Origin of the sequence: Prochlorococcus marinus CUG1415 (assembly GCF_017696015.1) — a bacterium.
GTDB lineage: Bacteria > Cyanobacteriota > Cyanobacteriia > PCC-6307 > Cyanobiaceae > Prochlorococcus_A > Prochlorococcus_A marinus_AE.
This window is the reverse complement of record NZ_JAAORL010000001.1, coordinates 802,602-1,033,287: the sequence shown is the minus strand read 5'-3', so window position 1 is coordinate 1,033,287 and position 230,686 is coordinate 802,602. Positions and strand designations below refer to the sequence as shown.

General features: G+C 29.9%; 270 protein-coding genes and 4 tRNA genes (2 of these 274 only partly in view). 130 read left to right on the top strand and 144 right to left on the bottom strand.

Annotation, left to right across the window (positions count from 1 at the left end):
* The 3 genes in view from HA143_RS05940 to HA143_RS05930 are tightly spaced (at most 14 nt apart) and all read left to right on the top strand, a layout consistent with a single transcriptional unit that may run on beyond the window.
* Positions 1-424, top strand: the 3' end of a protein-coding gene (locus tag HA143_RS05940) for an ATP-dependent Clp protease ATP-binding subunit (protein ID WP_209084250.1). 2,105 nt of this gene lie to the left of the window's left edge; the window shows 424 of its 2,529 coding nt (coding positions 2,106-2,529); its start codon lies off the left edge, out of view; its stop codon occupies positions 422-424.
* Between the two features lie 14 nt (positions 425-438).
* A complete protein-coding gene (locus tag HA143_RS05935) occupies positions 439-1,530 on the top strand; it encodes an iron-containing alcohol dehydrogenase (protein WP_209084247.1) in 1,092 nt (363 codons plus the stop codon).
* An 8-nt stretch (positions 1,531-1,538) separates the two neighbouring features.
* Complete coding sequence (locus tag HA143_RS05930; RefSeq protein ID WP_209084226.1) at positions 1,539-2,438, top strand: alpha/beta fold hydrolase; 900 nt, start codon at positions 1,539-1,541, stop codon at positions 2,436-2,438.
* A gap of 12 nt (positions 2,439-2,450) precedes the next feature.
* On the opposite strand, the gene HA143_RS05925 is transcribed toward HA143_RS05930, so the two are convergent.
* Positions 2,451-3,308, bottom strand: a complete 858-nt coding sequence (locus tag HA143_RS05925) for a phosphatidate cytidylyltransferase (RefSeq protein WP_209084224.1) — start codon at positions 3,306-3,308, stop codon at positions 2,451-2,453.
* 9 nt (positions 3,309-3,317) lie between these two features.
* On the bottom strand, positions 3,318-4,715 hold the full coding sequence (locus HA143_RS05920) for an aminotransferase class I/II-fold pyridoxal phosphate-dependent enzyme (protein WP_209084222.1): 1,398 nt from the start codon (positions 4,713-4,715) through the stop codon (positions 3,318-3,320).
* A 65-nt stretch (positions 4,716-4,780) separates the two neighbouring features.
* Here HA143_RS05920 and HA143_RS05915 point away from each other — a divergent pair, with 65 nt between their 5' ends.
* Together HA143_RS05915 and HA143_RS05910 are read left to right on the top strand one after the other, a co-directional pair.
* A complete protein-coding gene (locus HA143_RS05915; RefSeq protein WP_209084213.1) occupies positions 4,781-6,439 on the top strand; it encodes an ABC1 kinase family protein in 1,659 nt (552 codons plus the stop codon).
* 64 nt (positions 6,440-6,503) lie between these two features.
* A complete protein-coding gene (locus HA143_RS05910) occupies positions 6,504-6,998 on the top strand; it encodes a helix-turn-helix domain-containing protein (protein ID WP_209084508.1) in 495 nt (164 codons plus the stop codon).
* A 14-nt stretch (positions 6,999-7,012) separates the two neighbouring features.
* Here the strand turns inward: HA143_RS05910 and malQ are convergent, their stop codons facing one another.
* On the bottom strand, positions 7,013-8,533 hold the full coding sequence (gene malQ, locus HA143_RS05905) for a 4-alpha-glucanotransferase (protein ID WP_209084211.1): 1,521 nt from the start codon (positions 8,531-8,533) through the stop codon (positions 7,013-7,015).
* Between the two features lie 255 nt (positions 8,534-8,788).
* On the opposite strand from malQ, the gene HA143_RS05900 reads away from it, so the two are divergent.
* Positions 8,789-9,784: a ribose-phosphate pyrophosphokinase gene (locus HA143_RS05900; protein ID WP_209084210.1), complete on the top strand. Its 996-nt coding sequence runs from the start codon at positions 8,789-8,791 to the stop codon at positions 9,782-9,784.
* A 9-nt stretch (positions 9,785-9,793) separates the two neighbouring features.
* On the opposite strand, the gene HA143_RS05895 is transcribed toward HA143_RS05900, so the two are convergent.
* On the bottom strand, positions 9,794-10,138 hold the full coding sequence (locus HA143_RS05895) for a Villin headpiece domain-containing protein (RefSeq protein ID WP_245210865.1): 345 nt from the start codon (positions 10,136-10,138) through the stop codon (positions 9,794-9,796).
* A gap of 148 nt (positions 10,139-10,286) precedes the next feature.
* Positions 10,287-10,823 (bottom strand): hypothetical protein, encoded by a 537-nt coding sequence (locus tag HA143_RS05890; RefSeq protein ID WP_209084200.1) that lies wholly within the window; start codon positions 10,821-10,823, stop codon positions 10,287-10,289.
* Between the two features lie 110 nt (positions 10,824-10,933).
* Between HA143_RS05890 and HA143_RS05885 the strand changes: the two genes are divergently transcribed.
* Together HA143_RS05885 and HA143_RS05880 are read left to right on the top strand one after the other, a co-directional pair.
* Positions 10,934-12,052 carry a histidine kinase gene (locus HA143_RS05885; protein ID WP_209084506.1) on the top strand — a complete coding sequence of 373 codons (1,119 nt, stop codon included), beginning with the start codon at positions 10,934-10,936 and terminating at the stop codon, positions 12,050-12,052.
* Positions 12,053-12,092: 40 nt separating this feature from the next.
* Positions 12,093-12,165: transfer RNA gene (locus HA143_RS05880), tRNA-Glu, on the top strand.
* 17 nt (positions 12,166-12,182) lie between these two features.
* On the opposite strand, the gene HA143_RS05875 is transcribed toward HA143_RS05880, so the two are convergent.
* Positions 12,183-12,719, bottom strand: a complete 537-nt coding sequence (locus HA143_RS05875) for an SRPBCC family protein (protein ID WP_209084198.1) — start codon at positions 12,717-12,719, stop codon at positions 12,183-12,185.
* A gap of 181 nt (positions 12,720-12,900) precedes the next feature.
* Between HA143_RS05875 and HA143_RS05870 the strand changes: the two genes are divergently transcribed.
* From HA143_RS05870 to HA143_RS05855, 4 genes are all read left to right on the top strand, one after another.
* Complete coding sequence (locus HA143_RS05870) at positions 12,901-14,013, top strand: FAD-binding oxidoreductase (protein WP_209084196.1); 1,113 nt, start codon at positions 12,901-12,903, stop codon at positions 14,011-14,013.
* Between the two features lie 98 nt (positions 14,014-14,111).
* Positions 14,112-15,635 carry a glucose-6-phosphate dehydrogenase gene (zwf, locus tag HA143_RS05865; protein ID WP_209084194.1) on the top strand — a complete coding sequence of 508 codons (1,524 nt, stop codon included), beginning with the start codon at positions 14,112-14,114 and terminating at the stop codon, positions 15,633-15,635.
* Between the two features lie 2 nt (positions 15,636-15,637).
* Entirely contained in the window at positions 15,638-16,939 is a 1,302-nt protein-coding gene (locus tag HA143_RS05860; RefSeq protein WP_209084192.1) for a glucose-6-phosphate dehydrogenase assembly protein OpcA, read from the top strand.
* Between the two features lie 3 nt (positions 16,940-16,942).
* Positions 16,943-18,334 (top strand): cobyrinate a,c-diamide synthase, encoded by a 1,392-nt coding sequence (locus HA143_RS05855; RefSeq protein ID WP_209084190.1) that lies wholly within the window; start codon positions 16,943-16,945, stop codon positions 18,332-18,334.
* On the opposite strand, the gene HA143_RS05850 is transcribed toward HA143_RS05855, so the two are convergent.
* Genes HA143_RS05850 through folD form a run of 3 tightly spaced genes read right to left on the bottom strand, consistent with a single transcriptional unit; the run spans position 18,331 to position 20,660 of the window.
* Entirely contained in the window at positions 18,331-18,810 is a 480-nt protein-coding gene (locus HA143_RS05850) for a divergent PAP2 family protein (protein WP_209084188.1), read from the bottom strand. The genes HA143_RS05855 and HA143_RS05850 overlap by 4 nt on opposite strands.
* Positions 18,811-18,823: 13 nt before the next feature.
* Entirely contained in the window at positions 18,824-19,726 is a 903-nt protein-coding gene (gene crtE, locus HA143_RS05845; RefSeq protein ID WP_209084186.1) for a geranylgeranyl diphosphate synthase CrtE, read from the bottom strand.
* A 37-nt stretch (positions 19,727-19,763) separates the two neighbouring features.
* Entirely contained in the window at positions 19,764-20,660 is an 897-nt protein-coding gene (gene folD, locus HA143_RS05840) for a bifunctional methylenetetrahydrofolate dehydrogenase/methenyltetrahydrofolate cyclohydrolase FolD (RefSeq protein ID WP_209084183.1), read from the bottom strand.
* Positions 20,661-20,734: 74 nt separating this feature from the next.
* Here folD and HA143_RS05835 point away from each other — a divergent pair, with 74 nt between their 5' ends.
* Entirely contained in the window at positions 20,735-22,207 is a 1,473-nt protein-coding gene (locus HA143_RS05835) for an HDIG domain-containing metalloprotein (protein ID WP_209084175.1), read from the top strand.
* 16 nt (positions 22,208-22,223) lie between these two features.
* Here HA143_RS05835 and HA143_RS05830 read toward each other — a convergent pair whose 3' ends face one another.
* Together HA143_RS05830 and HA143_RS05825 are read right to left on the bottom strand one after the other, a co-directional pair.
* On the bottom strand, positions 22,224-22,616 hold the full coding sequence (locus tag HA143_RS05830) for a hypothetical protein (RefSeq protein ID WP_209084173.1): 393 nt from the start codon (positions 22,614-22,616) through the stop codon (positions 22,224-22,226).
* Positions 22,617-22,697: 81 nt separating this feature from the next.
* Positions 22,698-24,338 carry a 2-isopropylmalate synthase gene (locus tag HA143_RS05825; protein ID WP_209084165.1) on the bottom strand — a complete coding sequence of 547 codons (1,641 nt, stop codon included), beginning with the start codon at positions 24,336-24,338 and terminating at the stop codon, positions 22,698-22,700.
* A 227-nt stretch (positions 24,339-24,565) separates the two neighbouring features.
* Between HA143_RS05825 and HA143_RS05820 the strand changes: the two genes are divergently transcribed.
* Entirely contained in the window at positions 24,566-26,149 is a 1,584-nt protein-coding gene (locus tag HA143_RS05820; protein ID WP_209084164.1) for a glycoside hydrolase family 57 protein, read from the top strand.
* A 6-nt stretch (positions 26,150-26,155) separates the two neighbouring features.
* On the opposite strand, the gene crtL is transcribed toward HA143_RS05820, so the two are convergent.
* Both crtL and gyrA read right to left on the bottom strand, forming a co-directional pair.
* Positions 26,156-27,367 carry a lycopene beta cyclase gene (gene crtL / locus HA143_RS05815; protein ID WP_209084162.1) on the bottom strand — a complete coding sequence of 404 codons (1,212 nt, stop codon included), beginning with the start codon at positions 27,365-27,367 and terminating at the stop codon, positions 26,156-26,158.
* 23 nt (positions 27,368-27,390) lie between these two features.
* A complete protein-coding gene (gyrA, locus tag HA143_RS05810; protein WP_209084160.1) occupies positions 27,391-29,988 on the bottom strand; it encodes a DNA gyrase subunit A in 2,598 nt (865 codons plus the stop codon).
* A gap of 179 nt (positions 29,989-30,167) precedes the next feature.
* Between gyrA and HA143_RS05805 the strand changes: the two genes are divergently transcribed.
* From HA143_RS05805 to rsmD, 4 genes are all read left to right on the top strand, one after another.
* Positions 30,168-31,331 (top strand): GuaB3 family IMP dehydrogenase-related protein, encoded by a 1,164-nt coding sequence (locus HA143_RS05805; protein WP_209084503.1) that lies wholly within the window; start codon positions 30,168-30,170, stop codon positions 31,329-31,331.
* A gap of 230 nt (positions 31,332-31,561) precedes the next feature.
* Positions 31,562-31,885, top strand: a complete 324-nt coding sequence (trxA, locus tag HA143_RS05800; RefSeq protein WP_011376622.1) for a thioredoxin — start codon at positions 31,562-31,564, stop codon at positions 31,883-31,885.
* Positions 31,886-31,894: 9 nt separating this feature from the next.
* Positions 31,895-32,512, top strand: coding sequence for an imidazole glycerol phosphate synthase subunit HisH (gene hisH, locus HA143_RS05795; RefSeq protein ID WP_209084158.1), 618 nt, complete (start codon positions 31,895-31,897; stop codon positions 32,510-32,512).
* Positions 32,513-32,524: 12 nt separating this feature from the next.
* The gene (rsmD, locus tag HA143_RS05790; RefSeq protein WP_209084156.1) at positions 32,525-33,118 is read left to right on the top strand and encodes a 16S rRNA (guanine(966)-N(2))-methyltransferase RsmD; all 594 of its coding nucleotides are present in this window, start codon (positions 32,525-32,527) and stop codon (positions 33,116-33,118) included.
* On the opposite strand, the gene petG is transcribed toward rsmD, so the two are convergent.
* Positions 33,095-33,214, bottom strand: coding sequence for a cytochrome b6-f complex subunit V (petG, locus tag HA143_RS05785; protein WP_209084147.1), 120 nt, complete (start codon positions 33,212-33,214; stop codon positions 33,095-33,097). The two genes, rsmD and petG, sit on opposite strands and share 24 nt — an antisense overlap.
* 55 nt (positions 33,215-33,269) lie before the next feature.
* Here petG and HA143_RS05780 point away from each other — a divergent pair, with 55 nt between their 5' ends.
* The 10 genes from HA143_RS05780 to HA143_RS05735 all read left to right on the top strand — a co-directional run bounded on the left by HA143_RS05780 (position 33,270) and on the right by HA143_RS05735 (position 41,400).
* A complete protein-coding gene (locus HA143_RS05780) occupies positions 33,270-33,656 on the top strand; it encodes a cytochrome c (protein ID WP_348534776.1) in 387 nt (128 codons plus the stop codon).
* The gene (locus tag HA143_RS05775; protein WP_209084139.1) at positions 33,653-34,402 is read left to right on the top strand and encodes an RNA methyltransferase; all 750 of its coding nucleotides are present in this window, start codon (positions 33,653-33,655) and stop codon (positions 34,400-34,402) included. The genes HA143_RS05780 and HA143_RS05775 overlap by 4 nt, the downstream gene beginning before the upstream one ends.
* Positions 34,403-34,522: 120 nt before the next feature.
* Entirely contained in the window at positions 34,523-35,611 is a 1,089-nt protein-coding gene (gene bchI, locus HA143_RS05770; protein WP_209084137.1) for a magnesium chelatase ATPase subunit I, read from the top strand.
* 5 nt (positions 35,612-35,616) lie between these two features.
* A complete protein-coding gene (gene ruvC / locus HA143_RS05765) occupies positions 35,617-36,090 on the top strand; it encodes a crossover junction endodeoxyribonuclease RuvC (RefSeq protein ID WP_209084135.1) in 474 nt (157 codons plus the stop codon).
* Positions 36,091-36,099: 9 nt separating this feature from the next.
* A complete protein-coding gene (locus HA143_RS05760) occupies positions 36,100-36,657 on the top strand; it encodes a 5-formyltetrahydrofolate cyclo-ligase (protein ID WP_209084133.1) in 558 nt (185 codons plus the stop codon).
* Between the two features lie 39 nt (positions 36,658-36,696).
* Positions 36,697-37,116 carry a SufE family protein gene (locus HA143_RS05755; protein WP_209084131.1) on the top strand — a complete coding sequence of 140 codons (420 nt, stop codon included), beginning with the start codon at positions 36,697-36,699 and terminating at the stop codon, positions 37,114-37,116.
* Between the two features lie 44 nt (positions 37,117-37,160).
* Positions 37,161-38,462 carry a homoserine dehydrogenase gene (locus tag HA143_RS05750; RefSeq protein WP_209084129.1) on the top strand — a complete coding sequence of 434 codons (1,302 nt, stop codon included), beginning with the start codon at positions 37,161-37,163 and terminating at the stop codon, positions 38,460-38,462.
* 70 nt (positions 38,463-38,532) lie between these two features.
* Entirely contained in the window at positions 38,533-38,817 is a 285-nt protein-coding gene (locus HA143_RS05745; protein WP_209084124.1) for a hypothetical protein, read from the top strand.
* Positions 38,814-40,385 (top strand): ABC transporter substrate-binding protein, encoded by a 1,572-nt coding sequence (locus HA143_RS05740; protein ID WP_209084122.1) that lies wholly within the window; start codon positions 38,814-38,816, stop codon positions 40,383-40,385. The genes HA143_RS05745 and HA143_RS05740 overlap by 4 nt, the downstream gene beginning before the upstream one ends.
* The gene (locus HA143_RS05735) at positions 40,378-41,400 is read left to right on the top strand and encodes an ABC transporter permease (protein WP_209084120.1); all 1,023 of its coding nucleotides are present in this window, start codon (positions 40,378-40,380) and stop codon (positions 41,398-41,400) included. Before HA143_RS05740 ends, HA143_RS05735 begins: the two co-directional genes overlap by 8 nt.
* On the opposite strand, the gene HA143_RS05730 is transcribed toward HA143_RS05735, so the two are convergent.
* A complete protein-coding gene (locus tag HA143_RS05730) occupies positions 41,397-42,947 on the bottom strand; it encodes an alpha/beta hydrolase (protein WP_209084118.1) in 1,551 nt (516 codons plus the stop codon). The two genes, HA143_RS05735 and HA143_RS05730, sit on opposite strands and share 4 nt — an antisense overlap.
* 2 nt (positions 42,948-42,949) lie before the next feature.
* Here HA143_RS05730 and HA143_RS05725 point away from each other — a divergent pair, with 2 nt between their 5' ends.
* A complete protein-coding gene (locus tag HA143_RS05725; RefSeq protein WP_209084111.1) occupies positions 42,950-44,179 on the top strand; it encodes an MFS transporter in 1,230 nt (409 codons plus the stop codon).
* 15 nt (positions 44,180-44,194) lie between these two features.
* Here the strand turns inward: HA143_RS05725 and HA143_RS05720 are convergent, their stop codons facing one another.
* Entirely contained in the window at positions 44,195-44,563 is a 369-nt protein-coding gene (locus HA143_RS05720; RefSeq protein WP_209084103.1) for a DUF2834 domain-containing protein, read from the bottom strand.
* Positions 44,564-44,604: 41 nt separating this feature from the next.
* On the opposite strand from HA143_RS05720, the gene HA143_RS05715 reads away from it, so the two are divergent.
* From HA143_RS05715 to HA143_RS05705, 3 genes are read left to right on the top strand one after another with little or no spacing between them, the layout of a single operon-like run.
* A complete protein-coding gene (locus HA143_RS05715; RefSeq protein ID WP_209084095.1) occupies positions 44,605-45,474 on the top strand; it encodes a carbohydrate kinase family protein in 870 nt (289 codons plus the stop codon).
* Between the two features lie 16 nt (positions 45,475-45,490).
* Positions 45,491-45,688 (top strand): hypothetical protein, encoded by a 198-nt coding sequence (locus HA143_RS05710; protein WP_209084086.1) that lies wholly within the window; start codon positions 45,491-45,493, stop codon positions 45,686-45,688.
* Between the two features lie 3 nt (positions 45,689-45,691).
* A complete protein-coding gene (locus HA143_RS05705) occupies positions 45,692-46,045 on the top strand; it encodes a hypothetical protein (RefSeq protein WP_209084083.1) in 354 nt (117 codons plus the stop codon).
* Positions 46,046-46,054: 9 nt separating this feature from the next.
* Here HA143_RS05705 and HA143_RS05700 read toward each other — a convergent pair whose 3' ends face one another.
* The 5 genes from HA143_RS05700 to HA143_RS05680 form a co-directional block, all read right to left on the bottom strand.
* Entirely contained in the window at positions 46,055-46,573 is a 519-nt protein-coding gene (locus HA143_RS05700) for a pentapeptide repeat-containing protein (protein WP_209084081.1), read from the bottom strand.
* 83 nt (positions 46,574-46,656) lie between these two features.
* Complete coding sequence (locus tag HA143_RS05695; protein WP_209084501.1) at positions 46,657-47,130, bottom strand: HNH endonuclease; 474 nt, start codon at positions 47,128-47,130, stop codon at positions 46,657-46,659.
* Positions 47,131-47,305: 175 nt separating this feature from the next.
* Positions 47,306-48,163 (bottom strand): transglutaminase family protein, encoded by an 858-nt coding sequence (locus HA143_RS05690; RefSeq protein ID WP_209084079.1) that lies wholly within the window; start codon positions 48,161-48,163, stop codon positions 47,306-47,308.
* Positions 48,164-48,174: 11 nt separating this feature from the next.
* Positions 48,175-49,116, bottom strand: a complete 942-nt coding sequence (locus tag HA143_RS05685; protein ID WP_209084071.1) for an alpha-E domain-containing protein — start codon at positions 49,114-49,116, stop codon at positions 48,175-48,177.
* Between the two features lies 1 nt (position 49,117).
* Entirely contained in the window at positions 49,118-50,551 is a 1,434-nt protein-coding gene (locus HA143_RS05680) for a circularly permuted type 2 ATP-grasp protein (RefSeq protein WP_209084062.1), read from the bottom strand.
* A 137-nt stretch (positions 50,552-50,688) separates the two neighbouring features.
* On the opposite strand from HA143_RS05680, the gene HA143_RS05675 reads away from it, so the two are divergent.
* Both HA143_RS05675 and HA143_RS05670 read left to right on the top strand, forming a co-directional pair.
* Positions 50,689-50,925, top strand: coding sequence for a hypothetical protein (locus HA143_RS05675; protein WP_209084060.1), 237 nt, complete (start codon positions 50,689-50,691; stop codon positions 50,923-50,925).
* A 31-nt stretch (positions 50,926-50,956) separates the two neighbouring features.
* Positions 50,957-51,190, top strand: a complete 234-nt coding sequence (locus HA143_RS05670; protein ID WP_209084058.1) for a hypothetical protein — start codon at positions 50,957-50,959, stop codon at positions 51,188-51,190.
* Between the two features lie 28 nt (positions 51,191-51,218).
* On the opposite strand, the gene HA143_RS05665 is transcribed toward HA143_RS05670, so the two are convergent.
* Positions 51,219-51,491: a DNA gyrase gene (locus HA143_RS05665; protein WP_209084056.1), complete on the bottom strand. Its 273-nt coding sequence runs from the start codon at positions 51,489-51,491 to the stop codon at positions 51,219-51,221.
* A gap of 559 nt (positions 51,492-52,050) precedes the next feature.
* Here HA143_RS05665 and HA143_RS05660 point away from each other — a divergent pair.
* Positions 52,051-52,206, top strand: a complete 156-nt coding sequence (locus tag HA143_RS05660) for a hypothetical protein (protein WP_209084054.1) — start codon at positions 52,051-52,053, stop codon at positions 52,204-52,206.
* A 20-nt stretch (positions 52,207-52,226) separates the two neighbouring features.
* Here HA143_RS05660 and HA143_RS05655 read toward each other — a convergent pair whose 3' ends face one another.
* The 3 genes from HA143_RS05655 to HA143_RS05645 all read right to left on the bottom strand — a co-directional run bounded on the left by HA143_RS05655 (position 52,227) and on the right by HA143_RS05645 (position 55,883).
* Positions 52,227-53,300, bottom strand: coding sequence for a WD40 repeat domain-containing protein (locus HA143_RS05655; protein WP_209084051.1), 1,074 nt, complete (start codon positions 53,298-53,300; stop codon positions 52,227-52,229).
* Positions 53,288-54,643, bottom strand: a complete 1,356-nt coding sequence (locus tag HA143_RS05650; RefSeq protein ID WP_209084049.1) for a CobW family GTP-binding protein — start codon at positions 54,641-54,643, stop codon at positions 53,288-53,290. The genes HA143_RS05655 and HA143_RS05650 overlap by 13 nt, the downstream gene beginning before the upstream one ends.
* Before the next feature lie 85 nt (positions 54,644-54,728).
* The gene (locus tag HA143_RS05645; RefSeq protein ID WP_209084047.1) at positions 54,729-55,883 is read right to left on the bottom strand and encodes a metal ABC transporter substrate-binding protein; all 1,155 of its coding nucleotides are present in this window, start codon (positions 55,881-55,883) and stop codon (positions 54,729-54,731) included.
* A 128-nt stretch (positions 55,884-56,011) separates the two neighbouring features.
* Between HA143_RS05645 and HA143_RS05640 the strand changes: the two genes are divergently transcribed.
* A complete protein-coding gene (locus HA143_RS05640) occupies positions 56,012-56,782 on the top strand; it encodes an ABC transporter ATP-binding protein (protein WP_209084045.1) in 771 nt (256 codons plus the stop codon).
* 14 nt (positions 56,783-56,796) lie between these two features.
* Here HA143_RS05640 and HA143_RS05635 read toward each other — a convergent pair whose 3' ends face one another.
* Positions 56,797-57,231 (bottom strand): Fur family transcriptional regulator, encoded by a 435-nt coding sequence (locus HA143_RS05635; RefSeq protein ID WP_209084043.1) that lies wholly within the window; start codon positions 57,229-57,231, stop codon positions 56,797-56,799.
* Positions 57,232-57,248: 17 nt separating this feature from the next.
* On the opposite strand from HA143_RS05635, the gene HA143_RS05630 reads away from it, so the two are divergent.
* The gene (locus HA143_RS05630; RefSeq protein WP_209084041.1) at positions 57,249-58,034 is read left to right on the top strand and encodes a metal ABC transporter permease; all 786 of its coding nucleotides are present in this window, start codon (positions 57,249-57,251) and stop codon (positions 58,032-58,034) included.
* Here HA143_RS05630 and HA143_RS05625 read toward each other — a convergent pair whose 3' ends face one another.
* Both HA143_RS05625 and HA143_RS05620 read right to left on the bottom strand, forming a co-directional pair.
* Positions 58,035-58,181 carry a hypothetical protein gene (locus HA143_RS05625; protein WP_011863089.1) on the bottom strand — a complete coding sequence of 49 codons (147 nt, stop codon included), beginning with the start codon at positions 58,179-58,181 and terminating at the stop codon, positions 58,035-58,037.
* A gap of 83 nt (positions 58,182-58,264) precedes the next feature.
* Positions 58,265-58,513, bottom strand: coding sequence for a hypothetical protein (locus HA143_RS05620; RefSeq protein ID WP_011376589.1), 249 nt, complete (start codon positions 58,511-58,513; stop codon positions 58,265-58,267).
* 854 nt (positions 58,514-59,367) lie between these two features.
* Here HA143_RS05620 and HA143_RS05615 point away from each other — a divergent pair.
* A complete protein-coding gene (locus HA143_RS05615; protein WP_209084039.1) occupies positions 59,368-59,751 on the top strand; it encodes a DUF1499 domain-containing protein in 384 nt (127 codons plus the stop codon).
* Between the two features lie 643 nt (positions 59,752-60,394).
* Here the strand turns inward: HA143_RS05615 and HA143_RS05610 are convergent.
* From HA143_RS05610 to HA143_RS05600, 3 genes are all read right to left on the bottom strand, one after another.
* Positions 60,395-60,799 (bottom strand): OsmC family protein, encoded by a 405-nt coding sequence (locus HA143_RS05610; protein WP_209084037.1) that lies wholly within the window; start codon positions 60,797-60,799, stop codon positions 60,395-60,397.
* Positions 60,800-60,928: 129 nt separating this feature from the next.
* On the bottom strand, positions 60,929-61,171 hold the full coding sequence (locus tag HA143_RS05605) for a hypothetical protein (RefSeq protein ID WP_209084035.1): 243 nt from the start codon (positions 61,169-61,171) through the stop codon (positions 60,929-60,931).
* Positions 61,172-61,452: 281 nt separating this feature from the next.
* Positions 61,453-61,659 carry a hypothetical protein gene (locus HA143_RS05600; protein ID WP_209084033.1) on the bottom strand — a complete coding sequence of 69 codons (207 nt, stop codon included), beginning with the start codon at positions 61,657-61,659 and terminating at the stop codon, positions 61,453-61,455.
* A gap of 178 nt (positions 61,660-61,837) precedes the next feature.
* On the opposite strand from HA143_RS05600, the gene HA143_RS05595 reads away from it, so the two are divergent.
* Entirely contained in the window at positions 61,838-62,212 is a 375-nt protein-coding gene (locus tag HA143_RS05595; protein ID WP_209084031.1) for a hypothetical protein, read from the top strand.
* Positions 62,213-62,487: 275 nt separating this feature from the next.
* Here the strand turns inward: HA143_RS05595 and HA143_RS05590 are convergent, their stop codons facing one another.
* From HA143_RS05590 to HA143_RS05580, 3 genes are all read right to left on the bottom strand, one after another.
* Positions 62,488-62,802: a hypothetical protein gene (locus HA143_RS05590; RefSeq protein ID WP_209084029.1), complete on the bottom strand. Its 315-nt coding sequence runs from the start codon at positions 62,800-62,802 to the stop codon at positions 62,488-62,490.
* Between the two features lie 133 nt (positions 62,803-62,935).
* Entirely contained in the window at positions 62,936-63,706 is a 771-nt protein-coding gene (locus HA143_RS05585; RefSeq protein ID WP_209084009.1) for a pilus assembly protein, read from the bottom strand.
* An 85-nt stretch (positions 63,707-63,791) separates the two neighbouring features.
* Positions 63,792-63,974, bottom strand: coding sequence for a Nif11 family protein (locus tag HA143_RS05580; RefSeq protein WP_209084007.1), 183 nt, complete (start codon positions 63,972-63,974; stop codon positions 63,792-63,794).
* A 238-nt stretch (positions 63,975-64,212) separates the two neighbouring features.
* On the opposite strand from HA143_RS05580, the gene HA143_RS05575 reads away from it, so the two are divergent.
* The 3 genes from HA143_RS05575 (at position 64,213) to HA143_RS05570 (ending at position 64,960) form a co-directional block, all read left to right on the top strand.
* On the top strand, positions 64,213-64,392 hold the full coding sequence (locus tag HA143_RS05575) for a hypothetical protein (protein WP_209083997.1): 180 nt from the start codon (positions 64,213-64,215) through the stop codon (positions 64,390-64,392).
* A gap of 168 nt (positions 64,393-64,560) precedes the next feature.
* Complete coding sequence (locus tag HA143_RS09825; protein ID WP_257469944.1) at positions 64,561-64,695, top strand: hypothetical protein; 135 nt, start codon at positions 64,561-64,563, stop codon at positions 64,693-64,695.
* A gap of 85 nt (positions 64,696-64,780) precedes the next feature.
* A complete protein-coding gene (locus tag HA143_RS05570; protein WP_209083995.1) occupies positions 64,781-64,960 on the top strand; it encodes a hypothetical protein in 180 nt (59 codons plus the stop codon).
* Between the two features lie 4 nt (positions 64,961-64,964).
* Here the strand turns inward: HA143_RS05570 and HA143_RS05565 are convergent, their stop codons facing one another.
* Together HA143_RS05565 and HA143_RS05560 are read right to left on the bottom strand one after the other, a co-directional pair.
* Positions 64,965-65,144: a hypothetical protein gene (locus tag HA143_RS05565; protein ID WP_011863071.1), complete on the bottom strand. Its 180-nt coding sequence runs from the start codon at positions 65,142-65,144 to the stop codon at positions 64,965-64,967.
* A gap of 137 nt (positions 65,145-65,281) precedes the next feature.
* Positions 65,282-65,566, bottom strand: coding sequence for a DUF1330 domain-containing protein (locus HA143_RS05560; protein WP_209083993.1), 285 nt, complete (start codon positions 65,564-65,566; stop codon positions 65,282-65,284).
* A 78-nt stretch (positions 65,567-65,644) separates the two neighbouring features.
* On the opposite strand from HA143_RS05560, the gene HA143_RS09820 reads away from it, so the two are divergent.
* Entirely contained in the window at positions 65,645-65,770 is a 126-nt protein-coding gene (locus tag HA143_RS09820; RefSeq protein WP_257469943.1) for a hypothetical protein, read from the top strand.
* 1,095 nt (positions 65,771-66,865) lie between these two features.
* Positions 66,866-67,270 carry an MAPEG family protein gene (locus tag HA143_RS05550; RefSeq protein ID WP_209083991.1) on the top strand — a complete coding sequence of 135 codons (405 nt, stop codon included), beginning with the start codon at positions 66,866-66,868 and terminating at the stop codon, positions 67,268-67,270.
* Positions 67,271-67,275: 5 nt separating this feature from the next.
* On the opposite strand, the gene HA143_RS05545 is transcribed toward HA143_RS05550, so the two are convergent.
* The 4 genes from HA143_RS05545 to HA143_RS05535 are packed head-to-tail and all read right to left on the bottom strand — an operon-like array spanning position 67,276 to position 69,116.
* Positions 67,276-68,145, bottom strand: coding sequence for a restriction endonuclease (locus tag HA143_RS05545; protein ID WP_209083989.1), 870 nt, complete (start codon positions 68,143-68,145; stop codon positions 67,276-67,278).
* Between the two features lie 19 nt (positions 68,146-68,164).
* The gene (locus HA143_RS05540) at positions 68,165-68,416 is read right to left on the bottom strand and encodes a hypothetical protein (protein WP_011818540.1); all 252 of its coding nucleotides are present in this window, start codon (positions 68,414-68,416) and stop codon (positions 68,165-68,167) included.
* 40 nt (positions 68,417-68,456) lie between these two features.
* Positions 68,457-68,654 carry a hypothetical protein gene (locus HA143_RS09885; protein ID WP_306822618.1) on the bottom strand — a complete coding sequence of 66 codons (198 nt, stop codon included), beginning with the start codon at positions 68,652-68,654 and terminating at the stop codon, positions 68,457-68,459.
* A 42-nt stretch (positions 68,655-68,696) separates the two neighbouring features.
* Positions 68,697-69,116 (bottom strand): acyl-CoA thioesterase, encoded by a 420-nt coding sequence (locus tag HA143_RS05535; protein WP_209083987.1) that lies wholly within the window; start codon positions 69,114-69,116, stop codon positions 68,697-68,699.
* A gap of 444 nt (positions 69,117-69,560) precedes the next feature.
* Here HA143_RS05535 and HA143_RS05530 point away from each other — a divergent pair, with 444 nt between their 5' ends.
* Positions 69,561-69,800 (top strand): hypothetical protein, encoded by a 240-nt coding sequence (locus HA143_RS05530; protein ID WP_209083985.1) that lies wholly within the window; start codon positions 69,561-69,563, stop codon positions 69,798-69,800.
* Positions 69,801-69,844: 44 nt separating this feature from the next.
* Positions 69,845-70,009 (top strand): translation initiation factor IF-2 N-terminal domain-containing protein, encoded by a 165-nt coding sequence (locus HA143_RS05525; protein ID WP_209083983.1) that lies wholly within the window; start codon positions 69,845-69,847, stop codon positions 70,007-70,009.
* Between the two features lie 18 nt (positions 70,010-70,027).
* Here the strand turns inward: HA143_RS05525 and HA143_RS05520 are convergent, their stop codons facing one another.
* Together HA143_RS05520 and dusB are read right to left on the bottom strand one after the other, a co-directional pair.
* On the bottom strand, positions 70,028-70,282 hold the full coding sequence (locus HA143_RS05520; protein ID WP_209083976.1) for a DUF2470 domain-containing protein: 255 nt from the start codon (positions 70,280-70,282) through the stop codon (positions 70,028-70,030).
* 36 nt (positions 70,283-70,318) lie between these two features.
* On the bottom strand, positions 70,319-71,308 hold the full coding sequence (gene dusB / locus HA143_RS05515) for a tRNA dihydrouridine synthase DusB (RefSeq protein ID WP_209083974.1): 990 nt from the start codon (positions 71,306-71,308) through the stop codon (positions 70,319-70,321).
* Between the two features lie 165 nt (positions 71,309-71,473).
* Here dusB and HA143_RS05510 point away from each other — a divergent pair, with 165 nt between their 5' ends.
* Both HA143_RS05510 and HA143_RS05505 read left to right on the top strand, forming a co-directional pair.
* The gene (locus HA143_RS05510; RefSeq protein ID WP_209083972.1) at positions 71,474-71,866 is read left to right on the top strand and encodes a hypothetical protein; all 393 of its coding nucleotides are present in this window, start codon (positions 71,474-71,476) and stop codon (positions 71,864-71,866) included.
* A 47-nt stretch (positions 71,867-71,913) separates the two neighbouring features.
* Entirely contained in the window at positions 71,914-72,303 is a 390-nt protein-coding gene (locus HA143_RS05505) for a hypothetical protein (protein ID WP_245210862.1), read from the top strand.
* 229 nt (positions 72,304-72,532) lie between these two features.
* On the opposite strand, the gene HA143_RS05500 is transcribed toward HA143_RS05505, so the two are convergent.
* Positions 72,533-73,012 (bottom strand): glutathione peroxidase, encoded by a 480-nt coding sequence (locus HA143_RS05500; RefSeq protein WP_209083970.1) that lies wholly within the window; start codon positions 73,010-73,012, stop codon positions 72,533-72,535.
* 146 nt (positions 73,013-73,158) lie between these two features.
* Between HA143_RS05500 and HA143_RS05495 the strand changes: the two genes are divergently transcribed.
* From HA143_RS05495 to HA143_RS05485, 3 genes are all read left to right on the top strand, one after another.
* The gene (locus HA143_RS05495; protein WP_209083968.1) at positions 73,159-73,401 is read left to right on the top strand and encodes a lectin subunit alpha; all 243 of its coding nucleotides are present in this window, start codon (positions 73,159-73,161) and stop codon (positions 73,399-73,401) included.
* Positions 73,402-73,412: 11 nt separating this feature from the next.
* Positions 73,413-74,588, top strand: coding sequence for a formate-dependent phosphoribosylglycinamide formyltransferase (purT, locus tag HA143_RS05490; protein ID WP_209083966.1), 1,176 nt, complete (start codon positions 73,413-73,415; stop codon positions 74,586-74,588).
* A 97-nt stretch (positions 74,589-74,685) separates the two neighbouring features.
* The gene (locus HA143_RS05485) at positions 74,686-74,886 is read left to right on the top strand and encodes a hypothetical protein (protein ID WP_209083964.1); all 201 of its coding nucleotides are present in this window, start codon (positions 74,686-74,688) and stop codon (positions 74,884-74,886) included.
* A 13-nt stretch (positions 74,887-74,899) separates the two neighbouring features.
* Here HA143_RS05485 and HA143_RS05480 read toward each other — a convergent pair whose 3' ends face one another.
* From HA143_RS05480 to HA143_RS05450, 7 genes are all read right to left on the bottom strand, one after another.
* On the bottom strand, positions 74,900-75,061 hold the full coding sequence (locus HA143_RS05480) for a photosystem II reaction centre N prot (protein ID WP_209083962.1): 162 nt from the start codon (positions 75,059-75,061) through the stop codon (positions 74,900-74,902).
* A 401-nt stretch (positions 75,062-75,462) separates the two neighbouring features.
* The gene (gene pepN, locus HA143_RS05475) at positions 75,463-78,069 is read right to left on the bottom strand and encodes an aminopeptidase N (protein ID WP_209083960.1); all 2,607 of its coding nucleotides are present in this window, start codon (positions 78,067-78,069) and stop codon (positions 75,463-75,465) included.
* Between the two features lie 74 nt (positions 78,070-78,143).
* Positions 78,144-78,452, bottom strand: coding sequence for a hypothetical protein (locus tag HA143_RS05470; RefSeq protein WP_245210861.1), 309 nt, complete (start codon positions 78,450-78,452; stop codon positions 78,144-78,146).
* A gap of 105 nt (positions 78,453-78,557) precedes the next feature.
* Positions 78,558-79,274, bottom strand: a complete 717-nt coding sequence (locus HA143_RS05465; protein ID WP_209083958.1) for an MBL fold metallo-hydrolase — start codon at positions 79,272-79,274, stop codon at positions 78,558-78,560.
* Positions 79,275-79,340: 66 nt separating this feature from the next.
* Positions 79,341-79,643, bottom strand: a complete 303-nt coding sequence (locus HA143_RS05460; RefSeq protein WP_209083956.1) for a hypothetical protein — start codon at positions 79,641-79,643, stop codon at positions 79,341-79,343.
* 37 nt (positions 79,644-79,680) lie between these two features.
* Positions 79,681-79,923 carry a hypothetical protein gene (locus HA143_RS05455; protein ID WP_245210860.1) on the bottom strand — a complete coding sequence of 81 codons (243 nt, stop codon included), beginning with the start codon at positions 79,921-79,923 and terminating at the stop codon, positions 79,681-79,683.
* A gap of 56 nt (positions 79,924-79,979) precedes the next feature.
* A complete protein-coding gene (locus tag HA143_RS05450; protein WP_209083954.1) occupies positions 79,980-80,360 on the bottom strand; it encodes a DCC1-like thiol-disulfide oxidoreductase family protein in 381 nt (126 codons plus the stop codon).
* A gap of 209 nt (positions 80,361-80,569) precedes the next feature.
* Between HA143_RS05450 and HA143_RS05445 the strand changes: the two genes are divergently transcribed.
* Positions 80,570-80,707 (top strand): hypothetical protein, encoded by a 138-nt coding sequence (locus tag HA143_RS05445; protein ID WP_011376556.1) that lies wholly within the window; start codon positions 80,570-80,572, stop codon positions 80,705-80,707.
* A 205-nt stretch (positions 80,708-80,912) separates the two neighbouring features.
* Complete coding sequence (locus tag HA143_RS09735; protein ID WP_245210859.1) at positions 80,913-81,086, top strand: hypothetical protein; 174 nt, start codon at positions 80,913-80,915, stop codon at positions 81,084-81,086.
* Between the two features lie 421 nt (positions 81,087-81,507).
* Here HA143_RS09735 and HA143_RS05435 read toward each other — a convergent pair whose 3' ends face one another.
* Both HA143_RS05435 and HA143_RS05430 read right to left on the bottom strand, forming a co-directional pair.
* A complete protein-coding gene (locus HA143_RS05435) occupies positions 81,508-81,825 on the bottom strand; it encodes a DUF3303 domain-containing protein (RefSeq protein ID WP_209083944.1) in 318 nt (105 codons plus the stop codon).
* Positions 81,826-82,522: 697 nt separating this feature from the next.
* Positions 82,523-82,993 carry a GNAT family N-acetyltransferase gene (locus HA143_RS05430; RefSeq protein WP_209083942.1) on the bottom strand — a complete coding sequence of 157 codons (471 nt, stop codon included), beginning with the start codon at positions 82,991-82,993 and terminating at the stop codon, positions 82,523-82,525.
* 20 nt (positions 82,994-83,013) lie between these two features.
* Between HA143_RS05430 and HA143_RS05425 the strand changes: the two genes are divergently transcribed.
* Positions 83,014-83,694 carry a peptidase E gene (locus HA143_RS05425; protein ID WP_209083933.1) on the top strand — a complete coding sequence of 227 codons (681 nt, stop codon included), beginning with the start codon at positions 83,014-83,016 and terminating at the stop codon, positions 83,692-83,694.
* Positions 83,695-83,718: 24 nt separating this feature from the next.
* On the opposite strand, the gene HA143_RS05420 is transcribed toward HA143_RS05425, so the two are convergent.
* Positions 83,719-84,123, bottom strand: coding sequence for a hypothetical protein (locus HA143_RS05420; protein WP_209083931.1), 405 nt, complete (start codon positions 84,121-84,123; stop codon positions 83,719-83,721).
* 417 nt (positions 84,124-84,540) lie between these two features.
* On the opposite strand from HA143_RS05420, the gene HA143_RS05415 reads away from it, so the two are divergent.
* Positions 84,541-85,338 (top strand): hypothetical protein, encoded by a 798-nt coding sequence (locus tag HA143_RS05415; RefSeq protein ID WP_209083929.1) that lies wholly within the window; start codon positions 84,541-84,543, stop codon positions 85,336-85,338.
* Between the two features lie 377 nt (positions 85,339-85,715).
* On the opposite strand, the gene HA143_RS05410 is transcribed toward HA143_RS05415, so the two are convergent.
* A complete protein-coding gene (locus tag HA143_RS05410) occupies positions 85,716-86,312 on the bottom strand; it encodes a uridine kinase family protein (RefSeq protein WP_209083927.1) in 597 nt (198 codons plus the stop codon).
* Between the two features lie 274 nt (positions 86,313-86,586).
* Here HA143_RS05410 and HA143_RS05405 point away from each other — a divergent pair, with 274 nt between their 5' ends.
* The gene (locus tag HA143_RS05405) at positions 86,587-86,901 is read left to right on the top strand and encodes a helix-hairpin-helix domain-containing protein (RefSeq protein WP_209083925.1); all 315 of its coding nucleotides are present in this window, start codon (positions 86,587-86,589) and stop codon (positions 86,899-86,901) included.
* A 72-nt stretch (positions 86,902-86,973) separates the two neighbouring features.
* On the opposite strand, the gene rpsU is transcribed toward HA143_RS05405, so the two are convergent.
* The 7 genes from rpsU to HA143_RS05370 form a co-directional block, all read right to left on the bottom strand.
* Entirely contained in the window at positions 86,974-87,150 is a 177-nt protein-coding gene (gene rpsU / locus HA143_RS05400; RefSeq protein ID WP_011863032.1) for a 30S ribosomal protein S21, read from the bottom strand.
* Between the two features lie 84 nt (positions 87,151-87,234).
* Positions 87,235-87,693, bottom strand: a complete 459-nt coding sequence (locus HA143_RS05395; protein ID WP_209083923.1) for a nucleoside 2-deoxyribosyltransferase — start codon at positions 87,691-87,693, stop codon at positions 87,235-87,237.
* Positions 87,690-88,085 (bottom strand): phosphoribosyltransferase, encoded by a 396-nt coding sequence (locus HA143_RS05390; protein ID WP_209083921.1) that lies wholly within the window; start codon positions 88,083-88,085, stop codon positions 87,690-87,692. Before HA143_RS05390 ends, HA143_RS05395 begins: the two co-directional genes overlap by 4 nt.
* Before the next feature lies 1 nt (position 88,086).
* Positions 88,087-88,272 carry a hypothetical protein gene (locus HA143_RS05385; protein WP_209083919.1) on the bottom strand — a complete coding sequence of 62 codons (186 nt, stop codon included), beginning with the start codon at positions 88,270-88,272 and terminating at the stop codon, positions 88,087-88,089.
* Between the two features lie 74 nt (positions 88,273-88,346).
* Positions 88,347-88,850: a josephin gene (locus HA143_RS05380; RefSeq protein ID WP_209083917.1), complete on the bottom strand. Its 504-nt coding sequence runs from the start codon at positions 88,848-88,850 to the stop codon at positions 88,347-88,349.
* 220 nt (positions 88,851-89,070) lie between these two features.
* The gene (locus tag HA143_RS05375; protein ID WP_209083915.1) at positions 89,071-89,301 is read right to left on the bottom strand and encodes a hypothetical protein; all 231 of its coding nucleotides are present in this window, start codon (positions 89,299-89,301) and stop codon (positions 89,071-89,073) included.
* A gap of 36 nt (positions 89,302-89,337) precedes the next feature.
* Positions 89,338-89,559, bottom strand: coding sequence for a hypothetical protein (locus HA143_RS05370; protein WP_209083913.1), 222 nt, complete (start codon positions 89,557-89,559; stop codon positions 89,338-89,340).
* 227 nt (positions 89,560-89,786) lie between these two features.
* Here HA143_RS05370 and HA143_RS05365 point away from each other — a divergent pair, with 227 nt between their 5' ends.
* Positions 89,787-90,125, top strand: a complete 339-nt coding sequence (locus HA143_RS05365; protein ID WP_373921642.1) for a hypothetical protein — start codon at positions 89,787-89,789, stop codon at positions 90,123-90,125.
* Positions 90,126-90,134: 9 nt separating this feature from the next.
* Positions 90,135-90,329, top strand: coding sequence for a hypothetical protein (locus HA143_RS09895; protein ID WP_373921641.1), 195 nt, complete (start codon positions 90,135-90,137; stop codon positions 90,327-90,329).
* Between the two features lie 92 nt (positions 90,330-90,421).
* On the opposite strand, the gene HA143_RS05360 is transcribed toward HA143_RS09895, so the two are convergent.
* Positions 90,422-90,763, bottom strand: a complete 342-nt coding sequence (locus HA143_RS05360) for an HNH endonuclease (protein WP_209083909.1) — start codon at positions 90,761-90,763, stop codon at positions 90,422-90,424.
* 123 nt (positions 90,764-90,886) lie between these two features.
* Between HA143_RS05360 and HA143_RS05355 the strand changes: the two genes are divergently transcribed.
* The 3 genes from HA143_RS05355 (at position 90,887) to HA143_RS05345 (ending at position 92,646) form a co-directional block, all read left to right on the top strand.
* Positions 90,887-91,699 (top strand): sulfite exporter TauE/SafE family protein, encoded by an 813-nt coding sequence (locus HA143_RS05355; RefSeq protein WP_209083907.1) that lies wholly within the window; start codon positions 90,887-90,889, stop codon positions 91,697-91,699.
* 459 nt (positions 91,700-92,158) lie between these two features.
* On the top strand, positions 92,159-92,386 hold the full coding sequence (locus HA143_RS05350; protein WP_209083905.1) for a hypothetical protein: 228 nt from the start codon (positions 92,159-92,161) through the stop codon (positions 92,384-92,386).
* A complete protein-coding gene (locus HA143_RS05345; protein ID WP_209083903.1) occupies positions 92,386-92,646 on the top strand; it encodes a hypothetical protein in 261 nt (86 codons plus the stop codon). Before HA143_RS05350 ends, HA143_RS05345 begins: the two co-directional genes overlap by 1 nt.
* A 3-nt stretch (positions 92,647-92,649) precedes the next feature.
* Here the strand turns inward: HA143_RS05345 and HA143_RS05340 are convergent, their stop codons facing one another.
* From HA143_RS05340 to petP, 4 genes are all read right to left on the bottom strand, one after another.
* Positions 92,650-93,444, bottom strand: coding sequence for an ABC transporter permease (locus HA143_RS05340; protein ID WP_209083901.1), 795 nt, complete (start codon positions 93,442-93,444; stop codon positions 92,650-92,652).
* Positions 93,441-94,235 carry an ABC transporter permease gene (locus tag HA143_RS05335; protein ID WP_209083892.1) on the bottom strand — a complete coding sequence of 265 codons (795 nt, stop codon included), beginning with the start codon at positions 94,233-94,235 and terminating at the stop codon, positions 93,441-93,443. Before HA143_RS05335 ends, HA143_RS05340 begins: the two co-directional genes overlap by 4 nt.
* Positions 94,225-95,220: an ABC transporter ATP-binding protein gene (locus HA143_RS05330; protein ID WP_209083882.1), complete on the bottom strand. Its 996-nt coding sequence runs from the start codon at positions 95,218-95,220 to the stop codon at positions 94,225-94,227. Before HA143_RS05330 ends, HA143_RS05335 begins: the two co-directional genes overlap by 11 nt.
* A gap of 75 nt (positions 95,221-95,295) precedes the next feature.
* Positions 95,296-95,685, bottom strand: coding sequence for a cytochrome b6-f complex subunit PetP (gene petP / locus HA143_RS05325; protein WP_209083880.1), 390 nt, complete (start codon positions 95,683-95,685; stop codon positions 95,296-95,298).
* Between the two features lie 608 nt (positions 95,686-96,293).
* On the opposite strand from petP, the gene HA143_RS05320 reads away from it, so the two are divergent.
* Positions 96,294-96,500: a hypothetical protein gene (locus HA143_RS05320; RefSeq protein WP_209083878.1), complete on the top strand. Its 207-nt coding sequence runs from the start codon at positions 96,294-96,296 to the stop codon at positions 96,498-96,500.
* Between the two features lie 195 nt (positions 96,501-96,695).
* A complete protein-coding gene (locus HA143_RS05315) occupies positions 96,696-96,944 on the top strand; it encodes a DUF1651 domain-containing protein (protein ID WP_209083875.1) in 249 nt (82 codons plus the stop codon).
* On the opposite strand, the gene HA143_RS09815 is transcribed toward HA143_RS05315, so the two are convergent.
* The 4 genes from HA143_RS09815 to HA143_RS05300 all read right to left on the bottom strand — a co-directional run bounded on the left by HA143_RS09815 (position 96,945) and on the right by HA143_RS05300 (position 97,939).
* Positions 96,945-97,073, bottom strand: a complete 129-nt coding sequence (locus tag HA143_RS09815; RefSeq protein WP_257469937.1) for a hypothetical protein — start codon at positions 97,071-97,073, stop codon at positions 96,945-96,947.
* A gap of 2 nt (positions 97,074-97,075) precedes the next feature.
* Positions 97,076-97,345 carry a hypothetical protein gene (locus tag HA143_RS05310; protein WP_209083873.1) on the bottom strand — a complete coding sequence of 90 codons (270 nt, stop codon included), beginning with the start codon at positions 97,343-97,345 and terminating at the stop codon, positions 97,076-97,078.
* Positions 97,346-97,445: 100 nt separating this feature from the next.
* Positions 97,446-97,670 carry a hypothetical protein gene (locus tag HA143_RS05305; RefSeq protein WP_209083871.1) on the bottom strand — a complete coding sequence of 75 codons (225 nt, stop codon included), beginning with the start codon at positions 97,668-97,670 and terminating at the stop codon, positions 97,446-97,448.
* Positions 97,671-97,672: 2 nt separating this feature from the next.
* On the bottom strand, positions 97,673-97,939 hold the full coding sequence (locus tag HA143_RS05300; RefSeq protein ID WP_209083869.1) for a hypothetical protein: 267 nt from the start codon (positions 97,937-97,939) through the stop codon (positions 97,673-97,675).
* 107 nt (positions 97,940-98,046) lie between these two features.
* Here HA143_RS05300 and HA143_RS05295 point away from each other — a divergent pair, with 107 nt between their 5' ends.
* The 4 genes from HA143_RS05295 to HA143_RS05280 all read left to right on the top strand — a co-directional run bounded on the left by HA143_RS05295 (position 98,047) and on the right by HA143_RS05280 (position 99,764).
* Positions 98,047-98,307, top strand: coding sequence for a hypothetical protein (locus HA143_RS05295; protein ID WP_209083868.1), 261 nt, complete (start codon positions 98,047-98,049; stop codon positions 98,305-98,307).
* Between the two features lie 178 nt (positions 98,308-98,485).
* A complete protein-coding gene (locus tag HA143_RS05290) occupies positions 98,486-98,950 on the top strand; it encodes a hypothetical protein (protein WP_209083866.1) in 465 nt (154 codons plus the stop codon).
* Between the two features lie 50 nt (positions 98,951-99,000).
* Positions 99,001-99,519, top strand: a complete 519-nt coding sequence (locus tag HA143_RS05285; RefSeq protein ID WP_209083864.1) for a hypothetical protein — start codon at positions 99,001-99,003, stop codon at positions 99,517-99,519.
* On the top strand, positions 99,516-99,764 hold the full coding sequence (locus HA143_RS05280) for a hypothetical protein (RefSeq protein WP_209083861.1): 249 nt from the start codon (positions 99,516-99,518) through the stop codon (positions 99,762-99,764). Before HA143_RS05285 ends, HA143_RS05280 begins: the two co-directional genes overlap by 4 nt.
* Before the next feature lie 123 nt (positions 99,765-99,887).
* On the opposite strand, the gene HA143_RS05275 is transcribed toward HA143_RS05280, so the two are convergent.
* The 7 genes from HA143_RS05275 to HA143_RS05245 form a co-directional block, all read right to left on the bottom strand.
* Positions 99,888-100,139: a hypothetical protein gene (locus HA143_RS05275; RefSeq protein WP_209083852.1), complete on the bottom strand. Its 252-nt coding sequence runs from the start codon at positions 100,137-100,139 to the stop codon at positions 99,888-99,890.
* Positions 100,140-100,173: 34 nt separating this feature from the next.
* Entirely contained in the window at positions 100,174-101,520 is a 1,347-nt protein-coding gene (locus HA143_RS05270) for a hypothetical protein (RefSeq protein WP_209083850.1), read from the bottom strand.
* 149 nt (positions 101,521-101,669) lie between these two features.
* A tRNA-Met gene (locus HA143_RS05265) sits at positions 101,670-101,746 on the bottom strand.
* A gap of 46 nt (positions 101,747-101,792) precedes the next feature.
* Positions 101,793-102,758 (bottom strand): asparaginase, encoded by a 966-nt coding sequence (locus HA143_RS05260; RefSeq protein WP_209083848.1) that lies wholly within the window; start codon positions 102,756-102,758, stop codon positions 101,793-101,795.
* Positions 102,759-103,253: a CGLD27 family protein gene (locus HA143_RS05255; protein WP_209083846.1), complete on the bottom strand. Its 495-nt coding sequence runs from the start codon at positions 103,251-103,253 to the stop codon at positions 102,759-102,761.
* 7 nt (positions 103,254-103,260) lie between these two features.
* Positions 103,261-103,605: a ribosome silencing factor gene (rsfS, locus tag HA143_RS05250; protein WP_209083844.1), complete on the bottom strand. Its 345-nt coding sequence runs from the start codon at positions 103,603-103,605 to the stop codon at positions 103,261-103,263.
* Positions 103,595-104,233, bottom strand: coding sequence for a DUF3318 domain-containing protein (locus HA143_RS05245; RefSeq protein ID WP_209083842.1), 639 nt, complete (start codon positions 104,231-104,233; stop codon positions 103,595-103,597). Before HA143_RS05245 ends, rsfS begins: the two co-directional genes overlap by 11 nt.
* A gap of 108 nt (positions 104,234-104,341) precedes the next feature.
* On the opposite strand from HA143_RS05245, the gene carB reads away from it, so the two are divergent.
* The gene (gene carB, locus HA143_RS05240; protein WP_209083840.1) at positions 104,342-107,638 is read left to right on the top strand and encodes a carbamoyl-phosphate synthase large subunit; all 3,297 of its coding nucleotides are present in this window, start codon (positions 104,342-104,344) and stop codon (positions 107,636-107,638) included.
* A gap of 7 nt (positions 107,639-107,645) precedes the next feature.
* Here carB and HA143_RS05235 read toward each other — a convergent pair whose 3' ends face one another.
* Together HA143_RS05235 and HA143_RS05230 are read right to left on the bottom strand one after the other, a co-directional pair.
* Positions 107,646-107,861 (bottom strand): DUF6447 family protein, encoded by a 216-nt coding sequence (locus HA143_RS05235; RefSeq protein ID WP_209083826.1) that lies wholly within the window; start codon positions 107,859-107,861, stop codon positions 107,646-107,648.
* 30 nt (positions 107,862-107,891) lie between these two features.
* Entirely contained in the window at positions 107,892-109,538 is a 1,647-nt protein-coding gene (locus HA143_RS05230) for an ABC transporter ATP-binding protein (protein WP_245210901.1), read from the bottom strand.
* A gap of 118 nt (positions 109,539-109,656) precedes the next feature.
* On the opposite strand from HA143_RS05230, the gene HA143_RS05225 reads away from it, so the two are divergent.
* From HA143_RS05225 to folP, 3 genes are read left to right on the top strand one after another with little or no spacing between them, the layout of a single operon-like run.
* Positions 109,657-109,833, top strand: coding sequence for an RNA-binding S4 domain-containing protein (locus HA143_RS05225; RefSeq protein WP_002807913.1), 177 nt, complete (start codon positions 109,657-109,659; stop codon positions 109,831-109,833).
* A gap of 52 nt (positions 109,834-109,885) precedes the next feature.
* Positions 109,886-110,611 (top strand): triose-phosphate isomerase, encoded by a 726-nt coding sequence (tpiA, locus tag HA143_RS05220; protein WP_209083818.1) that lies wholly within the window; start codon positions 109,886-109,888, stop codon positions 110,609-110,611.
* Positions 110,595-111,440: a dihydropteroate synthase gene (gene folP, locus HA143_RS05215; protein WP_209084495.1), complete on the top strand. Its 846-nt coding sequence runs from the start codon at positions 110,595-110,597 to the stop codon at positions 111,438-111,440. The genes tpiA and folP overlap by 17 nt, the downstream gene beginning before the upstream one ends.
* A 7-nt stretch (positions 111,441-111,447) precedes the next feature.
* Here the strand turns inward: folP and HA143_RS05210 are convergent, their stop codons facing one another.
* Complete coding sequence (locus tag HA143_RS05210) at positions 111,448-115,458, bottom strand: magnesium chelatase subunit H (RefSeq protein ID WP_209083816.1); 4,011 nt, start codon at positions 115,456-115,458, stop codon at positions 111,448-111,450.
* A gap of 102 nt (positions 115,459-115,560) precedes the next feature.
* On the opposite strand from HA143_RS05210, the gene dapB reads away from it, so the two are divergent.
* Genes dapB through HA143_RS05180 form a run of 6 tightly spaced genes read left to right on the top strand, consistent with a single transcriptional unit; the run spans position 115,561 to position 119,585 of the window.
* Positions 115,561-116,409 (top strand): 4-hydroxy-tetrahydrodipicolinate reductase, encoded by an 849-nt coding sequence (dapB, locus tag HA143_RS05205; protein WP_209083814.1) that lies wholly within the window; start codon positions 115,561-115,563, stop codon positions 116,407-116,409.
* Position 116,410: 1 nt separating this feature from the next.
* Positions 116,411-117,052: a hypothetical protein gene (locus tag HA143_RS05200; protein WP_209083812.1), complete on the top strand. Its 642-nt coding sequence runs from the start codon at positions 116,411-116,413 to the stop codon at positions 117,050-117,052.
* Between the two features lie 19 nt (positions 117,053-117,071).
* Complete coding sequence (locus HA143_RS05195; RefSeq protein WP_209083811.1) at positions 117,072-118,226, top strand: FAD-dependent monooxygenase; 1,155 nt, start codon at positions 117,072-117,074, stop codon at positions 118,224-118,226.
* Between the two features lie 5 nt (positions 118,227-118,231).
* Positions 118,232-118,429, top strand: a complete 198-nt coding sequence (locus HA143_RS05190) for a DUF2949 domain-containing protein (RefSeq protein WP_209083809.1) — start codon at positions 118,232-118,234, stop codon at positions 118,427-118,429.
* Between the two features lie 39 nt (positions 118,430-118,468).
* Entirely contained in the window at positions 118,469-118,993 is a 525-nt protein-coding gene (locus HA143_RS05185) for a DUF3038 domain-containing protein (protein ID WP_348534778.1), read from the top strand.
* Between the two features lie 4 nt (positions 118,994-118,997).
* On the top strand, positions 118,998-119,585 hold the full coding sequence (locus tag HA143_RS05180; protein ID WP_209083806.1) for a DUF4335 domain-containing protein: 588 nt from the start codon (positions 118,998-119,000) through the stop codon (positions 119,583-119,585).
* A 461-nt stretch (positions 119,586-120,046) separates the two neighbouring features.
* Here the strand turns inward: HA143_RS05180 and HA143_RS05175 are convergent, their stop codons facing one another.
* Together HA143_RS05175 and mfd are read right to left on the bottom strand one after the other, a co-directional pair.
* Positions 120,047-120,208, bottom strand: coding sequence for a hypothetical protein (locus tag HA143_RS05175; protein WP_209083805.1), 162 nt, complete (start codon positions 120,206-120,208; stop codon positions 120,047-120,049).
* 70 nt (positions 120,209-120,278) lie between these two features.
* Entirely contained in the window at positions 120,279-123,791 is a 3,513-nt protein-coding gene (gene mfd / locus HA143_RS05170) for a transcription-repair coupling factor (protein ID WP_209083803.1), read from the bottom strand.
* 73 nt (positions 123,792-123,864) lie between these two features.
* Here mfd and HA143_RS05165 point away from each other — a divergent pair, with 73 nt between their 5' ends.
* On the top strand, positions 123,865-124,575 hold the full coding sequence (locus HA143_RS05165; protein ID WP_209083795.1) for a TerC family protein: 711 nt from the start codon (positions 123,865-123,867) through the stop codon (positions 124,573-124,575).
* Here the strand turns inward: HA143_RS05165 and fmt are convergent.
* From fmt to HA143_RS05115, 10 genes are all read right to left on the bottom strand, one after another.
* Complete coding sequence (gene fmt / locus HA143_RS05160; protein WP_209083793.1) at positions 124,572-125,558, bottom strand: methionyl-tRNA formyltransferase; 987 nt, start codon at positions 125,556-125,558, stop codon at positions 124,572-124,574. The two genes, HA143_RS05165 and fmt, sit on opposite strands and share 4 nt — an antisense overlap.
* On the bottom strand, positions 125,555-126,907 hold the full coding sequence (locus HA143_RS05155; protein ID WP_209083791.1) for a TldD/PmbA family protein: 1,353 nt from the start codon (positions 126,905-126,907) through the stop codon (positions 125,555-125,557). The genes fmt and HA143_RS05155 overlap by 4 nt, the downstream gene beginning before the upstream one ends.
* A gap of 3 nt (positions 126,908-126,910) precedes the next feature.
* Positions 126,911-128,335, bottom strand: coding sequence for a TldD/PmbA family protein (locus HA143_RS05150; RefSeq protein ID WP_209083789.1), 1,425 nt, complete (start codon positions 128,333-128,335; stop codon positions 126,911-126,913).
* Positions 128,336-128,366: 31 nt separating this feature from the next.
* Complete coding sequence (acsF, locus tag HA143_RS05145) at positions 128,367-129,539, bottom strand: magnesium-protoporphyrin IX monomethyl ester (oxidative) cyclase (RefSeq protein WP_209083781.1); 1,173 nt, start codon at positions 129,537-129,539, stop codon at positions 128,367-128,369.
* A gap of 83 nt (positions 129,540-129,622) precedes the next feature.
* On the bottom strand, positions 129,623-130,213 hold the full coding sequence (locus HA143_RS05140) for a DUF2996 domain-containing protein (protein ID WP_209083772.1): 591 nt from the start codon (positions 130,211-130,213) through the stop codon (positions 129,623-129,625).
* A gap of 69 nt (positions 130,214-130,282) precedes the next feature.
* Positions 130,283-130,726: a LapA family protein gene (locus HA143_RS05135; protein WP_245210858.1), complete on the bottom strand. Its 444-nt coding sequence runs from the start codon at positions 130,724-130,726 to the stop codon at positions 130,283-130,285.
* Between the two features lie 66 nt (positions 130,727-130,792).
* A complete protein-coding gene (locus HA143_RS05130) occupies positions 130,793-133,015 on the bottom strand; it encodes a S1 RNA-binding domain-containing protein (RefSeq protein WP_209083770.1) in 2,223 nt (740 codons plus the stop codon).
* A gap of 74 nt (positions 133,016-133,089) precedes the next feature.
* Entirely contained in the window at positions 133,090-133,392 is a 303-nt protein-coding gene (locus HA143_RS05125; RefSeq protein WP_209083768.1) for a TMEM165/GDT1 family protein, read from the bottom strand.
* Complete coding sequence (locus tag HA143_RS05120) at positions 133,393-133,719, bottom strand: TMEM165/GDT1 family protein (RefSeq protein WP_209083766.1); 327 nt, start codon at positions 133,717-133,719, stop codon at positions 133,393-133,395.
* Positions 133,716-134,063, bottom strand: a complete 348-nt coding sequence (locus HA143_RS05115; RefSeq protein ID WP_209083764.1) for a YkgJ family cysteine cluster protein — start codon at positions 134,061-134,063, stop codon at positions 133,716-133,718. Before HA143_RS05115 ends, HA143_RS05120 begins: the two co-directional genes overlap by 4 nt.
* A gap of 170 nt (positions 134,064-134,233) precedes the next feature.
* Between HA143_RS05115 and HA143_RS05110 the strand changes: the two genes are divergently transcribed.
* Positions 134,234-134,998: an HAD hydrolase-like protein gene (locus HA143_RS05110; RefSeq protein WP_209084482.1), complete on the top strand. Its 765-nt coding sequence runs from the start codon at positions 134,234-134,236 to the stop codon at positions 134,996-134,998.
* Positions 134,985-135,311 (top strand): DUF565 domain-containing protein, encoded by a 327-nt coding sequence (locus tag HA143_RS05105; RefSeq protein WP_209083761.1) that lies wholly within the window; start codon positions 134,985-134,987, stop codon positions 135,309-135,311. The genes HA143_RS05110 and HA143_RS05105 overlap by 14 nt, the downstream gene beginning before the upstream one ends.
* Positions 135,312-135,314: 3 nt before the next feature.
* Here the strand turns inward: HA143_RS05105 and rpmF are convergent, their stop codons facing one another.
* A complete protein-coding gene (gene rpmF, locus HA143_RS05100; RefSeq protein WP_209083759.1) occupies positions 135,315-135,488 on the bottom strand; it encodes a 50S ribosomal protein L32 in 174 nt (57 codons plus the stop codon).
* 131 nt (positions 135,489-135,619) lie between these two features.
* Between rpmF and ftsH the strand changes: the two genes are divergently transcribed.
* Complete coding sequence (gene ftsH, locus HA143_RS05095) at positions 135,620-137,374, top strand: ATP-dependent zinc metalloprotease FtsH (protein WP_209083757.1); 1,755 nt, start codon at positions 135,620-135,622, stop codon at positions 137,372-137,374.
* A gap of 802 nt (positions 137,375-138,176) precedes the next feature.
* On the opposite strand, the gene HA143_RS05090 is transcribed toward ftsH, so the two are convergent.
* Positions 138,177-138,761 (bottom strand): peroxiredoxin, encoded by a 585-nt coding sequence (locus tag HA143_RS05090; RefSeq protein WP_209083747.1) that lies wholly within the window; start codon positions 138,759-138,761, stop codon positions 138,177-138,179.
* A gap of 308 nt (positions 138,762-139,069) precedes the next feature.
* On the opposite strand from HA143_RS05090, the gene HA143_RS05085 reads away from it, so the two are divergent.
* Entirely contained in the window at positions 139,070-139,228 is a 159-nt protein-coding gene (locus HA143_RS05085) for a hypothetical protein (RefSeq protein WP_209083745.1), read from the top strand.
* A gap of 4 nt (positions 139,229-139,232) precedes the next feature.
* Here the strand turns inward: HA143_RS05085 and HA143_RS05080 are convergent, their stop codons facing one another.
* Both HA143_RS05080 and HA143_RS05075 read right to left on the bottom strand, forming a co-directional pair.
* Positions 139,233-139,454: a hypothetical protein gene (locus HA143_RS05080; protein WP_209083743.1), complete on the bottom strand. Its 222-nt coding sequence runs from the start codon at positions 139,452-139,454 to the stop codon at positions 139,233-139,235.
* A 65-nt stretch (positions 139,455-139,519) separates the two neighbouring features.
* Positions 139,520-139,690: a hypothetical protein gene (locus HA143_RS05075; RefSeq protein WP_209083741.1), complete on the bottom strand. Its 171-nt coding sequence runs from the start codon at positions 139,688-139,690 to the stop codon at positions 139,520-139,522.
* A gap of 203 nt (positions 139,691-139,893) precedes the next feature.
* Here HA143_RS05075 and HA143_RS05070 point away from each other — a divergent pair, with 203 nt between their 5' ends.
* Entirely contained in the window at positions 139,894-140,061 is a 168-nt protein-coding gene (locus HA143_RS05070; RefSeq protein WP_209083739.1) for a hypothetical protein, read from the top strand.
* A 683-nt stretch (positions 140,062-140,744) separates the two neighbouring features.
* Here HA143_RS05070 and HA143_RS05065 read toward each other — a convergent pair.
* The gene (locus HA143_RS05065; protein ID WP_209083736.1) at positions 140,745-140,897 is read right to left on the bottom strand and encodes a hypothetical protein; all 153 of its coding nucleotides are present in this window, start codon (positions 140,895-140,897) and stop codon (positions 140,745-140,747) included.
* Between the two features lie 77 nt (positions 140,898-140,974).
* Here HA143_RS05065 and HA143_RS05060 point away from each other — a divergent pair, with 77 nt between their 5' ends.
* The 4 genes from HA143_RS05060 (at position 140,975) to HA143_RS05045 (ending at position 142,721) form a co-directional block, all read left to right on the top strand.
* Positions 140,975-141,340, top strand: coding sequence for a hypothetical protein (locus HA143_RS05060; protein ID WP_209083734.1), 366 nt, complete (start codon positions 140,975-140,977; stop codon positions 141,338-141,340).
* Between the two features lie 265 nt (positions 141,341-141,605).
* Complete coding sequence (locus tag HA143_RS05055) at positions 141,606-141,758, top strand: hypothetical protein (RefSeq protein WP_209083725.1); 153 nt, start codon at positions 141,606-141,608, stop codon at positions 141,756-141,758.
* Positions 141,755-142,144, top strand: coding sequence for a hypothetical protein (locus HA143_RS05050; RefSeq protein ID WP_209083723.1), 390 nt, complete (start codon positions 141,755-141,757; stop codon positions 142,142-142,144). The genes HA143_RS05055 and HA143_RS05050 overlap by 4 nt, the downstream gene beginning before the upstream one ends.
* Positions 142,145-142,550: 406 nt before the next feature.
* The gene (locus HA143_RS05045) at positions 142,551-142,721 is read left to right on the top strand and encodes a hypothetical protein (protein WP_209083721.1); all 171 of its coding nucleotides are present in this window, start codon (positions 142,551-142,553) and stop codon (positions 142,719-142,721) included.
* Between the two features lie 219 nt (positions 142,722-142,940).
* On the opposite strand, the gene clpS is transcribed toward HA143_RS05045, so the two are convergent.
* The 5 genes from clpS to HA143_RS05020 form a co-directional block, all read right to left on the bottom strand.
* On the bottom strand, positions 142,941-143,228 hold the full coding sequence (gene clpS / locus HA143_RS05040; RefSeq protein WP_209083719.1) for an ATP-dependent Clp protease adapter ClpS: 288 nt from the start codon (positions 143,226-143,228) through the stop codon (positions 142,941-142,943).
* Between the two features lie 70 nt (positions 143,229-143,298).
* Positions 143,299-143,372: transfer RNA gene (locus HA143_RS05035), tRNA-Met, on the bottom strand.
* 29 nt (positions 143,373-143,401) lie between these two features.
* Positions 143,402-143,884 (bottom strand): tRNA (cytidine(34)-2'-O)-methyltransferase, encoded by a 483-nt coding sequence (locus tag HA143_RS05030; protein ID WP_209083717.1) that lies wholly within the window; start codon positions 143,882-143,884, stop codon positions 143,402-143,404.
* Positions 143,885-143,886: 2 nt separating this feature from the next.
* Positions 143,887-144,447: a bifunctional adenosylcobinamide kinase/adenosylcobinamide-phosphate guanylyltransferase gene (locus HA143_RS05025; RefSeq protein WP_209083715.1), complete on the bottom strand. Its 561-nt coding sequence runs from the start codon at positions 144,445-144,447 to the stop codon at positions 143,887-143,889.
* 10 nt (positions 144,448-144,457) lie between these two features.
* The gene (locus HA143_RS05020) at positions 144,458-144,769 is read right to left on the bottom strand and encodes a fusion glycoprotein F0 (RefSeq protein ID WP_209083713.1); all 312 of its coding nucleotides are present in this window, start codon (positions 144,767-144,769) and stop codon (positions 144,458-144,460) included.
* Positions 144,770-144,880: 111 nt separating this feature from the next.
* On the opposite strand from HA143_RS05020, the gene HA143_RS05015 reads away from it, so the two are divergent.
* Positions 144,881-145,507, top strand: coding sequence for a cofactor assembly of complex C subunit B (locus tag HA143_RS05015; RefSeq protein ID WP_209083711.1), 627 nt, complete (start codon positions 144,881-144,883; stop codon positions 145,505-145,507).
* On the opposite strand, the gene lptC is transcribed toward HA143_RS05015, so the two are convergent.
* The 5 genes from lptC to rpmG all read right to left on the bottom strand — a co-directional run bounded on the left by lptC (position 145,504) and on the right by rpmG (position 149,382).
* Positions 145,504-146,127 (bottom strand): LPS export ABC transporter periplasmic protein LptC, encoded by a 624-nt coding sequence (gene lptC / locus HA143_RS05010; RefSeq protein WP_245210857.1) that lies wholly within the window; start codon positions 146,125-146,127, stop codon positions 145,504-145,506. The two genes, HA143_RS05015 and lptC, sit on opposite strands and share 4 nt — an antisense overlap.
* Positions 146,111-147,655: a methionine--tRNA ligase gene (gene metG, locus HA143_RS05005; RefSeq protein WP_209083709.1), complete on the bottom strand. Its 1,545-nt coding sequence runs from the start codon at positions 147,653-147,655 to the stop codon at positions 146,111-146,113. Before metG ends, lptC begins: the two co-directional genes overlap by 17 nt.
* Positions 147,656-147,723: 68 nt before the next feature.
* Positions 147,724-148,908 carry a ribonuclease catalytic domain-containing protein gene (locus HA143_RS05000; RefSeq protein ID WP_209083707.1) on the bottom strand — a complete coding sequence of 395 codons (1,185 nt, stop codon included), beginning with the start codon at positions 148,906-148,908 and terminating at the stop codon, positions 147,724-147,726.
* Between the two features lie 45 nt (positions 148,909-148,953).
* Positions 148,954-149,175, bottom strand: a complete 222-nt coding sequence (gene rpsR, locus HA143_RS04995) for a 30S ribosomal protein S18 (RefSeq protein WP_002806014.1) — start codon at positions 149,173-149,175, stop codon at positions 148,954-148,956.
* Between the two features lie 12 nt (positions 149,176-149,187).
* On the bottom strand, positions 149,188-149,382 hold the full coding sequence (rpmG, locus tag HA143_RS04990) for a 50S ribosomal protein L33 (RefSeq protein ID WP_002805540.1): 195 nt from the start codon (positions 149,380-149,382) through the stop codon (positions 149,188-149,190).
* 101 nt (positions 149,383-149,483) lie between these two features.
* Between rpmG and pheT the strand changes: the two genes are divergently transcribed.
* A complete protein-coding gene (pheT, locus tag HA143_RS04985) occupies positions 149,484-151,928 on the top strand; it encodes a phenylalanine--tRNA ligase subunit beta (protein ID WP_209083705.1) in 2,445 nt (814 codons plus the stop codon).
* A 105-nt stretch (positions 151,929-152,033) separates the two neighbouring features.
* Entirely contained in the window at positions 152,034-152,282 is a 249-nt protein-coding gene (locus tag HA143_RS04980; protein ID WP_209083697.1) for a hypothetical protein, read from the top strand.
* 1,207 nt (positions 152,283-153,489) lie between these two features.
* Here the strand turns inward: HA143_RS04980 and HA143_RS04970 are convergent.
* Positions 153,490-154,320, bottom strand: a complete 831-nt coding sequence (locus HA143_RS04970) for a DUF4922 domain-containing protein (RefSeq protein WP_209083693.1) — start codon at positions 154,318-154,320, stop codon at positions 153,490-153,492.
* A 48-nt stretch (positions 154,321-154,368) separates the two neighbouring features.
* Complete coding sequence (locus tag HA143_RS04965) at positions 154,369-154,752, bottom strand: DUF2237 family protein (protein WP_209083691.1); 384 nt, start codon at positions 154,750-154,752, stop codon at positions 154,369-154,371.
* A gap of 101 nt (positions 154,753-154,853) precedes the next feature.
* Here HA143_RS04965 and HA143_RS04960 point away from each other — a divergent pair, with 101 nt between their 5' ends.
* Positions 154,854-155,072 (top strand): hypothetical protein, encoded by a 219-nt coding sequence (locus tag HA143_RS04960; RefSeq protein WP_209083689.1) that lies wholly within the window; start codon positions 154,854-154,856, stop codon positions 155,070-155,072.
* A 9-nt stretch (positions 155,073-155,081) separates the two neighbouring features.
* Here the strand turns inward: HA143_RS04960 and metH are convergent, their stop codons facing one another.
* Both metH and HA143_RS04950 read right to left on the bottom strand, forming a co-directional pair.
* Positions 155,082-158,648, bottom strand: coding sequence for a methionine synthase (gene metH / locus HA143_RS04955; protein WP_209083687.1), 3,567 nt, complete (start codon positions 158,646-158,648; stop codon positions 155,082-155,084).
* Positions 158,649-158,666: 18 nt separating this feature from the next.
* The gene (locus HA143_RS04950) at positions 158,667-159,581 is read right to left on the bottom strand and encodes a branched-chain amino acid transaminase (RefSeq protein ID WP_209083685.1); all 915 of its coding nucleotides are present in this window, start codon (positions 159,579-159,581) and stop codon (positions 158,667-158,669) included.
* A 72-nt stretch (positions 159,582-159,653) separates the two neighbouring features.
* On the opposite strand from HA143_RS04950, the gene cobN reads away from it, so the two are divergent.
* Complete coding sequence (gene cobN / locus HA143_RS04945; protein WP_209083682.1) at positions 159,654-163,391, top strand: cobaltochelatase subunit CobN; 3,738 nt, start codon at positions 159,654-159,656, stop codon at positions 163,389-163,391.
* A gap of 1 nt (position 163,392) precedes the next feature.
* Here cobN and HA143_RS04940 read toward each other — a convergent pair whose 3' ends face one another.
* The 4 genes from HA143_RS04940 to HA143_RS04925 all read right to left on the bottom strand — a co-directional run bounded on the left by HA143_RS04940 (position 163,393) and on the right by HA143_RS04925 (position 167,144).
* Positions 163,393-164,040, bottom strand: a complete 648-nt coding sequence (locus tag HA143_RS04940; protein WP_209083680.1) for a PHP domain-containing protein — start codon at positions 164,038-164,040, stop codon at positions 163,393-163,395.
* Positions 164,033-164,599: a protoporphyrinogen oxidase HemJ gene (gene hemJ / locus HA143_RS04935; protein ID WP_209083678.1), complete on the bottom strand. Its 567-nt coding sequence runs from the start codon at positions 164,597-164,599 to the stop codon at positions 164,033-164,035. The genes HA143_RS04940 and hemJ overlap by 8 nt, the downstream gene beginning before the upstream one ends.
* Positions 164,600-164,687: 88 nt before the next feature.
* Positions 164,688-166,646: an excinuclease ABC subunit UvrC gene (gene uvrC, locus HA143_RS04930; protein ID WP_209083676.1), complete on the bottom strand. Its 1,959-nt coding sequence runs from the start codon at positions 166,644-166,646 to the stop codon at positions 164,688-164,690.
* A 9-nt stretch (positions 166,647-166,655) separates the two neighbouring features.
* A complete protein-coding gene (locus tag HA143_RS04925) occupies positions 166,656-167,144 on the bottom strand; it encodes a flavin reductase family protein (protein WP_209083674.1) in 489 nt (162 codons plus the stop codon).
* Between the two features lie 59 nt (positions 167,145-167,203).
* On the opposite strand from HA143_RS04925, the gene coaD reads away from it, so the two are divergent.
* On the top strand, positions 167,204-167,677 hold the full coding sequence (gene coaD, locus HA143_RS04920) for a pantetheine-phosphate adenylyltransferase (protein WP_025961160.1): 474 nt from the start codon (positions 167,204-167,206) through the stop codon (positions 167,675-167,677).
* Between the two features lie 8 nt (positions 167,678-167,685).
* Here the strand turns inward: coaD and HA143_RS04915 are convergent, their stop codons facing one another.
* The 4 genes from HA143_RS04915 to dapF are packed head-to-tail and all read right to left on the bottom strand — an operon-like array spanning position 167,686 to position 171,569.
* Positions 167,686-168,903, bottom strand: a complete 1,218-nt coding sequence (locus HA143_RS04915; protein ID WP_209083672.1) for a D-alanyl-D-alanine carboxypeptidase — start codon at positions 168,901-168,903, stop codon at positions 167,686-167,688.
* A 7-nt stretch (positions 168,904-168,910) separates the two neighbouring features.
* Positions 168,911-169,537 carry a DUF1995 family protein gene (locus tag HA143_RS04910; protein ID WP_209083664.1) on the bottom strand — a complete coding sequence of 209 codons (627 nt, stop codon included), beginning with the start codon at positions 169,535-169,537 and terminating at the stop codon, positions 168,911-168,913.
* Complete coding sequence (locus HA143_RS04905; RefSeq protein WP_209083655.1) at positions 169,537-170,709, bottom strand: cysteine desulfurase family protein; 1,173 nt, start codon at positions 170,707-170,709, stop codon at positions 169,537-169,539. Before HA143_RS04905 ends, HA143_RS04910 begins: the two co-directional genes overlap by 1 nt.
* Positions 170,709-171,569: a diaminopimelate epimerase gene (gene dapF, locus HA143_RS04900; RefSeq protein ID WP_209083653.1), complete on the bottom strand. Its 861-nt coding sequence runs from the start codon at positions 171,567-171,569 to the stop codon at positions 170,709-170,711. Before dapF ends, HA143_RS04905 begins: the two co-directional genes overlap by 1 nt.
* Positions 171,570-171,676: 107 nt before the next feature.
* Between dapF and leuS the strand changes: the two genes are divergently transcribed.
* On the top strand, positions 171,677-174,247 hold the full coding sequence (leuS, locus tag HA143_RS04895; RefSeq protein WP_209083651.1) for a leucine--tRNA ligase: 2,571 nt from the start codon (positions 171,677-171,679) through the stop codon (positions 174,245-174,247).
* Here leuS and HA143_RS04890 read toward each other — a convergent pair.
* Entirely contained in the window at positions 174,244-175,827 is a 1,584-nt protein-coding gene (locus HA143_RS04890) for a glucose-6-phosphate isomerase (protein ID WP_209083648.1), read from the bottom strand. The two genes, leuS and HA143_RS04890, sit on opposite strands and share 4 nt — an antisense overlap.
* Positions 175,828-176,010: 183 nt before the next feature.
* On the opposite strand from HA143_RS04890, the gene purN reads away from it, so the two are divergent.
* Positions 176,011-176,667 (top strand): phosphoribosylglycinamide formyltransferase, encoded by a 657-nt coding sequence (gene purN, locus HA143_RS04885; protein WP_209083646.1) that lies wholly within the window; start codon positions 176,011-176,013, stop codon positions 176,665-176,667.
* Here purN and argC read toward each other — a convergent pair.
* Positions 176,651-177,706, bottom strand: a complete 1,056-nt coding sequence (argC, locus tag HA143_RS04880) for an N-acetyl-gamma-glutamyl-phosphate reductase (protein WP_209083644.1) — start codon at positions 177,704-177,706, stop codon at positions 176,651-176,653. The two genes, purN and argC, sit on opposite strands and share 17 nt — an antisense overlap.
* 88 nt (positions 177,707-177,794) lie before the next feature.
* On the opposite strand from argC, the gene ribBA reads away from it, so the two are divergent.
* Positions 177,795-179,519: a bifunctional 3,4-dihydroxy-2-butanone-4-phosphate synthase/GTP cyclohydrolase II gene (gene ribBA, locus HA143_RS04875; RefSeq protein ID WP_245210855.1), complete on the top strand. Its 1,725-nt coding sequence runs from the start codon at positions 177,795-177,797 to the stop codon at positions 179,517-179,519.
* Positions 179,520-179,523: 4 nt separating this feature from the next.
* Here the strand turns inward: ribBA and HA143_RS04870 are convergent, their stop codons facing one another.
* The 5 genes from HA143_RS04870 to HA143_RS04850 form a co-directional block, all read right to left on the bottom strand.
* On the bottom strand, positions 179,524-179,961 hold the full coding sequence (locus tag HA143_RS04870; protein ID WP_209083635.1) for a peptidylprolyl isomerase: 438 nt from the start codon (positions 179,959-179,961) through the stop codon (positions 179,524-179,526).
* 37 nt (positions 179,962-179,998) lie between these two features.
* Positions 179,999-180,379 (bottom strand): DUF3110 domain-containing protein, encoded by a 381-nt coding sequence (locus HA143_RS04865; RefSeq protein ID WP_209083633.1) that lies wholly within the window; start codon positions 180,377-180,379, stop codon positions 179,999-180,001.
* A gap of 33 nt (positions 180,380-180,412) precedes the next feature.
* The gene (locus HA143_RS04860; RefSeq protein ID WP_209083631.1) at positions 180,413-181,339 is read right to left on the bottom strand and encodes a DnaJ C-terminal domain-containing protein; all 927 of its coding nucleotides are present in this window, start codon (positions 181,337-181,339) and stop codon (positions 180,413-180,415) included.
* On the bottom strand, positions 181,323-183,320 hold the full coding sequence (gene dnaK / locus HA143_RS04855; protein ID WP_209083629.1) for a molecular chaperone DnaK: 1,998 nt from the start codon (positions 183,318-183,320) through the stop codon (positions 181,323-181,325). The genes HA143_RS04860 and dnaK overlap by 17 nt, the downstream gene beginning before the upstream one ends.
* A 206-nt stretch (positions 183,321-183,526) precedes the next feature.
* Positions 183,527-183,613: transfer RNA gene (locus HA143_RS04850), tRNA-Ser, on the bottom strand.
* 49 nt (positions 183,614-183,662) lie between these two features.
* Between HA143_RS04850 and HA143_RS04845 the strand changes: the two genes are divergently transcribed.
* From HA143_RS04845 to psaK, 9 genes are all read left to right on the top strand, one after another.
* Positions 183,663-184,037: a 2Fe-2S iron-sulfur cluster-binding protein gene (locus HA143_RS04845; RefSeq protein WP_209083627.1), complete on the top strand. Its 375-nt coding sequence runs from the start codon at positions 183,663-183,665 to the stop codon at positions 184,035-184,037.
* A 5-nt stretch (positions 184,038-184,042) separates the two neighbouring features.
* Positions 184,043-184,891, top strand: a complete 849-nt coding sequence (locus HA143_RS04840; protein WP_209083625.1) for an inositol monophosphatase family protein — start codon at positions 184,043-184,045, stop codon at positions 184,889-184,891.
* An 18-nt stretch (positions 184,892-184,909) separates the two neighbouring features.
* Entirely contained in the window at positions 184,910-186,061 is a 1,152-nt protein-coding gene (locus HA143_RS04835; RefSeq protein WP_209083623.1) for an ATP phosphoribosyltransferase regulatory subunit, read from the top strand.
* Between the two features lie 117 nt (positions 186,062-186,178).
* The gene (gene htpG, locus HA143_RS04830; RefSeq protein WP_209083622.1) at positions 186,179-188,083 is read left to right on the top strand and encodes a molecular chaperone HtpG; all 1,905 of its coding nucleotides are present in this window, start codon (positions 186,179-186,181) and stop codon (positions 188,081-188,083) included.
* Positions 188,084-188,123: 40 nt separating this feature from the next.
* Positions 188,124-188,360: a 50S ribosomal protein L28 gene (gene rpmB / locus HA143_RS04825; protein ID WP_209083620.1), complete on the top strand. Its 237-nt coding sequence runs from the start codon at positions 188,124-188,126 to the stop codon at positions 188,358-188,360.
* 5 nt (positions 188,361-188,365) lie between these two features.
* On the top strand, positions 188,366-188,899 hold the full coding sequence (locus tag HA143_RS04820; protein WP_209083618.1) for a peroxiredoxin: 534 nt from the start codon (positions 188,366-188,368) through the stop codon (positions 188,897-188,899).
* A gap of 3 nt (positions 188,900-188,902) precedes the next feature.
* Positions 188,903-189,205, top strand: a complete 303-nt coding sequence (locus HA143_RS04815; protein WP_209083617.1) for a DUF2499 domain-containing protein — start codon at positions 188,903-188,905, stop codon at positions 189,203-189,205.
* Positions 189,198-189,533 carry a DUF3593 domain-containing protein gene (locus HA143_RS04810; protein WP_209083615.1) on the top strand — a complete coding sequence of 112 codons (336 nt, stop codon included), beginning with the start codon at positions 189,198-189,200 and terminating at the stop codon, positions 189,531-189,533. The genes HA143_RS04815 and HA143_RS04810 overlap by 8 nt, the downstream gene beginning before the upstream one ends.
* 66 nt (positions 189,534-189,599) lie before the next feature.
* Positions 189,600-189,860 (top strand): photosystem I reaction center subunit PsaK, encoded by a 261-nt coding sequence (gene psaK / locus HA143_RS04805; RefSeq protein WP_032526172.1) that lies wholly within the window; start codon positions 189,600-189,602, stop codon positions 189,858-189,860.
* Positions 189,861-189,879: 19 nt separating this feature from the next.
* Here psaK and dxs read toward each other — a convergent pair whose 3' ends face one another.
* Positions 189,880-191,769, bottom strand: coding sequence for a 1-deoxy-D-xylulose-5-phosphate synthase (gene dxs, locus HA143_RS04800; RefSeq protein WP_209083614.1), 1,890 nt, complete (start codon positions 191,767-191,769; stop codon positions 189,880-189,882).
* 116 nt (positions 191,770-191,885) lie between these two features.
* Here dxs and ilvA point away from each other — a divergent pair, with 116 nt between their 5' ends.
* The 3 genes from ilvA to HA143_RS04785 are packed head-to-tail and all read left to right on the top strand — an operon-like array spanning position 191,886 to position 194,340.
* Positions 191,886-193,427: a threonine ammonia-lyase, biosynthetic gene (ilvA, locus tag HA143_RS04795; protein ID WP_209083612.1), complete on the top strand. Its 1,542-nt coding sequence runs from the start codon at positions 191,886-191,888 to the stop codon at positions 193,425-193,427.
* A gap of 18 nt (positions 193,428-193,445) precedes the next feature.
* On the top strand, positions 193,446-194,000 hold the full coding sequence (scpB, locus tag HA143_RS04790; RefSeq protein WP_209083605.1) for an SMC-Scp complex subunit ScpB: 555 nt from the start codon (positions 193,446-193,448) through the stop codon (positions 193,998-194,000).
* Between the two features lie 37 nt (positions 194,001-194,037).
* A complete protein-coding gene (locus HA143_RS04785) occupies positions 194,038-194,340 on the top strand; it encodes a YggT family protein (protein ID WP_209083589.1) in 303 nt (100 codons plus the stop codon).
* Positions 194,341-194,343: 3 nt separating this feature from the next.
* On the opposite strand, the gene HA143_RS04780 is transcribed toward HA143_RS04785, so the two are convergent.
* Entirely contained in the window at positions 194,344-194,673 is a 330-nt protein-coding gene (locus HA143_RS04780; protein WP_209083587.1) for a nucleoside triphosphate pyrophosphohydrolase family protein, read from the bottom strand.
* A 61-nt stretch (positions 194,674-194,734) separates the two neighbouring features.
* Here HA143_RS04780 and pyk point away from each other — a divergent pair, with 61 nt between their 5' ends.
* The 5 genes from pyk to HA143_RS04755 are packed head-to-tail and all read left to right on the top strand — an operon-like array spanning position 194,735 to position 200,297.
* The gene (gene pyk, locus HA143_RS04775; RefSeq protein ID WP_209083585.1) at positions 194,735-196,516 is read left to right on the top strand and encodes a pyruvate kinase; all 1,782 of its coding nucleotides are present in this window, start codon (positions 194,735-194,737) and stop codon (positions 196,514-196,516) included.
* Between the two features lie 4 nt (positions 196,517-196,520).
* The gene (locus HA143_RS04770; protein WP_209083583.1) at positions 196,521-197,753 is read left to right on the top strand and encodes an ABC transporter permease; all 1,233 of its coding nucleotides are present in this window, start codon (positions 196,521-196,523) and stop codon (positions 197,751-197,753) included.
* Positions 197,754-197,768: 15 nt separating this feature from the next.
* Positions 197,769-198,338: a biotin transporter BioY gene (locus HA143_RS04765; RefSeq protein ID WP_209083578.1), complete on the top strand. Its 570-nt coding sequence runs from the start codon at positions 197,769-197,771 to the stop codon at positions 198,336-198,338.
* The gene (gene lspA / locus HA143_RS04760; RefSeq protein WP_209083577.1) at positions 198,338-198,796 is read left to right on the top strand and encodes a signal peptidase II; all 459 of its coding nucleotides are present in this window, start codon (positions 198,338-198,340) and stop codon (positions 198,794-198,796) included. The genes HA143_RS04765 and lspA overlap by 1 nt, the downstream gene beginning before the upstream one ends.
* A gap of 1 nt (position 198,797) precedes the next feature.
* Complete coding sequence (locus HA143_RS04755) at positions 198,798-200,297, top strand: GTP-binding protein (RefSeq protein WP_209083575.1); 1,500 nt, start codon at positions 198,798-198,800, stop codon at positions 200,295-200,297.
* Positions 200,298-200,423: 126 nt separating this feature from the next.
* Here HA143_RS04755 and HA143_RS04750 read toward each other — a convergent pair whose 3' ends face one another.
* Entirely contained in the window at positions 200,424-201,815 is a 1,392-nt protein-coding gene (locus tag HA143_RS04750; RefSeq protein ID WP_209083572.1) for a pyridoxal phosphate-dependent decarboxylase family protein, read from the bottom strand.
* Between the two features lie 97 nt (positions 201,816-201,912).
* Between HA143_RS04750 and HA143_RS04745 the strand changes: the two genes are divergently transcribed.
* Complete coding sequence (locus tag HA143_RS04745; RefSeq protein WP_209083565.1) at positions 201,913-202,374, top strand: nucleoside deaminase; 462 nt, start codon at positions 201,913-201,915, stop codon at positions 202,372-202,374.
* Here HA143_RS04745 and HA143_RS04740 read toward each other — a convergent pair.
* On the bottom strand, positions 202,349-203,533 hold the full coding sequence (locus HA143_RS04740; protein WP_209083563.1) for a pyridoxal-phosphate-dependent aminotransferase family protein: 1,185 nt from the start codon (positions 203,531-203,533) through the stop codon (positions 202,349-202,351). The two genes, HA143_RS04745 and HA143_RS04740, sit on opposite strands and share 26 nt — an antisense overlap.
* 212 nt (positions 203,534-203,745) lie before the next feature.
* Between HA143_RS04740 and glnA the strand changes: the two genes are divergently transcribed.
* From glnA to HA143_RS04725, 3 genes are all read left to right on the top strand, one after another.
* Positions 203,746-205,167 carry a type I glutamate--ammonia ligase gene (glnA, locus tag HA143_RS04735; protein WP_209083561.1) on the top strand — a complete coding sequence of 474 codons (1,422 nt, stop codon included), beginning with the start codon at positions 203,746-203,748 and terminating at the stop codon, positions 205,165-205,167.
* 101 nt (positions 205,168-205,268) lie between these two features.
* A complete protein-coding gene (locus HA143_RS04730) occupies positions 205,269-206,324 on the top strand; it encodes a class I SAM-dependent methyltransferase (protein ID WP_209083547.1) in 1,056 nt (351 codons plus the stop codon).
* Positions 206,325-206,336: 12 nt separating this feature from the next.
* Positions 206,337-206,600 (top strand): DUF6439 family protein, encoded by a 264-nt coding sequence (locus HA143_RS04725; protein WP_209083545.1) that lies wholly within the window; start codon positions 206,337-206,339, stop codon positions 206,598-206,600.
* Here the strand turns inward: HA143_RS04725 and HA143_RS04720 are convergent.
* Both HA143_RS04720 and HA143_RS04715 read right to left on the bottom strand, forming a co-directional pair.
* Positions 206,579-207,010: an ATP-binding protein gene (locus HA143_RS04720; RefSeq protein ID WP_209083543.1), complete on the bottom strand. Its 432-nt coding sequence runs from the start codon at positions 207,008-207,010 to the stop codon at positions 206,579-206,581. The genes HA143_RS04725 and HA143_RS04720 overlap by 22 nt on opposite strands.
* A gap of 49 nt (positions 207,011-207,059) precedes the next feature.
* Positions 207,060-207,779 carry a GUN4 domain-containing protein gene (locus tag HA143_RS04715; protein WP_209083535.1) on the bottom strand — a complete coding sequence of 240 codons (720 nt, stop codon included), beginning with the start codon at positions 207,777-207,779 and terminating at the stop codon, positions 207,060-207,062.
* A gap of 34 nt (positions 207,780-207,813) precedes the next feature.
* On the opposite strand from HA143_RS04715, the gene mnmH reads away from it, so the two are divergent.
* From mnmH to HA143_RS04700, 3 genes are read left to right on the top strand one after another with little or no spacing between them, the layout of a single operon-like run.
* A complete protein-coding gene (gene mnmH, locus HA143_RS04710) occupies positions 207,814-208,857 on the top strand; it encodes a tRNA 2-selenouridine(34) synthase MnmH (protein WP_209083533.1) in 1,044 nt (347 codons plus the stop codon).
* A 60-nt stretch (positions 208,858-208,917) separates the two neighbouring features.
* Positions 208,918-209,271 carry a photosystem II reaction center protein Psb28 gene (gene psb28, locus HA143_RS04705; protein WP_209083531.1) on the top strand — a complete coding sequence of 118 codons (354 nt, stop codon included), beginning with the start codon at positions 208,918-208,920 and terminating at the stop codon, positions 209,269-209,271.
* Between the two features lie 13 nt (positions 209,272-209,284).
* A complete protein-coding gene (locus tag HA143_RS04700; RefSeq protein ID WP_209083529.1) occupies positions 209,285-210,328 on the top strand; it encodes an AI-2E family transporter in 1,044 nt (347 codons plus the stop codon).
* Between the two features lie 206 nt (positions 210,329-210,534).
* On the opposite strand, the gene secF is transcribed toward HA143_RS04700, so the two are convergent.
* The 6 genes from secF to rsmA form a co-directional block, all read right to left on the bottom strand.
* Positions 210,535-211,452 carry a protein translocase subunit SecF gene (secF, locus tag HA143_RS04695; RefSeq protein ID WP_209083527.1) on the bottom strand — a complete coding sequence of 306 codons (918 nt, stop codon included), beginning with the start codon at positions 211,450-211,452 and terminating at the stop codon, positions 210,535-210,537.
* A gap of 22 nt (positions 211,453-211,474) precedes the next feature.
* Positions 211,475-212,944 carry a protein translocase subunit SecD gene (gene secD, locus HA143_RS04690; protein WP_209083525.1) on the bottom strand — a complete coding sequence of 490 codons (1,470 nt, stop codon included), beginning with the start codon at positions 212,942-212,944 and terminating at the stop codon, positions 211,475-211,477.
* A gap of 3 nt (positions 212,945-212,947) precedes the next feature.
* On the bottom strand, positions 212,948-213,931 hold the full coding sequence (locus HA143_RS04685; RefSeq protein ID WP_209083523.1) for a pyruvate dehydrogenase complex E1 component subunit beta: 984 nt from the start codon (positions 213,929-213,931) through the stop codon (positions 212,948-212,950).
* A gap of 179 nt (positions 213,932-214,110) precedes the next feature.
* Positions 214,111-214,413, bottom strand: a complete 303-nt coding sequence (locus HA143_RS04680; RefSeq protein WP_209083521.1) for a DUF3082 domain-containing protein — start codon at positions 214,411-214,413, stop codon at positions 214,111-214,113.
* Positions 214,414-214,437: 24 nt separating this feature from the next.
* Positions 214,438-215,373: a 4-(cytidine 5'-diphospho)-2-C-methyl-D-erythritol kinase gene (gene ispE, locus HA143_RS04675; protein ID WP_209083519.1), complete on the bottom strand. Its 936-nt coding sequence runs from the start codon at positions 215,371-215,373 to the stop codon at positions 214,438-214,440.
* Between the two features lie 12 nt (positions 215,374-215,385).
* Positions 215,386-216,210, bottom strand: a complete 825-nt coding sequence (rsmA, locus tag HA143_RS04670; RefSeq protein WP_209083517.1) for a 16S rRNA (adenine(1518)-N(6)/adenine(1519)-N(6))-dimethyltransferase RsmA — start codon at positions 216,208-216,210, stop codon at positions 215,386-215,388.
* A 56-nt stretch (positions 216,211-216,266) separates the two neighbouring features.
* On the opposite strand from rsmA, the gene HA143_RS04665 reads away from it, so the two are divergent.
* From HA143_RS04665 to HA143_RS04645, 5 genes are all read left to right on the top strand, one after another.
* Positions 216,267-216,599, top strand: coding sequence for a hypothetical protein (locus HA143_RS04665; RefSeq protein WP_209083515.1), 333 nt, complete (start codon positions 216,267-216,269; stop codon positions 216,597-216,599).
* A 19-nt stretch (positions 216,600-216,618) separates the two neighbouring features.
* Positions 216,619-217,035, top strand: coding sequence for a 23S rRNA (pseudouridine(1915)-N(3))-methyltransferase RlmH (locus tag HA143_RS04660; protein ID WP_209083501.1), 417 nt, complete (start codon positions 216,619-216,621; stop codon positions 217,033-217,035).
* 99 nt (positions 217,036-217,134) lie between these two features.
* The gene (locus HA143_RS04655) at positions 217,135-217,551 is read left to right on the top strand and encodes a LexA family protein (protein ID WP_209083498.1); all 417 of its coding nucleotides are present in this window, start codon (positions 217,135-217,137) and stop codon (positions 217,549-217,551) included.
* Positions 217,548-218,834: a Y-family DNA polymerase gene (locus HA143_RS04650; RefSeq protein WP_209083496.1), complete on the top strand. Its 1,287-nt coding sequence runs from the start codon at positions 217,548-217,550 to the stop codon at positions 218,832-218,834. Before HA143_RS04655 ends, HA143_RS04650 begins: the two co-directional genes overlap by 4 nt.
* Before the next feature lie 10 nt (positions 218,835-218,844).
* The gene (locus tag HA143_RS04645; RefSeq protein WP_209083488.1) at positions 218,845-219,312 is read left to right on the top strand and encodes a serine hydroxymethyltransferase; all 468 of its coding nucleotides are present in this window, start codon (positions 218,845-218,847) and stop codon (positions 219,310-219,312) included.
* A 16-nt stretch (positions 219,313-219,328) separates the two neighbouring features.
* Here HA143_RS04645 and dnaG read toward each other — a convergent pair whose 3' ends face one another.
* Positions 219,329-221,362, bottom strand: a complete 2,034-nt coding sequence (gene dnaG / locus HA143_RS04640; RefSeq protein ID WP_209083482.1) for a DNA primase — start codon at positions 221,360-221,362, stop codon at positions 219,329-219,331.
* A gap of 94 nt (positions 221,363-221,456) precedes the next feature.
* Here dnaG and HA143_RS04635 point away from each other — a divergent pair, with 94 nt between their 5' ends.
* From HA143_RS04635 to HA143_RS04615, 5 genes are read left to right on the top strand one after another with little or no spacing between them, the layout of a single operon-like run.
* The gene (locus tag HA143_RS04635) at positions 221,457-222,347 is read left to right on the top strand and encodes a DMT family transporter (protein WP_209083480.1); all 891 of its coding nucleotides are present in this window, start codon (positions 221,457-221,459) and stop codon (positions 222,345-222,347) included.
* Positions 222,348-222,371: 24 nt separating this feature from the next.
* The gene (locus tag HA143_RS04630) at positions 222,372-222,728 is read left to right on the top strand and encodes a cAMP phosphodiesterase (RefSeq protein ID WP_209083477.1); all 357 of its coding nucleotides are present in this window, start codon (positions 222,372-222,374) and stop codon (positions 222,726-222,728) included.
* On the top strand, positions 222,729-223,406 hold the full coding sequence (gene ruvA, locus HA143_RS04625) for a Holliday junction branch migration protein RuvA (protein WP_209083475.1): 678 nt from the start codon (positions 222,729-222,731) through the stop codon (positions 223,404-223,406). It abuts the gene before it with no gap.
* Positions 223,407-223,438: 32 nt separating this feature from the next.
* Positions 223,439-223,708, top strand: a complete 270-nt coding sequence (rpsO, locus tag HA143_RS04620; protein ID WP_209083473.1) for a 30S ribosomal protein S15 — start codon at positions 223,439-223,441, stop codon at positions 223,706-223,708.
* A 9-nt stretch (positions 223,709-223,717) separates the two neighbouring features.
* A complete protein-coding gene (locus tag HA143_RS04615; protein ID WP_209083466.1) occupies positions 223,718-224,167 on the top strand; it encodes a PAM68 family protein in 450 nt (149 codons plus the stop codon).
* Between the two features lies 1 nt (position 224,168).
* Here the strand turns inward: HA143_RS04615 and HA143_RS04610 are convergent, their stop codons facing one another.
* The 5 genes from HA143_RS04610 to HA143_RS04590 form a co-directional block, all read right to left on the bottom strand.
* Positions 224,169-227,666 (bottom strand): DNA polymerase III subunit alpha, encoded by a 3,498-nt coding sequence (locus tag HA143_RS04610; RefSeq protein ID WP_209083464.1) that lies wholly within the window; start codon positions 227,664-227,666, stop codon positions 224,169-224,171.
* A gap of 84 nt (positions 227,667-227,750) precedes the next feature.
* Positions 227,751-229,199: an Asp-tRNA(Asn)/Glu-tRNA(Gln) amidotransferase subunit GatA gene (gatA, locus tag HA143_RS04605; protein ID WP_209083463.1), complete on the bottom strand. Its 1,449-nt coding sequence runs from the start codon at positions 229,197-229,199 to the stop codon at positions 227,751-227,753.
* 32 nt (positions 229,200-229,231) lie between these two features.
* A complete protein-coding gene (locus HA143_RS04600; RefSeq protein ID WP_209084470.1) occupies positions 229,232-229,447 on the bottom strand; it encodes a DUF1816 domain-containing protein in 216 nt (71 codons plus the stop codon).
* A 150-nt stretch (positions 229,448-229,597) separates the two neighbouring features.
* Entirely contained in the window at positions 229,598-230,572 is a 975-nt protein-coding gene (gene rlmB / locus HA143_RS04595; protein WP_209083456.1) for a 23S rRNA (guanosine(2251)-2'-O)-methyltransferase RlmB, read from the bottom strand.
* Positions 230,573-230,586: 14 nt separating this feature from the next.
* Positions 230,587-230,686 carry the end of a Mini-ribonuclease 3 gene (locus tag HA143_RS04590; RefSeq protein ID WP_209083453.1) on the bottom strand. 290 nt of this gene lie beyond the right edge of the window, so 100 of the gene's 390 nt are visible here — the last part of the coding sequence; the start codon falls outside the window, past its right edge — the gene reads right to left on this strand; its stop codon occupies positions 230,587-230,589.

Here is a 230,686-nt window from a genome sequence, read left to right as displayed (position 1 = left end):
CCAATACAATAGAATTAAATCTTTAGTTAATGAAGAACTAAAGCAATACTTCAGACCTGAATTTTTAAATAGACTTGATGAAATAATTGTATTCAGGCAACTATCTAAGAAAGAGGTTAAAGAAATTGCTGAAATAATGCTTCAAGAAGTTTTTGCAAGATTACAAGATAAGGGCATTAAATTAAGCGTAACAGATGCTTTCAAAGAAAGACTTGTTGAAGAAGGCTATAATCCTTCTTATGGAGCAAGACCCTTAAGAAGAGCTGTAATGCGCTTATTAGAGGATAGTTTGGCTGAAGAAGTACTTTCCGGGAGAATAAAAGATGGTGATAAGGCTTTAGTTGATATTGATGAGAATAAAAAGGTTACAATCAATATTTCTTCTGAAGAATCTCAACAAGAGTTAGCAGGTGCTAACTTCTAGTAATTAACAAAAAAATGCAGTCAATCTCTCCAGAAACTATATTTAGGGGGAATGATGCTTGGGAAAAAGCTTTACCTCAAATTACTAAATTAACTAAAAGTCCATTAATTTTAGGAAGAACCATTTATACGAATGATCTTAGAAATAAAATTTTTAAAGATTTAAAGAATCAAAACACTAATGTTAATTCTGCTGATTTAGAATTTGATTGTTGTTATGAAGATATATCAAGAGTTAAGAATATCATCTTAAAGAATAATCATGACTCTGTTATCGCAGCTGGAGGGGGTAAAGTTCTTGATTCTGGGAAATATATAGCAGAATGCCTTGATATTCCTTGTATTACAGTGCCTCTTAGCGCCTCTACATGTGCAGGTTGGACGGCTTTATCAAATATTTATACAAAAAATGGCCAGTTTATAAAGGATATTGCATTAAGATCTTGTCCAAAAGTCTTAGTATATGATCATAAATTCATTCAAACAGCTCCTTCGAGAACACTCGCAAGTGGTATCGCAGATGCTTTAGCAAAATGGTATGAATCCTCAGTAACAAGTTCAACAATAGATGATGGTCTTGTTCAACAAGCGATTCAGATTTCAAGAGTTTTAAGAGATCAACTATTAATAGATGGAGAAAAAGCATTTAAGGGTCAATTTGAAAATAATCCTTCTTGGCGAAATACTGTAGAGGCTTGTGGACTTACAGCAGGATTAGTAGGTGGTATTGGGGGAGAAAAGTGTAGGACTGCTGCTGCACATGCTATTCATAATGCAATTACTCAGATAATTACCCCAAACAAATTCTTACATGGTGAGATCGTTGGGGTTGGATTGTTATTGCAATTAAGACTAGAAGAAATGAAAAATAATAATAAATTAGCTGATCAATCAACTAAACAATTGTTGTCACTTATGAAACAATTGAATTTGCCCACTACTATTGCACAACTTGGAATAAATGTTTTTGAAGATAATAATTTAGAGAAAATTGCTGATTTTACTTGTCGAGATAAATCTGAGATCCACTTTTTGCCTTTTGAAATTAATAAACAGGACATAGAAGAGGTTATTGCAAATTTTGAACAACAAAAAATTAAAATATAATCATTTCTTTGACTAAATCCCATTCCGAACAACTTAGTGATTTAAATGTTGATTTTTTTGAGAGTGCCAAAAATTCGCTATTAGACCCTTTAGGTCTTTATTTGGCAAACGATGTTAAGTGGATCCAACTCAATCAGAACTGGAACTATTTGAAATTCCCTGTGGTTATTGGAGGAAAAGGTCAACCTATACTTCTCCTCCATGGCTTTGATAGTAGTTTTTTAGAGTTTAGGAGAATATATCAATCATTAAAAAGGAATTTCCAAGTTATAATCCCTGATCTATTAGGGTTTGGTTTTAGTCCTAGGTGCGCAACAAATGAATACAATCCCTCTAAAATAATTTCATATTTAATTGATCTCCTTAAGACCTTACAAATAAAAAAGAATCTAAAAATTATTGGTGCCTCTATGGGAGGCTCAACAGCTTTAAAACTTTCTTTTGAAATTAATCATTCTATTGATAAAATTATCCTTTTATCACCCGCCGGATTGTTTGGAGAACCTAAGAGTATACCTTTCCCTCTTAACCAAATAGGGGCCTCATTTCTAGGATTGCAGCAGGTCAGAAAAAGTCTTTGTAGGCAAGCATTTGCTTTCCCAGATGAATGTGTTGGTGAAATGGAAGAGCAAATTGCTTCAATTCATTTAGGTTGTAAAGGATGGAGGAATTCACTTGCATCATTTGCAAAAAGTGGAGGGTTCGCTGGAACACAGAAATATATTCAAAATATCCCAATCAAAGCAGTGTGTGGAGAAAATGATCGCATTCTTGGAAAAAAAGAGATAAAAAATATAAAAAAAATTGATAAATTAAATTTTATAGGGTTGCAAAATTGTGGTCATCTACCTCATGTAGATTTACCATCATTATCTAGTAAAATTATTCAAGATTATTTTTTGGAATAAAAAATTTCATAATTAATTTAGAAACTTGAGAATTATAAAAATGTAATACAAAACAGATGGAGTAAAAATGTAGCTATCAATTCTATCAAGAATACCTCCATGTCCTGGTAAAAAAGTTCCCGAATCTTTTATTTTTGCATCTCTCTTCATCATTGATTCAATTAAATCTCCAACTAATGCCATAAGAGAAATTAAAATTCCATATAAAATTCCAACTAATAATGGATTTTCCCAATTAAGTAAAAATGCGAAAAATATCGCTAATAAAATTGAAGAGGATATTCCTCCAATTAAACCTTCTATTGTTTTGCTCGGAGATATTGGAGAAAGAGCTTTTTTACCAAATGACTTACCAACGAAATATGAACCAATATCACTAGCGACAATTAAAAAACAAGAGGTTAAAGTTAAATGAAGACCTGAAGTATTAGATAAGTTTTCAAACGAAATAAAACCTTGATTTGAACTTATTATCACTGACTCTAATCCTCTTAACTTAATCCAGTAACTAGGTAAAAAACCTAAATAGAATAAACCAAAAACAGAAGCTGCAATATCGGAAATTGTTCCAGGCTTTGGTTGCAAAAGTAACCAAGTGCATATTACAACTGAACAGATAGGCAAAATTGAATTTGATATTTCTCCTTCAATCAAACCTATGGTCTCAAGATAAGTAGAAATTATAATAACTAAAGATGAAAATAATGTGGTTTTAGTAGCTGGTTTTATTCCTTTAAATTCAGCCATCCTAAAAAATTCTAATAATGCTAGATAAGTAAGCAAGGCTGTTGCTAATGTAAAAAACCATCCTCCTAACAAAACAACAATTAAACCAAATATTCCTATAAGTAATCCGCTTCTCACTCTCATATCAAATCTCTATGTTTTTATTACTCTTATATTAAAATTTAACAGATCTTTGTTGCATAAACTTTGATTGTTTATCCAATTAAATCTATCGATATCAATTTTTTCTCCAGGAATTAGTAGAGGTATTCCAGGAGGATAAGGGCAAATAATATCTCCGGATATTTTATTTAATGATTGAGAAAAAGGAATACTCCGAGTCTCACTTCTCCAAGCAATTCCAATTTCAATTTCGGGGGCTTCAACTAAATTAAAGGGTGATTGGAGTACTTTAAAAGTGTCTATTTTTTTTGAATTTAATAGTAATTTATTCCACAACTTTAGAAATAAATTAAGAAAATCTTTTTGATTCGCAAACCCTAAGCAAAAAGTTAGGGTCATCATTTCTGGTAATTCAGCAATAAGACCATTTTTATAAAAAAATTTATCAGCAGTGAAACCATCAATTCCAACCTTAGAGGTATTCAATACTATTTTTAAGGGGTCTTGGGTTTCTATGAGAGGAATATTCTTTTGGATTAATTTTTTGTAGATACTTTTTGCCTCTAAAATTCTTTTTTGATATTTTGATAAATTTTTTTTATTAAGCCAGTCTTTAATAGACTCTTCACAAGAAGAAAGTAATAAGGAACTTGGACTAGTAGTTTGCAACAAATTAATACTCTTGATTAAATTTTGCTCATTTACTAGATTCCCTTTGTACCAGAGTGCAGCAGTTTGAGTTAAACCATTTAGCGACTTATGCAATGAGTGAACGACTAAATCAGCGTTTGATATTAAAGCAGATTTTGGTAGGTTAAGGTTTTCACAAAACAGGAAATAAGAACCATGGGCTTCATCAACCAAAACAGGTAACTTTTTTTGATGACAAAGATTTATTAAAGGCTCCAAATCTCCCGCGTACCCCTGATAAGAGGGACTTACAAGAATTACACCTACAATTTTCTTCTCATTAAAATTTATTTTTTTAAATACATTTTCCAACCAGTTTTTTGTGATTGGTTGGTAATGACCGTTTTCTGATGAAAAATCTAAGTCAAAGAATATTGGTTGTATGTTCTGCATCGCACAGATTTTTATAACACTTATATGGACATTTCTAGGCATCAGGATAGTTTCGCCAGGATTTGCCATCGCAATTACAGCTGATTGTATTAATCCAGAGGCTCCATTAACTCCAAAAAAACATCCTTTCGCACCAAATTTCTGAGAGAATTCTCTTTGAGTTTTGGCAATTAATCCGCTTTGGGATAATGGTGACCCTATCTCTGGTAGTTCCGGTAAGTCCCAATACCCAGGTTGTTTTTTTAATAATTTCACTAATTTCTTTGGTAAAGCTGCTCCTCTGTTATGAGCGGGAAAGAAAAGTGACTTTAAAAACTTTTTAGTTAGAAAAGAAGAAATGCTCATAAAGTATTATTGACATATATAGAATGGACTAATTAAGAATCCTACTTCGATATTTTTTAACTTTAATGACAAGGTCTTATTCACAATACTCAGCAAAAGGTGACTTAATTTGGTTGGTTTTGAGACCATGGATCTTTATCCCAAGAGTTTTATATATCCTTTTAACTTTTATTTTTCTTTTTTTAAGAATACTTTTTCAAGGTAACAGTAAAAATAAAAATGTACAAAAAAATCTCTCAAAATATCTTTTTGATGTAATAACAGATTTAGGACCTTGTTTTATAAAATTGGGTCAGGCACTTTCAACTAGACCGGATCTTGTTAGACAAGATTGGCTGACAGAACTTACCAACTTACAGGATAATCTTCCAGCATTTGATCATAAAATTGCTTTAAAAATTATTGAAGAGGAACTAGGAGCGCCACCTAATGAATTATTTGATGAGTTCCCTGAGAGTCCTATTGCATCAGCAAGCTTAGGTCAGGTTTACAAAACAAAAACAAAAAATAATACTTATGTAGCTGTAAAAGTACAAAGGCCAAATCTGTACTTTCTTATAAGAAGAGATGTTGTGATATTAAGGTTCTTAGCCACTTTTTTGTCACCATTCCTACCATTAAATATTGGTGTTGGAATTGGAGAAATAATAGATGAATTCGGCAAGGCACTTTTTGATGAAATTGACTATGAAAAAGAGGGTGAAAATGCTTTAAAGTTTGCAAATTTATTCAAAGATAACCCAAATGTTTTTATCCCTAAATTGGAAAAACAGTTTTCATCAAAGAGAATTATTACAACCTCTTGGATTGATGGAGTCAAGTTAAGAGATAGGGCTTTATTGGAGGAAAATAACTTAGTACCTTCCTCTTTTATAAAAACTTGTGTAATAAGTGGTCTTCAGCAATTATTTGAATATGGATATTTTCATGCTGACCCACACCCTGGGAATATGTTTGCACTTAAAGGTGGAAATGCAGATTATGGAAATTTAGCTTATGTAGATTTTGGAATGATGGATACTATTACAAATTCAGATAGACTCACTCTCATTAAGGCTATTGTTCACATAATAAATGATGAATATTATCTTCTCGCAAAAGATTTTCAGAAATTAGGTTTTTTAACTAAAGAACAAGATCTTCAAAAACTTGTTGAACCATTAAAAGAAATTCTAGGCGGATCTTTTGGCGCTGAAGTCGGAAACTTTAATCTTAAAAATGTAACTGATAAATTCTCAAAACTAATGTATTCATATCCATTTAGAGTGCCTAGTAGGTTTGCATTAATAATAAGAGCAGTTGTTAGTCAAGAGGGTTTAGCACTAAGACTAGATCCTGAATTTAAAATTTTAAAGATCGCATATCCTTATATAGCCAAAAAATTACTTACCGATAATTCTGAGGAGATTTTAGAAATTCTTTTGGAAGTTGTGTTTGATAAAAAAGGTCGAATTCAAATAGAAAAGGTAGAAAGTTTATTAAATATATTATTTAAAGATTCTGAAAATATTAATTCAGACATCATACCGGTTGCAAATGCCGGATTAAAGTTAATTGTCAGTAATAAAGGATCCGAAGTTCGGAAAAGTCTTCTTTTAAGCCTTATCAAAGATGATAAACTAGAATTTAATGATGCAAAAAAACTCTTGGCTTTAATTAGAGATACATTTAGCCCTTTGAATATTGCAAAAAGTGCAGTTCAAAATATTATATCTACAGTTTAGTTTTATATTTATATCTAGTTATTAACTAATGATTTTTAATTGATTAAAATTAAATTTAAGTACTATTAATATTTTGAAAAATCTTTTTTTATTTAATAAAAAAAATAAAAATAATAAAGACTTGAATTATGGAGTTGTTGATCATTATGGAGATCTTGCGAAGTTAGTCAAAGAAGCAAGAATCCAACAAAAACTTACATTACAAGAATTGTCAATTATTTCAAAAATTCCTGAACTAACATTAAATTCTATTGAAAATAATGATAAAAATATAAGACCAAAGGATCCCTTTATACGATCCATATTAATTAAGTTAGAGGAATGCTTAATATTAAAAAAAAATACGTTAGTAAAATTATCTATTAGAGAAAAAGAAACTTTTAAGAAAGAAAAAAATAATTTTATTATCAGCAAATTTGATCTTATAAATACTTGGCAGGGAAGTCTTTTGTATTTTTTTATATTAGTTCTAACTATATTTGTAATAAAGAGATATTTTGTTTTAAATGTAAATGTTATAGAGATTCAAAATATTGAAAATAAAATCATTGAAAAATAATCTTCAATAAATAGCTATTTTTTAGTCCTACCAAAATTATTTCCTAGCTCACTAAAATTCTTAATATTGTCTTCAATTTCTTCTAAAGGGCGATTTAACTTCCATTTCCAGTTGTTTTTAGTAGTACCGGGTCTGTTTAATCTACTAGAGTCATCTAAAGATAATATATCTTGTATTGGTGCGATAAATAGATTAGCGTTTGTTTCCATGCCAATTTCCATTAAACTCCAAGAAGGATTATCTGAAAATTTATACTCATTTTTTATTCTTGTTTTGGATTCATTCTCTAAACATTGCCACCATGAAAGGGAAGTAGAGTTGTCATGAGTACCTGTATAAACAACCCAATTTTCTCCTTTAATATTCTTAGGTAAATACGGGTTATCTTCATTGCCATCAAAAGCAAATTGTAATATTTTCATGCCAGGCAGTGCGAAATTTTTCCTCAAATTCTCTACGTCAGGTGTTATTACTCCCAGATCCTCCGCGATAATTGGTAGATAGTCATCCCCTAAATCTTTTTTTAGTTTATTTAATAGTGTTTTGCCCGGGGAATTTATCCATTTCCCATTAATTGCTGATTCGGACTTGCCATTAACTCTCCAGTAAGCAGCTAAACCCCTGAAATGATCCAATCTCAATAGATCTACAAGTTCAAATTGCCTTTTAAATCTTTTTCTCCACCAATCGAAATTAGTCCTCTTATGTTTTGTCCAAAAGTAAGTTGGGGTCCCCCATAATTGTCCTGTCGATGAGAAATAATCAGGAGGCACACCACTTTGAAAGATTAAATCTCCATTTTTAAAAATTGAAAATAGTGATTTATTACTCCATACGTCTGCACTATCCCTAGAAACATAAAAGGGCAAATCTCCTATGAGCTTAATATTTTTTGATTTTGCAAAGTTTTTAATATCTCTCCATTGCACATCTAAATGCCACTGTATTAATTTTTTAATAAGTATCTCTTCACTTTTTTTCTTAATCCATGAATTTATAAAATTATTATTTTTTATTTTAAATTCTTGAGGCCATTGCCACCAAGGCAGCATATTAAACTCCTCTCTTATAACAACAAATGTTGCATAATCTTCAACCCAAGAATTCTTAAATATCCACTTATGAAAATCGATTTTTCTCTCTTCAGACTGGGAACCCCAACCTTGTAGGAGGAGGAGACCTAGTTTTTTTGTTAAATCATCAGCAACATCAAAATCAAAATGATTCTTATCCTGATATGTGGGACCTAATTCTTCTTTGTTAGAAATGAAGATAAAACCTTTATCGATTAAATAATCTATATCAAGAAACCAAGGATTCAGAGCAAAACTTGATGGTGAACTATATGGAGACCCTGTAGAGTCAGTAGGCGTAATAGGTAAAAATTGCCAGTATTCAATCCCGTGGTTATGTAGCTTTTTTATCCACTCTTTAGCCCCCTTACCAAAAGTTCCACATACTCTTCCTCCAGGTATAGATGAAGGATGCATAAGTACGCCTAATGATTTTTTTGTGAGAACTCTTTTTATAACCATAGTTTTATTATATATTTGGATTTTTTACAATTAAATTGTTTATGTATCTTTTAAATTCAACGATAGACAAATTATTTTTTATTGACAAATATTCTTCAAAGTATTTTCGATGGAATTGAAATTCGTTCTGTTTTTTGTCAAATTTATTTTATATTTTGCTTAAGAGATGTCACTTTTGAAAAGATCTAGTCATTATTTTTTGCGAAATTCACATAAACGACTACGATAAGAATATAGTTTTATAGTGCTAATTTCGTGACAAGTTTTATCACGGCAGTGCAGAATAAAGAATCGAACTTTAATCTAACTAAAAGTAGATTAAGGCTAGTAAGTGGAACTAAAAATCCTAAATTAGCTGAAGAAATTGCATCATATTTAGGGATTAAAAATGTTCCTTTAATATCTAAAAGATTTGCTGACGGAGAAGTTTACGTTCAGATTCAGCAATCCATTAGAGGTTGCGATGTTTTTCTCATACAGCCTACATGCGCACCTGTTAATGATAGCTTGATGGAATTGATGATAATGGTTGATGCATGCAAAAGAGCATCGGCTAGACAAATAACAGCTGTAATACCATATTTCGGATATGCAAGAGCAGACAGGAAGACTTCTGGAAGAGAGTCTATAACTGCAAAACTTACTGCTAATTTGCTTGAAAAATCCGGCGTAGATAGAGTTTTGGCAATGGATTTACATTCTGCTCAAATACAAGGATATTTCGATATCCCATGTGATCATATTTACGGATCTCCTGTTTTAATTGATTATTTAGAAACTTTAAATTTAGAGGAAGTTGTAGTTGTCTCTCCTGATGTAGGGGGAGTTGCTAGAGCAAGAGCATTTGCAAAACTAATGAAAGATGCTCCATTAGCAATAATTGATAAAAGAAGAGCGGCTCATAATATTGCGGAAAGTCTAACAGTGATTGGAGAGGTAAAGGGTAAAACGGCTATCCTCATTGACGATATGATTGATACAGGGGGTACAATTTGCTCTGGTGCAAACTTACTGAAAAAAGAGGGTGCAAAGAGAATATTTGCATGCGCTTCTCATGCAGTTTTTTCGCCTCCTTCCTATGAAAGATTGAGTATGAAAGATTTATTTGAACAGGTTATAGTAACTAACAGTATTCCTGTAGTTTTGAAAGAAAGTTTCCCTCAGTTAAAAGTTCTTTCAGTTGCAAATATGTTGGGAGAAGCTATTTCAAGAATTCATGAAGAGAGTTCTGTTAGTTCGATGTTCAGGTGATTTTTAAAATTATTTTTTATTTTTTTCAATTATTTCATTTACTTTTTTAGAGACATCTTTGGGAATACTGTTGGGACAATATTGAAGAGCTGTAGTTACAATTTGAAACTCTGCACCTGAAAATAGTTTTTTTCTTTCTAATTTTTTATTTCCTAATTCCTTTATTAATCCTCCATGTTTACCTTCTATTACTTGTACGTAAGTTGCTGTAGCAACACCAACTGCTTTAGAAAATTCAATACCTGCTTTTGATGCAATACAAAGATACGATGCTCCCATTCCTTTATATAAATAGAGATCTTTTTCTGTAGCAGGAACTAATTGCTTTTCTGCTTTAATTTCTCTATTAGACATATTTATCTCAAAAAGAGATAAATATATAAAAATCGGAAGACTTATAAAATTAATAAATTTTTTTGAATACACATTAATTCCCATTAATTAATAACTTTTTATAATTAAGATAACATTTTTAATTTTAAAATTAATTTATGAAAAGGACTTACTTAATAATTTTTATTTCATGATGATTTTCCACTATTTTTAGTTTGTTTTTGTTCCATGAATATATAACTCTAAATCTATAATTATCCGAATCTACTAGTCTTGAATGTTCCAAAATATACCAATCTTTATAAGAAGATTCAAAAATCATTTCGTTTTCATCGACTTGTTTAATATTTGATATTCCTGCAACATTACTTAAATAAAAATTTCCCCTCACAAGTTGGTGACCTTTTAAAAATGCTTGCATTTCTCCTTGTTCCTTATATTGTGGATTTTCCTCAAAAAAATTATATTTTTTTTCTGTATACCATGAGAATTTATAGTGCGACTCCCATTCTGATTTATTTTCAAGAGCTTGTATCTTTATATTCATGCATAAATTATAAGTTTTTTTTGTTTCTTCAAGAAAATATGTTCTTTGAGATTTCCAAAGTCCAATATTTCTCGAGAACCATCTTTTTAAATTACTGTTTAAACTGATTTCCGGAGAATTATTGTCTCCAAAATTTAGTTTTTTCTTATTTAATAGCATCCATTTATAAATAAGTTCTATTTATTTCATAGCTTATCTGTAGAATAAAGATAAATATCTTAATGTGTTTATAAGCATTAACAGCTTTTCAACACTTCATGGGAAATCATTTGAATGATAAACAAGAGCTAAAATTAATACTTGTAGTAGGTAGAAATCAACTTTCTAGTGCTGATATTAAGTCACTAATAGCTTATCTAGAATCAGATGATTGTGAATTTGAGATATCTCTTCAGATTTCTGAGCCTACAGAACAGCCAGAATTACTTGAATTACATAGACTAGTCGCTATTCCTGCTCTTATAAAGGTTTCTCCAGCTCCAAAGCAAATATTTGCTGGAAGTAATATTTTCTCGCAGTTGCAGAAATGGTTGCCAAGGTGGACACAGGAAGGCCTAACAAAAGATCTAGGAATTAATTTGCAACCATCCAGAATTGATTCAATAAGAACTCAAAAAGAATTTCTTTTGGAAGACGAACTTCTTGTTTTAAGACAAGAAAATGAGACATTAACAAAAAGAATAGAATCTCAGGAAAGATTATTAAGAATGGTCGCTCATGAATTAAGAACCCCCTTAACTGCAGCCAATTTGGCTGTTCAAAGTCAAAAACTTGGACAAATAGACATTTCAAAATTGCAAGAAGTAATTAAAAGACGTCTAGAAGAAATTGAACTCTTGTCGCAGGATCTTTTAGAAGTTGGAACAACAAAATGGGAAGCGTTATTTAATCCTCAAAAAATTGATTTAGGCAGTATTAGTGCTGAAGTCATTCTCGAATTAGAAAAATTCTGGAGAATAAGAAATATTGAAATTGATACTGATATTCCATCAGATTTGCCTAGTGTATTCGCAGATCAAAGAAGAATGAGGCAAGTATTTTTAAATTTACTTGAAAATGCTATTAAATTTTCTAAAGACTTTGGAGCTATAAAAATTACAATGATCCACAAGACAAATCAATGGGTGGAAATAACAATTTGTGACAAAGGTGCAGGTATTCCTTTGAACGAACAAAAAAGAATTTTTCTTGATAGAGTAAGGCTTCCACAGACTTCTGAGGGGACTTCAGGATTCGGAATAGGATTATCTGTATGTAGGAGAATAGTAGAAGTCCATGGAGGAAGAATATGGGTTGTATCTGAAGTTGGCGTTGGTTCTTGCTTTCATTTTACTGTTCCTGTGTGGCAAGGACAAAACAAAGAGCAACAATACTTGACGAAAGGCTAGTTTTACTCTTAGTTTTAATAAGCTGTTGAGCTGATTTCTTGGCCCCATCGTCTAGAGGCCTAGGACACCTCCCTTTCACGGAGGCGACAGGGGTTCGAATCCCCTTGGGGCTATTATTTAAAGTTTTAAGCTAATTTATTGAGGATTTTGCTTGTCTATCAACGGCGATCAAGTTTTCGGAAAGATCTTTTTTTAGTCTTTTCTCTATCATTCCTATGGGCATCCATTGACAACCTTGAACAGTAAGATCATAAATTAATGAATTTTTTGAAGTATCTTTAATCTTTTGAATTTTCCAGCTGCCTTCAAATTTTCTGAAATCTCCTTTAATTAAATTGAATTTTAAAAGGCCAAGTTTCTTCTCCTCAAATAAATCTATAGTGACTTCTGCTGAAAATTTCATGCCGAGAAAGTCTTGAGCTCCAATTTGTTTTAAGTGAACATTATTGTCCTTTTGATATATTTTTTTGCTTGACAAGAGATTTGGGATATAGAGATTGAGTCGATCGTAATCTGTTAAAACATTCCATAAAGATTCGAAACTTGCAGAAGTAGTTAGTTGAGCTGCAAGTCTTCTCGTTCCGCCAGAAAGCTTTTCCATCGTTTGCTCAATTGTCCTGTAATCATTTTTTTTAGAATGATCTACTGATTCTTGAGAATTAATCATAAATGAATTTTTTAATTAGATAAAAAATTATTTCTGTGTAACTATACAGATAAAAACAACAAATTCTGAAAAATAAAAATAATTTTTTTTATATATTCCGATCTCAAAACGTAACCATTTTTGTAAAATCACTACAAATTATACTACAAATTGATAATCTTTTATAAAAGAAATCTTAAAAATGTATTCACAAGCAAAAGTAATCGCAGGCGGGTTAGCTCATATACCAGTAGTTATAGCTGTTTTCTATTTTTTACTGACAACTTTTAATAAAAGGGCCTTAAAATTTGTTGACGAAGCAAAAACAAAAAAAACTGAGGCAAAAGTTGTCGAACCCAAAAAGGTGAATGTTTCGAAAGCAGAATCTTCAAAAGTAGAAGCACCAAAAATGGTGAAGAAAAAACATGCAGACGTTCCAGTTAATATTTATAGACCTAAGACACCTTATGAAGGAACTGTAATAGAAAACTATAGTCTTCTTAAAGAAGGGGCAATTGGGAGAGTGAATCACATAACTTTCGACCTTAAAGATAGTGATCCATTTTTAAATTATATTGAAGGTCAAAGTATAGGTATCATGCCCGCAGGGGAAGATGCTAACGGGAAGCCTCATAAACTAAGACTTTACTCAATAGCTAGCACTAGACATGGAGATGATTTTAATGGAAATACAGTTTCCCTTTGTGTTAGACAGCTTCAGTACGAAAAAGATGGAGAGACAATCAATGGTGTTTGTTCCACTTATTTATGCGATATTAAGCCTGGAGATAAAGTAAAAATTACAGGTCCTGTAGGTAAGGAGATGCTCCTTCCAGATGAAGAGGACGCAAACATTATTATGTTGGCTACTGGAACTGGAATTGCACCTATGAGAGCTTATTTAAGAAGAATGTTTGAAGCAAGTGAGAGAGAAAAAAATAAATGGAATTTCAAAGGCAAAGCTTGGTTATTTATGGGGGCTCCAAAATCTTCAAATTTGTTATATGAAGAAGATTTTCAGAGTTATCTTTCTGATTATCCAGATAATTTTAAATATACAAAAGCCATTAGCCGTGAGCAGCAAAATACCAAAGGTGGAAGAATGTATATACAAGATAGAGTTTTAGAATCTGCAAACGAGCTTTTCAATATGATTGAAGATGAGAAGACACATATATATCTTTGTGGGTTAAAGGGTATGGAGCCTGGGATAGATGAAGCTATGACTAAGGCTGCAGAAGAAAAAGGCTTGAACTGGTCAGAATTAAGACCTCAACTAAAAAAAGCAGGAAGATGGCACGTAGAAACTTACTAAATCTTTGAGATTTGAATTTAAGATACTTTTTGGTTTAGACACAATATGTAGCTAATCTTTAAAAAAAAGAGGATTTTAAAAATAAGAATATTAAAAATATGCCTTCAACTTTAAGTAATCCTCTTCGATTAGGTTTACGGCAGGAAAGAGTCATATCTCCTCAAAGCTTGGTAATCTTTGGTGCTAGTGGAGACCTTACTCATAGAAAATTAATACCAGCCTTATTTGAACTCTATTTGCAAAGAAGAATTCCTAGTGAATTTGGAATAGTAGGTTGTGCGAGAAGACCTTGGACTGATAATGAGTTTAGAGAAAAGATGAAAGTAAAGCTTTCCAATCAAATATCTGGTAAAGAGAAGGAATGGGAGCAATTTTCTGATTATCTTTTCTATGAACCCGTTGATTTACAACAAAGTGACCATTTAGTAAGGCTTTCTAAAAGATTAAATGAAATTGATAAAACACAAGCTACTCATGGGAATAGAACATTCTATTTATCAGTATCACCTAATTTCTATGCAAGTGGATGTAAAGCGCTAAAAGCTGCTGGCCTTTTGGATGACCCTAAGAAAAGTCGTTTAGTTATTGAAAAACCTTTTGGGAGAGATTACTCTAGTGCAAAAAAATTGAACAAGATTGTTCAAAGTTGTGCTGAAGAAAGTCAGATTTATAGGATTGATCATTATTTAGGTAAAGAGACAGTTCAAAACATTCTTGTTTTACGGTTTGCTAACACTATTTTTGAACCAATCTGGAACAGAAATTATATATCGAGTGTTCAAATTACTTCATCTGAAACAGTAGGTGTTGAAGATAGAGCAGGTTATTACGAAAGCTCTGGTGCTTTAAGAGATATGCTTCAAAATCATATGACTCAAATGCTTGCTGTTACTGCTATGGAACCTCCTGGTAAATTTGAACCGGAAGCAATAAGAAATGAAAAAGCTAAGGTTCTCCAGGCTTCAAAACTTGCTGACGAAAATGAACCGTGGAATTGTTCCATAAGAGGTCAATATGGAGAGGGAGGAAATATCTCAAACCGACTCAAAGGATATAGGCAGGAAGATGGTGTGCATTGTAATAGCACTACAGAAACTTATATTGCGGCAAAAGTTTTCGTTGATAACTGGCGTTGGCAAGGAGTCCCTTTTTATTTGAGAACAGGAAAAAGACTACCCAAAAGGCTTGGAGAAATAGTCTTGACCTTTAAAGACGTTCCTGTTCATTTATTCGAATCAACAATAATAAATCCTGCCCCAAATCAACTTATTCTTAGAATTCAGCCAAATGAAGGCGCTACTTTTAAATTCGAGGTAAAGTCGCCTGGTTCTGGAATGAAATCCAGACCTGTTGAGATGGAATTTTCTTATGATGAATCATTCGGAGAGCCCTCAGATGAAGGCTATGTAAGATTATTAGCTGATGCAATGCTTTCTGATCCAACCTTATTTACAAGAAGTGATGAAGTAGAGGCCGCTTGGAAACTTTATACACCACTCATAGAATTGATGGATAATTCTCCTTGGAAGTTACCTGTTTATAATTATGAATCTATGACCTGGGGACCTCCTGAGTCTGATCAATTACTTTCAAAAGATAATATTTTCTGGCGCAGACCTTAAAAATGAAACCTCAATTAACACTCCAAACCCCATTAGAGCTTCCTTATCAGGAAATTTCTAATTACCTTAATAAGTTATGGATTTCAGAAGATAAAGATAATACTGGAGCTAATACTTTTACATTAATTGTTTGGCAGCCAGCCTGGCTAGAACAATGTTTAGTTCATGCTGGATTGATAACTGGACCAATTACAGGGAATTTAAGTCCAGAGATAATTGAAGTAGCCAAAAAATTTATCCTTGATGAAGGACTTCCTATCTCTACGTCCCTTAATAGTGAAGAATTGTTGAATTTGTTGAAGGATAATCTATCTAATAAAGACTTTGAAGACTTTAGAGGACAATTTTTTGAATCATCAATAAGTACATTAAATCCAAGGAGATTAATAACTTTAGCACCAACGTTAAATAAAAATTCAGATATCCAAACTTTTGTATCCGCTTACTGTCCATTAAGTGATAGTCAGTCTTTGCAACCTATATGTGGGGATTTAGTTGTTATTAAGGGGGATTCTGCCTCAATAACCCATAAAGGATTAAAAATAATTGATGAATTATCTATTAATGAATTACCTTCTTGGTTGTGGTGGAATGGAAGCTTGAATGAATCGCCTGAAATTTTTGAATACTTTACTAATAATGGTCTAAGGTTAATAATTGATACTGCTCTTGGATCGCCTAGCCGATGTTTAAAAGTTTTAGAGCAATTAAAGAAATCAAATAAACCTATTAATGATTTAAATTGGGTTAGGTTGAAAAATTGGAGGGAATCATTGGCGATGATTTTTGATCCGCCATCGAGGAGACCAATTTTAGAACATATTACTGATATTGATATTGATATCGCAGGAGATCATATGATTCAAGCTTTGTTTTTGATCTCATGGATTAGTGATAAACTTGGTTGGTCTTTTTTAAGAGTTGAAAGGGATAAAGATTCAACAAAAATAGAATTTGAAAGAATTAATGGCGAAAAAATTTCTACATCTATTAATCCTTTACCTTTGGGTAATCCAAGTATTCATTTAGGACAAGTTATTGGATTGAGGTTGATTTCAAAAATTAGTGATGTTCAAAAAAATAACACTTGTGTAATACTTGGATGTGAGTCAGTGGAATGTATGAGACTTGAAGCAGGGGGAATGGCTAATATGGAATTAATAGAACAAGTTGTTCCAAATTCTTTTTCTTCATCAGAGTATGATGTTAGTAAATTATTGGGAAGTAGTAGAGGTAATACAAGTCCTCTTTTTGAGAATGCTATTAAAATAGCCCTTGAAATATTTAATGGTTTTAATAACTAATAAATGCCTTGTGTAATATCTTCTCCTTCAACTGATAGTGGGAAAACTACTTTATCGCTTTTGATATCTTGTTGGGCTTTTTCAAAAGGTATAAAGATACAAACTTTCAAGGTTGGCCCAGATTATCTTGATCAACAACAACTTAGTTCAATTGGCCAACCTATTTGTAGGAATTTAGATGTTTTTTTAAACGGTGAAGAATGGGTTAAAGAAAGTTTTTTTAAACATTCTTTAAAATATGAATTCTCATTAATTGAAGGAGCAATGGGCCTATTTGATGGATTAGGTTCAACAACTTATTCAAGCACAGCAAATGTAGCTAAACTTCTCAATGTCCCAGTAATTTTTATTGTTAATGCTAGAGGTCAAGTCGCTTCTCTATTAGCGACTGTTCGAGGTTTCAGAGAGTTCGATAGTGAGTTGTTGATAGCAGGAATTATATTTAACAACGTTAATTCAGATAGACATAAAAAATTAATCAAACAAGTTTTTAAAAATGAAAATATCGAAATTCTTGGTTTTTTACCTACAGATTCGAAAATAACTTTAAACAAAGCTAATTTAGGTTTGATATCTCCATTTGATAATGGCAAGGCAATTGATGTTGAATATTTTGCAAGCTTCGCCGAAAGAAATCTTGATGTATTTTCTCTAACTAAATTTCTAATATCTCCTCAAAAGAAAATATTTAATTCTGTTAGTTTTGAAGATTTTAAAATAGACAAAAATAAACCTATCGCAATTGCAGAAGATAAAATCTTTCATTTTCAATATCCTGAAACTAAGGAGTTTTTAAATGAAATAGGAATACCTTTGATATCATGGAGCATTTATGATGATGAAGAAATACCTGATGAGGCTTGTTCTTTAATAATTCCTGGGGGCTTCCCTGAAAAATATGCAGATCATATAAGTAAATCTAGAAAAAGTTTAAATTCGTTAAGGAAATTCCGCAAAAATCGATTTATATATGCTGAGTGCGGAGGGATGATGATTTTAGGAGACTTCATAAAAGATGAAAATGGTAATAATTATAAAATGAGTGGTATCCTACCTTTTAGATCAAAAAAAAGTAAACTTTCAGTAGGTTATAGATACATTAAGGGTTTAAAAGATACTCCGATCATTAAACAAAATCAATTAATTAGAGGACATGAATTTCATTATTGGGAAATTGAAAATAATTTATATGAATTTGATTTAAGAAAAGATGGGCATCAGAATAAACTCTCTTCCCCATGGAAAATTAAATCTTGGGAAACTGAATACAAAAATGAAGGCGTTTTTGATAATAAATTACATGCAAGTTGGATTCACTTACATTTTCCAAGTTCTCTAGAAGTAGCAAAGAACTTGATAGATGCAACCCAAACTGATTATTCAAAGGATTCTTAATTTATTATCAAATCAAATATCTTAAGAGGGGATCCTAAAAAAAACATTCCAGGTAAAGTAATTAATGGTCCTAAAAAACTACCCACCATAACCTCAATTTTTGTATGGCCGAGGGTTTCTTTTAAAAGGACTTCAGATTGAGAGTCTAGTTTCTTTGATATTTTATTGATTTCTGCAGCTTGAATGCCAGCTGCTTTTCGAACACCACTAGCGTCATACATAACTATGAGTGCTAAAGCAACAGCTAATGCGAATATAGAGCTATCAAATCCTAATTCATAACCTATACCAGATGTCGCACCAGTTATTAAGGCGGAATGACTTGAAGGCATACCACCTGTCTCGAACATGATTCCAAATCTTATCTCTCCAGTTGAAAAGAAATTGAATACAATTTTAAAAAATTGAGCTAGTAAACAGGATAATAAACTCCAGAAAAGAACTGAATTATTAAAAAAGGCAAAAAACTCAGACATAACTTAAAACTATTTATCGGTCTCTATTTGTAATAAAGTCAGCTAGGGATATTAAATACTTTGCATCTGAACCCCAAGGTTCAATTGCTTTTTTTGCTTTTTCTACTAAATCAAATGCCCTTTTCTTTGACTCCTCCATTCCAAGTAATTTAGGGTATGTAGTTTTGTCAGCCAAAAGATCTTTACCTGCAGTTTTACCGAGCTTTTCACTGCTTGAAGTTAAATCAAGAATATCATCTATAATTTGAAAAGCTAATCCAATTCCCTCAGCATATGTTGTCAAAGCTTGTAATAGGTTTTCGTTAGCGCCTGCAATCATCGCGCCTGTTCTGACGCAAGCTTTTAATAAAGCACCAGTCTTGTGAAGATGAATATACTCTAGGGTTTCAAGGTCAACTTCTTTGCCTTCGCATTCTAAATCAACAACTTGTCCTCCTACTAAACCCGGTGCCCCTGCAACCAAGGAAAGTTCACCGATTACTTTTAATAATCTAGTTGGATCAACTCCTGGACTTCTTAAAGAGACCATTTCAAAGGCTCTAGTTAATAAAGCATCTCCTGCGAGAATAGCTATTGCATCTCCATACACTTTATGATTTGTTGGCCTACCTCTCCTTAAGTCATCATTGTCCATAGCGGGCAAATCATCATGAATCAAGGACATTGTGTGAATCATTTCTATCGCTACAGCGGTAGGAACAGCAAGAGAAGGTTCTCCTCCAGCCAGTGAACAAGAGGCTAAACATAAAATTGGACGTATTCTTTTACCACCAGCTAAAAGAGAATATCTCATTGACTCTCTAAGTATTTCTGGATTCTCGGGGCCTAGGGATAAATCAAGTGCTTCTTCTACAACTTTTTTTGCATTTTCTAGATATTTTTCAAAATCTGAAATGTTATTTATAAAGTCAGTCATTTTATACCTTTAAAAATAATTTTTTTCATCTTAGAATTTATGGCAAAAGATCATTTAGGGTTGATGATAAACCAAATTGTTTTTGCCAGCTAAAAATAGTATTTACTAGTAACATTGTTACGGTCATTGGTCCAACACCTCCTGGAACAGGTGTGTAAGCAAATACTTTAGAAATGACATCTTCTAATAATACATCGCCACATAATCTGGTTTTGTTTTTATCAGAACTTTTTAATCTATGTATCCCAACATCAATAATCACTGAACCCTCTTTTACAAAACTAGAATCTATAAGATTAGGTTTCCCCGCAGCAGCAATTAGTATGTCAGCTTCCTTACAGACTTTATTTAAATTTAATGTTTTTGAATGAGTCATTGTTACCGTCCCATTAAGGTTTAACAACATAAGCGATAAGGGTTTCCCGACTAGTAAACTTCTTCCAATAACAACAATTTTCTTCCCTTCAATTGTAATATTTTGGGATCTTAATAAATTAATAATTCCTGCTGGTGTACATGATCTCATCGCAGGCTCATTTTTAACTAATTTGCCGATGTTTATCTCATTTAATCCATCTACATCTTTGCTTGGATTGATATGACTTATCAGTCGTTGCTCATCAAACTTCTTTGGTATGGGGAGTTGTAGCAACATTCCATCAATATCCCTGTCAAAGTTTAGTTTGTTTATTAATTGTTCAACTTCTTTTTGCTCTACATTATCTTTTAGATGAAAAATAAAGCTCTTTATCCCAACCCTTGAACATGCTTTTTCCTTGTTATTAACGTAAACACCACTGGCGGGGTCTTCACCTATTCTTATTACAGCTAAACCAGGAGCTCTATTAGCAATTTTTTTATTACTAGAAATATAGTTATTTAATCTTTCCTCAATTTCAAGAGATAATTTTTTACCGTCTAATTTTAATGACATTTAGAAACACATCTCCTTTTTACACCTAGCATGCCTATAATTTTAAATTAATCAAATAGATTTATTTATATTCTGTGAAAAACATCACAACTACCTTAAAAAAATTGTTTTATCTTTGGAGGAGGAGTCAAGTTCCAATAAAACAACCAACTAGAATTTCAAAAATTGATAATCTTATAATTTTCTTAATATGCATTTTAATTTCAATAATTTCTTCTTATAAATTACTTCTTATTTTGCCTTTAAATATCTCAGATATTTTTTCTTGGCTTTTGACCTTTACTGAAACACTTATTTGTTCATGGATTTTGATATTAGTTTCAAAAAAAGAGAATCCTACAATTTCTTCAAGACAGATTTTTCTTCTCATAACCTTTCTTTTAGCTGTGCAAGCTTCGAAATTAACCTTGGCTTCAACCATAAGTCCATTATCTATTATAATCCCACCTGCGTTAATAATATCTCAAGGAATGGGAAGTATAACTGCTTTATCTTGGGTATCAATAGCGAGCATCAGTTGGCCTGACTCATCAGTTGCTATTAATAACAAATTATTTTTTATTTTATTAGTTTGCGCTTCTGTAGTATCTCTCCTTGGAGGAAGAATAAGAAGTAGAGCTCAGTTACTTCAACTATCAATTTTTGTTCCAATTGGATCGTTCTTGAGTCAATGGATATTGATAGGTAAAGATAAAATATCTCTTATTAATAAAGAAGAATTTGTTTTTGCTAAAGGCGATATATTTTCAGATTCCTTGTTATTAGCAATAGTAATGCTTTTTACTATTCTATTTATTCCTATTTTTGAATCGATATTTGGACTATTAACTAAAGCAAGATTACTGGAATTAGCAGATAAAGAGAAACCTCTAATTAGAAGATTGTCACTTGAAGCTCCTGGTACTTTTGAACATACCTTACTTATATGTGGTTTAGCAGAGGAAGCAACAAGAATGATTGGTGGTGATATTGATCTAATTAAAACTGGCGCGTTGTATCATGATGTTGGTAAATTACATGCCCCTAATTGGTTTATTGAAAATCAGGATGGTTCAAGAAATCCACATGACGAAATAGATGATCCTATGAGAAGTGCAGAGGTACTACAGGCGCATGTTGATGAAGGTTTAAAGTATGCAAGAAAAAATAGACTACCTAAACCAATAGCAAATTTTATCCCAGAACATCAAGGCACTCTGAAAATGGGATATTTTTTTCACAAGGCTAAAGAAAAAAATATCAAGATTAATGAAAATGATTTTAGATACAATGGTCCTGTGCCTCAGTCAAAAGAAACAGCTATTTTAATGCTTGCTGATGGATGTGAAGCAGCCCTAAGAGCTATGAATATAAATGCATCTGATAAAGAAGCTTTGGAAATAATATCTAAAATTATCTACTCACGTCAAAAAGATGGCCAATTAGATGATAGTAATTTATCGAAGGGCGAAATTTTTTTAATTAAAAGGGCTTTCTTGAATGTCTGGAAAAGAATTAGACATAGAAGAATTCAGTATCCAACTAGCAAAAATAATACTTTTTCTTGATTTTCTTTTAAATAATTTATAGTCTAATACTTCTTCGATGTTTTGGATTACACCAATATAAAAGAGCTAATGAGCTTATTAATGTTGTTAAAAGAGTAAACCCACCAATTCCAAAAATGTCTTGAAGAGTTATTAGCCTCACTACCGAATAAGGCCCCATACCGGAAATTGCCATTGATAGGGATACTAGAGTTAAAGTTACTCCCCATTTCCTCTCTGCTAAAAGAGCTGCTGAAGAAACTATTCCTACTATGGCAGCAGGCCAACCAAGGCTTATGGCAAGAGTTATATTTGCGACTTTTAGTGGAGGTCCAAAACTTATTATTAATGCGATTATTGGAAGTGCAATTATGTTGCTGATTAACCCAACCCATGAAAGTGCCCAGTATCCAAAAACCCTTTCTCTCATTATTTACTACATTAACTATTAAATTAATCTACAGTATTATGTAACTCTTTTTCAGCCTACTTAATAATCCTAATAAATAATTTAATTTAAATGATCGGATATAAATGTATTTTCAGGATTTTCTAAATTATCAAATTGTGGGTGGATTGAATTTTTTTTCTCGGAAAATACAAGCCTATTTAAAGCATTAATGTATGCATTCGCAGCTGCAACAACTACATCGGTATCAGCAGAATGACCAGAATATATCTTATTATCCCTTCTTATTCTTATTGTCACTTCGCCCAAAGCATCAATACCCTCAGTCACGGACTTTACAGAAAATTCAATCAATTCGTTAGGAACATTAGCTAACTTATTTAATGCCACGCATACAGCGTCAACAGGTCCAGTCCCTATTGCTACAGCTGTATCTTCTGTATTGTCTGCGGTGTTTAGAAGTGTGATGGTGGCTGTTGGTTTAGATGCGTTACCGCAACTTACTTGAACTAAACTTAATTGAAATTTAGCTTCTGGAAGCTGTACTTGTTCACTCACAATTGCTTCTAAATCTCTATCAGTAATTTCTCTTTTCCTATCAGCTAAATCCTTAAAACGAGCAAAAGCATCATTTAAGTCTTCCCTGCTCAAGTCATATCCCATTTCTTCTAATCTTGCTCTTACAGCGCTTCTTCCACTAAGTTTCCCTAAAGATATTTTGTTGTCACTTAAGCCAACAGTTTTTGCATCGATAATTTCGTAAGTTAGTCTATTTTTTAAGACTCCATCCTGATGAATGCCTGACTCATGGGCAAAAGCGTTGGCTCCTACAATTGCTTTATTTGGTTGAACAGTCATTCCAGTTAGATTGGAAACGAGCCTAGAAGTTTTTGTTATCTCTTCTGTTCTAATAGCAGTAAGAGGAGTTGGTGAATCTGGATTTCTTTTGAAAAAACTATTAAAAAAACTTTTTCTAACATGCAGAGCCATTACTAATTCTTCAAGTGAGGCATTCCCCGCTCTTTCGCCAATTCCATTAATCGTACATTCTAGTTGCCTTGCTCCATTTTTTACTGCCTCTAGAAAATTGGCAACTGCTAAACCTAAATCATTATGACCATGAACGGAGATTACTGCCTCATCAACATTTGGAACATTTTTATTTATATCAGCAATTAATTTGCCAAATTCGCTAGGAGTTGTAAATCCAACAGTATCAGGGATATTTATTGTTGTAGCTCCAGCAGAAATTGCTAGTTGAATCACTTCGTATAAAAAGTCAGGATCACTTCTTGAGGCGTCTTCACAAGAAAACTCAATATCATCTACCAATGATTTTGCATAATTAACCATTTCTGGAACTATGTGAAGAACATCTTTTCTTGATTTTTTAAGTTTATGTTTAAGATGAATATCACTTGTTGCAATAAAAGTATGTATTCTTTTTTTTGGAGCAGCACTTACTGCTTCATAACATGCTTTTATATCCCCTTTGGAGGCCCTAGCTAAACCGCATATTACAGGACCATTCTCTTTCCCTACAACGTTGGCAATTTTATTAACAGCTTTAAAATCTCCGGGACTTGCAAAAGGGAATCCAGCCTCAATAACATCTACTCCTAATCTTGCTAATTGATGGGCGATAGCAAGCTTTTCTTCAAGATTTAAACTAGCACCAGGAGATTGCTCTCCATCTCGAAGAGTTGTATCAAAGATCAAAATTCTTCCAGGATCTTTGGACATTAGGCAACATTAATTAATCTTATATTAAGCTAATTAAAAAAAATTGACTAGATTTTTTTTCAATAAAAACTTGGATTAAGATTATAACTTAACAATATTGGTTAAACTTTTGAAAAAAAAAACAAAATACTTTATTTATTAAAGTATTCTTTTAGAATTAAGGCTTCCTTTTTATAAAAGGTTAATTTTGATTTTTTATAGAATTACATGCATAAGTAATAAAAAATATGAATGGGCAATACCCAAAAAAGAATTTTTTAGGTCAATTAGCGATAGTTTTACATGCTCATCTTCCTTATGTCAGAAAAAATGAAAAAAACTCTTTAGAAGAAGATTGGTTGTTTCAGGCGATTTTAGAATGCTACATTCCACTACTTCAAGTAATAGAATCTTCCAAAATAGAAAATCCTTTAAGTACAAAACTTACAATTAGTTTATCTCCAACATTGTTATCACTTCTTGATAATAAACAATTAAAAGAAACTTTCCCAAGTTGGATTAAAACAAGGATTGATTTCTTAAACGAGCTACCACAGAAAGAAAAAAATGCCTCTGCATTTTTAATGAAGAATCTCAATGATAAATACTTTTATTGGCAAGAATGTTCTGGAAATTTAATTGAGAAGTTTAAACTTTTAAATAAATCTGGAAATTTAGATATTCTTACTTGTGCCGCTACACATGGATATTTGCCAATCCTGAGAGAGAATCCTGAAACGGTTAAAGGACAAATTAATACAGCCATTAGGAGCCATGAAAATATTTTTGGAATTAAGCCTTTAGGTATTTGGTTGCCTGAATGTGCATATTATGAAAATTTAGATGAAATACTATTTAATTCTGGGATTAGATACGCAATCTTAGATGGTCATGGGATTCTAAATGCTACTCCAAGGCCTAGATATGGTGTTTATGCTCCAATCTGCTCTAAAAAAGGAGTTGCTTTCTTCGGAAGAGATAGTGAGTCGACCTTACCAGTTTGGTCTGCTAAGGATGGCTTCCCAGGTAATGGAGTTTATAGAGAATTTCATAAAGATTTGGGGTGGGAATTACCTCTCTCTAATCTCCAGAAGAAGGGTATTTCAAGTGAAAGGCCTTTGGGATTAAAATACTATAAAATTACAAATGAAAAAGCAACACTAGGGGATAAGGAGTTTTACTTAGAAAATGAAGCCATAAAAAAGGCAGAGGAACATGCCAATGAGTATCTTCTTGAAAGATCCAAACAATTAAAAAAATTAACTTTATCTTCTTCCTTCATACCATTATTGGTGGCTCCATTTGATGCTGAGTTGTTTGGACATTGGTGGTATGAGGGACCTCTTTTTATTTACAATATTTTAAAGAACTCTAGTAAATATTCAATTAAGCTGACAAATTTAAAAGAATTTTTAACTCAAAAGCCAAATCTTCAGATTTGTAATCCATCACCATCAAGCTGGGGACAAGGTGGTTACCATAATTACTGGATTAATGATGCAAATGCATGGATCGTTCCAGAGATCACAAAAGCAGGATCAGCATTTGTTGATTTATGTTCTCAAAAATCTAATAATGATTTATCTATAAGACTTTTCAATCAGGCAGCGAGAGAATTACTTCTCTCTGAGTCCTCTGATTGGAGTTTTATCCTACGAGCTGGAACTACCACTGAGCTTGCAAAAGAGAGGATAAAAAGACACTTATCTAGGTTCTGGAAATTAGTTGAAATGATTAAAAATCATTCCAAGATTAATTGGAAATTCCTACAAGATATTGAGGATGAAGATAAAGTTTTCCCCGATATAAATATTGATGATTGGCGAAAATAAAAAATACTAATTTAAATTAAGCATTCCAAGCTTTACTTTTAAAGGTGAATTTATAAACATCTTACACATGACATAAATTAGTTTTGGAAGAGGAAGTGTATTCGTTAGAAAACCTACCCATTCTTTGGTAGATAGCCTAAAGAAATTTGAGAAAAAGCTTCTTAGTCTACTTTCGTCAAAACTCATTAATCTTTGGAGACCATATCGGTAAAGTTTATGCCTTTGTGTTAATTCGTAAGGCCATAGGACGTTCCAACCTTTTGTTGCTAGCTCTAGAGAGCTTAGATGTGGTTCTTTTAAAAAGATTGCTAATTTTTCTGCTAGTAGTGGAGCCCTTCTTAATAAAGATCCGATCATATATCCTGATGCTGGATGCACCATACTTGCTGCCCCTCCAAAACCAAGTACAAATTGTTTTTTGAATGGAAGAGGTAAATTCATTGGAAATAGACAATTCTCTTCATGAAAAATTGCACTTACCTTAATACCCTTACTATTCAGCCTCTTGAAAAGTCGTTTTTTAAGAGCTTCTTGCGATAATGCTGGATAACTGGCTAATGAAGTTTCTTCTACAAAAAAAGTTTCATCTCCTAAATCCATTGCATAAAGAAATGAAGGAGAGTATAACTTTTCTTCTTTATTTAAATGATTTGGACGAAAATCCATTAAAACAAACTGTTCATTATTAACAGGTGGCGAAGAGAATTTTCCCACAATTCCATATGCAGCTTGCTGAGCAATTTCATTTTGAACGGGCCTTTTTACAAAATTACTTTTATGCCCACTTGCATCAATAACTAACCTTGCTTTTATTGTTAGACCTGAAAAACAAATCACTTCGGATAGGTTGTTTTTCTCCGTAATATCTTTAGCCGTTTCGTTCAACCATTCAATACCCTTGCATTTTTTTAGCAATTCATTTTGAAAGGCTTCTTGATTTATTAAACCATAATCGTAATTATGTTTTGTTGGGAGATTCCCCTTTTTATTTTCACCATTTCCAAAAAAACTAACTGTCTTACACCATCGGTGAGATAACAAAGTCTCTAACCCTAATTCTTCTAATTCAGAGGCCCATATCCCATATGTATTCTCCCATTTTTCATTTGGAGATTTTGTTGATATTCCCTTTATATTTAGATCCTGCTTAGCTAATTCAGAAGCTAAACATAATGCTGCAGGACCGGAACCTAAAATTAAAATATCAAGAACTTTCATATTATTTATTTATCATTCGACATTTAATTTTCTTCCCCTGAGCTAAGTTGATCTGTTCCCTCTATTTGTTCATGAGGAACTAAAACAACTTCTGATAAATGATCACCTTCATCCAATCTTTGTAATTTTACTCCAGTAGCAGCTCTAGATTGCTGAGAAATTTTATCTGCGTTTGTTCTTACGATTACACCTTTTTCGGTCACAAAAAGTAATTCTTCTCCTTCTCCTAGGACCTTCAAACACACTAGTACATCATCTTTAATTCTGAATTTTATCGCTCTCAAACCCATCCCTGCTCTTTTTTGTAGTCTAAACTGAGTTACGGGTACTCTCTTTCCTAGTCCAAATGCACTGGCTATTAATACCCAGGGACCATCTGAAGAGTTGACCTCGAGATTAACTTCAATTTCTTTATTAGATTCATCAATTTTAGCTAATTGATCAACCAAATCAGATGTTAAAACATCCATGGAAACTAGATTGTCTCCCTCTCTCAGGTTCATTGATTTAACCCCTCTTGCGGTCCTGCCAAGTGGCCTTAATTCATTTATATCTAGTCTGAAATGAATCGCCATTCCTGTTCTTGATCCAATCAAAACACTATCGCCCTCTTTTGATAATCTGACCCACATTAGAGCATCTCCATTTTCAAGATTAATTGCTATTAATCCATTTGATCGGATTTTTGAGAAAGCAGAAAGTGAAGTTCTTTTTATAAAGCCGGCCTTTGTTAGCATTAGTAAATAAGAATCGTTATGAAAAGAATCTACAGCAACAATTGAAGTTATTTTTTCTTCTCTTGGGATTGGGAGAAGTTGAACTGATGGAGTACCTTTTGCTGTTCTGCTACTCATAGGAACTCTATATGCTGGGAGAGCATAAGCTACTCCTCTATCACTGAAAAGCAAAAGAGTATCATGATCATTACAGCTTATAAATAATTTCACGTCATCATCTTCTTGGGTCTTTGTGCCAGCTTTACCCCTTGACCCACGACTGGTAGATTCAAACTCATTAACAGGCATCCTTTTTAAATAACCTGCTTCAGTTAATAGAACCACTGATCTCTCATTGGCTATAAGATCAATATCATCTAGCCCACCACCTAAATCTAATATTTCTGTTTTTCTGGGAGAAGCGAATCTTTCATTGATTTTATTAAGTTCTTCAAGAATAATTTCAAGAATTTTTTCTTTACTATTTAATATTTGCTGATATTGGTTGATTTTTTGTGTTAACTCATCATGTTCTGCTTTAATTTTATCTGCCTCAAGAGCTGTTAATCTTCTTAATTGCATTTGTAAAATTGCATCTGCCTGTGTGGAAGATAATTCATGATCCGTTTGTAATTTTTCTCGAGCTGAAACAGTATCTTTTGCTGATCTTATTAGAGAGATAATTTCATCCATTGAATCTAAGGCTAATAAAAGACCCTTTACAATGTGATCTCTTTCTTCTGCTTTTTTTAATAAAAATCCTGTTCTTCTCCTTATTGTTTCTACCCTAAAATCTAGAAACACATCTAACATTTTCCTAAGAGAAAGAGTTGTGGGCTCTCCTTTAACTAAAGCTAGAATATTTGCACTAAAGTTATTTTGTAGAGGTGTTAACTTAAATAAATTATTTAAAACTACTTGTGGATAGGCATCTCTTTTTAACTCAATAACAATTCTCATCCCATCTCGATCACTTTCATCTCTAATATCAGAAATACCTTCTAATCTTTTTTCATTAACCATATCTGCAATTCTCTCTATCAAGGCCGCTTTATTAGTTTGAAAAGGTAGTTCCGTAATTATAACGGCATCTTTTTCTGCTCTACCAGCAGACTTAATTTGCTCAATATTTGCTACACCTCTCATCGTTATTGAACCTCTTCCTGTTTTGAAGGTTTCTCTAATACCATCTTTTCCTAAGATTTGACCTCCAGTGGGAAAATCAGGACCCTTAATTAGTTCAAAAAGTTCTCTATCTTCAACCGAAGGGTTTTTAATTATAGATTTGAGACCATTGATTAATTCTCCTAAGTTATGGGGTGGAATATTAGTTGCCATTCCTACTGCTATTCCAGATGATCCATTTAAAAGTAGTTGAGGGATTCTTGCAGGTAAAACTGTTGGCTCTTGTTGAGAGCCGTCAAAGTTATCAGCGAAATCTACTGTTTCAGATTCAATATCCTCTAGTAAACTTTCATCTGTGAGAGATTGCAGACGAGATTCTGTATATCTCATTGCTGCTGGCGGGTCGTTATCTACAGAGCCAAAGTTTCCATGACCATCTATAAGTGGCATCCGCATTGAAAAATCCTGTGCCATTCTAACCAAAGCATCATAGACAGCAGTGTCACCATGAGGGTGGTATTTCCCAAGTACTTCTCCAACAACCCTTGCACATTTTCTATAAGGTCTACCGCTAGTTAAACCCAGTTCATACATCGCATAAAGAATTCTTCTATGAACAGGCTTTAATCCATCCCGTGCATCTGGGAGGGCACGACCAACTATAACGCTCATTGCATACTCTAGATAAGAGCGAGACATCTCATTTCTTAAGTCGGTCTGAATAATTCGATCGTTATCTTCGCTTAATCCAGAATTGTCGGAATCTACAATATCAGACATACAAAAAACCTTTTTTTAATAATAATCGTTGATTGTCATAATGAAATAAAAAAAAGATATATTTAATTCTCAAATACTCACATTTACACACAAATTAAAAAAAAACCTGTTGTTTTTGAATAAACCTTGGCTTATTACCCCTTTAGTTGTTAATTTAATCAGAATAAATGAAAAATTCCGTGAATATTGAACTTGGTTTAAACAAAAAAGTCAGAAGGGCTTATGGCATTGATGAAATAGCTTTAGTTCCGGGCAAAAAAACGCTTGATTATGATTTAACTGACACTTCCTGGTCCATAGGTAATTTAAAGAGAGAAGTCCCAATTGTAGCTAGTGCAATGGATAGTGTTGTTGATGTTAATACAGCTGTAGAACTTACCAAATTAGGTGCCTTAGGGGTAATTAATATGGAGGGCATACAAACAAGATATAAAAACCCTGATGAAATATTTAATCAAATAGCATCTGTCGGGAAAAATGATTTTGTTCCATTAATGCAGAACATATACAGTGAACCCGTAAAGGAGGAATTGATTTTACAGAGAATAAATGAGGTTAAAGAAAGAGGAGGCATAGCTGCATTTAGTGGAACTCCTCAAGCTGCTATTAAATTTAAAGAAACACTTAATAATTCCAAAATAGATATATTCTTCCTTCAAGGAACAGTCGTGTCAACAGAGCACCTTGGTATGGAAGGTAAGGAAACCTTAAATATCAAAAATCTCTGCCAATCTATGAATGTCCCAGTTGTAGCTGGTAATTGTGTAACATACGAAGTTGCCAAACTTCTTATGGAGGCTGGAGTCGCAGGATTAATGGTTGGAATTGGTCCTGGGGCAGCATGTACTTCAAGAGGTGTATTGGGGATTGGAATTCCTCAAGCTACTGCAATAGCTGATTGTAGTTCAGCTAGAGATGATTATTATAAAGAAAATGGCCGTTATATCCCTATTATTGGTGATGGAGGAATTGTTACAGGCGGAGATATTTGTAAATGCTTAGCATGTGGAGCAGATGCTGTAATGATTGGTTCGCCAATTGCTAAATCCTCAAATGCTCCAGGTAAAGGATTTCACTGGGGTATGGCTACTCCAAGTCCAATCTTGCCTAGAGGGACAAGAATTGAAGTTGGCTCTACAGGATCTTTAGAAAGGATAATTAGAGGCCCTGCCTTGCTTGATGACGGTACACATAATTTATTAGGGGCAATTAGAACATCAATGAGCACTCTTGGAGCTAAAAACATCAAAGAAATGCAAGAGGTTGAAATAGTTATTGCACCATCTCTTCTAACAGAGGGTAAGGTTTATCAAAAAGCTCAACAGCTTGGAATGGGTAAATAATTTGTCATGAAGCAAATTAGAACTCCTTAGTTATTTTTCATTTAAATTGAACAAATTTCGCATTAGGAGTTATTATTAAAAAATGGGGGAAACCCCATACTCCTCACACACTAAATAGCCCGATTAATCGGGCTTTTTTTGATATTTTGTTACTTATATTATTTTATCTGTAATGAAATCATCACTTAAAAGAATAGCCTGCTAAATTTTCAAAAAGGAATATTTAAATTATGTCATCAGCTCCAGCCGTAACTGATTCTTCATTTGACAAGGATGTACTGCAAAGTGATCTACCAGTATTGGTTGATTTTTGGGCGCCATGGTGCGGTCCATGTAGGATGGTTGCACCAGTGGTAGAAGAAATCTCTAAAGACTTTGAAGGGAAAATTAAAGTTTTTAAATTAAACACAGATGAGAATCCAAATGTTGCGAGTCAATATGGAATTAGAAGTATTCCAACATTAATGATCTTTAAAGGAGGTCAAAAGGTAGATACTGTGGTTGGAGCTGTACCAAAAGCAACTCTTTCGAGCACTTTAACTAAGCATCTATAAAAAAGAGTTTTGCATAAAATTGGACTTGTAGACTATGGAATGGGCAACATTCATTCCGTAACAAAATCTCTAGAAAGTCTTGGAGAAGAAATACTCTTAATTAAAAACTTTAGTGAATCAAAGGATTGTAAGGCGATAATACTTCCTGGTGTTGGAGCATTTGATCCTGCAATGGATAATCTTGTAAATATGGATTTGATATCTGATTTGAAAAATTGGATTAATAGTGGGAAGTCTTTTTTAGGTATTTGTTTAGGTCTTCAACTCCTTTTTGAATCTAGTGATGAAGGAAAAGTTCAAGGACTAGGCATTGTAAAGGGCAAAATACAAAAAATACCTAATATAGTTAACCAAAGAATTCCTCATATGGGTTGGTGCCAGCTTTTACCTAAAAAAACAAATACTTTATTAGATCTAGAAGAATTAAATGATTGGGTATATTTTGTACATTCCTATCATGCGATCCCAGAGGACCTCAATATTATTGCAGCTCAGGTTAATTATGGTTCTGAAAAATTAACAGCGATAATTGAAAGTGATAATTTATTAGCTTGTCAATTTCATCCAGAAAAATCTGGTAAAACGGGGGAAAAACTTTTGAGAAGATGGTTGAATAATATTCAATAACTAATATTACGGATGAAGGCAAACTTAAGATTAATAGGAGGTAAAAGACTACATAGTCCAAATAATAGTTATACAAGACCTACAACGTTGAGAGTTAGAGAGGCTATTTTTAATATATTGAACAATAGAGTTGAGAATAGTAATTGGTTAGATTTATTTAGTGGAACAGGAGCAATATCTTGTGAAGCATATAATCATGGTGCAAGAAAAATTATTGCAATTGAAAAAAACAAAAACAATTCAAAAATTTGTTTAAAAAATCTATTATCGTTGCAAGATATAGATAATAGAAAAAACGATATTGATGTTATTTGTAAAGACGTTTTGACCTGGACAAAACCAAATTACGAAAGAAACATATCATCTAAAATTATGAATAAATTAAAATTTGATTTTGTTTACCTAGACCCTCCATATGATGTGAATTTTCATGAATTAGTTTTATATCAAATATTTAATTGTAATTTTTTAAAAAAAGATTCAATAGTTATTTGTGAACATTCTCAAAAACTAAATATTAAAAAAAAGAGTTTATGGGAAACTATAGATGTTAGAGACTATGGACAGTCAAGATTAACATTTTTAATCAAGGTCCAAAATCCCTGAACCTCTTCTGTATTGATTCCATGCACTTACGAATAATCCAAGAAGAGTTATGGGCACTAACCCTAAAACAATTCCACATAGAAGAGGCTCGATCATTTTTTTGCCTTTTTTGAATTTCTTATACACAATTGTTACATAGAGATTATTTTTTGTGTCAACATCTTCATCATCTGCAGCAGAAAGAGACTTTAAAAAAGAATTCTTGAAAAAGTTTTTTATTGTTTTTATAGTTTTATTAATATGTTTTTCAATAGTTTTCTTAAATCATCGTGAAAATAATAAATATATTATTGAAACTCTTGAGCTTAATGGATCTGCTAAGGAAGGAGACTCTCTTTTTAAGATAAATTGCGTTGGATGTCATGGAATTACAGCAAGAGGATTAGTGGGTCCAGACTTACACTCAATTACTCAACGTTTAAATGATAAAGAGATAATAAAACAAGTTACTGGTGGCCTTACTCCTCCTATGCCAAGTTTTGAAATTGATCCTGTAAACATGTCCAATTTATTAAAATATCTACATAGCCTAGAGTGATTTTGGAGAAAAATTTTTCTAATTTAAAAGTTATATTAGTTGAACCAAAAGGACCTTTAAATGTCGGGAGTGTTGCAAGATTATGCTCCAACTTTGAAGTTGAAGAATTAAGAATTGTTTCGCCAAAATGCGATATATTTTCTTTAGAAGCAAAAAAAATGGCCCTAAAGGGTCAAAAATATATTGATCATTGCAAGATTTTTGATAATTTAGAACAAGCTATTTTTGATTGTGATTTAGTTCTCGCATCTTGTGGAAGAATTGATGAAAGTAAAGATTCCTATTTTGAATCTTCTGAAGATATTTTTAATTGGACTGTGTCTTTTAAAAAGATAAGTAATTTAGCAATTATATTTGGAAGAGAAGATAGAGGTTTAACGAATAGTGAAATACTTCTGGCAAATAAAACTTTTAAGATCCCAACTTCACAGAATAATCCCTCTTTAAATCTTTCTCACGCAGTTGCAATAGTTTTGTATGAATTAAATAAGTCTTCTAATAGAAATTTTAATAAGGATTTAGAATTGTTTAATCTTGCATCCTCAAAACAAATACGTGATTCATTTGTGGAGATAGAGGAAATGCTTCTGCGAGTTGGATATCTTCTGAAACATACCTCAAGGGCAAAAATAAGTAAATTTAAGAATTACATTTTAAGGGCAAATACATCAATGCACGAAATAAATGTTTTGAGAGGAATTGTCCATCAAATAAACTGGTTTTTGAATAATTCAAACAAAAATTAGGTACTTAAAAATTAAATTAGTTTTTATTTCTCTGTAGTTTAAATTTGATAGGGATATTTACTAAAAACATTTTCTGAAGTAGCATCTATTGATTATTTGAATATTAAGAAAACTAAAACTGTGACTACAACAAAGAAAAGAAGAGTTTTTCCCTTTACAGCTGTAATTGGTCAGGAAGAAATGAAATTAGCTCTCTTGTTAAATGTTATTGATCCAAGAATTGGAGGAGTGATGATAATGGGTGATAGAGGGACAGGGAAGTCTACTACAATTAGGGCCTTGGCTGATTTGTTGCCTGCAATAGACGTTGTTAAAGATGATCCATATAATAGTTCTCTAATTGACCCTGATTTGCAGAGTAAAGAAGTTTTGGAAAAACTTGTTCAAGGAGAAAATCTAGAAAGTATTCAAAAACAAGTACCTATGGTGGATTTACCTTTAGGGGCTACTGAAGACAGGCTTTGTGGAACTATAGATATAGAGAAGGCTTTGAGCGAAGGTGTTAAGGCATTTGAACCTGGATTATTGGCAAAAGCTAATAGGGGTTTACTATATGTTGATGAAGTCAATTTGCTAGATGATCATTTAGTAGATGTACTGTTAGATTCGGCTGCTTCCGGATGGAATACAGTTGAAAGGGAGGGAGTATCAGTTCGACACCCTGCTAGATTTGTCCTTATTGGTTCAGGGAATCCAGAAGAAGGTGAATTAAGACCTCAACTATTAGATAGGTTTGGAATGAGTGTTGAGGTTAAGACAGTTAGAGATGCTGAATTAAGAGTTCAGGTTGTAGATCAAAGAACTTCTTTTGACGATAATCCTGATGAGTTTTCATTGAGCGTTGAGAAACAACAGGATGAACTTCAACAAAAGGTTATTAAAGCACAAGAAATATTAAATTCTGTTCAAATGGACGATGACCTAAGATTGAATATTTCTGCAATCTGCGGAGAACTAGATGTTGATGGTTTACGTGGAGATATTGTTACAAATAGGTCGGCAAGGGCAATTGCAGCTTTTGAGGGCAGAACTGAAGTGCAAGAAGATGACATAGCAAGGGTTATTTCTTGTTCTTTAAGACACAGACTAAGAAAAGATCCCTTAGAACAAGTTGATTCAGGTGAAAGAGTTATTCAAGCTTTTTGTAAAGTATTTGATTTAGATGAAAAAGAAAATCTTTCAAAATTTCAATTGTCTGCAGAAGCTTAATTACAGTGAGAATAATTGGGATTGACCCTGGATTAGCTAGAGTTGGTTATGGAATTATTGAAATAGAAAATGAAAAAAAGATATTATTAGATTGTGGTGTCATTGAGACAGGTAAAGATAAAAAAGAAGAAGATAGACTTTATGAGATATTCAAAGATCTTAATGAATTAATAAATCATTGGAATCCAACATCAGCGGCGGTGGAAAAATTTTTCTTTTACAGATCAAGCACTACCATTAGTGTGGTGCAGGCTAGAGGCGTAATTATGATGGTATTGGCCTCAAAAAAAATTCATGTTAGTGAATATTCTCCTGCTCAGATAAAATTAACCATTGCTGGGTCTGGAAAAGCATCTAAGAAAGAAGTTCTTGATGCTGTTATGTATATCTTAGAACTTAAAAAACCTCCAAAACCTGATGATTCGGCAGATGCCTTGGCAATAGCTCTCACAAAACTAAATGAAGATGGCATCAACTGAAGATTCAATATGACTATTTCTAAAAAAAAGAAATTGGAGAGGCATACCTTTAGAAAACTTAGAGATGAGATTTCTCTAAATCAAAGAGAAAATGTAGAAAAGAATGTAAAATTATATGTTGATTCATTTATTAAGGAATATAAAAATATTGGTTACATAGCAATATATTGGCCTCTAAGAAATGAAGTAGATATTAGAAGTCTTAAGGAAAAATTTTCTTTAGCTTTGCCCAGATGTAAAGATAAAAATGAATTATTATTTTATCCATGGGATGAAGAACCTCTCACAAAAGATTCTGAGGGAATACTAAGTCCAAATAATTCTTTTTCATTAAGTTATAACCAGATAAGTATGATTCTTGTCCCATGTCTTTCTGTAGATAAAAATTTAACAAGATTAGGTTATGGAGGAGGTTATTTTGATAAATTAAGGAGAGATAATGATTGGAGAAATGTTCCATGCATTGGAGTGTTAACTTCCAATTGTGTAAGTACGATTCCATTAACCAGAGCTGATTGGGATATTCCTTTATCAGGGTTTATCACAGAAAAAGAAATATTTGTATAATAAGAGATCTACAAGTGATTTATTAATAGTTTTTTAAAAATGGAAAATCAGGAAAAATACAATAATTTATCAAGATTAGTAGAAAAGTTGAAGAAATCAGAAGATCCAAAAAGAAAATATGAATACATTTTGTGGTTAGGGAAAAAATTGAAAGAACCAGATAATGAAATCCTTGTTGAAGAAAATAAAGTTAAGGGATGCGTTTCAGAAGTTTTTGTTAAGGCAAATATTAAAGGTGGGAAATTATTTTGGGAAGGATATTCTGATGCCCTAATAACAAAGGGTTTATTAGCATTTTTAATTACTGGTTTAAATGAATTAACACCAAATGAGGTTGTTAAAATAGATAAGAAATTTATTGAAGATACTGGTTTGAGATCAAGCCTAACACCTTCTCGCTCAAATGGTTTTTTAAACATATTGTTGAAAATGCAGTCTCAAGCAAATGAATTTTTGTAGGCCTAATAATATAAAATTAAACTCAAAGTTAAAAGAAATAAAAAATGAGAAAATGCAAAATTGGGATTGTAGGTTTTGGAACTGTAGGTTCAGGGATTTATAAAATATTAAGTTCTGAAGTTGATTCACATCCAATTCTAAAAGAAATAGAAGTTGCAAAAATAGCAGTTAAAGATCTTAATAAAAAAAGGGATATTGAGCTAGATAATAATTTATTAACTGATGATCCATTTAAATTAATTAATGACCCCTCTATAGATGTAATTGTTGAAGTTATGGGTGGGGTTGATTTGGCGAAAGATATTATTCTGCAATCATTAAAATTAGGGAAATCTGTTGTTACAGCAAATAAAGCAGTCATTGCAAGATATGGAGAAGAAATATATAAAACTGCATCCCAAAAAGGAGTTTATATATTGTCAGAGGCCGCTGTTTGTGGGGGGATTCCTATAATTGAACCCTTAAAAAGATCATTAAAAAGTAACAGCATAAAAAAAATGGTTGGGATAATAAATGGTACAACAAATTTTATTCTTTCAAAGATGACAAATGAAAAAGCTGATTACAAGGAGACCTTAAAATTGGCACAAAGCCTTGGCTATGCAGAATTTGATCCAACTGCAGATGTTGAGGGCCATGATGCTGCTGATAAGATTTCAATTCTTAGTGAACTTGCATTTGGAGGGAAAATAAAAAGAGAGGAGATTCATTCTGAGGGAATTAGTAAAATTAATCTAAAGGATATCGAATATGCCAATAAATTAGGGTTTGAAATAAAACTTTTAGCGCTCTCCGAAAGGGGAAAAATTAATAGTAATGATTCTCTCGCTTTGAATATTTGGGTAGGACCTTCTTTGATTCCAAAATCTCATCCATTGGCAACAGTTAAAGGAGTAAACAATGCTTTATTGATAGAAGCTGATCCTCTTGGAGAGATAATGTTATATGGTCCAGGTGCAGGGAGTGGCCCAACTGCTGCCTCAGTAGTATCAGATATATTAAATCTGCATGCCGCCTCAGTTAAAAATAATAATTCAATCGATCCATTATTATCTTTTGATTTCTGGAGAAACTGTCATATCATAAGATCTTCACAAATAAATAAAAAAAATTACCTTAGAATTATTTGTCTTGATAGTCCAGGTGTCATAGGAAAGATTGGAGATATTTTTGGAAAGAATAATGTATCAATCGAATCAATTGTTCAACTTGATGCAAGTGAGGACAAAGCTGAAATTGTCGTTATTACTCATGAGGTGAATAATGGAGATTTTGAGAGGTCGAAAGATGAAATAAATTCGCTAAATGAAGTCAAAATTATTGCAAGTCAATTAAGTTGTATTTAAAAAAATAGTTTGCAAATTTCTTTATAGCTTGGTAAACCGAAGAAAGTAAGTGTTTGGTTTTAGCACCTTAATGATTCATTCAAAACTATTAGAAAATAATAATGAAAATAATAATGAAAATAATAATTTAATTTTTTCTGAAAACCTTTATAAAGGTGCTTGTGTAAAAATTAAAAATAGCAATAAGACTTTTCAAGTAATTGGTTTAAATATAGGTAAAGAAATTTGTTGGGTGAGAGAGTGGCCTTTTGCTTGTAACTCTAAAAAAACATTTGCTTTAGAAATAAGTCAAATATCCTTACAAATTATTTGCTCAAATAATTCTTCAGAAAAATTTAGTAATTATGAAATATGAATAAAAAAGTTGCTTTATCAATATTTATTATTTTAATTTCTTTTTTACAGAATTCTTGTGGCTCAAAAAGAATATCTAAAAAAATCATTGTAGCAAGTTCTGGAAAAATTGAATCTTTAGATCCAGCTAGAGCAAATACTCTTAAAGCAATTCAATTAATCAGTTCTCTAGGAGACACATTATATGAATTAAATTCTGATGGAGAATTAATCCCTGAATTGGCCTCGGGAATGCCAATTATTTCAAAGGATAGACTTCAAATAACTATCAATTTAAGAAAGAATGTTTTTTTTCACGATGGAACTGCATTTAACTCAAATGCTATGAAGTTTACCTTTGATAGATTTAAAAGAATTGGAACGATGAACTATATTTTAGGAAATAAGATTAAATCAATAGAAACGCCAAGTGAATATTCAGTCATAATAAATCTGAATAAACCATCAAGTTCTTTAAATGGTTTACTAACATCAGTAAATTTAACTCCAATATCTCCTACCTTTTACAAACAATATTCTGATAAGTTTCTAAATGAAAAATTCGTTGGTACTGGCAAGTATGTGCTGACCAGTTTTTCTAATGAAGTTCAATCAATTGATCCATATTTGAATTATTGGGGTGAAAAGCCCTTAAATAACGGCGTTAATTTTGTGGGATATTCAAATTCATCCTCTCTTTTTGGGGCTTTAAAAAGTAAACAAATTGACGTGCTTTTATCAAATTCAATTGATGATAGTCAGAGAAAAAGTTTAAATAATTTAAGCAAAAATAAACAGTTTAAAGAAGGTAATAGCCCTTTCACTGAATTAAGTTTTATAAGCCTTAAAACTAGTTCTTATCCCTTAAGTAATCTTAATTTAAGACTGGCTTTGGCAAAAAGTCTTAATAGAAAATTGATTAGTGAGAAAGTAAGTTATGGATTAAGAAAGCCAACTAGATCAATTATTCCTCCGATATTAAAAAAAGATAATCAAGAACTGTGGCCTAAATATGATTATTTAGAAGCGAGAAGTTTATTGCAAAAAGAAAATTATTGCAATGGAAATATTCTAAAAATACCCCTTACTTATAGATCGAATGTACCAGCTGACAAGCTTATTGCTCTGACATGGCAAGAAGAAATTAAAAGTTCTTTGAAAGATTGTATTGATATTGAACTCAATGGGGTTGAATCTACAACAGTTTATAAGAATCTAAGTTTAGGAATTTATACGGCAGTTCTTCTCGATTGGACTGGGGCTTATTCAGATCCAGAGGCCTATCTCAGCCCTCTTTTAAGTTGTAATGAAATAGTTGATGGCATATGTAAAAAAGGAGAATCAGTTTACAGCGGTAGTTTTTGGGGATCTAATAAAGTGGAAAGTTTATTTCTTGAGAGTGAAAAAATAAGTGGAATTAAAAGATTAGAAAAACTTGTTGAAATTGAAAAAATAGCAGCAAGTTCAATACCTTATATTCCTATTTGGATATCATCTCAAAAAGCATGGTCTCAATATAAAATATCAAAACCTATTTTTAATGGTGCAGGAATAATTTCATTGAGTGATCTTGAGTTAATTAATGAGTAGAAATTTAAATAAACTACTAAATTATTCCTTATTAAAAATTTCATTAATACCGATAATGTTATGGATAATTTCTTCATTAGTTTTTATTTTATTAAGAGTTGCTCCCGGTGATCCTGTCGATGCAATACTTGGATCTGGTGCAGATGAGGTTTCTAGGGAATTTCTAAGAAATAAATTGGGCCTAAATGATCCTTTAATAACTCAATATTTTTCATATATTAAAAATATATTGCACTTAGATTTTGGCCAATCTCTTAGTACCCAAGAGCCAGTCCTAAATATTATTATTAAGTCATTGCCTGCAAGTCTTGAGCTTGGATTCTTTTCAATATTAAGTGCCACACTAATAGGTTTCCTATTGGGATTTCTTAGCTTAAGAAATAGAGGGAAAAAGACTGATTATATTTCGAGAATATTAGGAATTGCAACATATGCGATCCCTCCTTTTTGGGGTGCAATGTTAGCGCAATTATTATTTTCTGTATTTTTTAATATTTCCCCAATTGGAGGGAGATTTCCAATATTTCAGCAACAACCTCAAATTACAGGTTTTCTTGTTTTAGATAGTATTCTTTCAAATAATATTATTGCCTTGAAAGATAGTCTTTATCATCTCGCACTTCCTTCGATTACCCTAGGCTTTTTATTAAGTGGTATATTCAGCCGCTCATTAAGAGTAAATTTGGATAAGACATTAAAAAGTGATTATGTAAATGCTGCTATATGTAGAGGAATATCAAGGAAAAAAATATTTTTAAACCATGCATTGCCTAATGCTCTATTGCCAATTGTCACTATTTCTGGCTTGACTATGGCCTCATTAGCAGGAGGTGCTCTATTATTCGAGGTAACTTTTTCATGGCCTGGTATAGCTTTAAGATTACATGAAGCTATTTCTCAAAGAGACTATACCTTGGTTCAAGGGATTGTAATTTTTACCTCTATGCTCATAGTCTCATTAAATCTCTTCGTAGATATTTTAATTGCATATTTAGATCCACGAATAGAGTACTAATTTTCGGAAATTTCTTTTATTGTTTCAAGATCTAAAAGATGGAAATCAAGTCCCAAATCTCTTTGGTTTTTAACTACTGTAGGGATCTTTTGGTCTTTAATATTTTTTAAAAATTCAACTATGAATTTCGTAGATAAATCTTGTATTAATATTGGATCTGTACCAATAAAAGATTCATTTATTTTAAATACATCATTATTTTCTTCATAGCTTTTATTAATTCTTATTGGAGAGAAATGACTTGCTCCTTCAATAATCAGAAATCTATTCGATGGATTATTTAAAGCAGAAAAAACTCTAAATTGTTCATTCATTAATGGTGTAATAAGGTCATACGTACCACCTATTAGAAGAGTTGGGGTTTTAATGCCTGTACTATTTTCTTTTGGCCATACTAAACTGCCAAATGAATTAAAACCTATAATCGCACTGGCCTTATTAGTGTTATTTTTCTTAGGGAATGGTATTTCGCTCAACTGACATTGAAGTAATTTAGATAAATTTGTTACCGCAAAGTCTTCTAATGCCGAATCACATTTGTCCTCTAGTTGATCAGTAGGTTTATTGCCTTCATATAAAAGTGCTATTAAAGCACCAAGTGAATGCCCCATTAAAATATAAGAATTATTAGGTAAACCAAATTCTCCATTTTCATTAGCTTTCAATACCGCATCTAAATCTTTAATTCTATATAAGAAAAAGTCTGCACTTCCTGGTATTGTTTCCTTACCTAAGAGTACTTCTTTGAATGATTCTAAATTACTCCCTCTATGATCTATGAATAATATTGGCCAACCTCTTCTAGCCAATTCGTTTCCTATCCATTTGAAATTATTAATTTCGCCTCCAAGTCCTGGCATAAAAATTATCAGTTCTTTATCATCATTTGTTTTATTTCTTTTCCATATTTCAATTTCAAAAGGTTTCACTCGGTGAGGAGCATAAATTTTTTTATCAATTTTTATTAGATCTAGAGTTGATTTTTTTTCTTTATTTTTAAAGGAATTTTGGCTCGTTTTTTCAAGTTTATTTAATTTGGATAAAAGTTCTTGTTGCATTAATAATTCATTTTTCCAAGATGAAATAATTAAAATTACATTATCAATATCTAGGGAAATTTCTTCTGATGGTAATGCCTTTATGATGTCTAAAATTGAAACTTCTTTTTTCTGATCTAATAAATTTTCTATAGTATTATATATTTCTGTTCCATTATTGTCATTTGGAACTTTAATGCTTTTGCTTAATTCTGTAAGAATTTTACGCCCTATCCAACTTCTTAATATTTCTCTATTTAATCCCTCTTCTTTAAAAACTGGAAATTTTAAAAATTTTGATAATTCAAAAACTCTTATAAATCCATTTTTTTTTAACCAATCTATTAATTCTGTTGAATCATCTTTGTATTTTTCTAATTTTGATAATTGTTCTATAGTAAGAGGGATTTCCATCTCTTCAAACTTAATATTTATTTTTTCAGCAGCCTTTAAACCATTATTAAAAAATAAACCACAAAAACTAAAAAAAATTATAAAAATGTATTTCACTAGTGATTAGTCCAAATAGTTTACAAATTAGCAAAAATTGGTGGATTCAATTTCCATATCATTTGAGGTTAATAACCAAGATAAGATTTTACGCTGCATTTGGAGCAGGAGGTGTTATTTATTTAACATCACTTATTTTTAATAACCTAGGATTATCGGCAACAGATATTGGCTTGGGGTTTACCATTTCAGCAATAATTGGAACCGTAACAAGACTCTTTACAGGTAATTATCTTAATAAAACAGGGAAAATACAATTTCCAATAGTTACTTCTTCAATACTAAGTATTGCCGCTAGCTTATGCCTCATTTTTTCAAGAGATACTTTTTTGTACATAATTGGACAATCACTTGTTGGGGCTGCTGCAGGAATATATTGGCCTGCTGCCGAGTTTGGGGTACCCTATTTTTGCCATCCTATCGAAACACGCAAAGCTTATGCTCTTGTAAGGAGTTCGGAGGCTTTAGGAATATTTCTAGGGGTATTCTTAGGGGGTTATATGACGAATTTTTTGTATTCTAAATCAATTTTTATTAATGATATATTTTGCATGTTAGTTATCACATATTTAATATCTAGAAATAGTTCTTCTATTAAAAGAAACTTAGAAAATTTCCAAAAAAAATTTGTAGATCCAATTAATCAGGGACAATTGAAATGGAATAAAAATTCAACAATAATAATTTTATCTATTTTATTGATAACTACCTCTTTAGCTCTGATTCAAGTAACTTTGCCTCTGGATCTTGTTAAAGGTGGAGTATATCGCAATGCATTAAGCAAAGAAATTATTAGTCTTATAATTTCTATTCAGTTAATTTTATTGTTGTTTTTGCAATGGCCTATTGGATCCTGGATATCAAAAAAAGGGAGATTATTTGGGTTGAAATTTAGTTTGATAAATTTTTCTTTCGCTTCATTTTTATTATTTATTTCTAGTTATTTGAATATCCCAGCTTTTTATTTAATTTCTTTTTCATTGATATTAGTAAGTTTAGGGACTGCTTCATTTCTTCCAACATCAACAGATATCGTTTTCAGAATAGCTCCTTCAAACAAAAAAGGTTTTGCACTCGCTCTATTATCACAATGTTTCGCTATGGGTTATTTTTTTGGTCCATTTATTTCGGGACGTATATTAGATCTTTTTGGTTATGCTTCAGTGATCTGGCTATCTATTTCCTTTGCTTGTTTTATAATTTTTGCAATCCTATTTAAGAGATTATTTTAATTAATCTTTAAAAATTTAAATTTTTTCTAATTCAATAATTCTTCTCTCTCTTAGAAATAAGAAAAAAGGTGCTGAGAATGCAAATGCAATAAGAAAAGTTCCAATGTAAACAACCCACATATTCTTCATCTTCAATTTTTTTGATTCATTTACTATCCATATAAAAATTGCACTGGCACCTACTAATAAGTCTCTAGAAATTGACTGAGCTGCAGGGTTGGCATTCGCTAAAGAAATGAAGTTGTTAATATCAAAGCTGTTTCCATATTCCCTAGCAAATTCGAAATTTGCCATCATTGGAAGGACAGCACCCAAAATTGATAGAAAAAGGTAAAGATAAGATAGTATCTGTTTATTATCTTTTAAAATGTTAAATGAATTCACTTGTCAAAAATATTTCTTTTAATAATAGTATTTAAAAGCTTATGGTTGTTGAAAAGAATAATAAAGTTGAAGACGATAAATTTAAAAAAGGAAATTTAAATTTTGCTGTAGTTGGTCACGTCGAGTGGATGAATTTCTTAAAGGTTGATCAATTGCCAAAACACGGAGTTATTTCTCATTCTAAAAAGTCCCTTGAGTCTCCAGCTGGAGGTGGCTCTATTATCGCAAAAATACTTTCTGATTTAACTTTAAACCAAATTCATTTTTTTACTGCATTAGGTAATGATGATTATGGAGATAAATGCCTCAAAATTCTTTCAAATATGGGAATAAAGTTACATGTGGCATGGCGTGACAAACCTACTAGAAGAGGCTTTAGTTTAATTGACTCTCAAGGTGAGAGAGCAATTACAGTTATTGGAGAAAGATTGGCCCCGAATCATAATGACAACTTAGAATGGAACATTTTGAAAAAAATGGACGGAATTTTTATTACTGCATCTGATTCTGAGATTTTTAAAATGGCTAGATCAGCTTCAATACTGTGTACTACACCAAGGGTGGGATTAAATACAATTAATAAATCGAATGTCCTTATGGATGGATTAATAGGCAGTAATCTTGATCCAGGGGAAGTTTTTTCTTTTTCTGATTTATCGTTAAAACCTAAATATACAATCAAAACTGAGGGGGAGAAGGGAGGCATAATATTTCCAGGAGGAAGATATAAGGCTCTTAAAAACAAAAAACTAAAAGTTGATTCTTATGGATGTGGGGACTCTTTTGCTGCTGGTATTCTTTATGGAATGGCATCTAAATGGAATATAGATAAAAGTTTAAATCTTGCTAAAGTACTAGGAAGAAACGCTAGTGAATTTTTTGGCCCATATGCAAATTATGATAAACAATAAGTGATTTAAAACTTTTATGAGTAACTTAGAAAATAAAAATAAAAATAACAACTTTCTTGTAGAAAAACTTATTGTTTTCTTTTTGTTTACTGTTTTTTTGGCTTTTAAATCTTTGAAAACTTTATCTAGAATTTTTACTTATGGAATTTTTAAAAAAGAGACATTAACTTCTAAAAGTAACTTAGGTGTAGATATAAAAATAAAAATTAAATAAGTAATGAATAAATTTTTAGTTTTTCTATTCTTTGGAATTATCTTATTGTTCTACAAAAAAATTAATTCTAGAAAAACTAATAATATTAAATTAAACAAATTTAAAAATAAATTGCAGAGTAAGCAATCAAATATTGAGAGGATTTTTTTAAGAGAGGAAGAAAAAACCTTTTCAAACCCTAATATAAATATCTATATTGGATTTTATGATAATGAAGATATTATAAATAGAAAATCTAATATACACCGAGCAAGACTTTCAAAATTTAAGAAATCTAAATTAAATGGTGAAATGATATTTCAAGACGATGAACAAAGGATTTATAAATTTAATAATGGTAAGAAAATTTACTTATAATTTTAATTTCTAACTACACTCAAGGCTTTCTCTTGTAGAAACACCTGTTGTTGGATTGATCCCATCAGCAATTTTACAAAGATTTCTTTGGTCTTCGGTGTCAAGAATGGCGTAAGAAAAATCTGCTCCTTCTATATTGGCGCCTGCAAAACTGCTGCCTGATGCGATCATATTTATTAAAACAGCATTTCTAAGATCTGTTTTTTGGAAATTAACTCGATCAGAAAGAGTATCGGTTAGGTCGATTCCATTTAAATTAGAACCTTTTAAATCAGATAGGGTTAATGTAGTTCCATGTAAATCAACATCACTAAAATCTGCGTCTCTCGCAACTGCTCCTGCTATAGAAGACAAATGAAGGTCCTCTCCATGGAAATCAAATCCTGTAATATTAGACCTTACATAACTTGGGACTTCATCTCCTTCTCCCTTAACAGCAACATTTGCCCCAGCAAAAACTGGAGAGGATAAAACTAAGAAAGAAAAAGTTATGCATAAAAAATATTTAAAAAACCTAAAAAACTTCATATTAAAAAATTTCAATAATTTTATTTTATAACAATTAGATATTTTTTTTAATTGATGTATAAATTTGGAACTCCTTTTTAAGATTATTTAACACTATAAATTTTAAATCTAGGCTCTAAATTAGTTATACAATCTAGAAGTTTTTTGTTATCTTTGCTATTCGTAACCTTGAATTCAGATTCAACTGTACCTCCTTTATCTCTTATAGCTTGATTTAAAACTATTGAACCGTTTTCGTCAGATACTGATCTATGAAAAGTTCCTCTAGGAATTCTTAGAATATATCCACAGGATTCTAATCTAACTTTATAAAAAGGATAATCCCACCCAAAATTAACAAGGAAAAAAGTTCTTCCCCCTGAGATAGCTAGTAGATTATCTTCTTGATTATTATGTATATAAAATTGCCAATTATTTAATTCGTCCTCATTTGGCGGACTAACTGCAGGACCACTGTGTATTACTAGATCTCTATAATTTGATTCATTAATACTAATATCAAAAAATCTGACATCTTTTGTGTCACGAAATTTTTCATAACTTATCAATTCAAACATTTTTGATTTGTTTGATTCAATAACTGGAATTTCCAAACTTGAGTTCAATTTTCTTTAAAGATTAAACAAATGAAAACAGATATATACATCTGGGAACGTATCAATTATCACTAAAAATAAACATATTTTTATTTGTTGTTTTTTTTATTACTTTAAAGGGTTAAATTTTTATTTTTTATTTAATTTCAATAGGTTTGATTTCCCAGGATAAAGAATTTTCTAGATCATTTTTTCCTGTAAAGATTCCTGTAATGATAGAAGTCAAATTAGATTTGGAAGAGGATACCAATGTTAAATATCTTTCATCTATTAATCCTTTTCCGCTTGGATCAAAACCTCTCCAACCAGCACCTGGTATATATAACTCAGCCCAAGCATGTAAATCTAACTCAGAAGGCAACGGATCTTCAAAATGATAACCACTCACAAACCTACTTGGGATCCCAACAGACCTACAAGCTTCAACCATCAGCATTGCTAAATCTCTGCATGAACCTATACGCTCTCTAAGTGTTCTGCTAGCTGGCCATGCAGGGCCTGTATGTCTTTTAGTATATTTGACTCTATCTTGAATGATCTCTATTAGTTGGTAGGTGAATGATAATGCGTTATTAATACTTCCTGCCAAAGCTTCTTGGGCAAGTTCAACCGCAGATGGATCGTGTTGTCCATTGGGCATCCACCCTTCTAGAGCCCCCTGTAAATCTCTGTTAATAATGCTTCTACAAAAAGGTAATGTTAAATCTCTATTTTTAACACCATCGATAATGTTTGGATGTTTAATCGTTTCAACTTCGCTAATTGATTCAATAATCAAATTATCTGTTAATCCATTGAATCTGATTCTATTAATCTCTTCGCCACTGGCAGCAAGTAATGGATAAATAATTTCTGGTTCAGGGGTTATTTTTAATTCAAAATTCTTTAACTTTTGAAATCCATTTGACCTTGGCTTTATACATAATCTATGCTCTCCTAATTGAACAGGGTCTTCATATTTATATTCAAGTTTGTGAATGTATTTAATTCTCATTAATAAACTTATTAATTAATAAAATATTTTTCTTGAATGAGATCATTTAATTTATTTAAATCAATTTGTAATGAATCGATTGCCTCATGTAAACCATCATTGATTATATCTTCAATTCTGATATAACTCCACTTTGCTTTAAGCAAACCTCTCATGCATTCTAATTCTGAAGGATTTTCAGGAGGTGGTGAGGTATCTATACTCTTAAGAGTATTACTTATCCTATCAAGACAGTATCTTACTGATCTAGGGAAAATTGGATCAAGTAGAAGAAATCTTGCAACTGAATTAGGCTTTATAGAATTTTGCTCTGCTTTCCTAAACATTTGATAAGCTCCAGCTGAGCGTAAAAGTGCAATCCATTGCAACTCATCAAGAACTCCTCCAAGTTCATCTAGGCTGGGTAGAAGTAAATAATATTTAACATCTAAAATTCTAGATGTTTTGTCAGCTCTCTCAATTAATCTTCCAAGAATGCTAAATCTCCAAGCAAGGTCTTTGCTTAGAGTCGCATCTGTAATTCCATAAAAAAGCTGACATTCCCTCCTTATTTCACTTAATTGTTCTTGTCTTGGTTTATTCCATATTGCCTCTCCATCTTGCATATTCCAATATAAAATATTTATTTGTTCCCACATTTCTGTGGTCATTACGTCTCTGATTTGTCTTGCATTTTCTCTTGCCATTTGAATGCAAGAAATTATGCTGTTTGGATTTAAACGATCTCTTATTAAAAAATTAATAACATCATCAGGTTTTTTCTCTGGAAATCTATTATCAAATAATTCTCTGTCACTTGAGGCATCAATTAATGGGAGCCAAGGTTCTGCGCTTCCAGGTGGGCAATCTAATGACATTGCTTCACTTACTTCTACAAAACGAGATATATTTTCTGCTCGTTCTAAATAACGATTTATCCAATAAAGAGACTCTGCTACTCGACTTAAAAGCATTTTATTTACCTACAACCCAAGTATCTTTGCATCCTCCACCTTGAGAAGAGTTTACGACTAATGATCCTTTTTTTAAGGCTACCCTCGTGAGCCCACCTGGGCTTACCCATGAATCTTTTCCTCTTAAAATGTATGGTCTTAAATCGACATGACATGGATATAGCTCCCCATCACATAACGATGGCACAGTAGATAATTCTAATGTTGGTTGTGCAATGAAATTTCTAGGTTTGTTTTTGATTTTATTAGCAAAGTCTTCTATTTCACTTGTCGTTGAGTGAGGTCCAATTAACATTCCATAACCCCCAGCTTCAGCTACAGACTTAACAACAAGTTTTGATAAATTTTCTAGAACATAATCTCGATCCTTTTTGTAATGACAAATATAAGTTTCTACATTTTTAATAATAATTTCTTCATCAAGATAATATTTAATCATTTTTGGAACAAATGAATAAATCATTTTGTCATCTGCTATTCCAGTGCCAGGTGCATTTGCTAAAGCTACATGACCTGCCTTGAAAACATCAAGTAATCCGCTAACACCAAGGCAGGATTCTTTCCTGAAATTAAGAGGATCTAAGAAATCATCATCAATTCGTCTGTAAATGACATCTACTCTTTTTAATCCAGAGGTGGTTTTTAAATATACATAATCATCATTACAAACCAAGTCATGACCTTGAACTAGTTGGATGCCCATTTCTTGAGCTAAATAACTATGTTCAAAATAAGCACTATTAAAAATTCCTGGAGTTAGTAGAACTATCTTGGGAGTATCTGTCCAAACTGCAAGTTCTTGAAGAGTTTTTAAAAGATATGATGGATATTCATCGATCGGTTTTACTATTCTGCCAGAGAAAAGATTAGGAAAAATATTTTTCATAACTAATCTATTTTCTAAGAAATAAGCAACCCCAGAAGGGCATCTTAAATTATCTTCTAAAACATGCCAAGCCCCATTTCTGTCCCTTATCAAATCAAGTCCTGAAATTTGACACCATTTATTTAATGGAGGTTTGAAACCTATCATTTGAGGTCTCCAACCTTCTGAACTCTCTATTAATTCTCTTGGAATTATTCCGTCATTAATTATATTTTGAGAATTATAAATATCATCAAGGAATAAATCAATTGCCTCAAGCCTTTGTTTTAGTCCTTTTTCTAATGTTACCCAATCATCTTTACTTATTATTCTTGGGAGTGGATCAAAAGGTAATATTCTCTCGGTCCCTTTTAAACCAGTATCATTTAACCTAAAAGTAGCACCATGTCTTAGTAATAATTTTTTTGCTGCAGAATGATTCCTTTTTAATTCTTCAAGCCCCATATTATCTAAAGAGGAAAGAAGTGGAATTAATATTTCTCTAGCAGAGTTAACATTATCCTTAAAGTATTCATCAAAACTATTTTTAGGAAGATAACCTGAAAACATATATTTCTTCGTTTAGTAATTTTTACTTGAGCTTTAGATCTTTATTCGTATTTATGGCTACCAAAAATAATATCTCTTGACTCTATCTATTTCATTATTTTGATCATTGAATTATATTTCTTAAAAATCTAAAAGGTATGAGTTCTAGTAATTGGCAATTTGTTTTGTTTAGATATTTCGCAAGCTTTCTTTTTATCCTCTCTCACAGTTTGCTGGTTCTTGATCATCTACCCGTAGGGGCGGCACTCCACGGGCTTGGGGAGGTTTTTATTGCGCCTTGGGCTTTTAGGGAAAGAGCTTGGGATCTTGTTGTTATTGCAGTTTTATTTTTCTTCTTCGATATCTGGGGACTTATAAACACTCCTTGGAATTAACTGGTATTATTTATTTATTAATTCTCTGGAAATGTTACTAAGGTTTAAATCTGATTTTTATAAAATTTTTAAAATAATTTTTCTTTTACTTCTAACAAATATTTCTAATTTATATGCACATAATATTTTTAATGGTGGTTGCAAAGAACATTGTGGACAAAAATTTAAAGCCATAAATAATGAAAAAAAATTAAATAATTTTAATGATCAAATGCATATTGAGAGTAAAAATTCATGTTTAAATAAATCTCTATGTAGAGGTTGACCTCTCGGGATTTTTTAAAATTGTTTTATTAAATTTTTTCTTTAATAATTATCATAAAAGTATTATTAGCTTGATAATTTTTATTAGGAGGATTTATTTGATTTTTAATTAAAATAATAAAAGTATATATTAAGGGGAGAAGTAATGATGATGCTGCAACTAAAGCAATTATCTGGTTCCACCTAATAAATGGTTTTTTTAAAAGATCCTCTCCACACAAACCACATATAAGATTACCTTTTGAGGATTGTTTTTGAAATTGATATTTAGGATTGCAATATGGGCAATAATATCGAACCATTTTTTATTTTTATTGTTTTAATCATTATCTATAAAAACAGAAGAAAGTCATCTTATAAAAAAAAGAGAGCTTAAATAAGCCCTCTTTTATCTCTTACTTATATTTTTTACTGAAGTTAATAACGCACCTAAATCATGGATCCTTGTTGTTAACTTCTATTAAGCTAATGCTCACCAAAATAAACTAATTGTCTTTAACTGGGGCAAAAACTCTAGAATTAAGCTTGTTTCTTGAAGGGCACCTAAACGATGCAGAAGAAGGAAGCTTAGACATTAATAAAAAATAATTGGAGCAGTTAATTAAATTAGTTCGGTTTATTCCGAAATTTCAGGCAGGCTATCGATCATTTTGAAAGACCTCCTATAACTCAACAATATAAAATTAGGAACATTTTTCTCTAATGGCAATCCGTTTTTATACGCATTGCTTTTTAATTAAAAATGTCCGAGAGTAATTATCAATCGCGTTAAATTTTTTTAAATATTTTTAGTAAGTTTTGCTTATTTCTTTTGATATTTAATTCGTCTATCTTAATTTTAAATAATTGAGGAAATCTTTTATGAATCATTCTAAAGAAGTTAATAAAACTGATAAATCCAATCCTATAGACGAATATTTTCAATGTCTTTCATATTGCGATATTCATCCAAAAGGGATAGATAATGACTGTGAGGTTATTTGTATGGAAAGACATTTAAAAGCTAACTATTGGTAATTTTATGAATTTCTAAATTTTTATTTAAATCCTTTTGAAAAAAGGTTAGTAAGAACTTTAAATTTCCATACATTTACAACACCTTTTGCGTTAACTGCTGCAAGTGCACAATCATCAGGTCTCCAGGATATTGCCCCTACTAAATCACCGGCGAATGCAGCCCCAACTGGGTCTCCATTACCGTCTTTTTTTAGAAAACTTGCGACAACAGAACCATCTCTAGATCCTGAGGCTACAAGCATGCCTTTATTTGAAAATGCAAGGCTCGAAATAGGCTCTGTATGGTGACATAGCTCTCCTGGCATTGTCCCCTCTGGACCATTGCCTATAAAGCTCCATACTGTTATTCTTTCACTTCCACTAGTTGCTAATAATTTTCCGCTGTCATCAAAAGAAAGGTGACTTGGTTTTCCAGGGTATCCTGTCATTTCAGCATCCATGCCTGTTGATCTTCTCCAAAAATGAACTGAATTGTCTTGACTCCCGCAGGCGACTATATCTCCATCAGGACTTAATTCCATTGATACCAATGATCCTTGCCACTCGAGTTTTTGATTAGTTTTATTATTAACTATGTCAAAGAATGTCACTCTTCCGTAGCAAGCAGTTGCTAGCTCATTTTTATTTGACCATGTTATTGCACTTACTGTGCTTGGATGGTCATTTGAAATCCATTTCTCTTCACCAATTTCATTAAAAACATATACTTTTTTTGAGGAAGCTATTGCTAGAAATAAACCGTCATTAGACCACTTGAGGTGTTCTACCCAACCTTTACCAAGATCAAGTGTTTTAATTACTTTACCTTCTTGGCAATTCCAAATGTGAACATTTCCATCCTGACCTGATGTTGCAAAAATTTCACCCTCTGGATGAATGGCCATTGCTAATAGACCACCAGAGTGTGTATTTTCTATTTTCCAAATAATTTTCCCATTATCTCCTTCGAAGGCAAAAAGACCTCCTGCCACGTCACCAACAATAAATTGTTTTCCTTTAAGAGCCCAGCCACATGCTATGGCGTAATCGTTAACTTCCGCTGTCCATCCTTCGTGGAACATGCCTCTTGGGCCAAAGGGTTCTATATTAGGCATTTATCAAAGCCTTCTTGCATCTCTTTCTCATTAAGATTTCTACCGATAAAAACAAGTTGATTTCTACGCGGTTCGTTACCCCATTCTTTATCAGGTTGTGCAGTAAATAACATGTGTACTCCTTGGAAAACTATTCTCCTTGGATTACCTGAGTAACTAATGAAACCTTTAGTTCTGAAGATATCCACTCCTTTTTTTGAGAGAAGCCTTCCCATCCAAGTATTTAGTTTTTCTGGGTCAACATCGCCAAAACGCTCTATGGCAATTGAGCCTACTTCATCATCATGTTCGTGCTCTGCTTGCCAAAACCTTTCAGTTTTAAATGGGATCTCTTTTGAATTATTTTCTTCACTTTTAATGACTTTCATATTGAATTCCTCAGCAGTGTGCTGAGTAAACAAACCTATCTTTGTTGGTTTTTCTATGTTAAGGATGAAGGCTTTATTCCCTTTATCCTCCAATTTGAGATTTATATGTTCTCCAAATGGGATAGTATTTTCAGGATCTAAACTATTAGCTTTTTCTGCATAAAGTCTTACGGAAGATTCAGCACCATCTTTAAGTTCTTCTTCACTCTCACCTTGGTTAGCGAGAGCTACTAATGACATTTCTGGATCCGGCCCTTCTTCTAGCATTAATTCATACTTACCTGCAGCAAGATCGTAAACACCTGTCCATTCAAAAGGATATTCTGGTTCAAGAAATGTTGGTCTGCGTTTAAGGATCTGATCGAGATCAAACGCACTTAGATTTAAGACTGTTTCAATTGGTACATTTGCATTCTCGGCTCGAATAATTCGAGTCATTCGGTTCATATCTCTCAATCTTGATTCAAGGGTATCTAGTGCATCATCAGAGACTAAATCAGTTTTATTAAGGACAAGAACATCAGCAAATGCCACTTGTTCTGAACTTTCATCACTCCTTCCTAGTTGCTGATCAATATGTGCAGCATCAACCAAAGTCACAATTCCATCGAGAGTAAATTCGGAACTAATCTCTTCATCCATGAAAAAAGTCTGAGCAACTGGGCCTGGATCTGCTAATCCTGTCGTTTCTACTAAAACATAATCAAACTTATCTCTTCTCTTCATAAGGTTGCCAAGGACTCTTATTAAATCACCGCGAACAGTACAACAAATGCACCCATTTGACATCTCAAAAACTTCCTCATCGGCATTAATTACGAGTCCTTGATCTATACCAACTTCACCGTATTCATTTTCGATAACTGCTATTCGTTTACCATGCTCTTCACTTAGTATTCTATTAAGCAAAGTAGTCTTCCCTGATCCTAAGAATCCAGTAAGTATGGTTACAGGTACTTTCTCCTTAATACTCATTTCTCTCTGTTTTTAAAATGTAATGCTAACAATCAATATAATAATCAAAAAAATCAAAATGAAAACCGTTTTTATCTATAAAATTTTATTTATTAAGTGATCCCCAGTTACTTGCTAAATCAAAACCAGTTGTCTCATCAAATGAGCCACCAAGTTCATTGACGATAGTGCATGTGTTGTGAACTGACACAGTGATAGTGTTTCCTTCCATCATTAGTCCATCTACAAAAATTTGATTAGAAGAAAGTGGGATTGAACTTTGCTTGCTTAAAGTTTTGACTAATTTTGAAGCAGGTTCTTGCTCCTTAAATATGACTTTGACATTTTTTTCCTTTAACTTATTTAAAACTTTTGATATGTTCTGAGGCCTTAGGCTAGATGAATGACCCAAGAAATCTAATAAACTTATCGTTTCAAAACCAAATGCATTGCCATAGTAATCCATAGCTTTGTGTCTTGAGACAATTACACGATTTGAAGAAGGGATAGTAGATACTTGTTTAACAATCCATTTATCAAGATCTTCTAGTGTTTTATCAACAGTTTTGAATCTTTTAGAGATGGCTTTACGTAGTTTTCTTTCAGACACATCTTTTTTAAGACTTTTTGATACGACTTCACCCATCTTGATGATGTTATGAGGATCATGCCAGACATGTGGATCTACTCCTCCGTGATCATGATGGTCGTGATCATCGTGGTCATCGTGGTCATCATGGTCGTCATGTTTCTTTGCTGAGTGGCCATGATCATCGTGTTCATCATGGGTTTCATGTTTCTTTGCTGAGTGGCCATGATCATCGTGTTCATCATGGTTTTCATGTTTATTTGCTGAGTGGCCATGATCATCATGGTCACTATGATCGTCAATATCAATTGCGCTTACGCCTAAAACAACAGTGCTATTTTTCTTCACCCAATTCCTCATTGCGGGTGTCATTTCTGTCCCTAAAGTAAAAACTTTATCTGCCTTTTTTAATAATCTTGCCTGTTTAGGCAAAATTTTAAAATCATGAACATCTTGCTTTCTGTCTACTAGGCATGTAACTTCATCGGAAGGGAGTGCTATAGATTTAACGATATCGCAGGTAAGAGGCTCAACTGCTACATAGTTTTTACTTTCAGCTAAGGCAACGTTTGTAGTTATTGAGAATAATGCCGTACTAGCGATAAGTGAATTTCGGATAGATACTTTTTTATGAGATATATAGCTTGAAAAAATTCTCTTAAAAATTGACATATAAAAACGATAGATATCTTAAAGCGATAATCATTTTCATTTTTATGTGCAAGTTTAGGTATAAAATGTTTTTAAAGTAAATTATTTTCCATAATTAAAATATTATGGGGTCGTAAGTTCACGCATTAATGTCACTACTAGTAGCTGAAAATTTATCTTATTCGTATGCAAAAAATGTAAGCCCGGCTATAAGTAAAGTTTCCGTAACAGTTGAACCAGGTACATTGACTGCTCTAGTAGGACCAAACGGAGCTGGCAAATCAACTCTTTTAAGAATATTGCAGGGACAATGTATTCCTGATAATGGTCAGATAACAATTGACGGGGAGAAGTTGATTAGACAAAGATCTCAGGTGGCACTCATGCCACAAAGAAGCTCTATGAATTGGAAATTTCCAATAACTGTAGAAAAACTAGTTTCATTAGGACAAATAAAATACTCAAAATCAAAAAGTAGTAGTCCTTTTCAAATGAAAGCTCTTCTTGCCAAACCTAATGCATGGATTAATAAATGCTGTGAATTGGAGGCCACAATGCAAAGAGTCGGCATTGCAAATATTGCTAACAGAAGGCTTGATTCTTTATCTGGGGGACAACAACAAAGAGCTTTATTAGCCAAAACATTAATGTCTCCAGCAAAAATTTACCTTCTTGATGAACCTTGTGCAGCTTTAGATCCACCTGCAAAGGAGGATTTTCTAAAAATTGTTCGTCAACTTGCTGATGCTGGTCTTTCTTTAATGGTAAGTAGTCATGATTGGGGTACCTCGTTAAATAGTTATGATCAAGTTATTGTTTTGGATAAAGCTGTATTGGCCTTTGGAAGCCCCGATTCTATAAAAGATAAATTAGAGGATATAAATATCAGCTCAATTGAGGATAATAATTGTCGTGATTAAAAAAATATTTAGTTTTAACTTTGTGCTTGATAGCAGTTCTGGCAAATTCCGAAATACTCCAGGGTATGAAACAACAATTGGAATTTCTTTGGATTTGTTTTGGGTGTATGAATATCTTTTACAGGGCACCCTTCCATTTTTGATGTCTCACCACATTGAACACATGTCAAATGATGAATGTCTCTATCTACGGGAGTGTAAAGAACCTCCCCTGTTGGGAGATGTCTTGAACGTATTAAACCATGCTTTATAAGAACTTGAAGATTCCTGTAAACAGTTGTCAGTCCCATAGCTTTTCCGCTTTCAATCAATTGTCTATGCAACTCTTGACCGCTCAGTTCATCATCACATTTATTAAGTTCTTCAAGAAGTTGCGCTTGTCTTTTGGTAATGTCAGGCTTAGTTACCATAGTTTCCGTAATCTTTTTTTGTCCCGTATTTTTGATCATACCGAATCGTTAGATTAATGTCTTTTATTAATAGCAGTTGGTGGCTTGTTCCTTTAATAATAACTATTTTTTCAGGAATTCTATGTCCAGCGATGGGAACTGTATTAATAACACATAGGAGATTACTTCAAGTAAATTTAATCTCTCACTGCGTTTTGCCAGGACTTGCTTTAGCCTTAGCGCTTGGAATTCATCCTTCAATTGGTGGGGTTATCAGTGGTCTTTTAGGTTCTGTAATTGCGGAAAGTTTAACTAATAAAAAGAGTGAAAACTATGAAGCAATAATGAACACAATATTAGCCGGAATGCTTGGGTTTGGAGTCCTTATTATCCCTCTACTCGGAATAAGGATTGATTTGGAGGCAGTATTATTTGGCGATTTATTGACAGCAAATTTTGGAGATTTACTTAGAACAATAATTGCTTTTTTAGTATTTATACTTTTAATGACTTTTGGATATGAAAAGGTAGTTTATGTTGGATTAGATCCAGAAGGTGCATCCGCAAGTGGTATAAACGTTTCTTTATTAAATCTTGCTTTGAGTTTTACGACGGCATTAGTAATTGTTAGTTCAATGTCAGCTGTGGGAGTAATTCTTGTAATTGCTCTTCTTTCTACGCCAACTTTATTAGGGCTAAATAAGGCTCATAGTTTAAGAATTGCAATGATGAGGTCTTCATTTTTTGGATTATGCATCTCACTTCTGGGATTTATTCTCTCTATAGTCTTTAATCTTTCGCCTGGGCCTGCAATTAGTGTTATTTGTGTTGCATCTCTTTTGATTCCTAAGCTTCGCAATTAATTAAATCTTAAATGTCCAATCAGAGTTTAAAGCTTGAGCTTCTGGATTGTTTTTTAAAGCTACTTCCATAGCCTCTTTTTTATTATTTGCTATAACAACTTCATCAAATTCCTTTCCATTTTTTTTGAGACTTACTTTGAAACGCATAAAAATTTTTTAATTAATCAAAAGTTAACCACTAAGCAACTAGATTTAAATACTTTTAAAAGTTAATTGATGAAATAGAAACTTTAGTTATTTTGAAGTTTTTCTACTACAGATTCTTTCTCAATCTTAGCTACATCCTGTAATCCATTAGCATCAAACCAAGGAGCGTTTTCCCAATTAAATCCTTCCCCAAAAGTATTATCGGGAGCAGCTACGTACCAGTGGCATGATGAATCCGGAACATCTACAGCACATTTTGACCAGTCAGCTTCCCATTGAGGAACTTGTACCCACATCACAGATGCTAATAAAAAAGAAAAAATAAAATTCATAATTATCGGTTAGCAAAATTTTGAAAGTTTTTTTCAAATTCTTTCTTTCTTTTCTTCCAGTAATACTCAAGTATTTGATATTTATGCTTATTTTTAAATTGACTTAAATGAATATTATTCTGATTAAGAACTGAAGTATTTTTGATTTTCATGACTAAAGCTGTCTATGTATAACATATCTAAGACACTTTATAGATTTTTTGAAGTGAATTTATACTTAATTTTTTCTTACTTTTGTGTAGGTAAGTATTTTTCGGGATTATTTTCAATATAATTAAGCGAATATTTGATAACACCCACTATTACTGAGAAAAGGGCAATTGCAGAAATAATAAAAATGATTTTTTTGTAAATGCTTTTCATGAATTTTTTATGTTTATGATTATTTTTTTCATCAACGGCCAATTTTTCTGAAAGATTTAAATAATTAGTAATTTATACTGTAGCCTTTTAAATTACCTACGGAGTAGATTATATACATCAGAAACTCCTCACACACTTTTTTCTGATAACTTTAAAAGTACTCGACAGCAATGATTGAGTATTTTTTGTATTTTTTGCGATGTGACAGTTAAGATAGAGGTCTATTAGTTATTACATATTTTTAATTTAGGTGTGATATTGATATTGTGTGTAGGAGGAATTGATTTATTTCAGTGGAAACAAGGAAACACTTGATATAAATCAATTTTAGAAAGATCTCTCTTTGAGGGATCTTTTTTTTTGGATTATCGAAAATACATATTAAATCCTTAATATAAAAACGTATATGCTTTCTTCCAAAATAATGAGATACGTCATTACAAATTAGTAATTTAATTAGTTAGATTATGGGTTGTTAAAATCCTCTGTTAATGAAAATACTTTTTTTAGCGATTTTAGTTTGTTCAAGCTTTTTATTCCCTTCTTCATCATTTGCCTCACATGTAGAACTAAAACCTTGTGTAGAGATTGCTCATTGTGTACGAGAAGAATGGGAGGTAAACAATATTGAGAAACCTTTTGAAGAGATTAAAGCATTTATCGAAAACACTCCAAGAACTGAGATTGTAGAAATTGATGGCGATTATCTTCATGCTGAGGCAACCAGTAAATGGATGAAGTATGTAGACGACTTAGAAGTATCTTTTCTACCTGAATCAAACATCTTATCAATAAGATCAGAATCAAGAGTTGGAGAAAGTGACTTGGGAGTAAATCAAAAAAGAGTTGATTTATTGAAATCAAAAATGTTTTAGTAAAAAAATTGATAAATCGAAGTTTGTTTTTATTGTTTTTTGTATAACTTTCCCATTTAAAAAAAAAATTAGCAGATAAAAAAGTGATAATTGTCATCATGCCTTGATAATGGCAAATTTATTAGAATTATTTAAAAAGATGATCATAAAAATTATATATTTATTATCATCAAGTTTTGTTTTTTTTTGGTTTTATAGAAACATTAAAAAAAATGGACTTAAATGGATATTCAAAGGACTTTTGCAAATTGGAATATTAGTATTATTTATTGGAGGGTTTTTCAAAATATTTTTAACCTTACCTCCTAATTTATATATAAAGATAATTTTTCTTATTACATATACATGGTGTACTATTGGAATTAATGTTAATTTCATGATCCCTCTGATAGGGTTGATTGATCAAAAAATAGTAAAAAAATAAAACTAAATTAAACCCTTAATTGTCATTATAAAATTAAATCTTATTCCTTAATATTCAATAATAAAATTAAAAAGATTTATTTTTTTTCTTTGAAAGTCTTTTTCTTTTATACCTAGTCTTTAGTGCCAAATCTGTGATTATATATATTCCAAATAAAAGAATGATTATTCCAATAAAGTATTTCATTATTTTTTCTGTATTTACTATGTTTGAGATTTATTAATGATGCCAACAAATTTTAATATCTATTTCTTGAGATAAATTTCTTGTAACTGGACATTCTTTGGAAGCTTTTTTCAAAAAATCAATAGTTTCATTAGAAGTGCTCTCTGGTATAAAAATATCTATTATTAGTTCTTTTATCTTCCTCTCGCTATTTTGTGTCATTAGTTTTTCAATATTTAAATATATACCTTTCAAATCAAATCCTTTCGATTTAGCTTTGATTGCCATAATTGTAAGCAGGCAAGTACCTAGAGATGTTGCTAATAAATCGGTTGGGGAAAAACTTTCACCTTTTCCATAGTGATCTAAAGGTGCATCCGTTCTAATAAGACTTCCAGATTGTAGATGAATAGCCTCACAGTTTAAATTTCCTAAATAAGAACATTTCACTTTAGTCATTTTAAAAAAAATTAAATTAGGAAAATATTATTAATAAAAAATTATGGAACATGACAATATTATTGATTAGAAATTTTTTATTTGCATATTAGTGGAGTATTAAGGAAATTCATCATTCAAGTTTTGAAATCAGTTTTTATACCCATATTCCTCTAAGCAATACTCAATTAATTCAATTGATTTATTAAGAGTTCTTTTATTTTTATTTTCTAGATCGAAGCATTCATTTAAAACACCTATAGATTCATTTAAGAATGATTCTTCTTTATTTTTTAAATCATTAACTTGATTTATATGAATTAATTTTTTAATCCCAACAATGGAAAATATGATTATTGGTATTGTAAAAATTGCTATTTTGACTTTATCCATATTATTAATTAATACAAATATTTTAATTTATTTAATATCTAAAAACTTTATATAGCAGATAGAACTAAGCAATTACATATGAAGCTGCTGTTATTGCAATAGCAGTAATTTAAATGAATATGTATGGATAAACCTTTAAAGGTATATATAGATTATTTTTAGACATAACTAGAATATTTATACAAACCATTACATTCTTTTTAAGCTTTATAAGTCTTCAAATATACAAATTAATTTTCTTTGCAAAATTCAATATTTTTTAAAGATTAATAAATGTATATTCATTGAATTTTCATTAAATAAAGTATCTCTAGATCCTGTCTTGAGTCCGATATTTTTCTTTTTAAGAAGATTAATTCTTCTTGGTTCATTTTTGATTCTTTTATCATCAACTCCGCTTGTTCAATAGCATGTTCTATATTTCTAATTTTAATTTCTCTTATTGAGGGATCCTCTTTACATGCTTTTTTAGTATTCTCATCTAACATCTGTAATTAAAAATAACCTTGACTATAAACTAATTTAAAACTCCAGAATGCTCCTACCGCGAATTTTATCAAAATAAATTACTATTATATAAAGAACTTTAATCTTAGCTAACCCTCTTTTCAATTGATCGAGTGGTTTTTTTTATGGTGTAATATACTTCTAGCATTTACTATTAATTTGGAAGATTCAAATCTTAATCCTGAGGAAAATAATTCAGTCGAATCGTCCTCCAATCTTAATGAAGATAATAAAGATCTTATTGAGGGTAATAAAAAAGAAGAGAATGTTAAGGCCTTTACAGAATTCCTAGAGAAAGCAAGTAATCAAGATTCTTCTAAAGAAAAAATTAATCTTGATTCAACGCAACAAAAACTAAACAAAGCTAAATCACTTTTTGAAAGATTTCTTAATAAGGGATTTGATGGCATTTCAACTAATCCAAACCACAAAATGTTGGCATTATTAATAATTCTTTTAATTAATTTGTCTGCATTTCTTTTGATTGGCAATATTGGTAAAGCTTTTTTAAGAAATGCAGGAATTATGGATTAGAAATTATTTCTATCTTATTGGATATTCATCTTTACAATTTTGATTCTTTTAGTGAAACTGTGATATTTTCTTCTAAATTAATATTTAAATAAAATTTGGATAATAAAGAGCCTGAAAATCCAGTCGTTTATCTTTCTAATTTAGTTAAGAAGTTAGATGTTAAGAACAGAAATGGATTGGTAGCCTTAGCAATAATAAACCTTTTGGTAATTCTTTTATTTAAATTTTTTTTGAAAGGTACTGGCTTATTATCTTGAATTTCATTATTTGTAGTATTATTCAGCATTCTCAAATTGTTTTGCTAATCTAAATGCCTTTTTAATTATTAGAAAGCCACCATATGCTCCAGCAAGTAAAGGTAATACTATTAAAGGATTAGGAGAATATTCTGAATAATTTTTTACTCCATCAACATATTCATATCCTGAACATTTAAGAAAGCATAAGCTAAAAAATGTGAGACTCCAACCTATGATTGATAAAAAACCACCTTTTTTATCTCCTTCGTAGAATCGGTCTAAACCTAAGCCCCATCCCACTATTAAAAAAATTCCTCTAACAAGTGAGTTTTTTTCTTGATTCCTAAGCATAATAAAAAATTGTTCACTACGAACATAACCTATTTGTATTTGATACGCGACATGTCTTTATTAATAAATCTTTAAAATAATATTTTTAATATATTTCTTCTGAAAATTACTAAGAATATTAGTCAGCCTTCAATTAATTATTAGATAATCTATTTGGATTCAATAAAGAAATTGAAGGCCTTATATAAATAAAAATAGAGCCATACATATCCTGCATAATTCTCATTTCTTCGTCTAAATATACAATTAATACCTTGCAATTTGGTGGTTCTTTATTCCAAGGTAATTTATTCCATACATCTTTAACTGGATACCATCTATCCATAAGTAATCCACTAATGAATGGAATCTTATTAAGTCCATCAACTTTGGAAACTTTTGTCTTTTGTAAGTTCATATCAAGTGAATTATTTTTTAAAGCTAAATCACTTGCTAGGGTTATTACTCTTCCTCCAAAGGTAGGTAAAAGTTTGAACCAACCTAAGATAGGAATTGTTGTGAGCCCAAATATTGTAGTGTCAAAAGTAGATATAAATTCTTTTTTATCAAAATCAATCTTTTGAGCAATTCTCCCAATAGTAGATATTCCAAAGGATCCTACTTGCAATTGATGTAATTTAAAAAAAAGATTACTTTTAAATTCATCATTTAATGCCTTTTCAATAGCAAGGAAGAAAGGAGAACTTCGAAATAATTCAACATTAGAAAAAATCAATTCCCACTCTCCAGATAATGATTTTTCTGATATTTCGAAACTAAGGTTTTTAAGATCATCAATCAATTGATCCATTTCATTGACTTTTTCCTCATACATAGGAGAAATTAATTTATTTAATCTTTGCCCCCTATCTGTAACAGCAGCTATTTTATATATATTTGACTTAATTTCTCCAATTTCTTTCATAATTCCAGTACAAGAAATGCTAATTAATCCTAGTAATTTAATTTGATGTTGATGGCAATTTTAATAATGCTGATAATAAAATCAATTAATATTCTCCCCACCTTTTACCAATATCAAAACCCCATTCAGAGGTTAATTTAATTACTTCATCATGATTTTTGCATTTTGAAAGGGACAACTTTTTACTAGGATTATTTTTTATTAGCTCAGCAATTTGATTAAGTTGCTCTATTTTTTTTAGAAAATTACTTAGATCTTTATCTGACATTTATCTAGGAACTAAATTTTTGATCATAAGTGAATATGTAGTAAAGAACCCAGGCAATACCAATAATCAGAATTGCAATCATTATATTTACTGACCAAACAACTTCTATCATGTTATTTTTGTATATATTCTAAATATATACAAAATATTTACTAAATTAGTCGTTAATAATTCAAATCTAGAACAATACATTTCTTTTACTAGATGTATAAAATAGTCTTAAATAGATTAAAAAATTATGGGAGAAGCTAAGAGAAGGGAAGAGTTAGGCTTACCACCTAGAGAAAAGAAAAAGGAGAAAAAAACATCAAAAAATCAGCTAAATAAAATTTTAAATAAATATCCTTATTTACCCTTAATTTTAGGTTTTTCATTACTAGCTATATTAATTATCGACTTAGTGAATTACTACAAATAGTTATAAAAAAAGGGATTATTTTGAGAAAATAAGAAGTTATTAAAGAAGAAATTAAACTAAGAAAAAAGGTTGGTTTAAATAGGTAAAGGTATTAGAACTTCATTTTGATATCTTTTATACAAAAAATATTTTTATTAACTTTATAATTTAATGAAGTTAATACTAAAAATGAAACATAGAGAAATCTCAAAGAAATATAGTGAGCTACTAACTAAGGTTGAATTTGCTACTGGCCGTAAGGAAGTTGTAGGGCTTTTAAAAAAAGCTGCCAAATTGAAATCTCAGATCGAAATTAATTGTTAGATTTAGAAATTAGTATAATTCTAAATGTAAAAGATTTTTTTAAATAACTTTTTACATGAGATAATCTGCGTAGATTATTTTTCATATGAATAAAAAAGGTTATACAACCGAAAGCGGTGGCAGACAGAATGGTTTTGCAATAGAACCAGAAATTAATCCCATATCAAAAGGCGAATCAAGAAAATCTTTTTTATTATTTATTGGAATATTATTACCTTTTTTAATAGGCGGTTTTTATTACTTAAGGACTCTAAATATCTTTTGATTTTCTATAAACCATTTTTGGCAATATATTCTTCTGAACTAACTATATCTTGCATTAAGCTCTCTGATGAAGGATTAAATCCATTTTGCTCTAAAAATGACTTAACCTTTTCAAATTTTTGCTGAATTTTTTTTGTATATGGAGTTGTCATCAAATAATCATCTTTTTCTGTTGAATAGTTCATTTTATTAACCAATTGCTTTTACATTCAAATTTTGTAAAATATCCTATTGGTGGTGAAGTTATAAATATTACAAAAATACTTTAATAGTAATAAATACTTATGATAAGCTTGTCTGCGGTCAATATTCTTTGACTCTTTTAAAGAGTACTTATAGTAACAAGTTCCATTAAATCTCTGGACTGTAGATATTTTTGAAATACTTCAGAATAAAATGCTTTTTTAGCAGCAAATTTTGATTCGAATTCTATTACTAATCCTAGCTGCCCTCCGTCCCATTCATTTGAGGCTGATTCTTGTATCAAATCTCTTTTTACTATCACTCCTCCCACGGATTTGATCCAAGGCAAAACTGTTCTAATGTATTCCAGGAATAAATCAGCATTTGGAATTGAAATTTTCTTTAGCCAATAGCTCTTTGTCATCGAATCAACACATTCTGAGTAGAATATAGCATATGGAGGTGAGTATTTATCCTTAGCCTTTTACTCAGTGTTTGTTAAATGGAATTCGAAGATTATTTATTAAATTTACTTCTTAAATCTCTAAATTCAGAGAAGATTCAATCTATTCTAGAACAACTTGGAATTGATCATAACTTTTCATTTGTAAAGATAGAAGTGATGTAAAGGGTGTCTGGGAGGCTAGGTGGAGTAGTTCTAATAGACCGTTTTTAAAATATTCTCCTTTTATTGATAATCTTCAAATTCTAGATCCCTTTAATTTAAATGGTCTTAATTTACTTCAACCGAGAGGAATAAAACCAATTACTGGTAATGGTATTTTATTAAGACTTTATTACATAAATGAAAATAATATTGGGGTTAGATTTAAACATGCTGGTGTTATTTGTCCTGAATTTGGAAGAAAAAATAAAGGCTATTAAAGAAATAAATAATGAACAATTAGGGTTGTTAGAGATAACTTTTTTAAGTAATAGGCTTAGAATCTGAAGAAGTGATAAAGGCAATTTATTTGTCTTAAGAAAAATAAAATAAACGACTTTATTCAAGAATCTTAAGTAATTTTTAAAAATCTTTTAAAAATTTAAATTAATTCTTTATCCAAATAGACTTTAAAACGAAATAAATTGGAAAATATTTAAAAGATTCTTTAGGTATTTCATAGCTTAAGAATTTTAGTGCTTCTTCTAACCAGTAACCAATATCAAATCCTAAAAGAATTTTTTCTACAACAAACCAAAATTCTTTATCAAATATAATTCTGAAGTTTAAGTAAATGTATTCCCAATGAAAGGTATTCCAATATTGGGTTAAAAATGAGGATAAAATAAGCCAAAATGATATAAATAGAAAACTTTTAAGAAATTTATAAAATTTTTTCATATATCACCAACTGTTTTATTAAATTTCAAATATCCCATATTATTATTAGGATCAAATTTTATTTCCATGAAATATATCCAAAAAGATATAAAAATATTGAGAAAAATAGTAAATTTTGGTGGCATTAATAATCTATTCTTCTTTTTTTAGAATCTGCGCCTTTAAATTTTTATTCTTAAGAAAAAATCCTAAAAACAGAAAAGCAAAATATATTAGTAAACTTATGCCAAAAATTAAAACTATCTTTGAAATATCCATAAATGATTTTTTTTAATATAAATTACAGCATTTTTTGCGAAGTTTTATCTATGGTAATGATTTTTCATTTATCACGATAATTAGTTGCAATTATTATGCTAATAATATTATTTAAATCATATGCATGTAGCTTTTGCTTGGAGCCTTTGTCTATCAGTCGGTGTTGTTTTGTTATCTATTATTCCATTAACTATAGGAAGAGTTAAAGCAGGCTATTCTGTTGAAAATATGTCTGCTCCAAGGGCTTTATTCGACGAATTACCTTCTTTTGGTAAAAGAGCTGTTTGGTGTCATCAAAATTGTTGGGAAAGTATTTCCTTACATGCTCCGGCATGCCTTCTTTGTTTGATTACTTTAACTGACTCTAATATTGCAATAATTGCATCATTGATTCATCCTATTTTCCGTATTTTATATATTGGTGCCTATGTATTTAATATCCCAACAGCTAGAGGTTTAATGTGGGCCTCAGGAATTTTTACAACACTTTTGCTTTACAAAGAGGGCTTAACACAATTGATATAAAGTATTCAAACAATAAACTTTTCTAAATCTTTCAATTGATATTCGTTGATTAATTTTACTTTATTTGATTTTGCTAGTTGATGGGCAGACTTTGTAAAGCCAGATTTTGAGACTATTATTGCGTGCGTACCTTTCCAAAATAATTTACCAGCTGAAATTTCCTGCACTGCTTTATTTCCAATAGCTTTTTCATGATCTTTGCATTGAATACATATTCTCAAATCATTGATTGATGCAATTAAGTCAACCCCTTGATCTCCAGTATTAGGAGTTTCTTTAACTTCCCAGCCATGTTGTTTGAGAATTTGCATGCAATAATTTTCAAATTTAATACCTTTTTTATAGCTTTCGTTAATTACTTTTGGGTAATCATTTTCTATTAGGTTTAAGCATGATTTCTCAATTTGACTTGCTATGAATACAAACCAATCTTCATTTTCAAGATTTCTAATGGATCCAATTATCTCATCATCAATAGTAGGATTCTCATCACAATAAGATCTCCACTTTTGGAAAAATAATTCCATACTTCCAAATTTTTTTAAAATTACTTTTTCCCAAAAGTATGGGATGCCTTCTTTAAATCGCTTGGATCCATTTAATATATTTTTCTCTATGGCTTTTTCATCAAGAGGTGGATTGCCAATCCATTTTTTATAATCCTCATTACCGTAAGCATCTATTTCCCTTAATCTAATCCTTTCCTCTAACAAATTATATTTGTTTTCTTCTATTAAATTATTAATTGTTTGAATAAAGAAATTTGAATTTAAGGCATTATTTAATTTAAACCTTCTTTTTTTAATTTGATAATCCCTTATAATTACAAAAATAAAAAAAATAATTAAAATAATTAAAATAAAAATATTATTCATAAAAGTATTTTTTTTCGGTCTAAAAAGTTTTTGTTTTTCTGATAACAAAATTATTTTTTGTAATTACTGAAGATTCATTTACTTCAAAACCATTAATTGCTGATATTTCTCCTTTAATTCCTTCTAAAGTTAATTGCTCAATAATACCTTTGATTACTTCATCTTCTACCAATTTCCTATCAATCCTTTCAGGTGTAATATCTGTCAACCATTTTGATGTCTTTTTTTTTACAACCTCTGTGGGGTTAGTTATTTTTAAGTAGATTGCCATTTTTTTAATTATTCAATTGAATTATAAGCAATAAATTTTCTTAACTTTTCTTATTGTCATTACTTTCCCACTCAAGAAATTGAAATACAAAAATTGCAAAGATGGAAAAAAAAATTATAAACAGGCCTAACCATCCTATGAATTTGTGTTCTGTAAAAAGGTTTGTAAGCATTGATTTTTCTTGATATCTTGATTCCATTTCATATTGATAAGAGTCAATAATGTGAAATATATTCATAATCAAAAATTAAATAAATGTTTCAATTAAAGGATAATATGTTTATCCGTTAAGTTTAATAAATGCTTCCGACAAGAAATCTGGTCTTTTTCTTATTATAGAAAAATTCACTTTATTTATTAAAACTAAATTGACTTCAGCAATTGTCAAGGTTTGATTTTTGGTGTTAAGAAATTTTGAAATTACATTAACCTTGGGACTTTTCCCAATATTGAATTCGCTCTCAATTATTATTTTTTCACCAAGAAATAATGGTGTTTTATATTTTATTGCAGTATTTATTAAAGGTAAATCTAAGCCTTTTTTAGTTAGTTCAAAATAATTTATACCAACTTCTAAAAGTGCATTTATTCGGCTTTCTTCAAGCCAATTAAAATATGTACCGTGCCACATTACTCCTGCGTGGTCAGCATGTTGAGGTAAAACAATTTTTTCTATTTTCCAAACTGGCTTTGAGTTCATTTTCTGATTAAAAAATATTTTTATTCCATGAAAAAAGATATTATTGATATTGTAGATTAATATTCTTTATTAATATAAGAATCATCAAAACTATATTTATAATTTCATGTTTAATCGTAGTAATAGTGCTAGAAAAATGAAAAAGATTTTTCAATGGGAAGAATATTTAAATTGGAGAAAAATGTCTAAGGATCAAAAGTTGAATTTCAAGCGGGCATGCTTATTTCCATTTTTCGTCTATATAGTTTATGTATTTCTGAATAAGTACTCCATACCAATTCTTTTGTTACTAGGTCTTTATTTTTTTATTAGATTTAAAAATAGAAATAAGTTAGGAAGATGAATATTTTTTAACTTTGATTTATTGAGATTTGTTTTGAAATAATTAATTTCTTCCAAATAACTTTATTGGAATAAGAAAATAGTATTAAATAAATTGTTTTTATGAAAAGAATTATTTTATTTTTATGTATCTTAGTTTTTTCAATATTTTCTAATACGCACAATTCAATAGCAAAAGAAACTGGAAATAATATTAAAGATAATATTTCTAGGGAAATAGAGGAAACTCAGCCTGATAAGAATAAAAAAACTAATTTTTCTAATTCCTCCACAGAAGATATATTTGGTGATGAACAAACATTTCCCTTCATAGCAGGTTTAGGGAAGAATGCAGCTCATTAATTTCAATGATATTTATAATGTAGAAGAAGATTTTTTTCTTATTAATGAAAGGTCTAAGAGTAATAGAGCTTTCTGAAGCTCTTAATGTTGATATCGCTGATTTAATTGCTGTTTGTTCAATTTTAAAATTTAAAGCATCTTCTAGATTAAGCATGCTTTCATTTGAGGAGTGTAAAAAGATTACTGATTATTATGAAAATAATAATTAGATATTTTCTTATTTATTTTTATTTAATCTCTTTAAGCATTGATACTAAAGTTGAATGAATTTCTTCTTCAGATATTTCATTTTTAAAATTTATAATTGATGACTTTCCATCGTAATTGATTTTTATATAACTGTTATTAATTTCTTCCATGTAAGCATTCTCAAAGCTTGAAATCTTCCCATAATGAATAAGATATTTGTGAATGGAATCAAGATGATCATTGTTCATATGATCACAAACTCTTTTACTTGTTTCTTGACTAATTATTTTCATATGGATAATAAATTGATTTTAAGCTAATGTATTTTTTTAATTATTCAATGTTTTAATCATTTTATTTATTAAATTTTTAACTTCATTTTCATCAACAGCTCTAACCAAACTGTTTCGTAAATTTGAAGCACCTTTAAAATCTTTGCAAGTCCAGGAAATATGTTTCCTGGCTATTAACAATCCATGATCTCCTTTTTCTTTTATTAATTCTTCAAGATGTTCAATAATTAAGCATAATTTTTGTTTTGCGTTTGGTTCTTTAAAATCTTTAATTTCTCTAATAGCATAATCTATTTCACCTATTTTCCATGGTGATCCTAAAATTCCTCGTCCTATCATTACACCATCAGCATTTGTTTTTTTTAAACAATTAAGGGCATCTTCTGGATTTTTGATATCTCCATTAGCAATTACTGGAATTCCCAATAATTTTTTTAGTCTCCCGATCATCTCCCAATCGGACTTTCCTGAAAATCCCTGCTTTCTAGTTCTTCCATGCAATGTAATCATTGTTGCTCCTGCATCTTGGAGCTTTAATAAAAAATCCTCTATATTTTCTTCTTTACTATCCCATCCGAGTCGTGTTTTTACTGTTACTGGAACTTTAACAGCCTTTACGACTTTTGTTACTAATTCTATAGCGAGTTTACGGTCTTTAATTAAAGCACTTCCTCCCCCTTTCTTTGCAATTTTTTTTACGGGACATCCCATATTTATATCTATTAAAAAAGCTCCAAAGTCTTCTGCTTGTTTCGCTGCTTCAGAAACAGCATATGGTCTATTGTCAAAAATTTGTACTCCTACTGGACCTTCTTCTAACTCAAGTTGATTAATTTTTTGAGTCCCAAATCCTTTTTTAAGGCTTGTGGCATTAATCATTTCTGTAAAGAGTAAAGAGTTAGGAGCCCATTTACGAACAAGTCTCCTAAAAACATTATCTGTAACTCCTGCTAAAGGTGATAGCATTACCTTACTTTTAATTATCCTTGTAACACCTCTTCCTTTTATCTTTATATTTGACGACATATGATCTTAAATGTATTTAATTTTTATATATTATAAATTCCTATATGTATTTGATGTTATTTTTATGTGTTTAGTTTTTTAATAAGTGATTTTACTTAAATGTCGCTAATTCATTACTTTTTTTGCTACTTTATTTAAAGTTGAAATTTTTAAGGGAATTAGTTCTTGTTTATTATCATATCTATTCTTCTTCCAATAATTATTTTTATTGCTCCAATAAATGTAAAAGCGATCCAAGATAATTTAGATTTATCAAGTGCTCAAACTTCAGTTGGCAAGAGATTTGCTAAAGTATTTTGTGATGCTAAAAGGGAAGGATTAGATGCTGAATTTGCTAGTGAATATGCTTTAAATAATACATATTTAAAATTCGTAGCTTTTCCTGACGATGATGAATATTTGGATAACTTGTGGGAATTTACTCATAATAATATATTAGAAAACTGTGGAGAATTTATAGATATAAATGATTTAAAAGAACTAGAAATTTTTTTTAAAGAAGAGGGTGTAATTGCATCAAATAGGGAGCTTTATTTACCAAATTTTGAGAATAATTAGATTTAATATTTAGTGTGTGCTAAAACATAATTAGAATATATAAATTTATGAAACTATTAGGTTTGAATTCACCTGAAATATTCATAATTTTGGTTGTTTTGCTCTCAATTTTGGGTCCTAAAAGAATTGAAAAAGGTTTCTTATTATTTAAAGGATTTTTGAAATTCCTACTAAGACAAGAAGATAATATGAATTCAGGAAATTTAGAATTAAAAGAAAAGTCAGAGTTAAAATCAGAGGAACAAGAAGAAAGTGTAGTTAAAGAAGAAACAATTGAGTCAGAGTTAAAATCAGAGGAACAAGAAGAAAGTGTAGTTAAAGAAGAAACAATTGAGTCAGAGTTAAAATCAGAGGAACAAGAAGAAAGTGTAGTTAAAGAAGAAACAATTGAGTCAGAGTTAAAAAAGTTAAAGAAGAAACAATTGAGTCAGAGTTAAAATCAGAGGAACAAGAAGAAAGTGTAGTTAAAGAAGAAACAATTGAGTCAGAGTTAAAATCAGAGGAACAAGAAGAAAGTGAAGTTAAAGAAGAAACAATTGAGTCAGAGTTAAAATCAGAGGAACAAGAAGAAAGTGAAGTTAAAAATCAGATTAAAGATTGAGAAGTTATTTAATTAACTTTGAAAGTTATTTATTTTAAAATTTCATAAGAATTAGAGGGCAATTCTTATGAATCTAACGCTACTTCAATAGCTGCGATTAAGTTTTCGTCAAAGGGTTTAACACTTGGTTTGAATCTTGCAATTACTTTACTGTCTTTTCCTATTAAAAACTTCTCGAAATTCCATTCAACCTCACCCTCAGGTTCAACCTTGTTAAGCGTTGTGTATGGTTCAGTGGTATTACCTTTAGCATGAACTTTTTCATATATTTCAAACTTAACTCCATATTTAGTTGTACAAAAATTTTTTATTTCTGAAAGGGTGTCCGGTTCTTGTTTCCCAAAATCATTACATGGGAATGCGAGTATTCTAAGGCCTTTGCTTGAATATAAATCATGTAGCTTTTGAAGATCCTCATACTGAGCAGTATTCCCACAATAACTAGCTACGTTAACCACTAAAATGACTTCCCCTGAGTACTCACCAAGTTTTATAGATGATCCATCTGATGAAAGAACAGTAGTATTTTGAACGTCAACTTGCATGTCTTAAAAAAATTACCCTTTGAAGATAACATTCTATAGCGTTTTTTGTGCATAAAATATGCAACTATTTTGGATTTTTTCTTTTGTAAGTTTTAATTTTTTATTTCTTTAAACCTTTATAATTAATATTATATAAAAATTTTAATTTGGACCCTTTAGACCCACTTACTGAAATTATTAAATCTGGTCAAGCATTTTCACCTTCAGTTGCTTTAGAAAAAATTTTTTGGGCTATTATTGGAATTTTTTTTTTAGTAGCAATTTTAAAATCTATAACTAATAGTTTGCGAAGTCAGATTTTATTTTTTAGAAAATCTTTATTTAGTTTTTCTAAAGATAAAAAAAATAAAGAGGATTCCTTTAGCCAGAGTTATGGTAATGAAAAATAATTTTTATTAATATGAAAAATGCAATTTTTTCTAAAAAAAGAATTTTACTTCTTGGCAGCGGTGAACTTGGTAAGGAACTAGTAATTGAATCCAAGAGATTGGGATTAGAAGTTATTGCAATTGATCGATATGAAAAAGCACCTGCAATGCAAGTTGCTGATCATTCATGTGCAATTGATATGAGCAACAAAAATATTTTAAAAGATGTTATTAAAAAATTAAATCCAGATTTTGTTGTTCCTGAAATTGAGGCACTTTCGATTGAAGCTTTAAAGGAATTAGAGGATGAGGGTTTTAAGATTGTTCCAAATGCTAGAACTGTTGAAATCACAATGAATAGAGATAAAATTAGAGATTTAGCTTCTAGAGATTTAAAAATAAAGACTGCAAAATTTAATTATATTTTTAAATTTGATGACCTAGAAAAAAAAGCAATTGAGATTGGATTTCCACTTTTACTTAAGCCCTTAATGAGCTCTTCAGGTAAGGGACAAAGTTTGGTTGAGACAAAAAATGATTTACATGATGCTTGGAATCAGGCACAAGCAAATTCTAGAGGTAAAGTTAAGGGTGTTATTATTGAGGAATTTATTAATTTTGATTTTGAATTTACACTTTTATCGGTAAGGAAGCATAGTGGTGAAAATATTTTTTGTTTGCCAATTGGACATCTTCAGTCTAACGGGGACTATCAATGCAGTTGGCAACCTTTGGAAATGAATGAGTCTTTAATTATTGAAGCCAAGAAAATTACAACTAGAATATTAAATAACCTAAATGGAGCTGGATTATACGGAGTCGAGTTTTTTGTTAAAGGAAATGAGGTTATATTTTCAGAATTATCTCCAAGACCACATGACACCGGTATGGTTACATTAGTCAGTCAAAACATTAGTGAATTTGAATTGCATTTAAGGGCATTTTTAAATTTACCAATACCTAATATAAATCTAATAGAACCTTCAGCAACAAGAGTTATACTTTCAGATAAAGAGTATAAGAATCCTATTTATGAAGGTCTTAATGAAGCATTAGAGTTTGAAAAGACTAAAGTTCTTATATTTGGTAAGCCAGTCTCAAGAAAAGGCAGAAGAATGGGAGTTGTTCTTTCATCAAATAAAGACGTTAATTTAGCTAGAGAAAATGCAGATAAAGCTGCTAGTAAAATAAAAGTTAGCTCAAATTAAATAAATATAAAAGAAATATAACGAAAAAATTACTTATTTCCTTCGTTTTTGTTCTTTCTATATGTGGGTATTATTTAATTAAGCTTTCTTATTCAAAATGATAGAAAATTATAAAGGTTGGGATATAAATTTAAATTGGGATAATAAAGATCTTCTCAAAAGGGGTACTAGTAAAAATTATTTTTTTAATAAAAAGGAAAAATGGATTGGTGTTCATTTAAATGGTGAAAAAATCTATGGTTCTTCTCTAAAAGAAATTAGGCATATTATTGATTATCCTCGATTGCATAAAAAGTAGGTTAAAGAACTTTTTAATTATCCTGGTTATTATCATTATCTTCAATTAGTTCCTTAGCAATTTTATTTAAATCTCCCTTAATTGAGATCCATGTAAAAGAAATTATAAAAATCGAAGCAGTTATTGCAACAGTGATTTTTTCAATAGGAGACAATCCAAGTGCAATAGCAAACATGTAAAACTAAATATTAAATTTATATTATATTGAATTTTTTTTATTAGTTTAAATAAAGCTTTTTTATTGCAATGTTATTTAATCATTCAGAATATTAAAAATATAATGGATTTACTTATTTTAATCTAGGCTTCTGATTTAAATATTATTAAGTAAAATTTAACTATGGATAAAAAAAAATGCCCTCAATGTAAAAATTTAATTTTAATAACTTCTCCAACGTGTTTATATTGTGGAAGGCCTAATAAATTCATAACTAAGGAATATGTAAATAAAAAATGGAATAAATATGATAATAAAAATATATTTAATGATATTTTTACTAATAAATATATTGTATTTATATTATTTGTTATGATTACAGTTTCTGTTCTTATATTTAATTAAATATATTCAAATAATTAGTCTAATATTGCATATAAAACTTCCTTTGTATTTGTTGAAAGTTTATTTTTTTTGATCTGTCTAATGTTTTCAATCATATTACTTTTGTAAGGTTCTGAATAATACTTGTATCTACTAAATATTTTTACAAATCGAGAAATTACAATTGGATTTGATTTGTCGAATTCAATTATCTTATTCGCAATATACTTATAACCAGATCCATCAATTGCATGAAAAATACTATTTCTTGTGACGAAAGAATTTAATATAGCTCTTAATGTATTTGGTGATTTTGAATCAAAAAGCTGGTGATTAAATAATTTTTCAATACTGGCTGTATTCTCATCAATTTCTATAGATGCATTGAATGAGAACCAACTATCCAATACTACACTATTATTTTTCCATTTATTGAAGAATATATTTGATATTATTTTCCTCTCAGGACAATCAATCCTACAAAATGTATTTAGTGCGGCTTTTGCCAAGGTCATCGAATTACTATCAACGTAATTAATTATTTTGAATTTAATTTCCTCATCTTTACTATGTAAAAGTAGTTTCCAAATAGTTTCGATTAATTTTCTTTCATGTTTTCCTTTGGGCCATACTTTGTCTAGATTTTTTTCTATTTCTTGGAGCTTAAAATATAATTCTGTTTTCAATTTAGTTCCAAATATATAATTTAATTCATCAATAATTTTATATATTTTTAAAGGGTCTATATTCTTAATCTCTGATTCGATTTCAGCAAAAGTCGGAATACTTAGTAATTCCGATAAAAGAGATAAATTAATATCTCTATTTTTTATAAATGATATTAAGGTGCTTATTAATTTTTTTTCAATTTCATAATCTGGTTTTTCATTTAATCTGCATGTAATGATCTTTTTATATAATACTTGAATAGTATTAGATAGCGTAAAGTAGTCAGTTTCATATTTTAGGATTAAAAATTTCTCATCCAAAGTATTATCTGATTCCCACTCAACTGGGGATGAAAATTCGCGCATATAAGTAACTAAGGGGATTTTGAAATGAGTTTTTACGTTATTAATAATAAATTCTTGTTTCTTTTCTTTTAGGACTACTGTTTTTCTTATTGTTTTATGTTCACCGGTGAATATAGCTAAATTTATAGGAATTATTAGAGGTAAATCATTATATGGGTTATTTTTTATTGGATTATTTTGAGAGGCTTGAATTGTAAGTTTTTTGTTTGATTGATCCCATATTCTCTTGAATTTAACTTTTGGTGTTCCATTTTGCTTATACCAGACTTTAAATTCTTTAGGATCTATTTTCTTATCAATCTCTAATATTTTATCGACAAATTGATCTATTGTTGCTGCCTTACCATCATAAGTTGAGATGTAATTACTAAATCCTTTATAGAAATTTTTTTCTTCTACAAGATTGCTAAGCATCCTTATGATTTCCGAACCTTTTTCGTATATTGTGGTCGTATAGAAATTGTCTATTTCTTGATATTTTTCTGGCATTACAGGATGTGATGTTGGACCAGAATCTTCCCTAAATTGATTCATCCTAAGAAATTTTGCATCCTCAAGTCTCTTTATTTCATTATTATGGAGGTCTGAAGTGAATTGTTGATCTCTAAATACTGTTAAACCCTCTTTTAGAGATAATTGAAACCAATCTCTACAGGTCACTCTATTCCCCGTCCAATTATGGAAGTATTCATGAGCTATTACCCCTTCTATTCTTTCTAATTCTTCATCAGTTGTTGTTTCAGGATCAGCGAGTATTAGTTTTGAGTTGAAAATATTGAGACTTTTGTTTTCCATGGCTCCCATATTAAAGTGCCTTACTGCAACTATATTGAATAATGATAAATCGTATTCAAGGTTATATTTATCTTCGTCCCATCTCATTGATTTCTGTAAGGAACTTATTGCATGTTGAACATATTTTTCATCGCCATTCTCAACATAAATATTTATTTTTACTTTTTTATTAGATTTTGTTATGAAATAGTCTTTTACACAATTAAGTTTCCCTGCCACCAATGCAAATAGATATGAGGGTTTCGGATATGGGTCTTCCCAAATTATTTCATGTCGATTATTTTTAAGATTATTTTCTTTTACGACATTACCATTTGAAAGTAAGACAGGATAATCATTCTTGTCAGCTTCAATTCTCACGGTGTATTTGCTTAGGATGTCAGGCCTGTCAGCGTGATAACTTATTCTTCTAAATCCTTCTGCCTCGCATTGCGTAGTTATTATCCCATTACTCTCATACATTCCTAAAAGTGATGTATTTTCCTTTGGTTTAATTATTCCTTCTATTTTTAATGTAAAACTATCTTTATTTATATTTCTAATTATTAAACTATTCTTTTGCTGTGTATAGTATTCCTCTTCTAAAAGAGAGTCATCTATATAGATTTTTTTAATAAATATATCTTTACCTGCAAGAATAAGATGTTTGGTAATCTTATTTCTTTTTATCAATTTCAGATTCGTTGTAACATAAACAGCACTTTTCTTAATTATGAAGTTCAAAAAAACTACAGGTATTTCATAATCAAATACTTTATAATCATTAAGTTTTACAAATCTTGAGATATTTTTTTGATTTTTAATTTTGTTCATCTTTAATTAAGAATTTAGAAATGGAATGATCTAAGATACTTATCTTTAAATTATAAGTTTGAACTTCTATAATATTATTCACAAAAATGTGTTTCTATTTCCCCAGAAGGAAGTAATTCATATAAGGAAGGATTATTAATATTTGTGGAACCATCTTTATTTAATTGGTACCGAAAGTCCCATTTTCTATCTGTAAATGAAATGTAATCTTTCCTTAGAGAATAAGGAAGCATAAGATTTTTTTTATTCCAATTAATATTTATAAATGCTCCTGGCTTTATCTCAGATATCTTTTTTATTATTGTAAAGTCACCATTAATATTATTTCTTATGACAAGATCAAGCTTTGAATTGTCGCATAAATAACTAGTATTTAAAACCAATAAAAGTATTGAGGTGAAAAAAAATGAATTAATTTCTTGGACTCCTTATTAAGTTGAGTTTACTTTGATTCTAAATGACAAAATTGAAGAGTTCTTATGACCAATTTAAATCATAATAGATTGCATACTCTCTAAATCTATAAGATTACAATTTAATTCTTCTTTCTTTTCCTCCACGGAAATAAAATTATTTAAAAAACCTGAATATTTTGCATTTCCACCAACTGTACTTGAAAGTATAAATTTCGGGTTAAATTTTTTAATCAACTTGGGTATTACATCAGCACCTTTTACAAAAGAACCTACTAGGGGTAATTCTAAATTTTTTGTAGGAGTTATGACTGCATCCAGTTTTTGGTTGTCTAAATTTTCATCAAGATATCCATGTGGTTCTATATAAAAGCAATTATCTTCATCATCTCTAACAATATATCCGTTTTCTATTTGTGGGACTGGAGCTCCGGCAGTTGCTTCAAAACTTATATTAAATTGATGAGTTTTTTCAGTTGGCTTAAGAATTTTGATTGAATTAAAACCTATTTTTTCTAATATTCCACTAGCACTTTTAGGGCAAATTATGGGAATATCCTTTCTAAACATTTTTAATGTTGGAATATGACAGTGGTCAGGTAATCCTTGGGTTAATAAAATGATATCTATGTTTTTATCTATTGAAATTTCTTGCTCTAATGATCCTTTGAAAAACCATTCTCCTGGTGGAAATATTAAATCTCCTTTAAGCCATGGATCAATAATTACATTGGTATTGTTTAATTTTATAAACCAACCATTTGATCCAAGGTAGGTTGCTTCAAAAGTCATTATCTCTAAATTGTTTTATTAGACTATAAGTTAATTTTGGCTTTATCGAGAAGTTACTAATCTAGATTAGTTTGCTTCATTTAATATTTGAAATGACTTTCTTTTTAGATTAAATATTAAAACTTGGTTATCTTTATAATTAATTTTAAAATCATCTTTTTCTAACATTTGTGTGGGTATTAAAGCTAATCCCCCTGTTCCTGAAAAGATGATTGGAATGGTGCTATTTTTCGTGCCATTCATTTTTTGTAAGTCAATTGCCTGAGCAACTATTTTTTTTGCTTTATCAAAACCGTAATCTTCTATTAATTCAGGCCATAAAAAGTTAACTGATTCATATTTTGAAAACTCAATTTGGATTGTTTTCATTAAAAAAATTAGAAATATAAAAATTAATGATAATGATTTACGGTTTATTACTATTTTTAAAACTATCCATAACTAGTTGCAACATATCAACTACATCTCCATCAGTTAAATTTAAATCCTTCTTTAAATCATTGCATGTTAAATTCATCTCGAGTGCCGCCTCAGCCATATGATTAACTTTTTGGTTATCACCGCCTAATGAAATAAAGGGATTGAAGTTCTCTATCATTAATATTTTGTGGTACCACTTAGTTCTAGCTAATAAATAATTAATTATCATTTTTTGATAAAGAAGCTTATAAATATGTTATTTATTTTTAAGAAATTATTTATTTTTTAAACTAGAGATGTTGATACACCTTTTGATATCAGTGCAAATCTTCTCGCCCTAACAAGTAAAGGAAATATTATATTTGTTCGTTTAGTTGATTTGAATGCTCTGGAAAGTAAATAAAGTAAGCTACTTGAAGGATTATGTATCTGTTTGCAAATAGTATTTATTGCCTCTGCCCCATGAAAGATATCTTTATCTTGGAGGAGAATAGCCCCTTTATCAATGTCATAACCTTTTTCTAATAGAGATTTAATTAGGGTTAAATTCTTACGACCATCAAGAATTTTAATATTATTTACATTGCTTTTGATTTCCAGGAGCTCTGCAAAATGATTGCAAAATGGACATTCTCCATCATAAATAAAGGTATAGTTAGAATTCATTAGGTAAAATTAGTGTTAATTGTCTTAAAATATGCAATTAAAAGCTATGATATCTACCTTGATAATAAAATAAAAAATAAAAAATTTGTGTGTTGGTAATAAAGGATTTAGCTAAATATTTTCATAATTACGAAGAAATGTCTCAATATAGGTATATTTTCCTCAAATATTCTGTATGCTTAACTCCAAGATATTTCGTTTTTTAAATCATGAATTTATTAGCTTCCTTTTCTTTAGGTGGTTTCAATCCTTATGCAGCTGCTGTTGGGGTCCTCTCTTTAGTCCTTTTTGCTCTAGTTGGTTTGGTTGCAGGCCCTAACCTAAGCAAGTTCGATAAGGATGCATAAATCAATAAATCTTTTATAGATTTAAATTAAAAGACTCATTAGAGTCTTTTTTTTATGCGGTTTTTTTAATTTATTTCTAGAATATTATTTAATTCAAATTGCTAAAGAGATGCTGTTAAACCCTTTCTATACATTTACTTTTTTGAAAATCTCTTCTCTAAAAGCAACGATTGTTTTTTTATCAATTCTTCTAATAAAATCAAACTTGCTGAGGTTTAAAGCGGGGCTAATAGGAGGTCTTTTTGCCTTGATACTCATATCAGGAATACTAGCATCCAGTACTTTAGCCTTAGGATCTTTAGTTTATGGTTTTAGCCTAAGGAAGAAATCAAATACTGATGATAATCAAATGCAGGATTTAGAAACTGTTAGTGCTTAAGTATATTTAGTGATATTTAATCCAACTTGTTTTCTTAAAATGGGGTCCCAGGGACAAAATGCAATACTAAAAATCCAAAACCAGCAGCAAAAACTATTGATACTGCAATAATAAGAAGGCCTGATGCCATTCCACCTTCGTTAAATGCCATATGATTATTAAAATTGAATTTATGATAAATGATTTTTGTTTTTAACTATTAGTGATAATTACTCAAATTATCCAAATTTATTATTAATGGTGAATAAAAGTAAGAAAATAGAAGTTAATGAGATGATAAAACCGATTATTATTAATGGCTTAGATTTAACGTTTTCTTCTCCCTTAGGTTTACTTTTTAAAGATGATAAATTTCTCTCTTTTTTTTTGTAGAGAAAATTGGTAAAAGGTTTAATCACGAGATACTTCCGATTTAAGCCTGTTACCTTAAGGTTTTGAATAAATCTTTATGGTAGTCAACAACATTTTGACAACTTATTACAGGTGTAAATTCCATATGAATGCCGAATTTAGCTCTCCATGGTGCAAAATGCTCAAATATTTCTTTATCACTATATGCCTTACATAAACAAACGACTCTTCCTTCTCCTGGGGCATGAACTCTAAATAACATCTCAAATTTGTCTGTTTTATCTGATTTTGCAATTTCACCGTTTTCCCAAGCTTCGACAAATAATTGATACGCTTTGACTTGATTTTCAATATCTGGGAATTGGCAGTCAGCAAGAAATAATTGCATTAGAATTTTCTTAAAGTTTCCTTATTATCCTTCAAAAACTTATTTTTTTATCAGACTGTTTGAATTTGAAGATCAGAATAACAATATGTTTCTATATAAAATGAGAAGAGAGAGTCTCTAAAAATTTTACAATATCTTTTTTATATAAACTATCTGTGATTTTTAACGAGAATAATTCATAAGCGTGTTTTCCTTTTTCTTCATTATCAAAATTAATATTTCTCTGTAATGAAATATTCTTCATTATTTATATTGATCACTATTAAAAATTTATACAAATTTAAGGAAAAGGCAAATTTCTTTACATTATGTTTTTATTAGAGAAATGACTAGCGCAATCAGAGAATAATTACTTTATTCAACTTAAGAGTTAATTATTTTTCCTAGAATATATAAAAATGTATTTGTTATAGAAAAAATCACTGTTAAGAGAGATGCAATAACGGGTAATAAATTAAACCATAACTGCGATGTAGTCATTTTTGAATCAATAGGCAGGAAATTAGTTCTTTTTTTAATTCTTATTTGCAGCCAGAATATAGATAATGGATAAATAATTCTTGAAAAAGTAATAAAAAAAGAAGGTAAAGTACCTTTGTTTGAATAAAGTATAAATCCTGAAAAAATGTAAAAAGCCCAAACTAGCATTCTTTGAATCAAAATTATCCCCTTACTTTTGCTATACATTATTAATGAACTAATTAATTTTTATAATTTTAATCATTTTATATCTTTCAAAAAAAATATTATTTATAATAACTTTTTCTTTACGAATTATTTCCCATTCATTTTTAAGAAATAATTTATAACTTATCAAGCTCGCTTCAGTTGAAAGAGAAGCTAAACCTTCTTTCTTAGCATCACCTTCTAATTTATGGAGTAACCTTGAACCGTAACCTTGTCTCTGGTATTTTCCTTTGCAGTAGAATAACGAAATTTTATTATTGGGATATCTTATTGCAAAAGCAATAATTATACCTTGATCACTTAAAAGCCATCCTTTACCTTTAAATATAGACTTATCAAAATTGGGATTATCCCATGCTTGGCTTGACCAGGCCCTTTTTTGTTCTTGGCAATATGTTTTTTCATCTAATGATTGAATTGAATCAAAATAAACCTTCTTTAATTCAAGTTGATCTTTAATGGTAATTTGTCTTAAATTCATAAACAAATCATTTATTTAAAATGCATAGTAAAAATATAGTCGCAATTGGTGGAGGAGGGTTTGGACGTTCTTTAGGCTCTCTTGAAATTGAAAAATATATAGCTTCCTTAATTAATAAAAAAAGACCAAAAATTTGCTTTATCCCTACGGCATCTGGTGACAGTAGTTTGTATAAATTAAATTTTTATAGAGCATTTTCTAAATTAGATTGTATAACAAGTCATATTGATTTTTTCTCTAGAACAGAAAATTTAGAAGAGAAAGTTTTAACTCAAGATATCATTTATGTTGGGGGAGGAAATACAAAAAGTATGTTGGCAGTTTGGAAAGAATGGAATTTACATAACATTTTACAAAATGCATATGAGAAAGGAATTGTAATGAGTGGTGTAAGTGCTGGAGCTATTTGTTGGTTTGATAAGGGAATAACTGATTCTTTTGCTAATGAATTGAATATAATTAATTGCTTAGGAATAGTTGATGGTATTGCTTGTCCGCATTTCGATGAAGAAAAAGAAAGAGAACCATATGTTAGTGATATTATCAAGAGAGAAGTTATTGAATCTTGTATTTGTATTGAGGGCAATTGTGCCTTGCATATAAAAAATGATTTTGATTTTTCCTCAATAGATTTTGGTAATGGTAAAAAATGTTTTAAAGTTTCTAAGGAAAATAATAGTTTAAAGAAAGAAATCCTTTAAAAAGAAAATATTTATAAATTTATTTTAGATATCTTCATTTTTTGAGATAGATTTTAATTCAATCCCTTTGTACTTTACAAATGATGCAGTCCATACTTCTTTAGCAAGATTGCTAAGGTATTTTAAAAATTGTTGTGTATCTCCGTCTCTTATCCATTCAGATTTAATAAATGGAAGCTCTTTCTGCATCCTCTTAGGATGCATATGAACCAAGAGTAAACCTTTATCTTCAGAGGCCCTTTTCAATTCACCTTCATCACTCCTTTGGAAAACTCTAAGAAGAAGATTTAAAATAACCTCTTCTCCAAGTTTCTTGAAATTTTCTGGTTCATCTAAATTATCTTTAATTTCTTTTCCTCCGAGTGGCATTGCTCTAACAGTGTTTTGCTCTATTAATGCTATTGCAATTAGATAATCTTGACTTGCCATATTCTTTTTAAAATACTTTTTGATATTCTAACCTCTCGAGTTCATCATAATCTTTAATGATTATATGATTTGCTAAAAGAATAAGAAATTAAGTATTAAATTATAAACTTGTATGTTTGATTTTTATTTATATTATTTAATCATATTAAATATCATATCTTTTTTGTATCTATTCTCTTGGATTTTTGTAGTTTTTTATTTCTCCTAACTTGGAGTAGTAATATCAAAGAATTGGGAACATCTCAATGATATTATTGCAAAATCAGCAGAATATAGAATTTCTATAAGAGTATTATTGGAGCTTTCTCCCAGCGAGTTATTTAAGAGTAAGAATAAAAATATGTCCTGACAAATAAGAATCGTAGCAGTCACATCTTTTCGTTAAAATATTTAAATAAAAGTTTAATTAACTAATTGATGATTAATAATTTAAGGTTTGAATTGTCATTTAAAAATATTTCTCAGTTAGAAAATAAACTTAAGTACTGTAAATTTAATAAAATAAAAAATATTAACATTCCTTGTAAGGGCCCTATTAAGAAGGAATTATTTAATTCAACTATTAAATATATATCTAAACACTTCCCAGAATTTAATGTAACTTATCATTATAGTCTTTATCATCAATACTCTAAAAATAAAGAAAAAACATATCAAGAATTTTTAGATTTTTTAAAAAATTCTTATTCAAATAGAAATCATGAAATTCTTCTCGTTACAGGATCTAATAAGAAAAAAAAACTTGATACAATTGACGTTTTAAGTAATTTAAAAAGAGAAAAAAATTTAAAAGTTAAATTAGGTATAGCTTATAACCCATACTTAAAAAAATATTATAAGGTATCTTCAGAGAGAGAAAGGTTAGAGAAGAAAATCTCTTCAAGATTAATTAATTCAATTTGGTTTCAATACGGTACAGATATTAAAGTACTTCAGAATGAAATTAATTATCTTAAGAAAGAATCAAAATATGAAAAATTAAATCTATTTGGAAGTTTATTAATTCCTTCAAAACAATTTATAGCCAGGTTTAAATTTCGTCCTTGGAATGGGGTACATATATCAGAAAAATGTTTATATTCGATAGACTATTTTTATGACTTTACAAGAGAGTTAGTTAACTTTTATACAAACAATAATATAACCCCTGTTATTGAAACTGATTTTTCATCATCAGAAAAACTTGATTATATTTATAGCTTTTTTAGAAAATGAATAATAATTTCTATGAATTTGAAAGACTTTTTTCAGCTGCAAGATAATAACAAAAGAACAATTATAGTATATTTAAAAAACATAGATTTTACTAATTCTTATATTCATTCTAAAGATGAAGATTCTTTTAAACAAAAAATATTTAATAATTTCAATTACCTTTTTGAAGGTAATTCTTCCGAAATCAATTAACTTGTAATGATAAAATATATATTATAAAATGTAGCGTTTACAAAACTATGGATGTGCTTTCCCATTCCCTTTTCAATTAAGTAAAAAATATAATGGATTGTGTGGTTATTGGTTTGAATGAGAAGGATTTGGTAGTATTGAAGGCTTAATTTTAAGTTATTTAATATTAGTAAAATTTTTAAGACTTAATTGAATATTTTTTTAAGTATGTGATGAATATTAGTGTTTTTTGTAATAATGAATTCGTTAGTATTATTTTTTATACTTTTATTTTTGAATTTATCATAATAAATATCCCAAGATTTTAAAAAATTTTTTTCAGCTCTTATTTTAGCTTTTCCCCTTTCTTTTAAATCTCTTTGTATAGCTCTTTTCATACACTCATTTTTATTTATTTTTAACTCTAAAAAAAAATAATTTTGATTATATAAAGTCCTTGAAAATTCCTTAGCAAAAATACCTTCAACAATTAAAAAATTAATATTATTTTTTTCGTTTAAAAATGTTTTTATTTTTTTCTTTTTGTAATTATAATAACGCTCATAGATTGAAATTCCATTCTTTATAATAAAATTAAAATCCTTTTTAAATAGTTTGTAATCAAAACTAATGCTTCTATCAAAATAACCTTCTAAAAATTTTGATAGTAATTTACTTATTAGCCCTGTTTTATAGTAATTGTCTGTACTTAAAACAATACCATTTTTAATTTTTACTATTATTTGATTTGATAAGGTTGTTTTACCGCTCCCAGAAGGACCACTTATAAATATGAGCTTCATATTCTATGCTCTGCGCTCTATTAAGACTCTAAGTTTACTTGTAGTAAATACTTTTAATTTTGGAAAGTACTTTTTTTCTTTTCTTAAAATTCTTAGACTTATTTAAAATAATTTCAATTACTAGTAAGCTTGCATAAATATTAAATATGTGTCTTTATATAAATGTAAATAAATTAATTTCATTCAATTATCTAAATTTTTTTTTATTAATTTCCACTGGGAATTTGATAATATATTTAAATTGAAGATTTAATTTTATTACTTATATATTGCAATGATTTCTAACTTTTTAAGTAAACTAAAATCTATTCTATTTAAAAGTACAGCATCACCTGAAACTCCTTTAAAGAAAGAAAAAAAAACAACTAAGTCTGTAAAATCTTCAAAAACAAAAGCAAAAAAAGTTAATTCTAAGAAAAATATTGAAACCTTGACCACACTACCTGGTGTAGGAGCTAAAAGCGCTAAGGCTTTATATGAGGCTGGATTTAAAACAACAAAAGCAGTTATTGCAGCAGATGAGAAAGATCTTCTTGCTGTTTCAGGGGTGGGAGTAAATCTTGTTAAGAAGCTTAAAAAACTTAAATAATTAAATTTTTAACCTACTGAAAATAGTAATAATAAAATTCTATATTTATTTTTAAAGGCTAGCTAGTACTAATTATCTTCTTCTTGCTTTCCTTCTTTGTTGCAACTTTCGTTTGTATTTTTCAACAGGGGTTTCATGATGCCTTAGTCTTTTTAAATCTGCAAAGATTCCTGATTTAGATACTTGCCTTTTAAATCTTCGAAGGGCAGATTCAATTCCCTCATTCTCTCCTACTGTAACTTGTGTCAAAATTTTATAAATAAATTATATTCTAACATCTTTTAAGCGTTTTTTATTTAAAACTTTAATTCATGGGTTTTTGGTTTATTTAGCTTATTTTTTTGCCCATTCCACAAATCTTTTCTTATTACTCTTTATATCTTGTAAGGATTCAAAATAATATTTTTCCCAATTATCTTTAGGCAGTCCAAGAAATAGCATGAGATTTAATGGGTATTGATTGCTATCAGAACAATTTCTAAAATCATCCCTGAATAAAAAGATTTCCTTTTTTAAAGCAATTGCAATACCCAATTCAATCATTACACCTTCATCTGGAGGTGTACCATTAACAATCGCAAAAATGCAATCACATTTTTGTAAATCATGGAAATTACTTCTTGCTATGTTATATGCACATTCACCTTCTTTTTGTATTATGTGTTTCGTCCTATCAAATGGTTCATAAACTTCTATATTTAAATCATCGAAAATATTAATAAATTCATATAGGAGATTTCTAGTTTGTTTTGAGAATCCATATGGATTTGCTAAATACAATTTTTTTTTCAACTTAAACCTCGTTTCTTTGTATATTCGTTTCGGTCTCTTTGTAAATTTAAAGTTTCCTCCCATGGAAAAACTATCCATTCCCTTTTTTCAGATATATGTACAGTATTCCACCATGTAGGTTTTATTTTACTAAACAATACAAAAAACATTGCTCCCTCAATATCTTTGAAGGCTTTTAATGTAATTCCCGTTTCATAAACATCATCCACTATTAGTGAATTTTTTATTGGTTCTGAAATCAAATTTATTTTTAATTTATGGCTTAGTGCTACGGCAAGACATAAACCACCACGAGGTACTCCATATATTCCAGAAAACTCTAAAAACTTACATTTTTTAGCTATATGTTCTACGCTCTTATCAAATTCGCTCCAGGTAAAATAACTTATCATCTTAATTTTTTGTTTTTTCAGTTGAAGTTGCGAAACTTGATGCGATTACACTTAAAAGAGCTACTACCTGCTCATTTGGGCAATTAGTGTTTTTTTTTAAATTTTCACATTCTTTGATTATATTGGCGTAAGTATCCTCGACAATTCCGTTCATTTGATCGTTAGTAAAAGAATATGGCTTATTCATTTTTAATTAATAAATAATTTTATTTTTACTTAAATATCCTATGAAGTAAATATATTTATTAATTAAAGGTAGAATTATTTCCACATTGGCTCATTTAGCTTTTCAATTCTATGGGGATTTGGGACATAAGTATGTAAAGTTTCAACTTTCATAGCCCATTTTTTAGAGTTGCCCTTTAAACTTTTGCTTTTAATTAGGCTTGTTAGAGAAATTCTTTTTCTGATTTTAAGAAGACCTAGACAAGTTTCCCAGTCTTCTTTTTTTTTATATATATCTAACCAAAAATCAAAAATACATTCCAAGAGGTCGAGTGGGATATTAAAAGAAATTCCTATTGAAGGTCTTTCAATGAAATAATTTTTATTTTTTATTTCATTGAATAAATTATTTATGTTTAAATTAATAGCGAAAAGAATATCTTTTGCTGATTCATTTCCTATTAGTTCTTTTCTATGACAATCTAAAAGGTTTTTATCATCAAGAATATTTTCATCACAATTTTTGACTCCTACAATCCAAAACCCTTCTCCATTTTTTACTCCACTAGCAAGAAATAGATTTTGAGTTGTATTTTGCACAATTTAAATAAATTTCTTTATTTTTAACATTTAATTCTAGTGATGAAAATATTTTTGACGTATAAAATCACAAAATTAGTTTTTCGAAAAGAAAAATTAGTTGTTAGTATTAATATTTTATTGATAATGTTTAAATTAAGAGAGCTAAAAATCATGTTTTTGGATCCTACTGATTTGTTAGTCGATAATATAAATATATTCCTGAGTAGTAATAAAACAATTAAATTGATTTTTTCTTAGGAAATAATTTTCTTATTTTCTCTTTTTGTAAAGATTCTTTTTTAGTTCTTATTTTTTTATCTTCTAGTGATTCTTTATTAGTGCTTACAGCATAAATAGTATATAAAATCAAAACATTAAATATTAATCCTAGAGAAACTATAAATATTCCTATAGGTTCACTAGGACTGAAAATTTTAAGATTTAAAACGTTATTTAGGGAAATTATCATCAATTAAATAATTCCTTAAATAACTTTTATTTAAATCTAATTGATTTCTTCGTAACCAAAGAATGATGTGGTTCCTGAATTTTTATACCCATTAGCTGCTTCTTGTGGATTCTGACTGTCAATTGTTCTTGCTTTAGCATGAATCATGTTGAATGGGAAAATTACAGCTCCGACGAAAAAATGAAGTATTAAAAAGTCTGAAGGTAGTCCGTTTGTCCAGTCAGGGAAAAATAGCAATGTCATCAATGATTCGTACATATCAGTAGTCAAATAAACCTCAAACTATTATTGCTGAACATATTGCAATACTATTAATTTTTAATAAATTGAAATTTAATTTTGCATTTATGAATTATAAGATTCAATTGAAAAGAAAACAAAATAAAACTAATATATAATTTATAGATATTAAAGTATAGCTATTGTTAAAGTTCTTTTTGGGTTTGTGTTTTTTTATTTTTTATCTCTTTAATCCTTTAATAGGTATGGCATTTGATACTTCAGACCCTAGTGTTAGTTTACTTCAAAATAGGATCTCTAATAATTTCTCGATAAAATATTGCAAGGCTATTAACAATGGTTTTTCTAAAGATGAAGCAATGAAATCAGCTATTATAAAAACAGAAAATATTATATCTTTTTCTTACAATCCACAAAAAAAATGGATTGAGAAAGATGACTTGGCAAATCAAATTTCATTGCAAGTAGTAAATGATTGTGGATGGTCATTTGGATTAATTGGAAAGGAGGGAGTTGATTATTTTAAATCTTATTTTCTAGAAATTTACGAAAAAACAACTCCTGACAAAAATTTTTCTAGATAGATTAAGTTAATGAATAATATTTCAGACAAATTAGTAATGATTATAATCCTCATCACTATTCTTTTTGTATTCGGCTTGATTTTTTCAGTAAAATCTCCCGAGAGAAAGGTTATAGATTCGCCAATAATGTGGAAAGATGATTATTCTAACATTTCGATTATCAGAAGCCATAAAATCAATTCTGAAGTTAAAATAATAATTTAAATAAAATGTATTATTATTTACAAAAATAGGAAGTTGAATTTCCCCTGATACAAAATATTATTAGTAACTTTTGTCAATTCATCATTTCATTTTTAATTTAGGTAGTTCAAAAGAACCGCCGCTAGTCTTAAATCCTGATTGAACCATGCACGAATTGCCATAGCTCTTCTAGGATCATAAAAATTTTGTTTTCTGTACCAACTAAGAACTTCAGAATCTGATTTCTTACCATTACATGACAAACAACATGGCACACAATTACTTGTACAGCTTGTTCCACCTTTTGACATTGGATGAATGTGATCAAGTGATTCTGATGGCTTACCGCAATAAATGCATTTATATCTAGTAAGTTTATAAAGTGACTCTCTCCAACTTTTATTACTTATCTTGGGACATAGTTGATCAAGGTAAATTGCATCTTGTCTATGCATAATATTCTTGAAAATATTTTTGATAATAGCAGTTTTAAATAAACTATGATTGAAAAAAGAAGATAATACTTTGTAATTCGATCCTATCTTTTTAAAATATTAAGAAATTAGAATTTAGATTTAATGCTTTATTTATTAACACCATTAGTAAATAGCTTTGATTATTCTTTTTATAAATTTATTTCTATATTTTTGATATCCTTTTTTTCTAATACATTTTCAGCAATTTCTGGAGGTGGAGCAGGCTTAATTCAATTGCCAGCTTTAATTTTATCTGGTGTGCCTTATTATCAAGCTCTGGCTAGTCATAAATTAGCAACAGTAGCACTAGGATTAGGCGGTTCATTAAGAAATTACAAATCTCTAAAAAATGATATTTATGTAGCTTTTCAAATTTTATTATTTGGGATACCTGGGGTAATTTTTGGGGCTTCTGTTGTTGAATTTATATCAGAAAAGTATTTATATTTATTTTTAGGAATGATTTCAATATTATTAGCATTTTATTCATTCTTTAAATCTAACTTAGGTCTATCCTCTGATAATAATCAACTTAATTTATTTCATAAAATTAGATTTTTAATTTTTATTTTCCTAATAGGTATTTTGAATGGTTCTATTTCTTCAGGGACTGGATTGCTTGTAACAATACTTTTAATAAAAACCTTTGGAATGGATTTTCTTCGTGCTATAAGTTTGACATTCTTTACTGTTGGGATTTTTTGGAATTTTACCGGGGCAGTTATTTTGAGTAAGATAGGATCAGTTCCTTCAAATTTACTACTATTATTGATATTTGGTTCTTTTACAGGAGGATATTTCGGAGCTCATTTATCGAAATTAAAAGGAAATAGATTAATTAAAAAAACTTTTACAATAGTTTGTCTTTTTGTAGGGATTAGCTTAATAATTAAATCCATAATCAGTTTTTTATAAATTAATTTTTAATACTAAAACCTTTGCGGAAAAAGACCAAAAACATCTGTAATAGTTAATTTAAGATGAATTTATTTTCCCTTTTATTTGTTTTTCCGAGTTTTAATGAATAACCATTTTTTTTTTAATATACTTTTACTGAAAACCTGATTTTTAAAAAAAGTAAAAAAAAGGCCTCACTTTTGTAAGGCCAGGTGATGGGGAAACTTATTTTTAAACCAATTTCTTGAAAATTGCAACCCCCTATCGGTAGTGCAAATTTATTCTTCAGAAGACACTATGGGTAGTGTTTAAAAAATTTATCTATTTGTTTCTTTCAATACTGAAATAATTTTGTAATTTTTAGCTTCAAGAGTAAAATTATTTCTTAGATATTTTCAAGCATATTTAGTCATTAAACTTGTTAAAATAGCCATTCATTGTATTATTCGGAAGAACTTTGTTAATTAAAAAGCCTTAATGATTGAATTAACATTACTTACTCTTTTGAACTATGTTGGAAACAATTTCTGTGAATATAGAGATTTAGGTCACGACAATTATAAATCTTTACTTCTTTCATATAGTGATGCAAGTCATAAATTTGGACCATTAGAAGTTAAAAAGGTTATTGAAAAGTCAGAAAATTTCAAAGTTGCAGCTGTTGCTGTTGCTGCTGTTAAGTGCCCCAATCATATAGTTCAATAATGAAGTTTGAGTTAAAAACTGAAAATTACTCAAATTCATTTACAAATGTTTTAAGGTATGTTTTGATTATCGCGCTAATAATTATCTTTTGCGATGCTGCACTGAAATTAGGAATCATTGCAAGACATTATCAAATTGAACATAAATGTAGGCTTTTATCTCTTGAAAAATCTAAATCTAATTTTAGAAAATTATCAAATCTAACTAATCTTAGAAGTAAACAAAGAATTTGGGAATTTTGTAGGGAGGTTGTTAAATAATATTTAGCTAGAAGCTGATGAATAGAATTTTAATGCAAATAACCAAAACTTTCTAGAAGTAACAAGAAATATTATAGCGACAATAACTTCAAGTGATATTTTCCATAACTGAGAAATACCTAGGAAAACTTCAGAAGGTATTGTAGTTATAAATGCAATAGGAATGAAAACACTAAAAAATATTCTTAGAGAAAATGAAAATGAATTCAAAGGAAATCTTCCAATGTAAAGGAACGACCTTAATACTTCTGTAGCATTCCATGTCTTTACAAACCAAATAGTAGTTGCAGAAATAAAAAACCATAAGCTATACAAAATACAAATTGAGCAGATTATGGCAATAAAACACAATGCCAGAAAACTTAAATTTAAATGTATTTGATTGATTTTAATGCAGAATAACAATAAGCAAAATCCAAGCATTATTTCTAAAATGCCAGATGGGTTTATTTTTTTTAATGAGATATAAAATTGACTATCAATAGGTTTTAAAAGTACGAAATCTAAGGTTCCTTCTCTTATGTGTTTAACTATTTCAGAAAGATTTGGATTGAACCATGTATTAGTTATTCCATTCAAAATAGTATAAATACTTTGGATAATTAATGCCTGTTCAAATTCCCAGCCTCCAATACTGACATTGTTTTGAAAGAAAATAGATAATAAAAAAATACTCCCTATTAAACTTAAAATTGCAGTAATTAAATCAATTAATATATTCGTTTTGTACTCAAATTCAGAAGCTAGAGAAGTATGTAAAAATTTTTTATAAACTTTTAAATATTTTCTTGGATTCATGATCCCATAGCAGTATATTTTTTTGTGCCTGAAGACCATATTTTTCTAAAAACTGGGAAAAGTAAAAGAATCCATAGAATTTGAATGCTGAAGCCTCCAATAATATTTGTTTCATTACCTGATAGTAGGTTTGCAGGGAAATCGATTAGATATGGAAAAGGAGTTAAATAAATCCAAGATTTAACATATTGGGGAAATGAAACAACTGGAGCTAAAAGACCTGAGAGAAATAAAGTCGGAATAAATAATAACCTTTCGATTGATGATGCTTTTTCTGTCCAAAAACATAGACATGCAACTATTGACTGGATTAAGAATTGAATTAAGAAAGATAAGAAAGTCGAGATTATTGATAAGAATAAAATACCCAAATTTGGGATCCATATACTTTCTGGATTAAAAATAAAAAAGAAAAATGCTATTATTAGTGCGAAAGGAAATCTTGTTATTTGTTCTGCTAGATGTTGTGTAAAATACCTAAAAAATGGATTTAAAGGTTGGATTAAATAAGGAGATACTTTCCCCATAAGAGAATCTTCTTCAAAGCTAAATACTACCCAAACTACTGAAAACTGCCTTACAAAAAAAGCACACAAGAAATACCTAGAAAGCATAACATCACTGATATTTATGGATTCATTAAGGTTATTGTTCGTCCATATGTTTAACATGAAAAAAGGAATAACCCCTGAAATTGCCCATAATGCAATCTCTACCCTATATTCCAACATGTTTGAATATTGGACTTGTAATAAGGTAACTATTTTACGGTTAATAAATTTAGATGTCATAATTTGTTTTATTTAATATTTTTCCAATAATTTCATCTATAGGTGGTTCATTTATATAAAGGTCTTCAATATCAAAATTATTTAGTATGGTTTTCAATGAAGAAGTAATAAAGTTATTTTCAATTTCTATTGTGATTTCTTTCTTTGTTTTATTTAAAACATTAAAACCTGAATTAGCTAATTTAATGGCATCTTCTTCTGATCTACAAACTATTAATATTTCCTTAACAGGAGCTAGTTTTTTTAATAATAAATCTAGTTTCCCATCATATGAAATGGATCCATTATGAACACATATAACCCTCTTGCATAGCGATGTAATATCTTTCATGTAATGACTAGTTAGGCATATCGTTGCATTAGTTTCCTTATTATATTTTTGAAGAAATTTTCTTAAATTTCTTTGTGCATTAATATCTAATCCAAGTGTAGGTTCGTCTAAAAATAGAATATTTGGTTCATGTATCAATGCTGCTAGTAATTCTGACTTCATACGTTGACCTAGTGATAGTTTTCTAACAGGTATAAATAGCTCATCATCAATTTCAAGCATATCGGATAATTTTTTTATTCTTGTTTTTGCCTCGAACTTATTGATGTCATATATTGATGCATTCAAATAAAATGATTCAATTGGTGGAAGATCCCAAATAAGTTGTTGTTTTTGTCCCATTATTAATGTGATATTTTTTAGGAAATTTTCTTTTCTTTTGAACGGTAAGTATCCTGAAACTAAAATTGATCCTTCACTAGGATAAATTAAGCCACAAAGCATTTTTAAAATTGTTGTTTTCCCAGCTCCATTTGCACCTAGAAAACCTACTATTTCTCCTTCTTTTATTTCAAAACTTATATCTTTTATAACCTTTAAACTTTTTGTCTGTCTTCTGAAAAAATGTTTAATTGTTCCTTTTAATCCTGGCTCTTTTGAAGAGATATCAAATGATTTAGACAAATTTCTTATTTCGATAATATTTTTTACCATTTCAAATTTGAAATTTATTAAAAGTTTTTAAATATATTTATTACATGATCTCTATTTTAGAAAGATTTTTATAATTTACAAAATATCTTTAAACGATACTACTATCCAGAGAAAAAAGTTAATTGGATTAACTAACTCTTTAACCTTATGTTTATTCTCATACTTTAATTTTTTTAACATATCGATTATCAAATTATTATTCTCTTTTCTATCATGAATATTTTTTAATAAATTACCATTTTCGTCTAGAAGATCAATTTCATCTTCAAAAAACCATTGATCTTTTCCATTAGATAATTTCAAGACGACTCCAATACCTTTACCATCAGTTATTCTGAAATCACTTATCTTACCCACCGAAGAACTATTTATTGCGTCAATTATTTCTTTAGTTAGCCTATCCTTTGATTGTTCTAAATTTACTTGGGCAAAGTTTCCTATTTTAGTCTTATCTAGAATTGACATTTTTTAGGTTATTATACTTATTAATAAAAGAATTATGTGACTATTTATAAATAATTGATTTATTTCAATAATTATGATTTTTTGAATATTGCTTCAAGGATTCTTTTTATTGAAAGTGATAATATTCTCAAGAATACAAAAAACAGTCCTAACCATCCTAAAATAACAGCTATTGATAGCAAGCTTGAACCTAGATCGCGCTGTAGCAAATTTTGCATGTATTTCGTATCTCTAAATTAATATTTCAACTCTACATTAAAATTTACTTATAAGATTAGAGAAAGGTTAAAATTCTGCTTATTTTTAAAATTCTTTGTTATTAAAATATTCAATACAAATGATTTATGAGTTAAAATTTAGATATCAATCTAATTAAATATTTTGGAGCTAACTTTTAACTCTTACATTGGAATTCTCTTTATTATTGTTGGTCTATTAGTGAGAGTTGATTTAAAATTTTCCATCCAAAAGGATCTCTAATAAGTTCTAATAAGCTATTTTTTGTTAGATATAAAATCTTCCATTGCAGTTGTTAATTATCTTTATTTATTGCTGATATTAATTGCAAAAACTAAAAAAGCAGCTGTGAAGATGTAATTTTAGAAATTATGGGTGATTTTTATAAAGAAGGATTAGAAAAAGTAAGTAGAAAACATATTGTGGATACTGCTTATAAGATTGCATCTGCTAAACGTAAAACTGTAGATAATACATTAGGAATAATGGTCAATAAGAAAAAGCTAAAAAGATTTCAGAAGGGATTTTATGGTTTAGTTGATAGTGAAATACAAAAGGTAGAAAACAGTTCCCGATAGAAACCTTCGGGAATAAGCAAACTATAGTTATAGTCTTGTTTTACAGTTCCCAGTTCCCGATAGAGAGAAAGGGGTCAAAAATATCTTAATTTAGGGTATATCTATATTCAATGGGAAGGAAAAGCACTAAATCTATTACTATCACTAATAAAACACAACTTCCCGACCATTTTCTTCGGGAGTTAAACTATATAAATGGATAAATTCACCCTAATAAATAAAGATAGATCCAGAATTAAAGTATTTGAACCATTTGAAGATGTATCTAAACCATCCCCAACTATTGATGCAATGATGATTTCTTATGGTTGCGTTTATAAGAGATCAAGTAAACCAGTAATGAAAGGTAGCAGGGTGGAAACTGTTGAGGCTGCAAGAAAAGAATATAAGCAACTCCTACAGGAAGGATGGAAGAAAACTTCTATATTTAATAGCTATTTTTAATTAAAAAATTGATCTAGCTCTATTAGCCCTGCGAACAGCTTTTCTTAAAATATCCTTTTTTATTGATAAATCAGAAATGCAATAAAGAGCAAATAATAAAATTAATTTTGCCATATAATTAATAGCCATTTTTAAGCAGCCTCATATTGATCTCTATCTTCAAGCTCTCTCATAAATCTTTTATCTAATGCGTATTCGTCTATAAGGTCTGCTGCCATCATTATCTCAGCAGTAGGTTCTTTTAGATCATTATCTAGTAAGTAATTGTCTATAAGCTCTAGATTGTTATCTTCTTTCTCGCTGTCTAATAGCTCTTTTATGTAGTTATGTACAAGCTTTTTATTGTATCCACTTTTTCTAATTTCTTTCAACATCTTGTTTGGAATTTTCATAATCGTCAACCCCTATGTGAAAGCCTATATACGCATAATTACGAAAAATTAAGGACAAAGCAAGAAAATCACCAAAAAAACAGGGTGTATAAAGGGAACTAAAGGGAACTCAATAGGAAAGCATATTGCATTGTCTTGAATAATATTTAGAACCAAGTTTCTTTTGCATTTGTTTCTTTGTATATCTGCCTTCTTCTAAACAAACTAATTTCTTATAATCAAGTTTTGCTGAAGTCTTTAAACTCCCTGCAATAGAGAACAAATTAAGAGCAATAATCGCTAATAAGATGCTCATTGGGTACTTTTTGATAAAAGGTAGAATTTTGTTTTTCATTTTCAATTAAATAAACGTTTTGTCCAACCTTTACTTTTCATACATTTTGTATACCCATTATCTTCGTCAAAAAAAGTTTTACAATTATCTCTATCCTTTATAAATTTCTCATTTGCAGTTTTCTTTTTAATTTTTAATTGCATTTGTTCTACTCGCTCCTCTCTGAGACGCATCTTCTCACCTTCTTGTTGGAAATAAAAAACAGTCCCTAAAATAAGAGTTACCGCAATTGTTGAAGTAGCTATAGCAGTTATATCTTCTGATTTCATAAAATTCTTTAAATCCTTTTTGATATTTTTGACAGGAATTTAGTTCAAGATAACACTTCAATTATTGACAGTCGATCTAACATAGAGGGATAAAACCCTCTTTTTTTATGAATACCTTAATAGTTTCTACTTTTGATTGTTCTTTTGAAGATTTCGATAAATTTGTAGCAGACTTCCATGAAAAGGAGGGACATAAATATGTCGAAGAATATGAACTCATCAAAGTAAATGAACATAAAAGTCACTTAATACTTGAAGTTAAAGATTTAGAGGGATTTGCTGCTGCTACAAGTACTCCAGAGATGAAAGAGTGGGATAAAGAAAATGGTTATAAAGATATTTGTTATTCACTAACTCCTGTTGAATAAATGAAACGCTTTTACTGATGAACAAAGACAATTTACCAGTTATTATCTTTCTTCTCACTCTTTTCGTAATTATTCCCCTAATTCTTGGGCGTGTAGATGTTGTTGTTAACTTTTTTTTGTTTCTTTGCGGTTGCCTGCTTTTTTCGTTATTTGTTAGTTGATGAATACTTGTAAACGAATGAAATGCTTACTAATAGCATCTTTGATACTTGGAATTACTGCACCTGTTCAAGCAAGACCTTATGGTTTAAAACCTGCTTTAAAAGTCGAGGAATGTACTAGCGCAACTTTTCAAAAGCTGCATACAACATGGAGAGAACCTAAACATGACCCAAGAGCAATAATTGCTTTATCTCACAACCCTAAGGTTTCTAATTTGGGTTTATACCTTGGTTACGAGTTGGAAAAATATAAACATAATAATTGGGATACCCTAGGCGCTCATCCCCCAATCTTGATTAAAGATGCAAAAAAAATGTATAAGCCTAATGATCGAATTAAACTATGTCTAAAATTTGTTCCAGTTGAATGTAGGAAATATTTTGATTCAGATGTCAGAGGTGAGATTTATTCAATTACGAATGAAAGGACAAGAAAGATTCACTATGGTCGCTATGGGAAAAACGCCTGTGGAGGAGCATAAGAGACATTGACAGTCGATCTAACATGGAGGGATAAAACCCTCTTTTTTTTATGCCATACGATAAAGACGGAAAATATTATCGCAAGCCTGTTTATAGAGTTGAGGAAACAAAAAAGGATCTTCCTTTAAAGAAAAAAAGGCATATTAGGTTTTATTTTTTGGGATTAATTACCCCATTAGTTTTATATTTTTCTTTATTCTTTATTTCTTTCTTTTTTCTATATGGATCATCTCTAACTAATGTAGTTCTAATCCATAGTCTCTTATCAATTATCTATGGATTATTTTTTATTAGGATTCATAAATCCCAAGTCAAGAATTACCTTAAACAAGGAGGAAAGCTTACTAAAAAGCAAATTTTCATAATGGCTATTTTTTGGTGGATATTATCTGCAATATTTGTATATGCACCACTAATGGCAATGCTATGTTTTGGTTTTTTATTTATGGCACTTTTAATTGCACTAGTTTCAATTTTCGACGGCGGAGAATTATTAGATCCGCCTCCATATTGTGAATCTGTACTTGATAAAATAGTTGAATTAGAAAAAAGGCTCCTAAATAAATGAAACGCTTACTACTCCCACTACTAGCAGCACTCGCTTTACCTAATGCTGTTAATGCTGAAAGTGTTTGGCTTCTTCTTAGAGGTGGTCATCCCCTTGATCCTAAAACATTGGAAAAAATTGAGATGAAGGATATGGAGCAATGCGAACAACAGGGGGAAAAATATAAAAAATTTACCAATCAATGGGTGGATAAAAAGAGCCTAGAGGGAAAATATTATAATTACCTTTGCTTAACTGGTAAGTAGGTTCTTTCTAGAGGTTTCCCTGTGGGTCGTTCAAACGGTCTTTTTTTATCTAACGTGAGGAATTATTTTGTAGGACACTTTGCTATGTCTTTTTAGAGCGTAATTAAGACGATTTAGTGCGATTTAAAGCTCTCTAAGGCTTTCTATGTACTTATCAGGATCAAAGTTATTACACATAAAGCCATTACGATCAAAAACATTGGCTCTTATATGTTTTGCAAGGGTTTTGCCGTTCTTTTTTCGCATATAAAGGTATGTTTTACCTTCAATTTCTTCTAAATAATCGTCTAATAAACCCTTATTTTTTAATTGGTACAAAGTAGAACGAGATTTGTAACCCAGAAGTTTACTAGCTTCACTAAAACTGCACCACATGGTTAACTTTTTTGTCCTATCACCTTTACTAATTTTACTCAGGTATTGAAGTAGAAAACATAATTTGCTTTTTCTTTTCTTCACTACTTATCCAATATTGATAATGCTTTTTATGTGTAGATACATCATGCCCCATTGCTTGAGCCGCTTGCTCTATTGTTATTTGTTCAAATCTTGGATCAGTTGCAAGTCTGATTGCATAAGTATGTCTTAGGTCATATGCAGTTATTCTTTCTTTCTTATCACTCTTATTAGTTAATCCTTTCTTATTAGGAATTGAGGCAAGTAATGGAGGTAATGCTTTTAATAATCTTCTACCAATCCATTCACCTAAATAATCGTTATTAACACATACACCAACATCATTTAAATCTTTTGGATCAACATCTTTAGTTTTATCTCTAGTACTTTTAATAACCATTGATGCTTTAGTTCTTAATTGCTTTTGCATAGAATCAAAGTTTTTTAATAGCTTATATTTCTTAATCCAATCAGGATATAAAGGAAAAGCATAATGCTCGTATTTACTTTTAGTTCTCCATCCCCCTGGAATATATATCCATTTCTCAGAATCTTTAACCGAGTTCTTTTTAACCTTTTCAATATGGAATAGTTCATGGTTTCTTAACCCATAACAAAGTTGAATAGCTAAGTACCATTTTTCTAATTCAAACTCTTTGTCTAATGAATCAAAGTATTGTTCAGCTTCTTCTTTAGTTGGTATTCCTCTTATGTTTCCAAACTCTTTAGTAGGAATATATTTATTTATTTTTCTAGCTTCTCTATTATGTTGCTCTCTTAAAACAGTTAAATAAGTTTTAGGAATAAAGTTTGGTTCATTACCATTAGTACTTGATAAAGCTAATCTAATTTGTTCAAGTGAATCTAATCTATTTTTAAATGGTCTACTTTCTACATTTTTTTCAAATACCCATCTTTTTATAGAGTTCCAATTAATAGAAGTATTTGAATTAACAAGATTATTTAAATCAGCTTTAGTATTTTTTGCACTAGATCGTTTTTGAGTTTTATCTAAATATTCAATAGTAATTTTAGAAATATCATTCCAACTATATAAGGGTTGTTCTTTATCTATTTCTAGATTTGGGTTATCTAAATATGCAAGTTGATCGAGAATCGGTATATCTAAATTCCATTCTTGATTACCAACGTGTTCTATTAATCTTGAAACAGATAATATTTGATCTATATTTTTAAACGCTTTTATTGGTTTTAATGAATATTGTTTCTTAGTTTGTTTATCTCTAATGCTTAAAAATGGAGATTTTGTATACCTACGAACCATATATCTTGCATCAATATCCATTAAAAAACCGACTACATCATCCCAATCTCTTATTTTATTGCGTGATCTTTTCATAAAAGTCTACCTGAAGTCTACTTGAAACCACATAAACGTGACCTGTACATACTGATTAAATCACACACAGAACTCTAAGTAAAGTTAGGACTGACACTTGAAAACCTAGTATTTGCAATAAAAAAGCCCCCTAATGGAGGCTATATCTTTGGTGGCGGGGGGGAGATTTGAACTTCCGACCTTCGGGTTATGAGCCCGACGAGCTACCAGACTGCTCTACCCCGCGACATATACATAGCATACATCGTTAAAGGGGTGTTTTTTCTATTTCTTCAGGATTCTTGGAATTTTAATTGACCTTTAACTTCAATTCGCACTCCTTCAGAAAAATTAAACACCTTTTCTTCAAGGTCTTGAATTCTTAACTCAGATATCCAATCTAGTTGTTTTAGTAAGTGCAGACTAATAGCGTGCTTGGCTCTTTTTGAACCATCTTCTACTTTTAAAGCCAATCCTATACCTTCATTTACCTTACATAGGCACTGAATTCCCTCGGCACCACCTTTACCTATTACTTGTCCATGAGAAGCCTTAATTATTTCTGTATCGAATTTATTGTTATCACTTATCATTATTGGGTTAGTTGTCATAGCTCTACTTATTTGTTCTAATTCAGCATTGTCTGAACTGCTTAGAAGCGAATATAACTTGGACATTTCTAATAATTTTAGATAAAGAGTTGGGGCACCACAATCATCACGTTCTGCAATTATTTCAGATATGGGAATTTCCAGTAATTCAGAAACAATTCTGAATATTTCGATTTGAAGTGGATGATCCCCCTTTAAATAACTATCTAATGGCCAATTCATTTTTTTGCATGTAGCTAAAAAAGCAGCATGTTTACCTGAACAATTATGTTCTAAAGGACTTGTCTTTGTTTTTGGACATTTCAGGTTATTAATATCAATGTCATGATCCCATAAAATTTTAAAGGCTTGCCTTGAATGAAGTTTTGATCCACTATGTGAACCACATGCTAATGCAATTGACTTTGAATCATTATTGTTTTTAGATGCAGCTCCACTGCTAACAAAAGGGATAGCCTGAAAAGGTTTTAATGCAGACCTTATGAAACTTTTATATTCGGGATTTCCTGCACACATTAAAACTCTCCCTTTTTTGTCGGTAATAACAGCATGGATTTTATGGATTGACTCAATATTTGATCCTCTCATTAAGGTTGCCTGTAAAGGAGGATTATTTGATGTGTAGAGGTTTTTGAAATTTGAACTCATTTAAAAATTATTATATTGAAAAAGCAATATTCCTGATAAACCTAAGAATAAGATAATAGAAAAAATTTGAATTAGATTTTTCAAAATAGGCTTAACTTCAACTGAAGCAATAAGTGATTCTTTCTCTTTTAAAACTAATGGCTTTATCCAGACTTGACCGTCATACCAACCGGATTCTTCGTACTCAACTCTTTCAGATGTCAATCTCCTAAATACATGATTCCAACCAAGATATAATCTGACAGAAATCAAGAGAGGTATTGATAGGCTGCTAAAAAAACTCAATAAAATATACTTTAAAAGAGAAGTTTTAAAATATACGCTTCCTGATGAAATAATAAGAAATAGAACAAAAGCACCTAACCAGAATTTAATCAATATAAGAATTAGTGATTTTTTTGTTTTTGGCCAAGAAAAAATGATAGATTTTGATAACTCAATGAATTCATTTGTGGGTTGTTGCTCTCTAGGTACAGGACATTTAGATTCGTTCATAAAATAATTATGGAAATGTAAGATTATCTCCATTACTCCAGAATGATTCAAGGTCATAAAATCTCCTTATTTCTGGTTGAAAAATATTTACAATCAAATCACCGTAATCTAGTAAAGCCCATTTTGCTTCATTAACTCCTTCTTTCCTTATTGGTTCAACTTTAGCCTTCTCTCTCAGCTCTCCCTCTACAGAGTTAGTTATGGATCTAACTTGTACATCTGATAACCCTTCTGCGATCAATATCCATTCACTTATGAATGACACCTTGTCAATTTTTATAAGTTTTATATCTTTGGCCTTTTTTTCATCACAAGCTTTAGCTGCCATTAAAACCAAACTTTTATTGTCCATATACATTTTCGCTAGAAACTGATTTTTCTGAACCTTCTTGCTGAGACAATTCTGATCTAGCTTTTTCTGCACTTTTTCTTAAGGCATCTAATCTATCCTCAAAGAAACTTCTCTTTTTCTTTCTTCGAGTTTTCTCAATTAACTCCTTCAATGCTCCGCCAAGACTTTTATAAGCATTTGGGATACTGTATCCAAATCTACAAGCAAGATCTATAGCTCTTTCATCAGCAAAAATAGCATCTTGGAGTTTTTTTTCAGAATTATTTTTTATATATAATCGATAGCCTGCAAAACTTGATAAACCAAGAGCAAGTAATAAAAGTAGCCCATCTTGTACCCACAACTCCCCTATCGCTCCTCCAAGCCCTATAGCAAGAGCAGCCATTTCCCATCCATCTCTAGGAATTGTGTCATTTTGAATTTTTCCTACTTCGTGCCAAAATAATAAATTTCTGTGGTCAATTGCAAAGTTATCCCATTCATCTAAATCTATTTGTATTTCTACTTCGTCACGACCAATTTCCTCAAGCGTTATTAAAGGTGGGTCTATAGCAGCAGCAGCTTCAATAAATACCCAACTTTCATTCTCTGGAGGCAACAAACTTTTAAGTCGCTGAAGTTCGCTCATAAATAATTAATTTCTTTCAATACTATAGAAACAAATGTTGCTTTTCAAGTAACTTGATTAAAATCTGATGATTTATAAGTAGCATGAAATAAATGAACGTTTTAAATTATGCCTCAAAGAGGTGATCTTAAAAAAATTCTAATTCTAGGTTCAGGCCCGATTGTTATAGGACAAGCATGCGAATTTGATTACTCTGGCACTCAAGCTTGTAAAGCTTTAAGAAAAGCTGGTTATGAAATTATCTTGATAAATTCAAATCCGGCATCAATAATGACTGACCCTGAGATCGCTAGCAAAACATATATTGAACCATTGACTCCTGAAATTGTCTCTCAGATCATTTTAAGAGAAAAACCGGATGCAATTCTTCCCACCATGGGAGGTCAAACCGCTTTGAATCTTGCCGTTAAGTTATCAGAGTTAGATTTCTTGAAAAAAAATAATGTTGAGTTAATTGGTGCTGACTTAAAAGCTATTAATAAAGCTGAAGATAGAAAGCTGTTTAAAGAATCGATGGAAAAAATAAATATAAATGTTTGTCCATCTGGTATAGCATCTAACTTACATGAAGCTAAAGAAGTATCACAAAAAATTAACTCTTATCCTCTTATAATAAGGCCTGCATTTACTTTAGGTGGTGTAGGAGGTGGAATAGCTTTTAACCTTGAAGAATTTATCGAATTGTGTAAAACAGGTTTAGAGGAAAGTCCAAGTAATCAAATATTGATTGAAAAATCACTTATTGGATGGAAGGAGTTTGAATTAGAGGTGATGAGAGATACTGCAGATAACGTAGTAATAGTTTGCAGCATTGAGAATTTAGACCCAATGGGTGTCCATACTGGAGATTCGATTACTGTAGCTCCTGCGCAGACTTTAACAGATAAGGAGTATCAGAGATTGAGGGACTTGTCATTGAAAATTATTAGAGAGGTAGGCGTTGAAACCGGAGGAAGTAATATTCAATTTGCAATAAATCCTACTAATGGAGAAGTAATTGTAATAGAAATGAATCCTCGCGTGAGTAGATCCTCTGCTTTGGCCAGTAAAGCAACTGGATTTCCCATAGCAAAGATTGCAGCCTTATTATCGGTTGGCTTCACACTTGATGAGATTATTAACGACATTACAAAAAAAACACCTGCATGTTTTGAACCTTCAATTGATTATGTAGTTACCAAAATTCCTAGGTTTGCCTTTGAAAAGTTTAAAGGTTCGTCAAATACCTTAAGCACTGCCATGAAATCCGTAGGCGAGTCAATGGCAATTGGTCGCTCTTTTGAAGAATCATTTCAGAAAGCATTAAGGTCCTTAGAAGTAGGTGTTTTTGGCTGGGAATGTGATTTGCTAGATGAATTTAAGAGCGAGAATCAAATAAAGAATAGTTTAAGAAACCCCACATCGGAAAGAATTCTCATAGTTAAAAAAGCTATGGAGCTAGGGAAAACTAATTCTTTTATTCAAGAAGTTACTAATATAGATTTATGGTTTATCGAAAAATTACGTCATATCTTTGATTTTGAAAATGATATTTTGAAAGGGAAAGAACTTCATGATCTAGATAGAGATTTAATGCTAAATGCTAAACAATTAGGCTTTTCAGATCAGCAGATAGCTAAGTTAACTAATTCTGATTTTTTTGAAGTAAGAAGATATAGAAAAGAATTGAATATATTACCAATATATAAAACTGTTGATACTTGTTCCGCAGAGTTCTCATCCTCAACTCCTTATCATTATTCAACATACGAGGAGTCTTTCTTTAATTTAAATGCTCCAACTTTTGATAGCGAAATTTCGCAAAATAAAGAATCAGAAAAAATCATGATTCTTGGAGGAGGTCCAAACAGAATTGGTCAGGGAATAGAATTTGATTACTGTTGTTGTCATGCGTCATATCAAGCTTCTACAAATGGTTACAAAACAATAATGGTTAATAGTAACCCTGAAACTGTATCAACTGATTACGATACTAGCGATATTTTATATTTTGAACCTGTAACTTTGGAAGATGTACTCAACATAATAGAAGCTGAAAATCCTTATGGTTTGATTATTCAATTTGGTGGGCAAACCCCGCTGAAATTATCATTACCTTTATTTGAATGGCTTAAATCTAATTATGGGGTTAAAACTGGATCAAAAATTCTTGGGACTTCTCCAATCTCTATCGATTTAGCTGAAGATAGGGAGGAATTTACAAAAATACTTGAAGAATTAAGGATTAGGCAACCTTTAAATGGAATAGCGCGTAATCAAAATGAAGCACAAACAGTAGCAAAAAATATTGGATTCCCATTGGTTGTAAGACCCTCCTACGTTTTAGGAGGAAGAGCAATGGAAATTGTTAAAGATGAGAAGGAATTATCGAGATACATCTCTGAGGCAGTCAAGGTATCGCCTGATCATCCAATCCTTCTTGATCAATATTTGAATAATGCCATTGAGATAGATGTTGATGCTTTATGTGATGCAGAAGGTTCAGTTGTAATAGCTGGTCTAATGGAACATGTGGAACCTGCAGGGATTCATTCTGGCGATTCAGCTTGTTGTTTACCATCCATCTCTCTTTCAACATCCACATTAGAGAAAGTAAAGAACTGGACTAAATTAATTGCAAAAAGATTAAATGTTGTTGGTTTAATTAATTTGCAATTTGCAGTTACTAATTTAAATAATAATGAAAACAAATTATTTATTCTTGAGGCAAATCCAAGAGCTTCTAGAACGGTCCCATTTGTTTCAAAGGCCATCGGTAAACCTGTTGCAAAATTAGCTACCCAGTTAATGCTAGGCTTTAGATTAGAAGATATTAATTTTACCAAAGAATTTTCTCCAAAATATCAGGCAGTAAAAGAAGCTGTGTTGCCTTTCAAAAGATTTCCTGGATCTGATACCCTCCTTGGTCCTGAAATGAGATCTACTGGAGAAGTAATGGGTTTAGCTGAAGATTTCGGAATTGCTTATGCTAAATCGGAATTGGCAGCAGGAAATGGTGTTCCTACTGAGGGAGTAGCTTTTTTGTCTACTAATGATTTAGATAAAAAAAATCTTGAAGAAATTGCTAGGGAATTGTTGACTTTAGGATTTAAATTAATCGCAACGAAAGGTACAGCCTCATTCTTGGTTGATTTAGATATTCAAGTTGAAGAAGTGCTAAAAGTACATGAAGGTAGACCAAATATAGAGGATCTAATTCGTTCGGGGCTTGTTCAATTAATAATAAATACTCCTATAGGATCGCAGGCTCTTCATGATGATGCATATCTAAGACGTGCTGCTTTAGAATATAATATTCCAACTTTTACAACGATACCTGGAGCTAAGGCAGCCATTAAAGCAATCAAAGCGTTGCAAAGTAATAGAATTGATATTTACTCTCTACAAGAAATCCATAATTATTAAAGCTTTACTATAAGTTTTTTAGTTTTTCTCTTAATTGATTAGCTAGAGAGTTTCGACTAATTGAAAGTAATTTCAAAGTATCTTCATGCATCTTAAGTTGTGTTTCCGCTATTTGTAGTCCTTTTATAGATTCTTTTATGTCATCAGAAAGTTCATTTATCAAATATTTCTTTCCTTCAAAGGTTAAAACTGGTTTGGAAGAATCATTTGTGTTTTCACTCATGGATTTAACTTTTTAATAAATAAGATAGAGTTATAATTTTTTAATCAATTGTTTTTCACATAATTCTTTATAAATGCCTTTTTTATTTAGTAAATCAATATGTTTGCCAACTTCAATAATTTCGCCTTTATCAAAGACAACTATTTTATCTGCCTCTTGAGTAGTGGCTAATCTATGAGCTATTACAATTACAGTTCTATTTTTCATAGCTCTATTAAGCCCTTCTTGAACTTCTGACTCTGACTCTGCATCTAATGCACTTGTAGCCTCATCTAAAAGAAGAATTGATGGGTTCCCTAGGATTGCTCTAGCAATTGCAATCCTCTGGATCTGTCCACCTGAGAAATTTGAGCTTCTTTCATTTATCTTGGTTTCATATTTATCAGGAAGTTTTTGAATGAAGTGGTGAGCATTTGCTTTCTTTGCTGATTCAATAACTTCTTCTGTGGTAAAACTCCTTCCCATTCTTATTACATCAATAATTTTTCCTGAAAATAAAAAAGGCTGTTGTTGTACTAATGCAATATTTTTTCTTATATCTTTTGTATCTAATAATTTCAAATTTTTATCATCAATAAAAATGTCTCCATTATTTGGAGTTATAAATTTCAATATCAATGCCATCATTGTACTTTTACCTGCACCTGAGGCTCCAACGAAAGCTGTAACTTTACCTTTTTTTATTTCTAAATTTATATTTTTAAGAACTTGATTATCTTTTTTGTATTCAAAATTAACTTCTTTGAAACTAATTTTACCTTCAATATTAGCTATCCTTGTTAAATTATCTTTATCATCTTCGATAGGTTCTAGATTTATGTTTTTCAACCTTTTTATAGAGGCTTCTGCCTGTTTATAGTCATTAAAATTTGTACTTACATGACTTATTGGATCAATGAGCATCAATATTGCAGCAAAAAAACTACTAAATTCTTCACTAGTTAAAAGACTTAGGTTAATTCTTGCCGCTCCTAAACCTAATATCGCTAATATTCCAAATGCTTCTATAAAGCCGACAACTGGATGCTGAAATGCTAGTAATTTTAATGTTTTATATTTTGCTTTTTTATTTGCACTTAATTTTTTATAAAATCTATTTTTAATCCAATTTTCTGCAGCAAAAGCTCTTATCGTCGACATTCCATTTATTGATTCACCTATTAATCCTGCTAAATTACTTGTTGATTCTTGACTCTTTTCAGATGCGAATAAAACTCTTCTTCCAAAACTATTAACTGAAAAAATAATTAATGGTGCCAAAACAAACGTTGATAATGTGAGTGACCAATCTAAATAAAACATATATATTATTACCGCTAATAGTTGTAAGGTACACGGAATAGTATCCTGGACTGTTTTATAAATAACTTCGCTTACTCTATCGGCATCTTCTGTCAGTCTATATGTGATATCTCCAGCTGATATATTCTCAAATGAATTCATATCTATTTTTTGAATTCTGCTAAATAAATTTCCTCTCATTACTTCGCTAATTTCTAAAGATGGTTTTGCTATAAAAACATCCTGCCCAAATTGAGCAGTTTTTTGAATTAAAAATACTAATAAAGAATTAACTATTATGTTAGAAACTTTTGAAAGATCTCCAGATCCAATTGCTGGGATTAAGTTTCCAGCTAAATAAGCTAGTAAAGGCCAACAAGCTACGTAAATAAGCATGCATATGAATCCCTTTATAAACCTATTTGAATATGGTCTGACTGGTGGTATTAGTCTCAAGATATTATATATTTTAGTATTTATCCTACTTTATCAATATCTTTGGGTATAAAAAACAATGAAATTAGATCAATTCTTAAAATGGAAAAATTTGGTCTCCTCTGGTGGAGAGGCAAAAATCTTTATTAAATCTGGCTCTGTCAAAGTTAATGGTGTAATTGAAACTAGGAGAGGCAGAAAATTAAATAAAGGAGATAAAGTTATATTTCTAAAAAATGAATTAATTTTTGAATAGTTGGCCTATTCAACTCAATTTATATTAATATAATTTTCTTGGAGATAGTATTTTGAGAAAATCTGTTATTGCTGGTAATTGGAAAATGCACATGACTTGTGCTGAAGCTAAGTCTTATTTGGAAGAGTTTATACCTTTAATAAAAAACATAAGGGATGATCGTAAAGTCGTCATTGCACCACCCTTTACAGCTATTTCAACCTTCTCTAATCATTCTGACTTTGATTATTTAGATATTTCTAGTCAAAATATTCATTGGGAAGATGAAGGAGCATTTACTGCGGAAATATCTCCAAAAATGCTTCTTGAACATGGAGTCTCATATGCAATAGTTGGTCACAGTGAACCAAGGAAATATTTTAGTGAAAGTGATGAACAAATTAATAAAAGAGCAGTTTTTGCTCAATCTAGTGGACTTACTCCAATAGTTTGTGTTGGAGAAACATTAGAACAAAGAGAGAGAGGAGAAGCTGATAGGGTTATTACTAGACAGGTTGAACAAGGGCTTGAAAATACAGATCCATCAAATTTAATTGTTGCATATGAGCCAATTTGGGCTATTGGGACAGGTAAAACATGTGAGGCTAAAGATGCTAATAAGATATGTTCCATGATTCGAAGATTAATAGGTTTCGATGATGTAATTATTCAATATGGAGGATCAGTTAAACCTAATAATATTGACGAAATAATGTCAATGAGTGATATAGATGGAGTCTTAGTTGGAGGGGCTTCATTAGATCCAAATAATTTTGCAAGAATTGCAAATTATCAATAATAAAAACCCATGGCCAAAAGGCTGGCGACAGAAAACTTCAATTATGGGGGTTATTAATTTAACTCCTGATTCATTTAGTGATGGTGGAGATTTAAATTCTTCAAAAAAATTTTTAGATCAAGTTAATCATTTTTTATGTAATGGTGTAGATGTTATCGATCTTGGTGCTCAGAGTACGAGACCTGGGGCTGAAGAAGTTGGTTCTAATATAGAAATAAAAAGATTGATTCCCTATCTGAAATTAATAAAATCTGAATATCCAGATGTTTTAATTTCTATTGATACTTTTAATTCTGAGGTAGCTTACGAAGCTCTTTTAAATGGCGCTAATTGGATAAATGATGTTACTGGAGGAAGAAGGGATAAGGAAATTCTGGATGTAGTTTCATATTTTAATTGCCCATTCGTGATAACTCATAGCCGAGGAAATAGTCAAAATATGAATAAACTTTCAAAATACGATAATCTATTGAGTGAAGTTAAGTTCTCACTTGAGAATTTGATAAAAAATGCTTTAGATAAAAATATATCTAAAGATAATATCATTGTGGATCCGGGTATTGGTTTTTCAAAGGATATAAATCAAAATCTCGATATTTTAAGAAACTTGGATGTATTTAAAACTATAAATTTACCAATTTTAATTGGCGCATCAAGGAAGAGATTTATAGGAGAAATTTTAAATGAAATAAATCCTAAAGAAAGGGATATAGGCACACTAGCAATAAGTTGCCTCTGTTCACAGTTTAATATCGATATTGTGAGAGTTCATAATGTGAAGATGAACTTTCAAATTCTCAAAGTTGCGGATAGGATTTACAGAAAATAGATGGTAATTATTCTTTGACACCTTCAATTTTATCCTCAACCTCTTGGTAAAGTTCTTTTAACTGTTCAATATTTTCGTCTGAAGTTTCCCAATATCCTCGACCATTCACTTCTAGTAAAGTTCCCACTATTCTTCTAAAACTATTTGGATTTAAATCCATTAGTCTTTTCCTCATTTCTTCGTCATTTATAAATGTTTCATTAGTTTCTTCATACACAAAATTATCTACTTGACCACTAGTCGCACTCCAACCGAGGGTATAATTAAGTCTGTTAGAAAGCTCTCTTACTCCCTCATAACCAGATTTAAGCATACCTTCGTACCATTTGGGATTTAGAAGTTTTGTTCTTGAATCTAATCTGATAGTCTCTCCAAGTGTCCTGACTTGAGCATTAGAAGTAGTGGTATCTGCTATGTAGCTACTAGGTTCTTTTCCGTCGTCTCTAAGCGTTTTAATTAATTTGGTTGGATCTGAATCAAAATAATGACTTACATCTGTAAGAGAAATTTCTGAGGAATCAAGGTTTTGGAATGTAACATCTGCTGTTTTCATGACAGATTCGAATACTTCTCTTTTTTGATTCATTTCACCTGGATTATCAGCATTGAAAGCATATGTCTTGCGAGATAAATACATTTCTTGTAATTCATTTTCTTCCTCCCAAGTTGAATTTTCTACAGCTAAATTAACATTTGAACTGTAGCTACCACTAGCATTAGAAAATACTCTCGACGAAGCTTCTCTGATTGAAGAGCCTTCTTTTTCTGCTTGTTCTAATGAATGTTTTCTTACAAAATTTGACTCCAATGGCTCATCAGCTTCGGCAGCTAACTTTACAGCCTGATCTATTAACGCCATTTGATTAATAAATAGATCTCTAAATACCCCAGAACAATTTACTACCACATCTATTCTGGGCCTACCTAATTCTTCTAAAGGAATTAATTCTAATTTGTTGATCCTTCCAACAGAGTCTGGTTTTGGTTTTACCCCTACAAACCATAAGATTTGTGCCAGTGATTCTCCATAAGTTTTAATGTTGTCAGTACCCCACAAAACGCAAGCTATTGTTTCAGGCCAAGTACCTTGTTCTTCCTTTTGTCTTTCAATTAATTTGTCAACGACAGACTTTGCAGCAGCGACAGCTGCAGTAGTTGGTATTGATTGAGGGTCTAATGCATGGATGTTTTTACCGCTAGGCAAAACACCTGGATTTCTTATTGGATCTCCTCCTGGTCCTGGTAAAACATAATTTCCATCTAATGCTTTAATGAGGCTATCCATTTCTTGATCTGCACAAACTTGTTCTAAGCAGAAGAGTAAATAATCAAATAATTTATTTAATTCTGTTTGATTTACTTCATTAAATCCATTTAATCTACAAACTCTTAACCATGGAGTTGGTAGATTTAGACCAAATACTTTTAGAAAGTCAAAAAGTTTAGCAAGAAGTGATTTTTCTAAATAAACTCTACCATCAACAATTTTTAAGGAGTTAACCATTGCAAATATTGATTCTCTTGCTGTCTTTATGATTTTTTCATTTAACTCTACAAATTTGAGTTCACCTTTATTATTCCCATCATAAATTTGGTCAATAGTCAGATTTAAGGACTCTGCGAGAAGTCCTGGGAGTGATCTTAAGCCCTCTTGCTCTCTTTCTAATGAAGCAATATTTACAAGGGTTGCTACAGCTTCTTCAGCTGTTGGGGCTTCTCCAATAGTATGAAGACCACAGGGTAATAATCTACTTTCTATTTCCATTAACTGTTTATAGATATTACCAACAAATAGATCTCTTTCATCTAGAGAAAGTTCTTCTACGTCTTTTGAAGGGAGCTCAACATCTTTATCAAGATTGCATTGCTTAGAAGTCTCGACTATTGCATTAACAATTTGAATTCCCCTACTATTTTCTCTAAGTTGTTGATAGGAACCAACAAGTTCACTGAGTTCTTTAAGTCCTTTGTAGAGTCCAGCATTTTCTGCTGGAGGAGTTAGATAGCTAATAGTTGAAGCGTAGCCTCTTCTCTTTGCAATTGTTGCTTCAGAAGGATTATTTGCTGCATAGTAATACAAATTAGGCAATGATCCAATGAGAGAATCCGGATAGCATGTATCACTCATACCCATCTGTTTGCCAGGCATAAATTCAAGTGAACCGTGAGTCCCAAAGTGTAGAACAGCATCAGCTGCCCAGATTTTTTCTACATAAGTGTAGTAAGCAGCAAAACCATGATGAGGACTAGCACTTCTTGAATAAAGTAATCGCATTGGATCCCCTTCATAACCGAAAGTAGGTTGTACTCCTATAAAAACATTTCCAAAATGTTTTCCATAGATAAGAAGATTTTGTCCGTCACTATTTAAATTGCCAGGAGGTTTACCCCAGTTTTCTTCAAGTCTTTGTGAATATGGTGTGAATTCCTCGTATTCTTTTACTGACATTTTATGAGCAATATTTAATTCTGGAGAACCATCCATTGCTTCAGGGTTGTTAATTACTTTTTCCATTAATTCTTTCGAATTGCTGGGAAGTCCCTCTATTTGATATCCTTTCGATTTCATTTCAAGAAGTACTCTGTAAATTGAACCGAAAACATTTAAGTATGCAGCTGTTCCGACATTTCCTTTGTCTGGAGGAAAACTAAATACTGTAATGGCTAATTTTTTATCTTTTCTTTTCTTTACTCGTAAAGTTGACCACTTTATAGCTCTTTCAGCGATTACATCAACGCGATCTTGTAGTGTATGAGCCTTACCTGTAGCATCGTCACGACCTGAGAGAATGATAGGTTCAATAGCACCATCTAGTTCTGGAATTGCAATTTGAAGCGCCACCTGTACTGGGTGTAATCCTAAGTCGCTATCCTCCCATTCTTGAGTGGTCTGAAAAACCAATGGAAGTGCAACCATATAAGGTCTGTTTAGCCTTTTTAGAGCGTCAATAGCTTTAGGATGATCTTGTCTTGCTGGGCCTCCAACTAGTGCAAACCCTGTTAAAGATACAACTCCATCTACAATAGGTATATCTTTATTAATTGAATCAAAATAAAATTCATTTACTGGTTTAGAAAAATCTAGACCCCCACAGAAGATAGGAAGTACTCTGGCTCCTCTATATTCCAATTCTTGAATAACAGCAACGTAATGTGCATCATCTCCAGTAACTATATGACTCCTTTGAAGTACTAATCCTATTGTTGGCGTTTTGTCATCTTTAGGATGGATATCTTGCCTGTTATTTTCCCAATTTTGATATTCTTGAAGACTCTCAAACATAGAAGGAGCTAGAGGATGCCAAATTCCTAAATCTGGGAATGTTTCAGGGTCCTGTATCTTGAATTCTTCTATTTGCTCTTTTATGTTTTCTGAAACTGCATATTTTTCAGATATCATTAACAAGAAGTTTTTTAAGTTCTCAGTGGTGCCGCCTAACCAATACTGAAAACTAAGAATAAAGGTTCTTGCATCTTGAGCTTTTTCTACAGGCAGATATTTAAGTATTGAGGGAAGAGTATTTAATAATTTCAACATTGAATCTTGGAAGCTTGCTCCATCAGATTCTTTTTTCTTTTTTATTAAATCTCCGATAATACTTTTAGATTGACCAAGTTGATTCATGCTAAATGAGCCTAACTTATTTAATCTCATGACCTCAGGCATAGAGGGAAAGATAATCGATGCTTTAAGTTTGTCTTTATATGGAGAAACTGCATCAACTACTTTTTGCGCAAGATCTTCTATAAATATTAGGGAAGCAACAAATATATCTGCATTTGCTATATCTTCTTTAAAATCCTCAAAATTCTTTTCATTTCTAAGTTCTTCTATAAGATAGCCGCTAAGGTCTATACCTATTGGGCCATTCATTTCATTTATTGACTTTGCAGCTTCCGTTAAGGAATTTTGGTATTGTGGCTCAAGGACAACATAAACAGCTTTTATTACAACTTTGTGTTTGTTATCCTCAACAGGAGATACTCTGCGGTTTGCCGAGCGGACCTGCGTAAACATTGATTTTATTTAAGTATTTTTACCAGCCTACGAATGAAAAGACGTTATTGTGTGCAATATAAATAGCGTGTAACAACCTTTAAAAAAAAATTTTTTACAAAAATGATTGAAAATTCTAAAAAACCTATACCAGTACTAGTATCTGGAGCTTTAGGTAGAATGGGAAGCGAAGTTGTGAATACAGTATTAAATTCTACAGATTGTGAACTTGTTGCAGCAATTGACATAAACGATAAGAACAATGGGTCAAATATTTCTGAATTATTAAAGGTAAAAAGTTGTGAAGTTTTTGTTTCAAATGATTTTGAGGGAACTTTATGTTCTGTTAGTCAAAATTACAGAAATGAAAATATTAAACCAGTCTTGGTTGACTTTACTCATCCTGATTCTGTTTATGAAAATACCAGATCAGCTATCGCATATGGTATATCGCCAGTCGTAGGAACCACAGGTCTTACTCTTTCCCAAATAAAAGACTTGTCTATTTTTGCTCAGAAAGCATCTGTTGGTTGTGCGATAATACCTAATTTTTCAGTAGGTATGGTTCTTCTTCAACAGGCAGCTTCTGTCGCTGCAAGGTTTTATGACAATATTGAATTAATAGAGATGCATCATAATCAAAAAGCAGATTCTCCTAGTGGAACATGTATAAAAACTGCAGAAATGATTGAAGAATATCCAAAGAAATTTAATCATGGTTTAGTCAAAGAGTCTGAGTCATTGAAAGGTGTGAGAGGAGGACTCAGAGATTCAGGAATAAATATTCATTCAGTAAGATTGCCAGGATTATTAGCCCATCAATTAGTAATTATGGGATCTCCTGGTGAAACTTACACAATTAAGCATGACACTATTGATAGAAAGGCATATATGCCGGGTGTTTTACAGGCTATTAAAAAAATAGGTAAATATGAATCTCTAGTTTACGGACTTGAAAAATTGATTTTTTAAAATGCTAATTCCAATTAATTCAAATCAAATTTCAAAACTTATTCCTGCGGTTGGTACTGGAAGTCAATTTAAATATGCTTTGGGTAATCCAAGAAAAATTCTTCAAAGAGTTATAGTCTCCTCAATTGGTGGATTTATCTCATTAATTATTAGCTCAACTGGAGATCAAACAAATAATTTTTGGTTATTGCTTTGTGTCGCCTTCTTTTTATATATTATGTGGGGCCCAATTCTTGAATCAAGTAGAAAAAATTTACGAATAAGAAAATATAAATTTTTTTCTATATTTGATGGTTACGTATCAGATATCTATAAAACAGAAAAGATTGAAAGTTCTAGAGAACAATCTAATAGGCAAGGGAGATTAGAAGTAATCGAAAATAAAAGGACTTGGTTAGTACTCGAATTAGAAGACGAAGATGGTTATTTAGAAAAGTTAAGTTTCCCTATGGAAAATAAACATAGTCAAATTAGAGTGGGTTCGAGCATCAGATGTTTATTAACATCTGATAATCGCAATTTTGACAGAGATTTTTATTTGACCGATGCCTGGTTGCCAGAAATTAATTTATGGGTTGGAGAGTACCCCTACTTATTAAGACCAGCATTTGAGGAAATTTGCTATATTTATTTGAATAGATAGTTGAAATTAATATTATCTGATGCAAAATAAATTCAATTTTAAAATTGTTGGCTCTGGTCCTACAGGTTTATTACTTTCAATTGCACTTTCAAAATTTGATTGCAATATTTTTTTAACTGATTTATTAACAAAAGATAGATTAATTGATAAAGATAAAACTTATGCAATTACTCATTCAACAAGAAAAATCTTATCTAAATTCAGACTTTGGGAAAAATTAGAACCATATTTATTTGGCTTTGATACCCTTTCAATTTCAGATAGCGTAACTTCTTCTTTTACCAATTTATCAACTTCTGATTTAGATGATGATATAAGTTCTGCTGAAAATATTGGCTGGGTAGTTAAACATTCGGATCTCATGAACGTATTTTTTCAAGAGATTGATAATTATGAAAATATTTTTTTTATGTCGCCACAGAAATTATTAAATAAAAAAATTGTATTTGATTACCAATTCTTTTCTACAGGAGCAAACTCTCTTGATAAAAAATTGTTCGATTTTATAAATATAAAAAGATCTTATAATCAGTCCTGTTTAACTTTTAAGGTTTCTCTTAGGGGTAATTGTGAAAAGCGTGCTTACGAAATTTTTAGAAAAGAAGGACCTCTTGCATTATTACCTTTAGAAAAAAACTTATATCAAGTGATTTGGACTTCCAGTACATTAAAGTCAATTGAGAGGTTAAATTCTGATAAGAATTTTTTAATGGATAATTTATCAACTTTACTGCCTGATGAATTTAAGATAGATCAAATAATTGGTGAATTTAATATATTTCCTGTTTCTTTATCATTAAATTTTCAATTTTTTAATTTTAAAAAATTAGTTTTTGTAGGTGATGCATTTCATACATTTCATCCTGTAGGTGGTCAGGGTCTAAATGTTTGCTGGAGAGATGTTAACACTATTTTTGATCTTTTTAACAAAAATAATGATGTTACTAAAATGCATTTGATGTTATTTAAATTTAAGTATTTTTCACGCAGAATTTTAGATATTATCATTACTATTATCATAACTGACTCTTTGATATGTATTTTTGCAAATAGAAACTATTTTTTATTTCCCATAAGAAAATTTTCATTTTTACTATTAAATAATTTTATTTTTATAAGAAAGTTAGTCCTTAATCAAATGACTAAATCTCTTATTTATTCAAGAATTAAATAAAACTCATGAATAATTATTTATCAAAGAATATGATAATTTATTTACTTGAAGAGATAGGTTTAGATGAGTCATCAATAGAACTTGGTCTGAAATTATCAATAAAAAATAATACTTCATTACCAATCTTATTATGGAGTTATGGAATGCTAACTAATGAAGAACTTGATAAGTTATATTCATTTTTATTTGAAAAAATGGAATAATAATTCTGTTATAATTTAGTTATAGCTTAATCAAGAACAATTACTTTTTTAACAAAAGGAAATCACATATCAAGGCAATCTATAGAGAAACTTGATTTATTTTTATTAATCCTAGAGACCATAGATTTAAATGGGATACAATCCCTTTACGCTTTATCAAATAGACTTAATTTAAATGATGTTTTGCCAAATAAAGTAACTATTTGGAAACTTAGGAATAATAATCCATTGAGAAAATCATATTTGAAAAACAATATTAAATCAGAGGAATTTGATGCCTTAATTAAAATTACTGCTGAAATGTCGAGATATTTATATCCTTATATCCGAGAGTTACTTCAATCTAAAGAAGATCTTGAAAAAAATTCAGTTATTTGGAATGATTTTAAAAAAAGATTTTTAGAGTTAATTAACGAGAGGTTTAACATAAATAGTATTAGAGTAAAAAAACTCTTAAATCAAACTGTAAATGATGAGATTATTATAAAGTCAATGCTTACATTATCACTTTGCATCTCAAATCAGGGTTATCAAAAGTTGAAAAAGCTTTTATTCAATTTTTAATATCATGCAGAATAGATTATTGTTTAATCAATCTTCAGTTAATCTCGAAATCATAGGATTACCCGATTTTTCAAATAATGAAAATAATGATCAAATATCAATAATTTCACAATGGAAATTAACCATAATTGATAAACCACTTATTGAAGGTAAACTTGAACATTTAGTGCCAATTATGGAGGCATTTTATATTTATTCAAATCTTCTAATAAATAACGAAAACCCTTTATATGAATCAAAATTGATTGATATAAAAGCCGAAAATCTACACATACATAACCTTGTTCTTAAGAGTTCTAAGCCAGAGGTAAAACCACTAATTATAAAAATTGGCAATTCATTGTTGTCAGATATCATAAATTGTTTTGATCAGTTAAATGAATCATCAAGAGTCAGAATTAAAAAAACTGGTGTTTTTAATGATATTCCTAAAAAAGTAAGATTTAGCTTAAACAATAAAGTTAAACTTTTCAATTTTTTTCTACACCCGGTTATTGCAATTTGTTCTTTAACTCTAATATCTTCACCTTTTATGTATTTTTATAATCCTGATGTCGTTAATGATAAAAAAGAACTAATTAATCAAAAATAAAAACTTAATAGCATCATTACTACAAAAACGTTATTATAGGAAAATTCTCTTTTTAGAATAATTATTAATTTATTCTTTGAGCTTTGATATATGGCAGATTTAAACATCCCAAATTTAAATAAGAAGTCGGATAAATATATTTTTAAAAAAAAATTAAGTTTAAGAAGAAAATCTAAAAAAAGACTTTTTACTGAATCTGCATTTATGTTTTTTATGAGTCTTTTTTTAGTTTATATAAATTATTTAATACCTAATAAAAATATGCTTTTTCAAAATTTGCCTATTAATTTAAATAAATCTTTTATATTAATAATTGATCTTTTTTCTTATTTATACGATATTTTTCTGGTTATTTTTCTTTTGACTTCTACTTTGGTTACATTAATTTTATTGGCAGGTTCTCTTTATAGATTATTTAGGATTACAAAGAGAAAAACGAGAATGATTAGTTATAAATAATTTCAGATTGGTTGCATTAAACCACCACCACCAGAATCAGAATCATCGTCATCATTTTCTGCTTCTGTTCCGAATAGTGCATATGCACCAAGTATAATTGAAGACAAAATTATTGATAAGGGTAGAATCGAATTTTGAATTCCGACGTCTATATATTCACCCATGTAATAAAATTTCTTATAAACCTAACCGAAAATAAACTCTTTCGCGGATTTAAAATAATTTTTTAATAATTTATTCTTTTTTGATAAGAAGTTCTTTGTCAAAATTATTTATTTCTTTGATAAATAACCCAAACCAAAACATTAATTGATCAATTTGATTTTGAATTTCAGTAACTCCTAAACCTCTTATAGTTATTAAGGACCATTGTTCCCCCTGCTCAAAATTAAATTTATTCTGAACTCCACTAGGTAATGAATTTCTAAGTATTTTAAAAGTAGATTTTTTCAATTTAGTTTCTATAACGATGTTGGGTTTTTTAAGTTTAATTTTGCTAAATCCACATCTTTTAGAGAGTAACTTCAGTCTCATCAACATAATTAATGCTTCAACAGGTTTGGGCAATGTTCCATATCTATTAATCCAGTCTGTGGCTAATTCAGTTAATTCATTATTATTAGAACATTCAGTAGCTGATTTGTAAGCCTCAAGCTTCTCTTCCCTGTTTAATATCCATGTTGCAGGTATAAATGCATTTATTGGAAGATCAATTTGTGTGTCGCTAACTTCTGGTATTTCTTGACCGCTTATTTCTGAAATTGCTTCGTGTAGCATTTCTATGTATAAATCATATCCAATAGCATTAACCTTTCCACTTTGTTCTTCTCCTAGTAAACTTCCAACACCTCTTATTTCCATATCTTTCATTGCAAGTTGGTATCCACTTCCTAATTCCGAGAAATCTTTTATTGCTTTCAATCGTTGTTTCGCAGCGTCATTAATTTTATTTATATTTGGATAAAATAACCAAGCATGTGCTTGTACTCCACTTCTACCAACTCTTCCTCTAAGTTGATAAAGTTGTGATAGACCAAATTTGTGAGAATCTTCAATAATAATTGTATTTACTTTAGGGATATCTAATCCACTTTCAATTATTGTTGTACATATCATTAGATCTACTTCGCCATTATTGAAGGCAATCATTGCATTTTCAAGCTCTGTTTCGTTCATTCGCCCATGAGCAACAATGAATTTTAAGCTTGGAAACATTTTTTTTAATTTGTTTACAGCTTGATCAATATCAGAAATTCTTGGAAGAACATAAAAAATTTGACCTCCCCTATCAAGTTCTTGATTAATGGCAGTTCTTATAACATCCATATCTATTTCAGATAAATATGTTTTTATTGATCTTCTTGATGGAGGAGGAGTATTAAGTAAGCTCATTTGTCTTAGTCCAGATAAGCTCATATAAAGAGTCCTTGGAATTGGAGTTGCCGAGAGAGTTAAAACGTCTATATTGGTTTTGATTTTTTTAATTTTCTCCTTTTGCCTTACTCCAAATCTTTGTTCTTCATCAATAACAAGTAGTCCTAAGTTTTTAATTTCTAATTCTTTTCCTAAAATTTGGTGCGTAGCTACAACCAAATCAATTTTGTTATTTTTCAAGCCTGCATAGATTTCCTTTCTTTCATTAACGGTTTTGAATCTATTGAGTAATGATACTTTTATTGGGTAAGGTGTAAATCTATTGTTTATTGTTCTCCAATGTTGCTGAGCTAGGATTGTTGTGGGTGCTAGTAATATTACCTGTTTACCTGATGTAATAGCCTTAAAAATAGCCCGAACAGCGACTTCTGTTTTGCCAAATCCTACATCTCCACAAACTAGCCTATCCATTGGCTTATCGCTTTCCATATCAGATTTTATTTCTTCTACAGCAGTAATTTGATCAGGTGTTGGTTGATAAGGGAATGATTCCTCTAATTCATCTTGCCAAGGACCATCTTCTGGGTAAATGTACCCCTTTAATTTTTCTCTCTTTGCATAAAGTTTTAAAATATCGACGGCAACTTTTTTGATTTGTTTCTTATTTTTATCTTTTATTCTTTCCCATTCCGTCCCTCCTAATTTATTTATTTTTGGCTTTATTTTTCCGCTTGATCTATACCTGTTAACACTACCAAGTTGATCAGCGGCAACACTTATCTTCCCATCCTGATACTGAATGACTAAATAATCTCTTGAATCTCCAGTTATATTTATTTTTTCTATTTTTAAAAATTTTCCTATTCCATGATTTTTATGAACAATAAAATCACCGGGACTAATCTTATTTACATTTATATTTGAATTTACACTTCTTTTTTTTCTTCTGATGAATACATTATTAAAAAGAGATTGTTGTGAAAATAATTCTTTATCTGTTATCAGGACAACTTTCCATATCGGAAGATAAAAACCTTCTATTTCATAATTGTTCTTATTTTTTAAAATTAAAGGAGTTGAATTATTAATTGACTTAAATGCTTCTTCAATATCATTAGGATTGTTTAAGAAGTTTGTATTACATTCGTGCTCAAAAAGTAAAGTCCTAGTTCTTAATGGCTGTGCGGATAATATCCATACTTTTTCATTATTTTTTATATTTTTATTTATATCATTGGATAATTTTCCTATATTTTTAGAGTATGAATTTATTCTTTTATCATTTAACAAAAACTTATTATCAATATTGACTTTAGATTCAAATTCATAAAATTTTATCAAATTAAAATTTCCTAGAGAATTTAATATTTCGTCAAACTTTAAATGTAAATTAGGTTTGGCCTCTAAATCAATATCATTATTTTTAAGGTTCTCATTTAATTCATACTCACAATTATCAAAATTACTTTCTGAATCTAGATACCAATTATTTGCAAATTTCGTACAATCTTCTAATTCATCAATTACAAGAATTGTTTCTCTATTAATAAAATCTATTATATTTGAGGGTTGTTTTTCAATTATTCCTAAATAACGATCAAGATTATTTTTATTTATATCTTCTGAATTAAAAATACCATTCTTAGAAAAATTATTTAACTTATCTTTTATTAGCAAATCAAATCCAGCCTGTATTATTTCAATATTATTTATACTTTCTAATGTTTTCTGTGTATGGGGATCATATTCTCTTATCTTCTCAATTACATTATCAAAAAATTCCAATCTTATAGGAAACTCATTATTTACAGGATAAATATCTATTATTTCCCCTCTCCTACTCCAGAATCCCTCTGTTGAAGTTACATTATCCTTCGTATAACCAAGCAAAGTTAGTTTATTTGCTAATTCTTGAATCTCGATTTGAACCCCTTTTTGCAAATCTAACTTGTTTTCAATTAATAAGTTTTTATTTATTAGATGAGGTTGTAGTGATCTCTCTGTTGTTATAACAATATTAAGTTCACTTTTCTCTTTTTTTCTTAATTTGGTTAAAACAGTAAGCTGAGTAAATTCAATCTCTTTGGATTTATTAATTGATGAGTATGGTAGATGTTCTGTTGGAGGATAATATAAAACTTCTTTATCATTTATACTTTCAAAATAACCAATCCATTTGTAGGCAATTTCTACATTAGGACAAATTAATAATATATTTTTTTTCTCTTTTTTTGCGATGCTATCTAAGATTATTGATTTTGCATATCTACTTGAACCAACAATATTTAATTCATTATTTTTTGAAATTCTTTTTATTAATTCAGAAGTAATTTGTGAGTTCGAAATATAATCAACTAAAGTTTTTAAACTCATTTATATATATTAATCTTGAATACAATATCGGATCTATTATATTAGATTTTATAATGATTGTGAATAATATTTTATGGATTCGGCTGCAATAAATTCTTTTATACCCACACTAGATCAGGTAGACAGTTGGTATGAAATCTTTACACTTTTACCAATATTAATTGCTCTAGAATTATTATTATCAGCAGATAATGCTGTCGCACTAGCTTCTCTTACTAAATCCCTCGACAGTTCAGAATTAAGGTCAAGAGCCTTAAATATTGGCATAACAATATCTTTATTATTTAGGATTATTCTGATCATATTATCTAATGTTCTTCTCAAGTTTATTTTTATTAGAGTTTTTGCTGGTTTTTATTTAATATACTTATTCTTCTCAAATGTTTTTTTAAATTCAGATATAGAAAACACTGAAAATGGGACAAATAATAATAAAAATAATTTTAGGTTCTTAAGGGTTGTAGCGCTTCTTTCAATTACTGATTTTGCTTTTTCAATAGATAGTATCACTACTGCAGTAGCTATCAGTGATCAATACATATTAATTATATTTGGAGCAGTGATTGGAGTATTAGCCTTAAGATTTACATCGGGGATTTTCCTAAAACTTCTGGATATATTTTCTAGATTAGAAACAGCCGGTTACGTAGCAATTTTAATAGTGGGGATTAAACTTTTACTAAATACTTTAATTAAAGAATCCATTCTTCCAGACTATTATTTTTATTTTTTAATTCTTTTTGCCTTCATTTGGGGATTCTCTAAAAAAGAATCTAAAACTTAATCTGAGAGATATTCACCTACTGTTGGATTTAACTGTTGTATCAATTGCTTTTTGCTAGAAATGTTTTTGCCTTCAAGTTTTGCTTCTAACAAAATAATCGGATCAGTTTTAGTTGAAATTATTATCCCTTCATTTTCTATTACAGCAAGAATAATACCTGGTCTTGAATAATTGCTCATGAAAAGGTATTTTTCATTTTTAATTTCATCACTACTCAAAACTTTGATTTTAAGTATTTTTAGGTTCTTACCTCTAAAAGTTGTATTTGCTCGTGGGTATAATCCTTTTGTTTTTTGAGAAATTTCAATTGCCTCATTACCCCAATCAACCCTAAAGTCTGATTTTTCAATCATTCTTGCGTAAGTAATTTCTCTTCCAAGGGAATTTTGTTTTGTTAATTGAGAATTAGTATTTTTATAAATATTTTCTTCGATTAGTGATGTGGCATTTAAAAATAATTTTGCAGATAAAATACTAAGTTTTTCTGATAGTGTATTTAAATTATCGTCATTACAAATTTTAATTTTTTCTTCCAATAATAAGTCGCCAGTATCTAGTCCCTCATTCATTTTCATAATTCCTACACCAGTAAATTCATCGCCTTTTATTAGTGACCATTGGATTGGGGCTGCACCACGCCATCTTGGGAGTAATGAAGCATGTGCGTTCCAACATCCAAATTTTGGGATTTCCAATATCTCTTTGGGTAATATTTTCCCGTAAGCTATAACAATAAATAGATCACATGATAGTGATTTAAGTTCATTTATAAAATCTATATTGCCCCTGATTTTTTCTGGAGTATAAATTTTTATAGATTCTTGCTCGGCAAATCTTTTAACAGGTGAGGATATTAATTTATTTCCCCTAGATCTTTTCTTATCGGGTTGGCTAACTACTCCAATTACCTCGTGCTTAGATTTAATAAAAATATCAAGGCTCAAAATTGAATATTCAGGTGTTCCCCAGAATATAATTCTCACGCGTCACCAGTTATTGATAATTCATCTACCCATATATGTGGAGAAATTCCACTTGTTGTTACTTCTTGGTTTGATTCAATATTTACTATATTCTTCAAAAGATATTTGATATCCCCCGCTACAGTTGCAGATTCTATTGAGATTTTCTTACCGTTTTTATAGAGCCATCCATCAAATGGAAGAGAGAATGAACCTTGACTTGCTCTGACACCTGCATGGATTGCATTTAATTCTTCAATATAAACAAATTCTCCCTCATAAGTAGAGTGATCTAATGCTGTTTTTAGATTTGAGTTTTCCTCTGATTTCTCAACTACTATCCAATCAGGAGATACTGAGACTTTTGATCCTAGTCCAGCGTGGCCAGTGGGCATTGTTTTAAATATTCTTGCAGTTGATTCAGAATGCATAAAATTTTCAAGTCTCCCTTTGTTAATTAAACATAGTCTTTTGGTTGGAGTTCCCTCTCCATCAAATGGTGATGAAGAAATATTCTGTTCGTGAAGACCATCATCATAAATATTAAGTGCTTCTGTAGATAGTTTCTCTCCAATAGAATTTTTATTAGATAAGCTAACTCCATCTAAAATGCTTCTAGCATTAAACATTGAACTAAAGGCATTAATGATCGTTAAAAAAGACTCAGGGGAAAAACATATTAAATATTTATGAGTTTTAATAGATGAATAATTTAAATGAGAAACTGTTTTATTAGAAGCGTCTTTAATACACGACTCTATATCTATATCTTCAACTCCATATCCAAGTTTTACAGAACCTGAGCTACGAGGTTTCTTATTTTTCTCTTCTGCTCTTGCATATAAATAGAGTGCAGCTTGACTTTTAGTATAACTCCGAAAGGCACCATCACTATTTGCATAAACTCTCTCATAAAAACTCTCAGATAGACCATTATAAGGAACAGATTTTATGGATTCATGGCTTTCTAATAGTTTTACTTCCGCTTCTCTTAAAAGAGTAAGTAATTTTTTTATACCAACAGGATTTCTTTTTTTTGAGTCCTTAACTTTAATAGGATCATTGGCTAGTGGTGAAAATTCTGTTCTTTCATTCTTGTTGCCAAAATCAGATGCAATATTTGCTTGATTTAGAGCTTTTTTAATACCAGATTCACTTATATCACTAGTTGTTGTAATACCAACTAAATTAGATTCGTTCCAAACTCTTATAGTTATAATTTGCTTTTGTGATGCCTTAAGTTGTTTAGCCTCACCTTTATCAACTTGGACAGAATAATCATTAGAAAAGCTTGCACCATAATCCCATTTTTTAAGATTTAGAGAATCTGCAGCTTCAGAGATTTGAGTTGTTATTTCTTTTGAATTCATATCCTATCTTCCGCCAACAGTGATTGAATCAACCTTAATATGAGGTTGGCCTACAGTTACGTTGACACTTCCACTGATGGATCCACAGAATCCAGGAGCTAATTCGAGGTCATTTCCGCACATTGATATTTTTGGCATAACTTCTTTAGCCTCACCAATCAATGTTGCTCCCTTTACTGGATTAGTTAATTTTCCATTTTTAATAAGATATCCTTCTTCTACTGCAAAATTAAATTGTCCTGTAGCACCTACACTGCCACCACCCATTGATTTACAGTAAAGACCATCACTAATACTATTGATTAAATCCTCTTTCGAGTGCTCACCTTTAGCTATATAAGTATTTCTCATTCGTGAAGCTGCAGCAAAAGAATAATTTTGTCTTCTTCCACTTCCTGTTCTTTTATGGCCAGTTCTTAATTCACCTGCCCTGTCGGATATGAATTTTTTTAAAATTCCATCTTTTATAAGAACTGATTTTTCGGGTTCCATACCTTCATCATCTACTGATAATGAACCAAAGGATCCCTCTGAAATTCCTTCATCTATTGCTGTTACAGATTCATGTGCAATTTTTTCATTCAATTTATTCTCAAATGGTGTTGTTCCTCTCTCTATTTGAGTAGTTTCAAGTAAATGACCGCAGGCTTCGTGGAATATAACACCACCAAATTTATTAGCTAACACAACAGGCATTTGTCCCGCATCAACATAATCTGCATACAGCATGTTCATTGAGCTTTCGAATACATCATTAGCTGCTTTTTCGTGATCCCATAATCTGAATTCATTAGGCATTCCTGACGATCCAAATCTTCTACTTCCACTAGATCTATATTGGGCATCACTAGCAATCACGTTGAGCCCAACTGTTTGATGCAACCTAATATCTGATACATAGGTTCCATCGCTGGAGGCTATAATTACCTCTTGAAGATTTCTTGAGTAACTTCCTTTTCTAGTTATTATTTTATTATTTTTTTTAAGAGACTTTGTGCTGACTAATAGTTTTTCACTTATCTCATGAATCGATGGAACTTCATTAATCCATTTTTTCTTGGATAAACTATAGTCCCTATGTTTATCTAGGCCGTTAAATACTTCTCTTTTTTTATTATCTGTTATGTCTAACATCTCAATAGCCTGAGATACCGACCTCATCAAGCCATTCTTTGTTAAATCATTTGTACTTACAAATCCATCCTTTTTATCTTTGAAGATTCTAATACCAGCACCCCTTCCAAATGATGGACTTACACTTGTAATGAAATCATCTTCAGCTAGAACGCTTGAGTTGTCTGTATTCTCTATAAATATTTCTACAAAATCAGCCCCAAGTCCAATACCATAGAAAATAATTTCTTCTAATAAATCTTTATTGCAACTACCAAAAATTATTTCATTTGATTTGATTTGTGACGAAAGCATTTGAGTTTATAAATCTTCTCTGTATGAAAGATTATCTAATCGAAGGTTGGAAATCTTTGCTATCAAGAGGTTTTAATAAGTATAGTCTTAATAACTGGTAACCGTTTGATAAATATTTAGGTAATTTTTTAAAAGTTTTAGATACTATATTTCCATCACTGTTTGCAATATCCGAAAGAACCTTATTATTCTCTACTATTTTATCTAATCTTCCGTAAAAAGATTTATCATAAACGTCTAGTACTACGGGAAAAACTCTAGCAGAAGTTTCATTTGTTTTGTTAATAACATACTGGTCGTAATCTCTGGCATCTAAACCTAATGAACTGTAGAAATCTTTTTTAATTCCCAGATCCCTTGCATACATAGTTGCAAATACAGCAAGTAAGAAAAACCTAGACCATAACTTGGATGTTAATGGAAGATTGTTCAAAAAGTATCTAAATCTATGGAAATAGTCAAATAGTGGATGTGTAAAGGTAGAGCCCCCAATGGTAATTTTTTGGCTTAATGATTTAACGGTACGTGGTTGTGCTTTCATTAATGCGTCAAAGAAATCACCATGCCTATTTTCGTCTTGACACCAGTTCTCAAAGTAATTAAATAGTGGAAAAATCTTGCTATCTGGATTCTTTTCGAGATGCCTATAAATTGCTATGTATCTCCAATAACCTATTTTTTCGGATAAATAAGTGGCGTAAAAAATACTTCTTGGTGGGAAATAAGTGTAATCTTTATTGGCTGTTAAAAAACCTAAATCTAACTGCAGTCCAAAGTCACTCATTGACTTATTCAGGAAACCTGCATGTCTAGCTTCGTCTCTGGCCATATGAGCAAAACATTCAGCAAGAAGAGGGTTTTTGGCTTTAATCCTCTTACTAAGTTCCTTATAAAGTAAAAAACCTGAAAATTCTGAAGTACAACTTCCCTCAAGAAAATCAACAAAAAGTTCTCTTGTTTCGGGATCTAGTTTTTCTGCAGCCCCTTCAAATTCACTATTTCTTACAAAATGATGTCTATTGTAGTCTTTCCTAAATTCCTCACATATTGCTTCCAACTCCTCCTCATTTATTGATAAATCCATATTTTCCATTGCCTCAAAGTCAGTTGTATAAAACCTTGGAGATAAAATGGTTTCTTTTGCTGGTATCTTTCCATTATTTATTTCTTTTTTATTTTTAGATTCAATAGTTGATTGAGACATCTTTACTTTGACTTATTAATACTATTATTTACTATGATTTGTATTTTCGAGGAAAAAGTTAACTAGGTGTTATTCTTTTTTTATCAATTAACTCCTAATAGCTTTTGCCCGTTTAATCTCTGAATTACTCTTGAAATGATTAATTTAAGGGTTATTCTTTTTTCATCAATTAGAAATGACTCAATAATGCTAGGTTTGTGATTAGGCTTGGATAAAGAAATACTTTTTAATGAACTTATATCCTCTTTCTCAAAGGATAGCCAAAAGCTACAAGTATCCTTAATTTCGCAGCTTATTACCCAGCATTTGTCTCCCGAAATAGGTCTACTGGTGTTTTCGAGATTAATATTTTTTATTTCTAATCCTCTTTGATTAAGTTCATCAATTAAAGCAGGAATCAAATGCATATTAATAAATTCTTGGAATGGTTTTTTCTCAATAGGAAGTTCCTTCTTGGGCTTAGGAATAATTTTATCTGGTGAATTATTATCATTTTTTAAGTCAATTTTAGAATCAAGATTGTTTTCTGAGTTGCTGCTATTTTTATTGATTTCTGTACCTTGATGATCTATTTTTTCTGATTTTGGTACTTTTATTTCCCCAGAGTTTGACTTATTAGTACTGTCAGATATTTTATTATTAACGTCGTTATTTAATTCTAAATTTTTTTCCATTTATAAAAACTATTTAAATTCATTATAAATTAAAATAAGCTTTTTTAATAATTTAAAGTATCTATTTTTTTACCAATCATTTTCATCGTTATCCCAGTCATCGCCATTATCAGGACTATTTGAATAATTGTGATCTCTTTTAAGGTTATTTTCTTCAGTATTTTTTACCACTCTGTAATTAACAGATATTGTTGGTTGAGTATCTCTAATATCCCTTTGTGGTGGCATCTCAATATTAGATTTCATATCTTCTTCATTATTTAAAGGTTCATAATTATCTTCTATATTTTCGTAAGTATTTTTTTTATAACTCGAAACTGTAGTAGTTAATAACGTACTTATAAATAAACCTGAGAAAAATGAAATAATGATTAGGTTACCTATACTTACTTCCTGGGCAGTCCATTTAAAGTATCTAAATGAAGTCTTCTGATTATTATTTGTATATAATAAACTTTGAAAGAATATTATTAATAAAAGAGTTAATAGTAAAAATTTTTTCTTAAAAATCATTCTACAAAGTTATCTTTATATTTTCTATGTGGGTTAATATTTCCATAATATATTTTTTAAATTTATTTATGTTAACTCTAAATCAATTTGATATTTAAGAATATCGACTTTTATAATTTTAACTTCTATTTTATCTCCAACTTTATATGATTTCTTAGATTTCCTCCCAATTAATAGATTTTGTCTTGATCTATATTCATACCAATCATTATTAAGGGTGCTGACGTGTACTAGACCTTCCACATTTAATTCTATTATCTCAACAAAGAAACCATAACTTTGGACTGCTAAAATAAACCCACTATAAATATTGCCTAATAATTTTTCTGCCTTTCTTACTTTTTTTATACTTATCATATTATATTTATATTGATTAACTTTGTACTTATATTCATTAATTTTATCTATTACAAACTTATTAAATAATGTATCTATATTTTTTGAAATTGATGAATTAAATATATCCCAATTTACTAAATTTAATGAATTACTCTCCACTATATTTATTTCATTAATATTATTTTTCTTTGATTTCTTACCATTTATTATCATATTAAAAATACAGTACTGGTTAATAAGATTAGTGAAGTCATATCCTGGGATTGTCCATGGAGAAATAAATAGGTATTCTTGTTCATCATTCTCTGCATTTTTAGAACTAAGGCTTATTTCATTTCCCTTGAATTCATTAATTAAAAGTTTATGTAAGATTCTTTTTCTATTATCATCCTCACATAACCTAATTACTTGACTAAATGATAAATTGCCGTCTTCATTTAGCTCTATATCATTATCGATAAATTCTGAATACTTGATAATTTCATTCGCATTAATGTATTCTAATCCCTTTGAGAAGTATCCTGCACTTTTTAAGCTATATTGATTTGAATGTTTGAACCATATTAAATTCGCTTCATGCAGTATTGGGGAAAGGTATGTTTGGCAATCTTCTTTTTTTAATGGTTCAAAATATCCTTTTGAATATTCAGCTGGGTTGTTAATAAAAAATTCATCTAATGATTTTATTTTATTAATTGGCGCAGGAATTTCAACTATACCTTTTAAGAGATGTCTTTGTCTGAATGAAGTTGAAATTTCCAGTATTTTATCTAAATCCTTGATATATTCCTTTATAGGTTTTAATAACCGTGAGGTTATTCTATTTTTACTTTTTCTAGATAGAAGTGCCTCGGTATGATCACTTCCAACAATAAGACAGCATCTTACTAAAGTAAGATGAAATGACCATCCAATTATTTCATTTTCGCAATTTAAATGCAAGCATAGGCTTATTGCTTCATTATTTTCATTTAAGTTAAATTCAGAAGCATTTCTTATGGCTTCACTAAGGTAGTTTTGCCAATTATTCAATAAGGGTAATGATTCCAGGCCATTAAAGAATATTTCTATGGATTTTTTAGTATTTAGTTCTACTCTTTCTGCAAGATTATTTGTATGTATCCATAATTTTGTACTATTATTTTTTCCCTGCTCTATCTGAATCATTGGTAGCATTGGAGAATTATCAGAATTCCAACTTTTGAACAAAAAAGAGTTTTTATCTGATAAGTCTATTCTTTCCCTTTTTACTGTGTTCTTAGAGTAAATAAGATTTTCATTGCCTAAGTTGACGATATTGCTTTTAGATAAAACAAAATCTGTATCTGATTCTTCATTATTATTTAGCTGTAGCTCTTTTGTAACATGCCCTAATCCTTCGTCTTGACCAATGGGAAATCTATCAATTTCGACTTTGACTATATTTTTATTTTCTGGCTTGTAGGCGTATTTTTTATCCTTTTTGGGAAGTCTTATTTTAGAAAGAATCCTATCATCGATAGGGATGGCATACACATCATTATTTATTATTTCAACTTTAGAAAGAAGGATCTGATTTGATCTTTCAAGAATACAATCGACTATTCCCTCTGGTGATCTTCTTCTGTACCCTTCTTTTATTATCCTTACTAAAACTTTATCTCCATTCCATGCATAATTAAGTAGGTTTTCTTTAATGTAAATATCTTCTTTATTTTTGTCTCTTACAGCAAAGCAATAACCTTTGCTACTACAGCGTATTTTGGCGATAAAATGATCGCTATCTTCAGTGCAATTATATTCATTATCTGCATTTTTATTTATTATTTCAAGTTTTTCTAGAGCTGTTAAAGCAATATCTAATTTATCCTTATCAGATTTCTTTGTTATTTTTAATGATCTGCATAATTTTCTATATTCTAAACCTTCTGACTGATTCAAATTATCAATTATTGAAGATGTTGTAAACATGGTATAAATGAAAAATTATAAATTAATTAAGTTGTATATACTCCATTATTACACCTTATTATCCAAGCTTAAAACTAATTTTTTTCTTTTTCTTCTTTGTCGAGAGCGAATGAGTTTATAAAAAGTCTGATACCAATAATAAAAAATGTTGTTGAGGCTATTGATTTAAGAAATACTTCGGGTAAAAAACTTGATATGGAACCACCAGTCAATGCTCCAAGTAAACTTGCAAATACAAGTGCAGAGGAAGATCCTAAAAAAACTGCTAATGGTTTATTTGAAGTGCCACTTATTGTTAAAGTAGCTAGTTGGGTTTTGTCACCTAATTCAGCGATGAAAACGGTTATAAATGTTGACAGTAATAGACTTAAAAGCATTTATAAATAATTATGGAAAGTATCATAAGCTAAAAATATACTTATTATTATCATTAAAGCACCAGTAAATAAAGAAAATTTACTTGGAGATATTTTTTTTGATAACCATTTTCCAATTAGAACTCCAACAACACTAGAACTTATCAAAGCAAGAGAACTTCCAATAAAAACAATTATTGGCTTACCCGATTCAGCTGAAAGCATTAGCGTGGCTATTTGGGTTTTATCGCCAAGTTCAGCAATAAAAATTGTTGTAAAAGTGCTAATAAATATAGAAAAGAAACTTTTTTCTATATTGTTTTCTTTTTTTTCTAATTTATTATTCATTTTCCTGAAACTGCAATTTTAAAAGTTTTCATCTCTTTACTTTCGTATCCATAATTTGATGAAATATGTTGTTTGCAGCAATCTATTAGAAATTTATCACCAAATTTTAAATATCCATTAAATGCAACAGAGAATTCATTTACCCTGCAAAAATGAGGTCTGGTTTCATAAATTAAGCATTTTTTATTTTCTCTGTCCAGATTTTTACACCAACCGTCTTTAGCTGTCATTGAATTTATCAAAGCGATATCTTCGTTGTTAAGTTTTTCAGCCAAGTCGCTTCTTTCGTTCAAGTCGAATTTACAACAAGCTCCACAATTTTCTATACATGTCCATGATTTCATAATTTAATTCAATCTCGTAACGTATCAGTACAGTTCTGTCATTTATTTGTAAAAATAGTATCACAAAACATATTCATTATCATGGTAAATCTTATTGTATTAGGCGTAGTTGCGCTAGCAGGACCAGCAATAGTTGCTCTAGTATTTTTTAAAAATAAATAATCTCCTTGCTGAATACTAATCTCGAGGGTGTTTATTGGGATTTAGATGGTACTATCGCAAATACGGAATTAGAAGCTCATTTACCTGCCTTTAATTATGCATTTAATGACCTTGGTATTAACTGGAATTGGGATATTAATAAATACATTCAACTTTTGAGTATAAATGGAGGCAAAAATAGAATTGCTCATTATGCTAAATCAAGGAATAATGCCTTTTCAGATGAGTTAATTATAAAAATTCACGAGAAAAAACAATTTCATTATCTAGAACTTATAAAAAAAAATTGCGTTAACTTAAAAACTGGAGTTAATAGATTAATAAAAGAATTACATACAAAAAAAGTAAGGCAATTTATTGTTACTTCAAGTTCAAGAATGCAAGTTGACTTACTAGTTGAATATCTATTTAATGGTTTCAATCCATTTGAGTTCATTATATCAAGTGATGATGTTGAATTAAAAAAGCCAAATCCTTTACCTTATTTAAAGGCAGTTCAATTAAGTGGTATTAAAACAAATAACTCAATAGTTTTCGAAGACTCAAATCCAGGATTAATATCTTCCTTAGAAGCTAAATTGCCGACAATTTTTGTTCCATCTAATATTCCAATAGTTCTTGATGAAAATATTAAATTAAATTGTATTTTAGATAGTCTAGGGGATGAGAATAATGTGGCAAACGTTATTAAAGGACCTAAAATAAAAAAAAAATACGTTGACTATGATTTCCTAAATGATTATTTAAAGACAATTAGCAATGCAAAAAACTAATTTTTCAAGAATTACATATCAGCTAAATAATTTATTTTTTGGCTTTCTGAGTGATACTTGGAGGTCAAAATCTATTAGTCTAATTTCTGTTTTGACAGGTTATTTTTTGTTTGCAAATTTTGGTACAAAATTTATATCTGAAGGTAAACATGAGTTAATTATGGTTCCCATTATTATCGTATTTGCTGAAATTATTATAAGAATTAAGCCTTCCTCAAGTTCAAAATTTTATTATCTATGGTCCACAGTTGATAAATTTCGAATCGGTGCAATCTATGCCGTTATACTTGAGGCATTTAAATTAGGATCTTAATTTTTACTCTTCTTCTTCTTCTTCTTCAATAGGGTAAACAAATCCTTGAGCTTTCCCAGTTAAAACTGATTTGCCTAAAGATATAGCTTTTTGAGCCGCTAATGCTGCTTTTCCTTTCCAGACAGCATGCCTGTGGTTCCTTTTGCTCTTTGATTTTTTCTTCTTTGGTACAGCCATTCTGTTTCTTTATTTCCATATACTAATATAACCTTTAAGTGGTTATCTCCAAAATTATTGAGTATATTTTGTTTATATACCTCAATTTTTCAAATAAGCATATATGCTTTATTAATCACTTATAAAGATTAGTGTTTAGTTCAAAATTCTCATATTCAAATTCTAAATCAAGTTATTCGGATCTTCTAGAAGATATAGAGTCGGGGAACATAGAATCTATATTTTTCTATCCTAGGCAGAGAGAAATTGATGTTTTGTATAAAAATGGTGATAAATTTAAAATACCTATACTTTATAACGATCAATTAATCCTTGAAAAGGCTACTGAAAATAAAGTCGAACTTACTATTAACAATAGTAGAAAAGAATCTGCAGCAGCTAATTCGTTTGCTTCAATCAGTCTTTTTCTAATTTTTATATTAGCTATAATTTTAATTTTGAGGAGCACATCAAAATTAGCTTCTAGAGCTTTTGGTTTTAGCAAAAATCAATCTAAATTTGTAACTATTGAAGATGTAGATACGAGATTTGACGATGTAGCGGGAGTTCCTGAAGCTGCTGAAGAATTGAAAGAGGTAATAACTTTTTTGAACGAACCAAAAAAGTTTGATAATCTTGGAGCAAAAGTTCCTAAAGGAGTTCTTTTGATTGGCCCTCCTGGCACTGGTAAGACATTATTGGCTAAAGCAATTGCGGGTGAATCAGGAGTACCTTTTCTTTCAATAGCAGCATCAGAGTTTGTAGAACTTTTTGTTGGTGTTGGTGCAAGTCGAGTTCGAGATCTATTCGCTAAGGCAAAAGAAAAATCACCTTGTATAATTTTTATTGATGAAATTGATTCTATTGGTAGGCAAAGAGGCTCTGGAATCGGAGGTGGAAATGATGAAAGAGAGCAAACTCTCAATCAACTTCTAACTGAATTAGATGGTTTTGCTGATAATTCAGGGATTATTGTTTTAGCAGCAACAAATAGACCAGATATCCTAGATGCAGCTTTATTAAGACCAGGCCGATTTGATAGAAAAATAGAAGTAATGCTTCCAGATTTAGATGGAAGAAAAAAAATTCTTTCAGTTCATTCTCTTTCAAAACCACTTTCAAGCAAAGTTGACTTAGGATATTGGGCTTCAAGAACAGTTGGTTTCTCAGGTGCAGATTTAGCAAATTTGATGAATGAGAGTGCTATTCACTGTGCAAGAAATGAATCCAAATTTATAAGTGATTTTCATATAGAAAATGCTCTAGATAAAATTACTATTGGGCTGAGAACTTCATTAATAACCTCTCTCAATATGAAAAAAATAATTGCTTATAACGAAGTAGGCAGAGCAATTGTTTCAGCAGTAAGAAATGGAATTGAATCTGTAGATAAGATAACTATTTTACCTAGATCTGGCTCTTTAGGAGGTTATACAAAAATCTGTCCAGATGAAGATGCAATTTCAAGTGGCTTGATTTCAAAAAAATTTTTATTTTCAAAAATTGAAATTGCTCTAGCAGGAAGAGCTGCAGAAACTATCGTTTTTGGTGCAAGTGAAATTACACAATGCTCTATAAACCATATTTCCTATGCGACAAATATCGTAAGAGAAATGGTCACAAAATATGGATTTTCAATTATTGGTCCAATCTCTATGGACTCTGAAAATAGTGATATTTATATGGGAGAAGGATTATTCAGAAGAAAGCCTCTCATAGCTGATAATACTAGTTCTATGATTGATAATGAAATCATAAAGATTACTAATATTTCGTTAAAAAATTCAATAGAAATATTGAAAAGAAATAGATTATTACTAGATAAATTAGTTGATATACTTTTAACCGTAGAAACTGTAGATAAACAATTGTTTAAATCAACATCTTCTAAATTGTTGAAAGTTTGATTTAATTGTTTTAAATTAAAATAAAATATTATTCTTGATAATTAAAAATAACTCAACAAGTTTAATAATTACACTTTTATTATTGCTTATTCTTCCATTTGTTCAAAAACAATGGTTTAATTTGTATCTTTTCAATATTAATGGTATTTCTATTTATTCAATTCTTTACTATTTTAGCGGTATTATATGCCCATCTCTGATATGTTTAAACTCATTTAATAACTTTACATACTATAAATTTAATAAGTATAAAATTAATTGTAAAAAAATAATTACAGGGAAATCTTTATTATTTCTAGTAGCATTGAATTTGATAATTCTATCGTACTTAATAGCTGATTATTTTTATATAAATTTTGATCTGATAACAAATTTATTTCTAAAAGGAATTAAATTAAAAGAACCGGATATATTTCATTTTTGTTTTTTCATATTTTTTGTTGCGATTTTTTTAATTTTCAAGAAATCTAAGCTTTTACTTAAAAAAATAATATTAGTCAATTTTATTTTGATTTCTTTTTTTATTTGGTACCAGCAAATTAACAATATTAAAATTGATGATCAGTTTTATATCAATAAATATTATGCATTAGTTGATATTAATTTAATTAATGTTTTTATCCTTATAGCTATAGAAATATCTTATTTTATATGGTCTTTTATATCGTATAAATCTAATTTAAGTGACTGGATGATACCTATACCTAAAAAAGATGATATGATCCCATTTTTGAAAATTTTTATTTTTTATTTTTTTATAATTATTTATTATTCATTACTTGCTTAAAAGTTTTTAATACTTCTATAGCGCAGAAAAATATTCTTTACTACCTTTGGGATCTTCTAACATTGTTTTCTCACCAGGTGTCCAGTTTGCCGGACATACTTCATCTGGATTGGCCGCAACGTATTGATAACCTTGAAGGATTCTTAGTGTTTCATCAACATTTCTTCCTACAGGGGCTTTGTTAACAGTTGTATGCATAACTATTCCTTCTGGATTGATGAGAAATAAACCTCTATCGGCTTCTCCATCTTCATTAAGGACATTGTATGCCTGGCAAATATCTCTTTTTAAATCTGAAACTAATGGATAGTTAATATCACCTATCCCACCCTCATTTCTTGGAGTTTGTATCCATGCCAAATGACAGTGTTTGCTATCTACTGATACCCCAAGTATTTCCGTATTAAGTGATGAGAAATCTTGATATCTATCACTAAATGCAGTGATCTCGGTTGGACATACAAAGGTAAAGTCTAATGGGTAAAAGAATAAAACAACCCACTTACCTCTTAGATCTGAAAGTGTAATCTCCTTAAACTCTTGATCATATACTGCTGTAGCACTAAAATCTGGTGCTTCTTGTCCAACTCTTAAGCTCATGAAAATTGTTGTCCTTAATTGAATTATGTAATGGTCTAAATGACCATAATTAGTATTATAATTTTAATAATAATAAATTAGCAAGTTTTTTTCTAATTAAATGAAATGGCATTATTCCTTCACAAGAAAGTTTACAATTTTGAATCATAATAAACTTTTAAAAAATCTCAAAAAGGAATTAATTAAATATCCTATTAATAGGCTTGAAAATAAAAATTCAAATTAAAGGAATTTTTTTTTAATTTAAGATTCCTTATAAAAAAACTCTCTAGAATAATTAATATTTTTATTTTTTAATAATTTAAAATATGGCTAATTACATTGAAAGACTAAAGAATAAAATTAAACTTAAAAAGTTAGATTCTGAACAACCAATTGGAGCTTGGATCTTTGTTGTATTGTTAAATATCGTTGGTTTTGGGGGTTATTTTTACTTCAAGATAAATAATTTTCAACTAGGCAGTTAAAATATTATTTTACTTCTTTTTTTATTGAGCGACAAAAATTCTTTAATCTTTCATTGCTTGTCAAATCAGGTAATGTCCAAATTGATTCTGTTTTCGGAATAGGATCTTGACTCCATTCTTTGAATTCTTCCATTATTGATGCATTATTAAATTTTGATGTTATCTTTTTTCTTTTTTTTAAATACTTTCTAATTTCTGCTAAATTTGTTTCGATAGATTCTCTCATAATTAATACCAAATTAATAGTATTAATTTATTATCTCATTATATTCTGCTTTATAGAGATCCATATTAGACGTTATGTACAGCTTGAAACAGTCCAAATGAATAACCCCCTATTAGGATCCATCCAAGTACACTTGAAATTATTGTAGATCTTCTATTGTGTCTCCTAATTGCTGATTCAATCATCTCGTTAACTTCATCTCTGTTAAGATATTTTTGTTTAGAGTCTTTTTTCATTTTTTTTTTTTTTTAAGATAAACGAATTTATAAAAAAGTGAGTGTATATTTTTACTAATGGGTTAGATTTTTATCTTTGATAAATTGATAATTATTTTTATATGTAGTAGTAAAGTTATTAAAAAATTTAGTGTTGTTTTTAAATTTTAATATAAACTTAGTTCAGTAAAAAATTAGAGTTTTTTAAAGACCATTAAACAATAATGAATATCAATGATAAATCTGTTCTAGAGATGCTTAATAAACTTATAGCTATTGATAGGCTAAATAAAAGGCAAATTCTCCAAATGGTTAATTTAGTTTCTCTATCAAATGATATCAATGATTTAAAAGATAATTTAAAATGGGAATGTTCCAATTCTTTTCATTAAGTTAGTTAATAGAAGATAAACAATGTGTTTGATAATTATCAATATATGTAATTTAAAATATGTAATTTAAACAAGAGATTAAGTATTACTTAAATAAATTAATGGTAAGTTCTAAATATTTACTATAAATAATTCAAAATTATTTTTTAAAGAGAAGTAGATGAAATAATTTAATAATAAGATTTCTTTATAAGATTTCATTATAAGATACTTTATCTTGATGACGTTGATTAAGGGTTGTTTTTGTATCCTTATTGAATGTTTTAACTAGTATTGTAGTAGTAAGAATTATTATAATTATGATTAGAAAATCTCCAACTGTTATTCCTCTCTCCTTAAGATTCATATGTAAAATATATATCTTCTTTAATATAGCCTGTTTTAATTAATAAATTAATTATTTTCACAAATCAGTCAAAAAATGTATTAAGTAAATATAAAAAAATTATAAAAAAAATAAGACTATAAGTTTTTAAATCATATAAAAATATTAGGTAGAATTATTAAATGATTATCAAAAAAAAAATTGTTAGTTCTAACACTCCTAACTTTTACTCTAATGAGATGATTATTACAAAAAAATCTCTTATAGAAAATCAACTCAAATATACCTATCAAAAACAGTTAATATCAAATCTAGATTATAAGCACAAGGAATGGTCAAAATTTGTTGGCAGTTAGTTTTAAATGCTTTCATTAATTATATTTAAAAGTTTGTTTCTTTTATTAGTGTTCTTTTCTTTCCAATGAAGTGTTATTTCATCATTAATAATGGGCTTTGTTTCATAAGCTAAATACCAGAGAATAAATCCAGCAGGTAATATTAAAAATTGCATAATAAAAATTAGTTGACTTAAATCAAATATAGTGCAACACTTGTAATGTGCAAGTGTGACACAAAGATTTAATTATTATGCCCTCTCCGAGAAAAAGAATTGGGTTTTTGCCGAGTGAAGAAGTTCACGAAATTATAGATAAAATATGTAGAGCTAATCAATTTAGCCAATCAAAAGTTACAGGCTTATTGGTTGAAGAAGCATTAAGGTCCAGAGGAGTATTAAGCGACTCTTTCCCTTCTAAAATTAGTGATAAATTAAATTTTACTAATGATTCCTTTGAACAAGAAACATTTTCTACAAATAATAAATCCTTTAGTAATAGTGATGTTTATAAAGTAAATAAAAAAGCATTCTCCGAGGATATCAAAATGATGCATGAATTTATTGAGTTTAAGTATTTTAAGAAAGTCATGAAGCGAAATAACAATATTTATGAATAGAAGTGTCACACCTGTGATGTTTATATGAGATTGCTTTTCAAAGAAATTTAGAAATTAAGCAATACTAATTATTTATAAACTATTTCTAATCAACTTCTTAAAGAGGGATACAAAAACAAATTGAATCTTTAAAATTCAGCGGACTAAATTCTCGTGGAGATATGAACCTTAGCCCGTTTAAAAAAATAGCAATAAAAAATATAAATACAATAATTATGTAAATTTACTTTTGATTTAAGATTGATATGTAAACCTATAAATCTAAATGGCAGTAAGTAAATTAAATGAAGACACACAGGATCAAATATGTGATCTTCTTGAAAATCTTCAGCAAATAGAGAAACTTAAAAATAAAGATATGCGAATTTTGATTGATAAGATAGTTAGAAAATATGGAGGAAAAGTAGTAAATAAATGAAACGCTTATTAATCCCACTATTAGCTTTTTTTACTTTACCAAATATTGTTCATAGCTCCCATTTGTATAATCATAGAGAACTTATAGTCACTTCAGAAAGCACTAAGGAATCTATCGAGTTAGCAAAATACCTTAATGATAATGGTGTAGTTAAATATTCAGCATATTGGTGTCCTAATTGCCTTAATCAAAGTGAACTATTTGGTAAGCAAGCTTATAAGGAACTTAATGTAGTTGAATGTTCAAGAGATGGCATAAATAGTCAAACTCAATTATGCATTGATAAAAAAATTAAAGGGTTTCCTACATGGGAAATAAATGGGAAACTAATTTTAGGTGTACTTTCACTAAAAGAGTTATCAAAGTTGACTGGATTTAAGAATTAAGGAACAATTAAGAATATTAATTGTTAGATATTAAACGTTAATTCTTGAGTCCCTTTCATACACCCTCCAGCTGTATAATTAATTAATTTTTTGATATTAATCCGATACTGATAGCAACTATTCCTATATCAAATAAAGGTCTGGATATTTTGCTTGAGATGAGATATTTCATTGAATATTTATAACCATTAATAATAGGGATTATGAAATTATTACGTGGATTTTTTTGTTATTAAGAAAAAAATAACAAGTAACCCTAAATATATCTTATATTTAAAATATTTTTTAAATATAAGATATCTTGAATATCCTTAACCAATAAATTCTTATATTCCGTTCTTTCAGTATTTTTTAGTTTGTATTTGACAGTCTTATTTTATTAATATGATAGTATTCTTTTCTTTTTATGAAAGATAAAGAATTTAATGTTACTCAAGGAATGGTTTTGCTACTTTTGAAGCCAATAAACATACCCGCTAACTACGTCCTTAAACTCATAATTTACATAACTAAACCTAGCAACAATATTGGTTATCAAGAGTCTTCTCAAACAAGTTTGGTTCTCCTCCAACCTTGATAGATTAAATTTTTCCAATCATCTCTAGCTTTATCAACTTTAAGTTATTCTCTGGTTTTCATAAGAGTTGGTTCTTTTACTAAAACACCAATATTTTTTTCAGAGTCAATAAACATATATTCAAAAAATTATCTTTATTTTGCTTATTCTTTGAAAATCTATTAACGCTTGAACGGTTAGACTTTATAAGTCAAAAATCTTCTTTCAATCTTAATTATTTTATGTTTTCTCAATCGGAGCCATTGTTAATCCTTTGCTGAAGAGTTGTTCATGATATAGCTCTGCTTGTTCAAGATTACCTCTCCATACTTCCGCAGATCCTGTCTTGTCAACTTTGATGGTTAGATCCCATGCCCTTTTTTCAATCATGCCTGGGATTATTGTCAGAATACAATTTGCGACATGTTGAAAAGTATTAAAACTATCATCCAGAACTATTACCCTGGCTTCTGGATATTTTGCTTTAGATTTCTTTTGATCTAAGACTGTAATGAGTGAATTTAACATTATTGTCTGTATTATTTTAAGTTAATTAAAAATTTAGCCTAAGTTCTCTTCAATCGAAAAGTATTGGAAATGTCTCGAGCGTGACTTGAACACGCGACCTGCGGGCTATGAATCCGCCGCTCTAACCAGCTGAGCTACCGAGACATGGGAATATTGTAAGGCATTGGTTGTAATTAATTACCATTTTGAAAATTTATTTGTTTATGGGCCTCATATATAGCGATACCGCATGCTACGGAAAGATTTAGACTCCTAACACCTTTTTGATCATTGTTTCCAGTTTGTAAATTTGGCATAAATATTGATATTAAAAAGTCACTTTTATCAATAATGTATTCTGGTAATCCTGAATCTTCTCTCCCAAATAGCAAAATATCATCTTCCTGAAATTTAAAATCCTTTAAATATATCCCATTTTTCTTACTAAAAGAAATTATTCTTTTTGTTTCTTTTGACGCCAAAAATTTATCAAAATTCCCATACTTATTAACGGTAACTAGTGGCCAATAGTCTAATCCTGCTCTTTTTAAATATTTATCTTCTAGTTTAAAACCTAAGGGCTCTATAAGATTTAAAGGTATATTAAATGCAGCACATGATCTGGCTATATTACCAGTATTTTGAGGGATTCTAGGTTCAAAAAGAGCGACTTCCAATTTTAAGTAGGTATTTCTATACTTATTTCATCTATTTTGATTGCTCTGCCGTTTATTGCCAGCCAATTATCTTTTGATATTTTGGTTACTTTCTTTTGAAGCTCGCCAATTCTTTCAATATAAGTATTACCAATTTTATATTCAGAAACCAGACTCCAACCTACTTGTTCGCCAACAATAAATGTTATGCTTTTTCTTCTCATTAAAAGACCTATAAGTAAATGCATCTTCGTTGACCATTCATTATGATCTTTCCCAATACTTTCCACAACAAATCCGCCAATCGAATCTATTAATAATGGACCATCTTCCTGATTTAATGTATTTAATAGATCTGCCGTTTCTATTAATTTCCAATCATTTGGCCTTCTTTTTCGATGTAAATTAATTTTTTCTTGCCATTCTTTATCATCAATATTGTTTTCAGATAAGGCAACGTATGATAATTCTTTTACATCCTTTGCCAAGTGTTCTGCGAATTCACTTTTTCCACTCTTCGTTCCACCCGTAATAAAAATAATGTGAGATATATTATCTCTGTTAATTAAATTTTTGGCATTCATAAGTTCTCTATTATTTAGAGAAATACCACCATGTAGCTAGAGGGATAATAGTAGCAGCAATTAACAAACCAATAACTATATAAGTAGCAGTTGAACTCTCAGTATCTTTTGATCTCATAGTGTTAAAATTTGGATCAACTACAGGGTTATCAATAGATGAAGGCTGACTTTTTTCGTAATTTATAATGGTCTTTTGTTGAGTAATACCAAAAAATTTATTTATACTACTAATTTCTGTTGCGTATGTAGTTGAGGGAATAAGAATAAATATTAAGCCAGTAACTATAAGCGAAAGTATATATTTATTGATTTTTAGTTTCATTTTTTAAGGTTTTGATTAATTATATATTAAAACCGATATGTTTGAGTATTTTTAAATGTACTAAACAATATAATATTTGCATAATTTAAATAGTATTAACATATTTAATATATGGGATTAAATGGGAAATCTCTAATAATAATCGGTGCAATACTCTTTATTTTTCAGATAGCAAATTTCATTTCAATAGAAACAATTACTCCTGAGCTTGAAAGAGCACAAGTATTAGCTGCAATAGCATCATTAATTATTATTTTGATAGGTTTTTTATTTAAACAATTCGAACCTTTAGCTGGTGAGAAAGCTGATTTAAAAGGAGAAAATAAGTTTCTCTTCGATAGAACCATTCCGGATGAAGTTATTGATGAACTTGCCTGGGGTTCTGAAGCTATATTAACTTCTACAGCAGCAGCAGCAATATTAATCCACAATGATGGCGTAAATATATTAAGAAGAGGAATCACTTCAAGTAATGAATTTAAACCTGGGGAAACTTGCCTGAGATCCATAAAAGATATGAAATTAATATCATTAGCAAACACTAAATTTTATCCCGGAAGAGATGAATTTTTTAATTTTTGTGCCGATATTCCATCTATCTTAGTTGTACCTATAAATACGAAGGCTTTCATATTGATAGGAGGATGGAGTGCTAAATGTTTTACTAAATCTGATGAAAAATGGATAAATAACTGGTCTAAGAAAATTAATAATATTTTTTCAAAAAATAATATTTAAAAATAAATTATTGATTTAACTCTTTTTTCATTTGATTTAAAACTTACTGAATCTGTGTTTAGATTGTAGTAGGCGTTTTCTGACTTTATTTCATATTTATTCTCTTTATTTTCATCCTTTATTATGTATTTTACTGGATTGAAAAATTCAATTATATTATCTGGTCCCAACTTGGCTTTTCCAGAATTCAAGATAATATTTTGATTCTCAAATCTTATATTACCCTCTAATAGATAGTTAGTTTTTTCTATATTCCAAATAAAATTATCTGCATATAAAATATCCTCATCTTTCTTAAGAGTTTTTAATTTAACATTCCCTTTCAATTTTAGGAGTTTATTGTTGTCTGATAAAGTAGATTCTTCTGAACTAATAATATATTTAGTTTCTTCCCCATTGAAAATATTTATGATAGGTTTTTTTAAATCGAATTTTAATTCAATATTGTCATAACTTGAATTTGGACTGGAAATTGAATATATTTTATCTCCACTTTTAGAGAAAATATTCATATCAAAACTGTCTATTTTTTGTATTACTTTTTTTTCTTCAAATACAGTTGGGGCACAACCAAGCACAAGTAATGGAAGGAAAATTATTAATCTATAAATGTTGCTCATACTCCAGTTTATTAATGATTGGAGTGGGTTTAGGAAGACTTGAGTTACTAACTAATAATCCCCAACTTAATTGTTGTTTCCAAGGAATTTCCTCTCTGTATATAGAACCCAGTTGTTCATTAATTCTTGAAGATAATTCGGGCAATAAAGGTAGTAATAATAATCCTATTATTCGGGTACTTTCTAATACGTTATAAATAATTTTTTTTACTAGAGGTATATTATCATTCTCTTTTATTAACATCCATGGCTGATTATCATTCAAATATAAATTTGTATTAATTGCTAGGCTAAGCACTTCATTAGCGGCTAGATCTAATTTGTAGATATCAAAATTATGCATATAGTTTTCAACTGCAATTTTGGCATAATCCTCTAATTTATTTTCACTTAGAATTTTTTCATTATTTGGCACTTTATTATCAAACCATTTTCTAGACATAGATGATGTTCTATTTAATAAATTACCAATTGTATTAGCTAAGTCATTATTGATAATGTCAACAAATCTCTTATCTTGAAAATCTCCATCATTTCCTAGTGATATGTCTTTAATGAGGTACCACCTTACAGGATCATTTCCATATTTTGAAAGCAATAAGTCAGGGTCGAGTACATTTCCCAAGCTTTTGCCCATTTTTTGCCCCTCTCTTGTAAGGAACCCGTGGCCAAAAACTTTTTTAGGGACTTTCATATTGGCAGAAATGAGCATTGCAGGCCAATATACAGCATGGAACCTAAGTATATCTTTACCAATTAAATGAACATCAGCTGGCCATCCTCCATTAATTGATTTTTCTAATGATTGATCTTTTGCTTCAGAACTAATGGCACTTACATATCCAAGTAAAGCATCAAACCATACATAAAAGGTATGATTATCATAACCAGGGACAGGAATTCCCCATGAGACATTTGTTCTTGAAATTGAAAAATCCTTTAAACCTCTAGAAACAAAATTTATAATTTCATTCTTTCTTTCTATTGGCTCTATAAAAGAAGGTTCGTTGATTATTTTCTCAATTTCTTTTTGATATTTCGAAAGCTTAAAAAAGAGATTCTCTTCATTTTTCCATTCTAGATTTTTTTGATGTATGGGACACTTGTATGTTGATGAGTTTTCTGGATTGTCTTTAAATTCTTCACAACCGACACAGTACCAACCTTTTTGTACTCCCATATAGATATCATCTGATGCTTTTACTCTTTCATAAAATTCATTAACAACAACTTCATGATTTTTTGAGCTTGTCCTTATAAATTTATCAAAGGTTATATTCCAATTTTTCCAATTAATATTAAAGATTTCTGAGATTTCATCACAATGTGATTTTGGTTCAATACCCTTTTCATTAGCTGTTCTTTGTATTTTTAAACCATGTTCATCAACACCTGTGATGAAAATAACATCTTCACCTACAAGCCTTTTATACCTAGCTATTGAGTCACAAATTATTGTTGTATATACACTTCCTAAATGAGGTTTATCATTAACATAGTATAAAGGGGTAGTAATGACAAAAGTCATAAAGCATTTTTACTAATACTAACAGATATTTTTTAAACTAATAACAACCTATTATATTTATTATATTATTAATAAATAAACTCTAAAAGATTACTATCATTTATAATATATTTAACTTTATATATTTTATTACTATATATTTCTATTGATACAAAAAGAGTAATAAGTATTTCTAGTGAATAATCTGGGAAATAAACCAAAGCAATATTTCTTTTATGATTAATCCACTTAACAAATATTATTTTATAGAAAGGTTTTTTTTCATTCTTAAAAAATAATGTTAAATACTTAAATTTGTCATTTTTAAAAATATTATTATTCTCTGTTTGTCTATCCTTTGAATAATCAATAATCTTAGAGACTGCATTTATACTTAGGAGTTCATAATTATTAATTTTATTATATACTTGTCTTTGTATAATTAAATCAAGGTATCTTCTTAATGGCGAAGTGCATTGTACATACATTTTAAGGCCTAATGATTCATGGATACTCGACTTAGTTGTTATATAACTTCTCCCCATATATTGCTTTAATATTATATATTTAATTTCACTATCATTGTATCTATTAAGTATTTCAGATGGATTGCAATTTAATTTCTGAATCCTAAATGCAGCCGCTAAGTTATATTTATCTAGAAATAAACTTGTAACATAACCCATTAATATCATTGATTCTGCAACTATAATTTGTGATATTGTTTTCTCTAATTTATTTAGTATAACTTTATCCTTATATAATTTAATTTTACTATTAGGACTATCAAAAATAATTGCTCCTTGTTTCTTTCTGAAGTCAATACTTTTTTCTAATAAATTTTTAATCTCAATTAATTCAATTTCTTCTTTAGGTTCTAATTCTAATATTTCATTTGCATCTTCATATGTTAATTGATATTTTGGTTTTATTATTGCTTCAATTATTTCATAATTATTTACTGATCCATCGTCATTGAATTCTATTGCTGCACTAATAGTTTCTGAAACTTTATTTTGAGCTAGATTTGCCTTTTCAAGAATATCTTTTGGTAGCATTGGGACATATTGATCAATTAAATATAAACTGCTATTTCTCCTTCTTGCATCTAAATCAACATTAGAGTCATGCAAAAAGAGTTTGCATGGATTACTTATATGTATCCATAAATTTTTTATATTTCCTTCTTTTTTTTCTAAAGAAATAGCGTCATCAACCTCATGTGGATCATCAGAGTCAATAATATATGTTTTTAAATTAGTTAAATCTTTCAAATATTTGAAATATTAATTATAGTGCCAACTATATTCAATATGAAATTAGCCTTCAGGATTTACGAAGGGTAAAAGAGCTACAATTCTGGCTCTTTTTACAGCTAATGTAAGATCTCTTTGTTGCTTTGAGGTTAATCCAGTCATCCTTCTTGGTAAAATTTTACCCCTCTCAGTTATGAATTTTTTTAGGAGTTCTACATCCTTATAGTCAATAGGATCTCCAGGTTTGATAGGTGATAATTGTTTTTTAAAAATTGAATTAGGCATGATTTGATTTGATTACTTTATTTCTTTATGAATTGTCATTCTGTTTAAATGAGGATTAAACTTTTTTAGTTCTAATCTTTCAGTAGTATTTCTACGATTCTTTTCAGTAGTATATCTTGAGACACCATTTGATCTCTTAGGATCTGTGCTTGTCCTGGCTTCAGTACATTCCAAGGTCACTACAACTCTTGTCCCTTTTTTGGCCATTTTAATTAATACTTTATTGTATAATTTTCTATTGTACATCTTCAACAAACTTTTTTGAAGATATACTCATTTCTTTTATCATCATTGATTAAAAAATATATATGAAAGTTTCTCAAAATTGGTTAAAAAATTTAGTAGAAATTACTTCTACTCCTGAAGATCTCTCTGAGAAATTGTCTATTGGTGGATTTGAGGTTGAATCATTAGAAGATTGTTCAGAAAATGTAAATGGTGTTGTTTTAGGTAAGGTTTTATCTGTTTTAAAACACGAAGGATCTGACAAACTCTCAATTTGCCAAGTCGATATTGGTACTTCAAAGAATTTACAAATTATCTGTGGTGCGCGAAATATTAAACCAAATATTTATGTTTATGTTGCTACTGTCGGTGCGAAATTAAATGCAGTTGATTTAACTATTAAAAGAAGTGAAATTAGAGGTGTCATGAGTGAAGGAATGATATGCTCTCTGCAGGAATTAGGATTAGAAGACTCTAGCGAAGGGATAGAGATCATTGATGAAGATTTAGCCTTGAAACATGAACTTGGCACTCCAGGGGCTGAATTGCTTCAGTTAAATGATTTTATATATGATTTAGCCATTACAGCTAATAGACCTGACGGAATGTCGGTTATAGGTATAGCCCGTGAAATTTCTGCCCTTTTAGAATCCACATTCAATTTTCCAGAATTAAACCATAAATACAATATTCATTTACTTAAGGGAATTAAACTTTGCCCAGAGGCTATAAAATCTAATTGCATTTATACAATAAGCTGCATTGATGGAGTAAATGGAGATAAATTATCGCCAAAATGGCTTAAAGACCGTATAGAAAAATCAGGTATAAAATCGATTAATCTTATAGTGGATTTAACAAACTATATTCTTTTAGAGCAAGGACAACCTTTGCATGCGTTTGATAAAGAAAAACTATCTAATTTAATTGGAAAGGATGTTTCTCCTGAAGACTTCTCTGTGCGAAAAGCCAAGGATAATGAAAGCCTTGTATGTTTAGATGGTAAAAACTATGAATTAAATGAAAATATTACAGTAATTACTTGTTGTGATAAACCTGTTGCTATTGCTGGGGTGATAGGTGGGTTAGAGACTTCTGTAACCAATACTACCTCTTCTATTTACCTTGAAGGCGCTGTTTTTAATCCAGTTACTATAAGAAAATCTTCAAAGGCGGTTGGCATTAGAACAGAATCTAGCAGTAGATATGAAAAAGGGATTTCATCAAAAAATACAATAACTGCAGTTACTAGAGCTATTAATCTTCTAGAAGAATATTTTTCTATTAATTTACCAATGATAAATACTTCGAATTTAACAAATGATGAGGAAATTTTTATTAAATTACGTAGAAATCGAATACATAAAATTCTTGGTCCATTAATCATTAACGATCAATTTGAAAAAAGAAATTTATCTGATACTGAAATAGTTGATAAATTAACACTCATAGGTTGTACTTTAAAGAATAAAGAATATGGCTGGGATGTAGCAGTAATTCCTAATAGATCACAAGATTTAATCAGAGAAATAGATTTAATTGAAGAAATTGCGAGATTAATAGGCTATGACAGATTCGACTTGAACCTTCCTAATCCAATTAAGCCTGGGAAATTGTCATCAGAACAGTTGGCATTGAGAAAAGTAAAAAATGGGTTTACAGAAAATGGTTTTAATGAAGTACTTAGCTACTCTCTAGTTCCAGAAGATAAAGAAACACTTATAAAGATTTCTAATCCTTTGTTATTAGAAACTAGCTGCCTAAGAAATAATATCTGGAAAGAACATTTGGAGATTGTAAACCGGAATATAAAAGCTGGACAAACAAGTTGTTATATATTTGAAATTGGAAATGTTTTTCATAAGAATACTGAGTCCATTCAAGAAGAAGTACTGAATGGTGCAATTTATGGCAATAGAAAATTTGGAAAATGGGTAAATTCGGATAAGGATAATGATCTTAATTATTATCAGGCTAGAGGAAAGTTAAAGGAAGCCTTAGCATGTTTGAATATAAAAATTGACGATAAACCTACTGACTCATTTGATTTTCTACATCCAGGAAGAACAGCAAAATTAATTATTGAGGGTAAAGATGCAGGTTATTTTGGAGAAATTCATCCAAAATTAATACTAGAAAAGAAGTCATTAAAAAAAGTTTATTTATTTAGCATTAATGTAGCTAACCTCTTGGGAGCTAGTACAAGAAAAAATAAATGGATTCCAATATTTAAGCAATACCCAATTGTTCCGAAAATGGAAAGGGATATTAATTTTGTTTTCAGTAAGGAATTTTTAATTAGCGATATAACTTCAGAAATAAGAAAAACAGGAAAAAATCTTTTAGAGGATGTATATTTAATAGATGTTTTTAAAGATATTAAACTTGGGGAGGATTATATAAGCTATACATTTAGATTATCTTATAGAGATAAAAATAAAACATTACTGGACTCAGATATTAATTCAATACACTCAAGCATTATTTCTAAAGTTGAAAATAGTTTTAATACAAAGCTGAGGAATTAACTATACTGATAGTCTTATTTGAGACTATTAATGAGTCTAATCATAATTCTTATATAAGATAAGCAATAATCCTGTAAAACTGATTAATGTTGTATTATATGACTCATGATCAATTTTTTGTCTCTATTGCTATCTTCTGTTCTTTGGGTACAAGTCCCTCAGTGGGCAGATGATTGGTCGAAATGCTCTATTGATGTACCTGATGCATCATGCCATTGGTATATAACTGCTCCCGATAATACTTTTGGGGAAGGATTTGATTGGGCTACTGCTTCTTGGTTTGATGTTAACGGATTAAGTGATGTTCCTAGTATTGATAAGCAAACTGCCATTCAAAAGCTTCAATCCAAGTAGTACTGTCTATAAGACAGTACTAATAGATATAAAACTCTTTTATAGCAGTGATTTATAGTCATCCTTTATTCTCTGGACATAGAGAGGACATGATTCATTGATTTATTAATCAATTTAAATAAAATTTCATGTTTACAGAAGTTTTCAAATAAAAATGTACTAAGTAAATCAATTGATTTATTTATCTTATTTCTCTATTTTAAGACTAGGTATTAGACTAATAGTTAGTCTCATGTAAGAATTGCTATACAGATAAATTTCTTATAACTCGACACGGTAAATTCTATTTTAATTTCTTTTTATTCAAAATAAATGTTTATTTAAATTTGGACTAATAAATAAATGGATGAAGGCCTGCAATTTAATAAGTAACATTAATCTTATATTAGACTAATAAGTAGACCTGTATTTAGTCTTATATGAGAATTAGTATACTATCTCCTCCATAGTTTTTTTATGAATTGATATTCTTCATTTATCATCCTCATTTGATCTGTTGAACATCTTCCGCATTTGGATGCGTCTCTAAGGCTTATGTTTAAATTAGCTTTTTCTCTATATTGATCGTTATTTGAAACTATTTTATTTTAAAGATATTTCATTAACTTCTTTTTTTAACGTCTGATTTAATTAATAGCAATGCAGTATTTTCATCAATTTTTAAATTTACATTATTATTCTTTTTCTCGCTAAAGTCTATTTCTAGCTGTTGGCTATTAGGTAGAAAATCATCTTCTTGAATAAGTTCTGTTAATAACTTTTCTTACAGCTCCTATAGCTCTATAACCCCACTATTATCGTAATTGATCAAACCTAGAAATTATTCCTTCAGGTAAATCTATTGAAATTCATTTAGTATTTGAATCTTTAGGTATATTCAATAATCTTATTCTTAAATAATAAGGAATTTATTTAATTTTATTCAAAATCAATTGAAAGTCTATATTGAATATTATCTTTAATTCTAAACCTACTTATCTCAATGCCCCAATTTAATTAATTATCTTTTTATAATAATAATAAAATGCTTAATTGTTATTTCAAGTCATCAAAAGAAAAAAAGAGCTTTTATCAACATAAGAAATTAGAAATGCTCAATTATATTAAAGATTCTCTTGAACGTAAGATTGCTTCTGTAACAGCTTCTATAGAAGTTCTAGAAAGCCAAATAAGCAGAGATAAAGAACCTGAAGTTATTAATTAGTATTCAAACAAAACATTCTAAAAGTTTTTCTGGGCCAAATTTTTTTAAATAATTAATATCCGATTTTTCAGTTACTAGTAAATACCCTGCGAACCCTAAACCGTTAATACTGAATCCATGGATATTATCATTACTTCTTTTTATAATTGCAATCCATTTATTAGTTATTAAAAGATTGTATGGATATCTCGGTTTTCTATCCTTAATAGGGTCCCCAAGTCCTAATTTCTTACATAATTCTAAATACAATTCTAAAAGAGATGATGAATTTTCTAAAAAGTTAAATTTGGATACGATAATATTCTTTTTAAGCTTACTATCACAATCTTTAACTAATTTCATTTCTAAAAACCACTTTTCTCTTGGGCAAGATATCTCATCTTTAGATCTACGTAGAAGTTGAAAATGCCTGTGAGGTTGACTTGCTCCTGCAATAGGAGAACTGTTAAAAAACCATAATCCACTAGTATCTTTATTAACTTTTTTGATCGCATTCCAATCATTAATATCTATCCATCCATTTTGAGGTTGCCAACTATTTGTTATTAGTAAAATATGCCCTTTTTGTACAGGGTACTTATTTAATATTAATTGATGATTATTATCAATTTTGTCGATTTCTAGTATCTTTTCCCATGGACTAAATGGATTCTGCTTAGGACCGTAAAGTTTTTTTTTATTAAATTTTGAAGTATCAAGCTTTCTAATTATGAAGTCATCTTTTTCATATAAATCGCTTGTAATAATATCAGTTTTGAGTGGATATAATGATTCATCATCAATTGATAATCGAGTTTGTTCTAATGCTTTTTCCCAAAATATTTCTAAACTCATTTAAAAAAAGTTATCATAATCATTCTAAAAAAAATAATAAATTTGTAATTACTTTTTATTAAATTGATATTCTTTCAATTTTTTTAGAGGTACTGATTCTAAGACTATAATATTTGTTGATTCTAATATTACTTTTGGTGCTAGTCCGTCTAATAATGCTTGCTTCCACCTATCAAGACAAATACACCAATGATCTCCATCCTTTAGTCCTGGAAACGAATAAATAGGCATGGGAGTTATTAAATCATTACCTTGTGATTTACTATATTTCAGGAAATTATCATCCATTACACAACATATAGAATGATTCCCACCATCATTTTTGTCATAGTTGCAAAATCCATCTCTGAACCAGCCTGTCATAGGTGCACAATTACAAAGCTCAATTTTTTCTGCTAAGACATTCAATTGAATTTGATTATTCATAGTCATAGATTTTTTTTAAATAATAATAAAACACCAACATTTCTTAAAAAAAGGTTGACGAGTATGGGGGGTGAGGAGGTAATAATTCTAATAAGGTTTTTTTCATTATGGATTGGGACTTTACTGAAAACATAGCATTTAAAGCTCTTTATGATGCTTTTAAAGATAGTGAAGAAACTTCCGCATTAGAATTTTTATCTAGTGATGGTGCTTCATACTATCTTGAATTAACGCAAGATGCAGCAGGTGAGGGACTTGATCTGGGTGATAATGAAACAATGGAAGAACTTCAGCAAGAAATTATTGAATATCTAGAAAACAACTAAAGATTTAGCTTAAGCGCTGAAATATTTAGCTTTTGAGTGTAGTGAAATGATAGCTGTAGTACTTTGTTCTGGATGAAGTTGTTCAGATTCATCCATGGTCAAGTTAATTCTTTTTGCATCCAATAATGATAATTGTATGTTTGAATCAGATACTTTTGGACATGCAGGATATCCAAATGAAAATCTAGCTCCTCTATATTTTTGAGCAAGTATTTCTCTATTTTTGTCTGGCTCTTCAATTCTAAACCCACATTCAATACGAATTAATGCATGAATATACTCAGCCAGAGCTTCTGCTAATTGCACTGTAAGTCCATGGAATAATAAATAATCGCTATATTTATCTTCTTTAAATAATTTTTGAGAATATTCACTAGCAATTTCACCCATTGTTACTGCCTGCATAGGAAATATATCTATTGGTTTATCATTTTTTAAATCACAATAGAAATCAGCTATGCAAAGATTATTGCCAGATTTTTGTCTTGGAAAATTGAATTGGGAAATTTTATTTAATGATTTATCATCAAATAAAAAAATACTATTATCTTTTCTACCACATCTGAAATATCCATAAACTGCTTTGGGTGAAATAAGTTTTTTATCTACAATTGTCTCTAACCATTTATCTAACAATGGATTAGCATATGAATCCAAATAGTTATTGTATTCTTCTACGCTTTGGTTTTTCCCTTTTTTTATTTGCCATTGACCACTAAATAGAGCTTTTTTATCTAAATAAAAAATTAACTTATTCAAATCTATATTGACATCATTTATGACTTTCGTTCCCAAAAAAGGAGGTTTAATGGGTTCTTCTTCATTTATAAATTTAGATCTTATAAAATTTTCTTTTAAATTTAATTTATAAGTCTCATTGCTTATGGACTTTGATTTATTAACCACTTCAGAGTTGGTTTTTGATGAAGCTAAATTAATATCTATACCCTCATTATTAATAAATCCCTTTGTATTTGACCAGTTTCCCTTTTTTTTATTATCCATATATTCATTCATAAATTTTAGATCAGTGAATGCATCTTTTCCGTACAATATTTTTCCTTTATATATTTTGCTGCAGTCTTCATTTACAAATTTTGGCGTTAACGCTGCGCCTCCTAATATGACAGGTACACTAATATCTTCATTGTTAAAAGCCTCTAAATTATCTTTCATAAATGCAGTTGACTTTACAAGTAATCCGCTCATAGCGATGCAATCTGCATTGTGCTTCTTTTGTGCATCTATAATTGCAGAGACATCTTGCTTTATTCCAAGATTTATTACGTCATAACCGTTATTTGTAAGTATTATATCAACCAAATTTTTTCCAATATCATGAACATCGCCTTTGACAGTGGCAATTAAGAGTTTTCCATTAGATCTATTTTCATCTACAGTTTCCATATATGGTTCTAAAATTGAAACAGCAAATTTCATTGTTTCAGCAGATTGTAGTACGAATGGCAATTGCATTTGACCCGAGCCAAATAAATCGCCTACAACTTTCATCCCATCTAGTAAAAATGTATTTATTATTTCAAGAGGTTTATATTTTTTTAACGCTTTATTTAATTGATCCTCTAAACCAATTTTTTCTCCATCAATAATATGATTTTTTAAACTTTCTTCCAGAGTTAAATTTTTATTTTCCGAAGATGCTTTTTTGAAATCCTGAATAGATAAATCTTGAAAAGCCTTTGTTAGTTCCACTAATGGATCATAAGTACAAATATCATCTTTAAATTCTCTTTTGTCATATATCAAATCCAAGCAAAGCTTTTTAGTTTCTTCGGGAATTTTTGATAATGGCAAAATTTTATTTGGGGCGATGATAGCAGAATCCAATCCTGCATTAATGCACTCATCTAAAAATATTGAATTTAAATTAATTCTAGATAATGGTGATAGACCAAAACTTATGTTCGAAATCCCTAATATAATATGTATTTCTGGAAAATTTTCACGAATTTTAGAGATAGCACTAATTGTCTCTTTGGCATTTAATCTATCTTCTTCTATCCCAGTTGATATTGGTAGTGCTAATGGATCAAAAAAGAGCTCATAATCTGATAAACCACATTCTCTGGTTCTATTAATCGCTCTTTTAACAATGTTATATTTTTTATCTGAATTCCTAGCCATTCCATCTTCATCAATAGTTCCTACAACAAGCCCTGAACCATAACCTAAGGCCAAATTAAGAACTTGATCAAACCTTTCATCACCGTCTTCGTAATTGGTGGAATTTATAATACATTTACCGCCCGCTGACTTTAATCCACTTTCCATTTTGTCAGCATCTGTAGAGTCGATCATTAATGGTAAATTTATATTGGTAACTAGTCTTGAAGTTATTTCTTTCATATCTTTCACTCCGTCTCTTCCCACATAATCGACATTTACATCAAGAACGTGTGCATTTTCTTTTTGTTGTTTCTTCGCAATTGCAACTAAGCCATCCCAATCGTCGTTATTTAATAACTCTCTTACCTTTTTAGATCCACTTGCATTTAATCTTTCTCCTACTATCAAAATTGAGTTGTCTTGTTTGTATGGCACAGAATTATATATTGATGATGCAGAAGGAATAAAACCGCACGATTTATTTTTACCATTGTTGTTAGTTCTTTCATTATCGATAATTTCATCGATTATTGAAGAAAGATATTTTATATGTTCAGGTGTTGTCCCACAACATCCACCTATTAATTGAATATTAAAGTCATATATAAAATTCATTAACTGCATCTTTAATTCTATTGGCGTTAATCTGTAGTGAGCTACACCACCAATATTTTCTGGAAGACCTGCATTGGGAATACAGCTTATAGCGAAGGGAGAATTTTCAGACAAATATTTAATATGTTCTTTCATTTGCTCTGGACCAGTTGCACAATTAAGTCCAAGGATATCTATATTAAACGGCTCTAATATTGTTAGTGCAGATGCAATATCAGATCCAACAAGCATAGTACCTGTTGTTTCCATTGTTATAGATACCATTAAAGGTATATCTATATTTTTACTTTCAAGAATTTCTTTTGATGCTAATAAGGCAGATTTAATTTGTAAAACATCCTGACAAGTTTCAATCAAAAGAAGATCAACTCCTCCATCTATAAGACCATAAATTTGTTCTTTATATGATTGCTTTAATTCATCAAAATCTATATGTCCTAAGGTGGGTAATTTAGTTGTTGGTCCAATTGAACCGGCAACAAACCTTGGTTTATCAACTGATGAGTATTTGGTGGCAGCTTTTTTTGCTAATAATGCCGCATTTTTATTTATCTCATAAGCCTTATCTGCAATATCATATTCATCAAGAACTATTGATGAGGCTCCAAATGTATTAGTTTCTATAATATGACAACCTGCTTCTAAAAATGAATTATGAACCTTTTCAACCACCTTTGGCGATGATAAAACAAGGTTTTCATTACATCCCTCTAATTCTTTTCCTCCAAAGTCATCTGAAGTAAGATTTAAGTTCTGAAAAGATGTTCCAGTACCTCCGTCAAAAATAATTAATGGTTTTTCATCTCTATTTAGATAGGCTCTGAAAGATTCCATTGTTAGGTAAAAATCAATTTATTGTAGTGAAATTCTTGTTACCCAATTATCATAGTCTTGAGAACGACCTTCTGTTATTTCTATAAGCTTACTTTTTAATTTATTCATTATTGGTCTTTTAACATTTAATTCAGTTGATTCAATTTTTTTAACTGGTGTAATTTTTGCTGCAGTACCAGTTAGAAAAACTTCATCTGCTATTAATAATTCTGTTTTATCAACAGGCCTTTCAATTACATTTATTCCAAATGATTTTGCTAATTCAATTACACTAGCTCTAGTAATCCCCTCAAGGATATCTTGATCAACACCAGGAGTGATTAAGTCTCCATTTCTTACAATAAATAAATTCATACCACTAGCTTCGCTTACCTTACCATTTGAATTTAATAGCAAGGCTTCATCAAAACCCGATAAACTAGCTTCTGTTTTAGCTAATGAACTAGTAATATATGCTCCACTTATTTTTCCTCGCAAGGGGAGAGATCTATCTTCTTGTCTAGTCCAACTACTCATTCTACAAGAAACACCCTCTGGTGATAGATAATCTCCTAGTTCAATACAATAAATAAAGAAATTTGTTTCAATATTGTGTAACCTTGGAGCTATACCTAAATCGCTTGTATATACAAATGGTCTTATATAAATAGGTTTTTCTGGCTTGTTTCTTTTTATAACTTCTTCTAAGGCTTTAAACATATATTCTTCAGAAATATCAGTTAATAGTAATTTTGCACTTTGAGATAATCTTTTTATGTGTTTTTCAGTTCTAAACAAAAGGAATTCTTCTTTATTTGTAGGGTTAGGTATCGCTCGCATTCCCCCAAATGCAGCAGTACCGTAATGTAGTGCATGAGTAGCTATTGATATTTTTGCTTCTTTAAATGGAATACATTTACCTTCGAACCAGGCGTATGGAAGAAATTCATGCATATTCAATTTAATTAATTAAGGTAAACTTGTTTTATCCTACTTACTTATTCTAAACCTTATTTATATATAAAAATGCACAGGATATTAAATATAGCAGGAAATGAAAAGAATAAGGATGATTTAATTGAGCAACCAGTAGCTGATTTTATTTTTATAACTAGTGTCAAAGCAGATTTAAATCTAATATCAATCTTATTGTTAGAAAAAGAATTTGCTTCATTAAAAAATAATCTAAGAGCTTTAGAAATTTCTAATTTAAATTCATCAGCTCAAATAGATAACTATCTATTAAAAACGATTAATTATGCAAAAGTTGTCGTAGTTCGATTATTTGGAGATAAAGGTACATGGAACTATGGAATTGAACAACTTTTAAACTGGCAATCAGTTAACAAAGAAAGAAAGCTAGTAATCCTATCAGGAACCTTTGACCAGGAATTTTCCTTATGTGAAATAAGTAGTATAGATAATGATATTGCATTAAATATTTCTAAATTACTAAGATCTGGAGGTCTGGATAATTATAGACAATTTCTTAATTGTTTAAATTATCTGCAGTTAGATGAAGCATTAATCCCTGATAAGTTTTTGAATATTACTTGTTATGCAGATCCTTATTTGTATGATTGGAAAATTGAAAAAGGTGAAAAGATAGGAATAATATCCTATAAGTCACTTTTTTTGGCTAATGAAATTGAAGTAAACGAAAAACTTAACTTGCAGTTAAGAAAATGCGGACTATCCCCTAAAACATTTTTTATTTCAACACTAAAAGATCATATTATTCAAGAGAAATTAATAGACATTTTTAAAAAACAAGATATTAAACTAATAATTACCACAACTTCATTTTCTTCATCTCAAATCAAAAATAATGATTTAATTGAAAGTTCAACAAATATTTTTACTTCTCTTAATATCCCAATTTTACAGCTTCTTTCTTCTAATAAATCAAGAAAAAATTGGTTAAATTCATCCATTGGAATGAATTCCTCTGATTTATTAATGCAAATAATTATTCCAGAATTTGATGGAAGAATTACTACCTGTCCTTCAGCATTTAAAGAAATAATTTCAAAAAAAAATACACTTTACACTGAAATAACTAGTTATAAAGCTGATCAAGTTGGTATTAAATGGATTTCAAAATTTGCATCAAATTATGTGAAACTTCAGAATCTTAATAATTTTGATAAAAGAATTTGTTTAGTAATAAGTAATTATCCAGTAAAGAACGGAAGAATCGGTAATGGCGTTGGTCTAAATACACCATCTTCAATAATAAATATTCTTAATTGGTTAAAAGAAGAAGGTTATGACCTTGGATCTTGTAATTATCCTCAAGATTCTTCGGAATTAATGTCAATGCTTATAAAAACTAGAACTAATGATATTGAATCTCAAAATAATAAACCATTAGATTACTTACCACTTAGTGAATATTTAAAATATTGGAATTATTTAGAAATTGATCCCCAAAATATTATTGTTAGTCGTTGGGGTAAGCCATCTGATGCGATCGATTTAGATAATAAAGGTTTCTCAATAAATGGTATTAGATTTGGAAAAATAACATTATTGATTCAACCTCAACGAGGTTATGACGCTTTCACTGATAGAGATATTCATTCTCCCGATCTTCCACCTCCCCATAGATATTTAGCACAATATTTTTGGATTGAAAAAGTTTTTAATGCAAATGCTATGTGTCATATTGGTAAACATGGGACTGTTGAATGGTTACCTGGTAAATCTATAGGTCTCAGCAATAAATGTTTTCCAAATATTATTTGTCCCGCAATACCAAACATATATCCCTTTATCGTAAATGATCCTGGAGAAGGATCCCAAGCTAAAAGAAGAACTGCTGCAACAATTATTGATCATTTAACCCCTCCTTTGGATAGGTCAGAATTATATGGAAAATATTCAATATTAGAAAATTATTTAGACGAATATTTTGAAGCAAAATTATTAAATTCTAATCGGATTGAAATAATAGAAAATTCGATTTTTGAATTAATAAAAAAAGATTTTAGCGAAATTACTTTAAAGAATAAAAATAATCAAATAGAAGAAATTGATTCCTTTCTTTGCAAAATTAAAGAATCTCAAATTAGGACAGGTTTGCATATTTTTGGCAATAGGCAGACTGACATTAATGAAATAAATTTATTCTTGTGTATTGCTAGAGTACCAAATACGAACCGAATTGGTGTTATTCAATATATAGCAAAACATTTAAAACTAGATTTTAATCCTTGGACAAATCAATATGATCAAATGTTAAGTGAAAATGATAAAAAAATATTATTGACTTTTTCCAACAAAAATATTTTAAACTTTAGAATGGCTATTGATTTTTTGGAACAACAAGCAAAGTATTTAATATATTTGTTTTTTTACAAAAAGAATACCAATATAAAAAATCTAGAAAAATATAAAAATCAGAAAATAATAGACTATTTCTTTAATGAAAAAAAACACAATAAGTATTTTTTATTATTAAAAAAAGAGATTCTAATTCCAATCATTAATTCTTCATATAATGAGAAATTATCATTTATTAATTCATTAAAGGGACAATATGTAAAAAGCGGTCCATCTGGAGCTCCTACGAGAGGTAAAACTGAAACTTTACCCACTGGTAAAAATTTCTTTTCAATTGATTCGAGAGGACTGCCAACTGAATCAGCATGGAGTGTTGGTTGTCAGTCTGCTTCACAAATACTTGATTTATACAAACAAGATAATGGAGAAGATTTAAAAAATATAGCAATATCTGTATGGGCAACATCCACAATGAGAAATGGTGGTGAAGACATTTGTCAAATACTATATTTATTAGGAGTACAGCCTATTTGGGATGGGCCTTCAAGAAGAGTAGTTGATCTAGAAATCATTCCTTTATCTGTTCTCGAAAGACCAAGGGTTGATGTTACTTTAAGGATTTCGGGAATGTTTAGAGATGCATTTCCACAGTTAGTTAAATTAACTTCTAAAGCAATAAATCTTGTTTCTAATCTTAATGAGGATGATAAATTTAACCCTCTTGCTGGGGCATCAAGGGATGGTGATTCAATTAATCGTATATTTGGATCAGCGCCAGGTTCATATGGAGCTGGTCTGCAAGAACTAATTTCTAATTCTAATTGGGAAAATATTGATGATTTTGGAGAATCTTTTCTTAATTGGAGTAAGTGGATTTACAGTGATAATCTTGAACCTATAGAGGATAAAAAATCATTAGAAAATGCACTTAAAAATGTGCAGTTAGTTGTTCATAACCAAGATAATAAGGAACATGATATTTTAGATTCTGACGATTATTATCAGTTTCAGGGTGGATTATCTTCAGCAGTAAAAAAATTGAGCGGTAAATTTCCTGAAATGTATCATGGTGATTTATCAAAATTTGGATTATCCAAGATTTCAAAATTACAGGATGAAATTAATAAAGTTGTTATATCAAGGATACTTAACCCTAAATGGATAAATGGAATGAAGGATAATGGTTATAAAGGAGCGTTTGAATTTTCAGCTACACTAGATTACTTATATGCTTTTGATGCTTCTACAGAAGTAGTCTCAGATTGGTGTTATGAGGAAGTTTATAAATCATGGTTATGTGATCTGGATCTTAGGAATTTCTTTCTAGAGAATAATCCATGGGCTTTAAGAGATATTGCACAAAGATTTCTTGAAATTGTCAATAGAAAAATGTGGAATAATTGTTCATCAGATGTCATTGAAAATTTAAAGAACATAATTATTAATACTGATTCAAAAATTGAAAAAAACGAATTCTGAATTATCTACCTAATAGCGAAAGTCCATGACTATCTGTTCCGCATGTTTTTAGCATTGAATATTTATCTGCTAATTTATCTATTTCTGAACATACAAATAAACTAGGATTCCATACTTCATTAAGTTCATAATCGTACCAAACCTCTATTCCATCAATACCTTGTATTTTGGCCTCTGGAATTAATTTATAAAAGGGAATCCTGTATCTCGCTGGATGAGCAAGAAATGATAAACCACCAGCTAAATTTATTGCTTTTATGACTGATTTAATATTTAAATCATTACCTATTGGAGATTCTCCAAGGATGTAGGGATTTAGGTATTTACTTTTTATATCTATTCCCAATCCAATTACATGTACTAAACATCCTAAAATCAAACAATTAATTTCTATTCCCGAAATTAATGTAAAAGAATCTTTAGGATAATTTTTGAGTATATTATTTTTTTTTATATACTCATGAGCTTTAATTGTATGATGATCGGTTATGGATAAAAATTTCAAGTTATTTTTATAAGCTTGTTCTAAAAGTTCATATGGATCTAAACTTCCATCACTAAATTTTGTATGACAGTGAAAATTAATATTTTTAGGACAACTATTTTTATTAATATTGGAAGTTAATTTTACTAAGTCTTCCCTATTCATTACTTAATGAATTCTCATTTTTCTTTCTAATCTTTGCATATAATTGTATTGAAGCCAACATGAAAATAATTAGTCCAACTACGCTCCATGTAGCAACACTAGTTGGAAAATTATTTTTAAAAATAACTAAAAGTACAATTATAAATAATAATAAAGTAGGCAATTCATTTAATAATCTAAGGTTTTTTGCTGAAATTGTTGAAGTATCATTTTGCAATGAATACATTATTTTATAACAAAAAGAATGATAAATTACTAATCCCAAAACAAAAGAAATTTTAATTTGCAACCACTTCTCACTTAACCAACTTGGTTGCATAATAACCATGCAAATAGCCATACTTAAGGCTAATATCATCCCAGGTGTTGTGATTATATTCGCCAGCCTTTTTTCCATCAAGGTGTATTGTTTATTAAAGGCAATTTTTAATTCATTATCCATATTTTTAGATTCTTCATGATATATAAAAAGTCTTACTAAATAAAAAAGTCCCGCAAACCAAACGATTACACCAATAATGTGAAGTGATTTAAACCAGAGATATGCTTCAGCTGCCAAATTACTAGATTAATTTAAAAATATATATTTTTAATATAGTTATATTTAACAATATCAAGAAATCTATTTTTCAAAAATTAATTAATATTTATAACTCGTTAAAATATTCATATATATCATTTACTGAATTTTTTCCAAGTCCTTTAACTTTTGATAAATCCTCTTTACTAGCTATTCTTATCGCGTCTATTGATTTAAAATGCTCAAGCAATTCTCTTATTCTTGATGGTCCTAATCCACTGATTTGGGACAATTGAGATCTATTCATTCTTTTAGATCTTTTGTCTCTATGAAAAGATAATGCAAATCTATGTGCTTCATCTCTTACTCTTCTTAATAGAAGAACTCCTTTTTGATTTTCATCAGTATCAAGAGACTTAGTAAATCCTGGAATAAATATTTCTTCATTTTTTTTTGCCAATGAACATATAGTTACTTCTTCCTCAAGATTTAATTCTTTTAATGCTTTAATAGCTGCATTTAACTGTCCTTTTCCTCCATCAATCATTATTAAATCAGGCCAATCTGATAGAAGTTCATTGTCTAATTTACTATTCGTTTTATCATTTAATATTGAAAAATCCCCTCCGCTTTTTTTAAAGCTTGACCATTTTTTAAACCTTCTATGTATTACTTCATATATCGAAGCAAAATCATCACTATGTCCTATAAAAACGTTTGGATCTTTAATTTTATATTTCCTATAATGCTGTTTAGAAGGAATCCCATCAATAAAAACGACTTGTGATGCTACAGGGTCACTACCTTGAATATGGCTTATATCATAACCTTCAATTCTTTTAGGTTGTTCGCTTAATTCAAGGATTTGGGCAAGATCCTCAATTGATGATTCATTATCTTGTATCCCATTTAATATTCTATCTAATTCCAATTTCGCATTTTTTAAAACCATTTCTACAGTTTCATGTTTTTTATTTCTTTTTGGGATTAGGATTTTTACTTTCTTTTTTCTTAGCTCCGTTAACCAATCCTCTATGGTTGCTTGTTTTGGAAGGTTATATTGAATAAGAATTTCTGATGGTATTTCTACAGGTTCAACATTCATATAATGCTCTTCTAATATCTTTTGTAAAATAAGATTTTCATCTTCATTATTTAATTTTTGACTATAGCCAATTCTCCCAATGAGCTTACCAGATCTCATTTGGAAAATTTGTATACTAGCTACATTTTTTTCTGAAACTATTCCAAATATATCTCTATTAATTGAAGAATCTGGTATTGATATTTTTTGTGATTCAGTTAGTAATTTTAAACCTGAAATTTGGTCCCTTATTTTTGCTGCATTCTCATAATCTAAATCATTTGAAAATTGCAGCATTTTTTTTTGTAAAAATAGTTCTAAGTCATCATTTCTTCCCTGAAATATCATAGATACTTGTTTCATTATTTTTTTATAATCGTCAGATGATATAACTTCTTGGCAAACACCTGGACATCGTCCTATTGAATAATTCAAACAAGTTCTATCTTTATAGACTGGCCTTGGTCTTTGTCTAAGTGGAAATATTTTTTTTATCGTAAATAATGTTCTCCTTAATAATCCGACATCAACATAAGGTCCATAATATCTATCTAAATTATTTCTATTTCTTCTTCTTCTTGTAATAAATATTCTAGGATATTTTTCACTCCAAGTTATACAAAGATATGGATATTTCTTATCATCCTTTAAAAGAATATTAAAATATGGTTTGTTTGTTTTAATTAAATTTGACTCTAAATTTAATGCTTCATATTCGCTATCTGTGACTATTATTTCTATTTCAGTTATTTGACGAACCATCAAACTTAATCGAGGAGTTAAATCTGAATAATTATTGAAATAACTACTTACTCTACTGCGTAGTTTTTTAGATTTACCGATATAAAGTAAGTTATTATCAATATCTTTAAAAAGATAACAACCAGATGACTTTGGAATTTCGGATAATCTTGATTTTAATAACTCCTTATTATTAATTAATTTATATTCAATTTTAAAATTATATTTGTTATTTATTTTTTCGATAGAGGAATTACTCATTTATAATGATTAACCTCCATAATTCCAGCCAGTTGAAGATAAATTTAGTGAGTCAACATCATTATTCAGATAAGCAGATTGAACCTCTCCTACAAAAACGGTATGGTCTCCATGCATAACACTTCCAACAACATTACATTCAACACCACCAACACTATCAACTAAAATAGGCAATCCAAGCTCACCTAAATTAAATTCAACAGATTCAAATCTACCTCCTAATGCTTTTTGAGGTTTAAAGAAAACAGCTGCTAGATCCTTTTGATCACTTTTGAGCACATTTAATGAGAACTTATTGGTTGACTCTATTATTTCATGACTAGAACCCTCTGCTCTAACAGCCATTACAACTAATGGTGGAGTGAAAGAACCTTGAGTCACCCAACTTGCAGTAAATCCATTCACTTCATTTTTATCCTCGTCTCTAACGCCACAAATAAATAATCCATGAGGTATTTTTCTTAATAAGATTTTTTTTGCTTCTAGATTTAATGTCATAATTGATTTAACTAATAATCTTATTTTAACTAAATTTCTTATTCGATCATAATAAATTCATGAAAATTCTTTATCCAGGTACATTTGATCCTTTAACAAATGGGCATCTTGATTTAATAGAAAGGGCTGAAAAAATATTTGGCAATCTAGTAGTTGCTGTTTTAGAAAATACCTCTAAAACACCAACATTTAATCTTGAAAGAAGAATAATACAAATAAAAAATTCTCTTTCTCATTTACCTAATATTGAAGTTATTTCTTACTCTGGTCTTACTGTTGATTGTGCAAATGATCTAAAAGCTAATCTTATTCTTAGAGGCTTAAGAGCAATGAGTGATTTTGAGTATGAACTTCAGATTGCTCATACAAATAAATCTCTTAATAATGATATTGAAACTATATTTTTATCTACAAATACAAATTATAGTTTTCTTAGTAGTTCTTTAGTAAAAGAAGTTGCAAAATTTGGTGGTGAAATTAATCACATGGTACCCCCCTCTGTTGAGAGGGATTTAAAAGAATATTTTAAATAATATTTTTTTTAACAGGATTTCAAGTAATAAAGATCACGTAATAATTTAAAAGCTTTTTCTTTATCAATTTTATTAGAATTTTGGATAATGCTTATAATTATTGGCTTGTCATTTTTATATAAAAAGCCAGATAATGCAAAGACATTTGAAAGAGTCCCAGTTTTGCCAAAAAACTTTCCAGACAATTCACTATTTACAAATCTTTTAGCTAATGTTCCTCTCACTCCTGTAATTGAAAGTGTAGATTGATAAGCTTTAAAATCATTAAAATATCTCATTTTATCTAAAAACAATACAACTAACTTTGTTGTAATTTTATTTTTTCGTGACAATCCACTAGCATCTGCAAAGTATGAATTAGTTGCTGGAAGGCCTTTATTTTCAAGCCATCTTTTCAATTTTATATAGTTATTATCGTTCCATGTATTTGAGGCATTTTTAAAAAGAGATTCAGCCGTAAAATTATGGCTTTCAGAATTTGTTAGAGTTAATAATGAAAGAATTGGAGTTGAATATACTTTATTTATCTCTTTAATATTTTTTAAATAAAAAGTTTTTTCTGAATCAAGAAAATCTATATTTATTTTTGAATTTGGAAATTTATTTTTTAAATAATTTTTAATAAAATTTTTTAATGCATAAATATCATCATATTTATTGTGATTACTTTCTATTGCAAGAGATGTAATTGGAGATCCATATTCGTAAAGTTTATCTGTATTTGTCCAACCATTAGGCCAATATAATTTTGAATCAATTTCTACAATATTAAAGTTAATAATTTTATTTTCTTTAACATTTGAAATTAGTTCGATTATATGATCATAATTAAGATCTGGATCACCTTGACCGTATAAATAATAATCGTTTTTATTTTTGAATAAGGAAGTTTTTAAATTATTATTTAATTTATATTTACTTAAAACATAAGCTGATGATAATAATTTTTGGTTAGATGCTGGCAACCTTGGAACATCCTCATTGTAGGAACTTATTATTTCCCCTTTATTATTAATAATTGATACACTAAAAGAATCATCAAGCGTTTGATTCAATAAAGCATCATAAGTAGGACATATTTTGTTTTTAGTAATTATTCCCGGGAAATTAAAATAAATACTATTTAAAATAGTTATTTTCTGTTTTGCTAGTAAATATCTTATTAAGAAAGGAGATGTTACTAATACAAGAACAATAAAGAAAAATGAATATATTTTTTTTATCACATTCAATCTATAAATTTACAAAAATAGATTCATTGTCGGGTTTAATTTCAAATTCTTTTTTAAAAAAATATCTTTTATTTTCTTCTTTGAAAAGCAACCAGTTATTTGGATAAATATGCATAAGAGCAGCTTTATTTAAAGGCTGTAGAAAATAAATATTTTTCCATGTTTTGACAAAGTTTTTACGTCGCTCTCTAATAACACTTCCTATACCAATATTGGCATCTTCAAATTTTGGATTTAATGAATAATGCGTACCTTGATAATTATCAGACATTCGTTCAAATGAATCGAAATCATATGGCTGAGGTAGTATCGATATCATTGCACTATCAATATTATTTATATTATTTGATTCATTAAATGATTTAAAAGTAAAGATTTTATCTTTGATATCTGGATAGTCTCTTTGAGCCAAAGCCACAGCACCTTGGTCAGCAAATGTTATGAATACATTATTATTTTTAGACAATATCTTGTAGATAGTTATTCCAATTCTGTTAAACTTCAACCCTTCAAAATTAAATTCTATAGTAAATCTTTTATTTGAATCTAATAAACTTGGAATAATTGCATCCTCCATATTCTTAAGAGATTCATTTAAATCTTTAGGTAGTCTGTAATTGGTTTCCATTAAAATTTGTCAATACATATTTGAATAAGTTCTAAAAATTTATCTATTTCTGACTTATTGTTTATTGAACCTAAAGTAACACGAATATTTGAATATAGTTCATCATCTTTTAAACCAATATTTTTAAGTGTTGAGCTAGGTTTCCCAGATGAGCTTGAACAAGCACTTCCACTACTTATGGCTATTTTATTTTCTGACATGAAATTAACAATCTTATAGGCCCTTATAGGCTCAAATAGTTTATTTAATAGTAGAAAAGAAATATGACTGGGAAGTCTATGGTTAATACTACCCGTAATCTTTATATGATTATTATCTTTAATTTTTTGAAAAAAATAATTTTTAAGTTTATTAATATTATTAGAAGGAAATTCAGTTATGTATTCATATAATTTTATTTTTCCTTCAATATTCTTTAATGATTCATACATTCCAGCGATTAATGGCAAAGCTTGTGTACCTTGTCTAATTGAAAATTCCTGAGTAAGTGATATGTCCTTATTTTTTAAAATTTGTCTAGACTTTTCTTTTGTTAAAAGAATACCGATCCCTTTTGGACCTCCAAATTTATGAGCGGATAAACTTAAAAAATCACATTTAAGATCTTTCCAACTGAATATTCCATTACTTAATATTTGAGTTCCATCTAAATGAAACATTATATTTAATTCTTCACATTTGGAACCAATAAATTGGACAGGTTGTATTGTCCCAATTTCACTTTGTCCCCAAATAATTGATACAAGCTTAGTATCATTGTTTAAAAATTTTTCAATATTAGAAATATTTAAAATTCCATCATTATTTACCATCCATTCATAAATATCCCAATTTTGTTTTCTTAGTTTATTAGCACAAATAGTTGTTGCTTGATGTTCAACATTTGAAATAACAATCCTACCATTTTTAAATTTCTCATAAATATTATTAAATACAATATTTGTCGATTCCGAAGAACCAGATGTAAAAATTATATCCTCAGGATCTGCTTCAAATATATAAGCAATTTTAGATCTAATTTTTTCAAGATATGTAGAGCATTTTATCCCTAGCTCATATGTAGATGAAGGGTTATGCCAATAATTCCTATAAGTTGAATTAATTATATTTAAAACATTCTCAGATAACGGAGTTGTGGATGCATTATCTAAATAGATAAAATTATTTTCCATTAATTTACTAACATTGATCCTGAGAAAACCTTTTTAGCATTACCGGTCATCATTACTTCACAATCGTCTTTTGACCAATCAATTTTAAGATTACCTCCTGGTAAGGTTACTATGGTTTGTGAATTACAAAGGCCTAATTTATAAGCTGCCACATGGATAGCACAGGCACCTGTTCCACAAGCTAAGGTTGGTCCTGCACCCCTTTCCCATACTTTTACTTTGATATTATCTCTATTTAAAATTTGACAAAAATGCACATTAGTTTTTTCAGGAAATAATTCATTCTTTTCAAATATAGGACCAAGTCTGGAAAGAACAATTGACTCTATGTCTTTTACAAAGAATATTAAATGAGGATTTCCCATTCCTACGGCATAACCCATATTATTAAAATCTTTCTCAATAAATTCATGTGAAGGAATTGAATTTATTTTTTTTTCAATTGTTGTTGGAATATTTTGACATTCTAAAATTGGAACTCCCATTTTTACTGTAATTTCATCATTTATATATTTTGCAATTTTTAAACCTGCTTTAGTCTCAATTTTATATTCTATATTTTTATTATTCATTGAATCATTTACGTGGAGATACTCAACTAAACACCTAATTCCGTTTCCACACATTTGTGCTTCAGAACCATCAGAATTAAAAATTATCATTTTTGCATAATTATCTTCATTAGGTTCTTCTATAAAAATCAAACCATCTGCTCCAACACCAAATTGCCTGTTGCAAATTTTTTCTATATCAAATATTTTATTTGTCTTGTAATTTTTATATAATTCATTTCCTCTAGAATCTATTATTACGAAATCATTGCCGTTACCTTGATATTTTTCAAAAGTTATATTTTTCATTTGTAATTCATATATCTTAAATTTTAATTATAAATTATTCCTTTTAACAATCTATTTCTATTTTATACAATGGATATTAAAATAATAATTTAACAAATAAAAATTAAGTGATTTCTCCCGATAAACAATATGAGGCTGATACCAATTTATATAATCCATCTGAAATAGAAAAAAAATGGCAGTCAATATGGACAGAAAACAATTTATACAAAACCGATGAATTAACTGAGAATAGCGATAAATTTTATGCCTTATCAATGTTTCCCTACCCTTCAGGTAATCTTCATATGGGACATGTTAGGAATTATGTTATTACAGACTTAATAGCTCGATTCCAAAGGTTTAAGGGTAAATCTGTCTTACATCCAATGGGTTGGGACGCTTTTGGTTTGCCTGCTGAAAATGCTGCGATTGAAAGAGGAATTAGTCCAAGTGTCTGGACTAAAAAAAATATTTCTCATATGAAGTCACAATTAAAGCTTTTGGGACTATCAGTTGATTGGGATAGGGAATTTGCAACATGTGATGAAAATTATTATATTTGGACTCAATATCTATTTTTAGAGTTATACAAGGCAGGTCTTGTATATCAAAAGGAATCAGAAGTTAATTGGGATCCTATAGATAATACAGTCCTAGCGAATGAACAAGTTGACTCAGAGGGTAAATCTTGGAGATCTGGGGCAGTAGTTGAAAAAAAATTATTAAAGCAATGGTTTTTAAGAATTACTAATTATGCGGATGAGTTATTGAAGGATTTAGAAAAATTAGATAACTGGCCAGAAAGAGTAAAAATAATGCAAGATAATTGGATTGGAAAGTCAATTGGTGCAAATATTAATTTCAATATCAATACCAATCCAGAAAAGAAAATAACTGCATTTACAACAAGGCCAGATACTTTATTTGGAGTTACTTATTTAGCAATTTCTGTTAATCATTCATTAATTAAAAAAATTACTGATCAAGAAACTATACAAGATATAGAAAATCTTAAACAATATTTGAAAAATAATAAAAATAATGAACTTGAAAAAATTGGAATAAAAACTAGCTTAATAGCAATAAATCCAGTTAATTCTGAACCTATACCTATTTGGGTGGCTAGTTATGTTCTTGATGAATACGGTACAGGCGCTGTTATGGGTGTACCTGCTCATGATTTAAGGGATTTTGAGTTTGCTAAGAAAAACAATATAGATATTAAACAGGTAATAGTAAAGGATAAAAGTGAACAAAGTAAGGAGCTTGATAATGCTTATGTAGAAAATGGATATCTAATTAATTCAAATGAATACAATGGTATAGCAAATTCTATTGCTAAATTAAAAATTGCAGAGGAGGGAGTAAATAATGGATGGGCCGAAAATAAAATTCAATATCGTTTAAGAGATTGGTTAATATCTAGACAAAGATATTGGGGATGTCCGATACCCATCGTTAATTGCAAAAAATGTGGAACTGTTCCTTTAAACCAATCGGATTTGCCTGTTTCATTACCAAAAGATATAGAAATCTCCGCTAACAAGATTAATGCTTTAGGTAATAATAATAATTGGATAAATACAACATGTCCAAAATGTGGAATAGCGGCAAGAAAAGAAACTGATACTATGGACACTTTCATGTGTTCATCTTGGTATTTTTTAAGATACCCATCTTCAAAATGTTCAACTAAGCCATTTGAAAAGAATGAAATTAATAAGTGGTTACCTGTAGATCAATATGTTGGAGGAGTAGAGCATGCAATATTGCATTTGTTATATGCAAGATTTTTCACTAAAGCTTTACGAGATAATGAACTATTTGATATTGATGAACCTTTCAAAAAACTATTAACGCAAGGAATGGTTCAGGCCGCAGCCTATAAAAACAATAAAACTGGTAAATATGTTTCTCCTTCCGATATTACTGACTTATCAAATCCTACAGATCCAATTGACAATTCTAAACTCGAAGTTCTTTTCGAGAAGATGTCTAAGTCTAAATATAATGGAATAGACCCTGAATCAGTAATTAAAAAATATGGAGCAGATACAGCAAGAATGTTTATATTATTTAAAGCACCACCAGAAAAAGATTTGGAATGGGGAGATACAGATGTTGAAGGACAATTTAGATTTTTAAGTAGGATTTGGAAGCTTTATATAAATTGTGCAAAAGATATAAATAGTAAATCTAATTCCTATCCAGATAAAGAAAAAAGTTTAATAAAGTCAATGAATATTGCTATAAAAGAAATTTCAAATGACATATTAAATAACCAATTTAATACTGCGATTTCAGAACTAATGAAGTTTTATAATTCATTATCAAATTCCATTAATGACATAAACAATAATTTAAAAATTGATGCTTTAAAAACATTTTGTATTTTGTTGGCTCCATTTGCACCTCATATTGCAGAAGAAATATGGCATCTTATAGGATTTAAAAAATCTGTACATTTAGAACACTGGCCTTCCTTTAATGCCGAGGCACTAAAGGAAGATTCATATGAACTAGTAATACAAGTGAATGGAAAAGTTAGAGACAAAGTAACTATTAATAATGATATGAGTGAAGATCAAATTAAAGAATTGACTCTTAAAAGACCTAACATATTAAAATGGACTCAAGATAAGGAAATAAGAAAAATAATTATTGTTAAAGGAAAAATAATGAATATTGTTGTTTAAGAATTTATTTTTTGAATAACTAATGAATTTGGATTTGACCAATCGCCCTTAACTAAATAACTATCATTAGCGAAACACATTTCACGGAGTATAAAAAATATAGGTTCACTAACTGACTTATCAAATAATGATGTTATGTCATTTATAGAATATTCTCCACCTTCATCTAATAAATTACTTACTTTTTGTTGATACTCAATAATATTTGCAGCTGCTTTCTTTCCAGCTTCAACTCCAGGTTGATCATATGCATTTATATTTACCAATTCAGCGTAGAAGGATACAGCCCTCTCAAATAAAGCGATTAAGGCACCTAGTGAAAAACAATTTAACTTTTCTAACGTAATAGTGATACTTTGTCGGTTTTCACTAGAGAGTGCTGATCTTGTTCCTTGCAAAAAACCAGAAAGATATTCTTTAGGATTCTCTTTTTCATCAAATATATTAGTAGATGGAGAATCTAATAATTCAATAAAAATACAAAAGAAATTATCAATACCATCTCTCAGTTGCTGAACATAAGCATGCTGATCTGTAGATCCTTTATTACCAAAAACGGAAATACCTTGATTAACTACTTGACCATTCCTATTAAATTTCTTTCCTAATGATTCCATTACTAATTGCTGAAGATATTTACTAAATACCTGTAACCTATCTCTATAAGGTAATACGACCATATCTCTCTTTCCAATACCATCCCCAGTTAAATACCATGCGGATGATAATAGTGCTGCTGGATTATTTTTAAAATCACTTATACGTGTGGCTTCATCCATTAATGATGCACCTCTGATAAATTCAGAGATATTTTCATTAATAAGAGCTAATGGAAGTAATCCTACAGAACTTGTAATACTAGTTCTTCCACCAACCCAATCTTGCAAATTAAATATTTTTAACCAATTTTCAGAAGTAGCTTTTTTAAATAACTTACTACCTTTCATAGTTATAGCTATAGCATTAGAATTCCATTCAAGAGAATTGTTTTCGCAGTGACTTTTAATAATTTCCATAGCAATTCTAGGTTCAGGCGTACCACCTGATTTGCTTACTACTACAAATAATGTTGTTGATAATTTTTCAGATAACTCTTCTAACTTTTCGCTAATTAAAAAAGGATCAACATTATCGATATAAGAAAAATTTAAGCCTTTAGAACACTTCTGCAGTGACTCTGTAATAAGTAATGGTCCTAATCCACTTCCACCAATTCCTATCCAAAGAACATCAGTATACATCTGATTATTCTTATTCTTAATATCCCCATTTAAAATTTGTTTTCCAAATTCAGAGATTGAATTAATATCTGCTCTAATTTCTTCTCCTATTTTTGAAGAGGGTGAAATTGATGGATTTCTAAGCCAATAATGTCCAACTTGTCTATTTTCATCAATATTTGAGATTGCACCATTTTCTAATTCTTTTATTGATGAAAAAACATCTTTAAATTTATCTTCTAAATTCTTTATCTCTTTACTTGTGAAATTAATTTTGCTTATGTCTAACCAAATATTTAATTTTTTATCAAACCAAAGATAATTACAAAATTTATCCCAAGAGTTTAAATCTCCATTCATTTTATATATTTGTTTCTTTTATTTATTATTCAATTATATCTATACGAATAGTACATAGATTTGAATCATTTAAATTTGTTTAAATTATTATCTTCAAATAAATATGTTTTTGAATATAAACAATTAAAATTGAGGGTTTTTTTTATTTCATATGAATTTATCATTGGATAAAATAAAAAAATTTTGGATAGATCATTTAATTACATAATTTCGCCTGAGATATCTGAATTTAGAAGATTTACACCAAAATTAAAAATAGGTGTACTTGCTTCTGGGAAAGGAACTAACTTTCAGGAATTAATTAATCTCTCAGAAAAAGGAGAATTAGATATCGATATAAAAGTTTTAATTACTAACAAAGATGAAGCCGGTTGTATAAAAAGAGCTGAAAGTAAAAAAATACCTCACAAAATTATAAGAGGCAAAGACTTTCTACAAAAAGAAGCTTTTGAATTAGAAATTCTAAATACTTTAATTCATTACGATGTTGAACTTGTTGTTATGGCAGGCTGGATGAAAATTGTTTCTCCATTTTTTATTAATAAATTTAAGAATAAGATAATAAATATTCACCCTTCATTACTTCCTGCATATAAAGGTGGTTCCGCGATAAAGGACTCTATATTAAATGGTTCAAAAATAACTGGTTGTTCCGTACATTTTGTAGAAGAGGAGGTAGATAGTGGATCATTGATAATGCAAGCTGCATTGTCTATTAGGAATGATGATGATATTGAATCACTTACCAAAAGAATACAAATGCTTGAGCATAAAATTTTACCTTACTCAATCTCTCAAGCTGGGTTTTTGATAAGAAGTAATTTTATGGAAAATTATTAGTTAAATCAAGACCTTCATCCATTGAAAAGCCACTCATAATATTTAAATTTTGAATTGCTTGCCCAGTCTGACCTTTTAACAAATTATCAATTACAGATAAAATAATAATCCTTCCATTACGAATATCAACTTTTACAGAAAGGAAAATTTGGTTTGTATTTTTAACCCATTTTGTTGAAGGGTATGTATCTACAGGTAATACTTTAATATTTTTAAAATTTCTGTAATAATTATCCAGAAGAATTCTGCAATCATCAGAGGTTAATCCTGGATCTCTTAATCTCCCATATATAGTCGAATGCATACCCCTTGAAATTGGAACCAAATGAGGAGTAAAAAGCAGTTCAATTTTATTCCCAGAAATTAAAGATGCTACTTGCTCGATCTCTGAGGTATGTCTATGGTTTATCAATCCATATGCTGATAGACCTTCTCCACATTCTGATAAGAGTAGCTTTTGGTTAGGTTCTCGACCGCCTCCAGAAGTTCCGCTTTTAGAATCAATTACTATACCTTCATTTTCAATAATTCCTTGCGAAAGATAAGGAGCTAGTGGAATAAGAGAAGATGTTGGATAACATCCTGGACAAGCTATTAATCTTCCTTTTGAAATCGCATCTTTATTTATTTCAGGGAGTCCGTAGACTGCCTCTTTACATAAATCATCATCATTTCTTTTATAAATAACAGCTTCTTTGGAATATACTTTTTTCCATTCATCTAAGGACTTATATCTGTAATCAGCAGATAAATCGATAACTTTAACTCCTCTATCTAATAATTCCCTTGTCAAAGTTGAAGATAGGCCATTTGGTAAGCAAAGCAATGCAACATCTGAATTGTTTGAAATATTCTCTACTGAAATTTCTTCTATATAAGGATCATTATCTAGATAAATAAAAGGGAAATTATCATTCCACTTTGATCCAGATGTTTTATTACCTCCTAAAAATGAAATTTTGTAGTTTTTATTTTTCTTTAAAAGATTTACCGCTTGAATACCGCCGTAACCAGTAGCACCTACTATTGCAACATTCATTTCTTTGAGTTGGCAGACTTTGAGATAGGATTATAAAGTGTTGAATTTAAGGTAACTAAAACACTATTTTTCTATATTGATAGGAATAATGAAAGAAACAAGTCCCAAATCAAATAATGGAACAATTTTGGATATAAATGAATCTTTTAAAATTGAATTTGATCCTATCAGCGATGCGTTGGCAGCGATAAGGAATGGTGAATGCATAATTGTGGTAGATGATGAAAGAAGAGAAAATGAAGGAGATTTAATTTGTGCGGCTCAGTTTGCAACTCCTCAGCAAATTAATTTTATGGCTACTGAGGGACGTGGTCTCATATGCCTAGCTATGCAAGGGGAAAAACTTGACTCTTTAGATTTACCATTAATGGTAGATAGAAATACAGATAAAAATCAAACAGCATTTACGATATCAATTGATGCTGGACCTGAAAATAACGTTTCTACTGGTATTTCTGCTGAAGACAGGGCTAAGACAATTCAAGTTGCTATAAACCCAAATACACAACCTGATGATTTAAGGCGGCCAGGACACATTTTTCCTTTAAGAGCTAAAAAAGGTGGGGTTTTAAAAAGGGCAGGTCATACAGAAGCAGCAGTAGATATTGCTTCAATGTCAGGTCTCTATCCCGCTGGAGTGATTTGTGAAATACAAAATCCTGACGGTTCCATGTCAAGACTGCCACAACTTAAAGAGTATGCAAAACAGTGGGGAATGAAATTAATATCAATAGCTGATTTAATAAGTTATCGGTTTCAAACAGAGAGATTTGTATTTAGAAAATCCGATGCAATTCTTCCAAGTATTTTTGGAAATTTCAAAGCTTATGGATATGTTAATGAACTTGATGGTTCAGAGCACGTTGCATTAGTTAAACAAAAATCATCAAAATTAAGCGAACCTGTACTAGTAAGAATGCATTCAGAGTGTTTAACTGGCGATGCTTTTGGATCATTACGATGTGATTGCAGACCACAGTTAGAGGCTGCATTATCAAGGATAGAAAAGGAGGAAGAGGGAGTAGTTGTTTATTTGAGACAAGAAGGCAGAGGAATTGGTCTAATTAATAAATTAAAAGCCTATAGTTTACAGGATGGTGGATTAGATACTGTAGAAGCTAATGAAAAATTAGGATTTCCAGCTGATCTAAGAAATTATGGAGTTGGAGCACAGATATTAACTGATCTAGGGATAAAAAAATTAAAATTACTGACAAACAATCCTAGAAAGATTGCTGGATTAGGTGGTTATGGAATAGAAGTTATTGAGAGAGTTCCATTAGTGATTTGTCCCAACGATAATAATGCAGAATATTTGAGTGTAAAAAAAACAAAGTTAGGCCACATGATTGATGAAGATAATACTAATTCCAGGAATATCGATCCATTTATATCAATTTTTCTTGACGGAAAATATAAATCTATTGATCTAGTTCCAATAAAAAATAATGTTATTAAATTCTGTAGAGATCAAAACATTAATATTAAACTTGAAAGTAGTCCAAGATTATTGGCTTTTTGGAATAGACCAAAATTAGTTTGGCGAATTTTACATGATCAGAATAGAACCAATTGCAACATTACTGATGAGGAAATAAAGAATATAGAATTATTTATTCAGTTTTTATACAAATATGAAAATAGTACAAATATTGGAATTATTGTTTCTAAAAACATTGAACAAGCATTACACCCAAAAAATAGCATCAAATTAATCAATACTAAATTTACTATTAATAATGAAATCTTATATTCATATACAAGAAAATTTAATTTAGATAAAGAGACATTTAGTATTGTTTTTGAAGGCTAAATTACTAAATTAAGGTTGCCTTAAGAATTTTTGAACCATTAGTAAGCTTTATTACTACATCCATATCATCAGTCTTACCAAAAACAGTATGAACTCCATCGAGATGAGGTTGTGGTTCATAAACTATAAAAAACTGACTACCGCCAGTATCCTTACCTGCATGAGCCATAGAAAGTGAACCTTTTAGATGTTTTTTTGAATTGATTTCGCATTGAATATGGTATCCTGGGCCTCCAGTTCCAGGCATGCCAGATGCTCCATCACGAGTATTTGGACATCCACCCTGAGCCATAAATCCAGGAATAACTCTGTGAAATGCTAAACCATCATAAAAACCATCACTTATCAACTTTGTGAAGTTATTAACAGTATTAGGTGCATCATCAGAGAAAAATTCAATATTAATGTTACCAACTTGAGTTTCAAACAATGCTTTTGTCATTTTTTATTTATTTATTAAACTTTTTGTATTTTAAACCTTAAAGCAACTTTTCAAGGTTTTCCTTAATGGTATTTATATCAATATTTTCTTTATTACTAGTATCTTGTCCCCAATCTTCAACCTCTAGGTTTTTCTGGGGTGGGGAAATTAGTAACCTGTCTTCGGCTGTTTTAGGAACAAAGTTTTTCTCAACTAATTTACATTCATAATCTAAGTTAATACAGAATTCTTTTATTTCTTCTATGTCGATCATTTCAACTGTTGGCAAAGGGAAATCTTGAGCTTCAAGTAGACCACAGTATCTTGTCGCATCGTCTTTGTCTTCAAACATAAGAACTATAGTTCTTCCTTTAAGTTCGATTGAATGAATTCCTTCTTTATCTGTTCCTGAATTATATAAAAGAACAAATATGTCCATAATTATCAATTTTTCTATTTATATAATATTTGATTAAGAATCAGAAAGTGATAATTCTTGTAATCTTGTATATAAAGCAATTTCTTCATCATTAATATCCGCAGGAATAACTACCAAGATTTCAACATATTGATCACCCACATTATCTTCGTATTTTAAACCTCTGCCTTTCAAGCGTAACATTCTTCCAGTAGATGATTTTGGAGGCACCTGAAGGGTTACATTTCCATCAAGGGTAGGAACATCTACAGCACAACCTAGAAGAGCATCATGAGGAAATAATTCGAGTTTATAAAGAACTCTCAAACCATCGATTCTTAGACCATTTTCCGTTTGAACTTTTAACTGTAAGTAATGATCTTTTCCTCCCCTTGCAATATTTTCAAGTCTTAATCTCCATCCATCTCCAGCGAAAGGAGGTGTATCAACTTCAACCATAGTATTATCTTCAAGTTCAATTAATATAGAAGCTCCAGTTAAGGCCTCATCTGGAGTTAAATCGATAATTGTTTCAATATCTTGATCTAGTTTAACTGGAGGGGGTTCATCTGGAGATGTTGTAGGGTATTCAAAATTATAGAATTCATCACTTTCTATATTTGTGGATTCATCATCTAATGATTCATTATTATATTCGTCGTAATTCTCAGAGTTGTATTCATATCCAAATAATGAATCAAGATAAACTTGAAAATCAGGAAAGCCTGTTTTGAAATTATTATTTTCGTTAATATACTCTGAATTTATATACGAACTTTCATTTCTTTTATTTGGATCACGTAAGTATTCGTATGCTTCGTTAATTAATTTAAATCTTTCTTCTGCATTTAGGTCATTTTTATTTAAATCTGGATGCCATCTTCTTGCCTCTCTGCGAAAGGCCTTTTTAAGTTCTTTATCGTCGAAATCATGGGATAAACCCAAAATCGACAAATAGTCTTTTTTAGAGGTAATAGTCATTGTCCCATGGGTCATCATCCCTAGAGTTACGATACCTCGAATTTCTATAATTTCTATTCATTTGATTATCCCATGGATCATCATCCCAGTCTTCATCAGAAAAAAGTTCATCCTTTAATGATCCAAATGTATTTTTAATACCTTGTAATGGATTATTATCAGTTTTCCTTTCTGATGCAAATTTCCTGTTTAAACCAAATAATGCTTCCTGGAGAGAACTTACTGAAATTTCTAATTCTTGAGGATCATCATCATCTATGTATTCTTCAACATCTTGAATGGCTAATTCAACAGCTCGTTGTTGTCTTTCAGCTCCATAAGGTCCAAATTCTAAAGAAGCATCCCTCAGCCTTCTCTCAGCTTGCGCAATAAGAGTTAAAGCACTATTTTTTCTATCAATAACTGTTCTCCTCTTTCTGTCTTCATTAGCTTTTGATTTAGCTTCTTCAATTATCGAATTAATTTCTTGCTCATTTAAATTAGAGCCTCCAGAAATTGTAACTGTTTGCTTTCTTCCAGTTGTTCTATCAGTTGCACTAACTTCTAAAAGACCATTAGCATCAATATCAAATGCTACCTGAACTTGTGGGATTCCTCTAGGCGCTGGAGGTATACCTGACAACCTAAACTTACCGAGTGATTTGTTCTCAGATGCTAATGGCCTTTCACCTTGCCTTACTTGAACAACAACTGAAGATTGATTAGCTTCTGATGTACTAAAAACATCAGATTCTCTTACTGGTATTGGTGTATTACGTGGAATAAGTACCTTCATAAGGCCACCAATAGTTTCTAAACCTAAAGATAAGGGTGTAACATCATTTAACAGTAAATCTTGTAAATCTCCACTAATTATTCCTGATTGTATTGCAGCGCCAACTGCAACTACTTCATCTGGATTAACAGATTGACAGGGATCATTAGGAACAATAGTCTTGACTAATTGTTGAACCATTGGGATTCTTGTGCTTCCTCCGACAAGAACTACCTCATCTATATCTTCTGCATTCCATCCAGAGTCATCTAAGGCTATTTGCACAGGCTCTAATAATCTGTTTAACAGATCTTGAGATAATGATTCAAACTTTTTTCTATCAAAGGTCTCTTCAATATGTAATGGTCCCTCTTTACTTGTGGTTATAAAAGGTAATGATATTTTTGTTTTTTGCAATCCTGATAATTCACATTTAGCTTTTTCAGCAGCTTCAGTTAATCTCTGCAATGCTTGTCTATCCCGTCTTAGATCAATATCATGTTTAGCAAGAAATTTTTCAGCAAGCCAATCTACTATTTTAGAGTCAAAATTGTTTCCTCCTAGTTGGGTATCTCCACAAGTTGCTTTAACATCAAACACACCATTAGAAATTTTTAATAAAGAAACATCAAATGTTCCTCCCCCTAAATCAAAAACTAAAACATTATTAGAGGAACTCTTTTCAAAACCATAAGCTAAAGCAGCTGCAGTAGGTTCATTAAGGATTCTATCAACTTTAATACCAGCTAATATTGCAGAATCTTTTGTAGCTTGCCTTTGTGATTCATTAAAATAAGCAGGGACTGTAATAACAGCAGAGTCAACAGTATCTCCAAGATATGTTTCAGCATCATTAATTAATTTTCTAATCAATGAGCTCACTAACTCTTCAGGAGCATACTCTCTTTCTGTATTAGGACTAAGAACCCTAACACTTCCACTATTATTTGCTTTGACATTATACGGAACAGAAATACTCGTCTCATCTAGTTCATCCCAGTCGCTACCAATAAATCTTTTTAAGTTATAAAAGGTATTCTTTGGATTTAAAACAAGTTGTCTTCTAGCTTGACTACCTATTACTATTTCTTTGTCTTTTGTAAATCCTACAATTGAAGGTGTTGTTCTAGATCCTTCAGAATTAGCTATTACAATTGGCCGACCAGCTTCTATAACTCCTACAACAGAGTTAGTAGTACCTAAATCAATTCCAACTATTTGCCCCATGATTCTAGATCTCTAAATTAAAGCAAAATTTACTAATAATTTAATTAATTTTTATCTAAGATATTTACATATAATAGTAAAAATCAAATATTTTCAACTTATTTTAAATAAATAAGATTATTTATAACTTTTCTAATTGATTACTATTTAATTTATTATTTGTACAATTTTGTTGATGTAATTAACCTAAATAAACTAATATAAAACGGAGAGAGAGGGATTCGAACCCTCGATAAAGTTGCCCCTATACAGCATTTCCAGTGCTGCGCCTTCAACCACTCGGCCACCTCTCCCAATAACACCATTTTAACCCTTTATCAACCCATTTTTGAGGAAAGTTATTTGAACAAGACTTTCACAGTCACGATTAAAAATAAAGAAACAGGTAAGGTCTACCAAGAGCAGATTAATAGTAATGATTATATTCTTAAGGAATTTGAAAAGAAAGGTTTTAAGCTACCATTTTCATGTAGAAATGGTTGCTGTACAAGTTGTGCAGTTAAAATAATATCTGGATCGTTGCAACAACCTGAAGCTATGGGGGTATCTCAAGCCCTAAAGAACAAAGGTTATGCACTTCTTTGTGTCGCTAAAGCCACTGAAGATCTCGAGGTGGAAACAACTTACGAAGATGAAGTTTATGATTTACAATTTGGACAGTATTTTGGAAGAGGGAATACAAGAGTTGCCCCACCTTGGGAATTTGAGGAAGATTAATTATCATGTTCGAACTAAGCGAAATAGATGAACTTTCTAATCAAATAAACTTATCTAGCCTGTATGAAATAGCCAAAATCTCCGCTCAAATTGGTAATGAAATTCTAAAAATTAATTACAATAATATTCAAAAAATATCATCAAAAGGAAGGAAAGGTGATCTTGTAACCAATGTAGATTTAGAAGTTGAAAATAAAATAAAAGAATATTTAGTAGAAGAGACACCAAATATCTCTATAAATGCAGAGGAATCGGGGAAATTAAATAAATCCTCTGATTTGACATGGTGTATAGACCCATTGGACGGTACAACAAATTACTCCCATGGATATCCTTTTTTTGGGACTTCTATTGGTCTTGTATATAAAAACAAGCCAATTATAGGTGCTATATCAGTACCTTATTTAAATGAACTATATTCAGCCTGTATTGGTTTGGGATCATTCTGCAATAATAGTCAACTTAAAGTATCAAGTCCTCGTAATCTTTCTGATAGTTTACTTGTAACTGGTTTTTCCTATGACAGATTTGAGACAGAGGATAATAATTATGCTGAATTTTGTTATTTAACACATAAAACTAGAGGAGTTAGAAGAGGAGGAGCAGCAGCAGTTGACCTGGCATTTGTTGCTGCAGGTAAAATTGATGGATACTGGGAAAAAGGATTAGAGGTCTGGGACCTAGCTGCCGGTGCTATTATTGTTAAAGAGGCTGGTGGAATTATTTCTGATTATCCAGCAGGCGAATTTAATTTAAGTTCTGGAAGAATTCTTGCGTGCTCTCCCAGCCTTGAAAATGAATTAAAAAATGAACTAGATAAAGTTTCTCCATTTAAAAAAAATCTCTATAGCTAAAAATCTTTAAATATTAAAATGACAGATATAAAGGAAATTAAATTAGTAGATGTAAAGAATAACTCTAATATCATAAATAATTTAAATAGTATTTATAAACTATGGGGCTATGAAGAAGTATCACCTTCATTTATAAATACTTTAGAGACGATAAGAGGCCGTGGTGTTATTGAAGAAAATCAGGTTGTGGGAATAGTTAGTAATAATTCATTATGTCTTAGACCAGAAATGACAACATCTATAGTCAAATTGTCATCTACTAGATTAATAAATAAGAAAAGACCTATAAGATTATTCACCAATGGAATGGTCTTTGATAAGAAACAAAATAATAAAAATTCATTTAAGTTGCAAGAGAAACTACAGAGTGGAATTGAATTAATTGGATATGATACAAAATACCCAGAAATTGAAGTTATTAATATATTGTTTGATGCAATAGATAATATTAATTTGAAGGATGGTCGTAATTTATTTCTACTAGTTAGTACAACAAAAATAATGGACTTGATCTTAAATAAATATAAGAATAATAATTTTGAAGAAATCAAGAAATGTCTGGTTAATTTTGATCAAGATAATTTATCTAAATTAGGAATTGATGAAGATGATAAATATATACTTAAAGATCTCTTATTCACAAGAGGAGAACCAATTGCAATATTAAAAAAATTGAAAAGTATATATGGTACTAGTAAAACATTAGATGACTTAAATTTTTTATTTGAAACATTATCAAAAATATCAAATAAATATGGTGTTAAATTACAACTTGATCCCACGTTTCAACCTCACTTGAATTTATATGAAGGAATAGTATTCCAACTAATAAGTGATAATGGTAAAAATAAAAACGTTATCGCAAAAGGCGGAAGATATGATGAATTAGTAAGATTCCTTAGTCCTAATGAGAAAATCTTAAATGGGATTGGATTTACAATTTCAATAGACATTTTAAGAAATTTAATTAAGGAAGAAAAGACAGCTAAAAAAAAGATTTTGTTAATGTTTAAAGATTCATATTTGTTAGAGAAAGGTATAAATGAACAAAAAAAACAACAGAAAAGAGGAAATATTGCTGTCTTACATTTAAATCCATGTGATGACTTGGCTAAAGCCAATCAAATAATGAAAGAAAATAATTGTACTGATATTTTGTGGGTTAAATAAAAACTTTTAAAAATTAATTTAAGTTTTTAATTTATGTATTGTACGGACAATACTCCTAATTAAACTTGATTAACTAGTTTTGAGGAAATAATATTTAAATATTAAATTCTTTCTTAAATGGAAAAAGGCGAAATTCGTATTAATACCGAAAATATTTTCCCAATTATCAAAAAGGCAGTATATTCTGACCATGAAATCTTTTTAAGAGAACTTGTTAGTAATGGTGTAGATGCAATTAGTAAACGAAGAATGGCCTCTATGGCTGGTGACTGCGAAAATACTGAGGATGCTCAAGTAAAAATAGCTATTGACCGTGAGAAAAACACTCTAACGATTTCTGATAATGGAATTGGAATGAATGATGAAGAAATTAAGAAGTATATAAACCAAGTAGCTTTCTCAAGTGCAGAAGAATTCCTAACAAAATACAAAAAAGATAATGATGAATTTATAGGTCATTTTGGACTTGGTTTTTATTCAAGTTTCATGGTGGCAGAAAGAGTTGATATATTAACTAAATCAGCCATTGGTGAATCAAAAGCTTTCAAATGGTCATGTGATGGATCGCCAAATTTCACATTAGAGAAATCAGAAAGAGAGACAATTGGCACAGATGTGATACTTCATTTACTTGAAGAAGAAAAAGAGTTTATTGAGCCTGAAAGGATTAAATCATTAATAAAAAAATATTGTGATTTTATGCCAATAGATGTTTTATTAGAAGGTGAGATAATTAATAAGAAAAATCCTCCTTGGAGAAAACAACCTAGTGAATTAAAAGATGAAGATTATATTGAGTTATATAAATACCTATATCCTTTTCAGGGAGATCCACTGTTATGGATTCATCTAAATACAGATTATCCATATGACATACAAGGGATATTGTATTTTCCCAAGTTGTCTGGTAGAGCTGATTGGGAAAAGGGAGAAATTAAACTATTTTGCAATCAAGTATTCGTAAGCGATTCAATTAAAGAGATTGTACCAAAATACCTTTTACCTCTTAGAGGAGTTATTGACTCTACAGACATACCGTTAAATGTCAGTAGGAGTGCCTTACAAACAGATAGAAAAGTAAGGTCAATATCATCATTTATCTCAAAAAAAATTGCTAATAAATTGAAGGATTTGATAAAAAATTCTCCAGAATTTTATGCAGAAATTTGGGATTCCATCTCTGCTTTTATTAAAATTGGTGCTATCGAAGATGACAAATTTGCTGATTTAGTTGATAACAGTATAATTTTCGAAACAATAATCAATTCAGAGAAAGACGTAAGTAAGGATATTGAAAATAAATCCCTTATTAAATCCAATAATAAGTATTTTACAACTCTCGCAAATTACAAAGAACGAAATAAGATAGCAGATTCTAAAAAAATAATTTACTGTTCAGATCTGATTGCTCAGTCAACTGCATTAAATATCTGTTTATCTGATAGCAAAGAAGTTATCAAATCAGATCCCTTAATTGATGCACAATTTCTCCCATGGTTAGAAAGTAAAAACGAAGATTATCAATTCCAAAGAGTTGATTCAGAAATCAATGAACTAGATGATAAGGAATCAAAAGAAATTGTTGATAAGGATGGTAAATCAAATACAGAAAATCTTAGAGATACCATAATTAAGGCACTTAACAATGAAAAAGTAACAGTTAAAGTTCAGTCACTTTCAAGCAAAGGAGCTCCCCCTGCAATGATCTTGCTTCCAGAGCAAATGAGAAGAATTAATGATATGGGTGCTTACATGGAACAAAAGATACCTGGCTTACCGGAATATCATGTTCTCTTAATTAATAAAGAACATCCACTTATTGTTGGCCTCAATAAAATCACAGGAAATAAAATAATTGTTGATAAAAAAGATCCTGTTGAAAATCCATTGGCAACCAAAATCGCTAATCACGTTTACGATATGGCTAAACTATCTGTTGGTGGATTAGATCAAGAACAGATAATTAATTTACAAAATAATAATGCTGAATTAATTTCAGAATTGCTTAGTTCAACAACATAAGTCATGTGTTAAAATTTTTAAAGATATAACTCAAAAAAATATGTCAAGAGTTTGCGAACTGACTGGTGCAAAAGCTAATAACGGGATGGCAGTAAGCCACTCACATATTCGTACAAAAAAATTACAACAAGTTAACCTTCAGAAAAGAAGACTTTGGTGGGATGAAGGAAGAAAATGGGTAAATATGAAAATTAGTACCAAAGCTCTAAAATCTATACAAAAAGTAGGTCTAGATAAATTCGCTAAATCAAATGGAGTTGATTTAAAAAAATTCTAAATTTGATGAGAAATGTAGTTGAAGGTATATTAATATCATTTTTTCTTTTATTTAATTGTAATTCAGCATTCGCTTTTGATTTTGCTCCTGAAGTTAATGATTTAGCTCCATACTTTCAGCTGGAAGGCTTTAACAAAAACATACCAACAAAAAAAATTTGGGAGCTAAACGATTTTCAAGGTAAGTGGCTTGTTATGTATTTTTATCCAAAGGATTTTACAGCAGGTTGTACTCTTGAAGCAAAAGGATTTTCAGAATTAAAAAAAGATTTTTCAAAATATAATGCAGAAATTGTTGGTATTAGTGCTGATAATCAAGATTCTCATGATAGTTTCTGCAGTGAAAAATCAATAAACTATACTTTACTATCTGATACTGACGGTATTATTAGTGATAGATATGGTTCCTGGATTCCGCCTTTCTCAGATAGAAATACTTTTTTGATTTCTCCAGATGGGAAAATATCCTATAGATGGATAAGTGTTTTACCTATAAATCATGCTAAAGAAGTTCTCAACGTATTAAAGAAAAAAATATAAATTTTGCACGAATTATCATTTGGAACTTGGTTAATACATATTTCATCAGTCATTGAATGGATTTATGCAATATTTATAATAAAAAAAATAAGTAATGTTGAAAAATATAAAAGTTTTTTTTGGTTAAGCCTAGCTATGATTCCTAATTTAGCGAGTGCCATGTGTGCAATTACTTGGCATATATACGATAATCAAGAATCTTTGTATGGTTTAGTTACTCTACAAGGGATCTTGACTTTTATAGGTAACTCAACATTAGCTTTAGCAACTATTTTTATATACAAAGCATCATTGAATTATGAATGATTTTTTCTTAAGGTTTTTAGAAAAATTATTGACTTTTGACAATAACGTATTATTTGCTGCTTCAATTATTCCATATTCAATATTTTTGTTTTACTTATACAAAATCAACTCTGTCAATAGATTTGTAAAAACAGGCTATTCCTTGACAGTTTTCTTTGTATTTATAACTATAATATTATCTATTTTGTCGCTAACTTTTTACCATAAAACGCTTGTTGAAGTTGACCTTCTACATGGTTCAGCTGAATTTTTCTTAACCTTAGCCGATTTTGTAATATTATTAGGATTCATAAAGATGTTAAATACTTTAGAAGTAAACAACTCTTAAGACCTTTTACAATTTTGTGTTTTTTAGGTAAAAGTATTAGAGAATATATAAAAATAACGTAATTTTATGCTTACTACATTATTTGCAGCTGCAGATCCAGCAACATTTTCTTGGTCTCCAAAATGCGCCATGATAATGATTACATGTAATGGTATTGCTTATGCAATAGCTAGAGCAAATATTCAAAAACCTAATGATGGTTTTGAAATACCTAATTCAAAATTCTATGGTGGTTTAAGTCACGCATCAGTTGTTGGAGCTAACTGCCTAGGCCACATATTCGGAATAGGTGCCATCCTTGGATTAGCATCACGTGGTGTTTTATAGAGTTTAATTAAATTAATTCTTAATTATTTAATCTAAATTTCTCTATTATTTTATCTGCCATCTGATCAGGCATAAGACCTAACTTTTCTTTACTCTGATCAGGTGATGCATGATCAACTAAAACATCAGGTATACCAATCCTGTATACAGGAATATTTACTTCATTATCGTTAAACAATTCAACGATAGCCGAACCAAATCCACCAATTAAGGTTCCTTCTTCCATCGTTACTACTTTTTGAATCTTACTTGCTAAAGAGATAATAAGATTTTTATCTAGAGGTTTTACAAATCTTGCATTTACAATACATGCATTAATGTTCATACCTTTTAAGATCTCTGATGTTTCAATAGCTGAAGCGACCATTGAACCATAAGCAATAATTAAAATATCATTTCCCTCTTCTAGTATTTCAGCTTCACCAATATTCAAAGGTTCCCAACCCTCATCCATCACAGCTACGCCTAGTCCAGAACCTCTAGGTATCCTTAGGGCTGTAGGTCCTTTATGATTAATTGATGTTATTAACATTCTCTGTAATTCAGATTCATCTTTTGGCGCCATTAAGACAAAGTTAGGAATGGATCTCATATAACTGATATCGTACTGCCCTTGGTGAGTAGGACCGTCAGCTCCAACTATTCCAGCTCTATCGAGAACGAAAGATACAGGTAAATTTTGTATCCCAACATCATGAATTAATTGATCGAAAGCTCGTTGAAGAAAAGTACTGTAAATAGCTACAACAGGTTTAAGACCATCGCAGGACATACCTGCAGCAAGAGTAACTGCATGCTGTTCAGCTATTCCTACATCGACATATTGATCTGGTATATTTTTTTGCAATATATCTAAACCAGTACCAGTCGCCATTGCTGCAGTAATACCAATAACTTTGCTATCTTGTTCACAAATTTTCAATAGAGTTTGACCAAAAATTTTACTGTAGCTAACAGGCTTTGGTTTCTTTGATGGAATAGATTTCCCAGTTGTTAGATCAAATGCAGATTGTGCATGGTACCCAACTTGATCAGCTTCTGCATAAGGGTATCCTTTACCTTTAGTTGTAACAACATGAACAAGTACAGGTTTTTTAAGTCGATGAGCAGCGTTAAATGTATTAATTAAATTTCCAATATCATGACCATCAATAGGACCCATATATGTAAATCCAAGTTCTTCAAAAACAGCTCCAACTTTAGGCACAGCTAATCTTCTAACGCTTCCTTTGATATTTTTTAGTTCTTCTGGAATATCTTTACCAATTAAAGGAATATTTTTAACACTTTCTTGTACACTATCAGACAAAAATTGTAATTGGGGGCTAAGTCTAACCTTATTTAAATAAGAGGAAAGTGCTCCAACTGGAGGTGATATAGACATATCATTATCGTTTAATACTACAACCAAAGGAGTATTTGGTAGATGACCTGCGTGATTTATAGCTTCTAAAGCCATTCCTCCAGTCAATGCTCCATCTCCAATAACAGCGACACATTTGTAATTTTCACCTTTTCTATCTCTTGCTATTGCCATTCCTAAAGCGGCAGAAATAGATGTGCTTGCGTGACCTGCACCAAAATGGTCAAATTTACTTTCACTTCTTTTAAGATATCCCGCTACACCATTTTGTTGTCTAAGAGAATCAAATTGACTGAAACGACCTGTTATTAATTTATGAGGATAACCTTGATGTCCAACATCCCAAACAACTTTGTCAAAATCAAGATCAAGAGTTTGATATAAAGCCAAAGTTAACTCAACCACACCTAATCCAGGGCCAAGATGACCTCCGCTAGTTGATACTACTTGAAGATGTCTTTCTCTAATTTGACAAGCAATCTCCTCTAATTGTGAAACTGTTAAGCCATGTAGTTGATTTGGATGACCTAACTCACTTAAAAGCATTACATAAAAAATGGTATGTATATAATCTAAAACGCCGAGGTGCAAAATGAGTAATTTTTTTGAAATAGATCATGTAATGTTTTATTAGATTAATAATTAATGCTAAATATATATATATGAATGATTATTTTGAAAAAATACTTCAGGCTGAAGTCTATGAAGTAGCAAAAAAAACCCCACTAGAAAAAGCTCATAATTTAAGTAATACGCTTAAAAATGAAGTTTTTCTAAAAAGAGAAGATCTTCAAGATGTATTTTCATTCAAAATAAGAGGCGCATATAACAAAATGAGTAAGCTCACTAAATCTCAACTTGCTCAGGGAGTAATTACATCAAGTGCGGGTAATCATGCTCAAGGAGTAGCACTTAGTGCTCTCAAGTTGAATTGCCAAGCAACCATATTAATGCCAATTACGACACCTAATGTAAAAGTTAATGCAGTAAAAAATTTAAAAGCAAAAGTAATATTATTTGGAGATAATTATGATGAAACTTATAGAGAGGCAATAAGGATTAGCCAAGAAAGAAACTTGTGTTTTATTCATCCTTTTGATGATCCAGATGTTATAGCAGGACAAGGAACTATAGCTATTGAACTTGAACAGCAATTGAAAGATAAACCTTATGCAATTTATATTGCTGTTGGTGGTGGAGGATTAATAGCAGGAATATCTTTATACATTAAAAATATATGGCCTGAAGTAAAAATAATTGGAGTAGAGCCTGAAGACGCTGATGCTATGACAAAATCCTTAGAAGAATCAAAAATTGTGGAATTATCTGCGGTAGGGCAATTTGCAGATGGCGTGGCAGTTAAAAAAGTTGGTAATAATACATTTGATATAGGAAAAAAATATATTGATAAGATGATTCGGGTTAACACAGATGAAATATGTGCTGCAATAAAAGATGTTTTTGAAGATACTAGATCGATACTAGAGCCCGCAGGGGCTTTATCAATTGCTGGGATGAAAAAAGATATTTTGATATCGAATCATTCAAATAAAAGAATGGTGGCAATTGCATGTGGTGCGAATATGAACTTTGAGAGGCTTAGATTTGTGGCAGAAAGAGCTGAACTTGGAGAATGTAAAGAGGTAATGATGGCTGTTGAAATTCCTGAACATGCTGGTAGTTTAATTAATTTTTGTAGGTTGCTGAATAATAGAAACTTAACTGAATTTAGCTATAGAATGTCTAATTCTATAAATGCGCAGATCTTTGTAGGAGTCCAAGTTTATGGATTAATTGATAAAAAAAACCTTTTAGATGAATTTAGAAATTCGCAGTACTCTTTCATTGATATAAGTGATGATGAATTATCTAAAAACCATCTTAGACATATGGTAGGTGGAAGATTGCCTAAGAATTTTAATGAAATGAATCATAGAAATTTTGTGGAGTTATTATACAGATTCGAATTCCCTGAAAGACCTGGAGCTTTAATAAATTTCTTAAATAATATGAAATCTAATTGGTCAATAAGTGTATTTCACTATCGGAATTACGGTGCTGATGTTGGAAGAATTGTTATTGGAGTGCTAATCGATAGAAGTGAAATTACAGAGTGGAACAAATTTATAAAAATTTTAGGATATAAATACTGGGATGAGACTAAAAACAATACATATAAATTATTCCTTGGTGCACCAGAATAAATTTAAGGTAAATTAGGAATGATTTCGGTAATAACAATTAATCAATCTGAGCAAATTAATAAGCAACTATCTGATATAGATCTTGTTACCAGAGTAGAGGCTGTCCTTTATTTGAAAGGCAGGCCAATAACAAAAAAGGATCTTTCAGAAATTACTAATTCTGATATCAACTCAATCAATGATGCAATTAAAGAACTAAGAAATAAATATTCCAATCCAAACTCAGCAATTGAATTAAATGAAATAAGTAATAGTTGTTGTCTCGAACTAAAATCTATTCTTAATGATTTTGTAGAGGATTTACTGCCTTCTGAGTTGAAAACATCAGAATTAAGGACCTTGGCAACTATTGCCATCAAAAAAAAGATACTCCAATCGGATCTTATACTTCTTCGAGGGTCAGGAGCATATGATCATATTAAAGAATTATTAGATAAAAAATTCATTGTCAAACGAAAGCAAAAAGATGGAAGATCATTTTGGTTGACATTATCTGAAAAGTTTTTCCAAACTTTTGCTGTGAGTAATGAATATCTTTCAAAAATAGGCAGCCGAAAGGATAAGCAGCAATAATAAGTAAATGTTAGAATTAAATTATTTATTTTTTTAAATGACTGGAATAACAATTTCAATATTACAAGTTATCGGTACAACTTTATCTCTTTACTACGCCCTATTGATAATTAGAATACTTCTGACGTGGTTTCCTGGAATTGATTGGAGTAATGGCATATTATCAGCATTAGCATCCATAACAGATCCATATTTAAATATATTTAGAGGTATCATCCCACCACTTGGAGGATTCGACATATCTTCATTATTAGCCTTAATTCTTTTTCAAGTTATACAAGGATTCATACCTCAATTAATAACCTTTTTACTCAACCAAGGCAGTGGATTTGGATATTAAAAGTTAGCGATCATCACCAGATCCAGATATCTTACCTGTAGCAGCTCTTGATTTTAGTTTTTCTAGGTTTTGTAATGCAACATCCTCCAAATTGAAGTTTAATTCTGTACAAAGATTTGATATGTACCATAAAACATCACCTAACTCCTTTTTAATTCCTTGTTTTGACTCATTATCAAATATTCCTTTTTTATCCCTAATAACTTTTTTAACTTTTTCTGCAACTTCACCAGCTTCCCCAACCAAACCAAGAGTTGGGTAAATATTATTTGAGCCTAAATTTGGATATTGCGCAGTTTCTCTTGCTTTTTTCTGATAAGTTTTAAAATCCATGACTTAATTAACTCACTTTGGGTATGTTAAATTTATTTATATCTAGCAATATTATTTATATATGTCGAATATTGATTTAAAAAGAAGAACAAAAATTGTAGCCACTATTGGTCCTGCAACTCAATCTGAAGAGATAATTACAGATTTAATTAAAGCTGGAGTAACAACATTCAGATTAAATTTCTCACATGGAGATCATAAAGATCATGCAGAGAGAATTAAAACTATTAGGGAGGTTTCAAAAAAGTTAGATATTGATATTGGTATACTGCAAGATCTTCAAGGACCTAAAATCAGATTAGGAAGATTCAAAGATGGTCCAGTCAAAGTAAGAAAAGGGGATAAATTTACGCTAACCTCTAATGAAGTCGAATGTTCAAATACTATTGCGAATGTAACCTACGACAAACTTTCTCAAGAAGTTAGTGAAGGGAAAAGAATACTATTAGATGATGGTAAAATTGAAATGATTGTAGAAAAAGTTGATAAAAAATCTAACCTTTTAGAATGTTTGGTAACTGTAGGCGGTGTTCTTTCAAATAATAAAGGTGTAAATTTCCCAGATGTTCAATTATCAGTAAAAGCATTAACAGATAAAGATAAAGAAGATTTAAAATTCGGTTTATCTGAAGGAGTTGATTGGATAGCTTTAAGTTTTGTAAGAAATCCATCCGATATAAACGAGATAAAAGATTTAATCAACAAAAATGGTCATTCCACTCCCGTAGTCGCAAAAATAGAAAAATTTGAAGCAATAGATCAAATTGATACTGTATTACCTTTATGTGATGGGGTGATGGTCGCAAGAGGGGATTTAGGAGTAGAAATGCCCGCTGAAGAAGTCCCACTTTTACAGAAGGAATTAATAAGAAAAGCTAATTCATTAGGCATACCAATAATTACCGCGACTCAAATGCTTGATTCCATGGCTTCGAATCCAAGACCCACTAGAGCTGAAGTTAGCGATGTTGCCAATGCAATACTGGATGGAACTGATGCAGTAATGCTTTCAAACGAAACTGCCGTTGGTGATTATCCTGTAGAGGCAGTACAAACTATGGCAACTATAGCGAGAAGAATTGAAAGGGATTATCCGCTTAAAGCTATAGAAAGTCACTTACCAAGTACGATTCCGAATGCTATTAGTGCAGCCGTAAGTAATATAGCTAGACAACTTGATGCAGGAGCCATAATTCCTTTAACAAAATCAGGTTCTACAGCTCGAAACGTTAGTAAATTTAGGCCACCAACTCCTATATTGGCTACTACTACAGAGAGGAGTGTAGCGAGAAGATTGCAGCTGGTTTGGGGAGTTACTCCGATAGTGGTAAAAAATGATGAAAGAACAGCAAAAACATTTAGTTTAGCTATGCAAATTGCTCAGGAAATGGAGATCCTAAATCAAGGCGATTTAGTGGTTCAAACTGCAGGCACACTAACTGGTATAAGCGGTTCTACAGATTTAATAAAAGTCGGTATAGTAAGAAAAATTGTTTCAAGAGGAATTTCAATAGGTGAAATTGGAGTTACAGGTAAAGCAAGAATAATAAACTCAAACCTTGATTTATCATTAATTTGTCCAGGGGAAATTTTATTCGTACCAAAAGAATTGTTAGAAGATGTACCATTGAGCAAAAATATTGCAGGAATTGTTACAGACACAAATGTAGATGATGTTTATACATTATTTAATAAGAAAAATAAGAAGATTTCTACTATCTGTAATTTAGAAAATATTGAGGATCATCAAATTATTAATGGTGACCTGGTAACTTTGCAGCTTAATGAAGGGGTAATTTATATGGGACAAATTGAAGATGAGGAAGAAGCAATAGATAAATAGAAATATGTCTAGGAATATCTCAATAAAAGAAGCCTTAGGAATGGCTACCAAAACATTAGTTTCGAATAAATTGAGGTCTTCTTTGACAATGCTTGGGATAATTATAGGAAATGCATCAGTAATTACACTCGTAGGCCTTGGTAGAGGTGCACAAACATTAGCAAAAAACCAATTAAGTAATTTAGGGGCAAATGTTTTATTTATTGTTCCTGGCAATAATGACACTAGAAGAAGAGGTATTTCATTTCCGAAAACCCTCGTTTTAGAAGATGCGGTAGCAATCAGTAATCAAGTACCAACTGTAAAAAAAGTTGCTCCTCAAATCTCTGCAAACGAAATAGTTCAATCAAATTCGAAGAGCCTAAATATATCAATTGCAGGAGTTACTCCTGAATTTTTAGATGTTAGAAATTTTGAAGTAGATAAGGGAAGATTTTTATCCCAAAGCGATGTTAACAGTTCGAGAAGTTATGTAGTTATAGGTCCTGATCTAAAAGATGAATTTTTCAAAAATAAATCTTCATCACTTGGGGAAAAAATCAGAATTAAAGATCATACTTATGAAATAATAGGAATTTTAAAACCCAAAGGGGCAGTATTTGGAAGTAATCAAGACAAAAATGCTTATATACCATTGACTACTATGGTTAATAGGATTACAGGGAAGGATCCTACATATGGTGTAAGTTTAAGCTTCATAAGTGTAGAAGCTAAAAATAAAAATGCAACTAGTGCAGCTAAATTTCAAATTACTAACTTATTAAGGCAAAGACATAAAATAATAAGAGATGACGACTTTGCGGTTAGATCGCAAGAAGATGCATTAAACATCGTAACTAACATTACAAGTGGGCTGACATTCCTTTTAGCAGGTATTGGAGCAGTTTCATTAGTAGTTGGAGGAATAGGAATTATGAATATTATGCTAGTTTCTGTTAGCGAAAGAACAGAAGAGATAGGGCTTAGAAAAGCAATAGGTGCAAAACAGACGGATATATTAATTCAATTTTTAATTGAGGCATTGATTTTATCTACAATTGGGGGATTAATAGGAACAACAAGTGGATTATCAGGTGTTTTCCTTTTATCTCTGATTACACCGCTTCCTGCATCTGTAGGAATTACAACAACTCTTTCCACCATGATCATTTCAGGATCAATAGGTTTAATCTTTGGTGTTTTACCTGCAAAAAGAGCTTCAAAGTTAGATCCGATTGTTGCATTAAGAAGTTTATAAATAGGATTTATAATCATGCTCAATTTTTATAAGTTAATTGAGATAATTGTGAGTCTCCAATCATTAATAATATCAACAATGATTCCTGTTTATATCCCGCTTCGATTTATTGATAAATCAAGTAATAACATTGAAATACCAATCACATGGCAAATCCCAACAGTGATTTTATTAACCCTTATATTTAATAGAAAAGTAGTTCTAAGAGCATTCACTATTTATATTGTTTTAGGCTTATTTATATCTCCAGTTTTTCATCAAGGTGGTTCAATAGGATATTTGCTCACTCCAAATTTTGGTTATTTATTAGGAACATATCCATTAATCATAATAATTGATAATCTAAATAAAAAAAGTAAAATAAATTTTGGAAACTTTTTAATAAATGGTTGTTTAGCAATATTTGCTATGCATTTAACCGGGATACTTTATAACTTTATACAAATAATATATTACAATCAATTTAATATGTTTTTATACAATCTAGGAAAATACTCTGCAGGTAAAATTGGATATCATTTAATAATGCTTCTTCCAATAATATTAATAATTAAGCCTATAAAATATATTAAATATAACAAATAATGATTAATAAGATTCAAAATAAAGCATATTTCTTCTTTTTAAGTATTTTCATAATTCTAATAGATCAAATTACGAAATATTTAATGTATTATAACTACGAAATATTTTTAAATAAAGATTTTATTTTATTTAAATTAGACTTCGTAAAAAATTACGGTGCAGCTTTTAATATATTTAGCGGAAGTAGAATATTCTTATCTATAGTAAGTATTATTTTTTCAATTATACTTATTTATTTAATATTGAAAAAAACTTACTCTAATTTATCAGAACTTTACTCATATAGCTTTATTCTTGGCGGAACTATCGGTAATGGAATTGATAGGATAGTAAAAGGTTTTGTTATTGATTTTATTAATTTAAATATAATAAAATTTCCAGTATTTAATGTCGCTGACATATTTATTAATATTGGTTTTATATTATTAATATATAATTTCCGTAAAAATAAGAGATAATATGAATTACTGGAAAATAAAGTATTTAAAATATTTATTAAATATTTTATTTCTATATATTATATTTTCTCTCTTAACAAAACTAGCAAATATATATTCACTTTTATTTTTAATAATAATACTGTATATCTTTTACAAGCTTGATAAAAAATTATTTAAAAAGGTAGTTTATAAAGTTATATATAAAAATAAAACGAATGCAATTACATTTAAAAATGCATATGGAGCAGCAAAAACAAGTTTGGATGGGATTGAAAGAATCAATAAAAAAATCAGTGATAAAGTAAAAGTTGAATTGTTAAATTATGAAAAAAATAAATTAGAGAAACAATTAAAAACGGGAGATTATAAAGTTACACTTTTTGGAGCGGGCTCCTCTGGCAAAACATCTATAGCTAGATCTTTATTGAAAAATATTATCGGAAGAACTTCATCAAAAATAGGTACAACTAAGCAAATTAATAGTTATAAAATTCGAATACCAATTTTAAAAAGAAACATTAATATAATTGATACTCCAGGATTATTTGAACCATCTAAATTAGGCGAAGAAAGAGAAAAATCAACAATTTTACAAGCATCAAATTCTGATTTGGTTCTATTTGTTTTAGATCAGGACATAAATAAATACGAAAACTATTTAATCAAAGAATTATTGAAAATAGGAAAAAAAATAATAATAGTGCTAAATAAATGTGATTTAAGGTCAAGAGATGATAATAAACTCATTAAAGAGAATATAATTTCTATTACTTCCGCTATTAAAAATAAAATTTCAGTTGTTCAAACAATTGCAGTACCTCAATCATCACCTTATATAAAATCAGATACTTTAAATTCAGGTCCAGATGTAGGAAGCTTATTTAGAGAAATAATAGAAACGCTTGAAAATAATGGAGAAGAGTTACTGGCACATAATATCCTTTTTCACTCAAATAAATTAGGTATAAAAAGTAAAAATTTCATAGAAGAACAAAGATATTTAATGTCCAATAAAGTAATTAACAAATATATGTGGATAACAGGAGGGGTAATACTAGTTAATCCACTACCTGCTATTGATTTTCTGACAACCACTTCCGTTAACGTTCAAATGATAATGGAATTATCAAAAATATATGAAATTAAACTTACTAAAAAAGATGCCACAGACTTATCTAAATCATTACTAAGTGTTTTGGCTAAACTAGGAATATTAAAAGGAGGACTCGCCATTATCTCACCTGCTTTAGCGACAAGTTTTACTAAAATAATTATTTCTAAGTCAATACAATCTATTACTGCAGGCTGGTTAATAAGGATAGTAGGACTAAGTTTGATTGAATATTTTAAAAATGGACAAGATTGGGGGGATGGAGGGATTCAGGAAGTAGTTGATAAGGTCTACAGAATAAGTAAGAGAGAAGAGATTCTAAATACCTTCGTCAAAGAAGCAATTTCAAAAATTGAAATCCAAAAGTATATTAAATCAAATAAAAGGTTACCCCCATTTCCTATGTAAGATTTGATAATTGATCATTAAGAAAATTTCTGGAATCAAAGATAGTTATTAAAAATAAGTATGCAATACAAATGGCTATAGAGATAAACCCTGTTACTATGGCAATAATTTTTGGTCTACCGATATTCATTGATAATCATTTAAAAATTTCAAAAGTTCTTCAATATGAGATTCTTTCGTATTGTAGTTCCCCAGGACTAATCTTAAAAAATATTTTCCTTTAAATTTAGGTCTTGAAAGCATAAAATTATTTTTCATTAGTTCATTAACTTTATTTTGAGTCCAGAGATCGGAGTCTTTATGGGTAAGACCCTTTGGTAAGAATGAAACAATATGTAAAGGCCCTGAATATATTTCAAATTTATTTTTACTAATATTTCTCATGAAAAAGTTTTTTCTATTTATTGATGAATTTAATATATCTTCTATTCCTTTAATACCTAAAAAACGTAACCCAAGCCAAAGTTTTATAACCTCTGCGGGTCTAGAACCTTGTATGCCTATCTCCCCTCTGTTTATAATGTTTTCTTTAGATGATATGTATGGAAGTCCAGTAGAAAAGGTATTTTCTAAAGTACTCATATTTGAAACTAATAACAGAGAGGACGTCTTCGTTATGCCAATTATTTTTTGAGGATTTATTGTTATGGAATTAGCATGCTTAATATTTTTTAAACCCTCTATTGGAATAGAAGTTATGGCAAAAATACCTCCAATGGAGCCATCGACATGTAACCATATATTTCTTTCTTTGCATATTGCACTTATATCATAGATAGGATCAATTGCTCCTCTTACAGTTGTTCCTAGGGTCGCAACAACAGCAAATATTTTTTTATTTTCTATTGAACAATTATCTAATGTTTTTCTAAGATTTTGTATATCCATACAACCATTATTATCAGTTTTAATCCTTACGAGATTTTTTTCATTAAGACCCATTATTTTAGTGCATTTAATAAAGGAAGAATGAGCATCTTCACTTATAAGTAATACAGAATTAGGATCTGAACCTAATCCGGAAGTATGTCTAGCAGCAATAAGTGCATTCAAATTACTTAAAGTACCTCCGCTAGCTGCTATGCCTCCTGAAGAATCATTAAAACCTATTTTCTTAGCAAACCATTTGCATAATGATTCCTCAAGCAAAGTAACACTTGGAGATAACTCGTAAGCTAGAAGATTATTATTTAAACCAGCAGAAATTAGATCACCTAATATAGAGAAAATCAAAGGTGGGGGATCAAGGTGAGCTAGGGAACCCGGATGAACTGGATTAAAAGAATTGTTCATAAGGGATTCAATCTCAGAAAACAAATCTTCTACTGAATTGCCATCCTCCTCAGGCATGATGCACTTAAAATTTTCATCAAAAGGTAAAGGACCAGATATCTCGGATTTAGAGAACCAATTACAAAGAGTTTTAGTTGCTCTATTTAGAAGAATAATCAAGTTATCGTTAGTCCCTAAATAAGAGGGGAAGTAAATATCTTTTTTATTAATTAAATCTTCAGTCATCAGATAAGATATCTATTAATAAGTTTATTCTCAATATTATTAAATGAGGTATATTTTTGAAAATGAAAATAGTAATTGAGATCAAACAAACATAACAATGAAGTCAGAATACTCTAAATGGATGAATTCGATATTAAGAAGATCGGAAGAAATTGGAAAAGTTGAGTTACCTATCTCTTCAGTAATTTTAGATGAGAGAGGAAGATGTATTGGAAGAGGAGTTAACAGGAGAAATATAAACAAAGACCCTTTAGGTCATGCTGAAATAATGGCACTAAGGCAGGCATCCCTAATAAAAGATGATTGGAGATTTAATGAATGTATTATTATCACAAATTTAGAGCCATGTACCATGTGTGCTTCTGCACTTATTCAAGCACGGATGGGCAAAGTTGTTTTTGGCGCTTTCGATAGAAAAAGAGGCGGTTTGGGCGGTTCAATTGATTTATCAAAACATAAAAGTTCTCATCACAAAATGGAGATTATAGGAGGCATTCTAGAAGATAAATGTAGTGAAATCTTACACTTATGGTTTAAAAAGTTGAGGACTCAAAAATAGAATATTTCTTTAATTCAGTATCAAAAAGATTTAATAATCTGTCTACATTCTCTTCACTTGAATTAAAGCCCATTAATCCTATACGCCATACCTTACCAGATAATTCTCCAAGTCCATTGCCTATTTCTATTCCAAAGTTTCTTAAAAGATGATTTCTAAACCCATCTCCATCAACTGCTGGAGGAATCTTTACTGTTGTGAGAGTTGGCAATCGATAATCTTTTGAAACATGTAATTCCATGCCTAAACTTTCTAAGCCATTCCATAGTTTTTTTGCATTAGTATTATGCCTATTCCAAACATTCTCCAAACCCTCATTAGCAATTAATCGTAACCCTTCACGAATAGCAAAATTCATATTTACGGGGGCAGTATGATGGTAAACACGATCAGAACCCCAATATTTATTTAAAAGAGATAAATCTAAATACCAGTTAGGTACTTTTGTTTTTCTTGAACTTAGTTTTTCTTCAGCTCTCTTATTCATAGTAAAAGGGCTTAATCCTGGCGGGCAACTTAATCCCTTCTGACTACAACTATATGCTAAATCTATTTTCCATTCATCTATCAATAGTTCTAAAGCCCCAAGCGAGGTAACAGCATCAACTAAAAACAAACAATTATTTTTTCTACATATATCACCAATTCCATCAAGAGGTTGTAAAACACCACTAGATGTTTCAGCATGAACAATTGCAAAGATAGCAGGTTTTTTAGTCTCTATTTCATATTTAATTTCTTCATAAGAAAAAGCCTCACCCCATGGTTTTTCAATAACCGAAACGTCAGCTTTATATCTAGTTGACATATCAACTAGTCTGTCTCCAAAATATCCTTTTTTAGCAATTAGAATCTTTTCTCCCTCCTCTATAAAATTAGCGATGGAGGCTTCCATAGCAGCACTTCCTGTACCACTCATAGGAAGAGTAAGACGATTATTGCACTGCCAAGTATACCTTAGAAGTTGTTGAACATCAGACATCAATGAAATATATGCTTCATCTAAATGACCAATAGGATTAAGGGAAAGGGCGGTTAAAACCTCTGGATGTGCGTTGGAGGGACCAGGACCTAATAAAATTCTAGAGGGGACAAAAGTTTTGGAGAAATGAGATAAATTCTCTTCATTTAAAGTCGAAATAAGTTTTGCTTCTGTCAAAGCATTACATCAATTACTTTTAAATTAGACTAATTTCGCCACATAAGCGATATTTATTTAAAGAAATTCATTCAATTTAAATATTTAAGTAAACAATTCTTAAACTTATGACTTGAAACACTCAAAGAAGACATCTAGTCTTTAAAAAGGTTACGGTTGATACATAACAAGAATCATCTAGTTATTAATTTCATATAAGGTATCACAAAATTATGTCTAAGTCTCCACAAGATGTTTTAAGTCAAATTAAAGACGAAGGAATTGAACTAATCGATTTAAAATTCACAGACATTCATGGGAAATGGCAACATTTAACTCTTACATCAGACATGATTGAAGAGGATTCATTTACAGAAGGACTTGCATTTGATGGATCATCAATAAGAGGTTGGAAAGCAATTAATGCCTCTGATATGTCAATGGTTCCTGATGCAAGTACAGCATGGATCGATCCTTTTTACAAACATAAAACTTTAAGTATGATTTGCTCTATACAAGAGCCAAGAAGCGGGGAGCCTTATGATAGATGCCCAAGATCGTTAGCTCAAAAGGCATTAAAGTACTTAGAATCTACTGGGATAGCTGATACAGCCTTTTTTGGACCTGAACCAGAATTTTTCCTGTTTGATGATGTGAGATATGACTCAAAAGAGGGCTCTTGTTTTTATAGTGTTGATACTATTGAAGCTCCATGGAACACAGGGAGAATAGAAGAAGGAGGAAATTTAGGATATAAGATCCAATATAAAGAAGGTTATTTTCCTGTTTCGCCAAATGATACAGCACAAGATATTAGATCTGAAATGCTTCTTCTAATGGGTGAATTAGGTATCCCGACAGAAAAACATCACCATGAAGTTGCTGGTGCCGGCCAACACGAGCTTGGAATGAAATTTGATTCGTTAATAAATTCTGCCGATAACGTAATGACTTATAAATACGTTGTAAGAAATGTTGCAAAAAAATACGGCAAAACTGCAACTTTCATGCCTAAGCCTGTTTTTAACGATAATGGGACTGGAATGCACGTACACCAAAGTTTATGGAAGGGTGGACAGCCTCTATTTTTTGGTGAAGGTGCTTATGCAAATTTATCTCAAACAGCTAGATGGTACATAGGAGGTATACTTAAACATGCTCCCTCGTTCCTAGCATTTACTAATCCAACTACAAATAGTTATAAAAGATTAGTTCCAGGATTCGAAGCACCTGTAAATCTAGTTTATTCTGAGGGTAATAGATCTGCTGCAGTCAGAATTCCTCTAACTGGTCCAAGCCCAAAAGCTAAAAGATTAGAATTTAGATCAGGTGATGCACTCGCTAATCCATACTTAGCTTTCTCTGTAATGATGCTAGCTGGTATTGATGGAATCAAAAATCAAATAGATCCTGGTGACGGTGTAGATGTAGATTTATTCGAACTTCCATCTGAGGAACTTGCAAAAATTGATACCGTACCGTCATCTCTTAATGATTCACTTAATGCCTTGAAAGCAGACAAGGATTATTTATTAGCTGGTGGAGTATTTACTGAAGATTTTATTGATAACTTTATTGATATAAAATACGAAGAGGTACAACAATTAAGACAGAGGCCTCATCCACATGAATTCTTTATGTACTACGACGCATAAGTAAAAGAATTTATTATAAAAAAAAAACAATTTGAGAATTATCACAAAATATTCTCAAATTGTATTTTTTTTTGTTGGAATATATATATATATATCTAAAAATGGTTAGGGAATCTATTACGAAAATTGCATATAAAACACTGCAACAGAGCAAAAGCATAGCTGGATTTGCCCATAAACAAATCAGTTCACGGATAATGAATTTTATACTTCCCGATGAGAAGCTGGAAAATTTCGATCTCGATAAGGATCTTCTATCGCAAATCCAAAATTCCATGGATCTCTTAAGAGAAGAAGATTGGAATGACGCAGAAAAAAATATATATCCAAAAAAATTATTATTTGACGAGCCATGGCTTAGGTATTTGACTCAATATCCTAAAATTTGGCTAGATATGCCTAAAACCTGGAATAGAAGACGAAAAGAAAACTTTGATGATCTTCCAAAATCAATTGAAAAAGATAATTATCCTCAATATTACTTAAGAAACTTTCATCATCAAACAGATGGTTATTTGTCAGATTTTTCAGCCAGTATTTACGACTTACAAGTAGAGATACTTTTTAATGGAAGTGCTGACGCAATGAGGAGGAGAATAATAAAGCCAATAAAAGAAGGGCTAGAAAATTTTAGTGATAGAAAAAAAAGTTCTATAAGAATACTTGATGTGGCTACTGGTTCAGGAAGGACATTAAAACAATTAAGATTAGCATTCCCTAAAGAAAAAATCACAGGACTTGATTTGTCTGATTCATACTTAAAAGAGGCAAGTAGATATATTTCAGATTTAGATGGCGATTTAATTGAATTAATAAAAGGTAATGCTGAAGAATTACCTTTTGAAAATAATAGCTTTCAATGCATTTCTTGTGTATATTTATTTCATGAATTACCAAGAACAATAAGATCTAAAGTATTAAATGAATTTTATAGGGTTCTTGAGCCCGGTGGAATATTAGTATTAGCTGATTCGATTCAAATAAGTGATTCTCCAGACTTTACATCCATTATGGAAAATTTCTATAAAACTTTTCATGAGCCTTTCTATCGTGATTACATAAATGAGAATATAAATTCTACACTTGATGAAACAGGCTTTAAAAATGTGAAATCAAATTCCTTTTTTATGACCAAAGTATGGTCTGCTATAAAATAAATTAAAAATTCTATGAACTATTGGGATAAAGAAACTATTAAGCTTGTTCAAAGTCTTAATGGAAAGTTAAAAATTGATCATTCAAAATGGCATAAAGACAAAGGGAATAAATATAAAAGATCTGCAGAACTTATTTCAGCAGGGTTATGCCAATTAATTATTTCTTGTAATGAGAAAGATACCATTGAGTATATGGAAGAAAGTATTAAATGGTTAAAAGAAATTAATATCGATCAACCTTGCCCGAGTAAAAATCACCTTTTTAAAGCCAACTGAAGCCTATTACCTTTACTGTTCCATCTAATGTCATCAAAACATTCATTAATAATATACAAGCCGCGGCCATTTACACTATTTAGTTTTTTTGGCAATTTATAGTTTCTTTTTTTTCTTTCTAAACCATTGCCCTGGTCCTGTATTTGCCAGACACACCAGTTAGGAGTAATTATTCTTCTCACTCTAATACTTTTTGTGGGATCTAATTTATTTCCATGTTTTACTGCGTTAACAAGAGCTTCATGTAAGCCCAGTTTAATGAGATAGGTTGATTGTGATTTTTTTATTGGTTCCAATAATTTATCAACAAATTCATTTAATTGTAATGAAGATTCAAATTCGTAATTTGACCAGTTAATGCTTGGTCTCTTAAAGATTTTTAAAATATTTTTGCCCTGAAATAAGGACATAATAATATTTCAACACTAACTAAATTTTAACTTATTAAAGACCTCTATATCAAAGAATATTATTATGTCTTTCTGCTATAGCAGGATGTCTAAGGATTGAGTCCAAAAGTCTTACACCTCTTAGTTGATTTATTAAAGGCATATGTCCATCAGGAGCCTTCAATGACCAACAAAACGAATTGGGATATCTTGTCCATAAACCCTCTTTTTTCCAGCCTATTTTAGGCCATAATAATTCATATTTTTTTCCTACTGATTTTAAAATCTTTGCTTGAATTGAAAAGCCGAATCTACCAGTAGAATAAATAGTCCATAATCTATCAATTGTTTGTAGATCTTTACCTGACATATTCTTAACCTCACTGTAGAAAACATATCCACGTTTTTCAGCTAGTTTTCCAGCTAAATGACGAAGGAATGAACTTGTTAATCTATCAGCCGCTTCAAATTTTTGCTCAACTAACATCAATTGCAATTCATCATAATTAATATCAATATCTGAATAAGTATTAAACCAATTATTGAACTTATTATTTTCAAAGAAATCAGGTTTATATTTTTTTAAGACTTGCAATAACCAACCAGCAGCCCACTCATCTCCATCACTATCAAAGATTTCAAACAAGGTAGGCCCAAGTTTGAAAATATTATCGACTTCAGATTCTATTTTAGTTAATAAATTTATTCTTTTTCTTTGATTTGAGTCTACAAATTTATTAATAAGGTCTAATGTAGCATTAGTATTGTTATCTTGTTCTTTGATTGTCATTTTAAATAAATTAACCTAAAAATAAAAACTATCAATGTATTTCAAAAGAAAAGAGCTAGAGAAATTTAGAAGTTTTAAAGGACCACTTATAGATGTTAGGAGCCCGAGTGAATATTATAAAGGACATATGCCTAATTCTATTAACATTCCATTATTTGACAATGACGAGAGATCAATAATTGGGACAATTTATAAAAAAAAAGGTAGAGAAGAAGCCGTAATAGAGGGATTAAAATTTTTTGAAAAAAAAATTGAATCACTTCTTGATAATTTATTTAAGAATATTGACTCTAATAAAATTATTACAGAAAATAAAAATAATGAATTATCAATCAGAATATATTGTTCTAGAGGAGGAATGCGATCACAAAGTATTGCTTGGTTACTAGAAAAATATAAATTTAATCCAATTACTCTAAAAGGAGGATACAAGACATATAGAAGATGGATATTAGATAGTTTCTCAAAAAAGTGGGAAATTGTAATTATTGGAGGGAAAACAGGAACTGGAAAAACAAGGTTATTGTCATTACTAGAGAAATATAACTATCAAACTATAGATCTTGAAGGATTTGCTTGTCATAGAGGTAGTACATTTGGTGGTTTAGGGATGAATGACCAACCCTCCAACGAACAATTTGAAAATAGAATTGCTGAAAAATTATATTCCTTTAAAAGCATTAATAATATTTTTGTAGAAGCTGAAAGTGCAAATATTGGCAAATGCAAAATACCTCATGAATTCTTCAATCAGATGAAAACCTCAAGGAGAATTGAGATTTTAAGGAGCGAATCAAACAGGTTAGATGAGTTGATAGATACTTATAGTGTATTTAAGAAAGAAGAACTCAAAAATTCTGTACTAAGGATAAAAAAAAGATTAGGGCCGCACAGAACAAAAATAGCTCTTGATTCAATTGATTTGGAGAAATGGGACTTAGTTTGCAGATCAGTTTTGGATTATTATGATAGGTGTTATGAATATGAAAAGGTTAGCAAAGAAAATATAACGTTATTAGATTTAACCAACAAAAAATATGATGAAATGATCCTAGAGTTAATAAATAATGTTTTATAAAATATTTATAAACGAAAGTGAAAATTATTTCTTAAAATATAAAATTATAAATTGAACATTATGAAAGCAAATAAAACTGCAAAAATACAATTCTATGAAGGGACTGATGAACCAGTAGTTCCTGAGATAAGGCTTACTAGGAGTAAAGATGGTACTAATGGTCAAGCATTATTTTTGTTCGAGAGACCTCAGGCCTTATCTTCAATTACAGACGGTGAAATCACAGGTATGCGTATGATTGATACTGAAGGTGAGATATTAACGAGAGAAGTTAAAGTAAGATTTGTCGATGGTGAGCCCATATTTTTAGAAGCAGTTTATATTTGGAAGAACACTTTAGACTTCGATAGATTCATGAGATTTGCAAAAACTTATGCCAAATCAAATGGATTAGGATATTCTGAGAAGAAGTAGACTATTAACTAAATTGAGTAGTTCATCATATTTCAAGTTAGCAGTAATCTTATTAACATCTTTAATAATATGGACATTAAGAGATTTCCTACTTTTAATTATTTGCTCTTTAGTAATTTCAAATATTGTATGTAATTTATGTAATCAAATACAAAAAGGGGTGAAAATTCCCCGATCCCTATCTTTGTTTTTTGTATTAACAGTTATATCATTGATAGTTTTTACTATTTTTATTATTGTCTTGCCTCCGTTTGTAAAAGAATTCAATGAAATACTAGTTGATATTCCTAATGGTTTATCTAAAATAAATATCTTGCTTAATACACATCTGAACAAATTGAATAGCTTATTTTATGGTGAAGAATCAGACAATGTTATAGACATATTTAATCTAATAAATAATGTAGTTACCATTCCAGACGCAGCAACTATTGCTAAAGCTATTCAAGAAAGTTTTAAGAACTTAATTAATATAGCGGGGAATCTGGGATCAGGACTTTTAAAATTAATTTTCGTATTAGTAGTTAGTTTGATGATATCTATTGAACCAAAACAATATAAAGAAAATATACTTCTAATAATCCCTAAAAATTATCGTAATAAATCTAGAATTATTCTTGATAAATGCAATATTGCATTAGCAAACTGGACCTTTTCTATGGTCATAAGCTCATTATCAGTTGGTCTATTATCTTTAATAGTTTTATCGATATTAGATGTAAAATATGTTGTATCAAATGCTTTAATAGCAATGGTTTTAAATATAATTCCTAATATAGGTCCAGTTATTAGTGGTATATTTCCGATCTCAATTGCTCTACTAGATAATTTTTGGAAACCTCTAGCAGTATTAGGAGCATATGTAATCATTCAAAATATTGAAAGCTATATAATAATGCCTTCTATAATGAAGAAAAAAGCAAATTTTCTTCCTGGATTAACATTAATATCGCAATTTGGATTTACCTTCATTTTTGGTCCATTAGGATTAATCTTATCTCTGCCTTTAGCTGTAGTAATACAGGTTTTAATCAAAGAATCAATTAAAGATATTTAAAAAATTATTTATTTAATTTTTTTATATAAATATGGAAAGGAAAAAAGTATAAAGAAAGCTAAAGGATGTTTTGCGAAAGCAAAATACAATGCATTGAAAGTAAAATGATCAAATAATATTCTTAACTCAGTATAAATATCAATTAAAACTAAGGAAAATAAAAGTATTAAATAGTAATTCAATTTCATAAAGTTAAAGACATAAGCTTAATCTTTGAGTAAAAAAGATGGAGCCAATAAAATACTTGAATAACTTCCAACTATAATTCCTAATGATAAGGAAACAGAAAACCAGAATAATGAGTAAGAACCAAAGAAAATTAGAGTTAACAAAGGTATTAAAGTTGTAATACTTGTAAAAGTTGTTCTCCTAAATGATTCATTAACTGATAATTGAATAGTTTCGTTATAGCCTTCGTTATTTGATCTTAAATTCTCACGAATTCTGTCAAATATAACAACAGTATCATTTACAGAATAACCTGCAATAGTTAACAAGGACACCGCAAATAAACTATTGACCTCAACAGATAATATAATTCCTAACCAAGAGAAGATCCCGAAAACTATTAATAAATCATGAAATAAAGCTAATAATGCATATAAAGCATATTTTCTATCAAATCTAAGAGTTATATATAATGATATTGCAATTAAAGAGACTAACAAAGAAGTAACACAGTTAGTAAGTAATCTTTTCCCTAGTTTTGGACCAATTAATCTTGAATTTTTACTATCATAATTCACGGGGCCAATAATTTTCTCAAGATTAGTAAGTAACCTATTTGATTCTTCAATACTTAAATAAGGTGTTCTAATTGATACTAATTTATTATTATTTTGGAATTGTAATTTAATATTATTTAAAAAATTTTTATTTTTAGAAACTTCTCTTAAATTCTCTAAAACTGAATCAGGAGAAACATCAGAACATTCCTCTTCACATATTCTCTCTATTCTTAATTCATTACCACCAACAAAATCCATTCCTAGATTAATAGGTTTCTTATATGAAGTATTAAATGTAGAATATAAAATTCCTAAAAGACTCAACAAAATAAGAAATGCGGAGAAACAAGTTATCTTTCTTTTATTTTTTATTAGTTCAAGATTAAATAATTTCATGGAAAGATTAAAAATAAAAAGTTTAATTTGAAAAGTTGTTCCTAGGAAGGTAAAGATTTTTTTGTCTTAAAGATTGATATGTTGTAAAAAATCGCAAAATAGTTTTGGAACAATTTAATGATGTAAATAAGCTTATTAATACACCAATACCTAAAGTTGCAGCAAAACCCTTAACAAAATTCGTTCCTAATAAAAACAATACAAAACAACTTAAAAGAGTTGTAATGTGGCCATCAACTATTGATGAATTAGCTCTTTGAAAACCGCTATCAATAGATCTTATAAGAGTATTGCCATTATATAATTCTTCTCTTATTCTCTCAAATATTAGAATATTTGCATCAACGGCCATCCCAATACTAAGTATGAGTCCAGATATTCCAGGTAAAGTTAAAGTTACAGGGATTAAAGAATACAGAGCCAAGTTAAAGAAACCATAAAGTACTAAAGAGAGAACTGAAACAAAGCCTAAAATTCTATAATTGAAAATCATAAATATACCAACAAAAATTAATCCACTAACAGCTGCATAAAGACTTTTTAAAATATTCTTGGATCCAAGCAAAGCTCCAATAGTGTTAGTTTCTACTATTTCAATTGGCAAAGGCAATGAACCTCCTTTAAGTTGAACTTCTAATTCTCTAGCATTTTCAGCACTAAAGTTACCACTTATGGTTGCTGATCCACCTGTAATCCCAGTATTAGCGAACTGACTACCAACACTAGCTTCACTTATAGACTCGCCGTCAAGAATAATAGCTAATAGTTGATTAGTTCCCGCAATTGACTTTGTGATTTCAGCAAATTTATCACCTCCTGAATCACTAAAAGTTAATAAAACTTCCCAATTACTATTAGTTTGTTCTTGTCTCCTTCCTGCGTTAATAAGATCCTTGCCAGTTAAATCTGTCTTGATAAATAAATTTGCTATTTCTTTGTCAACATACTTTTTAATTTCAATTAATTTCCCATATAACTCTTTATTATTAGCAGAATAATTAATTTTTTGTTCAATATCCCTAAGACTATCCTGAATAATGTTTAATAAATTATCTCCATTTAGATTATTTTCTAAAGAGGAATATTCCTCAATTAATTTTTTAATGTTCAATCTCTGAAGTTGCAATTCTTTTAAATCTTGGGATGTCCCTACTTTTTGGGTTCTAAATTCTAATAAAGCAGTCTTACCTAAAACTCTTGAAGCGACTAATGGATTCTGCTCTCCAGGTAATTCTAAAATCAATTGATCTCCACCAAGGGTTTGCAGGTTAGATTCGGAAACACCTAAATTATTAACGCGTCTATCAATTACTGAATTAACCGCTTCAAGTTCATCCTTAGTTACCTTACCTTCCTCTTTAATAATTTGTAGTGTAAGTTGAGAACCTCCTTTTAAATCCAAGCCTAACTGTAGTGGATAATTTATTAATAAATAAACAGATAAAGTAAGTAGAAATATTATAAAAAAAAGCCAGCCTTGCCTTCTTTTCATTGACTATATACTCCCAGTAATTAAGTGTTCAACTTTTTCAACTATTTGATGTGGTTGGATTATTGTCAAATTTTCAAGATTTCCATTATACGGAGTCGGTATATCCTGACTGGAAAGCCTGATTGGTCTGGCATCTAGATCATCAAAACACTCTTCTGTTATCAAAGCAATCAATTCTGCACCAATACCTCCAGTCTTCATACATTCTTCAATAATAATTACTTTATTTGTTTTTCTTATTGATTTTGCAATGGTTTCCATATCAAATGGTTTTAAACTTATCAAATCGATTAACTCAGCATCTATTCCTTTTTTATCTAATTCTTCAAGAGCTTTAAGGCAGTGATGTCTCATTCTTGAATAAGTTAATAAAGTAACATCTTTACCCTCTTTTACGACGTCAGCCTGATCTAAAGCGCAGGTATAGTCACCCTCAGGTAATTCTTCAGACAAGTTGTAGAGAAGTACATGTTCGAAAAACAAAACCGGATTATCATCTCTTATCGCTGCTTTCATTAGACCTTTAGCATTTGTCGGAGTACTGCATGCCACAATTTTTATTCCAGGAACTGCATGAAAATATGCCTCAAGTCTTTGACTATGTTCAGCACCAAGTTGTCGACCAACTCCTCCCGGACCGCGAACTACAGCAGGAATCTTATAATTTCCTCCACTTGTATATCTAAGCATTCCCATATTATTCGATATCTGATTAAATGCTAAAAGCAAAAAACCCATATTCATGCCTTCTACTATTGGTCTTAGACCAGTCATAGCTGCACCTACAGCCATACCGGTAAAACTATTCTCTGCAATTGGAGTATCTAATACTCGTAATTCACCATATTTTTCATATAAATCCTTAGTTACCTTATAAGAACCTCCATATTGACCAACATCTTCGCCCATTACGCAAACATTAACATCATTTGCCATTTCTTCGTCAATTGCCTCTTTCAAAGCATTAAACAATAATGTTCCAGCCACAATTAATTTCCTTATTAATCACATAAATAATCTTACCATTTTGATTAATTTATCCTCCTTCTGCAAAGGTTATAAGTAGTAATATTGACAAAATCATTCCTGGTGAGAGTAAAAGAATTAAAATACCTAGATCATGTAAAGACATTCAAAGAAAGTGTTTTTTTTATATTATTTCTAGTTCAACTTTTCTTCATAAAAAAACTGCGAATAAATACAATAAAAAGTCCAAAGCCTATAAAAGCGAAAGAAAAAGTCAGTAAAAAAGACAATCCAATTATTAAGGTATTAATACTAGAAGAAATATTCTGGACTATTTCAGAAGAATTAGATGGTTTATGCATTGAAAAATAAATTGCAATTTTATTACTTAAAAAATAAAAAAATATAAATAATAAAAAACTGGTTAATGATCCTGCAATAAAATTTAATGGTCCTTTTTCGGGAATATTTTTTTCAATATTCTCTTTACTATTATCAGCCACAATAAAATTTTGTATAAAAAAAATTTAAATGAATGTTATTCCCTTTTCAAGGAAAGTGCAAACCCATGAATCGTAACCTTTATCTTTAAATAATTTATAATTTGCAGTTAATTCTTTTTTAGCAGTCTCTACATCTTTAAAGAGTGCAAAGCATGTAGGTCCAGATCCACTCATTGAAAATGTCAGACAATTCTCTAATTTAGAAAGTAAATATAATGCCTGCTTTACAGAATCATTGTCATTTTCAACAACTAACTGTAAATCATTTTTTATAGTTAAATGTTCATTATCAAAATTTAAGTTATTTAAACCATTATCTCTTAAATTTTTTCTTATGTTCTCAATCATTGCTCTATTAGTAAGATATTGATCACAAAATCTATTACTATATTTTTTATAAGTTTCAGCAGTAGATACTGATACATTTGGATTTTTTAAAAGAATTACTCCATATTCAAAGTTTGAATCTAATTTCTCCAAAATTTCGCCTCTTCCAAAACATAATTGAATACCACCATTTATAAAAAAAGGAATATCAGATCCTAAAGTTGATGCTAATGAACATAATGTTTCTTGATCTAAGTTCAAATCCCATAACTTATTAAGACCAATTAATGTTGCTGCTGCATTACTGGATCCACCAGCTAATCCTGCACCAATTGGAATATTTTTTCTTAAAAATATATTCGCACCGAAATCTATATTTGATTTTTTCCTTAATAGATTTGCCGATTTAACAATTAAGTTATCACTAGATAAGCTTAAATCATTACAATCAGATTCAAGTTTAATTAAATCTTCATTATTAATTTCAAATTCTAAATAATCAGAAAGATCAATATTTTGCATAATCATTGCTAACTCATGGAATCCATCCTCTCTTTTACCGATAACTTCAAGGTGCAAATTTATTTTGGCAGGAGATTTTATAATAATTTTCGTTTTAGCTAAATCTTGCATATACTTAAATTTTTATTTTTTAATTTTAATACAATTTTCTGCAAGCTTAATCCATTGATGAATTGAAATATCTTGTGGTCTTAAATTAAAACAAACTTTTGAAGATTCAGATAATTCATTTATATCTTCATTTGAAAGTATTGAATTAAGAGTATTTCTAAGCATTTTTCTTCTTGAATTAAATGAAATTCGAAGAAGTTTATCTATATATTTTTCTAGACTAATGTCTAATCTTAGATCATTTTTAATTGGTTCGAAAACTACTAAAGAAGAAAAAACTTTTGGAGGCGGCCTAAATGATGAAGGCGGTACATCACAAATTCTTTTTATTTTTGATAAGAGTTGCATTCTTATACTAAGCGCACCAGCATTAGGACTACCTTCTTTTGACAAAATCCTATCTACAACGTCTTTCTGCATTAAAAAAATTATTTTTTCGTAATTATAGTTTCTTATAATGCCCAATCGCCCTATAAAAATATCCAATATTGGGCCAGTTATATTGTAAGGAATATTTGCAATCACTTTTGTAATCTTCTTATTAATCGAATCTAAATTTACAGAAAGAATATCTCCCTGCTGAAGTGAAAACTTATCATTATTATTGAATTTATCATTTAATAAATTTATTAAATCTTTATCTAATTCAATCGCATGTAATTTTTTAATTTCTGAATCTAATAACTTAGAGGTTAAAGCTCCTTTACCTGGACCAATTTCTAAAATAAAGTCATTTTCATTAAGAACAGCAATTTCTTTAATTTTTTCTAGTATTTTTTTATTTACTAACCAGTGTTGTCCAAATCTTTTTTTTTGATGATAGTTTTTAGAATTCATCTAAAAGATAAATAATATGTTTAAATTAAGTATGAATTTATTTAATACTTTATATCATGAGCTTATCAAAAAAGAATTTAGATAAACTCAATAAATTTAAAAAAAATAAAAATTTAAATAACGAAAGTAAAAATATAAGTAATTACACAAATATACCTAACAATGATAATTTAATCCCCAATCCACTTAATTCAGAAGATCCCAATAAAATTTTTTATTCATTAATTGATAATTCAGAATCTTTAGAAGAGACTTCTAACGTTAATAATTCACTAAGAAAAAGTGAGCTAAATCAAATTAATATGAATTCTAGAAAAGCTAATTTTTCTAAGAAATTAACAACAGAAGAAGAACTTTATGATCAATTTAATTATCTTCTTGATGAATAATTAAATTTAATATTTACTTATGCTTCAGAGTAATAGATTAGCAATTTATGCTATAGGCAAAATAAAGAAAATTTGGATTAGAGATGGAATTAATCAATACAAAAAAAGAATGCCTGAACTTATCATTAATGAGTTAAAGACTTTTAATATAAATAATCTTAGATCTAATAATAATATTATTATCTGTCTAAGCGAAGAAGGCAAGCAGTTTAATTCAGTTGAACTATGTTCTTTACTCTTAAATTTTAAAAATAAAAAGATTAATTTCTTAATCGGTGATACTGATGGAATTACTTTCGATATAAAAGAAAAATCAGATCTTATACTAAGTCTTTCTCCTTTAACTTTTCCTCATGAATTAGCTAGATTAATCCTAATCGAGCAAATTTATAGAGCTATTTCTATATCCAACAACTCTCCTTACCATCGCTCTTAAAAAGATTAGATTTAATCTAAAATTAATCTATAAAAGTTCAATAACCAACCATTTGTTAAATTAATAGTATATAGTACATATATACTATTAATTTAAGTCTTGGATTTTTTTGATTCAGTTACTAAAAAGTTTAAAATCCCTTTGTTAACTGATTCGGTATCAGCAGGATTTCCTTCTCCTGCAGATGACTATACAGAAGAAAATATTGATTTAAACGAACACTTAATATCTAATCCCTTTAGCACTTTTTTTCTTAGAGTTAAAGGTGACTCAATGATAAATGCAGGAATTAAAGATAAAGATTTAATAATAGTAGACAAGAGTTTAGCCGCCAGGCCAGGGAATATTATCATTGCAATGATAGACGGGGAATTTACGATAAAAAGATTATCTATAAAAAATAATGAATTATATTTAAAAGCAGAAAATCATAATTATCCTGATTTTAGATTTAAAAACCATATTGATGTACAGATATGGGGGGTTGTTATTTATTCAATACATAGCTATTTATGAGAATTTCAAGTATTGATGCGATAGCTCTTATAGATGCTAATAATTTTTACGCGTCATGTGAACAAAATATTAATCCTCATTTAAGAAATAAACCAGTAGTAATTTTATCTAATAATGACGGATGTATCATTGCAAGAAGTCCTGAAGCGCGAGCTTTAAAAATTAAAATGGGAACTCCGTATTTTAAGGTCAAAGGAAGGTTAAATCAATTAGATGTAGCAGTCTTAAGCTCAAACTACTCGCTTTACGGCGATATGAGCAAAAGACTAATGAATTTACTAAAAAACTACTGTGAACGGATAGAAGTCTATTCTATTGACGAAGCATTTGTCTCGATTTCCAGACCTAATGATAAAAGTCTATATCCTTGGGCAAGAAGCATAAGATCATTAATATATCAAAATCTAGGGATTACCATAACAATAGGAATAGGAGAAAATAAAGTAAGAGCAAAAATTGCTAATAAATTAGCTAAAAATATTGATTATTCAGCTGGGATCTTTGATTTAGCTAGAACCGGAAATGAGAATAATTATTTGAAAAGAATTAGTATAGATAAGATATGGGGAGTCGGAAAACAAACCTCTAATTGGTTAAAAAGTAAAGGTATTAAAAATGCGAGAGAACTAAGAGATATGGAAGAAAATGAACTTATTAAGAAATTAGGCATTATAGGGAAAAGATTGCAATTAGAACTGAAAGGTCATAGATGTTTGCCTATAGCAAAAAACAAGAACTCAAAAAAAGAAATTCAAGTGAGCAGAAGTTTCGGTACTCCTATCACAAAATTAGAAGACTTAACTCAAGCACTGGCAACTCACGCAATAAAAGCGTCTGAAAAAATGAGAAGTCAGAATTTGCAATCATCTGATATTAGAGTATTTGCCAGAACCAGTAAATATTCAAGTCAACATTATCAAATAAGTGCTCATAGAAAACTTACAAATCCAACAGATGACACGAATAATATTTTAAAAATAGTAGTTGAATTATCTAAAGAAATTTATAATCCCGAATATAAATTCTCAAAGGCTGGTGTTTTAATGCAAGATTTAAAAAATAACGAATATTTGCAGCAATCAGTTATCGATTACAACTCTCAGAAAGACTTGAAAAAATCAACAAATCTTATGAGAACGATTGATTTATTAAATAAAAGATTTAATAATAAGGCAATTACATGGGCTATTACAAAAAATCCACGAAATTGGACTATGAATAAAAATTTCTTAAGTCGTTCATCTACAACTGATATAGAACGAATCCCAACTATAATGAAGTAAATAAAACAAAATGGAATTTATAATATTTTTAAGCAAATTAGATAAAGAGATTCTTGACTTATTGACGAAGGCGAATTACATCGTTGAGGAAAATAAAGTTGAGTGTCTATTAAATAAAAAGATTAAAGGACTACACAATTTTGAAGAAAATAAAATAATAATTTGTACTGAAAATGCAAAAAGGAAAACAAATTATAGAAATCTAAAGCAACAACTAAATAAAGATAATTTCAAAACAAAACGGGCAATAAGAAAAGCATTAAGACATGAAGCAACTCATGCAATACAAAAATGCAATAACAACAAAACAGTAGGAGATATAAAAAAATTAGAAAGTAAATTACATCAAAGTAAGAAGAAAGCATTAGAGTTCTCTACTTCAAATTTTTCTGGTACTTATGCAAAAGAATTAGAAGCTTATGTTCTTGAAGACAAACCCAAAAAGGTAAAAAACCTTATTAAAAAATACTGCCTATAAATTAAAAATATACCTATTAACTAGCAATGAAATTACCACAACGCTGTTTATCTAAATAGTTTATATGTTGTCTTTCTAAATAATATAGTTCCTGAAATTTAATCGCATCTGAGTTTAAATCCTTAAAGAGTTCATCTATCTCTTTATTGGTATCTGAGGAACCTGAAGAGGAATTATCAATTAAGATAGATATGCAATTTTCTAAAGTTTTTAATCTTTGAGATCTCCAAGATTCGATCAAGTGCCTGCATCTTTTTAGTGAATTATATCTCTCAAGGAGTGATAAAGTTCCAAGTAAATTATCTTTGGGATTATTTAGCATTGTTAAGAACAACTCATTCGGATTAACAAAAAAATTAATTTTAGTTGATGATTCAGAATTATCAATAGCTAAGTAGTCTGGCAAAAGTGAAATTAAGTTAATATCAGAAAACTCATTTTGAAGAATTTCATTATTTGATTGTTTTAATTCAGTTAAATAATTTAAACCCAAATTATTCTCTTCAATAATTGAAATAGCTTCCCATATTTTTTGAATATAATCAGTATTAAAAGAATTAATTTCTCTTTTGAGAAATTCATCACGAATAAAAAGCCTAAGATTAGGACAATGTAGATAATAAATAATTATTTCAGATTCATTTTTCTCACGACGAGAAACTTCATTTGGCTGCTCAAATTTTTTTGCTCTACCATGCCAACGGAATCCTTTAACTTGATTTCTTAAATCCTGTTCGAACTGTATCGCCAACCTAGCTTGACCTTTACTTAATCTTTCAGAAACTTTTTGTAAATAATGGGTTCTTGTTGATGATTGAGGTAATTTACTCAACAACTTTACTAATGAGAAAATAACACTCTGAAAAATATCAGACTTAGTTAAATCTTTATTGTTAAAGATCTGATCTATCTCCCAGTCAATCCAAAAGGATGAATTATCAATTAAATTAAAATAATCTTCTGGAGTATGACTATTTAAATATTCGTCAGCATCTTTAAAATCATTAAGTTGAAGAATTTTAAGATTAATTTGATCATGAAGAGATAGACTTTCCACTTCTTTTATTACTCTTTCTGTAGCTAATCTCCCTGCATTATCAGAATCAAAATTCAAGATTATATTTTTATTATCTGTACATCTACAAAGTTGAGAAATTTGATACTTATTTAATGCGGTACCAAGAGAAGCCACAGAATTAGTAATACCTCTTGAATGAAGAGAAATCACATCAAAGTAACCTTCAACAATAATCGCTTTATCTCTTTTTCTTATATGGCTAGATGCTTTTTCGAATGCAAACAACATTTTGCCCTTTTCAAATATCTCTGATTCAGGTGAATTAAGATATTTAGGTTCTTGGCCATCAAGAGATCTGCCTCCAAAAGCAACTACTCGTCCCTGCATATCATGTATTGGAACAATTAATCTATTTCTAAAACGATCATAAATCTTGTCAGAATTATCCTTAGAAATTACAAGACCTGAAGCTAATATAAGATTAATAGGAAATTTTTCTACTTTTGATAGATAGTTATATAAATCATTCCATGAATTTGGAGCAAAACCTAATTCAAAGTTATCAATAATTTTGTTATTTAAATTTCTCTTAGATATCAAATATTTCATTGCTTCAACACCTAGAGAATTATTTAATTGAGACTTAAACCAATTTTTAGTAACTCTTAGTATTTTATAAAGTTCTTCTTTTCTAGATAATTGTTTTTTATATGCTTCTACTTGGGGGCCCTCAAGATTTTCAACATTAATATTATTTTTCTTAGCAAGAGAAAGTACAACATCAGAAAAATTAGCACGAGTAAATTCCATTAAAAACTTAATAGAGTTACCCCCAGCACCACAAGAAAAACAATAATAGAATTGTTTACTTGGTGATACCGTCATAGAGGGCTTTGTATCATCATGAAAAGGACAAATACCAACAAATTCCTTCCCTTTTTTCTTAAGAACAATATGTTCAGATATAACATCAACAATATCTGCCTTTTCCTTAACCTCTTGAATAGTTCTTGGGTGTATAGAATGAACCATTGAGATTTTTATCAAGAAATAAATAATGATTTATTTGTTATAGTTCAAAATCAAATAAGAATCTACTTAATTTCACAATAAAACTATTTATTCAATGATAAATATCGCAGAAATAGAAAAAAAAATAACCTCATTGAACAAATTGAATTTGGTATTTGCCTCATTCTTCTTTAGTTTGATGACTTTGTGCGTAAAAAATATTGATAAAAGGATACCTATTTATGAATTAGTTTTCTTCCGGTCTTTATTAAGTTTAATGATTACATTATTTATAATTAATATTAAAAATATAAGTCCTTGGGGCAACAATAGACCATTACTTTTTTTAAGAGGTTTTTTAGGGACTTTAGCCTTAGTTTGTATTTTTTATGCAATAAGAAATATGCCTCTTAGTATATCTACTGTCATTCAGTACACATATCCTATATTTATTTCTATATTTGCTGGCATATTTATCAATGAAAAAATAAATACGAATATAATTATTGCTTTAATTATTGGCTGGATTGGTATATTAGTAATATTAAATCCAACTCAATTATCAAATATTAACGTTGAGATTGAAAATGTTTCGGTATCGATAGCTCTTCTTGGTTCAATCTGCACTGCATTTGCTTACGTTACAGTGAAGAAACTTGCATTTACTGAAGATGTATATGTAATTATTGCGTATTTTCCACTTGTTTCTTTTATAACTTTATTGCCAATTGTATTAATCAACTGGGTCTCCCCAAATTGGAATGAATTAATTTGGATAATTGGCATTGGCTTATTTACTCAATTAGGTCAGACTTTCTTAACTGTAGGATTAAAAAATTTACCTGCATCTGAGGCTTCTACAATTAACTATTTACAAGTTTTATTTGGTTCAATTTGGGGATTTTTGTTTTTCAGTGAAATGATAAATATAAATTTCTTAATAGGCGCTTCACTAGTTTTATTAGGAACTATTATATCTACTACCAAAAGAACCAAAAGGGCATAGAATAAATAAAGAATAAAAAAAAAAGTGAAATTTTTCTATTTAGCTTTATTGTTTTGTTTTTCTCCTGTTATTCAAGTTGAAGCATCGACTCCAAAGTCGGTAACTTGTACAAGGACCGAATATAGGGAGGAATATATTCCTGGAACGAAATCAAACCCAGGCTTCGTAAAAAGTTATGAAGTGGATGTGGTAATACCCTGTGGAGGCCAAAATCAAGATAAGAAAATAGACGATAATGACTGTAGTGAAGGTTCAGTTATTGGAGGTCTTCTTGGTGCTGGAATAGCACTTTCCTCCTCTAGAGGGAAAGATAGATTTTGGGCGGTACCTGCTGCCGGAACTGCAGGAGCACTGATTGGATGTCAGGTGGATGGTGGTTAATTGATTAGTTGGATAAATGGAGAATTGCTTGAATTATGGCAAACTAATAACAAATTTTTTGTTTTAATAAATTGTCAAGGATTAGGGTACGAAGTTCAAATATTAGAATCCTTTTTTCTAGAATTAAAAACAAACAATATATCTAATAAAAACATTACTCTTTGGATAAAACACATTAAGAAAGAAGATTCAGATTTATTATTTGGCTTTACATCAAAGGATCAAAAGAATTTCTTTATTGAAATTTTAAACATTCGAGGCGTTGGATCCCAAATTGGGATGGGGATATTAAATAAATATTCCATTAGTGAAGTTATCAATGCAATTAATAATCAAAACAAAAATTTAATTTGTTCTGTACCTGGTATAGGACAAAAAATGAGTGAAAGGTTGATTTTAGAATTAAAAAGTAAATTTAAAAATGAATTACAAATTGAGGAACTAAAAAGGCAAGATGCATTTAATATTAAGAATACTGAAATCAATAAAATGATGGGTGACCTTCAGTTAACTTTAAAGTCTTTAAATTACACCAAGAATGAAATTAAAAATATTTTGCCAATTATTATCAAAGAAACAAATAATTCTACTAAAAATGGAAACAACACATCATTTGAAAATTTATTGAAGTTAGCTATGAATTATTTGGATAATGATAGTAGTAATATAGTCAGATAACGTAGTAGTATATATTTAAGAAAATAAATTTTATGTCATTAGATACAGCTGAGAAACAGAAACTTATTGAAACCCATCAAGTTCATGCAACTGACACAGGATCAGCAGAGGTTCAAGTTGCAATGCTTTCTAAAAGAATTTCGAAATTAAGTGACCATTTACAAGAAAACATTCATGACTTTGCATCAAGGCAAGGATTATTAAAAATGATTGGGAAAAGGAAAAGATTGCTATCTTACATAAAAGATAAAAATGTTCAAAAATATCAAGACTTAGTAAATAAAATTGGAATCAGAGGATGATTTCTATTAATGAAAAAAAAACAATCAAAAAAAAAGATACTTAATGGAAAGAATAAAACTTTATCTGAGAAAACTGTTTTTCCCAATCCAGAAAAAAAATCTAATAGAGTTACTGCCCCAAAGCAATCATCAACTGGGATCCCTAAATATGTAGCCGATAGAATGGCGAGAAGAATATTTTTTACCACAGGAATACCGACGCTAATGGGTATGTCAGTTTTTGTTTTAAGCTATATTATCGTTACTAGAAATATCGCTGAAATACCTCCTTCTTCAACTATTGCAATTTCAGCATTATTTTTCTTGTTAGGTCTTGCAGGATTGAGTTTCGGGATATTATCCGCTAGTTGGGATAAAGAGCCTGGATCTTTTTTTGGTATTGAAAATATCCCAATAAATATACAAAGAGCAAAAGCCGCCTTCAAACCTGCAACACAAAACTTTGAGGAGAATAATTAATCTAGGAAACTAAAGATTTCAAATTAACTTGGAATGAATTATTTTCTAATAATTTGCATGCTCCTTGAATATCGCCTATACAGAATTGATCACCGAATTTAACGTAGGTAATAGTATTATTATTTCTTACTGCAGCTAATACAGGGATCTTGATTCCACATTTGCCTTTATCTGGCTTAAATTTAATTAAACAGTCTCTTAAATTATTTTGTACTCTTACATCTGATGCTTGAGAACTTTCAAGATTAATAATAAGCAATTTAAGGTTATCTATTTCTCTACAATCATCAATTATTAACTGAGTTTTATCACTTTTTTTATCTATTGTTCCCCACACCAATAATCTAGTATCAGTCAAAAGAAATTCTGATAACCTTATATAGGTTTTCGGGAAAACTACTGCTTCGCAATTTCCAGAAAGATCTTCTAGCTGAACTATAGCCATCCTATCTCCTTTTCTCGTGGTGATTTGCTTCAATTCGGGTATCATCCCAACTAAAGATACTTTCGTTCTATCTTTTATTTCTTCTAACTGTGAAATACTAATTGGAGATACAAGTTTTGCTGGCTTAGTTAAATGTTTCAGAGGATGATCAGATAAGTAAAAACCTAAAAGCTGCTTTTCTAACTTTAACTTCTCAATCAGTGAATAATCATCAACTTTAGCTAATTGTGAATCTGAAAATGCTACATTTGAAAATTCATCTTTAGAGTCAAATAGATTTCCTTGCCCAGACAATCTATCGCGATTTCGTGAAGAGGCCCATTCAACGACATGTTCGAGATCTGACAATAATTGAGCTCTATTATTGTTATTTGAAAACTCATCTAGTGCACCACAATGAATTAGAGATTCAAGATTTCTTTTGTTAAGGACATTAGAAGGTAAACGATCGCACAAATCTGATAATGACTTAAAACTTCCAAAATTTTTACGATTTTCAATTATATTTCTTATGGCAGAATCTCCTAAATTTTTTATTGCAGAAAGACCGAATAAAATCTGATTATTCATAATAGTGAAATCAATTCCAGAGAAATTAATACTTGGTGAAATAACTTCTATTCCCATCGAATAACAATTAGAAATATATCTTTGCATCTTGTCGCTGGCTCCTGAATTTACGCTTAAAAGAGCTGCCATATATGCAACAGGAAAATGGGCTTTTAAAAATGCAGTTTGATAAGTTACTGCACCATAAGCGGTTGAGTGGCTTTTATTAAAACAATATTCTGCAAACAAAACCATTTGATCAAAAAGATCATTTGCTAATTTTTCATTTACACCCTTCTTCATAGAACCGCCCACAAAAATATTTCTATGTTTAACCATCTCTGATACTTTCTTTTTCCCCATTGCTCTTCGAAGTAAATCAGCATCACCCAGAGAATAACCGGCTAAGTCTTGAGCAATTTTCATAATTTGTTCTTGGTATACCATTATTCCATAGGTTTCAGTAAGAATTGACTTAATAAAAGGATGAGGGAAATCAACCTTTTCGTTTCCATTCTTTCGATTTATGAATTTAGGTATAAGGCCAGCATCAAGAGGACCAGGCCTATAAAGAGCCAGGATAGATGAAATGTCCTCAAGAGAATTGGGTTTAAAGTCCTTTACAACCTGTTTCATACCAGAAGACTCAAGTTGGAATATACCTTCAAGATCTCCTCTTCCAATAAGTTCAAATGTTTTATCATCATTTTGAGGTAACTCATCAATATTTATTGTCTTTCCAGTGGATTGATTAATAAGAGAAACTGTCTTTTCTATCATCGTAAGATTCTTAAGACCCAAGAAATCCATTTTCAATAATCCAAGTGATTCAATATCATCCATAGAATATTGGGTTATTATTTGTCCTTCATTATTCCTTTGAAGAGGTACAAGTTCGTCGAGAGGATCTGATGCAATAACAACTCCTGCCGCATGAACTCCATATGTTTTATTCGTTCCTTCAATTCTTAAAGCCAAATCGATCCATCTTTTAACCCTATTGTCATTAATATATTTATCTCTAAATTCTTGGCTAGGAGAATTCTTATCAATCATTTCATTAAGTTTATAAGGTTTCCCTCTTACAACCGGTATTAACTTAGCTAACTTATCCGCCTCTCCATAAGGAATATCTAAAACCCTTGCAACATCTTTTAAAACAGCCTTAGAAGTCATCTTATTGAAAGTAATTATTTGTGCAACTTTATCCTCTCCATATCGATTAGTAACATAATCAATAACTTCATTTCTCCTATCAATACAAAAGTCGGTATCAATATCTGGCATAGACTTTCTTGCAGGATTTAAAAATCTCTCAAACAATAATCCATGCTCAACAGGATCTATATTTGTGATTTGAAGAGCATAGGCTACTAGAGAACCTGCCGCAGAACCTCTACCTGGTCCTACTGGGATAGAGTTATCTCTAGCAAATTTGATGTAATCCCAAACAACCAAAAAATAATCTGGGAAACCCATATCTTTTATAATTTTCAATTCCGAAGATAGTCTTTTTTTATAAATCTCATCAACTTCTGTAAGACTGCTTTTTTTAAGTCTTTTTAAAAGACCTTCATTAGATAATTGTGTTAGTAGAAAAAAAGAATCATTGTCTTCCTTAAGAGGAAATTTTGGCATTCTATATTTACCAAACAAATCAAATACTTCAATTTTTTGAGAAATTTCTACTGTATTGTTAACTGCATCTTTAATTGATTCATCATCAATATGATCTTTAAAAAGTTCAAGCATTTCATTTTCACTTTTAATATATTCTGTACCTGTATATCTCAATCTTTTTTCATCGCTTATTAGTTTTCCCGTTAATATACAAAGCAAAGCATCATGTGATTCAACATCCATATTTGATATGTAATGAGCATCGTTGGTAGCGATGACTTTTATTTGATGCTTCTTCCCAATTTTCAATAATTCGACGTTCACAGTTCTATCCTCAATAGAGCCGTGATCTTGTATTTCCAGATAAAAATCATCTGCAAATAATTTTTTATACCAAAGGGCTGTATCCTCTGCTACATCTAATCTTCCTTTCAAGATGGCCTGAGGTATCTCTCCACCAAGGCAAGCTGTAGAAATGATAAGACCATCCTTATATTTATTTAAAAGAAATTTATCAATACATGGTCTAGAAAAAATGCCTCGACCTCTCATTCCATTTAAGTGACTAATAGTTGTTAACTTTACGAGATTTTTATAACCAGTATGATTTTTTGCTAACACCACCAAATGATATCTTTTTTCTTTTTTAGGTTGAGGATCATCAATAGAACCATTAATCACATACATTTCATTCCCAATAATTGGTTTTATTCCTTTCTCTTTACACTTCTTTACTAAATCAAGAACTCCATACATAACTCCATGATCGGTAAGAGCAATAGAATCCATTCCAAGAACAGAAGCTCTATCTACAATTTTTGAAATTTGACTTGCTCCATCAAGCAGACTATAGTCACTATGATTATGAAGCGAAACGAAACCCATATTCAATAAATTTATATATATAAAATAGAGAAAATTTTAAAAAAATCTATACTTTGTGATTACAAATTAATTATTAATACAATTTTAGAATAAAGGCCTCTTCTTAATTACCTGAGCATCAATTTCGAAAATATTTGCGGCATTCAATATTCTATCCTCTTCCAATACATTTCCTATTAGTTGAAGACCTATAGGTAATCCTTTATTATCAAAACCACAAGGAATACTGATAGCTGGGAGTCCTGCTAAATTAGCTGGAACAGTTAATAGATCAGATAAATACATAGCAAGCGGATCATTAATAAAATCACCCTTCAAAAAAGCGGTAGTTGGGCAAGTCGGAGTTAATAGAATATCTACTTTCTTAAAAGCGTTATCAAAATCTTTTCTTATTAGTGTTCTAACTTTTTGTGCTTTCTTGTAATAAGCTTCACTGTATCCAGCTGACAAGGCATAAGTGCCTATCAAAATTCTTCTTTGCACTTCATCTCCAAATCCTTCAGCTCTGCTTTTTGATGTCATATCTAAAAGATTAGAACCTTCATTAGATCTATAACCATATTTAACTCCATCGTATCTAGCTAAATTTGCTGATGCTTCAGATGGTGCGATTACATAATATGTAGCAATTCCGTCGTTAAACCTAGGACATTCAACTTCAATGATTTCGGCTCCTAAAGTTTTGAATCTCTCAACTCCAGAAAGCACAGATTCCTTAACTTCTGGGTTAAGGCCAGGATGATCAAAGCATTCTTTGATGATTCCAATTTTTAAATCCTTAATAGATTTATTTAAATCACTCAAATAATTTGGTACAGGTTTATCAAGACAAGTTGAATCTAAGGGATCTTTACCAGATATTGAATAAAGAATTTCAGCAGCATCTGAAACAGTATTTGTAATTGGGCCAATTTGATCAAGAGAGCTAGCAAATGCTACAAGACCCCATCTACTTACTCTGCCATAAGTAGGCTTAAGCCCTACAACACCACAAAAAGAAGCTGGTTGTCTTATTGATCCTCCCGTATCAGAACCTATAGCGGCCGCACATAATCCAGCAGCAACTGAAGCAGCACTGCCTCCAGAACTTCCTCCTGGTACTCTATTAATATCCCAAGGATTTGAAGTAACGCCAAAAACAGACGTTTCTGTTGAACTACCCATCGCAAATTCATCCAAATTTGTTTTACCCAAACAAATACCACCTGAAGACCATAATTTACTTGAAGCTGTTGATTCATAAGGTGCAACAAAGTTTTTGAGCATTTCACTTGCGCAAGTGGTTAAAACTCCCTTAGTGCAAATATTATCTTTAATTGCTATTGGAATTCCTGCGAGAGGAGGAAGTATTTCATCATTTTGAATTAATTTATCTATATTTTCAGCCTGTGCTATTGCATTATCTTTTGTAGTACTAATATATGAATTAATTTGAGTATCTTTGGAATCAATTTTTAAAAAAAAATCATTAACTAATTCCTTAACGGAAGCATTTTTACTATTAATATCCTTTCTTAAAGAGTTAAAATCCATTCCTCAACCTGTTTCTTGTTAGTTAACGATTGTCAAACTGTTAATGGTTCTTCTTTTTTGCAACGAACAAAAGAATGTTTGATATTGGTAGAACCTTCATCGGAGAGATCTTTAATAAAAGATGACATATTGGCTTTTAAGCTACGTTTTGTAATAAATGGACCATACCAGTAAGTAGTATTAGGTTGTTTCGTTTCGATTTTAGCCCACCAAGCTAATCCGAGTTTGTTTCCAAAATGTCTAATCAATTTTATTGGTCTCAATAGACCATTAATTCTTGTTAAATTCTATACAATTTTGTAGTAAAAATTCAATAAATTTTCATTAATTATCTAAATGTATTGAAACAACAATATTTCAGGCAACATTAGATAAAGAGATTAATAACAAAAACCTTATTAACTTGTCAAGTAAAATAGTGATATTGCTGCTGCCACAGAGGCATTTAAACTAGAAGTCTTACCCTTAAGCGGAATACTTAATAGAAAATCGCATTTTTTTTGAGTTAACAAAGAAATGCCTTTATCTTCAGCCCCTATTATCACAACAATGGGTGTTTTTTCATCAAAGTTTGAAATAGATAATTGACCCTCTCCAGATAATCCGACAACAAGAAAACCATTTTTCTTTAGCTCCTCTAGTGCCCTATTTAAATTAACAACTCTACTTACTGGCAAGTGTTCCAAGGCCCCTGCAGCCACCTTGGCAACTGTTCCAGTTAAACCCGCCGACCTTCTTTGAGGGATAATGATACCCTTACAACCAAATGCCTCTGCTGATCTAATAATTGCGCCAACATTATGTGGATCAGTTATTCCGTCTAAGGCCAAAATAATCGGATTTGCAGAGTTCTTTTTAGAAGAATCGATTAATTTTTCAAGGGATATTGTTTTCGAGCATGCTAACTGCAGCGCGACGCCTTGATGTGAAGCGCCAAAAGTCAATTGTGAAAGCCTGTTCCAAGAAACTTCTTCGATGAGGACTCCTTTTGATTTAAGGTCCTTGAGTAAAATATAGAATTTCTCTGAAGAAAAGATTTCTGATGTACACCAAATTCTATTAATAGCTCTATTACTAGTAAGAGCTTCAAAAACTGAATGTTTTCCCCATATCCAATCATCAAAATTTTTTTTGTTAGAAAGATCTTGATAAATATTCGGAGATTTATTAGAAAATTCTAAATTTGATATAGCTATTGGCTTTCTTCTTTTTAAGGATGAATAGTTACTTTTATTTTTATCACTTTTGCTTAAATTGTTAGAACTATTATTTTTTGAAGAATTTGTATTTTTAGAGAAAAAATTAGAATTAGAATTTTTTTTATATTGTTTACTATTTTTTTCAAAATAATTTTTTTTAGATGAGTTTTTCATAGATTCTTTAAATTTTAATTTTCAAGATATTCAAAAATAGTTGATAATCTTTTAGGATCTTTTAAAAATAACCAACCGATAAGAGTTTCAAAACCAGTTGCTCTTGAATATATA

Coding starts and splice junctions, on each gene's coding strand:
- HA143_RS09820 (WP_257469943.1), top strand. CDS start 65,645: ATGGAATTCGAAGATTATTTATTAAATTTACTTCTTAAATCTCTAAAT.
- cobN (WP_209083682.1), top strand. CDS start 159,654: ATGCACAGGATATTAAATATAGCAGGAAATGAAAAGAATAAGGATGAT.
- petP (WP_209083880.1), bottom strand. CDS start 95,685: ATGTCAATTCTAGATAAGACTAAAATAGGAAACTTTGCCCAAGTAAAT.
- HA143_RS05435 (WP_209083944.1), bottom strand. CDS start 81,825: ATGCAATTATTTCTTGCTGACTGCCAATTCCCAGATATTGAAAATCAA.
- HA143_RS05345 (WP_209083903.1), top strand. CDS start 92,386: ATGAAGTTTGAGTTAAAAACTGAAAATTACTCAAATTCATTTACAAAT.
- psb28 (WP_209083531.1), top strand. CDS start 208,918: ATGAAAGCAAATAAAACTGCAAAAATACAATTCTATGAAGGGACTGAT.
- HA143_RS05600 (WP_209084033.1), bottom strand. CDS start 61,659: ATGTTAGATGAGAATACTAAAAAAGCATGTAAAGAGGATCCCTCAATA.
- HA143_RS09895 (WP_373921641.1), top strand. CDS start 90,135: ATGAATAATATTTCAGACAAATTAGTAATGATTATAATCCTCATCACT.
- HA143_RS04810 (WP_209083615.1), top strand. CDS start 189,198: ATGAATGATTTTTTCTTAAGGTTTTTAGAAAAATTATTGACTTTTGAC.
- rsfS (WP_209083844.1), bottom strand. CDS start 103,605: ATGGACAATAAAAGTTTGGTTTTAATGGCAGCTAAAGCTTGTGATGAA.
- HA143_RS04980 (WP_209083697.1), top strand. CDS start 152,034: ATGATCAATTTTTTGTCTCTATTGCTATCTTCTGTTCTTTGGGTACAA.
- HA143_RS04970 (WP_209083693.1), bottom strand. CDS start 154,320: ATGAGTTTAGAAATATTTTGGGAAAAAGCATTAGAACAAACTCGATTA.
- HA143_RS05820 (WP_209084164.1), top strand. CDS start 24,566: ATGAATGGGCAATACCCAAAAAAGAATTTTTTAGGTCAATTAGCGATA.
- HA143_RS05065 (WP_209083736.1), bottom strand. CDS start 140,897: ATGCAATTTTTAATATTACCTGCTGGATTTATTCTCTGGTATTTAGCT.
- HA143_RS05680 (WP_209084062.1), bottom strand. CDS start 50,551: ATGTTTTCAGGTTATCTTCCTAAAAATAGTTTTGATGAATACTTTAAG.
- HA143_RS05125 (WP_209083768.1), bottom strand. CDS start 133,392: ATGCTTTTAAGTCTATTACTGTCAACATTTATAACCGTTTTCATCGCT.
- HA143_RS05015 (WP_209083711.1), top strand. CDS start 144,881: ATGGGATTAAATGGGAAATCTCTAATAATAATCGGTGCAATACTCTTT.
- HA143_RS05695 (WP_209084501.1), bottom strand. CDS start 47,130: ATGTTTGAATTGATAAGTTATGAAAAATTTCGTGACACAAAAGATGTC.
- HA143_RS04950 (WP_209083685.1), bottom strand. CDS start 159,581: ATGCATGAATTTCTTCCATACGCCTGGTTCGAAGGTAAATGTATTCCA.
- HA143_RS05630 (WP_209084041.1), top strand. CDS start 57,249: ATGTCTTTTATTAATAGCAGTTGGTGGCTTGTTCCTTTAATAATAACT.
- HA143_RS05060 (WP_209083734.1), top strand. CDS start 140,975: ATGCCCTCTCCGAGAAAAAGAATTGGGTTTTTGCCGAGTGAAGAAGTT.
- HA143_RS04890 (WP_209083648.1), bottom strand. CDS start 175,827: ATGAATGGAGATTTAAACTCTTGGGATAAATTTTGTAATTATCTTTGG.
- HA143_RS05480 (WP_209083962.1), bottom strand. CDS start 75,061: ATGTTTGCTATTGCACTTGGATTGTCTCCTATTGAAAAAATCACTGTT.
- acsF (WP_209083781.1), bottom strand. CDS start 129,539: ATGTCTCAATCAACTATTGAATCTAAAAATAAAAAAGAAATAAATAAT.
- HA143_RS05180 (WP_209083806.1), top strand. CDS start 118,998: ATGCAGAATAGATTATTGTTTAATCAATCTTCAGTTAATCTCGAAATC.
- HA143_RS05635 (WP_209084043.1), bottom strand. CDS start 57,231: ATGATCAAAAATACGGGACAAAAAAAGATTACGGAAACTATGGTAACT.
- uvrC (WP_209083676.1), bottom strand. CDS start 166,646: ATGAGTAATTCCTCTATCGAAAAAATAAATAACAAATATAATTTTAAA.
- HA143_RS05450 (WP_209083954.1), bottom strand. CDS start 80,360: ATGAATTCTAACTATACCTTTATTTATGATGGAGAATGTCCATTTTGC.
- HA143_RS05070 (WP_209083739.1), top strand. CDS start 139,894: ATGAATATCAATGATAAATCTGTTCTAGAGATGCTTAATAAACTTATA.
- HA143_RS05270 (WP_209083850.1), bottom strand. CDS start 101,520: ATGAAAAGATCACGCAATAAAATAAGAGATTGGGATGATGTAGTCGGT.
- HA143_RS05645 (WP_209084047.1), bottom strand. CDS start 55,883: ATGTCAATTTTTAAGAGAATTTTTTCAAGCTATATATCTCATAAAAAA.
- HA143_RS05165 (WP_209083795.1), top strand. CDS start 123,865: ATGGATTCGGCTGCAATAAATTCTTTTATACCCACACTAGATCAGGTA.
- mnmH (WP_209083533.1), top strand. CDS start 207,814: ATGTATTTCAAAAGAAAAGAGCTAGAGAAATTTAGAAGTTTTAAAGGA.
- HA143_RS05590 (WP_209084029.1), bottom strand. CDS start 62,802: ATGCTTAGGAATCAAGAAAAAAACTCACTTGTTAGAGGAATTTTTTTA.
- HA143_RS05735 (WP_209084120.1), top strand. CDS start 40,378: ATGAGTAGAAATTTAAATAAACTACTAAATTATTCCTTATTAAAAATT.
- HA143_RS05855 (WP_209084190.1), top strand. CDS start 16,943: ATGCCTTGTGTAATATCTTCTCCTTCAACTGATAGTGGGAAAACTACT.
- HA143_RS05920 (WP_209084222.1), bottom strand. CDS start 4,715: ATGAGCATTTCTTCTTTTCTAACTAAAAAGTTTTTAAAGTCACTTTTC.
- HA143_RS05120 (WP_209083766.1), bottom strand. CDS start 133,719: ATGAATAATAAATTAGAAAAAAAAGAAAACAATATAGAAAAAAGTTTC.
- HA143_RS05560 (WP_209083993.1), bottom strand. CDS start 65,566: ATGACAAAGAGCTATTGGCTAAAGAAAATTTCAATTCCAAATGCTGAT.
- mfd (WP_209083803.1), bottom strand. CDS start 123,791: ATGAGTTTAAAAACTTTAGTTGATTATATTTCGAACTCACAAATTACT.
- dapF (WP_209083653.1), bottom strand. CDS start 171,569: ATGAAAAATATAACTTTTGAAAAATATCAAGGTAACGGCAATGATTTC.
- psaK (WP_032526172.1), top strand. CDS start 189,600: ATGCTTACTACATTATTTGCAGCTGCAGATCCAGCAACATTTTCTTGG.
- HA143_RS05275 (WP_209083852.1), bottom strand. CDS start 100,139: ATGTGGTGCAGTTTTAGTGAAGCTAGTAAACTTCTGGGTTACAAATCT.
- HA143_RS05115 (WP_209083764.1), bottom strand. CDS start 134,063: ATGAAATCATGGACATGTATAGAAAATTGTGGAGCTTGTTGTAAATTC.
- HA143_RS05375 (WP_209083915.1), bottom strand. CDS start 89,301: ATGATAATTTCCCTAAATAACGTTTTAAATCTTAAAATTTTCAGTCCT.
- HA143_RS05740 (WP_209084122.1), top strand. CDS start 38,814: ATGAATAAAAAAGTTGCTTTATCAATATTTATTATTTTAATTTCTTTT.
- HA143_RS05655 (WP_209084051.1), bottom strand. CDS start 53,300: ATGCCTAATATAGAACCCTTTGGCCCAAGAGGCATGTTCCACGAAGGA.
- HA143_RS05280 (WP_209083861.1), top strand. CDS start 99,516: ATGAAACGCTTACTACTCCCACTACTAGCAGCACTCGCTTTACCTAAT.
- HA143_RS05895 (WP_245210865.1), bottom strand. CDS start 10,138: ATGTCTAATAGAGAAATTAAAGCAGAAAAGCAATTAGTTCCTGCTACA.
- HA143_RS05485 (WP_209083964.1), top strand. CDS start 74,686: ATGATAGAAAATTATAAAGGTTGGGATATAAATTTAAATTGGGATAAT.
- folD (WP_209084183.1), bottom strand. CDS start 20,660: ATGTCATTAAAATTAGACGGTAAAAAATTATCTCTTGAAATTGAGGAA.
- HA143_RS04780 (WP_209083587.1), bottom strand. CDS start 194,673: ATGGATTTTAAAACTTATCAGAAAAAAGCAAGAGAAACTGCGCAATAT.
- HA143_RS04755 (WP_209083575.1), top strand. CDS start 198,798: ATGAATTACTGGAAAATAAAGTATTTAAAATATTTATTAAATATTTTA.
- HA143_RS05230 (WP_245210901.1), bottom strand. CDS start 109,538: ATGCTTATTTACGTAGCTTGTTGGCCTTTACTAGCTTATTTAGCTGGA.
- rpmB (WP_209083620.1), top strand. CDS start 188,124: ATGTCAAGAGTTTGCGAACTGACTGGTGCAAAAGCTAATAACGGGATG.
- HA143_RS05755 (WP_209084131.1), top strand. CDS start 36,697: ATGGAAAATCAGGAAAAATACAATAATTTATCAAGATTAGTAGAAAAG.
- HA143_RS05410 (WP_209083927.1), bottom strand. CDS start 86,312: ATGAAGCTCATATTTATAAGTGGTCCTTCTGGGAGCGGTAAAACAACC.
- HA143_RS04905 (WP_209083655.1), bottom strand. CDS start 170,709: ATGGAAAATAATTTTATCTATTTAGATAATGCATCCACAACTCCGTTA.
- HA143_RS05620 (WP_011376589.1), bottom strand. CDS start 58,513: ATGAATTTTATTTTTTCTTTTTTATTAGCATCTGTGATGTGGGTACAA.
- HA143_RS05190 (WP_209083809.1), top strand. CDS start 118,232: ATGAATAATTATTTATCAAAGAATATGATAATTTATTTACTTGAAGAG.
- HA143_RS04960 (WP_209083689.1), top strand. CDS start 154,854: ATGGATTGGGACTTTACTGAAAACATAGCATTTAAAGCTCTTTATGAT.
- HA143_RS04635 (WP_209083480.1), top strand. CDS start 221,457: ATGATAAATATCGCAGAAATAGAAAAAAAAATAACCTCATTGAACAAA.
- HA143_RS05365 (WP_373921642.1), top strand. CDS start 89,787: ATGGCATTTGATACTTCAGACCCTAGTGTTAGTTTACTTCAAAATAGG.
- HA143_RS05390 (WP_209083921.1), bottom strand. CDS start 88,085: ATGATAAGTTATTTTACCTGGAGCGAATTTGATAAGAGCGTAGAACAT.
- HA143_RS05760 (WP_209084133.1), top strand. CDS start 36,100: ATGACTATTTCTAAAAAAAAGAAATTGGAGAGGCATACCTTTAGAAAA.
- HA143_RS05685 (WP_209084071.1), bottom strand. CDS start 49,116: ATGCTTTTAAGTCGAGTAGCAGAGTCTCTTTATTGGATAAATCGTTAT.
- HA143_RS05150 (WP_209083789.1), bottom strand. CDS start 128,335: ATGCTTTCGTCACAAATCAAATCAAATGAAATAATTTTTGGTAGTTGC.
- HA143_RS05090 (WP_209083747.1), bottom strand. CDS start 138,761: ATGAGCTTAAGAGTTGGACAAGAAGCACCAGATTTTAGTGCTACAGCA.
- HA143_RS05330 (WP_209083882.1), bottom strand. CDS start 95,220: ATGGTAAAAAATATTATCGAAATAAGAAATTTGTCTAAATCATTTGAT.
- HA143_RS05460 (WP_209083956.1), bottom strand. CDS start 79,643: ATGAAAACAATCCAAATTGAGTTTTCAAAATATGAATCAGTTAACTTT.
- HA143_RS05705 (WP_209084083.1), top strand. CDS start 45,692: ATGAATAAATTTTTAGTTTTTCTATTCTTTGGAATTATCTTATTGTTC.
- HA143_RS05465 (WP_209083958.1), bottom strand. CDS start 79,274: ATGACTTTTGAAGCAACCTACCTTGGATCAAATGGTTGGTTTATAAAA.
- carB (WP_209083840.1), top strand. CDS start 104,342: ATGCCTCAAAGAGGTGATCTTAAAAAAATTCTAATTCTAGGTTCAGGC.
- HA143_RS05025 (WP_209083715.1), bottom strand. CDS start 144,447: ATGAATGCCAAAAATTTAATTAACAGAGATAATATATCTCACATTATT.
- HA143_RS05415 (WP_209083929.1), top strand. CDS start 84,541: ATGATTAATAATTTAAGGTTTGAATTGTCATTTAAAAATATTTCTCAG.
- HA143_RS04720 (WP_209083543.1), bottom strand. CDS start 207,010: ATGTCCTTATTTCAGGGCAAAAATATTTTAAAAATCTTTAAGAGACCA.
- HA143_RS04840 (WP_209083625.1), top strand. CDS start 184,043: ATGTTCGAACTAAGCGAAATAGATGAACTTTCTAATCAAATAAACTTA.
- HA143_RS05670 (WP_209084058.1), top strand. CDS start 50,957: ATGTTACTAAGGTTTAAATCTGATTTTTATAAAATTTTTAAAATAATT.
- HA143_RS05155 (WP_209083791.1), bottom strand. CDS start 126,907: ATGAATTCAAAAGAAATAACAACTCAAATCTCTGAAGCTGCAGATTCT.
- HA143_RS04725 (WP_209083545.1), top strand. CDS start 206,337: ATGAACTATTGGGATAAAGAAACTATTAAGCTTGTTCAAAGTCTTAAT.
- HA143_RS05575 (WP_209083997.1), top strand. CDS start 64,213: ATGGGAGAAGCTAAGAGAAGGGAAGAGTTAGGCTTACCACCTAGAGAA.
- HA143_RS05300 (WP_209083869.1), bottom strand. CDS start 97,939: ATGAAATCAGAAGATATAACTGCTATAGCTACTTCAACAATTGCGGTA.
- HA143_RS04615 (WP_209083466.1), top strand. CDS start 223,718: ATGAAAAAAAAACAATCAAAAAAAAAGATACTTAATGGAAAGAATAAA.
- HA143_RS04910 (WP_209083664.1), bottom strand. CDS start 169,537: ATGGAAACCAATTACAGACTACCTAAAGATTTAAATGAATCTCTTAAG.
- HA143_RS05925 (WP_209084224.1), bottom strand. CDS start 3,308: ATGAGAGTGAGAAGCGGATTACTTATAGGAATATTTGGTTTAATTGTT.
- HA143_RS05750 (WP_209084129.1), top strand. CDS start 37,161: ATGAGAAAATGCAAAATTGGGATTGTAGGTTTTGGAACTGTAGGTTCA.
- HA143_RS04865 (WP_209083633.1), bottom strand. CDS start 180,379: ATGGACATATTTGTTCTTTTATATAATTCAGGAACAGATAAAGAAGGA.
- HA143_RS05690 (WP_209084079.1), bottom strand. CDS start 48,163: ATGAGAATTAAATACATTCACAAACTTGAATATAAATATGAAGACCCT.
- HA143_RS05305 (WP_209083871.1), bottom strand. CDS start 97,670: ATGAAAAACAAAATTCTACCTTTTATCAAAAAGTACCCAATGAGCATC.
- HA143_RS05340 (WP_209083901.1), bottom strand. CDS start 93,444: ATGAATCCAAGAAAATATTTAAAAGTTTATAAAAAATTTTTACATACT.
- HA143_RS05020 (WP_209083713.1), bottom strand. CDS start 144,769: ATGAAACTAAAAATCAATAAATATATACTTTCGCTTATAGTTACTGGC.
- HA143_RS05550 (WP_209083991.1), top strand. CDS start 66,866: ATGCATGTAGCTTTTGCTTGGAGCCTTTGTCTATCAGTCGGTGTTGTT.
- rpmG (WP_002805540.1), bottom strand. CDS start 149,382: ATGGCCAAAAAAGGGACAAGAGTTGTAGTGACCTTGGAATGTACTGAA.
- HA143_RS05290 (WP_209083866.1), top strand. CDS start 98,486: ATGAAATGCTTACTAATAGCATCTTTGATACTTGGAATTACTGCACCT.
- lspA (WP_209083577.1), top strand. CDS start 198,338: ATGATTAATAAGATTCAAAATAAAGCATATTTCTTCTTTTTAAGTATT.
- secD (WP_209083525.1), bottom strand. CDS start 212,944: ATGAAAAGAAGGCAAGGCTGGCTTTTTTTTATAATATTTCTACTTACT.
- HA143_RS05825 (WP_209084165.1), bottom strand. CDS start 24,338: ATGTCCAAAGATCCTGGAAGAATTTTGATCTTTGATACAACTCTTCGA.
- crtE (WP_209084186.1), bottom strand. CDS start 19,726: ATGACTGACTTTATAAATAACATTTCAGATTTTGAAAAATATCTAGAA.
- pepN (WP_209083960.1), bottom strand. CDS start 78,069: ATGAACAAAATTAAAAATCAAAAAAATATCTCAAGATTTGTAAAACTT.
- petG (WP_209084147.1), bottom strand. CDS start 33,214: ATGATCGAGCCTCTTCTATGTGGAATTGTTTTAGGGTTAGTGCCCATA.
- HA143_RS04645 (WP_209083488.1), top strand. CDS start 218,845: ATGGAATTTATAATATTTTTAAGCAAATTAGATAAAGAGATTCTTGAC.
- HA143_RS05080 (WP_209083743.1), bottom strand. CDS start 139,454: ATGAGAGAATCTATCGAAACAAATTTAGCAGAAATTAGAAAGTATTTA.
- HA143_RS05530 (WP_209083985.1), top strand. CDS start 69,561: ATGAAAAGAATTATTTTATTTTTATGTATCTTAGTTTTTTCAATATTT.
- HA143_RS05295 (WP_209083868.1), top strand. CDS start 98,047: ATGAATACCTTAATAGTTTCTACTTTTGATTGTTCTTTTGAAGATTTC.
- HA143_RS05675 (WP_209084060.1), top strand. CDS start 50,689: ATGAGTTCTAGTAATTGGCAATTTGTTTTGTTTAGATATTTCGCAAGC.
- ispE (WP_209083519.1), bottom strand. CDS start 215,373: ATGCAAGATTTAGCTAAAACGAAAATTATTATAAAATCTCCTGCCAAA.
- HA143_RS05130 (WP_209083770.1), bottom strand. CDS start 133,015: ATGTTTACAACATCTTCAATAATTGATAATTTGAATCAGTCAGAAGGT.
- HA143_RS05355 (WP_209083907.1), top strand. CDS start 90,887: ATGCTTTATTTATTAACACCATTAGTAAATAGCTTTGATTATTCTTTT.
- scpB (WP_209083605.1), top strand. CDS start 193,446: ATGATTTCGGTAATAACAATTAATCAATCTGAGCAAATTAATAAGCAA.
- secF (WP_209083527.1), bottom strand. CDS start 211,452: ATGAAATTATTTAATCTTGAACTAATAAAAAATAAAAGAAAGATAACT.
- HA143_RS05195 (WP_209083811.1), top strand. CDS start 117,072: ATGCAAAATAAATTCAATTTTAAAATTGTTGGCTCTGGTCCTACAGGT.
- HA143_RS05665 (WP_209084056.1), bottom strand. CDS start 51,491: ATGGTTCGATATTATTGCCCATATTGCAATCCTAAATATCAATTTCAA.
- HA143_RS05235 (WP_209083826.1), bottom strand. CDS start 107,861: ATGAGTGAAAACACAAATGATTCTTCCAAACCAGTTTTAACCTTTGAA.
- HA143_RS04925 (WP_209083674.1), bottom strand. CDS start 167,144: ATGACATTAAATCTAGAAGCAAAAAAAATCTTATTAAGAAAAATACCT.
- purT (WP_209083966.1), top strand. CDS start 73,413: ATGAAAAATGCAATTTTTTCTAAAAAAAGAATTTTACTTCTTGGCAGC.
- HA143_RS05745 (WP_209084124.1), top strand. CDS start 38,533: ATGATTCATTCAAAACTATTAGAAAATAATAATGAAAATAATAATGAA.
- HA143_RS05610 (WP_209084037.1), bottom strand. CDS start 60,799: ATGACTAAAGTGAAATGTTCTTATTTAGGAAATTTAAACTGTGAGGCT.
- HA143_RS05585 (WP_209084009.1), bottom strand. CDS start 63,706: ATGAAAGAAATTGGAGAAATTAAGTCAAATATATATAAAATAGCTGCT.
- HA143_RS05200 (WP_209083812.1), top strand. CDS start 116,411: ATGCTAATTCCAATTAATTCAAATCAAATTTCAAAACTTATTCCTGCG.
- HA143_RS04770 (WP_209083583.1), top strand. CDS start 196,521: ATGTCTAGGAATATCTCAATAAAAGAAGCCTTAGGAATGGCTACCAAA.
- coaD (WP_025961160.1), top strand. CDS start 167,204: ATGAAAATTCTTTATCCAGGTACATTTGATCCTTTAACAAATGGGCAT.
- HA143_RS05545 (WP_209083989.1), bottom strand. CDS start 68,145: ATGAATAATATTTTTATTTTAATTATTTTAATTATTTTTTTTATTTTT.
- rpmF (WP_209083759.1), bottom strand. CDS start 135,488: ATGGCTGTACCAAAGAAGAAAAAATCAAAGAGCAAAAGGAACCACAGG.
- ilvA (WP_209083612.1), top strand. CDS start 191,886: ATGAATGATTATTTTGAAAAAATACTTCAGGCTGAAGTCTATGAAGTA.
- trxA (WP_011376622.1), top strand. CDS start 31,562: ATGTCATCAGCTCCAGCCGTAACTGATTCTTCATTTGACAAGGATGTA.
- HA143_RS05870 (WP_209084196.1), top strand. CDS start 12,901: ATGTATTCACAAGCAAAAGTAATCGCAGGCGGGTTAGCTCATATACCA.
- HA143_RS05570 (WP_209083995.1), top strand. CDS start 64,781: ATGAATAAAAAAGGTTATACAACCGAAAGCGGTGGCAGACAGAATGGT.
- HA143_RS05425 (WP_209083933.1), top strand. CDS start 83,014: ATGCATAGTAAAAATATAGTCGCAATTGGTGGAGGAGGGTTTGGACGT.
- HA143_RS05455 (WP_245210860.1), bottom strand. CDS start 79,923: ATGATAATTAATTATTTATTAGCTAGAACTAAGTGGTACCACAAAATA.
- HA143_RS09825 (WP_257469944.1), top strand. CDS start 64,561: ATGAAACATAGAGAAATCTCAAAGAAATATAGTGAGCTACTAACTAAG.
- HA143_RS05430 (WP_209083942.1), bottom strand. CDS start 82,993: ATGAATTTAAGACAAATTACCATTAAAGATCAACTTGAATTAAAGAAG.
- HA143_RS05715 (WP_209084095.1), top strand. CDS start 44,605: ATGGTTGTTGAAAAGAATAATAAAGTTGAAGACGATAAATTTAAAAAA.
- HA143_RS05055 (WP_209083725.1), top strand. CDS start 141,606: ATGGCAGTAAGTAAATTAAATGAAGACACACAGGATCAAATATGTGAT.
- HA143_RS05535 (WP_209083987.1), bottom strand. CDS start 69,116: ATGAACTCAAAGCCAGTTTGGAAAATAGAAAAAATTGTTTTACCTCAA.
- zwf (WP_209084194.1), top strand. CDS start 14,112: ATGCCTTCAACTTTAAGTAATCCTCTTCGATTAGGTTTACGGCAGGAA.
- dxs (WP_209083614.1), bottom strand. CDS start 191,769: ATGCTTTTAAGTGAGTTAGGTCATCCAAATCAACTACATGGCTTAACA.
- gatA (WP_209083463.1), bottom strand. CDS start 229,199: ATGGATTTTAACTCTTTAAGAAAGGATATTAATAGTAAAAATGCTTCC.
- HA143_RS05615 (WP_209084039.1), top strand. CDS start 59,368: ATGAAAATACTTTTTTTAGCGATTTTAGTTTGTTCAAGCTTTTTATTC.
- HA143_RS05350 (WP_209083905.1), top strand. CDS start 92,159: ATGATTGAATTAACATTACTTACTCTTTTGAACTATGTTGGAAACAAT.
- HA143_RS04665 (WP_209083515.1), top strand. CDS start 216,267: ATGAGCTTATCAAAAAAGAATTTAGATAAACTCAATAAATTTAAAAAA.
- rsmA (WP_209083517.1), bottom strand. CDS start 216,210: ATGAATTCTAAAAACTATCATCAAAAAAAAAGATTTGGACAACACTGG.
- HA143_RS05420 (WP_209083931.1), bottom strand. CDS start 84,123: ATGGCAAGTCAAGATTATCTAATTGCAATAGCATTAATAGAGCAAAAC.
- HA143_RS05540 (WP_011818540.1), bottom strand. CDS start 68,416: ATGGCAATCTACTTAAAAATAACTAACCCCACAGAGGTTGTAAAAAAA.
- HA143_RS04715 (WP_209083535.1), bottom strand. CDS start 207,779: ATGACAATCAAAGAACAAGATAACAATACTAATGCTACATTAGACCTT.
- HA143_RS04965 (WP_209083691.1), bottom strand. CDS start 154,752: ATGACTATGAATAATCAAATTCAATTGAATGTCTTAGCAGAAAAAATT.
- HA143_RS05850 (WP_209084188.1), bottom strand. CDS start 18,810: ATGTCTGAGTTTTTTGCCTTTTTTAATAATTCAGTTCTTTTCTGGAGT.
- HA143_RS05050 (WP_209083723.1), top strand. CDS start 141,755: ATGAAACGCTTATTAATCCCACTATTAGCTTTTTTTACTTTACCAAAT.
- HA143_RS05140 (WP_209083772.1), bottom strand. CDS start 130,213: ATGGAAAAAAATTTAGAATTAAATAACGACGTTAATAATAAAATATCT.
- rlmB (WP_209083456.1), bottom strand. CDS start 230,572: ATGAAAAACTCATCTAAAAAAAATTATTTTGAAAAAAATAGTAAACAA.
- HA143_RS05935 (WP_209084247.1), top strand. CDS start 439: ATGCAGTCAATCTCTCCAGAAACTATATTTAGGGGGAATGATGCTTGG.
- HA143_RS05625 (WP_011863089.1), bottom strand. CDS start 58,181: ATGCGTTTCAAAGTAAGTCTCAAAAAAAATGGAAAGGAATTTGATGAA.
- HA143_RS04660 (WP_209083501.1), top strand. CDS start 216,619: ATGCTTCAGAGTAATAGATTAGCAATTTATGCTATAGGCAAAATAAAG.
- metH (WP_209083687.1), bottom strand. CDS start 158,648: ATGGAATCTTTCAGAGCCTATCTAAATAGAGATGAAAAACCATTAATT.
- HA143_RS05370 (WP_209083913.1), bottom strand. CDS start 89,559: ATGTACGAATCATTGATGACATTGCTATTTTTCCCTGACTGGACAAAC.
- HA143_RS04940 (WP_209083680.1), bottom strand. CDS start 164,040: ATGAATAGGGAAGACTTAGTAAAATTAACTTCCAATATTAATAAAAAT.
- rsmD (WP_209084156.1), top strand. CDS start 32,525: ATGAAGGCAAACTTAAGATTAATAGGAGGTAAAAGACTACATAGTCCA.
- HA143_RS04820 (WP_209083618.1), top strand. CDS start 188,366: ATGAGAAATGTAGTTGAAGGTATATTAATATCATTTTTTCTTTTATTT.
- HA143_RS05915 (WP_209084213.1), top strand. CDS start 4,781: ATGACAAGGTCTTATTCACAATACTCAGCAAAAGGTGACTTAATTTGG.
- rpsR (WP_002806014.1), bottom strand. CDS start 149,175: ATGCCTAATTCAATTTTTAAAAAACAATTATCACCTATCAAACCTGGA.
- HA143_RS05360 (WP_209083909.1), bottom strand. CDS start 90,763: ATGCATAGACAAGATGCAATTTACCTTGATCAACTATGTCCCAAGATA.
- HA143_RS05875 (WP_209084198.1), bottom strand. CDS start 12,719: ATGATTAATTCTCAAGAATCAGTAGATCATTCTAAAAAAAATGATTAC.
- gyrA (WP_209084160.1), bottom strand. CDS start 29,988: ATGTCTGATATTGTAGATTCCGACAATTCTGGATTAAGCGAAGATAAC.
- HA143_RS04750 (WP_209083572.1), bottom strand. CDS start 201,815: ATGACTGAAGATTTAATTAATAAAAAAGATATTTACTTCCCCTCTTAT.
- rpsO (WP_209083473.1), top strand. CDS start 223,439: ATGTCATTAGATACAGCTGAGAAACAGAAACTTATTGAAACCCATCAA.
- HA143_RS05565 (WP_011863071.1), bottom strand. CDS start 65,144: ATGAACTATTCAACAGAAAAAGATGATTATTTGATGACAACTCCATAT.
- argC (WP_209083644.1), bottom strand. CDS start 177,706: ATGAATGTTGCAATAGTAGGTGCTACTGGTTACGGCGGTATTCAAGCG.
- HA143_RS05045 (WP_209083721.1), top strand. CDS start 142,551: ATGAAAGATAAAGAATTTAATGTTACTCAAGGAATGGTTTTGCTACTT.
- HA143_RS05385 (WP_209083919.1), bottom strand. CDS start 88,272: ATGAATAAGCCATATTCTTTTACTAACGATCAAATGAACGGAATTGTC.
- HA143_RS05335 (WP_209083892.1), bottom strand. CDS start 94,235: ATGACATCTAAATTTATTAACCGTAAAATAGTTACCTTATTACAAGTC.
- HA143_RS05135 (WP_245210858.1), bottom strand. CDS start 130,726: ATGATTTTTAAGAAAAAATTTTTACTATTAACTCTTTTATTAATAATA.
- HA143_RS04610 (WP_209083464.1), bottom strand. CDS start 227,666: ATGGGTTTCGTTTCGCTTCATAATCATAGTGACTATAGTCTGCTTGAT.
- HA143_RS05830 (WP_209084173.1), bottom strand. CDS start 22,616: ATGAGAGAAAGGGTTTTTGGATACTGGGCACTTTCATGGGTTGGGTTA.
- clpS (WP_209083719.1), bottom strand. CDS start 143,228: ATGTTAAATTCACTCATTACAGTCTTAGATCAAAAGAAATCTAAAGCA.
- HA143_RS05315 (WP_209083875.1), top strand. CDS start 96,696: ATGGATAAATTCACCCTAATAAATAAAGATAGATCCAGAATTAAAGTA.
- pheT (WP_209083705.1), top strand. CDS start 149,484: ATGAAAGTTTCTCAAAATTGGTTAAAAAATTTAGTAGAAATTACTTCT.
- HA143_RS04650 (WP_209083496.1), top strand. CDS start 217,548: ATGAGAATTTCAAGTATTGATGCGATAGCTCTTATAGATGCTAATAAT.
- HA143_RS05640 (WP_209084045.1), top strand. CDS start 56,012: ATGTCACTACTAGTAGCTGAAAATTTATCTTATTCGTATGCAAAAAAT.
- HA143_RS09885 (WP_306822618.1), bottom strand. CDS start 68,654: ATGAATATATTTCACATTATTGACTCTTATCAATATGAAATGGAATCA.
- metG (WP_209083709.1), bottom strand. CDS start 147,655: ATGACTTTTGTCATTACTACCCCTTTATACTATGTTAATGATAAACCT.
- HA143_RS05405 (WP_209083925.1), top strand. CDS start 86,587: ATGATTTCTAACTTTTTAAGTAAACTAAAATCTATTCTATTTAAAAGT.
- glnA (WP_209083561.1), top strand. CDS start 203,746: ATGTCTAAGTCTCCACAAGATGTTTTAAGTCAAATTAAAGACGAAGGA.
- HA143_RS05505 (WP_245210862.1), top strand. CDS start 71,914: ATGAAACTATTAGGTTTGAATTCACCTGAAATATTCATAATTTTGGTT.
- HA143_RS05890 (WP_209084200.1), bottom strand. CDS start 10,823: ATGCTATTAAATAAGAAAAAACTAAATTTTGGAGACAATAATTCTCCG.
- dusB (WP_209083974.1), bottom strand. CDS start 71,308: ATGTCGTCAAATATAAAGATAAAAGGAAGAGGTGTTACAAGGATAATT.
- crtL (WP_209084162.1), bottom strand. CDS start 27,367: ATGAAAGTTCTTGATATTTTAATTTTAGGTTCCGGTCCTGCAGCATTA.
- HA143_RS05445 (WP_011376556.1), top strand. CDS start 80,570: ATGAATTTATTAGCTTCCTTTTCTTTAGGTGGTTTCAATCCTTATGCA.
- ribBA (WP_245210855.1), top strand. CDS start 177,795: ATGAAAGAAACAAGTCCCAAATCAAATAATGGAACAATTTTGGATATA.
- HA143_RS05700 (WP_209084081.1), bottom strand. CDS start 46,573: ATGAAGTTTTTTAGGTTTTTTAAATATTTTTTATGCATAACTTTTTCT.
- HA143_RS05860 (WP_209084192.1), top strand. CDS start 15,638: ATGAAACCTCAATTAACACTCCAAACCCCATTAGAGCTTCCTTATCAG.
- HA143_RS04730 (WP_209083547.1), top strand. CDS start 205,269: ATGGTTAGGGAATCTATTACGAAAATTGCATATAAAACACTGCAACAG.
- HA143_RS04860 (WP_209083631.1), bottom strand. CDS start 181,339: ATGACTATTACCTCTAAAAAAGACTATTTGTCGATTTTGGGTTTATCC.
- HA143_RS09815 (WP_257469937.1), bottom strand. CDS start 97,073: ATGGCTATTAATTATATGGCAAAATTAATTTTATTATTTGCTCTTTAT.
- HA143_RS05255 (WP_209083846.1), bottom strand. CDS start 103,253: ATGAACGAATCTAAATGTCCTGTACCTAGAGAGCAACAACCCACAAAT.
- HA143_RS05520 (WP_209083976.1), bottom strand. CDS start 70,282: ATGAAAATAATTAGTCAAGAAACAAGTAAAAGAGTTTGTGATCATATG.
- HA143_RS04785 (WP_209083589.1), top strand. CDS start 194,038: ATGACTGGAATAACAATTTCAATATTACAAGTTATCGGTACAACTTTA.
- HA143_RS05580 (WP_209084007.1), bottom strand. CDS start 63,974: ATGTCAGATAAAGATCTAAGTAATTTTCTAAAAAAAATAGAGCAACTT.
- HA143_RS04765 (WP_209083578.1), top strand. CDS start 197,769: ATGCTCAATTTTTATAAGTTAATTGAGATAATTGTGAGTCTCCAATCA.
- HA143_RS05085 (WP_209083745.1), top strand. CDS start 139,070: ATGGCTAATTACATTGAAAGACTAAAGAATAAAATTAAACTTAAAAAG.
- dnaK (WP_209083629.1), bottom strand. CDS start 183,320: ATGGGGCAAATAGTTGGAATTGATTTAGGTACTACTAACTCTGTTGTA.
- htpG (WP_209083622.1), top strand. CDS start 186,179: ATGGAAAAAGGCGAAATTCGTATTAATACCGAAAATATTTTCCCAATT.
- pyk (WP_209083585.1), top strand. CDS start 194,735: ATGTCGAATATTGATTTAAAAAGAAGAACAAAAATTGTAGCCACTATT.
- HA143_RS05105 (WP_209083761.1), top strand. CDS start 134,985: ATGCAAAAAACTAATTTTTCAAGAATTACATATCAGCTAAATAATTTA.
- HA143_RS04870 (WP_209083635.1), bottom strand. CDS start 179,961: ATGACAAAAGCATTGTTTGAAACTCAAGTTGGTAACATTAATATTGAA.
- HA143_RS05260 (WP_209083848.1), bottom strand. CDS start 102,758: ATGAGTTCAAATTTCAAAAACCTCTACACATCAAATAATCCTCCTTTA.
- HA143_RS05285 (WP_209083864.1), top strand. CDS start 99,001: ATGCCATACGATAAAGACGGAAAATATTATCGCAAGCCTGTTTATAGA.
- dnaG (WP_209083482.1), bottom strand. CDS start 221,362: ATGGTTCATTCTATACACCCAAGAACTATTCAAGAGGTTAAGGAAAAG.
- HA143_RS05075 (WP_209083741.1), bottom strand. CDS start 139,690: ATGAAAAAAGACTCTAAACAAAAATATCTTAACAGAGATGAAGTTAAC.
- HA143_RS05650 (WP_209084049.1), bottom strand. CDS start 54,643: ATGAGTATTAAGGAGAAAGTACCTGTAACCATACTTACTGGATTCTTA.
- HA143_RS04835 (WP_209083623.1), top strand. CDS start 184,910: ATGACAGATATAAAGGAAATTAAATTAGTAGATGTAAAGAATAACTCT.
- HA143_RS05500 (WP_209083970.1), bottom strand. CDS start 73,012: ATGCAAGTTGACGTTCAAAATACTACTGTTCTTTCATCAGATGGATCA.
- HA143_RS05175 (WP_209083805.1), bottom strand. CDS start 120,208: ATGGGTGAATATATAGACGTCGGAATTCAAAATTCGATTCTACCCTTA.
- HA143_RS05605 (WP_209084035.1), bottom strand. CDS start 61,171: ATGGATAAAGTCAAAATAGCAATTTTTACAATACCAATAATCATATTT.
- HA143_RS05210 (WP_209083816.1), bottom strand. CDS start 115,458: ATGTTTACGCAGGTCCGCTCGGCAAACCGCAGAGTATCTCCTGTTGAG.
- HA143_RS05320 (WP_209083878.1), top strand. CDS start 96,294: ATGGGTGATTTTTATAAAGAAGGATTAGAAAAAGTAAGTAGAAAACAT.
- lptC (WP_245210857.1), bottom strand. CDS start 146,127: ATGAGCAACATTTATAGATTAATAATTTTCCTTCCATTACTTGTGCTT.
- HA143_RS04745 (WP_209083565.1), top strand. CDS start 201,913: ATGAAGTCAGAATACTCTAAATGGATGAATTCGATATTAAGAAGATCG.
- HA143_RS05245 (WP_209083842.1), bottom strand. CDS start 104,233: ATGAGCGAACTTCAGCGACTTAAAAGTTTGTTGCCTCCAGAGAATGAA.
- HA143_RS05660 (WP_209084054.1), top strand. CDS start 52,051: ATGAATCATTCTAAAGAAGTTAATAAAACTGATAAATCCAATCCTATA.
- HA143_RS05525 (WP_209083983.1), top strand. CDS start 69,845: ATGAAAGGTCTAAGAGTAATAGAGCTTTCTGAAGCTCTTAATGTTGAT.
- malQ (WP_209084211.1), bottom strand. CDS start 8,533: ATGGTTATAAAAAGAGTTCTCACAAAAAAATCATTAGGCGTACTTATG.
- dapB (WP_209083814.1), top strand. CDS start 115,561: ATGATTGAAAATTCTAAAAAACCTATACCAGTACTAGTATCTGGAGCT.
- HA143_RS05710 (WP_209084086.1), top strand. CDS start 45,491: ATGAGTAACTTAGAAAATAAAAATAAAAATAACAACTTTCTTGTAGAA.
- HA143_RS05225 (WP_002807913.1), top strand. CDS start 109,657: ATGAAATTAGATCAATTCTTAAAATGGAAAAATTTGGTCTCCTCTGGT.